The following is a 222085-nucleotide window of genomic DNA, read 5'->3' on the forward strand; positions in this document are numbered from 1 at the left end:
GTGTGGAGCTGACGAGTACTAATCGGTCGAGGGCTTATCCTACGAATGACACTCAGGTTGATGATTTGATTCACCTTCTTCTTTCACCGCTTTTGTTTCGTATACCTGCACCGCAATGCACAGCATTGCTGTCTGCAAGTATACGGGCCGTGACGACTTCGTCGCACGGGTTCGCTTCCAGTTTTCAGGGCGCAAGAGCCTTGAATGTGACGCAAGCCTACAACGCAATGCATAGCATTGCTGCCTGTAGACTTACGTTCTGAGACGATTTGATCGCTCAGTATCCGGTCTGGTGATGACGGCGGAGGGGTTCCACGCGTACCCATCCCGAACACGACCGTTAAGCCCTCCAGCGCCAATGGTACTTGGACCGCAGGGTCCTGGGAGAGTAGGACGTTGCCAGGCTGGATCACAGATTTACTTTTGCTTGCATTCCCTGATAGCTCAGTTGGTAGAGCACTCGACTGTTAATCGAGTTGTCACAGGTTCGAGTCCTGTTCGGGGAGCCATATGGAGAGGTGTCCGAGTTTGGTCGAAGGAGCACGATTGGAAATCGTGTAGGCGCCTAAAGCGTCTCGAGGGTTCGAATCCCTCTCTCTCCGCCACAATTTATTCAAGCAAGCATGGCCCCTTGGTCAAGCGGTTAAGACACCTCCCTTTCACGGAGGTAACAGGGGTTCGAATCCCCTAGGGGTCACCATCTTTACAAAAGAATAAATTTAATTTGAGGCTTGCATTACATAAGCGATATGAGGTATGATAATTACTGTCGCTTTGCAAAGCAAGACGCTCACTAACGACGCGGGGTGGAGCAGCCCGGTAGCTCGTCGGGCTCATAACCCGAAGGCCGCAGGTTCAAATCCTGCCCCCGCAACCAATGATTTCATCTCGGCTTATTACCGAGCATAACGCGGAGCCGTGGTGTAGAGGCCTAACATGCCTGCCTGTCACGCAGGAGACCGCGGGTTCGAATCCCGTCGGCTCCGCCATCTTTTCCAAGGCTCGATAGCTCAGCTGGTAGAGCAGAGGACTGAAAATCCTCGTGTCGGCGGTTCGATTCCGTCTCGAGCCACCATTTAATAACTGCATACAGCATGCCGACTTAGCTCAATTGGTAGAGCAACTGACTTGTAATCAGTAGGTTGGGGGTTCAAGTCCTCTAGTCGGCACCATTTATGAACTCCTAATCGTGGAGGATTAGCGAAGTGGCCAAACGCGGGAGACTGTAAATCTCTTCCTTCGGGTTCGGTGGTTCAAATCCATCATCCTCCACCAGATCTTTCTACCTAACATAGGGGCATAGTTTAAAGGTAGAACAGCGGTCTCCAAAACCGTTAGTGTGGGTTCAATTCCTGCTGCCCCTGCCAACTGAATACCCTTTACGATCGTGGCGGTCGTGGCGAAGTGGTTAACGCATCGGTTTGTGGATCCGACATTCGGGGGTTCAATTCCCCTCGTCCGCCCCATTTTTACCCTCATGTATTGGGGATTAGCCAAGCGGTAAGGCAACGGACTTTGACTCCGTCACTCCTAGGTTCGAATCCTAGATCCCCAGCCATTTTCACTCTAAGAAGTGAAGATAAGCGTTGGAGCATGCACCGATTAGTTTTCGGGGCCCCGATAGCCTAATATGCGGAAATAGCTCAGTGGTAGAGCATCTCGTTGCCAACGAGAAGGTCGCGGGTTCGAGCCCCGTTTTCCGCTCCATCTCAATCTTGAATCTGGCGCCATAGCCAAGTGGTAAGGCAGAGCTCTGCAAAAGCTTTACCCCCAGTTCGAGTCTGGGTGGCGCCTCCAAAATCTCATAGTTTGCGCCCTTAGCTCAGCTGGATAGAGCGTTTGACTACGAATCAAAAGGTCAGGAGTTCGAATCTCTTAGGGCGCGCCAAGCAAGAAAACTGAATATGCCGGCGTGGCGGAATGGCAGACGCGCTCGACTCAAAATCGAGTGGGAGACCGTGGAGGTTCGAGTCCTCTCGCCGGTACCAAATCAACTAACGTGAAACTTGAGGGTTATTCCTCAAGTTTTTTTGCTTTTCTAGAAGCTCAGACCTTTACTGTTGGTTCCTATTTACCGAGTATTTAACTCACGCAGCATTGATAATCAATATCATTTGAACTAACATGTAATTGATAATGCTAAGAAAGAGTGATACCTGATGGCGGAAGACAGAGGCTCCAGCAAGTATTTTACTAAAGAAATGATTGCCGATGCTGTTCGACTGTGGACACGCTTATCCATTTCCCTAATAGATGTTCGTTTCCAGCTCATACAGCCGGATACGCCCATACATAAATACACAATGCCTACGAGCATGCTGGTCTATACGTATGGACATAGCGCTAATGTTAAGCTTGATAACGCGATTTACCGTTCTGAGCGGTTTAGCCTGTTTCATGGCGGAAAAGGAACTGAGTTGTGCATTGATCCCTGCGGAGGATGCTTGGAAGTATACATGGTGCTGTATAAAGCGGAGACCCCGCCATTTTACAGGAAGGAGCTTCTTCGTTTGCTGGAGCAGGCGAATCCATTTACGCAGCTGTACGGGTATTCACCGGAAAATCCGATATTTTTTGTAGATCGGCTTCAGACCATGCATAGCTGTTGGCAACGGGAATCGGCCATAAATCAGTTCAACGCGAAGGTTATTCTTTATCAGTTAATGCATGAAATCTATAAGGATTTAGAAAAGCGGGGAATACAGTTTCTTCGAACCGATATTATCGCATCGGCCAAACATTATCTTGATGAGCAATTCACGCAGCCGATATCGATTCAAGCGATAGCCGATAGGCTGTCGATCAGCGGCAGCCAGCTTAGTCGATTGTTCAAAAGACGGGAGCAGAAAAGCTTGCAGGAGTATCTGAATCAGAAAAGGCTTGACGCTGCCCGAGCGCATCTGCTCATCACGGATGCGACGATTAAAGAAATCGCGGCAGGCTGCGGTTTCATGGATGAAATCAATTTGATCCGTATGTTCAAAAAGTACTACAAAATGACGCCAAGCGATTATCGGAAAAAAAATGCAACAGACATGCGCGATTGTGATATTGATAACGATTCTCAACGTCATTACAATGATGAAGGACTAGCAAAGCTAGCCAAATCTACAGGAGACGGGGAGTTTTGGATGTTTGGTCAGACAAAGAGCAAGGAAATGATACTAGCAGCGGCTTTAAGCCTGATGCTGCTTTTAACGGCATGTGCATCGAATACACCCTCGAACACAAGCTCGCCAAGTCCGACATCGGCTCAGTCGCATGATCAGGCGACGCCGAGCGCTGAAGCAAAAGGGACAGAAGCGGCGCCGCAAACGCGAATTGTCGCAACGAAGGCCGGGAATGTCGAGATTCCCGCCGATCCGAAGCGAATCGTTGTGCAATCCATGTTTGCGGTTGGCGATATCCTGCCTTTCGGGAAATCGATTGTCGGCATAGATAAGTATTTTAAAGAATTCAGTGATCTCGAGGTGTGGGAGGAGCATTGGAACCAATATAATAAGCAGGGAGTATGGGAGAAGCAATGGGACCAAGCATTAGGGGATGTTGAGTTTATTGCATTGGAAAATGTGGAAGGCATACTTGCGCTTGAGCCCGACCTGATCATTGCCAGAATGGATGGTTTGGATGAAAAGCTAATTGAGCAATACCAGAAAATCGCACCGACCCTTTTTTATGATGCCCGCAATATGACAATGGAAGAAAGCATGGATTTTATGGGCGACATATTTGGCATGCCGGAGCGTGCGGAAGAGTTAAAGAAGGCATATGCCGCAAATATAGAGAAAGCGAAAAAAAGGCTGACGGATGCAGGATTAATAGACAAGAAAGTGGTGTTTATTCAAGGCGTTGAAGGAAAGTCGCCATCCATACATGGCGATAAAAATAGAGCGCTAGTGTACGATATTTTAGGCATGCATGCACCGGAGATCGTTGAAAGCAAGTACTTCTCAGCTAAAAATGCCGAGGCCGAAGGTTCAGGTTACAGTACTTCAATTTCATTAGAGGTGTTGCCGGAATACGTATCCGAGGCAGATATTATTGCTTATACATTTTTTGACGAGTCCGCAGAGGCTGCGAAGGCGAAGCTGGCAGAGGTTCCCCTCTGGGCAGAGCTTCCGGCTGTAAAGAACGGAAATGTATATTACTATTCGGTCAACGATACGATGATGAATTACGATTACGCCAGCCACTTGATCACACTTGATACTTTTGTAGACGGGCTGCTTAGGCTGCCAATCGCCAAGGAATAATAGAATAAGAAGCTGTAATGAAAAAAGCCGATTCGGTACGTATCCGAATCGGCTTTGATCGTCCGAGGCCCCTCTGATTATTGGGCAGCCTCGGCAGGGGCTGACGAACCTTCGGCGACAGGGCGTAGTTGGGCCTCAGCAGGAACCGATGCACGGTCAACGGCAGGCGCTGGCTGAGCCTCGGCAAGGGCCGACGAACTATCGGCGACCGGACGGAGTTGAGTCTCAGCAGGAGCCGATGCACGGTCAACGGCGGGCGCTGGCTGAGCCTCGGCAAGGGCCGACGAATTTTCGGCGATCGGACGCGGTTGAGCCTCGGCAGGAGTCGATGCCTGGTCAACGGCAGGTATTGGCTGAGACTCGATAGCATCTGATGCACTGTCGGTTGCAGGCTCTTGCTGAGTGTCAGAAGGAGCTGGATCATGGACAACGGAAGGCTCTTGCCGAGTGTTAGAGCCAGTCGGTTCATTGTCAATTCCGGTTGATAAGGGTTGATCACTCGCGGGAGCCGAGTCCCTATCAACGACTTTAGGCGTATTGTGGGAAGCCCATATTGCCGTTGCTGTGCCGATTGCAGCAATCAGAAGCAGCGCTGCGAGCGTTAGCAACAAATTTTTCTTGTTCAGTTCCTTTACATTAAGCATAACCGTTAATCTCCTTTTTAGTTGTTTGCCCTCCCCGGATAAAGAAGCGCAGAACTGTACCGGCAAATGCCTTGATCCTGCCATTACGTTCAAGATCGTTTCTCCATATCGCTTCCGCTCGGCATAGGACATCCTTTTGACGACCTCTTCATCGCAAGCCAGCTCGCTCCAGGTATGGATGTCCTTTCGGAGCATGTGAACCAAGGGATTGAACCAATGCAAGGCGCTGGCTGCCAACGTGAATGCCTTGACCCATAGATCTTTTCGCTTAAGATGAATCAGCTCATGGTGGAACACCATGGTCATATCCAAATTCGCGACATTCTCCTTGGGGAGGTAAATGGCAGGCTTTCCAAGTCCGACAAGAACCGGACTTCGAATGAGAGAGCTGTAAGCAAGCTCGACGTTGCTTTTCAAGCCAAGTGCATTCTTGATTAGAAAAAGCTGCTTACTCGTGTCGCTGCTTTTCGGTACGGGAGTACGCGTATGTTCCAGACTCTTGAGAAATCTTTGATAACAATACAATTGCCATGCTACAAAGCCTATCGCTCCGACTGCCCATAGGCATAGAAGGAGAATGGCAACGTGTGCCGAGATGGTCTGTTCAGGCGAGAGCTCTGAAAACGGCGTGGGTTGCGCAGGTTGCACGGTTGCCGGACGGGCTGCGAGAAGCCGCGAAATCAACGGAATGCCAAGAGCAATGGGACACAGATAGAACGCAACGGCCATTTTGCCAAGTCCGTAACGCCACTTTGCAGGTAAAAGCTCGACGGATACGCGTCGCAATCCGAGCATAAAAGCCGCAACGACGCTTCCGGCCGCGGTAAGAGTAAACAGAATTTCAAGAATAGTATTCATCGGCGGCACCTACTTATCTGAAAACCATTTTTTCAGTTCTGTAATATCCTCGTCCGAAAGCTTATCGCCGTCGTACATGGCTGAAATCAGATTTTTGACGGAGCCTTGATACAGCCCGTCCAGAACGTGTTGCGTTTCCAGCAGCTTATACTCCTCAGGCGTAATGCGTGGCGCGTATTTGTTGGTTCGTCCATCATGCCTCGCAGCGGTAAGCGCCCCTTTGTCCACCAAGCGCGAAAGGAAGGTAGATATGGTTTGCGCCTTCCATTCCTTTCCCTTTTGGGAAAACATGCGCAGCAGTTCAGTCGATGTGACAGGAGCCGTGCACGCCCAAATCGCCTCCATTAGCTCCAATTCAGTATCCGATAACTTTTGAACCTGGTTCATACGAACACCTCTTTGCTTCGCGATGCGTCCATCCCGAAGATAATTACTACGACGCGTAGTAAATAAAACTTACTACGTGACATAGTAGGTTGTCAAGCCAAAGCGTTGTGATCCGGGGAATCTTCTTCTTTTCGATAAAAGGTGGAATGTCCGAAATCAAGATTCCGGTTATCGAATGCGCAAGACGGTCATAACCATTAAAGGTGGAAATCGGGGGGGAGGGGCAGATTGTGAACGCCTTTGTGGTTCGTTCTCTGGACGAAATCCGTTTCTGGTCAAGGATTATGAAGGAGCATTCCCTTTTTCTAAAGCTTGGCTTCCGATGCGAGGACACCCAATTAATTCAGGAAGCTAATGCCTTCTATGCGCTCTTCGAGCAGATTGAAGCGAAATCGCATGCTTATTCGGCAGCGACCGATCCTCAGCTCATTAGAACGTTTAACGTAGAGGTGCACAATGCGGCCTCTCATATTTGGGCCTTTAAACGCAAGGTATTGGGGCTGATTCTCACCTGCAAGCTTCCTGGGGCTAACAACTTTCCGCTATTGGTGGATCACACCAGCAGGGAAGCAAATTACTTCAGGAACCGCCTCTCGGAGCTTAACAATGGTCAATTGGAGCCTTTGGCGGACGCCATTATCGACGAGAATGTTTTCTTTCTGAAAATTATGGCCGACCATGCCAAATTCATCGGGCATCTGCTTGATCCTTCCGAAAGAAAATTGGTGGAGCAAGCGCGGGAGTTTAGCCATGATTTTGACCAGCTGCTCTGGCAAGCGCAGGATTTAAGCTCCATGCGTCCGCAGTCTCAAACCCAGCCGCTGCTGAGCCAATTTCTAGATCAGAACCGGGTGTCCGTGGTCAGCTTGCGCAACTTTAAGAAGACCGCTCGGGATCTCATTGACGCCTGCCGAATTAAAAGCATCATTCATCCTCTGTTGGCGGATCATGTCTATCGGGAAGCGGAGCGCTTTCTGGCGATCATCGATATGTTCGAGAAGAGCTTGACCGGGGACCCGCCCCAAAGCCAGGGCGCTTGGCACTAGGTAAGCAAACGAGCAATGCATGAAGGAAGTCCTTCATGCATTGCTCGTTTGCTTACGGCTCTCTCTACCATTAGAGTAACGGCAACACTAGAGAGGCGGCTTACATGAAAGATTGGGCGCGTATTCGTGGATCAGGATTTTAACTGAACGCTGAGCGAGTTTCCCGTCTATTGCGAGACAAGCTGACGATTATAAAGCCTCGCATCTATCACATTAAGAGATCCTGCGGAAGACGGATTCCAAGGCTTTCTATGTTTAGTAAATGTTTATTCGCACTCTCCTATAATGTGGATTGACGAAAACATCGCAGAATCGAATGGGAGGCTACAAGATGTCGACAAGTAAAGAGAAAGAGATCGGAAAGAGGCTCGGTCAGAGAAGCAGTAAGGCGATTTTTCTTGTTCTTGCATTTCTGTTGGCGCTGCCGGCGCTGACGGGCGGGAATATCGCCCAAGCGGCGTCCGATACGAGCAGTTGGACGCTCGTAGACGACGGCGAACTTATCAAAGATAGGACAAAGAGTACTTACAATACCGACCTTATCGAGTATAACGGAGACCTGTATGTCCTATGGTCGGAAGATTCCGGCTACAACATTCTCATGCATGCGATGAAATATGATGGATCGGGCTGGACTTCCGTGGACGAGCTTCAATCGGGATGTATTCCGACCGGATGCCTGAATGCGTACGGGGATGAAAACAGGTACGGAAATAAAGCGGCTTTTCCTTCGCTTGCCGTATATAAGGGCAAATTGTATGCCTCTTGGTATGAAGGCTATCTCGGATTCGACTATCAAACCAGAGTCAGACAGTTTGACGGGACGGATTGGACGACGGTAGATGGCGGTACGTTGAATCTGGCGCCTGAATTGTCGTGGGATCCGCGAATAAAGGTTTTTAACGATGAACTGTATGCGATATGGCAAGAGGGTTCCCAAATTCAAGTTAAAAAATACGACGATACGGGAGCGGGATGGCAAGTTGCATCTCCGACGCCAAGTCTGAGCGGAAGTGGGGCGGGAAGCCCTCAATTGGCCGTATACGACGGTTCTTTGTATGCCGTGTGGCGCGAAGAATCGGGCATGCAGGGCGTGCAGAAGATCAAGGTCAGCCGCTATGTCGGAGGAACAAATTGGGAGTCGATAGACGGCGGAGGCTTTGGTTCCGATGAGGGCACGTATATCAATCATCCGAACGTGGCCGTATTCGGAGATAAAATGTACGTCGCATGGTCGGATAACGGTAAGGCTATTCGCGTCAAGTCTTACGACGAAGAGAACGGGTGGCAATGGGCGGACGACAATGCCGGGTTGAATTACACCGCCGGAAGCAACGTTTCCGTTCCGAAATTAATCGCATACGACGGCCATTTGTACGCCGCTTGGGTCGAGTCGAATACCGTCAGAGCGAAAAAGTACGACGGCACTAGCTGGACGACCGCAGACAGCGACCACGGGCTCAACGCCCGGATTGGCTCGACCGTCAATCATCCTTCGCTCGCCGTATATGGCGGCAAATTGTTCGCGGCATGGACGGAGAAGTACGATGGCAAGAACCAGGTTCGAGTCGCAAGAATGCCTGTGTTCCAAGCCCCCGACGCCCCGCAGTACGTGACGGCTGTCGCGGGAGACGGCGAAGCGACGGTCAGCTTCTATCCGCCTTCGAACAACGGAGGCAGTCCGATTACGGAATATACCGTAACGTCGGAGCCTGAAGGAATTACGAAGACGGGCAGTACCAGTCCGATCAAAGTGACGGGCTTGACGAACGGACAGAACTATACCTTCACCGTGAAGGCGAAAAACGCATTAGGAACCTCGGAGGTATCCGATCCTTCAAACAGCGTAACGCCGAAGGCGGGCTTTAAGATCATCGTACCTGGCGGATTAAACAGCCCAGCGGACGTGGCTGCCGACAACGACGGCAATATCTATGTTGCGGATTCTGAAGATGGTCAGGTTATCAAATACGATGCGAACGGCTCGCTCCTGTCGGAGTGGAAGCAAATCGACCCAAATTCGGAAGTTAATTTCGGTGTACCTACCGGCATTGCCGTAAGCGTATCCGGAAGCGTCTATGTCGCGGACAGCATGAACGCTCGGGTGTATTCTTTCAATGATAGCGGCAGTTTGCTGGGCATGATGGGCGAGAACGGCGAGTTGGCCGATCCGAGCGGCGTAGCCGTAGACAAGGTTAGCGGTAAAGTCTATGTCGCAAACTCATCTTCGTCCCAAATCAAAGTGTACGATGCGAACGGCAACCTTGAAGGAACATGGGGAGACGTTCCAGGCAACGGTACGGGACAATTCCGTTATCCTACGGGCATCGCCGTAGACAGCGACGGTAATGTCTATGTCGCCGACACCGGCAACCATCAAATTCAGAAATGGGACGCGAGCGGCCAGTTCGTTAAAAAATGGGGAAGCATAGGCAATTTGGACGGTCAATTCAATAGACCGGGCGGGGTCGCTGCGGATGGAGACGGAAACGTCTACGTCGCCGATACGTTTAACAGTCGGATTCAGAAGTTCGATTCCGAGGGCAATTTCCAGATGACGTGGGGAACGCCGGGAAGCGACGAAGGACAATTCGATTATCCTCGCGGCATAGCGGTAGATAATTATGGCAATGTGTATGCAGCGGACACGGACAACAGCCGCATCCAGATTTTGCGCAACGGTTCGTTGCTGCCGACGATCACGGCTCAGCCTTCGAATACGACGGCAGCCAATGGCAGCGCGAGTTTTAGCGTCACGGCGACGGGGATGGGATTATCCTACCAATGGCAAGTAGATAAGGGCACAGGGTTCGAGAATATAGATGGCGCGACGAGCCCGACGCTTACTCTTTCCAATGTCACGTCATCTATGAACGGCTACTGGTATCGGGTCGTAATCGCCAGCGGCACGCAGTCGTCGACGTCGAACGCGGCCAAGCTGACAGTGAACTCAAGCCCGGGAGACGGATCCGGGCCATCGGGATCCACGCCGTCGACAGGGCCGGCTGCGGGAACCGAGGGCAGCAATGCGGATATTCTCGTCAACGGTAAAGCAGAGAGCGCAGGCAAGGCAACGACGACGATGATGAACAATCGGAAAGTTACGACGATTGCGGTTGACGCGGACAAGCTGGACCAGCGTCTAGCCGCGGAAGGAGACCGTGCGATCGTAACCATTCCGGTCGGCGGCGACTCCGATGTCGTCATCGGGGAATTGAACGGTCAAATGATCAAAAATATGGAGAACCGGCAGGCGGTTCTGGAAATCCGTACGGATCGCGCGACCTATACCGTACCTGCGCTGCAAATCGACATCGATGACATTTCCAAACAAATCGGCGCTTCGGTGGCGCTGAAGGACATCAAGGTACGGATCGAAATTGCGGCTTCCGCGGCAAGCACAGCACAGCTGGCGGAAGGCGCCGCCAGCAAGGGGGATTTCACGCTGGTTGCCCCGCCTGTGGATTTTACGATTACAATCTCGTACGGAGATAAGACCGTCGAGATCGCGAAGTTTAACGCTTATGTGGAACGGACGATCGCGATTCCGGATGGCGTAGATCCGAACCGGATTACGACGGGAGTCGTCATTGAACCCGACGGCACGGCGCGTCACGTTCCGACTAAGATCATCGTTGTGGACGGTAATTATTACGCTCGAATTAACAGTTTAACCAACAGCACGTATTCGGTCGTGTGGCATCCGCTTGCCTATCGCGATTTGGCGGGCCATTGGGCGCAAGAAACGGTGAACGATATGGGCTCGCGCATGGTGATCGAGGGGGCGGGCAGCGGCACGTTCAGCCCCGACCGCGACATCACCAGAGCCGAGTTTGCGGCGATTGTCGTTCGCGGACTGGGACTCAGGCTGGAAAAAGGCCCAACGCCTTTCGCGGACGTAGCGGCATCCGACTGGTATGCCGGCGCGGTTAATACGGCTTACGAATACGGCCTGATCGACGGTTTCAAGGACGGCAAGTTCCGTCCGAATGACAAGATTACGCGGGAACAAGCCCTGCTGATTATCGCCAAAGCGATGTCGATAACCGGATTGAAGGATAAGCTTCCCGTGAAGTCCGCAGATACCCTGCTGAAAAGCTACTCAGACAACTCGGCCGTGTCCGGTTGGGCGCGAAGCGGAGTGGCCGACAGTGTGCAGGCCGGCATCGTGACGGGAAGAAACGGCATGACGCTGGCTCCGAAGGCATATATGACCCGGGCCGAGGTCGCAGCCATCGTCAGCCGGCTGTTGAAGGAATCGGGCCTGATCTAGCATTGGATTTGAGAATAGCCGCTTCCGGCCGACATTTGCACATGTTGGCGGAAGCGGCTTTTTAAGTGGGCGTCCGGCATGGCAATTGACAGCGCTTACTGCTCCCTCTACCATTAGAGTAACGGCAACCCGAGGGAGGCGGCTTCCATGAGAGATTTGGCGCGTATCGTCGATCAGGCCTTTAACCGAACGTTGAGCGAGTATCCCGTCTATTGCCAGACGAAGCGGGATGCTGTCGTGATGCCGTTCATGCATGCCCACGAGGGCTATGAGTTTCATTTTTCCTGTTCTTCCGTCGGCATCTGTATGGCGGGCGAACGGGAGTACGGCTTTCATCCCGGCAAGCTGACGATTATAAAGCCTCGTATCTATCACATTATTCGCACCACCCAATCCTCGGAGTACGTTCGCATTATTTTGTCGGTAGACGAGACGTATATTCAGGCGCTGGCGGATATCGCGCCGTTCGTGGCGGAGCTGATGGAGGAATGGTTCGCAGCGGACGGCGAAGGGCTGGCGCAATTGCAGCTCGCGACGAAGGAGGATGCGGAGGCGGTTCGGCAGCTGCTGCAGACGATCGAGCGAGAGCTGGAGCAGCGCAGGACGAATTACCCGTTGCTGATCAAGGCGAAGCTGCTGGAGCTGTTCGTCATCCTGGGACGGCAGAGCTCCGTAGAGCTGACGGAGAAAGAGGTTCCGTCCGCCTACCGCAAAATGATGGACGAGATTGCCGATTTTCTGACCGAGCATCATCATGAGAACCTGTCTATGCCCGAGCTGGCGGCCAGCCATCATGTTTCCAAGTCCTACATGTACAAGCTGTTCAAGCAGCATACGGGATATACGCCTCATCAATTCCAGCTTCTTCAGAGAATCCATCGCGCGAAAGCGCTGCTGAGCGGAACGGAGAGCTCGATTACGGAAATCGCCTTAAGCGTCGGCTTCGGAGAAACGGCGCATTTCAGCCGTCTGTTCAAGGAGGCTACCGGGGTAACGCCTGGGTTTTATAGAAGCAGCATGAGAGATTGAGGAAGGCCGGCTGCTCCGGCAGCAAACGCTGTGGACGATTCTGCAAGCAATGGAGAATCGGATCCAAGCGTTTTTTGTCGTTGTCCGTTAAGGTGGTTTTAAGACCTAATGACGAGGTGAAGGATCATGGCGAAGCCGAAGGCGATTGTCGTAGACGTGAACGATCTGGGATTTCTGGACAATGAGAATGACCGCACGGGCTCGTTCGTAAGGCCGGTAGATACGGCCAACATGCTGAAGGACATTTACTGGATCGAGTTCGAGCTGTCCCGGATGACGATGGGCTGGATGTCGGCGGCGGCGGATTGGGGGCTCAAGGGCGAGCTTGTAAGGATGGCCTATTTGCACACGGAGCATATGAAGCACTTGAGGGAGAGAATCAACGAGCTTCCGGGGGCTGCGTTAAGCGATCGCTCCTGGACGCCGAATGAGGTTTCGAACGTGTTCGCTTCAATCGTGCTTGCGCCGGCTTTTCTTGAGTTCGCGGCAACCTATCGGATATTCGTCAACAAGCTTTACGACAAATACGACCGCATGGTCGAGAAGCTGGACCCGATACTGGATGCGCCGACGTTGGATAAGTGGCGGGCGATCGAGATGGACCGAACGCAGCTCTCGACCTGGCTCTCCAACGAAATCCGGTTTGCCTATGTCGATGATTCCGAAGGAAGGGCGAGATTCGAGACGTGGTGCCGATTTGTAAAACGGATGTGGGACGGCCTGGACGGAGGAGATCGGCTCGAAGGCTTCGCATGGCCGGAGATGCCGGCCGTGACGCCTGCAGGTCCCGTACCGGTCGTGCCTGCACACGATCCCAACTATCCGCATGTCGATCTTACTAAGTACAAAAGCGCGATGTTCGATCCGGCTTCCCCGACTTACGACAGCGTGAAGCATATGGTATTCATCAACGCGAGCGAGATGTCCGCATCGGAAAGCTTGACCTACCTCTACTATGGCATCCAGAAAATGCCGATGGATTTCTACCACGACATTGCGCGGCATACGTGGGATGAAATCCGGCACAGCCAGATGGGGGTTCGCAGACTGAAGCAGATGGGGTACGACACGAGAGATTTCTCCTGGCATCCGTCCACGGCGCTTACGCCGGACAATCTGGAACGAACCTTCCCCGAGTTCTATTCCAGTCTGACCATGGTAATGGAGCCTTGCTCGTTCATCAAGAAACGCAAATCGATCGAGGCCTTCAAGCAATTCGGAGATTATCTGTCCTCGCTCCAATCCGAGTATGACATTGCCGACGAACGGCTGCACGTCAACTTCGGGAAGAAGTGGGGCGCCAAGCTGTTCGAGCAAATGAACGATTTCGTGACGGCGAATTCGGTTGCGGAGAAGGCGAAGCAGCTGCATCTGAGAAAAATGGGCTACACCGAGGAGGAGATCAACTCCGTGCTCGGCAGCTTTCCGGAATTTTGCGGCTTTGCCACGCTTGATCTGACGTATGATCGTTACTGACCTGGCCACGGACATTCCCGGCTTGCTCATCTAATGGCTGCGAGCCTCGTGCGAGCGGCTGCGATATCGCGTAGGAGATTCGCCGATAAACTGCTTGAATTGCTTGCTGAAGAAATAAATATCCGCATACCCGAGCGTCTCCGCAATCTGGGAGACGTTCATCGTGCTCTCGGACAGAAGCTGACAGGCGCGGTCGATTCGCACGCGGGCAAGATAGTTTCTGACGGAATAGCCGGTCTGCTCCTTGAAGAGAACGTTCAAGTATCGGGGAGATATCCCGGTCAGACCGCCGAGCTCGGCATGGCTGAAGGGCGCGGCGACGTTCTCCTTCATCAGGCGAATCGCTTGTCTGACAGCGGGATGGCGGCTGCCCGCTTGCGGTCGATCGGCGGAGCATTCCCGCAGCACCAGACAGAGCGCGGCCTTGAGCACAGCCTCGAATTCGGCTTCGATTGCCGGGGAGCGCTCTTCCTCATCCAGGGTAAGCAGCCGATTGAGCAAGCTCTCGAACCAGACGGTATCTTGAATGACGCTGCATCGGGGCAGCTTCTCCAGCGCTTCGTGTCGTTCGGCTGAATTCACCGGGTTCACGCCCGCAGCGGCTGCGGAGCTCCGTTCTGCCCGGAAATGGACGAACAGCACGGTAAGCCGTTGGTCCGGATGCTGCTGGGCGAAGATGGCGTCGCCTGGACGAAGCAAAAAGCAGCTGCCGGGCACAATCGGATAATCGACGGACTGGATGCGGATCGTGCCGGCGCCCGAAGCGACGTACCACAAATCGTAATCGGGGAGCGGGTAGGGCTTCCAGTTCCAGTCCTTCTCGCACTTCGCCTTGCCGGAGGTTCTTCCGCTCGACAAGGATAAGTCTCCGAGCAAGGCGGATGGTGGAAGAATGGGCTTGCCGTCGGAGCCCAGACTGTCGTCCATATCGTATTCCTCCTGATTGATATGTATTTCGGTACAAATTTTTCGAAATTCGTAACATTCCCTTAAATCCATAACACGTATAAGATGATTATAACACGCAATCCAATAAACAAGGGAGTGTTATGGATATGAGTACAAATCAAAGCGATAGAGACGGTCAGGTCGCAGCGCTGTATAACGGAGGCGCTGTCGCGATGAGGGAAGGGCAACCGACGCAGGAGGAGATCGCGTCCCGTCTATACCGTTACGATACAATCGCGCCGCTCCTCGGCTCGCTGGACGACATCGGTCCGCAGCAGCTTCGGGAATATAAGGAGCAGGGATTTCTGGCTGTGGCGAACGTGCTTGACGCGGAGGAGGTGCAGCAATCGACCGATGCGCTGATGCGTTTGATTTTCGAGGATGCCAAGGGGGCCAAAATTCAATTTACGAAGCCGCAGAGTCAATTGCACAGCCGCGAAGAACGAGAGCTGGCCGTCCGGAAGGTTCACGAATTCGTAGCTTGCGACGATACGTTAAGAAGCATCGCGTATCAACCTAAGCTGTTGGCCGCCATTCGCGAAATTCTCGGGGAGGAGCCCATGCTCGTGCAGGATATGGCTTTGCTTAAGCCGCCCCATGTCGGCGGCGAAAAGCCGTGGCATCAGGATATGGCTTACGGTCCGCTTGCTTTCGAGAAGCCGGTCGTCGGGGTATGGATCGCGTTGGACGAAGCGGCGCTCGACAACGGCTGCATGCACGTTATTCCTCGATCGCACATGGATGGCGGCGTACCGCATTATGCTGTGCGGGATTGGCAAATATGCGACACGAACGTAAGGGTGGAGCAGGACGTTGCCGTCCCCTTGCCGCCTGGCGGTGCGCTGTTCTTCCATGGCATGATTCATCACGGCACGCCTCCGAACAAGTCGGGGAAGCGCCGCAGGGCGCTGCAGCTTCACTATGCTTGTCAGTCTTCCCGCAAGGTAAGGCCGGATGAATACAAGCGGATGTATACGAACGAGATGACCGACGCGGAATGTTAATTGAAGAGGATCGTTAGGAGGATGAGAAATTGAATACAATTATTGCGAAAGCGGCCTGGGGGATGGAAGGATCGGTGGAACGGCAGCTGGAGCGCATTGCCGAAGCGGGATACACCGCATACGAAAGCCCGCCGCCCACAGGGATTGCCGTGGAAGCCTTCCGGGATTTGCTGGACGGATACGGCTTGATGTATATCGCCCAGATGCATACGGACGGCAGTCTGGAGGCGGACGGCCATGCGGCCACGTTCCGCGAGAGGCTGCTGCGGGCACGGGAATGGTCGCCCGTCCTGGTCAATTGTCATACGGGCCGAGACGGCATGGCTTGGGAGGAGCAGCAGCGCTTGTTCGCGGACGCTCTGCAAGCCGAGCAGGATATCGGGGTTCGCGTCGCGCATGAGACGCATCGCAGCCGCTGCGCGTTTACGCCATGGACGACGGGGAGATTGCTGCGGGAATTTCCCGCGCTTAAGCTATGCGCCGACTTCAGCCACTGGGTCTGCGTAACGGAATCCTTCCTGGAGCGGTATGCGGCCGACGTGGATTTGGCCATTGAGCGAAGCATCCATATTCATGGCCGTATCGGTTATTTTCACGGACCTCAAGTGACCGATCCCCGAGCACCGGAGGCAGCCGGCGAGCTGGCGGTGCACGAGTCGTGGTGGAGGCGGATTTACGAGCGAAGCCTGGAGCGGGGAGAACCCCTCTTTACCTTTACGCCGGAATTCGGTCCTCCAGGGTATATGCACGTCATACCGTATACTCGCCAGCCGCTGGCCGATCTGTGGGAGATTAACGACTGGATGCGCCGGCGCAGCGCGGAATGGATGAAAGGCGGTTGAACCAAATCTGTATCGTCGCCATTCGGGCAATGAGGCAATAGGAGAGAAGGAAAATCGAGTTAGCCGACAGGCCCTTGGCTTTTGATGCCAAGGGCCTGTATTTGCATTCAGGCGGTATTGAATACCAGAGAGCTGTCTCGGCCCGGTTGCTTGGCGACGGAGTTTCGTGCGTCTATTCTCCCTTCTTGCGAATCTGCTTATGGCGATTGGCCGCCCATTCCTTGGCCTGCGAAGTGGCGATGGCAATCGCGCGTCCTTCCTCATAGCCGTCCTCCAGCAGAGCATTGGCGATTTCGACGGCTTTATCACGAACGGGCGCGGTGAAGTTTTTGAGCGAATCGGGATAGTTCTTTTTGTCCCAGGGCATCGTTGGCACCTCCTAACGGATAAAGTTGTTGCTATAATAGAGATTAACCAATTGACGGGGATCTGCATGCGGCCTGCTGTACTCCTGTCCGCCCCGGTAAGGCTGCCGCATTCGCGGAGCGGGCATAGGCGGGGGGCTGGAACGCAGGCTTGAGGTTGAGAATCGAAGGAGCGAGACGATGAGGCGAACGAGCTTGAGGCTGCGGCTTATGCTGCTTATGATCGGGTTAACGACGCTTCCGGTCATCACGGTGACGTGGATCGCGACAAACAACACCCGCGACTCCGTGGAGAAAGAGATCATTAATGCGAACAGCTCGCGCATGCTGTGGGCGGACCAGTATTTGGACGAGCTGATTCAGCAGATCGATACTCTGTTCTACACGCTGCAGATCAACAAGTCGCTGATGGACGGCATGGGCGAGGTGGACAGCGCCGATGTCGGCGTGCAGTACAGAACGCAGAACTATATACAGAATACGCTGACGTCCACGTATTACTCGAATTCCCGCAAAATCGATCTGCTGTCGCTGTACGTGCATGCGAGCCAAAAAGCTTTCTCGGTGAATCACGCCAGCAGCGGCATTGTTTCCGCTGTCGATATTGGCCAAGGTGTGTGGAAGCGCTTACTGAAAGAACCGGTCAATATGTATTTCAAACAGTCGGACGATGGCATCTACGCTTATCACGGCATCTACCGGTTCGAGGACCAAGCGCTGCTCGGCGGACTGTCCGTTCGCTTGAATCGCGACGTCTGGCAGGAGGTCGGACGCATCCTCCAGTCGGAGCCGGAAAGCTCCGTATTCCTTGTCAACGACGAAGGAGAGCTGCTGTCCGGTTCTACGGAAGCCGGGATGGCGGAGGAAGTCGCCTCCGAGCTTCGAGAGCTGGGCCTCGCGGATTCCGAGCTGAAGCTCGGAAGCTCCGATAACTATTACTACTTCGTAAAAAGAGTCGACGACGGCGAGCTGACCGTCATAAAAGCGGTGCCGTTGGACACGGTGACGCGCAGCGCCAGAACGACGATCCGGGCGGGGATCGTGACAGGAGCTTTGTTCGCGGCAGCCTCCGTCGTGCTGTCGATTCTCGTATCCTTGCGAATCAGCCGTCCGATCGTCGGCTTGGCCCGGGCGATGAGAAGCGCCCAGATTCATAACTTCGAGCTTAAGTCGACGCAAAGCAGGGACGAGATCGGATTGCTCGAACGGGGCTACAACTCCATGATGCTTCGCATCAAGCAATTGATCGAAGACGAATACCAGCGCGAGATCGATCTGAAGAACGCGCAGCTTCAGGCGCTGCAAGCCCAGATTAATCCCCACTTCCTCAATAACACGCTGCACCTGATCGGCGGGATGGCTCTCACCAAGGGAGCCCCGGAAATCTATAAGGTGACCCAGGTGATCGGCGAGCTGCTGCGCTATTCGATCGGCACCGAAGAGGACCGTGTTCCGTTGGCGGACGAGCTCAAGCATATGCGCAATTATTTGTTTATTCAGGAGAACAGATTTACAGGCCGCTGTACCGTTGCGCTGACGCTGGAGGAAGCCGCGCTTGGCTCGCTCATTCCGAAGTTCACGCTTCAGCCCCTACTGGAGAACGCCTTCGAGCACGGCCTCCAGCGGAAGGAAGGCGCGTGGCGCATCGAGGTGCGAGTGAAGAGGCTGGCCGCCAATATAGCGATTATCATCAAGGACGAAGGCATCGGGATCAGGCGCGACCGACTGCTGGAGCTCCGCGCCGAGCTGGCGGAAGGAGCGAGGCCTGCTTCTTCGCAAGCCGTCCCCGAACAGTCGAGGAAACGGAAGGGCAAAGGAATCGGCCTGAAAAACGTCGATACGAGGCTGAAGCTTCAGTTCGGCTCCGGGAGCGGCGTAAGGCTGTTCAGCTCGCCCGGAGGGGGAGCTCTTGTTGCCGTCAAGCTGCCTATCCAGAATAGCGGAGGTAAGGAACATGTTTAAGGTACTGGTCATAGACGACGAGCCTTGGTCCAGAGAGGTCGTTAAGGCGCTTGTCCAGTGGGACGAGCTGGAGCTTCGATTGGACGGCGAAGCCGAGGACGGCACGGAAGGGCTTCGTCTGATCGAAGAACGAGAGCCCCACATCGTGGTCACCGACATGAGAATGCCCGGGCTGGACGGCGTGGGGATGCTTAAGCGAATGAACGAGAAGTTTCCGGCCATGAAAATCATCGTGATGAGCGGTTACGACGATTTCGTCTATCTGAAGCAGGCGATTCGTTCGCGGGCGGTGGAATACTTATTGAAGCCGATTGACGGCGGCGAGCTTAACGCGGCATTGGCGCTATGCGTACAAGAGCTGAAGCAGGCGGAGCAGACGAATAACGCGCCATGGCGAACGTCCTTTTTCGCCTTCTCCGATGTGTCGGCGCAAGAGCAATATACCTCGCTCCGGCAAAAAATGGAGGGCTGTCTGCTTGAGCTGGATAGCGCAGCGGCTATCGAGGTTCTGGAAAAGCTTGGAGAGCTGGTTGAATCCTCCATGCCCGACAAGGAGGGACATAACGGTCTCGCCAAGCTTGCCCGCGACTTCCTGTCGATGATCGAGGAGTTCGCCGCGGAGAACGAGTTGGACGTCGCGGGTCTCTGGCCGAAGGCGCCGTCGGGGGATTGGAGGAACGCGGCCCAGGCGATTCGGGAGCTGCGTACGATATATGCGGAAGCGATCGAACAGATCGGGGCGAATCGCCGGAAGCGGCTGCGACTGGACATTGCCGCGATCCGCGCCCACATCGACGGCCATTACCACGAGCCGATATCGCTGGAGATGATTGCGCAGCGCTTTTACGTCAGCAAGGAGCACTTAAGCCGGGCGTTCAAATCGGAGGCGGGAGAGAATCTGTCCGACTACATTTTACGCAAGCGAATGGAGAAGGCCAGAGAACTGATCCTGGAAGGAAAGCTCTCGATCAAACATGTGGCGAAGCTGACCGGATATGAGGATGTGGCGTACTTCTATCGGGTGTTCAGAAAACAGTTCGGCCACACGCCCGGCGATCTGCGCAGGGAAGACCAAGGGGAGTGAACGGATGCCGTCATATCAATAAAATACAATAACAGTTGCTAATATCCTCGAATGATAACCTCTAACCGTCTCCCCTATACTGAAGGTGCAATTCATATCAAGGGGGTACTCATACTATGAAGAAAGCGCTTCATCTTAGCCTCGTTCTTGCACTCGTCGCTCTGTTCCTGTCGGCGTGCGGAGGGAACCGGGACAACGGCCCCTCCGAGGGAGCATCGCCATCCCAGAGCGCGGCCCCGTCTCCGTCGGCCACGGCAAAAGCCGAGCCTCGGAAGGTCGAGCTTAAAGTGTTCATGAGCTTTCCGAGGTTCAAAGACCAATTCGAAAGCTATTTCGCCCAATTCAAGGCTAAGGAGCTGGCGGAGAAAAACATCGACGTTTCGATCAAGCTGGAGATGCCGAATCCCGACCAGGCCAAGCAGATTCTGCAGACGCGGCTGGCTTCCAACGACGCGCCGGACTTGTTCACCCTGCATGCTATCGCGGATATTCCGACTTATTACAAAGCGGGCTACCTAGCCGATCTGTCGGAGCAGCCGTTCGTGCCGAAGGTATACGAGAGCGTTCGCAAAACCGTCACTTACGACGGGAAGGTTGTCGCGCTGCCGCTCGAAAGCTTGTCCTGGGGCTATCTCTACAACAAAAAAATATTCGCGGAGCAGGGCATTACGCCTCCGCTGACAATCGATGAAATGAAGGCGACTATCGACAAGCTGAACGCGGCGAACATCAAGCCGTTCATGCTGGCGTTCCAAGAGTCTTGGATTCCGCAGCTGATGATGGCGCTTTCGCTGGGCGGAACGGTATCCTCGGCCCACCCGGACTGGATCGAGAGAATGAACAAGGGCGAAGCCTCGTACGGCGAAGTCGCCAGCGTCTTCGACATCATCGATCTGATCATGGCCAACGGAACCGGCAAGCCTTTCGAGGTCGGGAACGAAGCCGGCTCTACCGACTTCGCGAACGGCAAGGCTGCGATGTGGGTTCAAGGACCATGGCAGGCGGAGACGATCCTTAAAGTCAATCCGGACATGGAATTCGGGGTCGCGCCGCTGCCTGTCAGCAACGATCCGGCCGGAGCGATGATTAACCTTGCGACCTCGACGTCGCTGGCGGTTTCCCCGAAGAGCGGCAACAAGGAGGTCGCGCTGGACCTGCTCAACTACATTCTCGACGACAAGGATTCCGCGCCGCTCTTCGAAGAGCTCAAGTTCAATCCGGTCGCGACGATGCATACCTACGAGACGTTCCCTTGGATTTCCGAAGCCAGCTCCTACGTCGCGGACGGCAAAGCGTATCTGGACTTGTCCCTTCCGAACGGCGTGACGGACGAGACGGCGAAGCTGCTCCAAAGCTATTTCGCTAAGGATGTTACGAAAGAGGACATCATCAAGACGCTGGACAAAGCGTGGGCCAAAGGCGTCAAGACGCAGCAGTAGCCGCGAGGCTCATGCGGCTGGACGGGAGGTTTGGCGATGCGTCTAACGAAAAAAGGAAAACAGCGGATCGCTCTGCTCGCCTTCGTCTTTCCAGCGCTAGCGTTCTACGCCGTGTTTATGCTCGCCCCCGCCTTCGGGGGCGCAGCGTACAGCATGACGGATTGGAACGGGCTGAATCCCGCCTACGGGTGGGTGGGATTCGCCAACTATGCGGAGGCGCTGACGGACGATCCGTACTTTATGAATTCGCTCTGGTTTACGGCGAAATTCGTCGTCTTCATGGTCGTGCTGCAGAACGTTATCGCGATCCTGCTCGCCGCCCTAGTCGAATCGCTGGGCAGGAGCAAAGCCTGGTTTCGCACGATCTTCTTCATGCCGAACATGCTGAGCATGATTATCGGCGGGTTTATGTGGCTGTTTATATTTACGAAAGTGTCGGCTTATCTGACGGAGCATGCCGGACTCGGTTTCCTTGACCGCTCCTGGATCGGCGATCCCGATTATTCGTTCTATGCCATCCTTGTCGTTTCCCTGTGGGGAGGCGTCGGCTACCTTATGGTCATCTATATCGCGGCGTTGCAAGGGGTGCCCAAGCAGCTCAAGGAGGCCGCCTCGATCGACGGAGCGAATGCGTGGCAGACGTTCCGGGGCGTGACTCTGCCGATGATCTATCCTGCGATCACGATCGGTATTTTCCTGACGCTGAACTCCTCCTTTAAAGCCTTCGACGCGGTGTACGCGTTGACGGGAGGCGGTCCGGGCCGGGCGACGCAGGTCGTTGCGATGAATATCTACGAAGAGGCGTTCAGCTTCAACAGCCGTTACGGGTACGCGAGCGCCAAAGCGATGATTCTGTTCCTGATCGTGTTCCTGATTACGATGGCGCAGCTCAGGATCATGAAGAGCAGGGAGGTGGAAGCGTGAGTCGTCTTTCCGTTGTGCCCGCGACTCGCGGGAGTTCGAGATTCGGGAGTCGTCTCGGAGCTCTTGCCGCGATTCTTCTGCTTGTTGCTGCGGCTTTGTTTACGTTATTTCCAATCTACATGGGCGTCCTGAATTCGCTTAAGACAGAGGGCGAGATGCTGAACGATATTCTTGCCTTTCCATCCAAGCTGCAATTCGGCAACTATGCCGATGCCTTCGAGAAGACCGACTATTTGCGCAGCTTGCGCAACACGCTGGTGATCGCCGTCGTTGGATTGGCGGGCATCATCCTGTTAGCCTCGATGGCCGGCTACAAAATGTCTCGGATGCCGGGGAGACTGAGCGGTTTTTTGTTCGGACTGTTCGTCCTCTCCATGCTGATTCCGTTTCATTCCATCATGATTACATTGGTGAAAATCTCCAAGGAGCTGTCCGTGCAAGGCTCCACGGTCGGGCTTGGCTTCATCTATATCGGCTTGGGCGTATCGATGGCGATCTTTCTCTACCATGGCTTTGTCAAGTCGGTTCCGCGCGAGCTCGACGAGGCTGCCGTCGTGGACGGATGCGGCGAGCTGCGGTTGTTTTTCGTAGTCGTGTTTCCGTTGCTGCTGCCGGTGACGGCCACGATCGCCATTTTGAATTTGCTTTGGATGTGGAACGATTTTCTGCTGCCGCTGCTGATGCTGACCGATTCCGAGGACTATACGCTGCTGCTCTCCACAAGCATGCTGTTTGGCGAGTACAATAACGACTGGTCCGCGATTCTTGCTTCGCTTGTGCTTGCGATGCTGCCGGTCATCGTGCTGTATTTGCTGCTTCAGAAATACATCCTGAACGGGATCGCCGACGGCGCGGTCAAGAGCTAGCCGCTGCGACGGCAATTAGGGGGGAGAACAGATGGGCTTGTTGGAGAACGATGTCGCAAGGGAGAGCGAGGTTAGCGGCTTTCTGCGCGCAGAGGGGCGCAAGCTGGTTAACGGCGAAGGGCGGGAATTGCTGCTGCGCGGCGTGGGGCTGGGCAGCTGGCTGCTTCCGGAAGGCTACATGTGGGCGTTCCCGAACGGGGGGGATCGGCCTCGCCGCATTGAACGGATGATTGAAGAGCTCATCGGCGGGGAGAAGGCGGCAACCTTCTGGCAGCTCTATTACGACCGTTACGTGGGCGAAGAGGATATTCGCCAGATCGCCAGAGAGGGCTTGAATTCCGTACGGGTTCCGATCAACGCCAGGTTTCTGATGGAAGAGGGGGCGACGGTTCGTTGGAAAGAAGCCTCTCTGGCGTTGCTCGATCGGGTGATCGGATGGTGTCGGGAGCATCGCCTCTACGTCATTCTGGATTTGCATGGCGCTCCCGGCGGGCAGACGGGTACGAACATCGACGATTCGGAGTTCGACCGCCCGGACCTGTTTCTGGAGGAGCGCTACGCCGCATTAACTGTGGAGCTATGGGCGATGTTGGCCGCACGCTATAAGGACGAGTGGATCGTGGCGGGCTATGATCTGCTGAACGAGCCGTTGCCGGATTGGTTCTCGGCTTACAATGAGCGGATCATGCCCTTGTACAAGAGAATCGTCCGCGCCATTCGCGAAGTGGACGATCGCCATCTGATTATTCTCGAAGGCGCGCATTGGTCGACCGATTGGTCGATCTTCGACGAGAAAATCGACAGCAACGTGATGCTGCAATTCCATAAATATTGGAACAACCCGGATACCGAGAGCATTCAAGCCTATCTCGACGGTCGGGAGCGTTGGAACGCGCCGATCTTCATGGGAGAGGGCGGCGAGAATAACAAGGACTGGTATGCGGGCGCATTTCGCTTGTTCGAGGATCACGATATCTCATGGAATTTCTGGACGTGGAAAAAGCTGGACAGGGACAATTCGCCTTGCTCGGTCAAGAGGCCGGAGGGATGGGGCCTGCTGGTCGATTATTTGGAGGGCGGCGCGAAGCCGACTCCCGAAACTGCGGCAAAGGTACTGTGGGCGTACTTGGACAATCTCGCCTTCGCCGACTGCGTCCATCATCGCGACGTTGTCGATGCGATATTGCGAAGACCGCCGGTTCGCGTTCCGGCAGTGTTCTATTCCTACGAGGGTCCGGGAATTGGCTTCGGACTATCGGCGGAACGGGCAAACGGGGAGGACAATGGGGGCTCGGCGAACGATTCGAGCGAGGTCTCTGCAGTCGGAAAGAGAGCTGCCGGATTCCGCATTCACGACGGAACGGATATCCGGTTCGTGGAGAATGGCGGACGCAAGGCGCCCAACTTCCAGCACGGCCGCGGGGAAGCCTGGCAGCCGGGCGAATGGCTGTGCGTGCAGCTTTTGCCGGGCGAGTGGGCGGCATACGATTTTTGCGCTCCGCAAGAGGCGAGTGAGGTTGAGTATGCGCTGAGCCTGCGCTTGAGCGCGGTGGAGCAGCGGGCGTCGGTAAGAGTGAAGTCCGAAGGCGAATCGCTCGGTATTGTCGAGAGCGGCCCCGGCTGGGAGACGCTTCGGCTGCCGGAGCCCATACGTGTCGCTTCGGGCGTCCATCGGATCGTATTGGCTGCAGAGGGCGGTCCCGTGCGCATCATGTGGCTTGAGCTCCGGCCGGAAATCCGCAAGGATGCGGGAAGGCAATCCCGTTCGGAATGACACGCGCAACAGGAGCAAGCGAATAGCCTAACGGAGAGGCTGTCCGCTCTGGCGAATAAGGATGCTGTTTCTCAAGTCTGCGGCAGACTTGGAGGCAGCATCCTTATTTGATTTTCTTCTCGGTTTCCTCGGCTCAGCAGAAGCATACGGGGGGCGTTTCCCGCCCGGTTTGCCGATATCCGAACCGCCGGACGGAGCGAGGGAGGACGCAAGGCGGTAAAGACCCTCGACCACAGTCTAGGAATAAAAACATACGCGGGTCCGTTATGCCGAAAAGCGGAGAGGTTTACAATAAGGTCATAAGGCAAACGAAACAGAAAAGAGGTGAGGCACATGAAAAGCGGAAACGGATTGGCGCTGCTGCTGATCGCTTTCGGAGGATTGATCATTCTTGGTAAATTGGGATTCGGCCTGGGGTGGTTATTCGGACTTCTGATCCCGATCTTGATCATCCTTCTCGGCGTCGTAGCCTGGAATAACGGCAACCGGCTGCTGGGAGGCGTAATCGCCGTCATTGGAGGATTCGTCCTGCTGGGCAAGATGAGCTTCCTGTTCGTCTGGATTGCGGCAATCGCCATGATCGTATTCGGAGTATCGATGCTAGGTCGCAAAAATCGCGTCACGAGATTCTAAACTTTACTATAAAAGCCGCAGTTTACGATGGAACGAGGAGGGAACCAGGAAATGACCGTGATGAAAAGGGTGCGCGATATGACGGTGGCTACGCTGAACGATCGGCTGGAAAAGTCGGAAGATCCGGTACGCGTCATCGATCAATTCCTATGGACGACGCACCAGGAAATTACGCAAAGCGAAGGCCTGCAGCGCCAATATGCCGCACACACCGACAGCCTGTATCGGCAATGGAAGGACGCCGAGCAGTGGGCGGACAAGCGCGAGCAGCAAGCGGTGACCGCCCTGAAGGCGGGGGAAGAAAACATCGCTAAGCTGGCTCTGCAAGACAAAGTTATCCATGATGAACGAGCCGGGCGGTATCGCCAGCTATACGAGCAAAGCAAGACCGAGCTGGACGATCTGGAACAGCTGCTTCAAGAGCTCCGCAACGAGTACCGACTCGTCTATGATCGCCGTCAGTTCTACGTCGCGAGGATGGAGTCCCTTCGCCTTCAGCAACGATTGAATGCCCGATTTACGCCGGGCGGCGCGGATACGTCGCAGATGTTCCGCAAGATCGACGATCGGCTGACGGATATCGAGCTGGAAACCCGCAGCCTTCGCGACCTGCGCCGGATGGGCCAGGAAACGCTGCTGCACGCCGGCGAAGTCGTGAAAAACACGATCGAGCGGGAGCTTGAGGAATTGAAACGCAAACTGCAACAAGGAGGTTAAGGACATGCGCAAACTGTACCGTTCGACACGCGACAAGAAGCTATTCGGAGTGTGCGGAGGATTAGCGGAGTACTTGGGCGTGGACGCGACGCTGCTGCGGATTCTGCTTATCGTCATCGCCGTATTCTCGGCCGGCTCCGTCATCATCGTCTACATTATCGCCGGATTCGTCATTCCGATCGCCCCTTCCTACGGCGGCTTCGGAGCGGGTCCCTACGATCAAGGCTGGCGCGGCCAGGAGCAGCCGTTCTACGGCTACAATCCGGGACCCGGCCCGGCCCAAGGTCAAAGCTGGCCGCCGAATTCTGCCGGGTATCCCGGACAGCAGCCGAGAGGATTCCCTCCCTCGGGCGCTGCGCGTCCAGGGCCGGCGGCTTCCGCTCCGCCAACAACAAGCCGTCCGTCGCAAGGTCTTGACGCGATGATGGAGGATATAGAGAAGAAGTCTTTGCAGCGCGAAATCGAAGAACTGAAAGCCAGAATTTCAAAATTTGAGAAGCAATCGAAAGGAGAATAACACAATGGGTGTATTCCAAAGAATTAAAGATCTGACGAAGGCGTCGGTACATGATCTGCTTGACAAACTTGAGGACCCGATCGTCATGCTGAACCAATATTTGCGCGATATGGAAGTCGAAATTCACGACGCCGAGGTTACGGTAGCGAAGCAAATGGCTTCCGAGCGCCGGATGAAGCAACGCCTCGACGAGCTGGTCAGACTCGGCGTCGATCGCGAAGGACAGGCGGAGCACGCTCTGCGCTCCGGCAACGAGACGCTGGCCCGCAAGCTGCTTGAAGAGAAGGTGCAGTACGGGCAACAGGCTTCCAGTCTGGCCGAGCTTCACGCTCAATCCAGCGCGCAAGTGTCGGAATTGACGGCTCAGCTTCATGAAATGAAGGAAGAGTACTACAAGCTTCGCAACAAGCGCAACGAGCTGGCCGCGCGTTCCCAGATGGCGAAAGCCCGCAAGCAAATGGCGCAGATCAGCACGCTTCATACGATTGAAAGCGGCGCGGCTTCACGCGGCTTCCACAGAATGGAAGAGAAAATCATGCAGATGGAAGCGGAAGCGGATGTCGCGAGACTGCCGAGCATGTCCTACGGCGGAGTTCCCAGCCGAATCGATCCGGAGAAGGAATTCCGCGTAGAGCAGGAGCTGGAAGCTTTGCGAAGCCGGGTTCAACCGAACCTGAACAAAGAGTAACGCTTCAAGCATTCTCCCTTGGCGCAAGATGTGCTATGATGTCGGATAGTAATGCTCATATGAACAAGCCATAACGGTTCCCGGACTGTTATGGCTTTCCCTACGAAAGGGAAGCGATTCGGCAGGAGGTGTGACCCGACATGAAAAAATCCAGTAACGCGATCCTATTCATAGCAGCCGGTATTTACCTCGCGCTTGGCACTGTGGCGGGTTACACGACGGTGAATGCGATCGTCCTCTTGCTGCTCGGCATCGAACGCTATCGATCCGATCGCTCCCGAATATCGATCGTCGTCATGGCCGTCAGCACTCTTGTGCTGGTGATCACGCAGCTGGCTCTGTTCGTCATAATCGTGCTGATCTCGCTCGGCATCTATTATTTCCGGGTCCGTCCTCAGGAATTCGGCACGAGCGCAGGCAGTCACAGGCTGCTGTTGAACATGAGGCTCGACGAGCAATCGTGGGTGATGCATTCCATGAGCATCTGGAACGCGCTAGGCGAGGTCCGAATGGACATCTCGCTTGCCGTTCCCGAAGATAAGGAAACGACAATCGTACTGCAGGGCCTTATCGGAGATCTCGACCTGATCGTGCCGGAGGATTACGGTCTCCAGGTGGATGCTTCGGTGCTGCTGGGCCAAGTCTCCTTCCAGAAGGTCAAGGAAAACGGGGTAATCCACCGCTTGTCGTGGAAATCCCCGAACTATGAGCAATACGATCAGAAGCTGAAACTTCAGTTGTTTTATCTCGTAGGAGATATCAGAATACGTACCGTATAATGTCGTCGAAGGGGGAGTCGCATGGAGTCTCGGAAGGTAACCAATATGGTATGGCGTCATATGGGCGAGGCCGTGCTGTACTCCTTGGGCGTTGGCGCGCTTGTCGTGTATCTGTTGATCCGCTATGGCGTGGACGGTTCGTTTCAATCCCTGAACAAGGGGATTTCGTTCACGATAACGGCAATCGGCGTCCTGACGGTTACAGGCGCCGCATTCGGTTTCTGGAGAAGCTACCCGATTCGCAATCGGCTGGAAATGCTGAGGGAGTCGATGGTGACGCTGGAGAAGGGAAGTCCGTCGTTGCCGCTGCCCGATCTGGGACAGGACGAGATCGGCAGGCTGGGCGAGCAGCTAGGCAAGCTGGGACGCAGATGGGAGGAGCAGGTCACCTCCCTCCAGCGCTTGTCTACGAACAACGCGGAGCTCGCCGCGCAAGCGCGGATGAGCGCCGTCGTGGAGGAACGGCAGCGGCTCGCTCGCGAGCTGCACGATGCGGTCAGCCAGCAGCTGTTCGCGATCTCTATGACAGCGACCGCTGTCGGACGGACGATGGACAACGATTTCGAGAGAGCTCGCCGTCAGGTGGAGCTGATCGAGGAGATGGCATCGGCTGCGCAATCCGAGATGAGGGCTTTGCTCTTGCATCTGCGTCCCGTACATCTCGAAGGCAAACGTCTGGCCCAGGCCATCCCGGAGCTGGTGGAAGAGATGAAGGCGAAGGTGCCTGTCGATATCGGCATCGATATCGAGCAGGATTTGCCGCTGAATAAAGGCATGGAGAATCATCTGTTCCGCATCGTACAAGAGGCGTTATCCAATACGCTCAGGCATTCGAAAGCGACGAGAATGGATATCGTGCTGCAGCGGCGAGGCGAGACGGTTCGGCTGGGCATTCGAGATAACGGAATCGGCTTCGACACGCAGGTGAAGAAGCAGGCTTCCTACGGCATGACCAATATGGAAGAGCGGGTAACGGAGCTTGGCGGCTCGCTGAACGTGGCAAGCGCTCCGGGCAAGGGAACGAGAATCGAAATACGGGTGCCGTTAATGGCGGAAGGCGGTTGAACGAATGTCGGCGGAACAGGCGCTGGTACGGGTGTTGTTGGTGGATGATCATGAGATGGTCAGAATCGGCTTGGCGGCGGTGCTCGGCACGGAGGAGGGAATCGAGGTCGTCGGCGAGGCGGGCAATGGGATGGACGGCTTGCGCCTGGCGCGCGAATACTCCCCGGATGTCGTGCTTATGGATCTGGTTATGGAGGGCATGGACGGCATAGAGACCACTCGGCGCGTCATGGAAGAGATGCCGGATTGCCGGGTTATCGTCCTTACAAGCTTCCTGGACGACGAGAAGATGTATCCCGTCATCGAAGCGGGCGCGTTCAGCTATTTGCTGAAAACCTCCCGCGCTTCCGAGATCGCGGATGCGATTCGCGCGGCAGCGCGCGGCCAATCGGTGCTGGAGTCGCAGGTAGCATCCAAAATGATGAACCGCTTCCGCAGGCCCCCGCAGGTCGCGTCCCAGCCGCATGAGGATCTGACCGACCGCGAGATGGAAGTGTTGAAGCTGATCGCCCTCGGCAAATCCAACCAAGAGATTGCCGACGAGCTGTTCATCGGCATCAAGACGGTCAAGTACCACTTGACGAACCTGTTCGGCAAGCTGGGCGTAGAAGACCGGACACAGGCCGCCATCTACGCCCACCGCAACGGACTGGCCGACTAGAGCGGCAGTACTGCCTTGACCTGCGAGAGCGAGAAGACCGAATTCGCGGCGCTGGGCTTCATCGGCGGAACAAGACTCATATTCCCCCAATAGGTAGGCTCCTCACAGCCGCTCGTTTCCTGCTCAGCGGAGCTGATCTCCGCGATCCGGTTCGATTTGCGGCTTCTCTTGACCGGTCGCGCCGTACGTTCGCCATTGAGCACAAGCGTCGTGGCGCCGCATGAGGTCAATATTCCCGTATGGCGGGCGTCGTCCATCGTAATGACGCAGACCGCTTGGCCGAATAACGGCTTCAGGGACCATTCATCCAAGGGAAACGATACGTCCATTCAATTGTCACCCTCCTGAATCATAAGATTTCATGCATTGTATTCCTTGCGTGACAAACGTGTACGGGCGTTTGCCGGGGATGGAAATTCACACTTAAAAACATGGCGTTGTCCCCTTAAGTGTGCTAAACTACAATTCATGAGTTGACAAAAAATCTTCCAAATTCGCATAGAAGAAAGATGGGGACTATGACGGAACATAAAAACGAAACGACTTCCGCTCCTGAAGCGGTCTATTTCATTTTTGGAGCTACAGGCGATTTGGCTCGTCGTAAGCTGTTTCCGGCGTTGTACAGCCTGTATCGGGAAGGCAAGCTAGGAGAGCGGTTCGCCATTGTCGGACTTGCGCGCAGACCGCGCACAGATGAGCAATTCCGCGACGACGTGCATTCGTCGATCCGCGAGTTTTGCCGTTACAAACCGAAAGAGAACGAAGAATGGGACGCGTTCGCGAAGCATTTTACATATTTATCGCTGGATACCGGCAAGGTTGAAGCTTTCGCGCCGCTGAAGGCGCACACGGAGCAACTTGAAGCCAGCTACGGAATACCGGGCAACCGGCTGTTCTATTTGGCGCTCGCTCCGGAGCTGTTCGGCAGCGTCTCCCGCAACCTCCGCGACGGCGGAATGCTGGAGAGCAACGGCTGGCACCGTCTCGTGATCGAGAAGCCGTTCGGATACGATTATCCTTCGGCCGAGAAGCTGAACGAAGAGATTCGCCAGGTATTCCGGGAAGACGAAGTGTTTCGCATCGATCACTATCTGGGTAAGGAAATGGTTCAGAACATTGAAGTCATTCGTTTCGCGAATGCCTTCTTCGAGCCTCTGTGGAACAAAAATCATATTGCGAACGTCCAGATCACGCTTTCCGAGACGGTCGGCGTGGAAGATCGGGGCGCATACTACAACAAGTCCGGCGCATTAAGGGATATGGTTCAGAACCATATGCTTCAGATGCTTACGATGATCGCCATGGAGCCTCCTGCTCGGCTTGACCCCGAAAGCATTCGCGACGAGAAGGTCAAGGTGCTCCGCTCTGTAAGAAGATACCTCTCCGAGGAGGACGTGCGCGGCGAGATCGTTCGCGGACAATACAGCAGCGGATCGTTGAAGGGCAAGGAGCTTAGAGGGTATCGCGAGGAAGACAACGTCGATCCGGAATCGGTCACGGAAACGTTCTTCGCCGCCCGTCTGTTCGTCGAAAATTTCCGTTGGGCGGGCGTTCCGTTCTACGTTCGGACAGGCAAGCGTCTTCCCGTGAAGTCGACGGAAATCGTGGTAGAGTTCAAGAACGTGCCGAACAACGTTCTCTTCGCCCGCAAGCAGGATCTTCAGCCGAACCTGCTCGTCATTCGCGTAAATCCGATGGAAGGCATCTACTTCAAGATCAACGCGAAGAAGCCGGGGAACGACATGAAGATCCAGCCGGTGGCGATGGAATTCTGCCAGAGCTGCCAGGTCGGGATCAATACGCCGGAAGCCTACGAGCGCTTGATTTTCGATGCGGCTCGCGGAGAAGGCACATACTTCACTCGCTGGGACGAGCTTGCGGCGGCTTGGAAAATTATCGATCCGATCGCGGCGGCCTGGAGAGAGCATAACATTGCGCCTTCGACCTATCCTGCCGGCTCGTGGGGGCCGAAGCAGGCCGACGATATTCTGGAGCAAGACGGATACCATTGGTGGCCGGTGAACGGTCAGGAAGAGGACAATGTCATCTGGGTGTCCAATACGGGCAAATAAACGGCTTGGAGGACGACTGCAATGCCTAAAATATACGACATTAGCATGACGATCGAAGAAAGCATGCAGGTATGGAAAAGCTACCCGCACAAAAAACCGCGCATCGAGAATGTGCAAAATCATGACGAGGGCAAGCCGCACGAGAGCCTGCTTACGATCAATACGCATACGGGCACGCATGTAGACGCTCCGCTTCACATGCTGCCCGGAGGCCCTACCATTGAGACGATTGCGCTGGAGCGTCTGATCGGACCGGCTCGCGTGCTGGATTTGACTCACGTCAAGGATTTCATTACGAAGGACGACCTCGTGCCGTTTGCGATTCAGCGCGGAGAGCGGCTGCTGTTCAAGACGAGCAGCTCGTTCACGGAGGAGTTCATGCTGGATTTCGCTTTCCTGCGGGAGGACGGCGCGCAATACTTGGCGGAGCTCGGCGTTGGCCTGGTTGCCACAGACGCGCTCGGGATCGAGCGCGCCCAGGCGGAATATCCGACTCATCGGACGTTGATGAGCAACGACGTTATTATCGTCGAAGGAGTGCGCTTGAAGGATGTGCCGGCGGGCAACTATACGCTGGTGATCGCACCGTTGAAGCTGACGGGGATCGATGCGTCTCCCGCTCGCGCCCTGCTGTTGGGCGACTGAGCAGGACCGAACGAGGAAGAAGGGGATTGCGCCAAGCGGCGCAATCCCCTTCTTCTTTTGAATTTATCTTCTCGCGTCGGCGCTCCTAAGCGTGACGATACTGCTGAGGAGAATGTCCCGTAATTTTGCGAAACAGCGAATGGAAAAACTTCATGTCGCTGTAGCCGACCTCGTGCGCGGATTGCTGTACGGAGATTTCGGTCGTCTTCAGCAGCTGGCAGCATTTGCGAATACGGACGTTCTGCAGGTAATGGTTGAACGTAAGCCCGGTTACTTTCTTGAATTGATTCTGGAAGTGATTCACGCTCATATACGAGCGTTCCGCAACGGACTTCAGCGTAAGCTTATCCGAATAATGCAGCTCGATAAAGCGGATCGCATCGTCCATCTTCTCCAGCGGCGGCTCGCTTGCAGCCGGCGGCTGCTCCGGCCGGGATTGCTCCCTGTGAACGAGCTGGAGAATCTGGATCAGAATCGCGGATACCATCGCTTGATACCCGACAGGACGCTCGATATTTTCTCTATAGGCCTGGTTGAACAAGAACTGGAACCGATCCTGTTTATCCTGCGTGCGGAACCAGGCGCGGGTTAGGCGTTCGGGTGAATAGAGCAGACGCTGAAGCTCGGATTCGCGGGGAATCCAGTCGGGCATGCTCTTGAGCGCGGCCAGATCGAATATAAAATTGCAGACGACAAGCGGATTTCCCGGATCGGACGTCGCCGGACGGAACACATGCGACGTGCCGATCGGAATGAGGAACAGATCGCCCTTCTGCACGGCAAGGGTCTGCTCTTCAATATAGTGATAGCCGCGTCCTTCGGCGACGAGACATAATTCGATGAAGTCGTGACGATGAGGCGGAGTGTCGAAGGCTTCCGTCTCGCGGTTCAGGAACATCGGGAAGTCTCCGCGATAGAAGTGCGAGCCAGTCAATAAGCGTGTCATCCGGTTATCCCCCTATTGACGCCTTTCCCTAAGGCCGGAGCGGCGAAAGGCTTGGTATATACCCCATTCTAAGGAAACGGCAGCCGTTGTACATGGACGATCTCTACATTTGAATTTGTAAAATGCGTACCTTTCTGCACGGAGGGCACGCTGTGATATGCTGTATAAGTAAGGCTGAGACACGGAGGTGCGCCGGGTGCGCAAATCAGGCATACGCAGCAAGCTGTTTATTTCCTACACGCTGATCGTGTCATTCGTCATCGCCACTTTGAGCGTTTTTTTCTACTATCGCATGTCCAGCGTCGTCATGGAGCGCACGCTGGAATCCTCTCGGCAGATGCTGCAGCGCGTCGATGCCAGCTTGTCCCAGGCGATCAGGGATCTGGACCGAATCTCCGCTCAGGTCATCTATAATCCGGATTTTCAGAATCGCTTCGAGCAGTCGTTCTCGGCCGTTGAAACCTACGAGGACCTGGATCAAAAAAATGCCTTCGTAAAAATACTGGCGACGCTAAACGGTCCGTCCTTCATCGCGCAGCAGATCAACGTGTTCAATCTGGAAGGCAACTTCATCAGCTTCGGTCTGAAGATCGATCCTTACGACCGGTTGAAGGAGAGGATCGCCCTGCTGGATTGGGTGGAGCCAACGATGAACAAGGGCGGAGACAAGCAGATCAATCCTCCGCATCGCGACGAGCTGTTCCGCTCCGGCGGCCGCGTCTTCTCCTTATCCCGACTGTTCCCGCACAGCGGGTCCTCCTCTCCGAAATTCGTCGAGGTGCAGCAGTCGTACGAGAAGCTCGAAGAAATTGTCGGCGACGCGATCCGGCAGACGAATAATCGCCTGTATATTTTCGACGACGAGGGCAGGCTGTTCTACCCGGTAGGCGAGGATGCGCAGAAGCCTCCGTTCGCATGGGGGGATATTCCGGAATTGCCCTCAGGAACCTTTCATCAAATAACGGAAAAGGTGAACGGAGAGCAGCTGGTGATCGGCTGGCTTCGTTCCTCCTTCTCCGAGCTGACGGTCGTGGCGGTTCAGCCGAAGAGCGAATTGCTCAGTCCCGTGAACAGCTTGAGAAATATCGTGATTACGGTAACCGTCGTGGCCGAGGCATTGGCGCTACTGATCGCTTACGGGGTCGCGTCGACGATTACGCTTCCGATTCGTCTGATCTTGCGGGATATCCGCAAGCTTGACCTGGAGCAGATCAACCTGATCACGCTCGCGCCTAACCAGAAAACCTACCGCAAAGCCTCCTATGAAATCCAAGAGCTTTACGACGGATTCGTCTCGATGAAGACAAGGCTGAATCAATCCGTGGACCAGCTGCTCGACGCGCAAAAGAGGGAAAGCATCGCGCAGATGCGCGCGCTGCATAATCAGCTTCAGCCTCATTTCGTGTTTAACACGTTGTCCTCCATCGGAGTTCTTGCGGAGCAGTCGGGCGCTACCGAGGCTGCGGCGATGAGTCATAAAATGATGCACATGATGGAGTACATCAGCGGATCCAACGCAGAGCCAGTTAAGCTGGAGGAGGAGATCCGGTTCACGGAAAGCTATCTGGAGCTGATGAAGCTGCGCTACCAGAAGCATTTCAGCTATCGGGTCGAGGTGGACGAGTCGCTGGGGAAGCTGACATTTCCAAAGTTCGTCCTGCAGCCGCTCGTGGAGAACTCCTTCGCCCACGGCTTTCATCACATCCATCCTCCATGGTTTATCAGGATCGCCGTCTATTCGCGGGGGGATACGGAGTGGACGCTCCGTATTCAGGATAATGGGAACGGCTTTTCCGCCGATGCGCTGGACCGGATTCAAGGGTTTATCGCGAATCTGCGCGAAGGGGAAGCGGCGCGGCCGGAGGAGATCGGCAGCAAAGGCATCGGCGGCCTCGGGCTGGAAAATGCGCTGATGCGGGTTCATCTGTTCTTTGCAGGCAAGGCGACCTTCGCCGTTCGCAATCTGGAGGAAGGCATGGAGCTTACGATGACGGTCAGTCAGAAGGAGGACATGACGGATGTTTAGAATCATGGTTGCGGAGGATGAGCCGCTCATTCTGCAGAGCATCTGCGAGAAGATTCGCGCGAGCGACAAGGATTTCAAGATTGTAGGGGAGTACGAGAACGGAGAGTACGCGCTGCTTGAGCTGGATGTGGTCAAGCCGCATGTGCTGCTTACCGATATTTATATGCCCGTCATGGACGGGCTGACGCTCATCGAGCACGTGCAATCGCATTCGCCTTCGACGATCTGCGCGGTTCTGACCGGGTATCGGGATTTCGAATATGCGCGCAAGGCGATTCAACTGGGCGTCTCGGATTATTTGCTCAAGCCGCCGTCTGCGGAAAATATCGCGAAATTTCTGACGGAAGTGAAGGAGAAGCTGACCCGCAACCAGGCTCTGGTAGAGGCCGAGCTGCTGCAGCAATGGGCTTATCACAAGGAGAACGGCAACGTTTACTCGCCGGAGCTGCAGCAGCTCTCGCAGGAATACTTCTATCATGCCTGCTATATCGTCATTTACGTCTGGATGCCCCCGCAGATGTCCCATGCGGCATATCGTCTAGGGGAGGCTCGGGACTTCGACGAGCATCTGCATGCCGGGGAGAAAGCCTATTTCGTTCCTTCCGCATCGAGCCATCAGCGGATGATCGTCGTCGGGGTGCATGGGCACTCGGATTCCAGGTCGCAGCGGCTGGCGGAGCTTGCCGCGTCCTTGCTGGAGGCGGACGCGTGCTGCGTAACGGCTGCAACGATCGGGAAGCTGCAGACCGAGCTGTTTGCAGCGGCGCAGAAGCTTCACAAGGTTGCCTACAGCAGATTTCCGCTGCAAGGAGCGCAAGCTCTGGCGTGGCACAGCCGGGAGCCGGCTTACGAGGTGCCCATGCTGCCGATACCGGGAGGCTTGGAGCAAGAGCTGTCGTCTTTGCTGTTCAAGCAGAGGAAAACGGAATTTGTGAAAAAGCTGGAGCTGCTGCTGCACGGAGAGGCCTGGTTCTCGGCCAGCCGGCTGCAATGGCTGCAATCGCTGTCTTACCTGATGAATACGTGGACGACGCAAAACGCCGAGCTGGCCAGGCGGGTCGCCGGAATCCGCTGGAGCGACGAGCTGGAGGATGCGATCTGGCAGGCGACAGACGCGAATGCGCTCATTCAGCACGTGAAGGAGCTTCACGCCTCGCTATTCGATGCCCTGGAGCAGGACAAAGAGATCGAGGCTTCATGGGTCGACGAGCTGAAAAGCTACTTGGAGACGCGTTACATGGACAACATCGCACTTACGGACATCGCGGATCGCACCGGACTCAACGGCTCTTACGTCGGCAGGGTTTTCAAGAGAAAATACGGCCACAGTCCGATCGATTATTTAATTCAAATCCGGCTGGCCAAAGCCAAGCAGCTTATCCGGGAGAAGCCGCGCCTGCTGTTCAAGGATGTGGCGGAGCTGGTCGGCTACACCGATCCGTTCTACTTCAGCAAGCTGTTCAAGCAATGGACCGGACAGACGCCTCGCGAGTTCAAGAAGAGCCAAGCGGATGAGTGATATTGCCCTATACATTGCGTTTGATCCCCCTACAACGGAATCGTAAACGCTTTCTATAATGAAAAGGCAATGGACAATTAACAAGGGGGTTATCAAGTGAGACAGAAGATCAGAGTCTTATCTTTGCTGCTAGTCCTGACGATGGCCGCAGCCGCTTTGGCTGCGTGCGGAGGCTCCAACAAGAGCAATAACCAACCGGCATCCCCTGCCGCATCCGGCCAATCCTCTGCACCGGCTTCTCAGGCGGCTTCCAAGGAGCCTGTCAAGCTGACGTTCACGACGATGGCGAACGGAGATTCCGAATCGCAGGCGTTCAAGGAAATCTTCGCGAATTTCGAGAAAGCGACGGGCAACACGGTCGATTTTCAAGTTCTGCCGGACGTCAATCAGTACGAGAACATTATCAAGACGCGCTTCGCCACTCAAGACGCGCCGGACATCTTCTACTTCTTCGCAGGTCCGAATGAATACGTGACGATGCAGGCCGAGAAAAACCTGGTGGAAATGACGAACGAAGCCTATGTCGGCAATCTGACCTCTGCGGTGAAGGACTTCTACACGGCAGACAACAAAATTTACGGCATTCCATGGGGCTCGTTCAATGCGATGGGCGTTATGTATAACAAGGAGGTCTATGCCAGCCAAGGCTTGAGCCTTCCGAAAAACTACGGCGATCTGCTCGCCAACGCGGAGAAGCTTAAGGCTGCGGGCATTACGCCGTTCTACGAAGCGGTGAAGACCGGCTGGCCGACGCAAATCTTCCCGCTGTCCGCCTTCCAATCGATGGTCATGCCGACGATCGGCGGCGAAGAAGGCGTTCAGAAGCTGATCGCGAACACGCTTCGCTTCAACGAAATTCCCGAGATGAAGCATGTCTATGAGCTGCAATACGAATTGAAGGAAAAGGGCTATTACAATAAGGATCTGCTGGCCGGCACGTACGAGAACCAGCAGGAGGCGCTGGCGAACGGCACGGCTGCGATGGCGTTCCAGGCGGACTGGATGCTGCCGGAGGTTTCCAAGCGTTTTCCCGACAAGGTGAACAGCATCGGCTTCTTCCCGCTGCCGTCGGCATCGGATGAAGGAACGGTCTCTCTCTACCCGCCGAAGCAGATTTTCGTGACCAAAACCTCTCCGCGCGCCGAAGCGGCCAAGGAGCTTGCCAACTTCATGACGACGCCGGAATCGCTTGCGATCTGGTACAAATACAATCCGGGCATTCCCGTATATAACGGCGTAAATACGACGCTGCTGCCGGGACAAGAGGAGATTTACAAGTATATCGAGGCCGGCAAGGGCATCGTGCAGATCCAATTGCGGCTTCCTGCGGGCATTATCGACTTCGACAAGATCACGCAAGAGCTTGTCGGCAAGGGCGACGCCCAGAAGGCGGTCGACCAAATGGACAAGAACTATCGCCAAGACGGCAAAAACAAAAAGATCGCCGGCTTCGAGTAAGGAACTTGGCTATTCCGGCAATTGCCCGGAGGGGATTGTTAACCGCAATCCCCTCTCCTGTTTCAAAGAAGCAAAATGCTGACGCCAGTATACTTAAGGAAGAGGACGATCCACATGAAGAAGCATGTTAGATACCCGCTGTACTTCATCCTGCCCGCGCTGGCGATTTACGGCATTCTGTTCGTGTATCCGACGCTGTCGGGTTTCGCATACAGCTTCACGGATTGGAGCTCATACAGCGATGAAGTGAATTTTATCGGCTTGGACAATTACCGTTCGCTCTTCTCGGAGGGCGTACTCGGCTTGGCGATTAAAAATACGCTGATCTATGCGTTTTTCGTGACGATATTCGTCAATCTGATCGGCTTGATGCTCGCGCTGCTGTTGAACCGCAATTCCAAAATCGGCAAATTTTACAGGACGGCATTCTACACCCCTGTTGTGATAGCGCCTCTGATCGTCGGCTATATCTTCACCGCGATCTATAGTCCGGAGAACGGGATACTGAACGAAATTCTGCGCACGTTAGGGCTGGGCTTCCTCGCGGTGGATTGGCTGAACGATTCCCGTTATGCCTTGTTCTCCATCATTATGACGGAGCTGTGGAGGGGCGCGGGCTTCGCGATGGTCATTTACCTGGCGGGGCTCAAGACGATTCCGAAGGATCTTCTGGAGCAAGCGAGCGTTGACGGAGCCAACGCGTTCAGTCGATTCAAGAACATCGTATTTCCGCTGCTGGCGCCTTCCTTTACGGTCAATTTCCTGCTGACGGTCATCAATTCCCTGAAGGTGTTCGAAACGGTGCTGGTGTTGACCAACGGAGGACCGGGATACGATACCGAAGTATTCAACACATTGATCTTCCGTAATTTCTCGCGCGGGAACTGGGGCTATGCGACGGCATCCGGCCTGGTGCTGACGCTGATCGTATCGATAATCGCCATTACGTTCTTGAGAATCCTGCGGAAAAGGGAGGTGGAGATGTGAGCCTGCGACTATTCAACTGGCGGCGGATCGGTAAGGAAGCGCTGCTGCTCGTCCTCGTGCTCGTCGTTGTCATTCCATTCCTGATGATCGTCGTCAATTCGTTCAAGGATGTGACGGAAGCGGGACGCTTCAAGCTCACGCTGCCGAAGGAGCTTGATTTCAGCAACTTCGAGGCGGTATTCGCGGACGGGAAAATCTGGCGAGGCTATATGAACAGCGCATTGATCTCGGTCGGAGCGCTGATCGTCACGAACCTGTTCGCCTCGCTGGCGGCGTTCAGCATCCAGCGGAACGGAACGCGCCTGACGAACTTTCTGTACTATTTTTTTATCGTCGGTCTGGTCATGCCGGTATCGCTTATTCCTACGATTAAGCTTATGATGAACTTAGGTATTCACAATACGTACCAGGGGATGATCGTGTATTATTCCGCCGTGCTGCTGCCCTTCACGATCTTCCTGATGACGGGGTATCTGAAAACGATTCCTAGAGAGCTGGACGAATCGGGCATTATCGATGGGTGCGGGCCGTTACGGCTGTTCATCAAGATTATGCTGCCTCTCATGCAACCGGTAATGATTACGGCGTCATTACTGACGATTATTTCCGTGTGGAACGATTTTATGGGCCCGTTCTATCTGCTGACGGATGGAGCGAAATGGACCGTAACCGTATCCGTATATAATTATGTGGGTAAATACAGCTCAGATTGGAACTTGATCTTCGCGGACATCCTTGTCGTTATTTTACCTGTTATCGTCTTGTACTTCCTGCTGCAGGAATACATTGTCGAGGGGATGACGGCCGGTGCGCTGAAGGGCTGATTCCAGATGACCAAAGGAGAGATTCCCATGAGTGACAAGATTCAACACTACGAACAGCAACTGCGAGATTTCATCGTTTCCCAGGTCGATACGATTCTGAAGGAGCCCGTCCACTACCTGAAGCATCCGTTCGTGGACCCCGGCTCGATCTATGACGGAAATCTGTGGGATTGGGATTCCTTCTGGGCGGTCTACGCCATCTTGAATCTGGTGGACGATTCGGAAGATGGCAAGCGGAAGAAGGAGCGTTATCTCAGGCACGCCAAGGGCAACATTCGCAATTTCCTGGACTATCAGATGGAGGACGGCTACATTCCGATGATGGTCGCCACTCTGGACCGCAATTCGGAGCTGGAGGAGCCTTACCTGATCAAGAAGCGCAAGGAAGGGCTCGTTACGAATATGCATAAGCCGTTTCTCTGCCAGCAGATCGCTCTGATCGGCGGCTCCGGCGACGATTTCTCGTGGATCGCGGAGGACTATGCCAAGCTGGAGGCTTATTTCGAATGCTACGACCGGGGGTATTATAACGCCAATTGCGGTCTCTACGTCTGGGCGGACGACATCATGATCGGTATGGACAACGACCCGGCGACCTTCGGAAGACCGCGCTTCTCAACGGCAAACATCTATTTGAATGCCTTCATGGTATCGGAGCTGAACGCGATGGCGGTTATCGCAGATGCGCTCGGAATCTCCTCCAGAGGGGAGCACTATCGCGAGAAAGCGGAGCGGCTGACGGCGGCCATTCAGGAAGAGAGCTGGGACAAGCGCGACAAGTTCTTCTATTCCGTGGATGTGGATATCAAGACGCGGCATTACGACTGGTTCCATCAAGGCTTGGGCGTCTTCTGGAAGACGCTGCCGATCAAGATTCGGGCATGGACAGGCTTTATTCCGTTATGGGCAGGCGTGGCGGAGCCGAGCCAGGCGGCTTATCTGGCCGGCAGCCATGCGGCGGATTACAATACGTTCAACAGTCCCTACGGCATCGCAACGCTGGCCCAGGACGAGAAAATGTTCGATTGCCGGGCGACGAACAATCCGTCCAACTGGCTCGGCCCGATCTGGATCGTCTCCAACTATGTCGTGTTCCGCGGGCTGATGAAGTACGGCTTTACGGAGCAGGCTCGCGAGCTGTGCGAGAAAACGGTGACGCTGCTGGGCGAGGATCTGGAGAAGACGGGAACCTTGCATGAGTATTATGTACCGCAAACAGGCGAGCCGGTCATGAACGGAGGTTTCCTGAACTGGAACCTGCTTGTGCTGAACATGATCGATGAGCTGCGTGGGAAGGAACCGATGAGCCGCTTCTGGACGTAGCAGGGCAAGACAAGGCAAGACAAGGCAAGACAAGGCAAGACAAGGCAAGACAAGGCAAGACAAGGCAAGGCAAGACAAGGCAAGACAAGGCAAGACAAGGCAAGACAAGGCAAGACAAGACAAGGCAAGACAAGGCAAGGCAAGACAAGGAACAAAGCTACAAAAAACAAAGCTCTCCCGACATACCGGGGGAGCTTTGTTTAGTCATGCTCTAAAATTGGCTTTAAAACGTAACAGTGTTATGTTACACTGATGGTGGAGGGATGATAGATGGAGAAGCAGCTCATATCCAAGAAAGATTTGCTCGACGAGAAGGGAATATCCTACGGACAGCTCTATCGTTGGAAGCGGAAACAGCTCATTCCCGAGGAGTGGTTCATCCGAAAGTCCACGTTTACGGGCCAAGAGACGTTTTTTCCGAAAGATCTTATCTTGGCGCGCATTGATAAAATTATGAATCTGAAAGAGGACTTGTCGCTGGATGAGTTGGCCGACAAGCTTTCTCCGCTGCTGCCGAGCTACGAAATGCGCAAATCCGATCTTATTGAACGAAACATTGTTTCTCCGATTGTGCTGCAGCGTTTTGCAGGGGAAGACTCCGACAGCTATGTCTACACGTTCGACAAATTGCTGTATTTCTACATCGTCGACAAGCTGCTTCAGGCCGGAGAGATGAGCATGGAGGAGGGGGAGCAGCTGCTGCAGACGATGAGAGACCATTTTCCGAAGTTCGCAGGTAAGCCCTGCGATCTGGTGTTTACCCGCAAAATGGGGGTATCGTCGTTCGCCTTGTTGTCGGTTCCGGCCGAGCTCTACTTTGACGGCGGCGTTAAGCTGGTCTCGCGGCTGTCCGTGGCGGAGTGCATAGAGCAATTAAAAGGAAAATGGGCATAGGAGGAATCAAGATGGAAAATGCCATGAAGCCGGATTTGATCATCAACGGGATGAGCGCGGCAGGCGGCGGGACGTACGGGAAAGTGCGGATCGACGGCGCCGGAACCGTAGAGGGCGATATTTCGTCCGATACGTTCGACTCCAACGGAATGACCAAGATTCGGGGCAGCCTGCTGACCGATGAGCTGGACGGCGATGGAATCCTTACAGTGGAGGGGAATCTCGCCGCCGGAAATTCCCTTATGGACGGGAATATGAAAATAAGAGGCTCCCTGAAAGCGGACAGCTTTGCGGTTAACGGGGTGCTGAGCGTCAAGGGAGATTGCGAGATCGAGAGCTTCCGCATGGAAGGGGCCTTCGACGTGAAGGGGCTGCTGAATGCGGGTACGGCGGATATTAAGCTGCATGGAAAAGGAAACGTCAGAGAGATCGGCGTGGAGTCGATTCAAGTTCGCCGCAAATCGAAGAGCCCGTGGGGCAAGCTTCTGAACTGGATGCTTCCGCGATTCTCGTCCGAGCTTCATGCCAAGGTGATAGAAGGGGACGATATCGACCTTGAGTATACCGAAGCAGATGTCGTAAGAGGAAATCGGATCGTGATCGGCAGAGGCTGCAAGATCGAGTTGGTGGAATATCGCACAGAGCTTAAAGCCCATCCAAGCGCGATAATTGGCAAGGAGGTGAGGACCGGTGGCTGAAGAAGCGAGACGGGACATGAGAATGGTTGGCGAGACGGCCTCGGCCGGAGGAGAATATCGCAATGTCAAGCTGGTCGGCGAGGGAGTATTCTCCGGCAACGTGGACTGCGTGAAGCTGTCTCAGGTCGGGGAGCTTGAGATCCGCGGCAATCTGCGCGTTAAGGAAATCAAGGTCACGGGCGAGTGCGAGGTGCAGGGAAGGCTGGATGCGATAACGGCGAGCGGAAGAGGCGAGCTGACGATCCGCTCGGATTTGCGCGGGGAGAAGATCAGGTTTACAGGGAACATCGAGACGGGAGGAGACTGCGAAGCGGGAGTCTTCGAGGTGGGCGGAGCGTTCCAGGTGTCGGGCTTGCTTAGCGCCGATAAGCTGGACGTGAAAATGTACGGTCCGTGCAAAGCCCGGGAAATCGGCGGTTCGACGCTTCGCGTGAGAAGAAGCCGCGCCACGAAGCTGCTCGATCTGATCAAAGCGAGGGAGCCGTTCGTTCTGACGGCCGACCAGATTGAAGGCGACATTGTGGAGCTGGAGCATACGGTGGCGGAGGTCGTCCGCGGGAATCGCGTGGCTATCGGGCCGGGCTGCAGGATCGGACGGGTCGAATATCAACAATCGCTTAAGACGCACAAGAGCGCGAGCGTGGGGCATTCGGTTCGCCGATAAAGCGGGCCGGGAGCTCTGCGAAGCGGAGCGTTATATGATGCTGAAGAATACGGAGCCTTGCCTTCCACTCGGGGAGCGCGGGGCTTCGTATTTTTCGATAAGGCGCAGGAAATATCCCTTGGTTATGTTATAATGATAGCTGTTATTTTATCGTGAAGGGAAACTCAGTGAATGAGCCAAAAGCTAACGGATGAATTGCGGCAAGAAGTGAAGAAGCGCCGTACTTTCGCTATAATCTCGCACCCCGATGCGGGGAAAACGACGTTGACGGAGAAGCTGCTCCTGTACGGAGGCGCGATCCATGTTGCCGGCTCGGTCAAGGCCCGCAAGGCGGCGCGCCATGCGACAAGCGACTGGATGGAGATCGAGAAGCAGCGGGGCATCTCGGTTACGTCGTCGGTCATGCAGTTCCAGTACGAGGGCAAGCAGGTCAACATTCTGGATACGCCGGGTCACCAAGACTTCAGCGAGGACACCTACCGGACGCTGACGGCGGCGGACAGCGCGGTCATGCTGATCGACGTGGCCAAGGGCGTCGAGGCCCAGACGATCAAGCTGTTTCAGGTGTGCAGCAAGCGCGGCATTCCGATCTTCACGTTCATCAACAAGCTCGACCGGGAAGGTCAGGACCCGTTCGAGCTGCTGGAGGAAATCGAGCGCGTGCTCGGCATCCGCTCGGTGCCGATGAACTGGCCGATCGGCATGGGACGGGAGCTCTGCGGCGTCTACGATCGGATGAAAAACCAGGTCGAGCTGTTCCAGGGCAAAGACCACTCCAGCATTGAAGTGCGCAAGACGGAAGGCTATAACGATCCGCTCATCAAGGAGATGGCGGGCGATTATTTGGCGGACAAATTAGCGCAGGAGCTGGAGCTGCTCGACGTGGCCGGAGATACCTTCGATTACGAGAAGGTGCGTACCGGCCAGCTGACGCCGGTCTTCTTCGGCAGCGCCGTGAACAACTTCGGCGTGCAGACGTTTCTGGAGAACTTCCTGGAGCTTGCGCCTCAGCCGACCGAGCGTAAAACGACCGAGGGTACGGTCGATCCGGAGGAGGAGAAGTTCTCCGGCTATATTTTCAAGATTCAAGCGAACATGAATCCCGCTCACCGGGATCGCATCGCTTTCCTGCGCATCTGCTCGGGGAAATTCCAGCGGGGGATGGGCGTTCGGCATGTGCGGGCGGGTAAGGAAATCAAGCTGTCGCAGCCTCAGCAATTTCTGGCGCAGGATCGGGATATCGTGGAGACCGCTTATCCGGGCGATATTATCGGCCTGTTCGATCCGGGCATATTCCGCATCGGAGACAGCCTGAGCGAGGGGCGGGATATCGTGTTCAACGAGCTCCCGACATTCTCTCCGGAGATTTTCTCCAAGGTATCGATCAAGAATGCGTTGAAGCAGAAGCAGTATCTCAAGGGTCTCGACCAGTTGACGGAAGAAGGCATGGTGCAGGTGTTCCGTTCGGTCGGGGCGTTCGAGGATACGTATCTGGGCGTAGTCGGACAGCTTCAATTCGAGGTATTCGAGTACCGAATGAAGAACGAATACGGCGTCGATATCCAACTGTTCCGGACGCAGTTCCAGTTCGCGCGCTGGATCGTCGGAGACAAGATCGATGCCTCCAAGTTCCGCATCAACTCGATTCTGGTCAAGGACAAGAACGATGTCAACGTCGCATTGTTCGAGAATGAATACGCGATGCGCACCGCGATGGAGCGGATGCCGGAGCTGCAATTCCTTGAAGTCGCGCCGTAATGCGGCGAACCCGCGAGCCCGTCGCCCTTGTGGCGGCGGGTTTTGTTGTGCGCGGAGCCGAGGAATTGTAAAATGGAAGGATACAAATTACCAGTGAAGGCGGATGAACGATGGGCAACCGTGTGAGAATCAAGGCCGGAACTCTCGTGCTTCCCGATGGCGAGATTAGAGGAGAGCTTACGATTGAGGACGGCGTCATTGTATCCGTTCGGAAGGAGGGAGCGCAAGAGTCGCGCTCCGACGAAACGGTCATTGACGCCGAGGGAGGATGGGTGCTTCCCGGCCTGATCGACGTGCACTGCGATGCGATAGAGAAGGAAGTCGAGCCGCGTCCGAATACGCTGTTTCCGATGGACATGGCGTTTCTGCAATTCGAACGGAAGCTGGCGGGACACGGCATCACGACGATGCTGCACTCGCTGTCGCTTGGCGTCGGACTGAGCTTGCGCGGGGAGCATCTCGTACAGGAAATGATTGAGCTGATCGCTGCAATGCGCGAGGAAAGGGCGATGATTCGCCATGGCGTCCATCTTCGGTACGAGGTATCCCATCTATCGGGGATTGAGCTGGCTCAACGGATGCTGTCGGAAGGAAGACTCGATTATCTATCGCTGATGGATCATGCCCCGGGGCAAGGACAATATCGCCGTCCGGGGGCGTTCGAACGGTACGTCATGAAAAATCAGGGCGTTACCTTGGACGAGGTTGCGGTCATCGTGGAGGAATTGCAGGAGAGAAGACAGCAGGTGGATTGGAGCAAGCTGAAGGCGCTGACCGCTCAGGCACGGGGGAACGGCATCGCCGTCGCTTCGCACGACGATGACAGCGCCGATACCGTATCGCGCTCGCTGGCCTTCAGCGCAACGGTATCGGAGTTTCCATTAAGCCTGGACACGGCGCGGTATGCCAGACAGCAGGGGATGGACGTGTGCGTCGGCGCTCCGAATATCGTTCGGGGAGGCTCCCATGACGGCAATATGAATGCCGCCGAGGCCATTCGCGAGGGAGCCGCGAATATGATTTGTTCGGACTATCATCCAGCGTCCTTGCTTCATGCGATCTTCCAACTGGAGTCCGAGGGAGTGCCCCTATGGCAAGCGGCAAACATGGCCTCGCTTCATCCGGCTCGCTCGATGAGACGCGACAACGAGCTCGGCTCTCTGGAGCCGGGCAAACGCGCGGACGTAATCGTCGTGCGGAAGCATCGCGATATTCCGCTTGTTCACTATACGATCGCAGACGGCACGATCGTGTACGCCGCACAGGATATTCGGCGTTAAGCCTGTCTGGGAAGCTGGCGCTGCAGAACGGTCACCATCTTCTTCCTTGCAGCTTCGGTGCTGTTCTGCCAGATGATTTCGAAGAGTACGCCAAGCCCCGGCAGGGCCATCTCTTCGGTATCGATAGAGCCTTCGATGATTTCCGTCAGCGCTTGATCGTCCTTGCCTTGGACGCGTTGAATTATGGCTTGCCTCAGGTCCAGTTCCACGAGATTTCCTCCTATTCGGACAGTTGCTCGTGTAGAATTCCCTGTCGGGACGGCAATTATGCCTTGCGCGGAATGTGATATAATGACCCCAGTGTACACGATCTTGAGGAGGAAGCAGCAGTGGCCAGAAAACCGCAAGGAAAAAAGCAGTTCGCCATTATCGGCTTGGGCCGCTTCGGCTCAAGCGTGGCGAAATACTTGGCGGAGATGGGATACGAAGTGTTGGCGGTCGATGACAATGCCCAACGCGTGCAGGATGTTGCGCATGCCGTGACGCATGCCGTATCCGCCGATTCCACGGATGAGGAAGCGATGAGCGCACTGGGCATTCGCAACTTCGACGTCGTTGTCGTCGCCATCGGCCAAGACATTCAATCCAGCATCCTAACGACGTTGATTCTTAAGGATCTCGGCGTTCCGTATATTATCGTCAAGGCGCAGAACGAGCTTCACGGCAAGGTGCTGAACAAGATCGGCGCGGACAAGGTCGTATTTCCCGAGCGGGACATGGGACTGCGCGTCGCGCATCATTTGATCTCGCCGAACATTCTGGAGCATATCGAGCTGTCGGCGGATTACAGCATCGTAGAGATGAAGCTGCCTTCCGCCATGACCGGACGCAACCTCAAGCAGCTCGATATTCGCCAAAAGTACAACTGCAACGTACTCGCCGTCAAACGAAACGGCGAGATGAACATTACGCCGCGCGCGGACGAACCCCTCATCCGGGACGACGTGCTCGTCATCGTCGGCAAGAACGACGAATTAACGAAGCTGGAGCAGGCCCATGCGGAGCTTTGAAGGATATCTGGGCTCGGTCGCCAATCCAAGGGTGAAGGAATGGGCGAAGCTGCGGGAGAGAAAGCATCGGGAGCGCGAAGGGAAGTTTCTGCTGGAAGGCGTGCATCTGGTCAAGGAAGCATTGGATGCGGGCTGGCCGCTGGAGGTCGTAGCGTTCGACGAAGGCTCTGGCGTGCTGGAGCAATTCGCTCCATACGTGGAGGAAGCGTGTGCAGGGCCCGGCCGTTCCGGCCCGGCCTGGATTCCCGTGTCCCCGGACATTATCGTCAAATGCAGCGAGACAGGGACGCCTCAGCCGATTTTTGCCGTTGCGTTGAAGCGGCCTCTGGACGGCGCGCAGCTATTCGAAGCGGATAGGAGCCTCGTCGCGGTGCTGGACGGCGTGCAGGACCCCGGCAATGTGGGCACGATCGTCAGAAGCGCCGCAGCCAGCGGAGCGACCGCTGTCGTTCTGGGCAAAGGGACGGCCGATCTCTATAATCCGAAAACGATCCGCTCGACGATGGGAGCATTGTTTCACGTTCCGGTGCTGGAAGCGGACTTGGACGAGCTTCTGCCGCAAGCGAGCGAGCGGGGCATTGCGGTCGTCGGGACAAGCCTTCAGGCGGCGCAGTCCTGCTATGCCTATGATTTTGGCGCACGCAGCGTCTGGCTTGTGCTGGGGAACGAAGGAGGCGGCCTGTCTCCTCAAGTGGCGGAGTTGGTCGAGTCGAACGTCACTATACCGATGAGCGGGCGGGCCGAATCCCTTAATGTGGCGATGGCCGCGACCGTGCTCTTGTTCGAGGCTCAGCGTCAGCGGGGTTTACAAAACGATTAATTTCCGTCCAACCCTCTAACTAACTGTCGTCGCATAAAAATAACTGTCCGTACCATCACCAAAGACTGGAAATCGAAAGGTATCAGCCCAAGCGAAATCCAGTCTTTTTCTCATGCCTCGCTCCACCATTAATGTATTTATTGAATCGAAAAGAATAAGTCGCGCCAAAGCGGGATTAGTATTATTATGATCGTTGAAAAAAATCGGTTCACAAATAGGTTGCTCGCGAACATGGCAAGTCGACTGTTTGAAAAACCGCCAAATATGGCGGTTCATTCTGAACTATCGTTGCTCTTAGCTTAATCAACTTTTCGAAAACGCTTTTGTAATTTCCGGATTCTCCATCATAAATTTAGCGTTAACCTTGTAATTCTCCAGAATGTTGTATATCTCAATAGATCTATTTGTTTTTATGGAGACAAGTACCTTTTGATAGGTATTTAATATTACAAAAAGTTCATAGGCATTTTCAATCGGCTCGAATTCTCTAAACGAAACGCCATCTATTTCTTTTGTGTTCACCGTGAAAACCCCTCTATTTTCATTGTCCACATAGAGGTCAACTATAGCTTCAGGATAAATCGATTCTAATATGTCATTGCCCATAGTTAATGGGTTATTCTTATTTTTAGGAGGCAAAATCAATGCACAACTATATATAAAAGACAGACCCACACAGTAAATTAAAAACGATAGTAAAAGATCGTATATCTCGATTTCGTCATAAAAAAAGCTAAATATCGCTTCAATTGAAGTAGCAATGATAGCCATTTTAATAAACAAAAGCGAAATTGAATTAAGATCCATTTTTAAATGCTTCATTTTATTCCACCCGCCAATACAACCCTAATAATATACTTCACATTCCAATCCTTCATATTTCCGAAGCTCTCCTCGATGTCAATTATCCTAATTATATATCGTTTATTAGGAAGAAAACCATAAATTTGGTGTGAAAAAGTAGTATTCTTACGCCCCTACAGACTAATTAAGAGGAATAATTTAATTATTAATAGATTGGGGTAATGATATCCGTATTTTGCGGAATTATCTTTGCGGATGAACCGGTCGTCAAATCATTGGGACTTGCTTTTACTGTAAGTGTATTGGTTGATGCGTTCCTGATCAGAATGACGTTGGTGCCCGCTGTTATGGTATTATTGGGTCGAAAAGCTTGGTATAAGGAGAAGGCTTCCAATCCACAAATAAAGCTGGAGTAAAAGAAATAGCGTAGCTAATCCAATAAATACACCCCGAACCGAAGTATGGCTCGGGGTGTATTGGATTAAAGTTTTAGGTAAGATTTAACTATGAAGAAAAAGGATACAAAAGGAGAGATTAATTATGGCCTTGTTACCCTCAAATGTAACTCCAAATCAGGTTTATGCAATAATTGAGCATGAGGATTTTTCGGTGTTTCACAGACTAATGAAAAAAGAACTTGGTATCGAAGACATAGACTATCGTTTTGCAACTGGGGAACTAGCTGAGGGTGAAGACGGATATTTTGATATTAGGACAAATGCAAGGACAAAGTTCCTGGAAAGCTGGGAGGGTGTAGAGAAAATTACATTCCTCGGAGAAGGCTTATCGCATAATGTTAACTTGAAATTTTCCAAGCTACCAAGAGAAGCGTTTTTGGCGGCTGTTGAAATTTGTATAAAATTTGCCCTCGTACATGAACTAGTTCATGTACGACAGTTTAAAGCGGGAGTGCTTACAAAGCAAAAAATGAAGGAACTGCAGCAAGTCCCCTATGAGAAAAGAGATATCGAAATCGAAGCGAATACTATTGCAAAGGAAATTCTTAATAGATACGGAAAATATAATGCGAAGGTACTTGAGATACTCACATCAAATGAATCGATAGATAACATAAACTTAGCAGAAATATCGCGTCTGTTCGAGGAACAGTAAATTACGGATACAGTCTGCTAAGTTTCTCTGATGAAGGCTGAATATGTCAGTTGCTTATTTGTTACCAAGTTGTTCCGCTAAACCGATTAGAAGTCCTTCGGTTCCACGAATGTAGCAGAGCCGATACGAGTCCTCGTACTGAACCACTTCGCCTACGAGCTGAGCCCCATGCTTAGTGAGTCTGGATACCATTTCGTCAATGTCTTCAACGGTGAACATGACGCGTAGATAACCGAGGGCGTTAACAGGAGCAGTCCGGTGGTCTGATATAGTAGGCGGGTTGAGAAATCGCGAAAGTTCAATTCGGCTGTGGCCATCTGGGGTAACCATCATAGCAATCTCTACGCACTGAGAACCCAGTCCGGTTACACGACCAGCCCATTCACCTTCGACAGTGGCTCGCCCTTCGAGCTTCAAGCCAATCTCCTCGAAGAAAGAGATTGCGTCATCAAGGGATTTCACCACGATGCCGACATTGTCCATTCTTAGTAATTTGTTTTTTTCCATCGTTTTTTCTCCTTATGTGTACAAATTTATTACTTCATAGGACCGAGGGGCCGTCTGGCCCCGATGCGTGAATGAGGCGTTATACGACTAGCTCTTTTGCAGCAGCTCGTTCATATGCGCCGCGATTTGCTGCTCGTTCTCGCTTTCAATCCTTTCCAGCTTCTGAATAACCAGCTTTTGTCGCTCAATCGAATGGTTCTGACTTAATTTCGCCTTCCCTTCCATGTTTTCTATTTTGATTTTGAATCCCACAATTCCATGGTTCAGACCTTTCAAAAACTCCTCGTCAACTTCATCCAACCGATAAGAGCTGCCGGGCGCTTCATATTTTCTGACAAGATCGCTTAGCGAGTCCGCGAGCTCACCCCCGTTCATCCATTCTATCTTTCCATATACGTGAACAGAAATATAGTTCCAGGTTGGAACTGCCCGATGGGTTTCATACCAGGAAGGAGAAATGTAGCAATGAGGGCCATGAAAGACGGCAAGCACCGTTTGGCCTTCGACGTCCTTCCACTGAGGGTTGGGCCGGGCAAAGTGACCGTACAAGTAATCCCTATTGTCCCCAAGCATGAGCGGAAGATGGGTTGCAAACGGGGCGTCTTTGTGTTGAGAGAACAAGGTAGCAAACCCATGCTTCTGAATCGTATCGTAAATGAAATCCGTGTCTGCGATGTTAAAATACGACGGGATGTACATGTGAACACTCCTTTACTTTGTCTTTCTTGAATGTGTAAACTAATTGTAAGAAACATTTGGCACCATTGAAAGTGCCAAAAAGTATGATTGTTGATGATGCCAGTTCAATGAGGGAGGGAACGAATGTTACCGTTGATTCCCCAATTAGATGTCAATAAGAAGGATCCCCTGTATACCCAACTATATAACTATCTTAAGGAGGAAATTCGAAGCAAGCATATTCCCGCTCATAGCAAGCTGCCTTCTCAGAGGCAATTAGCCCATGATTTGCAGGTGAGCCGGAATACGGTAGACGCTGCGTATCAGCAGCTGCTGACAGAGGGGTATATTCAAAGCGAAGCTCGGAAAGGATTGTTTGTTGTTGAAATCAGGAACAGCTTCGATCCTGCGGCTTCTTCGAACAATGCGGCCCAACAAGATTCCATTGAAGAAAGCGTGCGGAACAAGAGCATTCCATCGATGGAAGGTTACGATTTTAAGTATGGGGATGTTGACATTGCTCATTTTCCATTCAAATCGTGGCGCCGCTTCGCAATGAAAAGCCTGACAGCCGAGGAAGGCTCTCTTTTATTATATGGCGAACCGCAAGGAGAACGGCAGCTTCGTAAATACATTGCGAGCTACTTAAGTCCATCCAGAGGCGTGAATTGCTCGGAAGATCAAATCGTTATCGGAGCAGGGACGCAATGCCTTCTAAGCCTGCTCTGCAAAATAATCGGGAAAGATTTGGTCTATGCGATGGAAGAGCCGGGCTATGATCGCGTACGCCTTGTTTTGAAGGACTATGGCAAACGCGTAGTGCCGATTTGTCTTGACGAACAAGGCTTTGATGTGGGGGCATTAAGCCGGAGCGAAGCGAAGGTCGTCTATGTGACGCCTTCTCATCAATTCCCGTCCGGTACGGTTATGTCGATATCTCGCCGTCTGGAATTAATGGATTGGGCTAGAAGGACCGGCGGATACATTATTGAAGACGACTACGACAGCGAATTCAGGTATGAAGGGAAACCGATTCCATCGCTGCAAAGCCTTGATCGGGATGAAAATGTTGTCTATATGGGCACATTCGCCAAGTCGCTGATTCCTTCTCTCCGTATGGGCTTCATGGTGCTGCCCGTCAGACTGCTCGCCGTTTATCGAGAACAATTTATAGGCTATAAGCAGACGGTATCGCGACTGCACCAGCACACTCTGACGCACTTTATTGAAAGCGGAGAGTGGTCCAGGCATTTGAAAAAAGCAAGGAGCAGGTACAAGAAAAGACATCAGGCTATACTTGCGGCGATCCAAGAGAGAATGGGGGATCGCGTTCGAATTCAAGGCTCGGCTTCTGGCTTGCACCTGCTTCTGGAGTCCGATAACGGCATGACGGAAGACCAGCTCATCGCAGCTGCCAAAAACAAGGGAGTTAACGTATACCCGGTATCGCCTTACTACGAGATGTCGCCTGCTTCAGCACCGGCTCAGGTCCTTCTCGGATTTGCAGGGATCGATGAGAAGCGGATTAGCGAAGGCATTCGTCTGCTTGCAGAGGCTTGGTTCGAATGAACATGAAGGAGGAAATTCACCCACATGCAAACTCCATTGACTCATAAGCTCCAAATCCGCTATCCGATCCTGCAAGCGCCTATGGCCGGAGGTCCCACAACGCCTGAACTGATTGCGGCGGTTTCTAACGCCGGCGGATTAGGCAATCTAGGCGCAGGGTACCTCACGCCTGAGCAAATCGACCAGGCGATCAGGGAGATCAAGGAGCGGACTGCCCATCCATTTGGTGTAAATTTGTTTGTACCAGAGCCATTCACGGAATCCGTAGACGAGATTCGCCAGATGAACAACAGTCTCAATTCTTACCGCGCGCGACTGGGCATTGCCCAAGATCCTGAAATCACTAAGTATGCCGAATCGTTCGAGGAGCAGATTCAAGCAGTATTGGACGGCGGCGTGCCGGTATGCAGCTTTACTTTCGGTATCCCGGGAGCATCCGTTATTGAGGCGCTTAAGCAGCGAGGAACCGTCGTAATCGGCACGGCAACGACGGTTGAAGAAGCGATTCGACTGGAAGCGGCGGGAATGGATGCGATTGTCGCCCAAGGCAGCGAAGCCGGAGGCCACAGAGGAGCTTTTCTGAACCGGCAGGACGAGCCGCTCATCGGCACCATGGCGCTGGTGCCGCAAATGATTGACCAAGTGTCGCTTCCTGTTATTGCTGCCGGAGGCATTATGGACGGACGAGGACTTGCCGCCAGCCTGGCGCTAGGCGCATCGGCCGTACAGATGGGAACAGCGTTTCTGGCCTGCCCCGAAAGCGGCGCGCATCCCGTCTACAAGCAAAAGGTGCTTACGGCACATGAGGAAGAGACGAGCGTGACCCCTGTCTATTCGGGCAAAGCTGCACGAGGCATTGTCACCGCTTTTATGAAGGATATGAATCAATATGCCGGGGAGATCCCGCCTTACCCGATTCAAAATGCCCTGACGCGCGATATTCGCCAGGCAGCCGCAAAAGCAAACAATCCGGAATATATGTCCCTTTGGGCAGGGCAAGGCGTTCGACTGGCTACAACCCGTTCCGCAGCCGATATCGTTCGGCATACGGTTGATCAGGCGATGTCCATTTTGAACCGATAACAAAAACGATAGGAGTGATAGCTTTGTTCACAGGTTTATCTGCGTTTCCGCTTACACCGATGAACGAGACGGGGATCGACGAGAAGGCATTCGTACGACTAATTAAGCGGCTAGTCGAAGCTGGAGTCGATTCCATTGGAGCTTTGGGCTCGACCGGCAGCTATGCTTATCTTACGCGGGACGAACGGATGCGTATTGCTCAACTGACGGTGGAGTACGCGGAAGGAACTCCGGTAATGGTCGGAATCGGCGCATTGCGTACCCGCGATGTGCTTCAGCTGGCTGAAGATGCACAGAAAGCGGGGGCAAGCGCTGTGCTGCTGTCTCCCGTTTCTTACCAGCGTCTCACAGACGATGAGGCGTTCTCGCTTTACGAGGCAGTGGCACATTCCCTATCCGTACCGCTGTGCGTATACGACAATCCGGTCACGACACATTTTACATTCAGCGATGAGCTGCATAGCCGAATTGCCCGGCTGCCGCAAGTACGTTCGATCAAAATTCCCGGTGTTCCGGCAGATGCGGCTGAAGCAAAAGCTAGAGTAGAGCGGCTGCGCGCTTTGATTCCGGCAGATGTGACGATTGGGGTGAGCGGAGACCCGTTGGCGGCAATCGGATTGAACGCAGGCTGCGATGCTTGGCACTCTGTACTTGGCGGCTTGTTCCCGAAGACTTGCCTTGCGATCACTCGGGCAGCCCAAGCCGGAGATGCGGGCGCGGCGGAGAGACAATCCGCGTTGCTGGAGCCGCTGTGGCTGCTATTCCGGCAATATGGCAGCCTGCGCGTAGCGGCAACGGCTGCAGAATTGCTGGGGTGGGTCGAAGGCTCTAGCTTGCCGCTGCCTCTGCAAACGTTGCCCAGCGATGCACGCCGGCAGCTACGCGAATTTCTTGACCGCTCGGAGCTTGTCGGATAGCAGCGCAAACAGAGATGATAACATTCGGAGCAGGTGACAGAGATGGAAGTGAAGTTTTGTTCGTCGTGCGGGGCCGAGATGGAAACGCGCGACGTGGACGGTACATTAAGAAGAGCGTGCTCGAAGTGCAGCTTCGTTCATTGGGGAAACTATAGTATTGGCGTAGGAGCTCTTGTCGTTAAGGAGGACAAGATGTTGCTCGTGCGAAGAGCGCAGGATCCGGGCAAAGGATACTGGACGAATCCCGGCGGCTATATCGAACAATTGGAGCCGATCGAAGAGACGATCGTCCGCGAAGTTAGGGAAGAATGCGGAGTCGAATCCAAAGTAAAGGGAATCGTCGCGCTTCGGGATCAGCCGAGGAGCATTCATAATTTGTATGTGGCGTTTGAGATGGATTACGTCGGCGGAGAACCGACTCCCGACGGAGTCGAGGTCGATGCCGCAGGCTTCTACGGCATGGAAGAGATGGAAGCCATGAACGTGGCCCCATTCACGAAGTGGCTCGTCGACGTCGCCCTGCGAGGAAAGTCGGACGGTTTGGTCATCGACGAGAATCCGGTCGTGCCCCAGAACGGCTACGGTCTGTTCAGGGTATAGCTTACGCTCGGATGTGAATAGGGTGTGAGCCAGAACGAAGAACCCCCGTTATTGTGAAATACATTCCCATTTTGAGGTCATTGGACGAACACCTAAGGTGAACTGTCGATGCCTAAAATAGGGAGTGCATTTCTTTTTAGCGGGGGTTCTTTGTCGTGGCTAGACGTTTGTCTCAGCTTATCTTCAGCGGTCTTATGTTCCCTCTCTGTCAACTTTGTAATGGCACTGTTAATTATTTTGAATTCGATTGAAACTGATTTTTCTGAGCAGTATGATGGTCACAAACAACATAATTCAATACAAAAACACAAGAAAACAAAACTTTTTAAGGAGACATCCTATGAAAAACAAAATTTATTTAGAGCGAAGCAAACCGACGTATAAAGGAAATTTACATCTTCATACGACTTGGTCGGACGGTTCGCTTCCGGCAGCGGAAGTCGTCGAGGCTTTCAAAGAGAAGGGCTATCATTTCGTATGTATAAGCGATCACGATATTTATGCGAGAACGGATGAGTTTAATACGGACGCATTCATTACGATCCCCGGCATGGAAAGAGGCGGTCTGAATCCTATCGCGGATAAAGATCCAGGCTATCATTTCGGCGTGATAGACGATCCTTCCGAACAACCCGAACAACAAAGGTTCGAACACTTGCAAACATTCCCGATTCCGATTCCTTGGGAAGGCGATCATTCTCCGCAAGCGTTGATCGACGAAATGCGTTCCCATGGCAATTTAGTTATTTTCAACCACCCGGAATGGCATTTAACGCGTTTTGAGGACATGGTCAAATACAAGCGGTTCTTTGCAATTGAAATCTATAACCACGCTACGGAATGGTCGACTACGAGCTCTTACGGTACGGCGTATTGGGATCATGCGCTGCAGAACGGCCAACGCGTATTCGGAATCGCGGCGGACGATTCCCATGGGCACGACAAGAACTGGAAAATTGCCGAATACGGCGGAGGCTGGGTTCAGGTTCAATCCGAGGCCCTGACGCATCCCGATATTGTGAGCAATCTGAAGCAAGGCAGCTTCTATTCCAGCACCGGACCGGAAATCTATGACCTGCGCGTTGAAGAGGGCCAACTCATGATCGAATGCTCCCCGTGCAAATTCATTATGTTCAAAGCATTCCCTCTTCGCGGGCCTTTTGTTGGAAATCATGAGAGCGGCGAGCCGATGACAGCCGCATCGATGTCGATTGAAGAAGAAATGCAGTACATTCGAGTGGAATGCATCGATTTCGATGGCCGTGTCGCGTGGTCCAATCCGGTGTTCGTAGCGGATTTGCTTGAAGGGGATGAATAAAGATGAAATCGATGATCTATTTGGACGGGCAGAAGCGCAAGTATAAAGGCAATCTTCATACCCATTCCACGAGAAGCGACGGGCAGTACGCTCCAGAGGTAGTTATGAAGGCCTATAAGGATAAGGGCTATGACTTTATGTGCTTGAGCGATCATGAGATTTATTTCAAATCGGACGCGTATGACGATGACCGCTTTATTATGCTGGACGGCTACGAAATGGCTTGCGAGATGAGCTGGCAGAAGACGGGCCAACAATACCATATTCACGGACTTCTTGATCGCTCCCTCCAATCGAACAGCGAGTTCGAACATGATGAAGAGCATGCCAAGCCGGATTATGCAAGCTTGGACACTATTCAAAGCTTAATCGACGAAATGAGGGATAAAGGCAACCTGACCATTATGAATCACCCCGAATGGTCGAGGAACAAGGCGGAGGATTTACTCTCGCTTCAAGGCTACTTCGCCGTTGAGATCTATAACCATCAGTCGGAGCTGGATGAAGCGGTAGGATACGGCGTACGTCATTGGGATTACTTGCTGAAGAACGGCCGCAAGGTGTTCGGGATAGCTGCGGACGACTCCCACGGAGGAGAAATCGATACCGCGATATCCGAATTTTTCGGGGGATGGGTTAGCGTCGAAGCGGAGAAGCTGGAGCAGCAATCGATTATCGATTCCTTAAAGAGCGGTCATTACTATTCTTCGAATGGTCCCGAAATCTACGACTTCCGGGTGGAGGATGGCTTCTTGCGGATCGAGTGCTCTCCGGTTAAATTCATCAAATTTATTACGCATCCTTATAACGGCCGCGCTTTATACCATAAAGACGCATCTCCCATCAGCCAAGGATCCTATCGCGTAGAGGGCCGAGAGCAATATATCCGAGTTGAATGCGTGGACTTCGAAGGGAACGTCGCTTGGTCCAACCCCATTTTTCCGGCGGATTTGCGGTAGGAGGATCGAGTGAACAGCTTAGAATCGCAATTTCGCAAGGATATGAAACGGCTTGTCCTCCCGTCCATCTTGCAAATGCTGATAGGAAACTCGTTCTCGCTGATTAATACGCTGATGGTAGGGAGCCTAGGCGACACAGCGGTTGCGGTTATGGCTGCAGCGGGACAGATCAGCTTCATTCTTAGCATGATTTTATCCGCCATATTCGGAATTACGGCCTTCATCACGCAATTTTATGGCAAAAACGACTTCGCGAATGTGAAGAAGGCGTTCGGACTCATGCTCATATCCAGCGTCGCCCTTACGTTGGTCGTATTTACTTTAGTGTCCTTATTCAAAGCCCCGATCTTATCCCTGTTTATTAAGGATGAGGCTGTCGTGGCCTATGGGGTGCAATATTTATCGGTCATCGTTTTTGTCTTTCTTATTAATTCCATCAAGGATGTATATGGCAACGCGCTCGGATCGATCGGCCAGATTAAGCTGACGTTGGTCGTCGGCATTCTCGCGATGGTCTTAAATATCGTGCTGGACTACATTCTCATCTACGGGAAGCTCGGGTTTCCAAGCTACGGCATCGTTGGGGCGGCATGGGCGACATTAGTCGCATCGATGATCAGCGCGTTGATTTTGCTAGGTTACGTATACGGGAAAAAATACTTCTTTAATGTCTCATGGAGAGAGATTTTCTCGTTTAATCTACCATTCGTGAGAAAAGTGTACGGCACAACGTTGCCGTTGATGTTTCATGAAGGCATGTGGTCGATCGGGAACATGCTGTACGCCGTCGCCTTCGGGCATATTGGCGTGGCGGCGCTAGCCACTTATCAACTGGCGAATACGTTTAACGGTTACTTCATGATGGGGATATTCGGCTTTGCATACGCGGCGAAAGTAATGATCGGCCAGAAGTTAAGCCAAGACGATCCGAGCGAGGCGATTGATTATGCCCGTAAATTTACACGAATCGCTTTGTATTCATCGATAGTCGTAAGCGTCGGGATTGTGCTTCTAAATCCTTATGCGGGTTATTTGTTTCCTAACCTCAGCGGCGAGGTTCAATCGGCATTTCGTCATGTAATGATCATTCAAGCGACCGTCATGGTCATGTTCTTCTTAAATAACCTATGGATTGTAGGAATGTTCAGGGCAGGCGGCGACAATCTGTACACGATGAATTTAATTTTGGTCACGACGTGGCTCATCGCATTGCCTCTAGTGTTCGCAGGGGCTTATCTCTTTCATTGGCCGGTGGAGTGGGTGTACCTGATGTTTACGCTGGAGGAAGTATCGAAGGCCTGCATCGGATATTTCAGATACCGTTCGAACAAATGGGCACGAAATCTTGTTCACAACCTGTAGGAGGAACTATGGAGAAGCCTTATTTATTATTAACGCCTGGTCCTTTAACGACAACGGCATCCGTTAAAGAAGTGATGCTGAAGGATTGGTGCACCTGGGATGATGACTACAAGATGATCGTTCAGGAGATTCGAAGCATGCTGCTTCAATTGGGCCATGCCTCGGAGGAAAAATATACGGCAGTACCCATACAGGGAAGCGGGACGTTCGGCGTCGAGGCAACAATCGGAACAGTCGTACCTAAAGATGGAAAGCTTCTCGTCTTAATTAACGGCGCATACGGGCAAAGAATTCAAGATATCGCCGTCGTGCTCGGAATTCCGCATCGAACGCTTGTTTTTGCACCGGATCAGCTTCCCGACTCGGCTCAATTAAATACCGTATTGGAGCAAGACACCGAAATTACGCATGTGGCTTTCGTACACTGCGAAACGACGACCGGGATTCTCAATCCGTTGGAAGACATCGTAAAAGTGATCAAAATGCATGGAAGAACAGCCATCGTGGACGCGATGAGCAGTTTCGGAGGTACACCTATCGCAGTCGAGATGCTAGGCATCGATTATCTGATCAGCAGCGCGAATAAATGTATCCAAGGCGTGCCGGGATTTAGCTTTGTTCTGAGCAATAGTAGCGAGCTGGCGAAGTGCAAAGGAAACGCAAGGTCGTTGTCGTTGGACTTGTACGACCAGTGGCAGGTCATGGACAAGGAAGCTGGGAAGTGGCGATTTACTTCTCCAACGCATGTTGTTCGGGCGTTCTATCAGGCGCTTCTCGAATTAGTAGAAGAAGGCGGAGTGGAGCAACGTCATTCCAGGTACGTCAGCAATCAACAAACACTAGTGAGATTGATGGAGCAAGCCGGATTTAAGGCATTTTTACCCGCGGACGTTCAATCCCCTTTTATAACTACGTTTGAATATCTTGATCATGATTTGTTTAGCTTCGAAGCTTTATATCGCTTTCTGAAAGAGAAGGGCTTCGTCATTTACCCCGGCAAATTAAGCGAAGTTCAGGTGTTTCGAATCGGTACGATCGGAGATGTTCGCGAGGCGGATATCGCGAGGTTATGCGAAGCGGTATCGTCCTATGTAACAACCATACAACGGGAGAGTTGATAAGACATGAAGGTACAAGGAATCATTATGGATTGGGCAGGAACGACGGTCGACTATGGATGTATGGCGCCTGTTCACGTGTTCTTGGATATATTCAGATCCATGGGAATCGAACCGACGATGGAAGAAGTGCGGGCTCCGATGGGACTGTTGAAATGGGATCATCTCAAGGCGATGCTGGACATGCCCCGGATAGGCAAGCTTTTCGAAGAGCGCATAGGTCGTCCTTATACGAACGATGATGTGGACAAGATGCATGAGGAGTTTGAACCGAAGCTGCTGGGAATTTTGCATCGCTTCGCGGAGCCTATCGAGCATGTCGTGGACGTCGTCCATCAATTACGGCGGGATGGCTTGAAGATTGGCGCTACGACAGGATACAACGATGCGATGATGAGCATTGTCGCCGGCAAGGCTAAGGAGAACGGATATGCGCCCGATTACTGGCTAACGCCGGATTCGGTGAAGGGCAAAGGCCGTCCGTTTCCTTATATGATCTATTCCAATATGATTCGACTGGATATGGGTGTTCCTTCACAGGTAATTAAGGTCGGAGATACGGCTTCAGACATGCAAGAGGCGCGCAATGCCGGAGTTTGGGCGGTGGGGATTATCAAGGGCAGCTCCATGCTAGGTTTAACGGAAGAGGAAGTCGCTGCGATGGAGCGTAATGCGCTAAGGGAACACATCGAAGCCGCCAAGCAGCGATTTGTGGATTGCGGCGCCCACTATGTGATCGAGAAGATGTCCCATTTGCCCGACGTTATCGAATTAGTGAATAAGCGTTTAGGGGAAGGGGACAATCCTTGTGGAAATTAAAGCTTCTACAAGAACGGAAGGCGATATTAATTTATCGACGGAACGAAAGCAATGGCAAGAGGCTAATCTGAGTCCGCGAACGATGGAAGTATTAGAAGAGGATAGCCGTTATTTTCTTCATCAGTCGATGTCGACGCCTTGCTTGAATGTAATAACGAACGCGGAAGGCATTTATTTAGAAGATATGGACGGCCGCAAAATCATGGACTTTCACGGGAATAGCGTGCATCAGGTCGGCCATAAGAACCAATCCGTCATCAATGCGGTGAAAAATCAGCTGGACGAGCTTTCTTTCTTGCCGCGGCGTTATACAAGTCCGATAGCGACCCAACTGGCCCGCAAGCTCGTTGAACTTGCCCCGGGAGATTTGAACAAAGTGTTGTTTACCCCGGGCGGTACGAGCGCGATCGGTCTCGCGATGAAACTGGCGCGGAAGGCGACGGGAAAGTTCAAGACGATCTCCACTTGGGATTCTTTTCATGGTGCAAGCTTGGATGCGATATCCGTCGGCGGCGAAGGGACGTTTCGCAATCACATAGGGCCGTTGTTGCCGGGAACGGAACATATGATGCCCTATAATTCCTACCGCAGCCTCTTCGGAGATCACGACGATGGCGGCTCCAAATCGCTTGATTATTTGGAGTACATGCTGGAAAGAGAAGAGGATGTCGGAGCGATTATCCTTGAGCCGATCCGGAGCACGGACGTTCAAATTCCCCCTAAAGCTTACTTCCAGAGGCTGCGCCGAATTTGCGATCGTTACGGAATTCTGCTCATCCTCGATGAGATTCCTACGGCGTTCGGACGAACGGGTACGATGTTCGTTCATGAGCATTACGATATCGTGCCGGATATCGTCGTTGTCGGCAAGGGCTTCGGTGGCGGGGTGTTCCCCATGGCAGGTATTATTGCCCGCGAAGGTCTGGATGTGGCCCAAGACATTTCGCTTGGACATTACACGCACGAGAAAAGCTCGGTAGGCTGCGCGGCGGCTTTGGCGACGATTACTTTCATCGAGAACAACGGCTTGCTGGAACATGCCAAGCGGATGGGAGCGTTCTTGGAGCAGCGGCTTAAGGGGATGAAGGATCGACATGGGATCATCGGAGATGTGCGCGTCAAGGGAATGCTGGCAGCGATCGAACTCGTAACGGACAGAATAACGAAAGAAAAAGCGGTAGAGGGTACGGAGAAAGTAATGTACCAGTGCATGGAAAATGGCTTAAGCTTCAAGGTTTCGAATGGCAATGTCATCACGCTAGTTCCGCCATTAATTACGACTCAGCAAGAGCTAGAGAAAGCATTAACAATTATCGAAGAAGCAATCGTGAACGTCTTTTCCGCCTAAAACAACATAATATCAAATAAAACAACAATAAAACAAACAATTTACGTGTGTTTAATCCCAACTTTACACGGCGGGCCTATACTAAGCTTGTACGAGGAAAATAAAACAAGTGATGAGGTCATAGGGAGGATAACAAGGAATGAAGAAGCTTGTTGTTACTGCTTTAAGCGTAGTTATGAGCGTGGGACTATTAGCGGGTTGCGGAACAAATGAAGATTCCGGCAATGCGACTCCGGGGAATTCCGGAGGCGCCAGCAATGGCGGCAAAGCGCAGGAAATTAAGATTACGGTTCGCGAGAATACTTGGGGAGCGCGCAAAGACAACTTTATCGAAGCCGAGAAACGCTTGAACGAAGAGCTGAAGGCTGATAACGTTCAAGTGAAAATCGATTGGTGGCCGGGCATTGGCGACGACGAACTCATTCTTCAGGCTCAAGCCGGCAAAGTAGCGGACATCTTCATTAACTCCAGCGTCGACATCGGATGGCAGCGGGACGCGGGATTGATCCGCGATATCGATTGGGTTCAAACTTCCAATGTGTTCAAGAGCGTTCCGGAATCCTATACGAACATCATGAAGTATGAAGGTCACTATTACGGCGCTATTCAAGATATGGATGCATCGCCTGTATTTATTAGCCGTAAAGCGCTTGAAGGCTTGGGATGGACCGGGGAGCAGATTAGCGGCTTGAAGGCCCGCGTCGATACCGGAGATTTCACATTCGGGGATCTCGTGAACTTAGCGGATGAAGCGAAAAAGAAAAGTTTAGTTAAAATGGGCTTCGCCGTGGAAGATACTAGATTTGAAGGCTGGAATTATGCATTCGGCAATTACAACTATAACGCGGAGCAAAATAAAATGGTGCTTACTGCGAAGACGGAGGACGTATACGGCTTCTGGTCCGATGCGGTGAAGCGCGGAGTGATTGCCGAAGGCATCGGCGATGTCGATACGGATAAGGCTGCTCCAATGTTCGTGAAAGGCGAGATTTTCGCCGAATTCGCCCGCACTGAATTCTATCAAATGCTGCGCGAAGCAAATGGCATGAAGGATGATATCGAAGGGTTTAACAACTGGTTTAACGAGAATGTGGTTTGGATCCCGGTTCCGTCCGCGAACAAAGGCGGCAAGCCCGTTTCTTATAGCAATCCGGCAATGATCTATGTTGGACCGACAGTCGACGACGCCAAGATGACGTATGTTCAAAAGCTCATCGAACACGTTTTGGATCCCGATCTTCAAGTTAACCATACGGTCATTAGCGGTAAGCTTCCAGTGACGCCGGAGGCGCAAGAGGACGCGCGATTCAAAGCAATGGAGTTCTACAAGGACCATGCATATTTGATCGAATTTACGCGCACCCGTCCTGCGCAGCCGGATTATGCGATCTATACAAAATCCTATACCTTAGGCGTTGATGCCATTTTAACCAAAGGCCAATCCGCCGAGCAAGCGTTCGAATTGTTCAAGAAGGATGCGAAGCAGAACGTACCTGCCGATCATCTCATCGTTGAATAATCATGGAGTAAGGATTCGTTCTACGGAAAGGTGCTCTAATCTTAGGTTAGAGCGCCTTTTCCATTCCATATCAAGAAAGCGGGTGCAGGGCCGGCATGGACAATGTGGCAACTCAGCAAGTTTACAAAAAACCGTTCACGAAGAAAATATACCCTTATTTGTTCATTTTGCCGTTTGCTTTACTGGTTGTCGTGTTTTTTATTTTGCCCGCAATTGCCACGATCGCAATGTCGTTTACGGATTTGAATGCGTCAATGAAGCCGAAATTCGTGGGCTTGACCAATTTCACTAGAATTTTCGATGATTACAATCTTTCGCAAATTTTATTGAATACGGTTATTTTCGCTGTCATCTCTTTGGCTATTTCGTTGCTCTTTGCGTTAATCATATCGATTGCCACGCAGTATTTCCTTAAAGGCAAAGTGTCGGCAGTCATTTACAGAGTATTATGGCTCATTCCTAGCATTATTCCGGCCGTCGTCTACGTGACCTTCTGGAAATACGTATTCGATCCAACCGAAGAAGGGTTTATTAACGGCATCCTGTTGTCTTTCGGGATCGAATCGGACCCTGTATCGTGGTTTACGAAAGCCGCGATGGCGATTGTCATCTTGGCGACAATTGTTTCCACGACATCCGGGGGGATGATTCTGTTGTCCGCCGCAATCAACTCGATACCTCAAGATCTATACAAAGCGGCTCGAGTGGATGGAGCAAGCGAGAAATCGGTCATTACCAAAATCATTTTGCCGACCTTGAAGTGGCCGTTAATGTACATCACGATCTCGGATTTGATTGGCTTCGTATCTTCCTATTTCTTCATCATGCTATTGACGAACGGCGGTCCCATGCGGGATACGACAACTCTATCGTTATACGCCTATCAACAAGCTTTTAATCTCAAGTATTACGGATACGGAGCGGCGGTGTCGCTGATCGTCGTCTTTATCTCTTTTATTCTAACGATATTTTTCTTGCGGCTATTTGATTTTGACCAAATGATTAAGCCGTCCAGAATTGAAGATTAGCCTAGGAAGGAGGCAGTGTTATGTCGGCCAGTACGCTTAAGAAATTGCTAGTACACACTTATATGACGCTATTTACGTTACCGATAATCGCGATGATTGTCTGGTACTTTCTATCGTCGACGATGAACTTTACGACAGGGCAATTTTCGATGGACAATTTCTCCTTTTTCAGAGAGCCTGTGGAGTATGCAGGAGTTAAGCTTCCGCTCATTTGGCCGATCGTGCTCAATACGATTGTGTACTCATGTCTCATTGTAGCCATTGAAGTTTGCATATCGGTTCCTACGGCTTATGCTTTCTCCAGGCTGGACTTCAAAGGGAAAAGGTCGGCGATGAAATTTCTGTTCCTGATGAGGTCTTTTCCCGGAATTACGCTAATTATCGCAACCTTCTTCATTCTGGTTCAAATGCACCTGGTGAATACGTATATGGGTGTTCTATTGGTAGCAATCACGGGCTCCCTTCCTGGAAGGGTGTATATCATGAAAGGTTTTTTCGACGAAGTGCCATGGGATATCGAATGGGCGGCCATGGTAGATGGCTGCACCCGATATAGAGCGTTCAAAAAAGTGCTCGTACCTTACGTACTTCCGGGAATCGGCGCGATTGCGGTGTTCTCGTTTCTTGGGGCTTACGGAGAGTGGTTCCTGTTCAAGCTGCTCATTTTCAATGACGATATGCTGACGCTTGCCGGCTACTTGTCCAAATTAGTCACGAAAGAAAATAACATTATTAACTATGGCCTGATTACGGCTATCGGATTATTTTATACGCTGCCAATCGTCGTTTTCTATATTTTCACTCAGAAAATATTCATGAAGGTCAACTTGGGAGGAGCGAAGCAAGTATGATTACTCTTAAAAATATCGTGAAGGAATACGACGGCAAGCAAGAGGGGAACAGGGCGGTCGATGGTCTGGATCTCGAGATCAACAAAGGAGAATTCGTCGCGTTGCTGGGCCCTTCCGGATGCGGGAAAACGACGACTTTAATGATGCTTGCGGGGCTGCTCAAGCCGACTTCGGGAGAAATTTATTTCCAAAGCAAGCTGGTCAATCATGTAGAGCCGAAGGATCGAAACATTGGGATGGTGTTTCAATCCTATGCGTTATACCCGCATATGTCGGTCAGAGATAATATCGCCTTCCCGTTAAGAGAACGTAAGGTTCCTAAGCAGGAAGCTTATGAACGCGCGAAGGAAACGAGCAAAATATTGCAAATCGATCATTTGCTGGACCGTAAACCTTCCCAACTATCTGGCGGGCAGCAGCAACGGGTAGCGATGGCTCGCGCACTATCCAAAAATCCCGAAATCCTGCTGTTGGACGAGCCAATGTCTAACTTGGACGCACGTTTAAAATTGGACGTTCGAGATGAAATCCGCAAGATTCAACGTAATTTGGGCGTCACTACGATTATCGTCACTCATGATCAAGAGGAGGCACTCGCCATTTCCGACCGCGTCGCTATCTTGAACGGAGGTCGCATTCAGCAGTACGCCCCTCCGAGCGAACTGTTCAACCATCCCGTTAATCTATTCGTAGCCAGTTTTCTAGGCAACCCTCCGATGAATCTTATCCATGGAACGATTGAAGAAAAGACAGGCAATCAAGTCGTTGCGACAAAAGGATTCGAGTATATTCTGCCAGCCGATAGGAGGCTGGACAAGAAGCATATCGGGAAATCCGTTCAATTCGGGATCAGACCGCACGACGTAACAGTCTGCGCCGCGACGGATCCCCAAGCGATTAAGCTGAAGGTGGATTTGGTTGAGCACTTAGGCAGCGGAAAGCTCGTCAAAGCGATAGATCCGTACAATAAGCTCGAAACGATGATTCGGCTGCTGACGGACAATAAGCTGGAGTTAAACTCAGGGGAATATATCTATATCAAATTTAAGGATCGTAAATTCCATCTGTTCGATATGACGGATAACGGTCGGAATCTGCTTCATCATAGTTAATGTAGGAGGGTGAACAATGACGGAATCTAGCAGAGAGCAAGGAGACATCAATACGACGGCTTTGCGCCGAAAATACGCGGAACGGAACTTATCTGTCCGTGCCCAAGCGATTGCGGACGAGGATGCGTCCTATTTTATTCACCAAAACTTATCCACCCCGGTGCTCAATGTGCTTTCGAGAGCCGAGGGCATCTATATTTATGATCTCGAAGGTAATCGATACATCGATATGCACGGGAATGGCGTCCACAACGTGGGCTTCAACAACGATGCGGTTATCGAAGCCGTGAGCGAAGCGCTTCGGCAGAAGAACACGTTTACCCCTCGCCGCTATACGAACGAACATGCGGTAGCATTAGCTAAGAAGCTCATTGAGATTACTCCGCCCGGCCTAGACCGCGTCTTGTTTGCTCCTGGAGGTTCGGAAGCGATTGAGATGGCGGTCATGCTGGCCAAGCAGGTCACCGGTAAATGGAAAACGATATCCTTCTGGGATTCGTATCATGGCAACGGATTTCAAGCTTCGAGCATAGGCGGAGAGGAGTTATTCAAGGGTGGCAACGGTCCCATGGTGCCGGGAGCGCTGCATGTCGAATTTCCGAACTATTATCGAAATCCATGGGGTTTTCATTCGCAAGAAGCGGTGGACGATGAAATCATCAGGCAAATGAGCATTTTATTCGAGAAGGAAGGCGACATTGCCTGCGTCATTGGCGAACCGGTATCTGCTACGCCGATCGTACCGAGCCGATCCTTCTGGATTCGGGTCAAGGAACTGTGCGAGAAGCATGGCGCTCTGCTTATCTTTGACGAAATTATCGAAGGCTTCGGACGCACGGGTCGCTTATTTGCCTGCGAGCATTACGTGACGCCGCATATACTCGTTCTTGGCAAATCCCTTGGGGGCGGTCTGCTTCCGTTCGCGGGGATAGTGGCCAATGAAAAATACAATGTGCTTCAGCATCGTTCCATTGGACATTACACGCATGAGAAGAATGGCTTGTGCTCGGCGGCGGGTTTGGCGATGATTCAATATTTGCAGGAGCATGAGTTGGCGAAGCAAGCCGATGAGGTTGGCAGGCACGCCTTGCAGTGGCTGGAGCAAATGAAGGATCGCCATAGGCTGGTTGGTCATATTTACGGTTTAGGTCTGCATATCGGCATAGAGATGGTCAAGGACAAGCAGGGAAAAGAGAAGGCTATCGCCGAAGCGGAGATGGTCATGTATAAAGCAATGGAGCGCGGCATCGCTTTTAAGGTTATAGAAGGCAATGTAATTACGTTACGCCCTTCGTTATTAATTACAAGGGATGAAATGGTATGGGCATTGGAACAGATAGAAGCTTGTATTCAAGAAGTAGAGAACGCTCTTTATTATTAAATTAAGAGCCGATATAATAGTTCATGATTATAAGGAGGGGTCAGGGTGTCGCTAGCAAGCGAAGAAAGAAAAATAACGATCATGACTCTGCTCAACGAAAAAGGGAAAGTAAACGCGAACGAGCTATCCCAGTTGTTCGAAGTTTCGACGGAAACGATCCGCAGAGACCTCGACGAGCTGGAAAAAGAAAATAAATTGAAAAAAGTTTACGGCGGCGCGGTCAAATTCAAAGTGGAAGTGGAGCCGCCTCTTCTCGAGAGAGAGTCCATTCACGTGGAAGCCAAACGCAAGATCGGTTACATGGCTTCGGAGTTAATCGAGGACAACGATGTCATCGTGGTGGACGAAGGAAGCACGGCGCTGCAAATTTTGCATTTCTTGGACAATAAGCATCATTTAACGATTTTGACCAATTCCATCCCCGCCCTTATGCTGCTCATTGAACATCAGAAACGCGGAACGTTCGATGGAAAGCTTATCCTCATCGGAGGCGAAGTGAGTGCCAAGCATCTGCGGGTATCCGGTCCGATTTCTGAGAAAATCATGGAAGATTTCTACGTGAATAAATCTTTCGTTTCTGTCGACGGGGTTTCGCTAGAGAATGGCATTTCAAGTTATGATTACGAGAAAGCGGTATTTACTAGGAAGATCATTCGCTGTTCGGAGACGGCGATCGTCGTGGCGGATTTCTCCAAAATCGATAAACGTACTGTGGCCAAAATCGTGGATCTCCAAGAGATTCATATGATTGTATCGGAACAAGCTCCACCGGCAGCGTGGAAGGCGAAGCTTCAGAAGATGGAATTGAGATGGATTCATCCTGAGATTGAAGGTTAATTGCCGGAATTGTCCAAGTATAAAATAACAACCTCTAACTAAAGACTGGAAGTCGCACGGGTCTGCCTAAGCGAAGTCCAGTCTTTTTCTCATCTCTTTTCCCCTCTTCCGAAATCTCCAAAATGCCTCCAAAGAGGTCTCCAATCTGACCCGCAACAACCTCCAATAACAAGTGCATGCACTATCCAATCGCTTTTTATATGGCAGACGCTGCCTGCGTACTAGTAGCTGGATCCTGGTTTTCGATCCCCTGTTAAGAGTTTGTTAAGCGGCTTCAAGTAAATTGGTGTTATTCTGTGGAGTTCTGCGGAAATGGTGTAAATTGTAAATTTTGAATAACCTCGTCTCAGATTGGTCGGCGTTCGTTCAACTAAGAAAGGAGATTGCACGTATGATGAATTACAGGAAAAGTCGCGCATTCAGACGAACGTTTTTGCTTTGGATGGCGCTGCTGCTTATGCTGCCGGCGTGGGCGCCGGGAAAGGCCGCTGCCGGGGCCAATGCATGGACGTTAGTGGGAGGGGGGGCGCCCTTTTCTTCCGCAAAAAGTTCTCATAATCCATACGAGATGAATCCATTCGACATGGCCGTTGATAACGGAGTTGCATACACGGCGGCGTTTATTCCGAACGGCAATAATACGGCAAACATGTCGATTAAGAAGAGCAACGGGAGTAGCTGGGAGGACTTATACATAAGCCAACTTCCCGTGTCTGTTCCCTATGCCGGAAAAATTCTATTGAAGGTAAGGAACGGTTATTTATTTGCTGCTTACACGGCTAATTACGTCAACCAGACAGATTGGTATTTAAGCAGGGGACTTACGGTGGTAAAATGCGCGCTGAATGGCACTAGCTGCAACAAGTACACCGTCCCTGTCGACCAGAATAGAGACCTACTCGTCTATGATATGGCCATTCGCGATGACGGCTCGCTGATGATCGTGTACAGTGGCCCCGATATATCCGACCCTGACAAGGAAGTGTTGCTGACTTCGAAAGTTTTGAACGCGAGCGGCCAGTGGGAGAATGGGCCATTCGATTTCGGCTATAGACCGGTTGCTAAAGAAATCCAGGTCGCCTTCGGTGGTGGCCAGACTTATGTGCTCACGAGCGACTTTCGTGACAAATTGGAAATTCGTACGAGCGGCGGCGCAGGTTCCGCAGCCAAGCTCCCGGATATTCCCATCAGTTGGGGTTCGGCTTTTGCTGCAAGTCTCGACATTTACAATGAGATCCCTTATGTGGCCTATTACACTAAAGATCCTTACAGCGATAGAAAAGTCCTCATATTGACGCACTACGACAAATATTCTAATCAATGGATCAAGTTATCGGAGACCTACGCGCCCGTTAGCTTCTCCCCTTCGTTTTTCATCCGTCCGTTCAGGCTTGCCGTAGACGACTCGGGGGCTTATGTGATCGGTGCGGATACGACTTTCGGCGCGGTGGAAGTTTATTACAACGATTTGCAAAATGGCGGGATTGACTACAAGGATCAATGGAATAGGACTGGATTTTACATTAACAGTAACGATGGCTATCAATTCAGTCTTCAGTTCGACGCCAGCAGCGGTGTCTTGTACGGGGGGTACTGGGATTCTTTTGACAAAAAAGGATACGTGAAGTCGATCGGATTTGACAGCTATCCGCCGGTACCGATTGGCAGCGGGTTTACGCCGATCAACGGGGCAACGAACGTGTCGGTTGATTCGGAAGTGTCCGTGACGTTCAACAAAGCGGTTCGCGCCGGCGCCGGCAACATCAAGCTATGGCGCGTTGGCGATGCCGAGCCGCTTACGACGATCGCAGCGAGCGATTCGAATCAAGTGTCCGTGGATGGCAGCAAGTTCGTCATCCAGCCGACCGGAGGTTTGAAGTTCGGCACCCAATATGAGGTGACGATAGATTCGGGCGTCATTACCAATGCAGACGGAACGCCTTATGCGGGCGTTTCTGCAGGATCGTGGCGGTTCACGACCGAAACGGATGATGTCGCGCCGACGCTGATGACGTTGTCGCCTCTGGACAATGCGACTGACGTAGACATCGCCGTGAAGCCGACGCTTACGTTCAACGAGCGGATTGTTGGGAAGGACAAGCTGATTCATCTCTACAACGGAGATGGAACCGAGGTCGAATCGTTCCGTGCTGACGATGCGAGCCACGTCAGCATCGAAGTCAACAAAGCGACGATTACGCCATCCAATACGTTGCTTAACGATAAGGATTATTACATCCTTGTCGAGGCGGGAGCGTTTACGGATCGGGCGGGCAACCCTTATGCGGGGCTAACTGCGGCGACAGATTGGAACTTCAAAACAATCAAGGATTTGATCCCGCCGACGATCGTGTCGTTGAGTCCCGCCGATAAGGCGGTGGACGTGGCGCGCGACACGAAGCTGACACTCAAGTTCAGCGAACCCGTGCTGCCGGTCGCAGGCAAGAAGCTGAAGGTGTGGTACGACTACGCGGATAAAGAAACATTCGATCTTACCGATTCAGGCGTCGAAGTGAACGGCGACACCGTGACGGTGACGCTGTCGAAGCGGCTGCCTTACAACGCGGATGTTCGCGTTAACGTCGACGCGGGCGCCTTGGTCGATCGGGCCGGCAATCCGTCCGCGCTCATCCAATATTTGAATTGGACATTCAAAACCGTCAAGGACGAGGAGAATCCGTATATCGTTCGCTACGCTCCGGCGAGCGGATCGACGAACGTATCGGTCAATCCGAAGCTGCGCATCGATTTCAATGAAGAGATCATGAAGACGGACAGCAAGAAGTATTTCTTCATCTACAAGAAGTCGGACGATGATTACATTCGAATTGACCGGGACAATACGGGGCTGGTCACATTCGGAACCAATCAGGACGGCAACAGCTATATCGAATTCAAGCCTGACAAGCAGCTGCAATTCGATACCGAGTACTATGTCAATATCGACTACGCGCTGGTACGAGACTCGGCCAGCCAATTCAGTCCAGGATACGGCAACAACTACTTGGGCATACCCGCGTACGTCAAATACGGGGAAACGCCGCCGCCGGACAAGACGACTTGGACGTTCAAGACGGAGAAAGACAACGTGCCTCCGAAGGTCGTGGATCTGATGCCTGCAAATGGCGCGACTAACGTGTGGATCGAACAAGATCTGCTGATGTCCTTCGATGAGGAAGTTCGAGTCGGCAGCGGCAATGTATATGTGTATGAAAAAAGTACAGACAAGTTGATCGAGACGATTCCGGCGACCGGCCAGAGCATCACATTGGCGGATGACGACGGCGGCTATGGCTGGATGGTCAAAGTTACAAGGAAAACGCAGTTCGATTACTCGAAGGAATATTATGTGAAGGTGGATGCCGGCCTCGCTCTGGATCGAGAAGGCAACGCCTTTGCCGGCATCCTGGACAAGTCTTGGGCGTTCAAGACGGCACCGGATACGACGCCGCCGGTGCACGTAAAGCTGATGCCGGCTAACGGATCCATAAACGTTGCGGTGGACAGCGATCTTGCGATCACGTTCGATGAGAACGTAACAGCGGTTGCCGGTAAAACGATTAAGCTATACAAGAGTGGCAATGGCACGCCGATTGCGACCATTCCGGTTGGGGAAACGACGGTATCGGGCAACACGGTGACGGTCCGTCTGAAGGACAAGCTGCCTTCAGGTCTTGCTTATGGTACGGATTACTACGTTAATGTAGAGTCTGGGGCATTCAAGGATTTGGCAGGCAACTCGTACGGCGGAATTAGCGGCAATTCGGCGTGGAAGTTCACGACGGAATTTCAGCTCAGCGATGTCGAGTCGACGGTTGAAGCTTCGCCAACGCAGGTGACCGCGGACGGTACGACAACTTCTACGATTACGGTGACGCTGAAGGATGTTGGGAAACGCGCCATCGAAGGGCGATCGGTGACGTTGTCGGCGAGCGGCGGCAGCTCGGTCATCGCGCCGGCTGTAGCGGTAACGGATGCTTCGGGCAAAGCGATTTTCAAAGTGAAGAACAGCGTGGTTGAGAAGGTCGTTTACAGCGCCAAAGCGGGAACGACGCTAATTAAGATGACGGCTGCCGTGAATTTCGTCGCAGGGCCGATCAACGGCGCGTTTACGACAGTTAAGGCTGCTCCTGCCAGCGTCCTGGCGGACGGGAAGGCGACATCGGTTGTTGCGGTGACGTTGAAGGACGCTTACGGACACGGCATTTCGGGACAGACGGTCACTTTGACGGCCGGTTCGGGCAGCTCCGTCATCGATGCGGTGCAGCCGGTAACGGACTTATATGGCAAAGCGGTATTCCTGGTTAAAGACCAGATCGTCGAGCAAGTCGTTTATACGGCGCGAACAGGCGCTCTGACTTTGCCTCAGCAGGCGACGGTTAACTTCGAAGCTTCGCTCCCTGGCGGCGATGGACCGAAGACGAGCGTCTTGCGATCCGAGGTGACCGCTTCGCCGACGGTTGTGCGGGCGAACGGAACCGACATCTCCACGATTACGGTGACGTTGCGCGATGTCGACGGTGCGGCTGTGCCGGGCAAGAAGGTAAGCTTGTCGGCAAACGGCGGCAGCAGCGATATTGCTGCTGTGCGCGATTTCAGCGATGACGAAGGTCGCGCGATATTCACCGTCAAGAACGCCAAGGCGGAGCAAGTAAACTATACGGCTAAGGTCGTCACTGACAACGTGACGGTAGCCGATAATGCATCCGTTACGTTCGAATCGCCGCGTTCGACCGATCCGGCTGCTCCAACGGTCAGCGTGTTGAAGTCGTCCATTAAGGCATTGCCCGGCATCGTGACGGCCGACGGCAAATCGTTCGCGGTAATGACAGTGACGCTGCGCGACGAGGACGGCAAGCCAATCGCGGGCAAGAAGGTCGCGCTGGCGCAAGGCGGCGGAAGCTCCGTCGTAACGGCGCTGCGCGATACGACCGATGCGGATGGCGAAGCGGTATTCAAAGCGACGAATACGAAGGCGGAACCCATAACGTACTCCGCGAGTCTGGCGGCGGGAGGCGTAACGCTGGCTCAGCAGGCGAAGGTGGTCTTCGAGGCCGAGAACAGCGATAGCCCCGGCGGAACGATTGTCAGCGTGCTGCGTTCGAGCGTAACGTCCGCACCGCCGGTTGTGACGGCGAACGGAATATCGTCGGCGGAAATTGTGGTGACGCTGCGCGATGAGAATGGTATTCCGGTGTCCGGCAAGCGGATTGCTCTGGCGCAAGACGGCAGCTCGCGCATTGCGTTCGGCAGCGACGTCAGCGACAGTTCGGGCGTCGTGCGGTTTACTGCAACGAGCGAGACGGCGGAGCAGGTTGCGTATACGGCGCTTCTGACGGAGGCAGGCGCGACATTGTCGCAGCAAGCGACAGTCACCTTCGAGAGCGCGACGGTCAAGACAGGCGGCAGCAAGACGAGCGTGCTGGATTCGACGGTAGTCGCTTCGCCGGAGGTCGTGACGGCGAACGGCATCGAGGTGTCGACGATTACGGTGACCTTGAAGGATAGCGATGGAATGCCCGTATCCGGCAAAACGGTCAGCCTGACGGCGAACGTCGGCAGCTCGGTCATCGAAGCCGAGGGGGGCGTTGTTATCACGGACGCTTCCGGCCAAGTCAAGTTCAAAGTTACAAATGAGCGAGCCGAACAAATCATCTACACGGCTAAAGATGAAACGGATGGCGTGACGCCGGCGCAGCGGGCGACGGTTACGTTCGAGACGGCGGCGGGGGGCGGCGTTCCGGTAGTCAGTGTGCTCGAATCGACGGTGCTTGCTTCTCCGGATACGGTGACAGCGGACGGAGTGGCGTTCTCGACGGTAACGGTAACGCTAAGAGACCGGGACAAGCTGGCAATTGCGGGCAAACCCGTCACGCTTACGGCCAATGACGGCACCTCGGTGATCGAAGCGGTTGGCGGCGGCATGAGCAATGCTTCCGGAATAGCGACATTCAAGGTGACGAATACGCATGCGGAGCAAGTGGTATACACGGCGGCAGTCGATGCCGACGGCGTAACGCTGGCGCAGCGTGCGACAGTGACATTCGAAACTTCCGGAAGCGGCAGCGGCGGACCGATCGTCAGCGTGCTGGATTCCACGGTCATCGCTTCTCCCGAGCAAGTGAAGGCGGACGGTATCGAGGCTTCCGTCATTACGGTTTCTCTGAAGGACACCGAGGGAGCGGCAATTGGCGGCAAACGGGTGACGCTGGCGGCGGACGGAGGAAGCTCGGACATCGTGCCGCTCGGCACCGGCTTGAGCGATGCGAACGGTCAAGTGAAGTTCCGGGTGACAGACGTTTACGGCGAACAAGTGACCTACACCGCGATGCTGCCGGCAGACAATGCGACATTGGCGCAGCGAGCGACTGTGACGTTCGAGACGGCGGATACAGGCGGCGCTTCTTCCGATGTCAGCGTTACCCGTTCGACGGTTGTCGCTTCGCCGTTGACGGTATCGGCGAACGGCAAATCGTTCTCCATTGTTACGGTCACGCTAAACAACGCTGACGGCAACCCGATCGACGGCAAAACGGTCGCGTTATCGGCGAACGGGGGCAGCTCCGTCATTGAGCCGGTCGGCACGGGCATGACCGATCTTGCGGGCCAGGCGACGTTCAAAGTAACGGATGCCGTAGCGGAAAAGGTAACGTATACGGCCAAGGTGCCGAGCGATAACGTCACGCTGGCGCAGCGCGCGTCGGTCGTGTTCGAAGCGGGCCTGCCAGGCGCGGAAGCGCCTCGCGCGAGCGTGCTCCAATCGACGGTTACGGCAACGCCGGACCATGTGACAGCGGACGGGACCGATTTCTCGACGGTAACGGTTGTAATCAAGGACGCGGATGGCAATCCGTTATCCGGCAAGACGGTCGGCCTTACGGCCGACTCGCCTCGCGTCTTGCTGACGACGCTCTCCGGTGTTACGAATGAGCAGGGCGAAGCGACGTTTAAGGCGAGAAACTATTATGCGGAGCAAGTATCGTTTACCGCGAAAGTGGCGGCCGATCAAGTTACGGTCGCACAGCGCGCGGCAGTTTCGTTCGAATATGCGAGCAATGGAACGCCGGGCGATCCGGTCGTTAGCGTGACGAGATCGACGGTAGCCGCGAACCCGGAATTCGTGACGGCGGACGGAACGACGAAGTCGACGGTTACAGTGACGCTGCTCGATGCGAGCGGCGCGCCGATTGCCGGCAAAACGGTCAAGCTGACCGCCGGTAATGGCAGCTCTGCAATCGTTGCGCTTGGCGGCGGCAAGAGCGGAGCCGACGGCAAGGCCGTATTTGAGGTTACAGATTTGAAGGCCGAGCAAGTGACTTATTCCGCTCAAGTGGTCGGCGACGGCGTGATGCTGGCGCAGCGTGCGACGGTCACGTTCGAATCGCCGGCGAGCGGCGGACCCGGAGGGCCGGGCACCCCTGGAATCAGCGTGCGGAGCTCTCTAGTCGAAGCGAACCCGGTTATCGTAGCGGCGAACGGATCGTCGTTCTCGACGATTACGGTGAAGCTGAAGGATGTCAACGGTGCGGCGGTAGCCGGCAAAACGGTCAAGCTGACGGCCGACGGCGGCAGTTCGGTCGTTTCGGCGGTGAACGCGGTCACGAACGGGCAAGGTCAGGCCGTATTTACGGTCAAAAATAAAGCAGCCGAGCAAATAGCGTATACGGCGAGCATCGAAGCGGAAGGCGTGACGCTGGCACAGCGTGCGACGGTAACGTTCGAGTCGTCTTCGGGCGGCGGAGCGGCTGCGGATGCGGTCGTCAGCGTACTAGATTCCACGGTGCAGGCTTCCCCTGAACAGGTGACGGCCGACGGTACGGATGCTTCAACGATTACCGTTACTCTGCTCAACGCCAGCGGCCAGCCGGTTGCTGGCAAGACCGTGACGTTGACGGCTAATGCAGGCAGCAGCTCGGTCATTGCTCCGGCAGGCGGAGTCGTTAGCGGTGCGGATGGCAAGGCGATCTTCACGGTAACCGATAGCAAAGCCGAGCAAGCGACCTACACGGCGCATGTGGCCGAGGACAACGTCACGCTGGCGCAGCGTGCCGCGGTGACGTTCGAAGCGGATGCTTCGGCCGGGGCAGGAACGCCTGTCGTCAGTATTGTGAGATCGACGGTTACGGCGGCGCCTGACGTCGTCGCTGCGAATGGACAGGCGCAAGCGACGATTGCCGTCGCGCTTAAGGATGCCAGCGGCAATCCGGTCGCGGGCCGATCGGTGACGCTGGAGGCGAACGCAGGCAGCAGCTCGGCGATCGCCCCTGTCGGCGCTGTGATCAGCGGGCCGGATGGCGTGGCGCTGTTCACTGTGACGGATGTCAAGGCGGAGCAGGTGACCTATGCGGCGAAGGTTGACGGCGCGACTATCGTACAGCGTGCGAAGGTTACTTTCGAGACAGCAACGACGTTCCCTAAGACGAGCGTGACGCAATCGATTGTCACTGCGTCTCCGGCTATAGTAGCAGCGGACGGAACAGCTTTCTCGACCGTTACCGTAGTTCTAAAAAATGCAAGCGGGCAGCCGGTTGCCGGCAAGACGGTCAGCGTAACGGCAAGCAGCGCCAGCTCGGTCGTCACGGCCGTGAATGCGGTGAGTGACGCGAATGGAATTGCCGTGTTCCAGGCAACCGATACGAAAGCGGAGTCAGTCGTGTATACAGCAGCGGTTGCCGAGGATGGAGCAACGCTGTCGCAGCGCGCGACGGTGACGTTCGAATCGACAGGCACAGGCAATACGACCGCTGCGGACGTCAGCGTGCTTCGCTCGACGGTGCTGGCCATGCCGAACGTGGTCGAAGCCGATGGCGTCCAGGCCGCAACGGTGAAAGTACAGTTGCTTAATGCGAATGGCCTGCCGATCCATGGGCTAAACGTAAGTTTGACAGCCAGCGGCGGCTCATCGGTCATTGATGCCGTGTACGGGGCAGCAGGCATCGCAGTCAGCGACGCTAACGGCGAGGCGTTCTTCCTGGTGAAGGATGCTCAAGCCGAGCGCGTAACCTATACGGCAAATGTCGACTTGAATGTGACGCTTGCGCAGACGGCCGAGGTTATCTTCGAAACGCCTGCGAGCGGCGGATCGGGAGGAGCGGGAACGCCGGGAATCAGCGTGCTGCAATCGATGGTGATCGCGACGCCAACGCAAGTAACGGCGGACGGCGTGCAATCGTCTCAGATTACGGTAACGCTCAATGATACGGAAGGCCATGCGGTTGCCGGCAAAGCGGTCAACCTGCTGGCAGCCAGCGGCAGCTCGACGATTGTCGGTCTTCAGACGATAACCGACGCCCAAGGCAATGCGGTATTTTCTGTCACGAATTCGACAGCGGAGCAAGTGACGTACACGGCTGTCGCGGTATCGGACAATGTCACGCTGGCCCAAACGGCAACGGTGACGTTCGAAACTGCTAATGGCAGCGGTGCGGGCGGCTCTAACGTCAGCGTACTGAAGTCGGGCGTAACGGCAGCGCCGCAGACGGTAGCGGCCAACGGCGTTTCGGCGTCGACAGTTACCGTTGTGCTTAAGGATGCGAATGGCCTGCCTGTTGCGGATCAAACCGTAACCCTGACTGCCGACGGAGGCAGCTCGACGATTACGCCGATCCATGGGGTAACGAACGCGCAAGGCATAGCCGTATTCCAAGTAACGAGTTTGCAGGCTGGACAAGTGACTTATCGCGCCGAAACGGCCGACACGGTAATCGCGCAGACGGCGACGGTGACCTTCCAGACGGTGCCGACGACCGGTTCTCCGACGACTAGCGTCGCGCGCTCCACGGTGACGGCGAGCCCGGATCGGGTCAACGCCGATGGCAGGACGACCGCGACGGTCACGGTCACGCTTCTCAATGCGGTCGGCCAACCGGTCGCCGGCAAGAAAGTGAAGCTGACAGCCGCTAACGGCCACTCCGCCATCGCTTCGGCGGACGAAGTCGTCAGCGATGAGCAAGGACAGGCGGTGTTCAAGGTCACGAACGTGTATGCAGAGCAAGTGACTTACAGCGCCCAAGATACAACGGACAAGATCAACATCGCGCAAACGGCGACCGTTACGTTCCTGGCTAACGCAGGTACGGGAAGCGCCAAATCCAGCGTTACCCGCTCTACTGTAACCGTGTCTCCGAATCGGGTAACGGCGGACGGCGAACAGTACGCGACGGTCACGGTCACCCTTCTTAACGCCAATGGCCAACCGGTCGTCGGCAAGACGGTGGCATTGGCCGCTGGCGGCGGCCGCTCGACGATCGCGCAGGTGGGCGCGAATGTGAGCGACGCGCAAGGAAAGGTCGTTTTCCGCGTCAGCGACGCGTATGCGGAGCAAGTGACCTACAGCGCCAAAGATACGACGGATAACGTCAGGATCGCGCAGACGGCAACGGTTGCGTTCCTTGCCAATACCGTAACGGGCGAGCAGAAAACGAGCGTGGCGCGTTCAACGGTGGCCGCTTCGCCGGCCGAAATCATTGGCAACGGAATCGAAACTTCAACGATTACGGTGACGTTGCGCAACGCCAACGGCCAACCGGTCGCCGGCAAGAAAGTGAAGCTGATCGCAAGCGGCGGCAGCTCGATCATCGCGCCTGCGGGCGAAGTGATCAGCGACGCGCAAGGGCAGGCGATTTTTACGGTCAGCAACCTTGTTGCCGAACAAGTCGTCTACAGCGCCAAAGATACGACGGACAACGTTAATATCGCGCAGACGGCAACGGTTAAGTTTAAGCAGAAGGAGCCGAGCCGCAAGCTGAATCCCGAAGACATCGAGCCGGAAGCCGACAAGAAGCAGGTTACGGTGAAGGACGTGCCTCCCGGAGGCAAGGTTACGATCTATGACGACAACGGCGAGGTTATCGGCGAAGGAGAAAATCCGGGCCCGGGTACCGGCCCGATCGTGATTCGCATCATCGAGCCGCATGTGATCAAGGAAGGCGAAGTGATTCACGCCACCTTGACGGAGGAGGGCAAGGGAGAAGGCGAGCCGACCGAGAAGACGGTACGGAAGGACAAGGAGACAAGCTTGCCTGTTCCTCCGCCGAAGGTGCTGGCCGATCCGGACAACAACGAAGTGAAGATTGTTGACGTATTGTCGGGCGCGACGATCAAGATTTATGACAAAGACGGCACCGTCATCGGCACCGGAACGAATCCCGGACCGGGCTCCGGCACAGTCGTCATCCGAATAAACGCACCGCATGTAATCAAGGAAGGCGACGTGATCCAACTGACGGCAACGGAGCCGGGACTCAAGGAAAGCGTCAAGACGAGCAAAACCGTCACGAGGGACGACCTTGTCAGCAAAAAGCTGAAAGAGGAGCAGATTGAGCCGGAGTCCGACAAGAAGACGGTCACGGTGAAGGATGTTCCGCCGGGCGGCAAAATCAAGATTTACGATAAGGACGGTACGGTTATCGGGGAAGGCACGAATCCTGGCCCAGGCGCCGGACCGGTTGTCATCTCCGTACCGGGTCTGAAGGAAGGCGACGTCATTCGCGCTACGCTGACCGAGCCGGAGAAGCGCGAGAGCGAGAAGACGGAGAAAACGGCAACGAAGGACAAGGATACGAGCGCACCGCCGAAAGGGGCGTTCGTGCGTCAGGCGAGCGAAGAAGTCGAGGTTCCGAGCGTTCCGCCGGGAACGACAGTTAACGTCTACGACGACGAAGGCAACCTGATCGGCACGGCCTCCAATCCGGGCAGCACGCCTGCGAAGGTTGTTGTGCCGCTGAAGCCGAAGAAGCCGCTGCTGCCGGGAGACATCGTTCGGGTAACGCAGACGGAGCCCGGCAAGAAGGAAAGCGGCAAAGTGCCGGCAACCGTGCCAAGCCGCAAGCTGTACGACGTAGAGGCCGAAGTCCAGGACAAGACGGTCAAGGTGAAGGTTAAGCCGAAGCCGGGCGTCAATTCGACCGTCGAGTCCGCATACTTGATCATTCAAGGGATGCGCGGAGATACGCCGGTATACGTCAAGAGCTACAAAATCGATCTGAAAAACATGCCGGCGGAGTTCCCGTTTGAGCTTGAGCAAGCCATTGCGGGAGACAAACTGCACATCGTCGTTGCAAGCAAACCGGCCAACGCCCGCAGCGACGTCGGCTACAGCTTGTCGGACGAAGCGACGGCAGACGTATGACCAACAGAGAAACGCGCAAGCGGGAGGGTATGCCCTTGAACTCATTTTCCAGAATCAGAACATTTATTACGCTTCTCGTCATGGCCGCGCTGCTGTTCGCCTTGGTCGGCCCCGTACAGGCCGCTCAGGCCGGTACGGCGGTGGAGGCTGTCGCCGACAAGTATCAGGGCGACCGCGTCGTTCTTGCGGGAACGTCCGCTGCACCGGACGTCATCGTCAAGGTGTTCGGACCGACCGATGCCGTCTATTACGCTCGTTCCGTTCCGGTTGCGGGCGGTCGATATACGACAGAGTTCACGCTGGCCGCAGATGCTGAGCTGGGCCGGTATACGGTCATTGCCGGGTACGGCAGCGACGTCGCCCGAACGACGTTTCTGGTTCTGAAGCGGGGAGCTTCCGACGAGGAGCACGAGGTTGAGGATGCTCTAAACAGCCTGGTCATCGGATTCAGCAACGGGGACACATGGGAAAGCGTCACATCCAGTCTGTTCCTGCTGTCCGTCGGCAAGCATGATACGCAAGTGTCATGGGTTTCCAGCCAGCCGGACGTTATCGTCATCGGGGCCCCGCAGGGAACGCAAATTACAGGCCAAGTCGAACGCCAGGACGATGAGCGGAGCGTTATCGTTACCGCTACCGTGTCCAAGGGCGGCAAGAAGGCTTCGCGCCCGTTCTTGCTCATCGTCAAGAGCAAGACGGCAAACAAAGTGTCGGTAACGGACAACGTTCGTACGGTGAACGTCGTCGGGGAAACGGGCGGCTATACGAAGCCGCTCGGCATTACCCGCATTGTCATGTCGGACGGCACGAAAATCGACAAGACCATCGTCGACGTCTCCTCTGCGGATATGATCGTAGACAGGGGACAGGAAACCGGCGAGAAGTTTTCCCGGCTGCTCATGGATCATCTACCGGGCGACGTGCCGGACGAACTGGCGGTGGAGGTTCAGGCGGGCAGCGTCTCGACGCTGGCCAACTACGGGATGACGTTCCAGTTGGAAAGCGAGACGGCGGTGCTCACCATCGCGAACGACGTGCTGAAGGAAATGCGCAAGCAGGCGATCGATTTGTACTTCCGTATCGTGCCGGTGCGCAGCGCTCCCCAGCGGGAAGCGCTCGCCGCCCGGATCGTCGGGGAGCCTGTCGTGCGGCAGGCGCAGGGCGGCGCGCAGGCGGAGGTCGTCGGTACCCCGCAGAAGATCGAAACGAATTATACCAGCTATCGAACGAAGCTGCTTATACCGTTTAATGGCAGTGTTCCTCCCGGCGCTTCGGCGTCCTACTTGAATGCGCTTCGCATATTCATCGAGCACCACGATGGAGAGAAGGAGCTCGTCTCCGGGACGATTGTGAACCGGAACGGAGCGCCTTACGGCATCGAGATCGAGCTCAGCAAGTTCAGTACGTTTGCGCTTGTTCGATTGGGCTCTTCCGGCGGCAATGGCGGCAGCAACAACGGCGGCAATAGCGACGGCGGCAATAGCGACAATGGCAATGGAAACGGCGGCCCCGGCAGCCAAGAAGGCACCCAGGATCGGCACACGGCATATGTGAAGGGCTATCTGGACGGAACGTTTAAGCCAGAGAATAAAATCACGCGAGCGGAAATGGCCTCTTTGCTCGTCCGGGTGCACGAAGCGGGACAAAACAGCGCAATCGCGTTTCCGGACGTGCCCGGCAAGTACTGGGCATACGAGAACGTGATGGACGTACAGCGCATGGGTTTGATGAAGGGCTATCCGAACGGAACGTTCAAGCCCGAAAACAAAATTACCCGAGCCGAAATGGCGGTAATCGTCAAGCAGTGGCTGAAGCTGAATGACGCAGCGACAACGAATGCCAAAGATACAAAAGGCCATTGGGCGGAGCAGACGATTGCCCGTGTGATGAAAAGCGGTGTCATGACCGGTTATCCGGACGGCAGCTTCAAGCCGGATCAGCCGCTGACGCGGGCGGAGGCGGTCACGATTCTCAACCGGCTGCTGAAGCGCGGTCCGTTGCACGGGGTGACTGAGCCGAGCTGGCCGGACGTTCCGAAGAAGCATTGGGCATTCGGAGAGATCGAAGAAGCCTCCAAAAACCACGTCTTCAAGCCTCGTGCCGAAGGCGGAGAAACGAAAGCCGAATAATTAACGCCAACGTCTTCCGATGCGACGGATTGTCCCGAGCCGGAAGGCGTTTTTTATGCCGATCAGCAGCCTCTCCGGGTTAATGGGACAAGCCAATAGCCTTAAAGCGGCTCAGGATCGAAGCTCTCGGCAGCTCCACCCGGAGTACCCGTAGAGGATATTTGGAGCATCGCGTCGAAGAAATGGACAAAACCTACTCATGACTAAAGGATGGCGAAATGATGGACTTCAAACCGTTGGCTCAATTTATCGATCGCGTTACCGATTGGCGTATTCCTTGGGCGGAGGTGCTGGTGATGCACCGCAATCGCGTCGTTTTCCGCTACAGGAACGGTTATCTGGATTTGGACAAGCGAATCCCGCTTGAGGACGGAGCCATATTCAACCTGTACTCCTTGACGAAGATCATGACCTGCGTCGCCGCGCTTCGGCTCGTAGAGCAAGGAGCGATTCTGCTGAGCGATCCAATATCCGCTTATTTGCCGGAATATGCGGAGATGACCGTGGAGAAGCGGCTCCCGAACGGCGAAACCAGACTCGAATCGGCGACAAGACCGATTACCGTGCGCGACCTGTTCGCCATGACGGCAGGCTTCTCCTACAACCTGCGCTCGCCCTCCCTTCTGGCCGCAATCGAGCGGACGGACGGCAAGGTGCCGACGCGGGTGTTCGCGGAGGCGCTGGCCAAGGAGCCGCTTCTGTACGAGCCGGGAACCCGCTGGAATTACAGCCTGTGCCACGACGTCCTCGCAGCTCTCGTCGAGGTTGTTGCCGGAAGGCGGTTCGGGGAGTATATCCGGGAGGAGATTACCGGTCCCTTGGGCATGCGGGATACGGCATTCGATCTGTCGGAGGAGCAGATGAGCCGGTTGGCTCCACAGTACGAATTCGATGAGGCGTCGGGCAAACCCGTGAGCAAGAACGGGAATGGCTACCGGATCGGAACGGAGTTCGAGAGCGGAGGAGCGGGGCTGCTGTCGACGGTAAGCGATTATGCGCTGTTTCTGAATGCACTGAGCAATCGAGGCACAAGTCCGGACGGAGTACGCATTCTTGCTCCAGCATCCGTGGAGCTGATGCGGAGAGATCTGCTGACGGATAAGATGAGAGAGGATTTTTCCTGGGACCATATGAAGGGCTACGGCTATGGACTGGGCGTTAGAACTCATCTGTCCCAAGCCGAGAGCGGCTCCCTGAGCTCGCTGGGCGAATTCGGCTGGGCGGGGGCCGCCGGTTGTCTTGCCGTCATCGATCCGTCTGAGCAATTGACCATTATGTATGCGCAGCACATGCTCAACAGCCAAGAGCCTTATGTGCATCCGCGCTTGAAAAATCTCGTATACGCCTGTTTGTAAAAGCGGAGGGCGGTTGCCTTTGCTGCATCAAGAACGGAAACACGAAGATGAGGCATTGCGTCCCGCGAAATCAGCAAGCAAGGACCGGGCGGTCGAATGCAGGAATTAACGTCCTGACGCCGCCCCAACTTCTATCCCTCTATGCATGGAGGAGCATGTGTAAGCGTTTAAAATGAAATGTGCAAATGCTATTGTCAAATGCTATCAAGCATATTATACTGGACTCAAGCTTCATCTGGAATCGATTCCAGTACTTCATATCGACTTCTGAAATCGATACCACAATAGATTCAATCCGGTTAGTTGAAATTCAACAAAAATTTTAGTCCAATCTGGAATCGATACCATAATGTTTTTTGCATCTCGATCTGGAATCGATACCAGAATAGCGGAGACAAAAAGAGGAAAGCTGAAAGGGGGGTGGTGCGAGGAACTTGACACAAAGCGGCGAGTTGTCGGTTGAGGAGAGTTTGCTACAATAGCAGAGATGTAACATTGAAGCCACCATGACTAAAACTATCAGAATCGGGGGAACAAACATCCATGAAACTCAAAGCCTTGTCCAGTGCTTTGCTAGCTCTATGCCTAGTCCTAATCGTATCTGCCTGTGGTCAAAATAACAATAAAAACGAAGCGTCTCCGAGCGCAAGCGGCAGCGCCAGCCCGTCTGCGGGCGAAAGCGGCGCAAACGGCAAGATTACGCTCAAGATGTGGTACTGGAACGGAGCGATCTCCGACTCCACGATTGAAGCGGCGAAAGCTAAATTTCCGAACGTCGATCTGCAAGCCGAGAAGCTTCCTTCCGGCGGAGATTTCCTGACGAAATTAAAGACGACAATTTCCGGCGGCGGCAGCGGTCCCGACATCGTTACGATGGACGCCTGGATTTCTACGATGCTTACTTATAAAGACAAGTTCTTGAACCTGTACGATCAAGGAGCTCGCGACATCAAGCCTGAATACTTGGAATGGAAATGGAAAATGGGCGCTACGCTGGACGATCAATACTTGATCGGCCTGCCGATCGACGTTGCGCCGGTCGTCTTGTACTACCGCGCGGACTTGTTCAAGGAAGCCGGCGTAGCCAGCACGCCTGAAGAAATCAGAAATCAAGTGAAAACAACCGAAGACTATTTGGCTCTGATGAAGCAAGTGAAGGAGAAAACAGGTACGCAATCCGGTACGTTGGTCGATCTCTTCAGAAGCATCATGGGTCAGAGCAGTCAGAATTACTTCGATGTCGACGGTAACTACATCGGGAACAAGGAACACGTCAAGAAAGCTTGGGATGCTGCGGTCACAGCGTACAAAGAGGGCGTAACCTTCCCATTCTCCAGCGACTCGGAGAAAAACGCGGCTATGAACAACGGTAAAATCTCTTCCTTTACGGGAGCGTCTTGGGCTGTAGGCGATGTGATCTCGGCGGCTCCGAACACGAAAGGAAAGTGGAATATCGCTTATCCGCCGGGCGGCGTAGGTAACCAAGGCGGGTCTTTCATGGGCATCCTGAACTCCACGAAATATCCGAAGGAAGCTTACGAAGTCGTGAAATTCCTCGTTAGCCCTGACAACTTGATTGAAGGCTACAAGGAATTCGGCAACTATCCTTCCACTCCTGGGATTTACGACAGTCCGGAGATGGTCAACCAAAGCGAGTTTTTCGGCGGTCAAGACTTGAGCACAGTATTCGGAGAAGCGGCGAAGGATGTTCAGATCGCGCTTACGGATTCCCGAGACGAGATGGTCATTAATACTCTTGTGGCTGCTCTCGGCTCCGTAGATGCCCAGAAGAAAGATCCGGAAAAGGCTTGGACGGAAGCGCAAGAACAAATTTTGCGTCAGCTTTCTCGTTAAGATACAGCAGGCTTAACTGGCACTTAAATAGAGGATGAGGCGGGGAGACGATAATCCCTGCCTCATCGAATTACGGAGGAGTAGTATGGGCCGCCTTTTAAAAGAAATATACAAGAGCCGAACGCTTTATTTGTTTATTTCTCCATTTTACATCTTGTTTCTGGTCTTTTCGGTATTTCCCATCTTCTTCTCGATCTACCTGTCCGTGCACAAGTGGGACGGAATTGGAGAAATGACTTCTGTAGGCTTCAACAACTTTTCTTACATGTTCAAGGATCCGGTGTTCTGGCAGGCTCTAGTCAACAACGTCGCGATCTGGCTGTTGGCTAACGGCCCGATGCTCGTATGCGCGTTGATCATTGCATTCATCATCAATCTGTCGATTGTCAGATTCAAAGGCTTTTTCCGTATCGCTTACTTTCTACCGAATATAACGGCTATGGTTGCTGTCGTCATCATATTTCAGTCCATGTTCGGGAACGAATACGGATTGATCAATTACTTTCTCCAAACGCTGGGACTAGACAAAATCGCCTGGTTTAATTCCAATACCGGCGTACGAGTCGTTATTGCGGCCATGATTGCCTGGAGATACTTGGGCTATAACGCGATCATCTATTTGTCCGGATTGCAAAGAATTCCTAAGGATCTGTATGAAGCGGCGGATCTGGACGGAGCGACAATGTTCCAGACGTTCACGAAGATTACGATTCCTATGCTTCGTCCCATTATTTTGTTCACGGTCATGATGTCTACGATCGGCGGATTTCAAATTTTCACGGAGCCCCAAGTGCTCGCAGGCAATCAGGCTCCATACCCCGGCTCCGAGACGATTGTCCTCTATATGTTCCGGGAAGGCTTCGTTTACCAGAACTACGGTTATGCGGCTGCGGTTTCCTGGGTGTTGTTTGTCATCATCGGTTTGATCTCCGTCTTGAATTGGAAGTTCTTCAATAAGTCGGACGATTGATAAAAAAGGAGCATCCAAGATGACGGTAAAAAAGATATTCGTGCATACTTTTTTGTTGATCGGTGTTATATTTTCAATATTCCCGTTTTACTGGCTCGTCGTCATGTCGACGAATGAAACGAGCGCAATCTTCGCGTTCCCCCCGAAGCTGACCTTCGGGAGCTACTTCATGACGAACTACAATCACGTCATGGACAATATCAATTTCTACCGCGCGCTGCTCAACACGGTGCTGATCGCGGTCGTCAGCACGACGCTGCAGCTGTTTTTTAACTCGTTAACGGGCTTTACCTTTTCGAAATTCAAGTTCCCAGGCTCTAAAGTGCTGTTCTATCTCATGATGGCGACGATGATGATTCCTGCGCAGATGCTGCTTGTCCCGCAGTTCATTATCATCAAGGAGCTGGATTGGCTCGGCAGCTATAAGGCTCTCATCATTCCGGGAATGGCGACTGCGTTCGGGATTTTCTGGATCAGGCAATATGCGCTGGCTATCCATGACGAACTGCTGGAGGCGGCCCGTATCGACGGCTGCACCAAGTTCGGGCTCTATTGGCGTATAGCGTTGCCGATTCTGCGTCCTGCGCTTGCTTTTCTTGCGATTACGACGTTCATGGGCGTCTGGGAGGATTACTTGTGGCCGTTGATTGTCCTGACGGACACGTCTAAATTTACATTAATGCTAACTCTTCAGCAGTTGAAATCGGTGCATACCGGAGACTACTCCATGGTTATGACGGGCACGCTGCTGGCCACCCTTCCGCTGATTGTGTTTTTCCTCGTTGTCAGCCGGCAATTTATCGCGGGGATTATGGACGGGGCGGTGAAGAGCTAAGCTTCAAAGAACAAGTCGAGATTATCAAAGGATTGGGTGACGATGATGGCGCCAAAAATTAAGGATGTCGCTAAGCAAGCGGGTGTTTCCGTTACGACGGTCTCCAGAGTGCTGAACGGAGAGAAGTACGTCAAGGACGATTTGAAGATCAGGGTACAGCGGGCGATCGACGAGCTGGGATATTCCCCGAGCCACATCGCAAGAAGTCTTGTCCGCAAGAAGACCAATCTGATTGGCGTTATCGTTCCCGATGTCACTTCAAGCTTCTATTCCACGATTCTAAGCACGATCGAGAAAACCGCGAGCCACAACGATTATAATTTGCTGGTGTGCAACATCATCGAGGATACGGATAAAGAGCTGAAATACTTGCAGGTATTCCAGCAGATGCGCGTAGACGGCATCATTATTATGCACGAGAAGCTGAACGACGAAATCAGGGAGCTGCTCAACAAGCTCTCCATTCCGATCATCTTTTCCAGCGTCAAACCGGTCGATCAGAAGTTTATGTCCGTCATCATCGACGACTATGCGGCGGCATATGACGCTACGCGGCATTTGATCGAGCTTGGACATACGCGAATCGGCTTCCTCGGCGGAGATATGAGAGACATCACTTCCGGTCAGAACCGTTATGCCGGTTACTGCCGCGCGCTCGCCGATTGCGGCATCGACGTTCCCGAAGGCTACATCCGGTTTGGCGATTATAAGACGCAAAGCGGCTACGAGAAGATGAAGGAGATGCTGACCCAGGAGTCTTATCCTACGGCTGTATTTGCGGTCAGCGACGATATGGCTGTCGGCGCCCTCAACTGCATTCATGACCATGGTCTGAGAGTTCCGGAGCATCTGTCGGTTATCGGCTTTGACGGAAGCCAACTGACCGAACAGGTGAGACCGCGTCTGACCTCGATGCAGCAGCCGATCCTGGAGATGGGCAAGGTTACGGTCGATAAGCTTCTCGAATTGATTGAGGATCAGAAGGATTCGCCGACGGAGGACGTCATTCTGCAGCATAAGCTGGTTGTGCGGGACAGCTGCAAGAACTTGAAGAGCAGCGTAGAGGCTTAAACATAAAGCAACTGGAAGAGGGAGAAGCAGGTGACAATTTTTGATGCGGTAGTGATCGGGGACGCCAATATCGATCTTGTGGTGGTCGGGTGCAACCAGGTTCCCGCGCCGGGCCAGGAAGTGTACGTGGACAACATGATGATGCACGTCGGCGGGGGAGCGGCTTTATTTTCGATCTCTCTAGCCAAGCTTGGCGTGCATGTGGCCTTTAACGGAGTGCTGGGAGACGACGATCACGGTCGTTATATACGGGAACGTTTTGCCGAATATGGTATCGATACCAGAATGGTGCGGGCGAGTAAAATCCATAATACGGGCATCTCCATCGCCTTTAACCCCGATACGGATCGTTCATTTATAACCTATGCGGGCTCTAACATGGAGGTTCGGATGGATAACCTGAATCTCAATGAGATCGCCGAGGGACGACACGTTCATGTGACCGGGTATAAGGGAAGACGCAACCACGAGCAATATGTCGCTTTGGCCAAAGCTCTTAAGGAGAAGGGCGTGACCTTGTCCTGCGACGTCGGCTGGGACGACTCCGGCGAATGGGACAAGAGCGTGTTCGAATTGATGCCGTATTTCGATGTTTTCCTGATGAACGAGACAGAGGCGCTTCATTATACGGGCATAGACAAGATTGAAGACAGCCTGAGGTATATGGGCCAGTTCGGCAGCAACGTTGTCGTCAAGCTGGGAGCGGATGGCGCCATTTCGATGAAGGAGGGGGCGCTGACCCGTCTTCCGGGTTATTCGGTTCAAACGGTTGATACGACGGGAGCCGGCGATTCCTTCAACGCCGGGTATTTGTACGGATTTCTGCAGAAGCTGGATGTGGAGTCCTGCCTGCGCTACGGCAATGCATGCGGCGCGATGTCCGTCAGCGCCTTCGGCGGAAGCACGGGAACTCCGAATCTGGAAGGCTTGAAAGCCTTCATCGATCAGAATGAGCAGAAGCAGGCCGTTCGGCTATGAATGTCGGGATAAAGGAGAATCAACCCATGAAGCTGCCCCAATCGGTAACGCAATTGCTGACAGAGGCCAAGACGACGCTGTCCGCGCACCCCAAGCTGCTGGACATGTTTACGAAGTGCTACCCCAATACGCTGGAGACGACGACCAAGCTTCTGGACGATCGGACGGCATTCGTCATTACGGGAGATATCCCGGCGATGTGGCTGAGAGATTCAAGCGCCCAGGTGCGGCATTACTTGCCGCTGGCCGCAGAGGATCAGGAGCTGCAGCTGCTGCTGGAGGGCCTGATCCGTCGGCAGATCGCTTATATTCATATCGATCCGTACGCTAACGCTTTTAACGAGGAGGCAAACGATCATCGTTACGACCAGGATTTGACCGAGCTCGATGCCTGGGTCTGGGAACGGAAGTACGAGATCGATTCGCTGTGCTACCCTCTGCAATTGGCCTATCTCTATTGGAAAGCAACCGGCAATACGGGGCTTTTCGACGATTCGTTCCGGGCTGCGGTGAAGACGATTATCGCGCTATGGAGAACCGAGCAGAGACATGCCGAGCAATCCCCATACCGCTTCGCCCGAATCGATTGCCCGCCAAGCGATACGCTGCGCAACAACCGAATGGGAATGCCGGTGAACTACACGGGGATGACTTGGTCCGGCTTCCGTCCAAGCGACGATGCCTGCACGTTCGGCTATCTGATCCCCTCCAATATGTTTGCCGTTGTCGTCCTGCGTTACGTGGAGGAAATCGCGGCGGAGGTGTGGGCCGACGAGGAGCTGGTTAGCCTGGCGGCGGAGCTTCGCGAAGAGATCGACTTCGGCATACAAACCTACGGCACTTATATTCATCCCAAGTACGGCAAGATTTACGCATACGAGACGGACGGCTTCGGCAACTACAATCTGATGGATGACGCCAACGTGCCGAGCCTGCTGTCGATCCCTTATCTGGGCTATGTGGAGGAAAGCGATCCGATCTATCAGAATACCCGTAGATTCGTGCTAAGCGGCGACAACCCGTATTATCACGAAGGAAAATACGCCAAGGGGATCGGCAGCCCGCATACGCCGCCCGGCTTCATCTGGCCGATCAGTCTGGCGATGCAGGCGCTCACCTCGAAGGACGACGGCGAAATCCGCGAGCTGCTGGACATGCTTCAGCGAACGGACGGCGACACGGGATTCATTCACGAAGGCTTCGACCCGGACAATCCGGCGAACTATACGCGGCCGTGGTTTGCATGGGCGAACAGCCTGTTCGGAGAATTGGTTCATCGTCTGATGGCGCGGGGATATTTCAATTAAAGCCTCAAGCCGCCGTTAGAGCCGGGAGGGAGAGAAATCAAATGATTCAATTGGCACGATACTGGGAGAACCTGGACGTTCTTCACGTGAACAGAGAGGCTCCCAGAGCCTCCTACATTCCTTATGGAGTCGAAAGCGCGGCCCATTCCGGCAAGCGCGGACGTTCGCCTTGGTATCAGACGTTAAACGGCGTCTGGAAATTTCAATATCACAGCAGCGTCCTGAATGTGGAAGAGCCGTTCTACGAGACGGCGGCGGACGTCAGCTCCTGGAACGATCTAATCGTTCCGTCCTGCTGGCAGACGAACGGGTACGACCAGCTTCATTATACGAACATTAATTATCCGTTCCCCAACGACCCGCCGTTTGTCCCCGATCAGAATCCGGCAGGGCTGTACGTGCGGGAATTCAACGTTGCGGAGCGCTGGGACGGCAAAGAGAAATACGTGGTCTTCGAAGGGGTCAACGCCTGCTTCTACGTATGGGTGAACGGGCAATTTGCCGGCTACAGTCAGGGCAGCCGCATTCCGGCGGAATTCAACATCTCCGCGCTCGTGAAGCCGGGCGGCAACCGAATCGCCGTTCTCGTCTTGAAGTGGTGCGACGGCTCGTATTTGGAAGATCAGGATATGTGGCGTTACTCGGGCATCTTCCGCGACGTATATCTGCTTGCTCGCGATCGCGTTCACATCAGGGACGTCTATAACAAGCAAAGCTTCGAGAACGGCTTCGCCAAAGCGACGCTTACGGCAGAAATCGAGACGAACGGACGGCTGAGCGTCGGCGCCGAGCTGAAGGATGCCCAGGGGAATACGGCAGCTTCGGCTCAAGCCGTAATCGACGGCCAAGGCTCCCTCCTGTTCGAGATTGACAAGCCGCTTCTCTGGAATGCCGAGCAGCCGAATCTGTATGAGCTCTATGTTCGCGCCGGCGATGAGGTGCTGCGGTTCCCGGTAGGCTTCAGGGAAGTGAAGATCGAAGCTGGCGTGCTGCTGATCAACGGTCAGGCCGTCAAGCTTAAGGGCGTTAACCGGCACGACTCGCATCCGGAGCTTGGGCAGACGATTCCTGTCGCGCATATGATCCAGGACCTGGTGCTGATGAAAAAGCATAACGTAAATACGATCCGTACCGCGCATTATCCGAACGATACCCGTTTCATGGAGCTATGCAACGAATACGGCTTCTACGTCGTGGACGAGGCCGATCTGGAGTGTCATGGCATCGGCAACGAGCATATTGAAGGCTCGGGCCACTCGTTGACCCGCAATCCCGATTGGAAGGCGGCGTTTCTCGATCGTGCCGTTCGTATGGTGGAGCGGGACAAAAACCATCCTTGCGTCTTCATGTGGTCGCTTGGCAACGAGTCCGGCTATGATGCGAACCATATCGCGATGGCGGAATGGATTAAACAGCGCGATCCGTCGCTTCCAATTCATTATGAAGGCGCAGCCCCGCACTACAAGGGACATCCGAATACGGATTGCCTGGACATGGAAAGCCGGATGTACGCCTCGGTGCAAGATATCGAAGCGTACGCCAAGGAGGAGAACAGAAGAAAGCCGTTATTCCTGTGCGAATACAGCCATTCCATGGGCAACGGTCCGGGAGACCTTCAGGATTACTGGGACGTGATCTATCGGTATCCGAAGCTCATCGGCGGCTGCGTCTGGGAATGGAGCGATCATGGCATTCTGACGAAGACCGAGGACGGCACGCCGTATTTTGCGTATGGCGGCGACTTCGGAGATAAGCCCAACGATGGCAACTTCTGTATCGACGGGCTGGTGACCCCCGACCGGCGGCCGCATACGGGACTTCTGGAGCTTAAGCAGGTGCTGGCTCCGTTCCGTATAGAGGATCACAATGCTAAAGCCGGTGAGCTTAAGATCACGAATCTGTATGATTTCATCGATCTGGCTCATGTCGGATTTTTCTGGAAGGTCGAGCAGGACGGACGGCTTGTCCAGCAAGGGAAGCTGGAGGTTCCGCAGCTGCTGCCGCATGAATCCTGCATCGTGACGCTGCCCTACAGGCTGCAAGAAGGCTCTGGCAGCTATGTTCTGACAATCAACGGCTGGTTGAACCAGGAGACGAAATGGGCTCAGGCCGGTCACGAAATCGCGTTCGCGCAGCTACAATGGCGCATCGAGACGGAGGAAGCCGTAATTCGACAGGCTGACGCGGAATTCCGTTCCCCGTTGCAGGTGAGAGCGGAGGGACGCCAGCTTACCGTAGAAGGCTTTGATTTCCTGCATGTGTTCGATCTGGAGCTCGGGACCGTATGCCGGATATCGCGCAACGGAGTCAATATGCTGAAGGAGCCTTCGGCATATACGGTGTGGCGGGCGCCGATGGACAACGACATGCAGGTGAAGGAGAAGTGGATGGCGGAGGGCTATGATCGCGCGGCCATGAAGGTCTACGGAACCGAATGGCAACGGACCGAGGACGGCGGCGTTGAGCTGATTAGCCGATTCTCCTTAGGCGCCGACAGCCTGGTCCCCATTCTAACCGGAGAAGCCTGCTGGAAGGTTGATGTGTCGGGCGAGCTTAAGCTGCTGCTGAACGTCTCTGTTCAGGAGGAGCTGCCGTATCCTTATCTTCCGAGATTCGGGCTGCGTCTCACGATGCCCCGAGGAATGGAAGATGTGGAGTACTCGGGCTTGGGGCCTCATGAGAGCTACATCGACAAGCGTCGGAGCGTGAGAAAAGGGCGATTCCTGACCACGGTCGACGAGATGTTCGAGAATTATATTATGCCGCAAGAGAACGGCTCCAGATACGGCACGGAGTGGGCAATCGTATCCAACCTGCAAGGGATGGGCTTGCGCTTCTCCGCGGCGGAGAGCTTTTCCTTTAACGCCGCCCACTTCACGCCGGAGGTTCTAACCGAGGCGAAGCATGATTGGGAGCTGGCCAGGAAGAAGCGGGAAGAGACCATTGTGCATCTGGATTACAAGATGAGCGGAGTCGGCTCCAATTCCTGCGGTCCGGAGCTGGCCGAGCGATATCGTCTGAGCGAGAAGAAGTTCCGGTTCGAATTAAGTTTGCTGCCCTTGTTCAAGGACGAGGACGAATAGAAGCACCGAGGAGGCCAACGTATGAAATTCATTCAAATCCCTGGCGTCGACAAGCCGATTTCCCGATTGTTCATGGGAACCGGCGATCTGAGGAAGCTGGAGGAGCCGCAGCGGCTGATGCTGGACGCTTATATCAAGGCCGGAGGCAACGCCTTCGATACGGCGCATCAATACCGGGGCAAGGAGCTTGTGCTGGGCCAATGGCTGGCGGAGACGAAGCTTCGGGAGAAGCTGGTCATACTGACGAAGGGCGCTCATCACGACGACGGAAGTCCGGGCCCCCGCGTCAATCCTCAGGCTATCCGCAAGGACTTGACAGAGAGTCTGGAGCGGATCGGAACGGATTACGTCGATCTTTACGCCTTGCATCGGGATGATCCTACGGTAGCGGTCGGACCGATCATCGAAGAGCTGAACGAGCATATTCAGGCGAAGAGGATCAGGGCTATCGGCGCTTCGAACTGGTCCTACAAGAGAATTCGGGAAGCGAACGAATACGCGGCGTCCCGCAATCTGATCGGCTTCTCCTTCAGCAGTCCGAACCTCAGCCTGGCCAAGCCCAACGAAGCAAGGTGGGAGGGCGCCATCTCCGCGGACGAGGAAACCTGCGACTGGCATGCCGCAACGCAGCTTCCGCTGCTCGCCTGGTCGGCGCAAGCGGGCGGATTTTTCTCTGGAAACTTCGCGCCGGACAAGCTTGAGGACCAGGAAATGGTTCGGGTGTACTACAGCGACAACAACTGGGAACGGTATCGCCGCGCGGTGAAGCTGGCAGAGGAGAAGGGCGTGACTCCGATCCAGATTGCCTTGTCCTACGTGCTGTATCAGCCGTTCCCGACCTGCGCCATTATCGGACCCCGCAGTCCGGAGGAATTCGATTCCTCCATTCAATCGATGAATCTGGTGTTAACTCCGCAAGAAGTCGAATGGCTTGATCTGAAAAGGGAGGAGATCTGAAGATGATCAGACATCAACTGGCAGCTCAGCTCTACACGGTGAGAAACGAATTGAAGAAGGATTTCGAGGGCGTACTAAGAGAGCTAAGCAAGATGGGCTGGGCGGCGGTTCAGATCGACGGGTTGCACGGCAATTCCGCTCGCGATATCGCCGCAGTGATGAAGGAGCTCGGACTTAAGACGGCAGGCATGCACGTCGGCCTGGAACGGATGAAGAACGATCTGGACAACGTATTGGAAGAAGCTCGGCTGTTCGAGACGAAGGACTTCATCTGTCATTCGCTGCCTGACGGCTTGCAGACGCCGGAAGGCTACAGAAGCGTTAAGCAGGACCTGCTGGCGGTGGCCGCCAAGGTTCAGGGCACAGGATACCGGGCGGGCTATCACAATCACGATTTTGAATTTCACACTTCCATCGACGGGAAGTTTGCTCTCGAATATTTGCTGGACGATCCGGCGGTTCATGCGGAGATCGATACCTACTGGGTATTGAAGGCAGGGCAAGATCCGCTGAACTTCATTCGTAACTACGCCTTCCGCATGCCGATTCTGCATTTGAAGGATATGACATCCGACGGCAAGCAATATTTCGCCGAGATCGGCACTGGCCTGATCGATTTCGCTCCGATCCTCAGATGGGGACTGGACAGCGGCGTGGAATGGTTTGCGGTAGAGCAGGACTATTGTCCGGGCAGTCCGCTGGACAGTCTGGCGACCAGCCTGGAGAACTTGATCAAGCTTGAGGAATCCTTATAAATCGACTGATCGGAAAGAAGGGTGAGAATCGAGATGTTGTTTACTGAGAAGAAGCTGGAAGCCCGCCTCCGGGAGCTGAGCGCCACCCGCTATCGCGATGCATTGCCGATGAACAGCTTCTCGGCCATCGAGGATGAAGCCGGCGCGACGGGAGCCCGGCCGCCTGCGGGTTCTCCCGAGTTTGAATTGAAAGCCGGCGAGACGTGGAAGGGACGCGACCGTTACATCTGGCTGTCCCGCAGCGTCGAGATTCCCAAGGAGTGGTCCGGGAAAACCGTGCTTGCGCGCTTTGACCTGGGCGAAACCGGCGGAGGGAACAATGAAGGCTTTGAATCGCTGCTGTATTGGAACGGCGCTCCGTATCAGGGCGTCGATTCCAATCACCAAGAGGTGTTCCTGCCGGAGGATAGCGCCGGGAAGAGCGGCAGAATCGACATACGACTGTGGTCGGGTCTCGACGGCGGCGGCAAGCCGCGCGAGATGAAGCATACGATCAACCTGGCCGAGCTGTGCTGGCTGGATGAAAAAATCGACGATTTCTACTATACGGGCCGCGCGATTCTCGAAACGATACAGGCGCTGGACGACAAGCATCCGGATCGCGTCGGTCTCCTGAAAGCGCTGGATCGCGCTTTCCTCAAGGTGGACTGGTCGCAGCCGGAATCCGATGCGTACCGCGAATCCGTGTATGAAGCGAGAGAGCAGCTGCTGGCGGAGATGAACGGCTTCGAGAAGCGTCATCCGGTTACCGTGACAGCGATCGGCCATACGCATATTGACGTCGCCTGGCTCTGGAGACTCAAGCATACGCGGGAAAAATGCGCCCGTTCGTTCACGACGGTTCTGCGTTTGATGGAGCGCTTCCCGGACTACGTATTCCTGCAGACACAGCCGCAGCTGTACGCATACATCAAGCAAGACTATCCCGAGATCTACGAGCAGATTCGCGAACGCGTGCGCGAAGGACGCTGGGAGATCGGCGGGGGCATGTGGCTGGAGGCCGATTGCAACCTGACCTCCGGTGAATCGCTTGTTCGGCAATTTCTGTTCGGAACGCGCTTCATGCGTCAGGAATTCGGGGTAGAGAGCACGTACCTGTGGCTGCCCGACGTATTCGGCTATAGCTGGGCGTTGCCGCAGATTTTGCGCAAATCGGGCTTCGAGACGTTCATGACGACGAAGATCAGCTGGAACCAGTTCAACAGGATGCCGCACGACACGTTCAAGTGGAGAGGCATCGACGGCTCGGAGGTGCTTACGCACTTCATCACGACGCCGGACGACTGGGAGGAAGCCAACTCCTTCTTCTATACGTACAACGGCCTGATTACGCCGCACACGGTAAAAGGGGCTTGGGAAGGCTATCAGGAGAAGGAAGTCAATCAGGAGCTGCTGCTTTCTTACGGCTACGGAGACGGCGGCGGAGGCGTCAATCGGGAGATGCTCGAAATGCGCCGCCGCTTGGACGATATGCCTGGATTGCCGAACGTGAAGACGGGCCGCGCGGACGATTACTTCCAGCGGCTGCAGACGACCTTCAAGGAAACGGATCGCTACGTGCATACGTGGGACGGCGAGCTGTACCTGGAATACCATCGGGGCACATACACAAGCCAAGCCTACAACAAACGGATGAATCGCAAGCTGGAGCTGCTTTATCGGGAGACGGAATGGCTAAGCTCGCTGGCGAGCATCCTGCGCGGCGACTGGAGCGGATATCGGCAGAAGGAATTGAACGAGGGCTGGACGATCATTCTTCGCAACCAGTTCCACGATATTATTCCAGGCTCCTCGATCAAGGAGGTCTACGAGGATAGCCGCGAGGAATATGCCGAAGCGCTGGCTCTGGCCAGCGACGCGTGGAAGGACGCGGCTGCCGTTGTCGGCGGCGCGAAAGCGGACGGGGCGGTTACCGTTCTTAACAGCTCGCCTTGGGAACGCAGCGATCTTGTTGTCCTGGACGGGGATCAGGCGCCTGCGGGAAGCGAATGGATCGATGCGGAGGGCAGCGTGCTGCCGGCGCAGTATGCCGAAGGCCGCTGGATTGTGGCGGCGAAGACGCCTTCGCTTGGACTGTCCGCCATTCGTTATCGGGAAAGCGCGTCGGATTCCTCGGGGAACGAGGCCGTTATCCCGTTCCGTCAGGAAGGAAGAACGCTCAAGACTCCTCATTACGAGATCGAGTGGAACGAAGCCGGACAGCTGTCCCGGATTTACGACCTGGACTACCGTCGCGACGTGCTTGCCCCGAATGCCTTCGGCAACGTGCTGCAGGTGTTCGAAGACAAGCCGCTTCATTTCGAAGCTTGGGACATCGACATTTTCTATCAGGAGAAGATGCGCGAGATTACCGATCTCGTATCGGCGGAGCTGACGGAAGTCGGGCCTCTGATGGCGGTTGTCGCCTTCCGGTGGAAGTATGCCAACTCCGTCATTACCCAGAAGATGACCGTATATGCCGACAACAGACGCATCGATTTCCGCACGCACATCGATTGGCAGGATCATCAGCAGCTGCTGAAGGTCGCATTCCCGGTTGATGTTCGCTCGACGGAAGCGACTTACGATATCCAGTTCGGCAACGTCAAACGCCCGACGCACTGGAATACGAGCTGGGACTGGGCGCGCTTCGAGTCGGTCGGCCACCAATGGGCCGATCTGTCGGAACGCGGCTATGGCGTAAGCCTGCTGAACGATTGCAAATACGGCTACGACGTGAAGGATAACGTTCTTCGCCTGTCGCTGCTGAAGTCGGCAATCAGCCCCGACCCGGATGCGGACATCGGCGAGCACGAATTCGTGTACGCGCTGTACCCGCACGAAGGCGACTGGTACGCAGGAGGCACCGTGCAGCAGGCTTGGTCGCTCAACAACCCGTTGACCGCTTATGCAGGCGCTCCGGCGAAGGACGCATTCTCCCTGTTCCGCTTGTCCGCGGCCAACGTGATGGTCGATGCGGTGAAGAAGGCGGAGGATGGAGACGGACTGATCCTGCGGGTTCACGAATTCGCCGGGGTCCGTACGAACGTCGAGCTTGGCAGCGATCTGACTCTGCTGTCGTTGCAGGAATGCAATCTGATGGAGCAACCGCTGGGCGAAGCCGATTCTTCCGGATCGTCGTTTGAGCTGAAGCCGTACGAGATCAAAACCTTTATCGTTCGACTTCAAGAGGTTGTTCAATAAGACCGATTTTGATCACGAAGCGACTCAAGGAGCGGAATCGACTGCGAATCTTGAATTCAGCCGGATCTTCCGGTGCTCATGTAGGTTTGCCTACACTCCGCTCCTCATCACCGGTCTTCTTCCAACCTTCCTGGATGCATGGGCGAGCAGTTCGCCGTCAGGCGGTCGACCAGCCTTGGTGCTGAAAACCGGACTTTTTGAACTTGCTCCACAAGCCTGATTCCGGCGGGTAAAGGAAACTGAATTCAAGCCGAAGCCCGCAAGCGTAAGTGGAATTGCGGGCTTAGGCTGTCTGTATTCTCTTGAAGAGGCACCCGAATCACCCAAATTCATCATAAAACCGAGGGCATGCGAATGAAAACGATACGATTGACAATGGCGCAGGCGTTGCTCAAGTTTCTCGACCAGCAGTATATTGCCGTCGACGGAGAGGAAACCAAATTCGTGCGCGGAGTCATGGGCATTTTCGGACATGGCAACGTCACCGGGCTCGGCGAAGCGCTGGAGCGCGAAGCCGGAGAGCTGATTTTCCTACAGGGCAAGAACGAGCAGGGCATGGTTCATGCGGCTGCGGCGTACGCCAAGCAGAAAAACCGTAAACAGATTTATGCTTGCACAACCTCGATCGGACCGGGCGCGCTCAACATGATCACGGGAGCGGCGACCGCGACGGTCAACCGGATTCCGGTGCTGCTGCTGCCGGGCGACAACTTCGCCACCCGCCAGCCGGATCCCGTGCTGCAGCAATTGGAAGTGCCGAGCGATTACTCGATATCGGCCAACGATCCCTTCAAGTCCGTCAGCAAGTTCTGGGACCGGATCGTCCGTCCGGAGCAGCTGATGTCATCCTTGCTTCAGGCGATGCGTGTGTTAACCGATCCGGCAGACACCGGAGCCGTGACGCTGGCGCTGCCGCAGGACGTTCAAGCCGAGGCGTACGATTATCCTGCGGACTTCTTCATCAAGAGAGTGCACCGGCTGGACCGCCGCCCCCCTTCGCCTCAAGCGATTGAGCGAGCGGTCAAGCTGATTAGCGGCAAGAAGAAGCCGCTGCTGATTGCCGGAGGCGGCGTTCATTATTCGGAGGCGACGAAGGAACTGCTCGCGTTCGCGGAAGCGTTCGGCATTCCGGTAGCGGAGACGCAGGCCGGCAAGAGCGCCGTGCCCTGGAACCACCCGTTAAGCGTCGGAGGCGTCGGCACGACCGGCACCCTGGCGGCCAATCGGCTTGCAGCCGAGGCGGATCTGATTATCGGGGTAGGAACGCGTTACTCCGATTTCACCACGGCTTCCAAGTCCGCTTTCCGTCGCGATGACGTCACCTTCCTGAATCTGAACGTCAGCTCCTTCGATTCGATCAAGATGCAAGGGGAGTTCGTTACGGCGGACGCCAAGGAAGCTCTCGTCGCCCTTCAAGCCAGCTTGTCCGATGAAGGCTATCGGTCCGGTTATGCGGAAGGCGAGATTCAGAAACGCAAAGCGGAATGGGACGCCGAGGTGGACCGGCTCTATGCGCTGGAAAGCCCCGAAGGATTTACGCAAACGCAGGCTTTGGGCATCGTGAATCGGGCTGTCGGCGCGAAGGGCGTGATCGTGGCGGCGGCGGGAAGCCTGCCGGGCGATCTGCACCGCGTCTGGCGGACGACCGAGCCGAAAACCTACCATATGGAATACGGCTTCTCCTGCATGGGCTATGAGGTCAGCGGCGCATTCGGAGTCGCGCTTGCGGAGCCGGAGCGGGAGGTCTACGCGCTTCTGGGCGACGGCAGCTACCTGATGCTTCATTCGGAGCTTGTAACGGCCATTCAGGAAGGCGTCAAGCTGACGATCGTGCTGTTCGACAACCACGGGTTCCAATGCATCCACAATCTGCAGCGCGGTCACGGCAGCGACAGCTTCGGCAACGAATTCCGCTTCCGCTCCAAGGAATCGGGGCTGCTGGACGGGGGATACATGCCGATCGATTTCGCGGCGCATGCCCGCAGTCTGGGCGCCGCCGCTTACACGGCCCGCGATGCGGCGGAGCTGGAGCAGGCGCTGCTGCAAGCGAAGGCCGAACAGGGTCCCGTCCTGGTGGAAATCAAAGTGCTGCCGGGCACGAACACCGACGGCTACGAATCCTGGTGGAACGTCGGCGTGCCGGAAGTGTCTACGGATGACAAAGTATTGAAGGCCCATGCCGAGATGAAGACAAGAATTCAAGCGGCCCGGCCTTATTAATGGACGAAAGAAGGAATGCCCGATGGTGCCCGTAACTTTCCCAACCGACAAGCCTCTCGATTTTGTGGCAATCGGTCGGTTATGTATAGATTTGAACGCGAACGAGATCAATCGTCCGATGGAGGAGACGATGACGTTTACGAAATACGTGGGCGGCTCTCCTGCCAATATCGCGATCGGAATGTCGCGACTGGACATGAAGTCGGCGTTTATCGGCAAGGTAGCCGACGATCAGATGGGACGATTCATCGTTCAGTATTTGAACAATAACGGCATTGGCACGTCCGGCGTCCTGACGGATCGGACGGGAGCCGTGACCGGCCTGGCCTTCACCGAGATCAAGAGTCCCGAGGATTGCAGCATTCTGATGTATCGCGATAACGCAGCCGATCTCAAGCTGGAGCCGGGCGAGGTGGACGAGTCCCTGATTGCGAGCAGCAAGGCGCTGCTCGTCTCCGGGACGGCTCTGGCGAAAAGCCCGTCCCGCGAAGCGGTGCTGCTGGCGCTGCGTTATGCGCGCAAGCATGGCACGAAGGTGATCTTCGATATCGACTACCGGCCTTATACGTGGACGAATCCGCAAGAAACGGCGATCTATTATCATGCGGCTGCCGAGAAGAGCGACATTATTATCGGCACGCGCGAGGAATTCGACATGCTGGAGCAATTCGACGGCAACGACCAGCGGAGCGATCAGGTGACGGCATCCCAGTGGTTCGGCCATCATGCGGAGATCGTCGTCATCAAGCACGGCAAAGAGGGATCGATTGCTTACGCGAAGGATGGCAGCTCGCACAGAGGCTCGATCTTCCCCGCCAAAGTCATCAAGACGTTCGGAGCGGGCGACTCCTATGCCGCAGGGTTCATCTACGGGCTCATGCAAGGCTGGGAGATCAGCCGCAGCATGGAATTCGGCAGCGCCTGCGCTTCCATCGTCATTTCCAGTCATAGCTGCTCGGACGCGATGCCGAGACGCGAGCAAGTCGAACAGTTTATGCGCCAATTCAAGCAAGCTTAAATCGAGAGGAGATTTCCCTTATGTCTCATACTAAAGCTCCTGCAACGCTCAAAAACTTCGTCGGCGGTCAATGGGTGGATTCCGGTTCGGGCAAAACCGAGGCCGTCTATAATCCGGCGACCGGAGAGGTGATTGCCCAGGTGCCTCTATCTTCGAGGAGCGACGTGGATAACGCCGTGCGCAGCGCGAAGGAGGCCTTCGAGTCGTGGAGCCGGACAGCGGTGCCGCGCCGGGCAAGGCTGCTCTTCAAATACCAGCAGCTGCTGGTGGAAAATTGGGACGAGCTGGCCCGGATCATTACGCTGGAGAACGGCAAAAACTACTCCGAAGCTCACGGAGAGGTGCTGCGCGGCATCGAATGCGTCGAATTCGCGGCAGGCGCGCCTTCGCTCATGATGGGCAAGCAGCTTCCGGATATCGCAACGAATGTGGAGTCGGGCATGTATCGGTATCCGATCGGCGTCATCGGCGGAATTACTCCGTTCAATTTCCCGATGATGGTGCCTTGCTGGATGTTCCCGCTGGCGATCGCCTGCGGCAATACGTTCGTGCTCAAGCCTTCGGAGCGGACGCCTCTGCTGGCGAATCGGCTGGCCGAGCTGTTCAAGGAAGCGGGTCTCCCCGATGGAGTGCTGAACGTCGTCCACGGCGCTCACGACGTCGTAAACGGCTTGCTTGAGCATTCGGACGTGAAGGCCATCTCGTTCGTCGGCTCCCAGCCGGTGGCGGAATATGTGTACAAAACCGGCACTGCTCACGGCAAAAGGGTACAAGCGCTCGCCGGCGCCAAAAACCATAGCATCGTCATGCCGGACGCCGATCTGGACGGCGCCGTGCAGCAAATCGTCAATGCGGCATTCGGCTCGGCGGGCGAGCGCTGCATGGCTTGCGCGGTCGTCGTAGCGGTCGGCGAAGCGGCCGATCCGCTGATCGAGAAGCTTGTCGCGGCGGCGAACGAGATTACGATCGGCAACGGCAATCGCAAGGACGTGTTCCTTGGGCCGGTCATTCGCGGCTCGCAGAAGGATCGGGCGCTGCATTATATTGAGGCGGGCATCAGCGACGGAGCCCGGCTGCTGCGCGACGGACGCGAGGACGAGGCGGCGCAAGGCGAAGGCTACTTCGTGGGACCTACGATCTTCGATCACGTCACGAGCGAGATGAAAATCTGGAAGGACGAAATCTTCGCTCCGGTGCTGTCGGTCGCACGCGTCGATACGCTGGAGGAAGCGATCGCGCTGGCGAATCGTTCCGATTTCGCCAACGGCGCCTGCCTGTTCACCCAGAATGGAAGCAACGTTCGTCAGTTCCGCGAGAACATCGATGCCGGCATGCTGGGAATCAACCTGGGCGTTCCTGCGCCGATGGCCTTCTTCCCGTTCTCCGGCTGGAAAAACTCGTTCTACGGCGATCTGCATGCCAACGGTTCGGACGGCGTAGAGTTTTTCACCCGCAAAAAAATGGTCACGGCCCGCTGGTAAGCGAAAGACGGTGCGGTGTAACGGAAGGAGGGGAGCGCTATAGCTCTCGTATCGATGAAGGAGATGCTTCAGGACGCTCTGGCCGGGCAATATGCGGTCGGTCAATTCAACCTGAACAATCTGGAGTTTACGCAGGCGATCTTGATGGCTGCGAGCGAAGAGAAATCTCCGGTCATTCTCGGCGTAAGCGAGGCCTACATTCCGTATATGGGCGGACTGCCCTGCATAGCGGGGATGGTCAAATCGCTCATCGAGCATTATGGCGTCACGGTTCCGGTCGCTCTGCATCTGGATCACGGCTCGACTTACGAGGTGTGCGTTCGCGCTCTGCAAGCGGGCTTCACCTCGGTCATGATCGATGCGTCCCATCATGAGCTGGAGCGCAATATCGACATCACCCAACGGGTCACGGAAGCGGCGCACGTACTCGGCGCGTCGGTGGAAGCCGAGCTTGGCCGGATTACGGGGCGGGAGGACGATCTTGTCGTCGACGAAGCGGAAGCGATGTATGCCGTTCCCGAGGAGTGCGTTCGTCTGGTCAAGGAGACCGGCATCGACTGTCTGGCGCCTGCGCTCGGCTCCGTGCACGGTCCCTACAGAGGGCAGCCCAAGCTCGGATTCGACCGGATGGGCGAAATACGACGATTGACCGGGCTTCCGCTCGTGCTGCACGGAGGGAGCGGCTTGCCGGATGAGGAGATCGTCCGCGCGATCTCGCTGGGCACCGCCAAGATCAATGTGAATACGGACAACCAGATCGCCTGCACTTCGGCGATTCGTTCCTACCTGCAAGAGCATCCCGAGGCTTACGATCCGCGACATTATTTGGTGCCGGCTCGGGAAGCGATCAAGACTTCTGTTATAGCGAAAATGCGTTTGTTCGGCAGTTCAGGCAAAGCGGGAGGAGAAGCATAAATGTCGGATTTAATCGTAAAACCCTTTAAGCAGCCCAATGAAGAGGGCACCCTGCTGACAGTGACGCCCGAATCCGCAGGCTGGACCTACGTCGGATTCGAGGCGGTCAAGCTGAAGGCGGGCGAGAAGCTGAAGAGAAGCACGCAAGCTCAGGAGGTTTGCCTGGTGCTGCTGAGCGGCAGGGCGAACGTGTCTACGAATGAAACGGAGTGGGCCGATATCGGCCAACGGATGAGCGTGTTCGAGAAAACGCCGCCGTACTCGGTCTACGTGCCCAACGAGGATTTCTATGCCATTGAGGCCCTGACCGACCTGGAAGTGGCCATCTGCGCCGCTCCGGGGCAAGGCAACCATCCGGCCCGTTTGATCGCGCCGGAGCAGGTCGGCGTCGAGACGAGAGGGCAAGGCAATGTCGAGCGGCAAATTCATAATATTTTGCCGGAAGGACAACCTGCGGACTCCTTGCTGGTGGTGGAGGTGTTCACTCCGGAAGGCCACTGGTCCAGTTACCCTCCGCATAAGCACGATCAGGATGCGCTGCCTAACGAGTCGCTGCTGGAGGAAACCTACTATTTCCGCGTGCAGCCCGAACAAGGCTTTGCTATTCAACGCGTGTACACCGACGACAGATCGCTGAACGAGACGCTGGCCGTACAGAACGGGGAAGCGGTTCTCGTGCCGCGGGGATATCATCCGGTATCGGCTCCTCCCGGCTATGAGGTGTACTACCTGAATGTCATGGCAGGACCGAAACGGATCTGGAAATTCCGCAACGACCCGGACCATGCTTGGTTGATGTAAGGACGACCTTGCAGCGGTTTCGCGCATACGCCTATTCAAGACCGAACATCGTTAGGGCATTGTCCCGGCGCTGTCCGGTCTTTTTTTAACGATACAGATTTTATCAGCTTCACTCTTATCCATCCCTGTATCGCGGCATCAGAGGACGCCGGAGGCGTGTTTGCTTGAACGATCAGAAAGTATAAGATCAGGCGGCATTTAAATCCGAATATCGTCCATTATATTCCGGGTATCGTGAATTGAACGCATTGGCATTCTCTTGTAAGGTTGTCGTATGAAGTCAGTACGCTCATTCGACCAAGGGGGACTGCATAGCGATGACCCAGCTCAGAATGGAATTATACAGGAAGCCGAAGGAGATTAGGCCCGGGAAGCTGGGCGGACTCGTCGGCAGCAATCCGAAGGGAGAGACCTTCGGGTTCACGAGCTTCTACATGACGCGTAACGGAGAGCCGTTCATTCCGGTGGTCGGGGAGTTTCATTTTTCGCGCTTTTCTTATTTGCATTGGGAGGAAGAGCTGCTGAAGATGAAAGCCGGGGGCGTGCATATCGTCGCCACTTACGTCTTCTGGATATTCCACGAGGAGGAGGAGGGCAGGTTCGACTGGGGCGGGAGCCGCAATCTGCGGCATTTCATCGATCTGTGCGCGAAGCTGGAGCTGCCGCTGATTCTGCGCATCGGGCCATTCTGTCATGGCGAGGTTCGCAACGGCGGCATCCCGGACTGGCTGTTCGGCAAGGCGCTCGAGATTCGCTCCAACGACCCGGCCTATCTGGCTTATGCCCGCAAGCTGTACCGCGAAATTGCCAGACAGATGAAAGGAACGCTGTATCAGGAAGGCGGGCCCGTAATCGGCGTGCAGCTGGAAAATGAGTACATGCACTGCGGCGCTCCGTTCGATGCCTGGGGGTACAAATCGGGCGTCCACCTGTCGTCCGGTCAAGGGGGCAACGCGCATCTGGCCGAGCTTCGCAGGCTGGCCGAGGAGGCGGGAATTCGTCCGATGCTCTTCACCGCTACCGCATGGGGCGGCGCCGCCGTGCCCGAGACGGATACGCTGCCGATGCTGGCCGGCTATGCCTACACGCCGTGGATTCCGAACCAGCCGCCGAGCCGCGAATATTTGTACCGGGATTTGCATACAGACCCCGTCGAGCCGGTTAATTACGACACTCTGGAATATCCGGTCGCTTATTGCGAGATGGCCGGAGGCATGCAGGTCAGCTATCACGCCCGCCCGCTTGTTAATTCGGCCAGCGTGGAGGCGATGACGCTCGTCAAGCTGGCGAGCGGCAGCAACCTGCTCGGCTATTACATGTATCATGGCGGCTCCAATCCCATAGGCAAGCATACGTATCTCAATGAAGCCGCACTGCCGAAGGTGACGTACGACTACCAGTCCCCGCTGGGGGAATTCGGCAGGGTCGCTCCCTCCTACGACAAGATCCGGTCGCTGTCCATGTTCATGGAGGCCTACGGAGCGATGCTGGCTCCGATGGGAACGCAGCTTCCCGCGGATCAGACGGCGATTGTCCCGGAGGATACGGATACGCTGCGCTGGTGCGTCAGACACCGCGACGGGGCGGGCTTCGTCTTCCTGAATAACTTCCAGGATCACCTGGAGATGCCAAGCCGCGAAGGCATTCGCATCGAGTTGTCTACGCCGGACGGCATCGTGTCCTTTCCGCGGCGGGGAACACTCTCGCTCAAGAACGAGGCGAGCGCGGTGCTGCCGTTCCAGCTTCGCATCGACGATATTCATCTGGTGTCGGCTACGGTCCAGCCGTTGACCCGTCTCCAGGACGATAAGGGACAAGCGGTGCTCGTATTCTACGCGCATGAGGGCATGGAGCCCGAGCTTGCGCTGGGGGCGTCCTCCGTGGTCGGCGCGACGATCGCCGGAGAGGGAGCGGTGGAGCGGGAGCCGGACGCATGGTTGATTCGCCCGGCTGCGGGCAAGGGCAATTCCGTACGTCTGGAGCTTGCAGGCGGGAGGTCCGCGACGCTTCTCGTGCTCACCCGCGAGGAGGCGCTTCAAGCGTATAAGCTCAAGCTGGAGGGGCGGGAGCGGCTGGTTCTCAGCGACAGCCGCCTGTATGTGAAGGCTAGGCAGCTAATATGCACCTCTCCCGGCCGCCCGGATTGGAAGGTCTGCGTCTATCCGGGCGTTGCGGGCGGCGTGCAATTGAGCTGCGGCAAGGCGGAGGAAGGCCGGGAAGGCCTGTTCCATACGTACGCGCTGTCTGTCGGAGCCTTCGAGCCGACGCTGGATATCCGCAAGCCGTCCGCGCGAAGCGCGTTGGTGCGAATCGAGGCGGATTGGCCGGAGCAGGTTGCCGACGTGTTTCTGGAGATCGAGTATGAAGGCGACGTCGCCGGCGCCTATCTGAACAATCGGCTCATTACGGATCATATCCATTACGGGGAGAAATGGCCGATCGGCCTGAAGGAATTCAGGAACGAGCTGGAGGACGGAGAGCTTCATCTGAGCATTACTCCGCTGCGCCAGGGCACGGTGACCTCCTTCGTCAATCAGGCCTTGGTGGAGAGGTTCGAAGGGGTAGAGGTTGCGGCATTCAACGGAATTCGCGCCGTTCCTCACTACGTATCGGCGCTCGTCTTCGGACGCTGACCGGCAGCCGGAGGCGGGCAGCGCCCGTTCTCCGGGATTGTCCATAACCGCGCAACAAAGCGGCTTCGTTCATCGAAGCCGCTTTGTTGCGTTCTCTGGTCGCCTTATGCTTCCGTGCCGCGCGATTGGCTGCGGGGGATCAAGGTCTCCTCCGTCTCCAGACTCTGGGCGGGGATGCGAATCGTCGCGGTCGTTCCGACTCCCGGAACGCTCTCGACATTCAGGCCGTAAGGGTAACCGAAGATGAGCTCCAGTCTGTGGTGAATGTTGCGAATGCCGTATCCTCCGCTCTTCTTCTTAAGCGTGCCGTCCACAATGCCTCTCAGCGTCGCCTCCGGCATACCGATGCCGTCGTCTCGAACGACCAGCTCAAGCATGTCGCCTTCGCGAGAGCCCTGAATGAGAATGGTGCCAGTCTGCGTTTCCTTTTCCATAATCCCGTGCAGAATCGCATTTTCAACCAGCGGCTGAAGCAGCAGCTTCAGCGTCCGTAAGGCCATAAGCTCTTCCGGCACTTCGAACTGCAGATGAATCCGGTCCCGAAATCTCATATTCTGAATGCGGACGTAGGCGGCCACATGCGCGAGCTCGTCGCGAACGGAGATGAAGTCCTCCCCGTTGCTTAGGCTCAGCTTGTAGAAATCGGAAAGGGAAGTGATCAGAACCCGGATGTCCTCGGCGTTGTATTTCATCGCGAGCCAATTGGCCATATCCAGCGTGTTATACAGAAAGTGCGGATTGATCTGGGCCTGCAGCGCCCTGAGCTCCATATTTTTGACTTCAAGGCCGAGCTGGTATTTGTCCGCCGCCAAGTCGTCGATCCGGGTAATCATCCGGTTAAACGTCGTAATCAGTTCCCCGATCTCGTCCTGATTGCGGGGGTCCAGATTCGGCTTGAAGTTGTCGATGCCCACCTTCCTCATGTTCTTGGTCAGCCTGCGAATTCGGATCGTCCCCGACGCTGACACCCAGAAGGCCAGCGGGAAGGTCATCGCGGCGACAAAGAGGAAAATAACGAGCATCTGGTTGCGCGACTTCTGCGCAATCGCGACGATATCCCGCTGCGGCACGATCAGGATAAACCGCCAGTCGGTATGCTCCACCGGCACGTCGCCGATCAGCGTTTTCTCCGCGTTCAGCGTAACCGTATCGAACGCATCCGTCTTGTTCGCGCTTTCGAGCGCCTGGATTACGGCATTCAGGTCGGCGATCTTCGCCCCGCTGGAGCTTGCGATTAATTCGTTGCGGCTGTTGACGAGGAGAGCCGTGGTCGATTTGGTGAACAGCGCCTGATCCAGAATTTGCACGAGGCTTTCCCGGGGCATTCGGGCGCGCAGCAGGCCCGCAAAATCGTGATTGTCCAGCGGACTCGGCGTTTTGCGGAAGAAGGAAACCGAGTCGGTGTCTCCCGGATCAACCCGCTCCGACGGAATCCATAGATAAGGCCGATCGCTCTCTTCCAGCCGCGCAAACCAGTCTTCGTCCTGCACGTTCTCCAATCTCAGAAACTGGTCCGTCTCCTGAATGGCCGCCATGCCTCCGCGCATGTACAGGCTGAGGCTCTGGATGTCCGGGTTCGTCTGAACGTTGTAGATCAATTGGTTGAACACATATTCGTCGAGCAGCCAATTGCCGATATTCTCGCGGTATACCTCGGAATCCTTGGCGACAAGCGCCTGAATCGTATCGTGAATGACCATGATATCCACGACCTTGCGAATCGAGCTGGTCTTGTAGTTGAGGAACGAGCGGGACTGCTCAAGCACGACATCCAGGGAGAAGCGCGCCTGCTTCTCGGTATCTCTGGCCGTCAGGTAGGAATTGACCAGAACGAACAGGCCCGAGGAGGCCGTCAGAACGAGCAGGAAGGAAATAAACATTTTATTTTTAATGCTGAGATCGCGGAAAGGCCGAATGATCCTCTTCATCTCCCGTCACATTCTTTCCCTGTACTGGCTTGGCGTAAGGCCCGTCGCTTTCTTGAACATGGACGAGAAGTAGTTCGGGTCGGTGATGCCGATCGCGGAGGCGATCTCGTAAAGCTTGACGTGCCGCTCCTTCAGCAGCTCCTTCGCTTTCTCCAGGCGCACCTCTGTCATATACTCGTTAACCGTCTTCCCGGTTTCCTTCTTGAACAGCGCGCACATATAGCTTTGGCTCAGATAGGTGTTGTCCGCGATCGACTTCGTCGTCAGCTCCTTATCGGCGTAGTGAATCTTAATATAATGCATCACGCCGCCGACTCTCGCGTTAACGGCCGTGCTCTCCTTGTATTGGGAGAAGACGGCTTGTACGTTACCCACGACGTAATCGCGAAGCGAATCAAGCGTGCAGAGCTCGCCCACCTCCTGCCAAATGAAGCTCTCCTCCTGCGAAGGATCGATAACCGTAAGCTTCTTCTCCATCGCGAATTCGTGCAGGATCATGAGCAAGCGGAAGTAGGCGTTGCGAACGCGATCCGTCTCCGGGTCTCGCAGCGTCCGCGCCTCCAGCGTCAAGCGGTCGATGAGAGCCTCGATCTCCGCTTCGTTCTCGTCTCTAAGCGCCTGATGGAAGTCCGGGCAGACGTTCGCCGCGGCGGACGAGGCATCGAAGCGGACTGTCGGCGGCGGTTCGGAGAAGACGAGGCCGGCACCGAAATAGAACTGCGATTGAACGGCCGCGAGAGCCGATAGGCAGGCTTCGTGCAAGGGGACGGACGGGGAGGACTCCCGGCCGATGCCGATGGCGAAAGAAAGCTTGTCCCCGCAGTGCAAATTCAGCGAATACAGCAGCTCGCGCGCGATCTGCTTGAAGTCGGAGGACGCGATCGTCTCCGCATCCATCAGGCAGAAGAGCAGATCGTCGTCCGAATAGCCGTAGAAAGCCGCGCGCTCGCTATCCCCGAGGCTTGCGGCGAACAGGCTCTCGATCGACTCCCGCATCGTATCGTCCAGACGCACTTGCCTGCTTGCGGGCACAGATAGCCGTAAGGGCCATACAGCGCGCCGCCCCCGAGAAGAAGTCCGGAGCATAGTCAGGATACTCCTTCAGCAGCTCCTCGACGGATCGGGCTTCCCTGATCAGCTTGCCCAGAATGCGCTGCCGAATGACCGAACGGGTCAGCGTCCGGCTTGCCGCCTCGGCTTCACATTGGGCGACGCTTTCCCTTAGCGAAGCGGTTAATTCGTCCAGCTTAACCGGCTTTTCCACATAGCTAAGCGCTTTCAAGTGGATCGCCGACTTCAAATATTCCTTGTCCGAGTAACCGCTCAGGAAAATAATCTTGATCCGGGGAAAGAGCTCGCGCGCATGCGAGGCGAATTCGATTCCGTTCATTCTGGGCATGCGAACGTCGCTCACGATAATATCCGGGCAATATCCCGGAAGAATATCCAGCGCTTCGCAGCCGTTGGACGCCGAGCGGACCTCGCGGATTCCGAGCGTCTGCCAATCCACATACCTCTCCAGGCTTTCGGTCGTGAGCGGCTCGTCATCGACCAGCAGTACCTTCATCGCGCCCTGACCCCCTCTCAGCAAGTTGTGCCTACAATATATCGCGGATATCGGCCAAGCGCAACGGTCCGGCGGAGGCTCCCTGCAATTCCGTAATCTAACCAAGAAAATCGTAATCCTGTGTCCTTCTTTCGAAGCCGGGGCGTCCCTATAATTACAGTTGCAAGCGCATCCAGCACAGAGAATGACAGGAGAGAAGGGATTGAAATGGGCTTTTTCCGCGAGCTATCGAGGAACAGAATTCTTTATTTGATGTTCGTGCCGATCACGATTTATTTTCTCGTGTTCAACTATTATCCGATGGCGGGCATCGTCGTCGCCTTCAAAAATTTCAACTATTCCGGCGGCATGTTCGGAAGCCCGTGGATCGGCTGGGAGAACTTCGAGTACTTTTTCAGCTCGGGCAAAGCCTGGCTGGTTACGCGCAATACCTTTCTATACAACATCGTGTTTCTGGCCTCTTATATGTTTTTCTCCGTACTCGTTGCCGTGCTCATCGCCGAGATGGCGGGGAAAATATTCAAGAAAACCGCGCAGACGATGCTGTTCCTGCCCTACTTCCTTTCGTGGGTAGCCGTCGCGGCCATCGTCTACAACCTGTTTAACTTCGAGTTCGGCGTCGTGAACACGCTGCTTAAGCAGTTTAACCTGGAGCCGATCGATATTTATTCCAATGTCACCTACTGGTACTTCATCCTTCCGTTCTTCTATGTGTGGAAGTGGGTGGGGTTCGGAAGCATTCTCTACCTGTCCGCCATTATGGGACTGGACAGCTCGATCAATGAGGCCGCGAAGATCGACGGGGCGAATATTTTCCAGCGAATTCGCTACGTGACGCTGCCGCTGCTTAAGCCGACCGCCATTATTTTGATTCTTCTGGGACTTGGCCGAATCATGCGAGGCGAGTTCGATATGTTCTACCAGTTGATCGGCAACAACGGCATTCTGATGGACGGCACGGATATTATCGACACGCTCGTATTCCGCTCGCTTGTGCTCAGTCCCGATTTCGGAATGGCGTCTGCCGGCGGCTTGTACCAATCGGTGCTGTGCTTTGTCATTATTTTGTTCGCCAACTGGATCGTCAAGCGGTATGACCGGGACTACTCGTTATTCTAAACTGCAGAGGTGATTCATATGGGCATTCGCACTCGCGACGTCGTTGCGCTCAACGTGATCGGTTATGTCATCATCGGGATTTTCGCCCTGATTGCCGTCGTTCCGTTCGTCGTCGTCGCCGTCAACTCGTTCTCCACCGAGCATTCGATTATTTATAACGGCTACTCCCTGATTCCCAAGGAATTCTCGATGGCCGCTTACGAGATGGTTTTCCAGAATCCGCAGAAAATAATGCGTTCGTACGGAGTGACGATATTCGTGACGGCCGTCGGAACATGCGTCTCGTTGTTTATCTCGATGATGGCCGCATACGTCATGTTCCGCAAGGATGTGAAGTACCGCAACAGCTTGGCGTTTTTCCTCTTCTTCACGACCTTGTTCAATGGCGGTCTCGTCCCGTTCTATCTGATGATCGTGCAGGATCTGCACCTGAAGAACAATATCATGGTGCTGCTGCTCTGCGGCATGTTCAGCGTCTTCAATATCCTTATTCTCCGCAACTTCATTAACGGCTCGATCCCGGAAGCGCTGATCGAATCCGCGAAGATCGACGGAGCGGGAGATTTCCGCATCTTCCTGCAGATGATTCTCCCGCTGTCTAAGCCCGGTATGGCCGCCATTGGAATGTTCACGGCGCTTGCGTACTGGAACGACTGGTGGACTCCGCTCATGTTCATCGAGAAGGAGAACCTGTACACGCTGCAATACACGCTCTACCGGATTCTGTCCAGCGCGAACTTCTCGACCCAGATCGTCAACAGCGTGCCCCGTCTCGATATGCCCAAGGAATCGCTCAAGCTGGCTTTGACGATGGTGGCCACGGGGCCGATCGTCCTGCTGTATCCGTTCGTGCAGAAGTATTTCGTGTCAGGCATTACGGTCGGAGCGGTCAAGGGCTGATGGCCCGGCGCTTATTAAGGGAGGTGAGTCCTGCCGTACAGAACGAAACGCATGTGACCGGAAGCGAATTGCAGGGGGATATGCACGTCCATTATTCATCATACTGGAGGTTTATCTATGGTTAAGTCGAGAAAGTTCTATGTTTTGCTGTCGGCTATTATCGCTTTGACATTGATTGTTGCAGGCTGCGGAGGCAACAACAAGGACAAGGGCAGCGCGCAGTCGAGCGCGCCCGCGTCATCCGGCGAGGCATCGTCTCCCGGCGCTTCTCCGAGCGCCTCGGGAGGGATCGATACGTCCAAGGAGGTCAAGCTGGTCGCTTATCTTCTCGGAGAAGCGCCTGCCGGCATGAATGCCGTCGTGGAGCAGCTCAACCAGAAGCTGAAGGCCGACATCAATGCGACGATGGAGTTCCGTTATATCGGCTGGGGCGATCTGAGCTCCAAGTATCCGCTCGTGCTCGCGGCCGGGGAAGACGTCGATCTGATCTATTCCGCGAACTGGGCGTTCTATAACCAGGAAGCGGCCAAGGGCGCATTCCGCGAAATTACGCAGGACGATCTTAAGACTTACATGCCAAAGCATTTCGAGGCGACAAGCGAAGTCGCGTGGCAGGAAGCCCAGATCGGCGGCAAGGTGTTCATGGTCCCGACGTCTACGCCGGATCAGAAGGTGCCGGTCACGCTGATTCGCGGCGATCTGCGCAAGAAGTACAGCCTTCCGGAGATCACGAAGTTCAAAGATATCGAGCCGTATCTCGAAGCGATCAAGCAAAACGAGAAGGGCATGATTCCGATCAATGCGGACAGCCAGTATGATTTCGCCAAAGCATTCTACAACCTCGAATGGGAAACCGGCCGCGCAACGCTGGATACGGTTCTGATTACGAACGGCTGGTCCGGCATGCATACGGAATGGGACGATCCGGAGGGCAAGGTCTATTCCCAATTCGATCCTTATATCTTGGATAGCCAGAAAGCGACGGCGAAGGTCGTCAAGTCCTGGTACGACAAAGGCTATATCAACAAAAATGCGATCTCCAACAAGGTTCGCAGCAAGGACGCGTTCGAGCAAGGGAAGTCAGGCGTTGCATTCGGCAACACGACCGATATTCAAGGCACGTTGGCCAAGGCAGCGGAGAACGGCTGGGAGGTCGAGATCATTCCGAACCTGTCGTCGAAGGGCACGTATCCGCAAGATCCATACATCAACAACGGCATGTCGATTGCGGCCGGCTCCAAGAATGCGGAGCGCGCCATGATGGCGCTCGACCTGATCATGGAGGACCCTTCCTATAACAATCTGGTTTATTTCGGAATCGAAGGCGTCAACTATGTCGTCAAGGACGGCAAGATCGCTCTGCCGGACGGCGTTACCGCCGAATCGAACACGTATCCGCCGGATGCCGCGGGCTTCTGGTTCACGAACAAGAGCCAGCATCTGCCGCTCGCTTCGTGGAGCGAGCAATATATTGCCCACAAGCAATCGCTGAAGGGCATTCTTGTGCCGTACGTCTACAACGCCTTCTCGGTAGATACCGCAAACATCAAATCCGAGCTGGCCACGATGAGCACGGTCGGCACGCAGTATCAATTGCCGATTCAAGGCGGCATCGTGAAGGATGTGGACTCCGCCTACGCGACACTGGAGGAGAAAGCCAAGAAAGCCGGGCTGGACACGATTATGACCGAGGCGAAGGCGCAGACGGACGCCTACTTGTCCTCGCAGAAATAAACAGCAAAGCGATCAATGAAGCTGGAGCCGCCATTACGTTGCGGCTCCAGCTTTTCATCGCTCTGATGCAGGATTCGCGGCAAGGGATCGCGAAGTGGAATCTGGGAAAGCCTATGCACCTTAGGAGGAACGACTGGATGAAGTACGGACGACAACGTTTCTTGCTCCTTGGACTGGCGCTGATCTTATGCCTGACGTCCTGCTCCCGCACCGACCGCGATTCGCAGGCGAAGGTCGGCAGCGGGAAGGTGCCGACTCTTGTCGGTTATTTGATCGGAACCCCGCCGGACGGGCTGCCGGATGTGATGGAGGAGCTTAACCGCAAGCTTGTTCAGGATGTCGGCGCACGGCTGGAGCTGAAATATATCCAATGGGGAGATATGGCGGCGCGTTATCCGCTGGCGCTGTCCTCGGGAGAGAACGTGGATTTCATCTTTGCCGCGAACTGGGCTTACTATTCCCAGGAGGCGACGAAGGGCTCCTTTCGCGAGATTACGCCGGATATGGTTCGCGCCTATATGCCGAAGCATTATGCGGCAACGAATGAGAAGGCGTGGAAGGAGGCGGAGGTGGGCGGTAAGGTGTTCATGATCCCAACCTCGACGCCGGATTTCAAGGTTCCGGTGACGCTGATCAGAGCCGATCTGCGCAAGAAATACGGCCTCCCGGAAATCCGCAGCATCGCCGCTCTGGAGCCTTATCTCGCTGCGGTAAAGGCGAACGAGCCGGACATGATCCCGATCCAGGTGGACAAGCAATATGATTTCATCAAGACGCATGCCAACCTGCAATGGGAGCTTGGTCCGCCGACCGTGGACGTCATTATGACGACGAACGGCTTCTCCGGGGTGTTCACGGATTGGGACGACCCTAGCGGCAAGCTGTTGAGTCTGTTCGACGAGCCGCTGCGGTCAAGCTATATTCAGGTGGCAAAAACGGTCAAAAGCTGGTATGACAAAGGCTACATTAACCATGATGCCTTCGCCAACAAGATAAGGAGCAAGGATTCCTTCGAGCAGGGCAGATCGGCTGTCGCTTACGGCAACAGCAACGACATTCAGTCGACGATCGCCAAAGCGGAGCAGAAGGGCTGGGAGGTCGACATTCTGCCGAATTTGTCTCCGAAGGGTACCTATATGATGGACCCCTATATCAATAACGGGGTAGCCATCGCCATCGATTCCAAAAATACGGAGCTCGCAATGCGGGCGCTGGACTTGATTATGGAGGACCCGGCCTATAACCGGCTAGTCTACTACGGGATCGAAGGAAAGCATTACGTTCTGCAGGACGGCAAGGCGAGCTTCCCGAACGGGCAGGCCGCCGAACGCGGCGAATACGCGCCGGACGCTTCCGGGTTCTGGTTCACGAACAAGAACCAGCTTCCGCCGATTGCCGGCTGGAACGAGGAATATGCGCGGCATAAGGAAGCGATCCCGGGAATGCTCATCCCGTTCACGTATTCGGCGTTTAACTTCGATGCCCTGTCGGTCCAGGGGGAGCTGGATCGAATTAATGAAGCGGCGATCCAATACCTTAATCCGATCTTGAGCGGAATGACGAAGGATGTGGATCAGGCGTTCGTCCAAGCGGAGAAAGAGATACGCGCGGCGGGCTTCGAGAAGGTGCTGGAGGAAGCCCGGAGACAAACCCTGAGCTATTTACGGCAAATCCGGCAATAGCAGGCTTCGGCACGAAGACAGTCATCTCGGCGATGGCTGTCTTTTTTGCGCTAGGCTTGAGGCTTGCGAGCGCTCCCCGGCATTTCCCCGTTCCCTGATTTGCGCATCGCGCCGGGCGTCTGACCGAACCTTCTGCGGAATTGGCGAACGAAATAGTTGGTTTCCATGCCGACGAGCCGGGCGATATCTTGAATCTGGCTGTCTCGGTTCTCCTTAAGGAGCTGAAGAGCTCTCTCCATCCTCAGATTCTGCAAATATTGGAGAGGAGTAACGGCAAATTGCTTGATGAACAGGCGCTGGAAATGCTGTGGAGAATAGCCGACCGCGCTCGCGAGATTGGAGACGAGCAGAGGCTCGGTATAGTGCTGGTTCATGAGCAGCAGCGCTTGCTGCAGCGCCTGATTGCGCACCTCGTCGGTTCTTGCCGGAGACATCGTCTCCGGAGTCCCGGCATCCTCCCCAAGGCGCAGCAGGAGCCGATACAGACGAACGGATATTTCGGACAGAAGCTGCGGACTCGGCTCGTTGGCATCCGTCCACATGTCGTGAATATCCTGCCAGCAGGCCTCGAACGTCTCGCGGCGAAGCGGCAGGGGCCGAAGAAGTCCGGTTTGCTCCAGCATGGGCGAGGCGAGCTCGCCCAGAAAACCGATGAATCCGATATGCCACGGCTCGTGCGACAAAGGATAGTATTCATGGGGATGTCCGGCGGGAAGCCCCAGCGCCTGACCTTCGGACAGCACAAATTCCTCTCCGCTGGAGAGATCCCGGAACAGGCCTTCTCCGCTGGCGATCAGGAAAATCTGATAGGCGGGAAAACCAGCAGGTCGGGAATGGAAAAATTGATGGTGCCGGCCTACGGAATAGGCGTATAGCGGCAGCGAGCGATAGGCGGCCGGGGGCTCGACAAGGCGGAATGGAATCATGTGTAACTCCTTATGTTCGTTTTGTGCTATAAATCAGAGAGTGGAATGCTACTGCGAGTTAAGCTAAATGTGCTATTCTCTTTAGTATAACGGACGATAGAATGCTTTGCATGCTGAATTGCGAAGCGATCATGAGCAGATTGTCCGATTAAATGACGACAGAAAAAGGAGCATGCTTCGATGGCCAAGCACCCGCCGATTCAACCGAGATTGCCCGTTATGCTGCACGGCGCAGATTATAATCCCGAGCAATGGAGCGCTTATCCCGAAATTCTGAAAGAGGATCTTCGGCTGATGAAGCTGGCGAATTGCAATGTGATGTCGATCGGGATTTTCTCCTGGGCCAAGCTGGAGCCGGAGGAGGGGAGATTCGACTTCGAGTGGCTGGATCGCCAGCTGGACGCTTTCGCGGAGAACGGCATCCATGCCTTCCTCGCCACGCCGAGCGGAGCCCGTCCGGCCTGGCTGTCGAGGAAGTATCCCGAAGTGCTGCGCGTCGGCGCAAACCGGGTTCGCAACCTGCACGGACTGCGGCATAATCATTGCTGGTCGTCTCCCGTCTACCGCGACAGGATCGCCATCCTCAACGGCGAGCTTGCGCGCAGATACGCGCTTCATCCTGCGGTGATCGGCTGGCATATTTCCAACGAGTTCGGGGGAGAGTGCCATTGCGAGTATTGCCAGACAGCCTTCCGCCAGTGGCTGATGAAGAAATACGGAACGCTGGAGGCCTTGAACCACGCCTGGTGGACTACCTTCTGGAGCCATACGTATACTTCATGGGAGCAGATCGAATCTCCGGCTCCGCACGGCGAGACGCAGGTTCACGGACTGAACCTCGACTGGAAGCGGTTCGTCAGCGATCTAACGATTGCTTATTGCAAGCATGAGATCGAGATCGTGCGCCCTTGCAATCCCGAGCTTCCGATTACGACGAATATGCATATGACGGAAGGCATCGATTATCGCAAGCTGGCCCGGGAGCTGGACGTTGTCTCGTGGGACGCTTACCCGGAATGGCATTATACCGAAGAAAACGACGATACGCGGCTGGCGGCATGGACGGCGATGCACTACGATTTGATGCGTTCCTTGAAAGGAAAACCGTTCCTGCTAATGGAGAGCACGCCTTCGCTCACGAACTGGCAATCGGTCAGCAAGCTGAAGAGGCCGGGCATGCATAAGCTTTCCTCGCTTCAGGCGGTCGCCCATGGCGCGGATTCGGTGCAGTATTTTCAATGGCGCAAAAGCCGGGGCTCCAGCGAGAAGTTTCACGGCGCGGTCCTCGACCACAGCGGCCATGAGAATACGCGCGTCTTCCGCGACGTTGCCGAGGTCGGGCGGCTGCTGGGCGGGCTGAAAGAGGTAGTCGGTACCGCAACGCCGGCGAAAGCGGCGATTGTGTTCGATTGGGACAATCGCTGGGCGGTTAAAGACGCGCAAGGCATACGGAACAGCGGCATTCGCTATGAAGAGACGGTTCTGCAGCACTATCGCGCCTTCTGGGAGCTCGGAATTCCGGTAGACCTCGTGGGCTCGGAGGACGATCTGTCCGGATACAAGCTGGTCGCGGCTCCAATGCTATACCTGATCAGCGAGGAGAACGGGAAGAGAATCGAACGGTTCGTAGAGGAGGGCGGAACCTTCGTCAGCACCTATTGGTCGGGCATCGTGAACGAGACGGATTTGTGCCATCTGGGCGGCTTCCCCGGCCCGCTTCGGCGAACGCTGGGCATCTGGTCGGAAGAGGCCGAAGGTCTGCATGCCCGCGACAGGAACGGCATCTTGCTTCGGCCGGAAGCGGCATGGGGGATGGCAGAAGAATATGCGGCGCATGAGATCGCCGATCTTATTCACCTGGAGGGTGCGGAAGCTTTGGCGGTATACGTTAGCGATTTCTATGCCGGTCAACCGGCGTTGACCCGGAACAGGCTGGGCAAGGGACAGGCGTATTATTTGGCTACTCGGGTCCGGGATCTGGCTTTCTATATCGAATGGTACGCGCGTCTGGCCGAGGAGGCGGGTTTGGCTCGAGCGATGAACGCCGACCTGCCGCAAGGCGTCACCGCGCAGATTCGCACCGACGGCGAGTTGGATTATGTTTTCGTCCAGAACTTCACCCCATCCGAGCAGACGGTGCCGTTGGATTCGGAATCCTACACGTACGTGGAGTCCGGCCAGTCGGCGGGAGATCGTCTCCGGCTCCCCGCATATGGGCTGGCGATAGTTAGAAGAGCAACGCGATAGATTGAAACAACGAAAGGACGGCATGGGAGTAACCCCCGGCCGTCCTTTCGTTAAGTCGTGTCTGTTATAGGGTGCTTTGCTGCTTTGCGGTTTCCAGTCCCTCTTTGAGTCGATCGATCGTATAGTGTTCCCCGCCAAGGTAGACCGTGATCCCATTGTCGATCAGATACTGCGCCATCCCCCCGCGCACTTTGTAATTGCCTTTGGCATCCTTCGGAATTTTGGAGAAAAGAAGAGCTTTGTCGCTATCGGATGCTTGGTCTACGGCGTACGCCATTCGTGTCTTCGTTTCCTCTCTGGAGCCTCGAATGCGTGCATAGCCCTCGCGCTGCGACTCTTTATGCGATCCGAATAATTTGTCCTCCAACGTCGCGATGTCCCATGCGACCTCGCGCAGATGCAGCGTGTTTGTCTTGTCCTTGTAGGACACGTCGACTTCCTGAGGAGGCTTCTTCTCCTTGTCGGGTTCCCACTCTTCTGATCCGATATATACAGGGGAATCGCCTTCCTCCTTACTCCGAGCGGCCAGAACGGCGTGACGCAGCTCCGCAAGGTTGCCGCGGAAGTTGACGTATTCTCCGTTGCTGCACATTTCCTTGACGAACTTGCCCAGGAGATCCTTATCTATTTTGCCTTGCTCGGCAAGCGCCTGTGCCTCAGATAGTTCTTGGGCGACCTCATTAAGAAGCTCATTAACCGCTTTGCGATTACCGGTATCTTCCTTGATGTGCCCGATCTGAACGGCAAGCTTCTCGGAGGCTTCGCCATCGACGAGCGTCTCCGCGAGTACAAGAAGGTTTGAATTGTCTTTTTTCACTTCTTCTACAGCTTTCTGTTGCACCGCTTTGTTTTGCTGCTTGCGTTCTTTTATTTTTTGGTTCCTTCCGGAGCCTTCTCGTTCTCTCTGAACCCCGGCGTGGTAGAGCGCGGCTTGTCCGTTTTCTTGATTCTCACTTTCCCATTGCAGCTGGTGCTTCTTAAGTTCCTGCTCGAAGCCGTCGCTGTCCTCTTGCTCCCACTTACTGAGGAATTCGCTGTATTTACTGTCATCGTATTCTTTATATTTGAGCGTTAGCTTATCTTTTAACTGCTTCTTTACATATTGACTGCGAAGGTTCTTCGCATCTTCCTGAGCTTTAACATCAACTGTGACTTGCTTGAGCCGAGTTTGCAAGCTTGCCTGTCTGTCCTCTGCGGTTTTGAGAGGATTATCCTTCCCATCACTTTCTTTTGCCTCTGTAATCTGCTTTTCCAGAAGAATCATTTTTCCTGCATCAACTGGGTTGTCGTTCTCCCAGTCCTCGTTTTTTTTTCTAGGTATTGACCTGTTATTTTTTATTTTTTCGTTTTCTTGGCGAAGCCACGCCCCCCTCTGGGTCTTCAATGTAGCTAATTCAGTTTCTGCTGTGCTTTTGATAGCCTTCTTCTTCAAATCGTTTATGTGCTTCTGAACTAGTTCAATCCGATCGTTGATTAGTTGAGGCGTATTCAATTCATCGTCCGGCTCCAATTTTGTAGCCTCTTGAAGAGCCTCCTCCGGCGATAGCTCAGGAGCTTTCGGCAGCTCTTCGTCTTTAATCGAAGAGAGATCAGGCTCACGTTCTTTTAATGTCTCTACAACATTAGAGGGTTCTTGGGATCGAAGGGTAAGCTCTCCGTTCCCCGAGTTGACCTCGTAATGGAACTGGCCCGTGCTGGTCGTAACGTCGATGACATTCACGAACGCAAATAACTGCTTTTGACGGATCGTATTATTGGCTAAAGTTTCCTTCAGCAATTGCGTCAAGTGTTCCGCTCCGATCTCTTCTGCCGACTCCTCTTGCACGATAACCAGATCGGCGATTCGCATTGAGCCTCTCAAAGCCACCTCGCCGTTCTGCCCTTCCAATTGCTTGACAGCCTTGATGAGCTCTCGCGAGGTCGCGCCCTTCCATTCCCCCTCGATAACTTTGTGCTGACGGGTTTCAACCGGCCCTTCGCCGTCTTTGGGCCATACGACCGTATCCCCGCCCCACTCGTTGCCGAGAGCCAGCATTTCTTTGTCAACGTTAGCAGCATCGCCTTCGCGTCCCGCTCCCTTTAAAGCATCCACCAGCGGATCGGGTTTCATCGCACCGAACTGGACATGATGGCCTTGGGAGATCTTCTCGTGCGCGAACAACAATTCGTGTACCAAGCCTTTGCTGGAATCCTTGCCGCCGTCCGATGCCGCTTCCGCGTCTTGGGAGGGATCGGAAAGCTGGGGGGCATCAGACTGAGTTGCAGTCGTATTCGAGGCCTTAGAGTCGGCCCGGCTTCCTTTCGCAACGGCCATTAAGGAGGTTATCGTCTTATAGAAGCCGTCCGCGTTCAGGACTTTGCCGCTTGTAGCCATCCTGATAACTTCGTCCAGAAACCCCATTTTACTTGCATTCGAAAGAATAGTTTCGGTATTTGTACGCATTTCCGGAGTGGCGCTTTCAGCGTTATCAAGCTTGTACAGCGAGGTCATGACTTGCTCTGCTATCGTGATTTCCTTCTCTTTCTCCTCTACGGGCTGAAGCGATAAGTCTTCGGACGATAGCTTCGTTGACAAGGGTAGCATCCCCGTTGTGGACTGTGGTGCCAAACTCAGCATATCCTGATTGCCCAACTGCCCGCTTTGCCCTAGCGTAAGAAGAGCGTGCTCCGGCTGGTATCCGGAATTTGATATCGATATTGGGGGGAGGGAGGTGGCAGTTTTGGGTGAAGTTATTGGAGATTTTTTTTCGAACTGCTTGTCTGTTCCAAAAATAACGAGCACGCACCCTTCTAAAAAGAATAGATAATGTAAATATACACCATATCTTGCAACCTTGATAGAAGAACGCGAACGGTTTATTTTCGATTGCGAATCAGGGCGACGACAAACAGAAGCATGGAGGAACCGCCTTCAATGCCCAGAGCGAGGACGGGAAACCAGAAATCCAGATAAGGCGACCATTGCCCGATGCTCTTGCTGAAGGGCAGCACGGGGCAAATCACGAATACGGGGCTAAGCGCGTATATCCATCCTTTATCGCTCGACATGCGGAAGAGCTGAGCGCAGCCTCGGGCGGTTGAATAATACAGCGTAGAGAACGTGATGAACGAGCCGGAGATGAAGATCAGCAGCGTGAAGATTTCAACCCGTTCGAAGATGATGAGATGGGCTACTCGCGTGTACACATATATCGGGTTTTCCATCTCGCTTGCCATGTAGGGTCCCATCACGGCGATGCTGTACAGCATGTAAGCGGTCATGACCAGGGCGCCGAGCAGCACGGCGTTAACCTTCACGCGCAGCGTGCTCGCCGGACGGGACATGTGCGGCATCAGCATGCCCATCATAATGCAGATGCCGAACCAGCTTCCGGGATAGATTGAGCCGATGAACGCGGGACGAAGGCCGTGCTCGAATTGCGGCAGCAGGTAGGTCAGGTTAACGATAGGAAGAGAGGCGGTAAACAAGATCAGCGAAGAGAGCAGAACGATGACCCCGATAATCTGGCTCAGGCGGGCGATGGTCTCGATGCCTTTGTAGGCTGCCCAGCCGGCGCACAGCGTCAGGGAGGCGGAGAAGACAACGAGAGGGGTGTCGGGAAGGAGCGAGCTGGACAGAAAATCGCTGTATATCCATATGGCCGTGACGCTCACCGCAAGGAAGAACACGAGAACGATCACGCTGACCAGGTTTCCAAGCGGGCCCAGAATGGCCCGCGAATATTCGATCATGGATTTGCCGGCATATTTCAACCCCAGCCAGTACAACAAGCAGGCGACGCTGGCATCGATCAGCGTACCGAGAGCCATGGACAGCCATAGATCCTGCTTCACCTTGGAGATCAGCTGGGAAGGTACGGAGAAGAAGGTGAGAGAAGCGATGGATACGAATATGATGAAGAAAAACTGTAGCTCCGAAATTTGTTGCTTGCGCAATGCTTCTCATTCCTTTACCGAATAGGGTTGCGGGTCAGCGAAGCAGGCCCGCCCGCTTGATCCTGAACGAGACGGCAATCTCAACGTCCACCTTCTTTAAGTCCGAATCCCAAGAGGCCTTGCGCTTTTTCCACTCGGAGGGCATACGTCTGTGCAGCGTCTCGCCGAAGCCGATGACATCGCTGCCGTAGGTAACAAACAATTTGTCCATCGTCTTGGAAACCGCGCGCTCCACCTGCCGGTTAAGCACTTGCCGCAGCATCGGCTGCGCCTGGCTGAAGTCCAACGGCATCGTCGTGGTCAGCACCTCCGCGACTCCGGTTAATTTCAGCCGCATCGCGAGACGTCCGTCCCGCACGACGGGTACGATCTTGGCGCGAATGGAGGTGAGGCTAAAGTTCACCGCTTCCTCGTGTTCGATGTCGGTTTGGAAGCTTCCTCTGCTGCTGCCTCTGGTCAACCAGTTGACGATCTGGCTCTCGTCTCCCGTCAGCCAGCCGACCATGCGATCGTTACGGAACACGGCAGTGCCGCCGATCTCCATAACGCCGTCCTGACCGGCACTGGAGGAACGGAAGATGCCCGGGCTCATCGCCTGAAAGCCGACCTGATTCAGCCTTGGCAGGAACTGGTAGATTTCCACATCCGGATGAAGCGGCCGTTTCCATGTGCCCGCGAGATACTTCTTCCACTCCTGCGAGGGGACAGGCTCAAGCTCCTTGGCCTCCTCCAGCGTCTTATGCGCCGATTGCCTGGAGACGAGCACCCAACTGTTCAAATTCTGATCCGTCTCCCGCCAGAAGTAATCCAACAGGTCGTCGAGTCCGCGCCGCGCCAGCTTTTCTCCGATCAGCACGATTTTCGTCTGGGGGAAAAACAGGCTTTTTTTGGCTTGATGCTGAATTTGCTGAATGGCGGCATGAATCGTAATGCCGGTCGCGTCGTAGTTGGCGTAAGGCCTGCGCTGTTGGCCGCCGCCGCTTGCGGCTATCGGAAGAGTTGGGTTGGCGAGCTGCAGCGTTACTCGAACCTGGTCGTCCTCCGCTGCATCCAGGCCGATGGCGGACACGACGGTTAATTGATCGAAGTTAATCTGGCTCCAGCAGCCGCTGAGCATCAGCATAGAGAGCAGGCAGAGGAAGCTCTTCAAGGCGCGCATAGGATGTTTCCTCCTCCGGGCGATCGGGCGGGATTACTTTCGATTTCTATTCAGCGTGAACCAAGGGACGCGAAAGACTAGCTTCATGAACTCGGTCTTCCGGTAAGGGGCGAACGGAGCCAGATAAGGCATGCCTAGCGATTTAAGCGACGCCAAATGAATTCCGACGAGGAAGCAGCCGATCATAATGCCGTACAACCCCGACATGGATGCCAGCAGCATCATGCCGAAACGCAAAATACGTATCGTCCCCGACAAGGAAATCGAGGGAATTGTGAACGAGGCGATTGCGGTTCCGGCAACAACGATAATCGCGGGCGAAGAGATGATGCCCGCTTGCACGGCCGATTCTCCGATGACGAGCGCCCCGACGATGCTGATGGCGGAACCGATGGAACGCGGCATTCGCACGCTGGCCTCGCGCAGAACCTCGAAGGTCAATTCCATGATCAACGTCTCCAGCAGCAGAGGAAAAGGAACCCCGTCGCGCGCGGTCAGAATGCTGCTCAGCAGCTGGGGCGGCACCATCTCGGGATGGAAGGTCAGCGTGCCGACGTAGATGGAAGGGAGCAGCAGATTGACAAGAAAACCGACGTAGCGAAGCCAGCGAACGAACGTTGCCAGCGGATAAGCCATGTACAGATCCTCGGTCGTCTTGAGCAGATGAGCCAGCGTACAAGGAAGCGCAAGCGCGAACGGCGAGCCGTCGACAAGAATGGCGATGCGGCCTTCCAGCAATACCCCGGCAATATCGTCGGGACGCTCCGTGCTGTACACTGTCGGGAAGAAGGAGCGCGGACTATCCTTGATCAGCTCTTCGATATATTGGGATTCCAATACGCCGTCGATCTTCAGCTTGGAGAGCCGATTCATGATCTCTTGAACCAATTCCGGCTTGGCCCGATCCTGAATATAGAGCAAGGCTACTCCGGTATGCGATATCGAACCGATGCTGAGCTTGTCGACGCGCACGGCATCGCTGCGAATCCGCCGGCGAACCAGGGAGATGTTCACTTCCAGCGCTTCCACGAAGCCGTCGCGCGGCCCTCTTACTACGGTTGAAGAGGACGCTTCCTCGATTCCTCTTTTGTCGAAGCCCTCGGTGTTGATCGCGGCCATTCCCGGACAGCCTTCGGCCAGCAATATCGTCCAGCCGTTGACGAGCAGAGGGAGCGCTTCTTCAATAGAAGGTACGACTTTGGCCTCCGAGGAAGTGATGACGGATTTGCACAGATGATCCAGACAATCCTCCAGCGACCGTTCAGATAAAAGCGGCCCCTGCATGGAGATGAGGGGACCGATCGCCGTTCTATTCAGAAGCTTCTTGTCCACAAGCCCGTCAATCCATAGGAGAACGGCGGGAAGCCGCTCGGAGCCGATACAGCATTCACGCGCGGTGAAATCCGCGCTTTGTCCCAGTCTGCGGCTGAACATATCCTGCTGGTCGGCTAAAGTAGGTTTTTTCCGAAGCAAAGTTGAATCGCCATCCCTGTGTGTGTATCGCATGGTCATTACTTTTCTGTATCTCCATTTTGACTTTTTCTAACCCTGCGCGGCCGGATATTAAGGGAATGGATTTGGAGGAATAATTTGAAAAAATAGAACCTCGTGCTCCTGTCTGTCGTCTCATAAGTATCAATTCTTTTTCGGAGGCTCAGACATGACCAACAAGTTCGTAAAGCTCGCCCTTCCAGCGGCTCTGGCCGTTGTTCTTATTTTATTGATCTCATGGCAATTCGGCAGAGGAGCTTCGGAGGAAAAGCAGGCTTTCGAAGCTCCGAACGCCGCCGCAGGGCTGGTCCAGCTTGCCAATGGATCGGGAGGAGCGGCCGATTCTCCCGCTGAGGGAGATTGGAGGTTTCCTCCTTTACAGGTACAGGCCACGCCGACAGAGCGGGGCTTTCAGCTTTCATTCGCGGACGATCAGCACCCGATCGCCTCGGGAAACGTAAGCACGCCGACGCACGATGTGCATCTGTTTGCCAGGGACTTCTTGGCCGAGGAGGGGAACGGCGGGAACTGGATGCGCTACGATGCGGTGGTCGTTCGTCCCGAGACACGGGAGGTGCAAGCCTATCCCTTGTATGAGCTGAACCTGCTTTTGCCGGGGGGACAGCTAGCGCCCGAGCTGACGGAGGATGGCGGCCTTCTGTTCGTCAGACCCTCACTGGATGGCGGCAAGCTGACCTATGATCTGGCGAAGCTGTATATCGGAAGCGGGCGGTTCGATGCGATCGCCCCGCGCTTCTGGGAGCTTCAGGTCGTCGAAGGAGAGACGCCGAAGGACTATTTGCTAAGCTCTCATTACGAGAACGGGATGCTTATGCTGACAAGCTATGAGGGACGAATCTGGCGCTTCGACGCCGAGAGCGGCAAGGTGCGGACGAATGGGGATAGCGTCTATCCGGCTTATGGGGATTTGGGAAGCACGCCGCCGCGCGAGCTTGTGTATCCGTCGCCGGATCTGACGAGGCTTGTCTATCAGCCTGAGGGCGGACAGCGCTTCGAAGTCATCGCCTCCGGCATGGAGGGCGAACAGGCGGTCGGCCGGTTCGCCTTCGACGCGAAGACGGCGCTGATGGCTCCCGGGATCGTCTGGAGTCCCGACAGCCGCATGTTCTTTATCGAATTCGGCCGCGCGGACCAGGCGCTGGGCGTCTACACCGACAACGGGATGCTGCTGTACGGACAAGGGATTCGCTTCTATGACAGAGACGGTCAAGCCGTTCGAACGCTTGAGCTGCCCGAGGACCGGGAGAAGCGAATGAACGTCTACGGCTGGTCGGAGGAGGGCAAGATTTGGATCGAATACTTCCGCCCCGGCGAGCCTATGAAGAAGGACGTTTCCTATAAGCTCTATAATGTAGAGCAGGGAACGTTGACCGATTATAAAGCGGTTCAGGATTTAAGCAAGCTCGGCGACATTCAAGTCGTGAAGCGTCATGACGGATACAGCTTCCGTTCGCTTCCGTTTCTCCTGGTGGATAGAAAAGCGAGGCTTGTTTATCAGCCTCCCAAGGATGCGCTGGCGCTGAGAGAAGGCAAACAGTCGTACATGCAGTTGCCGTCCGAAGGGGGAAGTCTGGTCTATCGCTGGGAAGCGGCGAAACGCAGCTGGCAGTGGATCGACTCTGATTCGGGAGAGGAGCGCCAAGGGGAGCGGGTGTATGCGCAGCCTTCCGTCTCCCAAGACCGCTGGCTTGTCTACGGTCGGAGAATCGCGGCTCGCATCGATTACGTGTCGATCGACAAGCCGCTGCCGCGAAATGCCGACGGATTGCCATTATTTCCGGGGAAATTCGACGAACGGCAAGAGCTCAAGGACTGGTGGAACGACGATCGACGCGCCGCAGCGGCGGACGGACCTGCGCTCAGGGCCAGCGGGCAATCGAAGTACGGCGTCATGAAGATCGTCTCCTTGCCGGGAGAGGCGGAAATGAAGGAAGGCGGGGGAGTCCGCTACTACGGGACTTACAGCGCGACATTTACGAACAGGCAAGGTGTTGTAACAACGCTGGAGCCGTTGGCCGATCTGGCTTTGCATCAGGAGCTGTCGCCTTCGTCTATCGAGGTGCATTCGTTCGCAGGCTATGATCTGCTTCTGTTCCAGCTGGACAGCTTTCGTTTCAGCAGAAGCTTTGATGGCGGGGAGGGGCGCATCATGGCCTTCGCGGCAACGGAGCGGGGCGAGTTCTATCCCTTGACCTTCCAATACGCCGCTGGCGAAGGCTTGCAAAGCTTATCCGCCTTCCCGATCAACGCCAGCCAGCCGATCGAAAGCGATGGAGAGCAGCTCAGGCTGCATGCATGGGTTGGCCATGAGGCGTATGAGCTTGCGCTTAAGCCGAGCCTGGAGCAACGGGCTTTGATCGTCGCGGACGAGGCGGATCGGGAAGCCGAGACCGCTTTCCTCGCGGAGATTACCCGGCAATATGCCGGTCGGCTGGAGCAAGCCTTAGGCTTGGAGGAAGGCAGCTATTCCGAAGAGAAGCTGGACGATAAGCATCTGCGAGCGTTGTTCAGCGATCAAGCATGGAGCAATCCGGGCTTCCAGCATTTGCGGAGAGATTTTGCGGAAAGCAAGCGTAAGGGAAGCTCCTCGAGGGCATTCGCCTGGATGCCCATAGAAGCCCGCTTTGTCTCGCCGGATCAAATCCGGTTTACGTTTACGCTGAACCTCTGGTATGCCATCGGACTTGCCGCGCACCTCGAAGCCGGTCTGAAGCTGGAGAACGGCGTATGGACGATTCGCGATCTCGGCACACTCGAGACGGAGAAGCTGGAAGGACTTCCGGGTTACAACGGGCTGCTGATCGAGAACCCGTTGACGTTCGACTGAACTTGCCGACGATCTTATGCGGGCCGATGCGTCTGATGGATCAGGGCTCGAATCCCCGTTGACTAACAAACAGGGCATCTTCGGGGAAGACGCGCTTGAACCGTTCCAGCACGACCCGGTAAGCGGAAGGCTCGTTCCATTCTTGAAGTCCAAGCGTATCGTATAGCTTAGGAATGCCCAAAGCCCGGGTTCGTTGCCCGCCGCTGCCGTCCCCCATGAAGTAATCGTCGAGACAGACCCGGTTTACGATGCCGAGCAGAAGCTCCGGGAAGGCTTCGCTGCTGGGCAGAACGGGGGCTACGGCGGCTTGGGTGGCGATTCCGGCTGCGCGCAGCTCGCGCAAAGCTTTGAAACGCGCCTGCAAGGGAGGGGCGAACGGGGTGAAATGCTTGCGGATGTCTTCCCGGTCGGTCTCGATGGTCATGCTGACGCGCACGCGCTCGCCCAATCGCCGGAGCAGATCGATGTCCCGGGTGACCAGCGGGCTGCGGGTCTGCACGAGCAGGAAATCCGGCGGTTCCTCGGCCATGACCTCCAGCAGCGATCTCGTCACCCGCTGCGTCTGCTCCTCCGGCTGGTACGGATCTGTGCTGGAGGCCATGAAGATCGTGACGGGCCCCTTGCTCTTGGCTTTGCGAAGCTCCTTGCGCAGCAGCTCCGCCGCTTGCTGCTTGACGTCCACCCAGGCGCCCCATTCCGCTGAGCGGAAGAGGGCCACCGGCATCCGTCTTACGTAGCAGTAGGAGCAGCCGAAGGCGCAGCCTGCATACGGATTGAGGGAATGGCTGTAGCCCTGGAGGAAACCCGTGCCCTTGTTCAGTAGCGTCTTGGGAAGCTTATAGGCGATCTGCGGGGTCACTGCTCCCCCTGCTCCAACTGCAGCAGCTTTACTTTCATCTCCATGCCGCCTCGGTACCCGGTGAGCGCTCCTCCCTTGCCGATGACCCGGTGGCAGGGAACGGTGATGAGCACCGGATTCGCGCCGATCGCCGCGCCGACGGCCCGGACCGCTGCCGGTCGTTCGATCGCTTCGGCAATGTCCGAGTACGAGCAGGTGCGGCCGTAGGGAATGCGCTGCAAGGCGTCCCACACGGCCTGCTGAAAGGGGGTGCCCGGCAGATCGACGGATATCGTGAAGCGTTGCAGCGAGCCTTGGAAGTAATCGGCCAATTGCGACGCATAGGGATGAAGGTGATCATCGCTGCGGATCAAAGTTTTCCCCGGATGACGTGCGTCGACCCAAGCGGAAAGCTGTTCAAAGGGTTGGTTCGGAGATCCGACATAAGTCAAGCCCGCCGCCGTGGCGGCGAGATACAGGCTCCAGTCCCCGTAAGTCGTCAAGCTCCAATAAATCGGTGATTTCGCGGATGCCGTCATGGCGAGACGCCTCCTTGTACGTTCGTATTCGTTTCGCGGTAACGAGCGGGGGTGAGGCCGGTTCGTTGCTTGAACAGGGTTATAAAATAAGGCGGATTGGGCAGTCCGACGCTTCGGCCGACTTCCGCCACGGTAAGCTTGGGATCGGCAAGCAGCTTCCGGGCTTTCTCCATGCGTTTTCCCTGCACGTATTCCACCGGAGTCACTCCCTTTACTTTTCTGAAGGTACGATGTAAATGGTATGGGCTCCCATGGCAGACGCTCGCAAGCGCGGAAAGCGTCAGGTCCTTGTCCAGATTGCGATCGATATATTCGGTCACGACGGCCAGCCACTCCTCGTCGGGCAGCCTTTCCCCGGTCGGCTTGCAGCGCTTGCAGGGGCGGAAGCGGGCGGCCAGCGCTTGCTCGGCTGTGTGGAATATGCGAATGTTATCCCTGTTGGGCGGCCTGGACTTGCATGAGGGGCGGCAGAAGATGCCCGTCGTCTTGACTGCATACCAGAACTGTCCGTCCTGCGCGGCATCGTTCGTTAAGATGGCCTGCCATCTGTCGTCGGTTACGTGATCCTCGTCCGGTAGCATTTCGTTCACCTCATGATCAGTATACCTTCCCCAGCGAACCTTTGTACGCCTTTTGGAATGTAAAAGCAAGATAACGAAAGAAGTCGGCGCTCAGTAAGCGATGCCGACCCGTTTGCGGATATAGTCCGCCGACTGCAGCTGCCGGTAGGCAAAATCAGCCGTATCCGCAACGGAGATCGAAGCGCCCCCGTCCGGCAGCGTGTCGGCCTCGACACGGTAGACGCCCGTTCGTTCGCCGAGCGGCAAGTAAGTCGGGCAGACGATCGTCCAGTCCAGCGGCGACCGGGAAAGCAGCTCCCAAGCGCGGCGATGCTCCTCGGCCGCCCGAACGGAGGAGCGGCGAGACTCCGGGGACTCGTAACGCAGCAAGCCGGGATAGCCCTTGCTGTCCAGAATTCCCGCGGTGCCGATCGTAACGATTCGTTGCGGGCCGGGCCGGCGAGACATCAGGTCGATCAGAATCCGCAGGCTATCGGTTAGAACGGTGCCTCCATCCGTGCCCAGTGCGCTGAGAACGGCATCCGCCCCATGCAGGGCGCGGGCAACATCTTCCTCCCGGCAAGCATCCCCTTGAACGACGGTCGTGGGAGCAACCCCCAGAGTGCCGAACTTATCCGGGCTCCGCACCAATACCGTGACCGAATGGCCGTCGGTAATGGCCTGTGCCGTCGCCGCTTGTCCGACGCGCCCCGTAGCTCCAAGAATAAGAAGATTCATATGCGTGCTTCCCCTCTCATTGTTCCTACAATAAATAATAACAAAAAAAAAGGCCGAGCTCGGGATGCTCTGTTCCCATGCTCGGCCTGTTAATGCGGAATTATTCGGTTTCGTTCGCAGTCGGTGCGGACGATTGGCGAACGACCAAGCGTGTATCGACAGTTACCTTCAAACGGACGCTGCGCTCCTGCTTCAGGTTGTCGACAAGCAGATCGACCGCTAGATGGGCGAGGCGCTCCTTCTCTACGTGAACGGTCGTCAGCTCCGGCGTGACGACCTGCGCCTCGGCGATGTTGTCAAACCCGACGACGGACACCTGCTCGGGAACGCGATAGCCGAGTTCGGACAGCGTCTTGATCGCGCTGATGGCGATATAGTCGCATTCGCAGAAAAGGGCTGTAGGCATCACTCCGCCATTGCGCAAATAGTCGGCCAGCTGGGTTTTGAGCGATTCCTGCGAGGACAGGATCGTGGGCGCAACGACAAAGGTGCGCTCCTCGCCGATCTCAATGCCTCGCTCCTTCAGCGCATAGATGAAGCCGTTGCGGCGCTCGTCGAAATTGTGAATGCGCGCATCGGAAGCGATGTACCCGATCTGCCGATGCCCGAGCTCGTACAGGTGCTCCCCTGCCTGATAGGCGCCGAGCATGTTGTTAATCTGCACGAAGCTTGCATCGACCGTGTCAAAGCAGTTATCGAGCACGACCACATGGGGGCCGAGCGTGCGAAGAACGTCCGCCGCCTGGCTGCGGTTGAGGTTCGTGCCCAGCACGATCACGCCCTCCGAAGATTGGTCCGATTCGAAATGCCGCGCGTCCGAAAGGATCGAGTCGGCCGACGCTGTCGCGAAGCGAAGCGTGTAGCCGCGATTCCGGCAGCGCTCCTCGATATGATGCAACAGCTCGCGGAAGAAAGGCTGCTGATAATAGTGGTCCTCCACGAGGCCGGAGCTGGCGAAGACCAGGAAGGTGATCGTGCCGGGCGCAGCGTCCTTCGCAGAGCCCGAACGCTTGCGGGAGGTGTAGCCCAACTGCTCGGATACTTGCAGGATTCTTTCTCTGGTTTCCGAGCTGACGCCCGGCTTGCCGTTCAGAGCGAGAGACACGGCGGATTTGGAGACGCCGGTCAGGTTGGCGATATCTTCTATTTTCAAAGGAAGTGCTCCCTATCGAGATTTGTTTAGTGATTTTAGTTTAGCGTTTATCTTCAAATTCATCAAGCGATATTAATTTATCTAAATTTCCTCTAAAAAAATCGAAAAATAACTAAAAATATGCGTTGACCCTCCTAAATAAAGATGATAACTTAGGAAACGAGGGAGAGAACAACTAAAATAGAGAGATAAAACAACTAAAAATTTTAGTTAACTCACAAAACAGGGAGCGGTTACTCATGAAACGATTAAAGCTGGGCTATGCCCCGACTAGGCGGTTTGTATTCAGTGCGGAGGATGCTTTCCGCTATAAGGTCATGATTCGCGAGAAAATGGAAAGCTTCGGTATGGATATCGACATCGTCGATCTGGAGGGATTAAACCAGGAAGGGCTTCTCTACGACGACCATATCAATGCGGAGCAGATCGTGGATCGCTTCAAGCAGGAAAAGGTGGACGCGGTGTTTTTCCCGCATTGCAACTTCGGCACGGAGGATACGGTCGCCCGGGTAGGCAAGGCGCTCGGCAAGCCGGTTCTGCTCTGGGGACCAAGAGACGAAGCCCCGCTGGAGGACGGAATGCGCCTGCGGGATACGCAGTGCGGACTGTTCGCGACAGGCAAAGTGCTGCGTCGCTTTAACGTTCCTTTTACCTATGTCACCAACTCCAGGCTCAATGATCCGGTATTCGAGCGCGGCTTCACCAACTTCGTCGCAGCGGCCAACGTCGTTCGCCAGTTCCGCAGCCTGCGCATTCTGCAGATCGGGCCGCGCCCGGCTTCGTTCTGGACGATGATGTGCAACGAGGGCGAGCTGCTGGAGCGGTTCGGGATCGAGATTCATCCGATTACGATTGTAGACATTCAACGCGCCTCCCAGCGCATCGAGAAAGGAAACAGCTCCGAGCTGACGGCGGCAATCGATTATATCAAAGCCAAGCTGGACTGGTCCGAAGTGACGGAGGCGGACGTGCGCCGCATCGCCGCGCTGAAGGTAGCGATGAGGGAATATGCGGATAAGACCGGCAGCACGGCGATTGCGATCCAATGCTGGTCTTCCTTGCAGGATGCCATGGGCATCATGCCGTGTCTGGCCAATGCGATTCTGACCGACGAGCAAATTCCGGTCACCTGCGAAACCGACATTCACGGTGCGATCACCTCGGTTATGGTGCAAGCGGCTACCCTGAATACGCAGCCTACCTTTTTCGCCGATATTACGGTGCGCCATCCGGAGAACGACAACGGCGAGCTGCTGTTCCATTGCGGGAACTTCCCTGTATCGCTGTCCGTGGAAGACAAGCCGAAGCTGCGCAAGCACTTCCTGTTCGACGACCATTCTCCAGGCACGCATGAGGGCGAGATTCGCGGCGGCGGGATGACGATTGCCCGTTTCGACGGCGACAACGGCGAGTATCAGATGTTTCTGGGCAAAGCCAAAGGAATCGAGGGGCCTTATACGCGGGGCTCATACGTCTGGGTGGAAGTCAACGATTGGCCGCTGTGGGAGGAGAAGCTGGTCAAGGGGCCGTACGTGCATCACTCCGTAGGCGTTCATGCGAATGTCATCCCGGCCTTGTACGAAGCCTGCAGCTATATTCCGGGACTGACGCCGGATCCCGTCGATCCGACGGAGCGCGAAATCCAAGCATGGCTGCGAGGCTCCAAGCTGTAACCCATATCCCGAGGAGGAATGATGCACCTATGAATACGCTTGCGCTGAAAGCCAAAGCCGCGCAGATTCGCATGAACCTGCTGAAGATGATTCACGGGGCGAAGACCGGCCATACGGGCGGCTCGCTCAGCAATACCGATATTTTAACGGCCTTGTATTATAAGATCATGACGATTGATCCCGCCGATCCGAAGCATCCCGATCGCGATCGTTTTATCGCCAGCAAAGGGCATTCGGTGGAATCCTTGTGGTGCATTCTGGCAGACCGGGGATTTTTCCCAAAGGAGGACCTCGATACCTTCAGCCGCTTCGGTACGAAGCTGATCGGCCATCCCAACAACAAGGTTCCGGGAATCGAGATGAACACGGGGGCGCTCGGCCACGGGCTGGCTATCTCCGTCGGTATGGCGCTTGCTGCCAAACGGGACGGCAAAGGCTACCGCGCCTTCTGCCTCATGGGCGACGGCGAGCAGGCCGAGGGCTCGGTCTGGGAAGCCGCGATGGCGGGCGCGCATTATAAGCTGGACAATCTGATCGGAATCGTCGACCGCAATCGTCTGCAGATCAGCGGCTCGACCGAGGATGTCATGGGCCTGGACCCGCTGGAGGACAAGTGGGCTTCATTCGGCTGGAACGTCGTCTCGTTGGACGGGAACGATGTGGAGGCTTTGGTCAATGCATTCGCAGCGGCTCCTGAGGTTCCGGGCAAGCCGACGTTGATCATGGCGAATACCGTTAAGGGCAAAGGGGTCTCCTTCGCCGAGAATGTGCCGCACTGGCATCATCACGTTCCGAACGATCAGGAGCTGGAGCAGGCGCTATCCGAGCTGACCGCGCTCATCGAAAGCTACCGCAAGGAAGAGGAGGCGCAATAAGCCATGGCTAATAAAATTCCGAACCGTCAGGTAATCTGCGAGACTTTGCTGGAGCTGGCCAAGGAAGATCGCGACATTATGGTCCTCGCCAGCGATTCGCGGGGGTCCGCCGCAATGGCTCCCTTCGCCAATGCCTATCCGGAGCAGTTCGTCGAGGTCGGCATCGCCGAGCAGAATATCGTCGGCATTTCCGCCGGGCTGGCGCACAGCGGCAAGAAGCCGTTCGTTACTTCGCCTGCGTGTTTCCTCAGCATGCGCAGCATTGAGCAGATCAAGGTGGACGTCGCTTATTCGGCTACGAACGTGAAGCTCGTCGGCATCAGCGGGGGCGTCAGCTACGGAGCGCTCGGCATGTCGCACCACTCGGTGCAGGACTTGGCCGTAACGCGCGCGATTCCGGGGCTGGCGGTGCTGCTGCCGGCGGATCGTCATGAGACGAAGCGAATGACCGAAGCGCTTGTCGCCTATGAGGGCGGCGCCTACATCCGGATTGGCCGTAATCCCGTCGAGGACGTATATGAATCGGACGACTATGAATTCGTCATCGGCAAAGCCGTCAAGCTCAGAGACGGCAAGGATATCACGATCATCGCCGCGGGAGAGACGGTTCGAGTCGCGCTCGACGCAGCTGCGGAGCTTGAGCAGGCGGGCGTATCTTGCCGCGTGATCAACATGCATACGATCAAGCCTCTCGACGAGCAGGCGATTATCGATGCCGCGCGCGAAACCGGCCGCATCATTACGGTCGAGGAGCACAGCATTCACGGCGGGCTGGGCGCAGCGGTGGCCGAGGTGGTCGTGCAGCAGGCTCCTGTGCCGATGCGTATCGTCGGCATTCCGGACGAGCCGGCGATCGCGGGCAAAACCTCCGAGGTGTTCGAGCACTACGGCATATCTGCCGCCCATCTGAAGCAGCTTGCGCTTGAATTGACAGGCGCGTAAGGACGGGGAGCTATGGACGCATTCATTCTGGCCGTCGATCAAAGCACATCGGGAACGAAAGCGCTCGTCATCGATGCGAGCGGGCACGTTCTCGCGAAGAGCTCCGCGCCTCATAAGCAGATCTATCCTGCGGCAGGATGGGTGGAGCATGATCCTGTCGAGATTTACGAGCAGGTCAAGAAGTGCGCGTTGGACGCGTTGGAGCAGGCGGGAATCGGAGCGGACCGGCTGGCCGCCCTTACGTTGACCAATCAACGGGAAACGGCGGTTCTGTGGGACCGCGCGACCGGGGAGCCGGCGTATAACGCGATCGTCTGGCAATGCCAGCGGACGGAATCCTTCTGCACGGAACTCAAGGCGCAGGGACATGAAGAGAACGTGAGCGCCCGAACGGGACTGAAGCTCGATCCGTATTTCTCTGCGGCCAAGTGGGCCTGGATGCTGGATAACGCTCCGGGTGCCCGCGAAGCGCTCGCGGAGGGCAGGCTGCTAGCCGGCACGATGGACTCCTGGCTGGTGTGGAAGCTGACGGGCGGCCGCGTTCATGCTACGGATTACACGAACGCGAGCCGTACCTCGTTGTTTAATATTCATACGCTGCAATGGGACGAGGAGATGTGCGCGCTGTTCGGCGTCCCATCCTCCTTGCTGCCGGCGGTCAAGTTTTCCGACGAGGTACTGGGCCACACCGATCCTGCTTGGCTGGGCGCATCCGTGCCGATCGCGGGCATTATCGGCGATTCGCAAGCGGCGCTGTTCGGCAATCTGTGCTTGACTCCCGGGGCGGCCAAGGCCACTTACGGCACGGGAACTTCCGTGCTTATGAACGTAGGCAATCGTGCGGCGCAGGCGGACGGCGGGCTCGTGCAGGCTATCGCTTGGGGACGTGGCGGCGAGGTCACCTATGCGTTGGAGGCCGTTATCCGTACATCGGGAGACAGCTTGAACTGGGTGCGGGACAATCTCGGCTTTTTCTCCAGCTACGAGGAGATGGAGCGTCTGCTGGCGGAGGCGCCGGATTCCGCAGGCGTGTACCTCGTGCCGGCCTTCGTTGGTCTGGGAGCGCCTTATTGGCGGCCGGACGCGCGAGCGGCCATTACGGGCATGAGCCGATCCGCAGGCCGAGCCCACATCGTGCGCGCCGCATGGGAAAGCATCGCTTATCAGGTGCGCGACGCGATTGAGCTTCTGCAATCGGAATCCGGTATTGCGCTGCGCGCCCTGTATGCGGACGGAGGCGCGGCGGACAGCGCGACGCTGATGCAATTCCAGTCCGATCTGCTGGATCGGCCGGTGTCCCGTCTTGGCGTTGCCGAGCTATCCGCGATGGGCTCCGCTTATATGGGGGGATTGGCCGTCGGGCTATGGAGCTCGCTGGACGAAATTGCGGGATTGCCGAGAGAAGCGCGGATCTACGAGCCGCGCATGGAGGCGACTGCCCGCGAGCGTCTGTACGGCGGCTGGAAGCGAGCCGTCCGCTCGGTCCTTGCCGGAGCGGCGGAAGAAGAATAAAGCTTAGATACGACAGAGAGACCGTCGGAGCTGAAGTGACCACACCGGGTTAGACGCGAGCTAACCAGAAGATGCGGTTCAAGCTTCCGCGGTCTCTTTTTTGATCGTTCTCTATCTCCCGCTCAAGCCCATGAGGAATAAATCTTCTCCGTATATCGGGTAATGGCTTCATCGTAATCGGGATACGGATAGCCGAGACTATCCGCCACAGCCCTTGCGTATGTCCTGAACAGCTCATAGCAGACGAACAAGGACTGCCACATGTCCGCATATCCGCTCTGGGCATAGGTAGATAGCAGCGTTTCCCAATCCTCCTCGGAAAGGTACTCCTTAATAAACTTGTAGTTCTTCCCGACGCTGAAGGAATAGCCTCGCTCCGCACCGATCCGCCAAGCCATCATCCGCAGCAAGTTAGGTCTGACGATCCCGCTCAGATGGTCGATCGCAAACAGGATTTCCTTCCTCGCCAGCCCTTTGACGACATAAGTGGAGACCATCCAGAATTCGTTGCAGCAATCGTCGAATTCTCTTGCGGTTGGCTTTTTGATCCAATATAGGCGATCGCTTGCGACGACTTCATGCCGGATTCGGGCATCCTTATCGAGCAGTACTTCCACCAAGCCGTCGCTCTTGCCGAAATAATCCTCCGTCTCGTGAATCGGAATGAGCGTGAGGTCGATTTTATTCCCGTCCTCAAACAGCATCAAGTAGGAAAACCAATTCCCCATTTCCGGCGGAAAAAGCTCCATGTCCTCGGGTTTTTGCAGCAGGATGCGTTTCCCGAATACGTCCAGCCAACCATCGTTATCCCTGAAGGAGTCCATCTCCGTCACAAAATAAGAAATGTCATAATCCTGAAAAGCGTCCGGGGTAATGTTCCGATTGGTACGCGAGCCTTCAAGAGTGACCAGCCGGATTCTATCGTCATTCTCGGCAAAGGCGACGAGCATCTCCATCATTTCCTGTTCGTTTCTCAATTCGGTTGTCCTCCATATTATCGCGATAAGAAGTCACGAGCGTCCCCGTCTTATTCGACATCCGACCTCCTTATCCCTTGAAGGCATTCGAAGTCCTGGGCGTCGCCGCAGCCAAGGAGAGTCGGCCTCTCCGTCTTCTTTTTGCGCGTCTTCAAGCATAAGCTTGAACCATGGTAACCCGAGGACGACCCCGGAATGGCTTAGCGATGGGAGGTTAAGGGAATGCGCAGAAAATGGGGCAGGGGCATTTCGCTGAATTGGCTTCGTAACGGATCGTTGCCGAGGCCGCTTCCGCGCCGCTGGGGCCGAGGCTCCGCCTTTCGCCTTGGCGGAGGGCTGCGGACCAAGCCGGTTCCTCGCAAGTGGGGGGCGCGGCGAAGCTTTGGCGCCTTCGGCTTCGGTTCCGGCAGCGAGCCGGCGAAGAAATGGAGCCCGAGACGGCCGCGGCCGAAGATGAAGCGCAGGTACGTATGGCTGATCGTCGCGCTTCTTACGCTATTTGCGATAATTCAGGGAACGATCTTCCTGGACCGCGAGCTGCGGCAGCCGTTGATGTTTCTGGCCAAGATCAAGGTCAACCAGCTTGCGACGGAAGCGATCAACAAGGCGATCCAATCGGAATTCGCGCAGTCCGCCGATTCGGACAAAATGATTCGTTGGCGAACGAATGCCGAGGGGAAAATTACCGGCTTCGAGATCGACTACAAGCAACAGATGGCGATAACAGCCAAAACCATCGAGGTTGTCGAACGCTCGCTGAAGATGCATGAGGACGTTCCCGAACGAATTCCGATCGGCCATGCGCTGAACAGTCCCTTTCTGTCGTCCATCGGCCCAAGCGTGGCCGTGAAATTCCATCCGGTCAGCGCGGTTAAAGTAGACGTGGAAACCGAGCAACGCGAGCAGGGCATCAACATGCTGCTCGTGGAGGTGTACGTGCGCATTCGGACGGAGGTCGCCGTTGTCGTTCCGTTCGACAAGGAGCCGGAAATGCTGGAAACGAAAATTCCGCTCTCCTATGCGCTTGTTGTCGGCGACGTCCCGACTTATTACTATGACGGGAGCGGCAATCCGGTCGGCAGCGGAGCGGTTCAAGCGCCTGCCATCGCGTTGCCCGGCAAGTCGGAGACGATCTCGCCGGAGCCAGCGCCGCCGTCGGCCCAAGATGAGCATTAAGCGGCCGCGGCGGCCGCTCAGCGTGTTACACTAGAGCAGACAAAGCCCGCGCCTTCCGGCCTGAGGATACCCGAGAGGATTCCCCGACGCCGAGGGCGCTTTTTTCTATGGCTTCTCGCAAGCCGCGTCTAGCCGAGGAGGCGCAACCGGCCGAACAACTGATTCAACACTTGCTGACAGCGGCGGGAGCTTTCCTGCAAATCGTCATATGAAAATCGCATCACAATCCAGCCGTCTTTCACGAGATGGTTCTGCCGCATCAGATGGTCCGCAAACTGGTAGCGATTGAAATCGCGCCAATGATTGCCGTAGTCCTCTAGCTCGAAACAGATTTTATATCCCTCGGTCAGGTAGGCATAAGGAAGATAACGGCTGCCGTCCTTGAAATCTTTGACCTCGCATTCTGCAACCAAGCCCGAGAAATGTCCGAACGACGGCCACCAGACTTGCGCCAGGAACAATTTCCCGGCAGGGTCGGACATCTCGGTTAACCGGCGTTTTCTTTCTCCACGGCTGCTTTTTCTTTGCGTTTCCATCCACATCGCATAGGCGGATTCGAAGCTTTCGTCTGATTGCATGTGCGGGTTATTGCGCATTCATTCAAGTTCCTTTCTGTCGGAAATTTAAAACGCCGCCCCAACCGGCGAATGACCGGTAAGAGCGGCGTGTGCTTCACGTCCGTGGTTTCTGGATGCTGCTTCCAATAAATTAGCACGAAGTTGGAAAATGCGCAAGAGTTTCCTCGCAAGAAGTATCGGGTTGGCGAATGAGGGTCTTAAGGAATAAATTCGCGTTCACAAATGTTCGAAATTGTATGTTATAATGTATTCGAACGAAAACGAACCTTCGGAGGGATATATAATGGAAATCAGACATTCCACCAATCCGGCCGATGCCAAGCATTACGACACGGCGAGGCTGCGGCAGCAATACTTGATCGAAAGCTTGTTTGAGGCGGATCAAATCAAGATGGTGTACGCGCACGATGACCGTCTGGTTATCGGAGGCGCGCAGCCTGTTCGGCAAGCTTTGACTGTCGAGGCGGCCGATGTGCTGAAGACGGAATATTTTCTGGAGCGCAGAGAAGTCGGATTTATCCATGTCGGAGGCGGCGAAGCTGTAATCGAGGCGGATGGAGAACGACATACGCTTGGCAAGCTGGATACGCTGTATGTAGGCAAGGGGACGAAAAGCCTGGTTCTCTCCAGCGTCGACGCTTCCAATCCCGCAAAGGTGTATTTCACCTCCGCGCTTGCCCATGCAACTTACCCGACCCGCAAGGTATCGGTAAGCGAAGCGAATACGCTTAATTTGGGCGCGCTCGAATCGTCGAACGAACGCACGATTCACCAGATTATTCACGAGAACGGCGTACAAAGCTGCCAGCTTATGCTCGGCGTGACACTATTTAAACCGGGCAGCGTATGGAATACGATGCCTGCGCATCTTCACGATCGCCGGATGGAGGCATACCTCTACTTCGACATGAATGCCGATGCAAGAGTATTTCATTTTATGGGCGAGCCGAACGAGACCCGGCATCTGGTCGTCGCGAACGAACAGGCCGTCATCTCGCCGAGCTGGTCGATCCACTCCGGCGCGGGCACCAGCAGCTATGCGTTCGTATGGGCGATGGCCGGGGAAAATTATACGTTCAAGGATATGGATGTCGTCGCCATGGATGCGTTAAAGTAAAAGGAACCGAGATTTGGGAGGAATCCCCTTATGCTTGCCTTCGCGCGTCACCAATTCATACTGGATTTGCTGCAGTCGCAAGGGACCGTGCAAGTATCCGAGCTGAGCGAGCGCCTGTCCGTTACGCCGAAAACCATTCGCGAGGATTTGGAGAAGCTGGAGGAGAAGGGGCTGCTGGCCAGAATTCATGGAGGAGCGGTGAGCCGAAGCGGCGAAGCCGAGTCGATACTTCCCTTGCAGTTTCCCAATACCAAGCATGTCAGCGAGAAAGAGGCCATCGCCGTGCATGCCCTCCGCTACATTCGGCAGGACGACGTTATCGCTCTGGATGCGGGCAGCACGACGCTTGAGATCGCCAAGAAGCTGCCCGACATGCCGCTTACGGTGCTGACCAACGACCTGCTGATCATGCGCGAGCTAACGGTCAAGGAAAACATTCGTCTCGTCGTACCGGGAGGCTATCGGCATCGCAACGTTCTGGTCGGGAACGATGCGCTGGACTGGCTGGCGCGCCTGAACGTGCAGAAGCTGTTTCTCTCCGCTACGGGAGTGCACGATAAATTCGGCTTGTCCGTCTTTACCGGGGAGCTGCTGGATTTGAAAAAAGCGTACCTGTTCGGAGCCAAGGAAATCTATGGGGTGGCCGATCACAGCAAATTCGACCGGGCCGCGCTCCAGACGTTCGCCGCCCTGGAGGATCTGGATGTGCTCATTACCGATGACGGGCTTGACGACGACATCCGTCGTCGTTATGAAAAGGGAGGTCAAGTAAACATTGAAACCGCATCAACGAAACCGATTTGATCTGCAGGGCCGGACGGCCGTCGTGACCGGAGCGGGACGAGGGCTGGGGCAAGCGATTGCCGTCGGTCTGGCCGAAGCCGGAGCGAATCTCATTCTCGTCACCAATCGTTCCTCTGCAGAGGAGACCAAGGCGAAAGCGGAAGCCCTTGGAGCCAAAGCGAGAATTGTTCAGACGGACGTGGCGGACCGCAGCAAGCTTACCGATATTATCGATGCAAGCGTCGAGACGTTCGGGGGGCTCGACATCCTCGTCAACAACGCCGGCATCATCCGCCGCGCTCCTGCCGTTGAGCACGCCTACTCCGATTGGCAGGAGGTGCTGGACGTCAATCTGAATTCGGTATTCGTTCTCTGCCAGCTGGCGGGAGAGCTGATGATCGAACAAGGCCGCGGCAAAATCATCAATATCGCATCCATGCTTTCTTATCAAGGAGGCATCAACGTTCCCGGATATACGGCCAGCAAGCACGCGGTTGCAGGATTGACCAAAGCGCTTGCCAACGAGTGGGCCTCCAAGGGGGTTCAAGTAAATGCGATTGCGCCGGGCTACATGTCTACGGACAATACGGAGGCGCTCCGCAACGATCCGGTGCGCAGCCGCCAAATTCTCGAACGCATTCCGGCAGGCCGCTGGGGATCGGACGAGGATCTGATCGGGCCGGCGATTTTTCTGGCGTCGAGCGCGTCGGATTATATGAACGGGCACGTTCTTTGCGTTGACGGCGGCTGGATGAACCGTTAACGCGAAGCGCTGCCTCTAGCCTTGGCTTTATGCGCTTGGTATTCCTCGCGCTCCCAGCGGCGCAGCAGCGGATACGGGTCGAACGCCCATTCCACGAGACCTCTGTCCCGGTAGATGCCATAGTGCAGGTGAGGCGGAAATTTGCCTTGCGTGCCGGGACGGCCGTATCCGGAGCTGCCCACCCAGCCCAAAGTCTGACCGGGCCGAACGATGTCTCCGGTCTTTAGCTGTTTGTCGAAGCCCGACAGATGAGCGTAATAATGGTACAGGTTGTTCAGATCGCGAATGCCGATTCTCCAGCCTCCGTAGACGTTCCAGCCCTTGATCTCGATGATCCCGTAGCAGGTGCTTCGCACGGGAACCCCATGACGGGCGAAAATGTCCGTTCCCTCGTGAATTCTTTTCCCGCCCCATCCTCTGCTGTAGCCCCATGTGCTTCGAAACGAATAATTGCTTCCCAAGGGAAGGGGGAAGGCATGGCTAGATAGATCCAGCCGATTGTAGTGCTTGTAGAGTTTGGCGAACTGAAGGACGCGCTGCACCGCTCGCGTATTGTGATAATATTCCCACAGCCCGATGCCGAAGTCGTCCAAGGCGCTGCCCTTCTTAAGAGCCTGCGCGGTCACGGAGTAGAGCAGATCCTCGTCCTTATCGCGGTCCGCCCGCCGATCTCCCGATCCGTCCTGCCCGATGCCGTGAAAAAATCGGATGGATACGGGATTCGTGTCCTCCGGAGAAGGATTAAGCTCCCCGACCCACGCAGATTCGGCGATGTACACGCCGGTAACCGCGCTTTTGCGAAGCGGCCTCGTCTTCGGATGCGCCTGCGACAGCGTTCGTTCATATTGATCGATGGCTGCGATATAAGGCCATTCCAGGCCGGTGCGAAGACTGATTTGCTCGTATAGCTTGCGCCGCTTGGCATAGTCGTCGGATTGGGATTGTTTCTCTTTGCCGGCGCCTTGTGCGGCGGAGGTTCGTTCGCCGGCCCCCAGCATCAGCAGGATGGCCAATACCGCAAAGCCCGCTCTCTTGAAGCCGCGGCCGCTTCTTCGCCATTGGTGTCGCAACTTAACTCCTCCCTCATGCTTAACATCTATGAAGTAGGGTTTACAGATCATTGGTTTTTATCCGAATCGTGCTATAATAAGGGGGACGGAAAGAGGGGAAGAGCAATGACGACTAGCGCCAAGCCGCGCAAGCCCGAGTGGCTGAAGATCAAGCTGACAACGGGAGAACCCTATCAGGAACTTAAGCAAGTCATGCGGAGCAAGACGCTTCATACAGTATGCGAAGAAGCACGCTGCCCGAATATATATGAATGCTGGGCGAATCGCACGGCGACTTTTATGATTCTCGGAGATATCTGCACCCGAGCGTGCCGCTTCTGCGCGGTAAAGACCGGGTTGCCGACCGAGCTGGATTTGCAGGAGCCGGAACGCGTAGCGGAAGCCGCCGAACAGATGGGCCTGAAGCATTGCGTCGTGACCTCTGTCGCACGCGACGATCTGCAGGACGGCGGAGCCTCTATCTTCGCGGCGACGATCAAGGCGATTCGCAAGCGCCTGCCATTCTGCAGCGTCGAGGTGCTGATCCCGGATTTTCTGGGCAATGCGGATTCCCTCAAAATCGTCATGGACGCCAAGCCGGACATCCTGAATCACAATATCGAAACGGTGTCCAGGCTGTCGAATCGCGTGCGGGCCAAGGCGAAATATCCGCGGTCGCTTGAGCTGATCCAGCGCGCCAAGGAAATGCAGCCGAACATTCCGACGAAGTCGAGTATCATGCTCGGGCTGGGGGAAACCTACGAGGAAGTGCTGCAGGCGATGGACGACCTTCGCGCCGTGGATTGCAACATTTTGACGCTCGGTCAATATTTGCAGCCTTCATCCTCCCACTTGAACGTATTCAGATACGTTCATCCGGATGAATTCGCAGCCTTGAAGGAAGAAGGATTGAAGCGGGGCTTCTCCCATGTGGAATCCGCGCCTTTCGTCCGCAGCTCGTATCATGCGCATGAGCAAGTCAAATCCGCGGAGGCCAGAACGACCGACCTTCGGAAGGAGAGCCAATCATGATTTTCATGGCGGGAGGCAATGCGTACTCGCTAGTCCATGAATACAAGAACGGATGGAATCCGGAAATTTTTCGGGAACGTTACAGCGAAGTGCTGGAAAGGTTCGATTATATCGTCGGGGACTGGGGCTATAACCAGCTGCGTCTTCGGGGTTTTTATCGAGACGGCCATTCCAGGGCAACCCGCGAGTTCGCTATCTCCAGCTTTGTCGACTACATCAATGAATATTGCAACTTCGGGTGCGCCCATTTTGTGGTGGCCAAGCTCGATATCAACGCGCTGCCGCCGGATGCCGTCATTTCTAAGGAAGAGTCGCCTGAGGCGAAGGTCGCCTTAAACGAAGCCGGAGAGCAAGCGGCCGAGACGGCGGCTACCGTTGCCGCGGCTGCGCCTCACAACGGCCCGATTCTGCGCTGGCCTTTGAAGGAGCGAGCAGGCGGCCCGGTTCGGGTTCCGAATGTAACCGTATCCGCAGTGGCGAGAGCGGCGGCGGAAGCGGAGAAGCGCAACGCGAACGCGCATCACGACGGGCATTCGAAAGGGGCGTCCGGCAGAGGCGGCTATTCCAAGCACGAATCGGGAGGAAGCTCCCATCGGCAAGGGCGTACTTCGTCTTCGGGAGATCGCAGACCGCAGTCTCAGCAGGGTCAAGGCGGAGGACAAGCGTCGAACAAGCCGCAGCACCGCGGTCAGCGCTCGCACGGTCAGCAGCAAAACCCCCGTCAGGAGCGTCAGGAGCATCCGTCGGTTCACCGGGCCGCAGAAGAAGGAAAGCCTTCGGATTCCGGGAGCGTCCAAGCCCGTAACGAGGGCGCGCGAAGCGAAGGCTCGCGGCAGGACAACAATCGCTGGCAAGGCCGCAACCGCCGGCGCAAAAGCTATGGAGGGAAGCCGGCCAACCGCAATGAGGGCGGGCCCCGTCCGGACGCGGGCAATACGAAGTCGAGCGAATAGCAAAAACGAAAGGCCGCCCCGGATGGGGCGGCCTTTCGTTTTATAAAGAGCCGATAAAGGCTTCGCGTACGCGATTCCAGAACGTAAACGGACGGTACCTGGCGAAGGTAACCTTACGATCGGCCACCCGGCAAGTAATGGAACGAATGCCGGTCATCGGCATGAGCATATGATCGATGCCGAGTATCAGCTCTTCCTCCGGGTCGGGCGGAACGATATCGCAGTGGTGATGCTTCGGCAGAATGACGGAAGAGCCCAGCGTCCGATAGACCCGATTGTTAATCGAAGCGATCTCCGCGATCTGCAGCGCCTCTAAAGAGGGGTGGATGACCGCTCCCCCCAGGCTTTTGTTGTACCCGGTGCTTCCCGTAGGGGTCGAGATTACGATCCCGTCGCCCCGGAACATCTCGAAGGGCTCGTCATTAATATGAATCGCGGATACGAGCGTTCCGTCCGCGCTTTTGAGCGTAAATTCATTCAGAACGAGATGAGCGGCTTTGCCTTCTGCCGTCTCGATCTCCACGTGAAGCAACGGATAGTGGATTTTACGCGGCTCGGAGGTGGCCATCAGCTCCAGCAGCTCCGAAAGCTCATTCTTCTGCCAATCCGCATAGAAGCCGAGATGTCCGGTATGGACCCCGATAAACGCCAAATGCTCCAGCTGCTCCTTGTACCGATGAAACGCTTGAAGCATCGTGCCGTCTCCGCCGATCGAGACGACGAAATCCGGCGCTTCTTCATTCAGTATTAATCCCTTGCTTTGTGCCTGGGTATGAAATTGTTCAGATAAGTCCCGGGATAGTCGGTCTCCCCGGTCAAGCAATGCATATTTCAATTCTTGGCCGCTCCTTCCGATCGATCCCTGTTGCGCGAATTCGTCCTGTTGCATCGAAAGACCTCGCTGACTAGATCATAAACAATAACCGCATGAAATTCAATCCTCCGACCGGGGGCTGCGTTAAAGGGAGCGGAGCTTTCGAAGGCCGATGGCAATCGTCCCGGCCGCCACGAGCAAGGCAATAGCACCCGCGAACAGCAGCAGCGGCCAGGCGAAGGTCATCTTCCACAGGAGAGGATGCCCGGCATCGGATGCGAACGGCAGCGCCCATGCAGACAGAATGGCGGCGTCGGAGGGAGTCGGCCCAAGCAGCGGCCATAACGCGTACACGAGGAGCATCGCGAGCAAGCCGTGAACGAGCCGTGCGCGAGCGAACGGCCAGTAGCGCCAGGCCGTCCCGCTCATCAAGCCGGCTACCTGCGCATGCACGGAAAATCCGGCCCACGAAAGCACGAAGGCGGCTACGGCCGCCCGATCCATCAGCGGGCTGCCTTCGCTCAGCGCCGCGGCTTTTGCCCCCAGAGTGACCTCGAACGCTCCGTTCATGAATGCCGGAGACAGGTTGGCGGACAGATGGAGTAACGGCAGCGCTTGGGACATCCATCCGTTCAAGGCAGAGACGATCCCTCCGTTCACAAGCAGCTCCAACGCCGCAGAGAAGAATACGACCAGTCCCCCGACGATCATCATCAACGCGAGGGACGATTGCAGAGCCTGCTGGAGCAGTACGCCCAATGGCCGTCCGTCGTCCAATCGGGCCTTGTGCATGGCGGAGATCGCGAAGCGCAGCCTGCCGGCCCCTCCTGAGGGCGGAACGTTAGGGGCATCCGGCGCGATGTCGACCGAGCTCTTCCCGAAGCGTGAAGCCAGACCGATCAGCAATGCGCCGCTGTAATGGGCGACGGCAATAATCGGGGCGGGCTGCAGACTGCCGAAAAATCCGATGCATACCGCGCCGATGAGGAAAATAGGGTCCGAGGTCGTCGTCATCGCGACCAGGCGCTCGCCTTGGCCGCGCGTCAGCAGCTTTTGCTCCATCAGTCGCGAGGTCAGGCGGGCGCCTACCGGATATCCCGATACGAATCCCATTGAGACGATAAACCCCCCGATGCCCGGCAGCCGGAACAGGGGGCGCATGAACGGGTCGAGCAGCGCTCCCGCGAAATGGACGATCCCGAATCCGAGCAGCAGCTCGGACAGAACGAAAAAAGGAAACAGGGCGGGGAACAGCACCTCCCACCATACTCCGATTCCTCTCAGGGAAGCGCTCAGCGCTCCCTCGGCGTTGCCCAAAGCCAACCCGCTCAATAAAATCGCCGTTCCGCCCAGAATAAGTCCGCCGGCAAGAGCGAACGGACGGGGTGGAATGCCGCTGGTTGATTCGATTGATTTCATGGAAAAGCCTCCGTTTAAGTTCCCAAATCCGTGCTCTGTCCAATATATGTGCGGAGGCGGACAATCTTGCCGTTGCCGGAGGACAACCGGCTGCATATTTTAATGAAACCGCTTGCAAAAATAAGGTGAAATCGGAGAACGCCTATGCTACAATGAAATCAGAAATAGGAAAAACGAAGCTGCCTTGCAAGACGAATTTCTCGAAGCTGGAGGGATGAGAATGGCGGGTGTTGTTGCAGGCTTAATTGTATGCGCTTTCGTGTATGTCATTCGCGAATCCTTGGCGCATCCCGAAGAAGAGATGTAAGCCCTTATAGAGCCGATCGGCGGCGCGCCGATCTCCAATCGCCCTTTCCGGGCGATTTTATTTTTCGAGAAGAGACAGCCGTTGTGGTATAATAGACGTAAGTTTAGGGAGTCCGTACATAGGGATTTTCACACTAATTCAATCGAATTCATGGGTAGGAAGTCGCACATGAATTTGCTGCAACAGGAGGCTTACTGTGTCCAGCTACGCGACGATTTATGAAGCGATCGGCGGTGCGGATGCCATTCGCGATATCGTTACCCGGTTTTATCCGAAAGTGCAGGCGCATCCGCTGCTCGCCCCGTTGTTTCCCGAAGACATACAGCCCGTGGTGGAGAAGCAATATTTGTTTCTGTCGCAATTTATGGGAGGCCCTCCTCTGTACTCGGACGAATATGGGCACCCGATGATGCGCGCGCGGCATATGCCTTTCCCGATTACCCCGGAGCATGCGGCGGCGTGGCTGGCCTGCATGGCCGAAGCGCTGTCCGAGACCTCGATCCCGGAGCCGCTCCAGAAGCTGATGATCGAGCGCTTATCGGGCCCGGCCAACCATTTTGTCAATACAGCATCCGATTCGTCACAACATTAAGGGGGCGACGGCGTGGAGCCGCTCTTTCAAGTTAAGATTAATTGCATTTGCTGCGAACAAAGCTATCAGACATCCAGAGTGCGGCCGAGCTTAAAGAAAGCCATCAAGACGGACACCGACTTCTGCTCGTACTTCAAGTCGGTGAATCCGGACTATTACGTCGTGAGGGTATGCCCGTATTGCGGCTTTGCCTCGACGGAAAATTTTGCGGAAAAAATGAGCGAAAAGCAGAAGGCGGCGTATTTTGACAAGCTGGGCAGCCAGTGGAAGCATCGCGACTACGGGGGCGAGCGATCCGCCGCCGAAGCGATGGAATGCTACAAGCTCAGCCTGGTTTCGGCGCAAGCGATCGGGGAGAAGGAGCGCGTGATCGCCGCTCTGCTGCACCATATCGCTTGGCTGTATCGCTATGAGGGGAAAAAGGAGCAAGAAAACCGCTTCCTGCAATTCGCCCTCGACGCTTATGTGCGGGTATATGAGACGGAGAGCGTCCCGGTCAGTCATGCCCGGCTGATGTATCTGATCGGGGAGCTGAACAGGCGCCTGAACAACTTCCATGAAGCGGTGCGCTGGTTCGGAAGGGTTATCCACGACAAGAATATCGTGGATGCGGCGATGATTCGCGCTTCCCGCGAACAGTGGCAGCTTCTGCGCGAAGAAATGACCGGCCGGGGAATGGAGCTGCCGGAGGAGATGCAGCAAAACGGGGCGTAAGGGCGCTAGCGGATCGCGCGGGCGGCAAGCAAGTAATCCCGGTCCGCGTCGATAATGCGCAAGGTGCCGCGACAGCAGGGAAACACAAGCGTTTTTTTGCTGGCGCCTCCGTACAGACCGATCACCTCTTCGGGCGTAATCGGCAGCAGGACATTAGGGCTTTGGCAGAAGGGACATTCGGGAACGGTAACGTCCTTCATCTGCACGTCATAGGGCAAGGTGTTGCGAAGCGGTATCAATTCGATTCCCCCTTGTCGATTCTTCTTCCAAGATACAATAGGGCTTGACCCAACGCAATGAGAACGGAGCGATCGCGTGATGGAGCATAACTATTCGCTAACATGGAATCTGGAAGCTATATTTGCCGGGGGCTCCTCCTCCGCTGAATTTACGGACTTCGTGAAGGAAGCCGAAGCCCAATGCGCGGACTTGCTTAAGGAACTGCAGGACTGCGGCGAGGGCGCGCCGGAGACCGGGCGGTTGACCGAGTGGACCGGTCGGCTGCAGGCGGCGCTCGCCCGGCTGAGGGAGGCCGATTCCTTTGTCGCTTGCCTGGCGTCCCAGAATTTGAGCGATAAGCGCGCAGTCGGCTGGACCGAGCGTATTCAGACGCTGTCCGCACGCTACCGGCAAGCCGCCGATCTGTTCGATGCCAAGCTGGCAGAGGTGACCGCAGGGGACTGGGAACAATGGACAGGAGCGCCGGAACGCGCCGACCTGCGGTTTCCGCTGAACGAGAAGCGCGAATTCGCGAAGGATAAGCTGCCGCCCGCACTTGAAGCCGTCGCCAGCGAGCTTGCCGTAGACGGTTATCACGGCTGGGGGGAGCATTACAATACGATTGTCGGACGCATCTCCATTCCTTGGGAGCAAGACGGCAAAAGCGTCGTACTGTCGGCCGGTCAAGCGGCTAACAAGCTGGACGACCCGGCGGCTACCGTGCGCGATGAGATGGCGGCGAAGTGGGAGGAGGCCTGGGCCGAACAGGCAGATTTAGGCGCCGACGCATTGAACCGGATCGCCGGATTTCGGCTCAAGCTATACGGGCTGCGGGGCTGGGGAGATCCTTTAAAGGAGCCGCTGCTCATGAACCGCATGAGCCGGGAAACGCTGAATGCGATGTGGTCGGCGGCAGAAGAGGGAATGAAGCCGCTTAAGCGTTATCTGGAGCTCAAGGCGCGGCGGATGGGCAAGGAGAAGCTGAGCTGGCATGACGTGGATGCGCCGATTGCCGCCAGTCAGGCCAAAATTCCTTACGGCGAAGCGGCAAAGGTAATTACGGATGCGTTCGAGCGGTTTTCGCCGGATATGGCGAAGCTGGCGCGCACCGCATTCGAGGAGCGGTGGATTGAAGCGGAGGACCGCGCCGGCAAGCGGCCAGGGGGCTTCTGCACGAGCTTCCCCATCGGCAAGCAAAGCCGGATATTCATGACCTATTCCGGCACTCCCGGCAATGTCTCTACCCTGGCGCACGAGCTGGGACACGCATACCATGCGGAGCTTGTACAGGAGCTGCCGCCTCTCTCCCAGGAATATGCGATGAACGTCGCGGAAACGGCATCCACCTTCGCGGAAGCGATCGTCAGCGATGCCCTGTTGGGAAGAGCGGCAAGCGACGAAGAGAAGCTGGCGCTCCTGGATGATCGCCTGCAACGGGCGGTCGCGTTCTGTATGAACATCAGGGCGCGTTTCCTGTTCGAGACGCGCTTCTACGAGCGCCGCGCCGCGGGCATGCTGGAAACCGCCGAGCTGAACGAGCTGATGACGGAAGCGCAGAAGGAAGCGTTTGGCGATGCGCTTGGAAGCTGGCATCCCCATTTCTGGGCCGCCAAGCTGCACTTTTATTTGACCGATGTTCCTTTCTACAACTTCCCGTACACGTTCGGCTATTTGTTCAGCACCGGTCTGGTCGCCTTTGCCGAGCGGGAGGGAGCATCCTTCGCCGATCGCTACGACCGGCTGCTGCGCGATACGGGAATGATGACCGTCGAGCAACTGGCTTCCAGTCATCTGGGCGTCGATCTCCAAAGTCCGGACTTCTGGAAGGATGCGGTGGCCAGAGCGGTCGCGGATGTGGAAGCCTTCGCGGCCTTGTGCGGCGAATAAGCGATAACTCTTCAAAAAATAGCGGTCAGGGCACCCCTGTACCGCTATTTTTCATGTTCGACGATCAGAAAGGGCAAGGTACAGATCTCCTTTATCCTCATCCGGTCGTGCGATACAAATCGTCGGCCGCCGACCGAGAGGCGGCTTAGCCGTTATTACTTGTCGGAACAAGTGAGATCGACTGCAAAATAACCCATAATTAGACAAAATCATTGAATATTTCTAGTCGTTGCATTATACTGGTTCCGAAGTCATGTTCAGACCTACATAATTGTTCCTAGAAACGGTAAGTCATAAGCACAAAGGAGGAGAATGATGACATCTAGCCAGATTCCTTTAGCGCGGCAAATCGACGTAGCCTTGGAGAAACTGGGGGGAGAACTCAAGGGAATGACGGCCGGCACGATTGTTCTGCAGATCCGGGACGATTCGGTTGGCAGATTCGGTATTCGTCACCTGCCGGTTGATTGCGGCGACCAGAGCCATTCCTCTGCAGGGCTGACGGCAGAGCAGGTGCTGACGCTAAGAAGATTGGCCATCGGAGCGTTAAAGCATAAGAGCAGCTGGACGCACGGGGAGATTTCTTACGACTTTGTACTTAAGCAGGACAGGGTTTTCGTTAGCGTTCAGTTCGAATCAAATTATAACATGGCGAATATGATGTTCCGTTTTTCTCCTAAAAACAGGGGACGAAAGGAAGCCTCCAGCGAGTAGATGATCGATCATATAGGATGCGTAGAAAGAAGGGTCGATTCGACGGGCTGCAGCCGTGTCGAATCGACCCTTTTCTTTGGAAGCGGAAGCCTAATCGGCCGGAAGAAGCTTAGGCTTCTTCGTCGCCTGCATCGAGCTGGTCGAGTCCGAAGTCCAGATCCGGGGATACATACGGCGTGGCGGGAGCATCGATCTTGACGATTCTGCTTACGTTCAATTGAATGATCTCAATGCCGTTGTACTCCGTCGTGTCCAACGTTCCCGTGACCGTTACCCACTGATCCGTCGCATAGAGATTTGCGTCGGGCAGCGTCGCCATGATGCCGTAAGGGGAAGCGTCCGCCGAGCAGCAGGCGACAGCGAAGCGGCTGACTCCGAACTGAGTAGGGCTCATGTCGGGCTCGCGATAGACGAAGCCGCTCAAACGAACGGTTTTGCCCTGGAAGGCGGTGCGATACAAGTCGAGCGTCGTGAGCGTTTCGATAAATCGGCCGGCGGTGACCGCTATGACATCGCGCTCAACGAGCTTCCTTCCGAAGGCCGCATAGCTTTCCGTGAAGTTGTCGAAGGGGAACAGGATATCCAGCGCTTCAGGACTCAGCTTGCCGTCTTTGGCCGATGGAGGCTTCGTCGAGGAGTCGTCCGTCTCCGTTCCCGTCTCCGGCTTCGCCGTTTCAGGCACCGTGCTCTCCTCGTCTGCAGCGGGTGCGGAAGTACTCGCAGGCGCAGGAAGCGAATCGGCTCTGACGAACTGCTGCTGAGGCGCGAATTGGACGCCTTTGGCGGCGGCCATGCTGCTGCCGAGCAAGCCGTCGGGAACCGCATAGCCGATAATCAAAGGCAAAGCGAACCAGCCGTACAGCAGAAGGCTCTTGCCCCACGTGCTCGGCAGCTCGTGCGAGCAGTCGCAGCTCGGCCCGTGCTCTTCTTTGTCGAACAATGCGCGAATAGCCGAATAAAATTGCTGTGCGGCAACGGCATATAGTCCAAGCGCGGATAATTTGACAATGAATTGCATTCGTTCGGCGATATATAGGCCGAGATTGTCCGATCGCACCAAATGGACGATCAGGAAAGCGAATCCGGCAAGCAGCAAGAATCTGGCGAAATAATGGATGGCGTGAACAGTCGACGATCTCAGCAAGCAAATAACCTCCTTGTTTTAGACAAGTCCCAGCCGGTCGAACAGAATTGACCCGAGCAGCACCAGGCCCGCGATGGCGAGGCTGAACTTCAGAACGAATCTTTTGCGGAATACGGCGAGCATCATTAGCGTATTTTTCAGATCGAGCATCGGTCCAAGGACAAGGAAGGACAGCAGCGCGGCCGGCGGAAACATATTGTTGAACGAGGCGGCGACGAATGCGTCCGAGGTGGAGCAGAGCGACAGGGCGTAAGCGAAGCCCATCATGAACAGATGCGAGAGCAGCTCGTGGTCGGCGACGGATGCGAACGACGCGCGCGTGACCAGCGTCTGGAGCAGGCCCGTGATAAGAGAACCGAGGATCAAGTATTTGCCCATCTCAAAAAATTCCTCGGCAATATGGGCTGGCGCTTGGGCCAGCTTTCGGAAAAAGGGGCTTCCGCTTTTACCCCCGGCATGCGAATGTGCGTGATGATGCGCATGCGCATGAACGTGAGAGTGTCCGTGCGAATGGATGTCGTGGGTCGTTTCGGCTTTCAAGGGACTTTGCTTCAATCTGGCGTATAGAATAAGTCCCAAGGCGACGGATACGCAGAAAGCCAAATAGAATCGGGAATAGGCCAGGCTTTCGTTCGTGCGAAAAGCCTGCATGGTAGCGCCGAATACGACAGGATTGATAATCGGCCCGGCGACGATGTAGATGATGCCTATGTAAGCGGGCAGGCCTTTGCGCATCAAGCGACGCACGATCGGGATCATGCCGCATTCGCACAACGGCAGAACGATGCCGAGCAGGCTTCCGAACAGAATGCCGAGCACCGGATTCCGGGGAGTGAGCTTGCGAACGAGCTCGTCCGACACGAAAGCTTGCAGCAGCGCCGATACGATGACGCCGATAAGCAGGAAGGGGAGCGCTTCGAGAATGATGCTGATGAATACGATTTTGAAATTTTGCAGCTTGGCGGAGTCCAATGTCAGCGCCGAGATGTCCCTTCCGAAAAAAATCAGGGCCAACAGCGCGGCGCAGCCGATTGACGCTGCGATCGTCGCTAGCCGAATCCAAGCATTAGGCACTGAATCACTTCCTTGCTCTATAAATAGTAAGCATTACGATTATTATAAGGTATGCTTGGACGATTGAAAATGAGAACTTCAGAATAAACGGGTGTTCGCGGGATGGTTGACAAAGCCTGAAGCCGGGGTATAATGGGTAACAACTAAAGTATATTCGGCGTTGAAGAGAACAAGTACGCTGGGATAGAGCGCTCACAGAGAGCCGGTGTTGGCTGGAAGCCGGTACGCTCGCCTTGTCGGAATGGATCTTGGAGCCGGGAGCGAAACGACGGCCGCGCGCTGCTTGGCGGAATGCGCATAGTCCTATGCTCCCCGGACGTTCCCCGTTATCGGAGCTTGAAGGTATCGCAAGGCTTGTCGACTTTATGTTCGGCAGCAGGCGATACGAATAAGGGTGGCACCACGGCTTTCCTCGTCCCTTGCGGAGGAAGGTCTTTTTTTATTTTCACATATAAAAAGGAGCTTGATATCCGATGTCCAAATCCAAACGCGTGTTATCCGGAATACAGCCGAGCGGCAAGCTGACGCTGGGCAATTACATTGGAGCTATGCTTAATTTCGTGGCGTTGCAGCATGAATATGACTGCTTCTTCATGGTTCCCGATCTGCACGCAGTGACGGTTCCCCAAGAGCCGGCCGCATTGCGGGAGCAGAGCGAATCCGTGGCCGCGCTGTACGTGGCTGCCGGACTTGATCCGAAGGAAGCGGCGATCTTCATGCAGTCGCACGTACCGGCTCATGCCGAGCTCGGCTGGCTGTTGACGACGATGAGCTATATGGGAGAGCTGGAACGCATGACGCAATTCAAGGACAAGTCGGAAGGCAAGGAAGCTGTAGGAGCGGGCTTGTTCGTCTATCCCGCACTGATGGCCGCCGATATTTTGCTGTACAAAGCGAACTTCGTGCCTGTAGGGGACGACCAGAAGCAGCATCTGGAGCTTACGCGGGATTTGGCGGGGCGCTTTAACCACCGTCACGGCGACACCTTCGTCATTCCGGAGCCGTTCATTCCGAAGGTAGGCGCACGGATTATGTCTTTGGAGGACGGCACGAAGAAAATGAGCAAGAGCAGCCCAAGCTCCGGAAGCTACATTTCCTTGCTGGACCCCCCGGACGACATTCGCAAAAAAATTTCCCGGGCCAAGACGGACATGGGCCGGGAAATTATCTTCGACGTCCAGAACAAGCCGGAGGTCAGCAACCTGATGTCGATCTACGCGCAATGCTCGGACAAGACGGTCGAGCAGGTGCAGGCCGCATACGAGGGCTTGGGCTATGGGGCGTTCAAGAAGGATCTGGGCGAGGTTATCGTTCAGGCGCTGGAGCCGCTGCAGCGCAAATACGCGGATATTCGCTCGTCGGGGGAAATTCGCCACATTCTGCGCGACGGAGCGGAGCGGGCGAACGCGGTCGCCGAATCGACGTTAGCCGCAGTGAAGGAAGCGATGGGCTTCCTCCCGCGGGGGCGCTAAGACGCTGAAGATTTTTTTCTCAGCCTGGCCTTGAGAATGAAGCCACCGCCCATAGCCACGAGGGTAAGCACGGCGAACAGAAGCGCCAGCCAGCCGTTGTGGCTAAGGGAAAAGGCGGTAGCGAGCATCAATGCGACGGACAAAAATGCGAACAGGAGTGACAATGTTTTACTCATGATTTCACCTCGCATATTTTTCTTTGTTTCTAGCATACTAAGTTGGCAAGCTTGCAAACCAATCATCAAGGCGAAGGGAGAATTTAATCATGGCATCAAGTAACCAACTGGTTGTACCACAAGCCAAAGCAGCACTGCAAAGCATGAAGATGGAGGCCGCTCAATCCCTGGGCGTTCAAATCCCGGCAGACGGATACTACGGCAACGTAACGTCCCGCGATGCAGGCTCCCTTGGCGGCTACATCACCAAGAAGCTCGTCCAAATGGCTGAGCAACAACTTTCCGGTCGCTAAGGACAAACGGTCCGGACCGAAAGCCCGAGGTAATCCTCGGGCTTTTCCTATTGTGCTACGACAAAGAACCTGCGTCAAGCGAAAGGGCCCTGCCGGGCGGCTTTCGCTTGACGCAGGCTTAGTAAGTGTTCATGCGCAGTCTTTTTTCCAGCCGCTCGTCGCTCAGCCATCCTACGTAGGATTGCAGCGGGACATAGGAGGAATCCATCAGCACGACGGCGACGAACGGATACTGTCTGCGGTAGCGGTATCGAACGTCGACCCAGCGAATTTCGTATCCCCACGTCTTGGGCTTGACATGCCCGCACGGGAACGCGGTTACGCTCAGGAAAGCCTGCACGTCCGGATGCTGCTTCGAGGCTTCGAGCGCGGGATGCTCGTCGCATTTCATGACGTCCATCCACTTTATTTTCCCGTAGTTCCATTCCCCGACGCCGTAAGTGCCGTCTTTGGAAATGCGAACGAGATTCCATCGATACAGCGAGATGGTGGGCAGCAAAGTGTAGCGATCCTCCGGATGGCCCTCCGGGTCCTGCTCGGAGATTTTTCGCGACAGCGATCGATGAACGAACGTTCTCCATCCGTAATAAACGCCAAGCAGCGCATACAGCACCGGAAAAATAATCTGGGGCGCAGCGAGGCCGGATAGCCAAAGAAGAATAGCGAACAGATGGGCGGAGAAAATAATCGGGTCGAAAATATGGATGATGTTCCAAGCCACCCACTGCTTGCTTACCGGCCGAAAAGCCTGCGTTCCGTAGGAGTTGAACAGATCGGAGATCACGTGAACGACGACGGCGAGCAGCACCCAGAAGGCGATGTGCCACCAGGGAATGGTTCGAAACGCCAGCGAAACGGCTGCCGTGATGATCGCGGTCCAGCCGACAATCGCCGGAAAAGAATGAGACAATCCGCGGTGGTTTTTGATATAATCGGCATTGCTCTTGAATCGCAGCAATCCGTCTAGATCGGGCGCATTGGAGCCTGCGATCGTGCCGATCAGAATGGCGATCGGCCCATAGGCATCAGAAGCGATGACGGGATCTGTCAGGGCCAGACCGCCCAACCCCAATCCAAACACAAAATGCGTACCGGTGTCCATAACCGAGCCCCCTTCTTGCTTAAGTATGGACGTATCGGACCTAAAATATGAAGGAGGAGAACCGATGATTCTGTTCTGCGAATATGTCGTTCCGGAAGCGAACCGGGAGAATTTCGAGTCATGGGCCAAAGCCCATGAAGGGCTCTGGACCGGAGTGGAGCTTGCGGTGAATACGGCGCAGCCGGGCGTCTATGTCGAAATCCGCCGTGCCGGCACGGAGGAAGAAGCGGCGGACATGGAAAAGGAACGTCGCGAAGGACGTTCCTGGCGGGAGATGGAGCAATGGGTCAAGGGCGGACGCCAAGGGCTTCGCATCTGGACGTTCCGTCCCCTGCTGTAGTCGGTTCGATCAACGATTCGAGCCGAAGGGCAGCGCGTAATTAATCGGCCCGTCGAACGTGATGTAGTCCAGATTCAGCATCAGGAGCAGGTAGCGTTTGCCTGTGGCCGGATCGCTGATAATAATGTGATCGCGGCCTGCGGCTTCCAGCACGCCCTTGAATATTTTGGCGTTCCATTCGGAGTTGTTCTCGTAGGTCATATATAAAGTGGCAACCTTGCCGAGATTCATCCGAAGAATGTTCTCGACGTACGATTCTTCCTGAGTGGGCACTCCGGGCAACGCGACTCCGCTCGGCGTGATCGGAACGCCGGTGATCGGCGGCGGCGTCATCGCACCCTGCACCATCGAGCCTGGCATCATTGCGCCGGGCATCATATTCGGCATCGTGGCGTTGCCCGGCATATTCATCGGCATCATGCTTCCTTGGTTTTGCGCATAGGCGGGCCAAGGCATTTTGTTGTTTAACATCGTAAATCCTCCTTAAGTTGGATGCTTAATAAACGCTGGGGCAGTCGTCTCCGGACGGTGCGAAGAAGCAATGCGCCTTGTATCTGCCGGTATTCTGCTGATCGTACCGGTTGCTGGGCAACAATCCGCATAACACCCTTCCTCAGTTCAATTCGCCCACGCCTTGCGCTTCGGCACTAGGCGATTGTCGCAATACAGTGTATTTAGGCAGCCCGGATTGTGTGACTGCCGATTGCGCAAAAATCCGCCGTGTTCCCGACTTGTTCACATGTGGTGGCGATTTGATGAACTTCGCTCAGGCGAACATTGTCAATGCTTGAAGGTTTGCGGTATCATTGAACAGACATCAGGTAATGCCGCTTCGTCGTTGCTTGCATAAAGGAGGAACACCGTGCTTAAAGATCTTGTGGCTCTCACCAAGCCGCGAATTATCCGCTTGAACCTTATCGCGGCATTCGGCGGTTTTTGGGTCGCCTCCAAGTGGGACCTGGATATATGGCTTATGATTTGGATGCTCGTCGGCTCCGCGTTGACGATGGCTTCCTCTTGCGTCTTCAACAACTATCTGGATCGGGAGCTCGATCTCAAGATGGAGCGGACTCGCGATCGGGCGCTTCCGCAGAACAGATTAACGCCTAACTTCGTGCTTGGCTACGGAATCGTGCTTGGACTAGCCGGTCTGGCCGTGCTATTCGGACTGGTTAATACGCTGACGGGCTGGCTCGGCTTGCTCGGAATGTTCGTATACGTCGTCATCTACACGATGTGGCTGAAGCGCAGCTCGACCTGGAGCACTTCCATCGGCGGTATTTCCGGAGCGATGCCTCCGGTCATCGGCTATTGCGCAGTGACCGACGTCGTGGACGCCGGGGCCTGGATTTTGTTCGCGCTGCTCTTCCTGTGGCAGCCGGCTCACTTCTGGTCGCTCGCCATTCGCCGTAAGGAGGAGTACAGGGCGGCGGGATTCCCGTTGCTTCCAGTCGTGAAAGGGGTAAAGCGCACCAAGTGGCAAATGCTGCCTTATATTTTGCTGCTCATCCCGGCTTCGATCTTGATGTACACATATGATTATGTGGGGATTTACTTCTTAGTTTTGTCGGTCGGCATTGCGGCAGTCTGGTTCCTGCATGCGGTCTCGGGACTGGGCGCCAAGGATGACGAGAAGTGGGCGAAGGCCGACTTCATGATCTCGATCAATTATTTGATGATTATGTTTCTTACGATGATTCTCAACACGACGGGAGTGTAAACGGGAGATGGATTTGTCCAAAGATGAAAAGCCTCAAGAGCAGCCCGAGATGTCTGCGAACGGTGGCGTGAAGGTAACGTCCGAATCGGTCCAGACCCCTAAGCCCTGGCTGAGGCGCTACGGTTTTTCCTTGGTTTTGTTGGTTCTGTGCGCCGTTATGGGTTACTTTATTCTGCAGCAGAACAATAAGAAGGATGAGCTTCCGGTTCAGGGACAAGGCGCCGAATTTTCTTACACGGACGTGAACGGCGAGAACGTGACGCTCAGCAACACCAATGGAAAAGCGCGGCTTCTTTATTTCTTTTTCGCGAATTGCCCGGACGTCTGCCCGCCGACTACCTTCCTCATGTCCCAAGTGCAGGACGAGCTGAAAGAGGATGGGGTGTTCGGCAAAGAGGTCGAGTTCCTTTCGGTGACGATCGATCCCGAACGGGATACGGCTGAGAATTTGAAGGAGTACGCGTCGCGCTTCGATGCGGACCCCGAGGGCTGGAAGTTCCTGCGGGGCGAGGAGCAGGAGACGGCGGAGATGGCCAGGAAGTATCAGATTCTGGTCAACAAGGACGATGAAGGCAACTTCGGCCACATGAATCTGATCGTCCTGCTAGACAAGGACGGACAGATCCGCGACTGGATATCCGCTAACGATTATATCGAAGAGGGCGAGAACAGGCGTAGCCCGAGCGATATGGCGAAAATAATCAAAAGCGTTCTGTAGGCGGCAAGCTTGACGCTCCGCCGATCGGCAACCGCGTCTTCCCGAGTGTGGGAGGGCGCGGTTTTTTTGGATTACCGGAGAGGCTTATCCTTATCTGGCCTGATCTGATGGCTCGATGCAATTTTATTGTTGCGGTTGCCTAGCGCAGCCTTTTTTGTTTGCCGGAGCTGCAGGCTTGGGCGAAAGCGAGTCGGTGCGTGCGAAAGGGGGGCGTGAGTGGGCAGTAGTGAGCGGGCAATAGTTATGCAAAAGCGAACTAGCGCGTGAGAGTGAGGGGCGTGAGAGAGTATTAGTTATGTAAAATCGAACTAATGTGTGAGAGTGAGGGCGTGAGCGGGCATTAGTGATGTAAAAGTGAACTAGTGCGCGAGAATGGGGAGTACGAGTGGGCATTAGTTATGTAAAAGTGAACTATACGTGAGAGTGGGTAGTATGAGCGGGCATTAGTTATGTAAAAGCGAACTAACGCGCGAGAATGGGGAGTACGAGTGGGCATTAGTTATGTAAAAGTGAACTATACGTGAGAGTGGGTAGTATGAGCGGGCATTAGTTATGTAAAAGCGAACTAACGCGCGAGAATGGGGAGTACGAGCGGGCAATAGTTTGCAGTAAGCGAACTAACGCGGCCAAGGCGGGCCCTCCTCGCAAACAAGGAGAGTTACCGGGACGCAGTCACTCGAACGGCGCCCCTGGCTCCGGGTACACAATAAACTCCTCCAGCCCGGCCTTCTCCAACTGCTGGATTAAATACTCTTCGGGCGTCCCTTCCACTCCTTTATACCCTCTGCGAGTATGAATGTGGTCGGCGTCCGGGAAAACGTCGCGCAGAATGCCGCGGATGCGGCGGCCCGATGCATCGTGATCGGTGAACAGATAAACATGGCGATCGCCGATCTCCTTGCGCAGCGCTTCGATTCGATCGGTGCCCAGCGTGCCGAAGGTGCAGTGAATCGGAATCTCGGGAGAAAGCACCCGGGAAAGACGGCTTTTGTCGTTCTTGCCTTCGACGATGATGGCGATGTGCACGGTGATATCCTCCGGTAATCTGACGAATATGTACGGGTGCCGAAGCTCATCCCAAAGCAGCCTCGGTTCGTTTCATTGTACCACTGGTTCCCATCGGATATGTAGCCTCCGCGTTAGCCGCAGGGCTCGGGAGTCACGCGCTTTGCCCCTCAACAATCCAAGGTTCATTCCAGCCAACGTAGGTGAAGAAGCCGCAGACGATGCGGGACGCCGCGGCTTATCGCCAAGTCGCCCTAATGAGCGCGCAGTACGAGAACGAGCAGAATAAACAATACCAGTACGATTGTATTCGTTACCCCAACGCCTCCTGTTGAATAGCCGGACATAGCTTCACCTCGTCTGATCCGCCCTGATTTATGCGCGCACTTATTTTTCGCATGGGTGCTGGGCATAGGCTTTCATACACCATATGCTCCGATTCGGGCGGAGAAGTGTGCGAGTACCCAGATGCCGCCAATCTTGCGGATTAACCGGAACGGCTTCCATGTTAATGGGCATGAGGCGGCGGAGCGGCTTTCGGATTCCAGTTGGCTTTGAAGGAGGCGCGGGGGAACAGAAAAGCCAAGGCGATCATCAGTGAGACGAACGAAAGAAAATAGGGTGAAAAATGCTCCCTGACGGCCCCTGCAGCGACCGGTCCCAGGAAGGAGCCGATCGAGAGGGATATGGATAGGATCGAGAAGGTTCTGCCGTATCGGGTTGGGCCGCTAAGCTGCAGCAGGAAAGAGGTCATGGCGGGGAATATGACTCCCTTGGCCATTCCGATGACGAACAGCACTGTCAGAAGGGAAACAGGCCAATCGCATGCCAGCCCGTAATAGCAGACAGCGAGCAGCATGACTCCGATAATCGTGCGGAAGTAGGGCAAATAGCGGTTCAGAAAAAGCATGGCCAACGTGGCCAGAGCACCCAAGCTGACGATGGAGAAGAGGATGCCCGTGCTCATGATGTTCGCGGCGTCGGTTCCGCGCAACGGAAGCTCGAATGCCAGAATGCCTTGCGCGCAAGCCAGTCCGATCGGCAGCGTGAAGACAGCCCAGGGAAAGCGGCCGGAACGGGGCTCGTCTGTATGATCCGGCAGAGCTTGGCTTCCCGAAGGAGAAATATCGGACTCGTCTCGGTGGGCGGATGCCGAGATGGGCGACGAGAGGGAGGGCTCCTTCACGAACCAGAGAGAGAGCGTGCCGGTCGCCAGCAGCACCCAGCCCAGCATGGCGAAGGAATGGTTAAAGCCGAAGGAAGCCGCCATATAGGCGCCCGCAGCGGGAGAAATGACGGAAGCGATCGTATGCACCAGACCGTTGCCGGCCATCAGCTTGCCTTGCCGGATATGATCCTTCGCCAGTCTTGCGAGCAGCGACATGCATGCAGGGGAAAGAAACGCCAGCACGAAGCCGCTAATGGAGCGAATGTAGAGCAACTGCCACGGATCGGTTACCCGAGCCTGAAGCAGCAGCAGGATGCCCGCTCCGATCAGGCTGAAGGCGATGAAAAGCCGGCTTCCGTATCGGTCGACCGCGATGCCTGCGATGAGATTGCCCGGCAGATGGGTGAGCGAGTACATGCCCATGACGAGGCCGATGAACGAAGGCGCGGCGCCCAGAGATACGGCAAACGGCGTAAGCATAGGATACTGGGCATGCAGGTCAAAAAAAGCGACAAACAAAAATAAATAAAGCCAGATGGCGGTTTTCATCGTCCGCAACCTCCTCAAGTAGGGGACGGCCTCCCCTTGTCCGCAACGGCGGCTTATCCTACTTTTACGTGACAAATCCTCAGGATATGCCCGTCGCGTCGTTTACTGGGGGTAAGCCGTTAAGCTATAATAGGAGCTATGCGAGTTTTAGCACTTTTGTAGATGGGGGATTATTAATGAATTTGGATACGGATGCTTGGTTAACTTTTCTGCAGGACAACTGGATCGTCATTGCCGTTGCGATCGTTGCGATATTGATTGTGCTTAAGGTAGTCAAGACCGTATTGAAATGGGTGCTGGTGGCGGCGATCGTCATCGGGATCGTAACTTACGGGGGCATTACCGTCGAAGATATCAAGGAAGTGGGCACCAAAGTCACGAGCGAGGCGAAGGATCAGGCCATCAAGGCCATGGCCGGCGAAGCGAGCGAGGCCGTCTACAAGGTCAACTCCGACGGCTCGTATACGATTACGACCAAGAATCTGGAGCTGAACGGCGTGCCGAATTCCGGCGAGGTCAGCGTCAAGCTTGGCGGAATTTCACTAGGCACCTGGAAAATGGAAGGCGAGGTTCGCGACTTTGTCGTGAAAGCGCGAGCTTCCTCCAAGTAATCGGATGAACGGAGCAGGAACGGTTGTCGACGCCAACCTTGTCACCTGGATGCTGTTGACGATTGTGGCATTATCGTTGGTTCAAGGGGCACGTAAGGGAGCCAAAGGCTCCGTGAAGCAGCTTGCCCTTTTCTTGGCCGGCGCGGTGTTGACGGTATCGGCGGTTATTCTCGCCGCTTTCGCCGCAACTGCGGCCTCCCCTTATGTTCAGAGCTGGGCATCGGAGCGGATTCTTGATCGGCCGTCGCCGGATGCGTCCTTCTTCGCGCAGTTCGGCTATACCGCATTGGCGGGCCTGCGGGATATGCCTCTGTTCAGATTCGCCGCGCTGTTTCTGATCATTCACGCGCTGATTCGCGTACTGGTCGGATTCGTGACTCGCGCGCTGGCGGACAGCCTGCCGCTTCCGGCCGTCTCCCGCTCGCCGGGAGGCGCGATCAGCCGTACGTTCGGGGGAATGATCGGAACGGCGCTGGGCACGGTCAGAGCGTTGCTCGCGACAGCGGTATTGTTCGCCTACTGCGCGTTATTTCCCCAAGGACCGATGTCCGAGTATATCCAGCAGTCGGGTCTCTATCGGGAAGTGGCGGCGCAGATCATCCGTCCGGCAACGGGAAGCCTGCTGGAGGAGCGGCTCCCGGTTTTCGCAAAGGCGATGTCTGTCGAACTGGATCAGCTGTGGCAGAAGCGCTACGACGTAATCGACGCCGAGCTTCCGGACGATATCGTTCTTGCGGCCAAGTCCGTGGCGGAGGAGAAGAACAGCGATGAAGAAAAAGCGCGCGCCCTGTACGATTGGGTCGGCACGCGGATCGCGTATGACCACGACAAGGTTCGGGCTTACGAAGAGCAGGGGGATTGGCGAGAGCAGAATCCCGCAATGACGTTCGCTACCCGCAAGGGCGTATGCATCGATTACGCAAGGCTGTACGCCTCTATGGCACGCGCGGTCGGACTTGAGGTTCGAGTCGTAACCGGCTTAGGGTATGACGGGCGCGGGGGCTACGGAGCGCATGCATGGAACGAAGTCTATCTCGCGGAGCAGCAACGCTGGGTTCCGTTGGATGCGACCTGGGCAAATACGGGCGATTGGTTCGATCCCCCCGGATTTGCCGATACGCATATCAGGCAAGAGGGGGTGTCCGCATGAGCAATATGACGGAGGAAGCGCAGAAGCGGGAGATCAGCAATCGAAGACATTTCAGCTTTCGTCTTAACGTCTTTTTCTTTGTGACCTTTTTCGTTTTCTCCATTTTGATTATCCGATTGGCGTATTTGCAATTCGTAGAGGGGGACAACCTCAAGGCGAGAGAGCATCAGATCAGCTCCAAGACCGTTCCGGTGCCTCCGATTCGCGGCAATATCTACGACTCGACCGGCAACGCGATCGCGTATTCCGTCTCTACGCAATCGCTGTATTATACGCTGGATATGAAAATGAAGGATAAAGAGGCGATGGAGCTGGCGAAAAGTCTTGTCGAGGTGTTCGACAAGCTGGGCGACAAGAGCGTCAAGCCCCTTACGGCTCAAGATGTGTACGAGGATATGGATTTGGCGGGCAAGGTGCATTATTCTTACCAGCCCCGGCGGATCAAAACCGGATTGACGAAGGAAGAAATTTCTTACTTCTCGGAGCACCGTCAGCAATTTGCCGGAATCGACGTTGTAGAGGAAAGCATTCGCCAATATAGCGAGGATCGAATTTCCGTTCAGCTTGTCGGTTATATGAAGAAGCTGAGCGGAGCCAGAGATCTGGCCAAGTATAAGGACATCGACAAGGATCAGACCGACAAGTCGTTGAAATATATTTCCGAGGAGGATGTCGGCTTCGATGGCCTGGAGCTCATGTATCAGGACGAGCTGAGAGGCAGCAACGGGATCAAGGAGTACCCGGTGAACAACCAGGGAGAAATTATCGGCCCGGTCAAGCTGACGAAGCCGGTCAAGGGCGAGAATCTGTTCCTGACGATCAACCGCAATGTGCAACTGAAAACCCAGCAGGCGATTACGCAGCATATTCAGAAAATCCGCACTTCCTCCGACAAGCAGGAGCGAGCGCCTGCGACGACCGGCTATGCCGTGGCGATGGAGGTCGATACGGGCAAGGTTGTCGCGATGGCGAGCATGCCCGATTACGATCCGAGCGTCTGGCAGGGCGGGATCAGCCAGAAGGACCTGGAAGCCGTACAGTTTTACCAATATAACGGAACGATTCGCGAGGTTCAGCCTCCGTACGAGAAATACGAGGAGCGCAAAAACCATCCGTCCTCGATGGTCTATCTCGGCTCGACGCAGAAACCGCTGTCTGTTCTCATAGGGCTGAACGAAAAGCTGTTCACGACCAGTACGATTTTTAATGACCCAGGCTACTTCGAATTCGGGCGAGCGGGACATGAGGTCCGAATTCGCAATGCCAGCAATGCCGTGAATGGCCCGCTTAGTGCAGCCAAAGCGATCGAGAAATCTTCCAACGCGTTCATGTCCGCCATGGTTGGGAACAAATTGTACATGCAATACAAAGGAAACGCGGGTCTCGAAACCTGGGACAGCTACTTGAAGCAATTCGGCTTGGGAGTGACCACGGGGAGCGGCCTACAGAACGAATCCGCCGGCGTTCTCGATTATTTGAAGAACGTAAAATCCGAGGGGCTTCAGTCGGTATTAATTCGGGCGTCCTGGGGCCAACAGGCGAAGTATACGACGCTGCAGCTGGCTCAGTATGCGGCGATGCTGGCGAATCACGGCAAGCGCATGAAGCCGCAGTTCGTTCAGGAAATTCAGGACGTGAACGGAAACGTTACGCAGGGCTTCCAACCTGAAGTGCTCAATTCGATCGACATGCCGGATGCCTATTGGAAAGCAATTGAGACAGGCATGGGCAAGGTTAAGGTACGGGGTTTCGACGACGTCAATTACACCTTCCTTCGCAAGACGGGAACGTCGCAGCAGGACGTCGGCAACCGATCCAAGGTAGAGAATGCGGTGTTCATCGCGTACGCGCCGGCCGAAAATCCGAAGCTGGCGGTTGCGGTGGTCGTCCCGGACGGCGGCTACGGCGGCTGGGGCGCCGCTCCGATCGCTCGTCAAATCTTTGACGCTTATGATGCGGAGATCGGGCTGTACGGCAAGCCGAGACCGTCCTTATACAATGGGCAGGCATCCGTCGACGGCACGGCCGTTAACGGTAATCCGACAACAGACGAATAGAGAAGGCTGTCGGCAAGATTCCTGCACATCATCCATACGAGAATGTCGCCTGAAGAAGGCGGCATTTTTTTATAAACAAATGTTGCATTAACGCAACTTTATTGTATAATATAAAAAAAGAGGCTTCGAGGAAATTATTCGTCCTTATCACAAAAAAATTGTTTCAGGCAAATATCAGGAACATCAAAGAAAAGAGGTATTCTGAAAAATGAAAAAGAGCATTCCATCTTCCATTAAAAGGTTTATTATGACGCTTATTTTCCTGACGCTGGCCGCTGGGCTGCTAGCCGGCTGCGGGCAAGGCTCCGGCGCCTTCAAGGACGACGGCAAGCTGCATGTGACCGCTACGGTCGGCATGATCACGGATGTTGTAAGGAATATCGGAGGAGACAGAGTCGAAGCGATCGGCTTAATGGGTCCGGGAGTCGATCCGCATCTGTTCAAGGCTTCTCAAGGGGACATCGCCAAGCTGGAGGAAGCCGATGTCATCTTGTACGGCGGTCTGCACCTGGAAGGAAAAATGACGGAAATTCTTGAGAAGATGGCCAAGAATAAGCCGGTCGTCCCCGTGACGCGGAATATTCCGGAATCGTCGCTGCGCACAGTCTCGGACGGCGCGCACGACCCGCACGTCTGGTTCAACGTCAAGCTGTGGATGAGCGCCGCGGAGACGATCCGGGATACGCTGATCGAGAATGATTCCGCGCACGAGGCCGAATACCGCTCCCGCGCCGAAGCCTACTTGGCGAAGCTGGATGAACTTGATCGCTATGCCAGGGAACAGATCGCGACGATCCCGGAGCAAGGCAGGGTGATGGTTACGGCGCATGACGCATTCGGCTATTTCGGCGACGCCTACGCGATCGAGGTCGTCGGCTTGCAGGGAATCAGCACGGCCGCGGAGTACGGCTCCAAAGATGTGACGGCTTTACGGGATATGCTGGTGGAGCGTCAGGTCAAAGCGGTATTCGTCGAGTCGAGCGTTCCGAAGAAGTCGATCGAAGCGGTGATTGAAGGCGCCAAGAAGCTGGGACACGACGTCAAGATCGGCGGGGAGCTGTTCTCCGATGCCATGGGCAAGAACGGAACCGAGGAAGGCACATACATTGGAATGGTGCGCCATAACGTAGATACCATCGTTGGCGCGCTGAAGTAACAAGGAGCGTGAGAGAAATGACCAAGACAAGAGAACAGGCATCCCCGTTGACCGTATCTAATCTAACGGTGGCCTATCAGAAAAAGCCCGTTGTCAGGAACGTTTCGTTCGAGATTGCCGAAGGCGAGTTGATCGGCATTATCGGCCCCAACGGAGCGGGCAAATCCACGCTGATTAAAGCGATTCTCGGCTTGCAGCCGACTTTGAGCGGGGAGACGCTGGTCTACGGCAAGCCCTATCGTATACAGAGAAAGCTTGTCGGCTATGTACCCCAACGGGAGTCCGTCGATTGGGACTTCCCGACGAATGCGCTTGATGTCGTCATGATGGGCCGATACGGACGTCTCGGATGGTTCAAGCGACCCGGAGCGAAGGAGAAGGCGATCGCCCTGGAGTGCCTCTCCAAGGTCGGAATGGCGGATTTTGCCGACAGGCAGATCAGCCAGCTTTCCGGCGGCCAGCAGCAGAGGGTTTTCCTCGCGCGCGCGTTGGCTCAGGATGCCACCCTTTACTTTATGGACGAACCGTTCGCAGGCGTAGATGCGGCTACCGAGAAAGCGATAATTCAATTGTTGAATGAATTGAAACGTCAGGGAAAGACGGTGCTGGTCGTGCATCACGATCTTGCGACGGTGGAGCAATATTTCGATTCCGTAATGCTGCTTAACGGCGAGCTGATTGCCTATGGGCCGACCGCTTCGACCTTTACGGAGCAAAGGCTTCAGGAGGCCTACGGAGGAAGATTGACCTTTCTTGCCGCAGAGCGTTCCGAAGGACCCGTCATAACTGCGGGAAGAGGAAGGTGAGAGCTATGCTGAACCTGTTTACCGATCCGAATCTGCAATGGATATTACTGGGCAGCATGCTGCTCGGCCTCAGCACGGGAGTGGTCGGAACGTTCGCGTATTTGCGCAAGCAAAGCCTTATCGGAGACACGCTGGCTCACGCGGCTTTGCCGGGCATCTGCATCGCTTTTATGCTGTCCGGAGTCAAGTCGATCGCTTTGTTTATGGTTGGAGCCATCGCGGCGGGAATGATCGCTACGGTGGGAATCAGCTGGATTACCCGCTATTCGCGAATCAAGGCGGATGCGGCAATGGGAATCGTCCTTTCGGTCTTCTTCGGATTCGGAATCGTCTTGATGACGCAAATTCAACATAGCTCCTATGGCAATCAAAGCGGTCTAGATAAATTTCTGTTCGGGCAGGCCGCTTCAATGACCTCCAAGGACGTCTATACGATGATGAGCGTCGCAATCGTGCTCATTCTCTTGTGCGCTGCGCTGTTCAAGGAATTCAAGCTGATCAGCTTCGATCCCGGTTATGCCAGAGGGCTCGGCTTCTCGGTGACGACGCTGGAGCAGCTGCTGCTATGGCTGATAACGGTCGCCGTTGTCGTCGGCATTCAGGCAGTCGGCGTCGTACTGATCGCAGCCTTGCTCATTACGCCTGCCGTCTCTGCCCGATACTGGACGGATCGCCTTGGCGTCATGACCGTGCTGTCCGGGCTGTTCGGCGCGCTGAGCGGCGCTATGGGCACGTGGATCAGCGCAGGCACGGCCCAGCTGCCAACTGGCCCGCTGAGCGTGCTGACCGCAACCGCCGTATTCGTCGCTTCGGTGCTGTTCGGCCCGCGTCGGGGCTTGATCGCCAAGCTGCTACGAAGATCCTCGGCCAAGCGCGAATGGGCCGCCGAAGCCGTTAAGCAAACAAAAACGGCTGCCGGCGCAGCCAAGGAGCGGGAGGTGTCGGTATGAGCGGATTTTGGATTATGCTGACTGGCGCGCTTGTTGCGGCCAGCTGCGGAATTCTGGGCTGCTTCCTGATCCTTCGCCGAATGGCGCTTGTGGGAGATGCGATCAGCCACTCGGTATTGCCGGGCATCGTCATCGCTTTTCTCGTCAGCGGCTCCAGAGATTCCTTCTTCATGCTGTTCGGCGCTGCGGTGATCGGCTTCGTGACCGTGTTCCTTATTCAGATGTTCCAGCAGGGCGGCGTGCAGAGCGATGCTTCCATCGGCGTTGTCTTTACGTCTATGTTTGCCGCCGGGGTGCTGTTGGTCAGCTTAAATGCGCAGCAGGTGGATCTCGACCTGGATTGCGTGCTGTACGGGGAGATTGCCTATGTGCAGTGGAATACGCTGACTCTTGGCGGCGTCGAGATCGGCCCGAAGGCCGTATGGCTGCTGGGCATAACGCTGTTTCTGATCGTGGCGGTCATTGGCTTGTTCTACAAGCAATTCAAGCTGTGCGCCTTCGACCCTGCGCTGGCCGCCGCGATCGGCATTCCCGTTGCGCTGTTCCATTACGTGCTGATGGGACTGGTCTCGATGGCAACGGTCAGCTCCTTCGAAAGCGTAGGCGCGATTCTCGTGGTCGGACTGCTGATCGTACCGCCGGCAACCGCCTATTTGCTGACGGATCGTCTGAGCACGATGATCGGTTTGAGCGTAGCGATCGGCATCCTTTGCTCGATTGCGGGCTATTATACCGCCGCGGCGCTGGACGCTTCTATCGCGGGCTGCATGGTCTGCGTGGCAGGCATTCTGTTCGTGCTCGCATTTCTATTCTCGCCCTCCCACGGCTTGGTCGTTCGCAAGCTTCGTCAACGCGCATCGGCGGCTCGCGAAGCTTATTGATCCGACCTGGCTGCAGCTCATCGGCGCGAACCGCGTCCGAGACGGAGACCCTCCGTCCGGGCGCTTTCTTGCCATATCAGAAAGTATTAGGTTAAGGACGCCTAATCCAATCTGATAGCTCGATACAAAACGTCTGCCGCCAAATAAAAGAAGGCGAAGCCGTTTTTACTTGCTTTCTTTCGATTCCGCTCGCGAAATGTGATAAAATGACGTTAAATCGACAGACAGACGGCATCAGGGAGTGGGTATGACAATTGGCTTATGAGAGAGCGAAGTATCGACTGCTGGCATTGGATCTGGACGGCACGCTGCTGAATGACCGCAGCGAGATTAGCGAGACGAACGCCGAATGGGTGCGGCATGCCGTCGAAGCGGGCGTGACGGTGTGCGCTTCGACCGGAAGAGGCTTCAAGAGCGCCCTGTCCATCGTGGAGCAACTGGGACTGAAGACGCCGATGATTACGGTCAACGGCGGAGAGATTTGGACAAAGCCGCATGTTCTGCATCGCAGAACGCTGCTGGACGTCGAGAAGGTGATGAAGCTTCACGCTTTGGCGGAGCGTTATCCGGAGGTCTGGTACTGGGCGTATTCCACGGAGGATATCTATAACAAGGAGCGCTGGGCCGGAGATACGACGGCGAGCCATTGGCTGAAATTCGGTTACTATATGGAGGATACCGACATTCTGGGAGAAATCCTGAAGGAGATCCGCACCTGGGAGGGCCTTGAGATCAGCAACTCCTCGCCCCACAATATCGAGATCAATCCGCTTGGCATCTCCAAGGCGACCGCACTTGAAGAGGTTTGCCGAATGATCGGCTGCGAGATGAGCGAAGTCGTATCCGTCGGAGACAGCCTGAACGATATTGCCGCGATTCGGGCTTCCGGCCTTGGCGTCGCCATGGGCAATGCGCAGCAGGAAGTGAAGCTGGCGGCGGATGCCGTTACGGGCACGAATCAGGAGCACGGCGTCGCCCAGGTCATTCAACAATATGTTCTGAGGACGTGATTCCGTGGATATCGTAGGCTGGATTCTGATCGTTGCCTTATTCGCGGTAGGCATGGCCGGCGCGATCTTCCCGATCCTGCCCGGCGCGCTGGCGATTTATGCGGCCTTTTTCGTTTATGGGTGGTTTTTCTCCTTCGAGCCGTTCGGCTGGTGGTTCTGGGGCATCCAGACGATTATTGTAATCGTTCTGTTCGTCGCGGACTATATGGTGAACGCCTGGGGAGTCAAGAAATTCGGCGGGTCCAGAGCCTCGGTCGTGGGAAGCACGATCGGCATTCTCATCGGCCCGTTCGTCATTCCGGCGTTCGGTCTGATCATCGGCCCGTTCGTCGGCGCGCTGCTCGGAGAGCTGCTGCACGGCTCCGACTTCAACCGTGCGCTGAAGGTCGGCTGGGGCTCGCTCGTGGGCCTGTTCACAAGCACCGTTGTGAAAATCCTGCTGCAGGGCGCAATGATCGTTATCTTCATCATCTGGCTGCTGGCCTGATGGTCTATCCTATCTCATCCCTAAAGAGGTTACCTTGAAAAAAGACACGTTACTTAAAAGCACGCTCATTCTGGCCGCCGCTGCGCTTGTCGCGCGGGCGCTGGGTATTTTCCAACGGGTGCCGCTCGACTACCTGATGGATGACCTTGGCAATATTTACTACAACAACGCGAATTCGATCTATCTGCTGCTGCTCATCGTGGCTACCGCAGGCATTCCGAGCGCCGTTAGCAAAATGGTGTCCGGCCGTTATGCCGTCGGAAAGGTGGACGAGGCGCAGCAGGTGTACCGGGCCGCGCTCTTGTTCGGCTTGATCGCGGGCCTCGTCATTACCGCCGGCCTTTGGCTGATCGCGCCTTTCATTGCGGGGACGATTCTGAAGGAGCCTGAAGCGGCTTCCGCCATTCGCGCGATTGCGCCTTCCTTGCTGCTGTTCCCGATGATCGCGATGATGCGGGGATACTTTCAAGGGCGGCAATTCGTGGCGGCGGGCGGCATTTCCCAGATTGTCGAACAGATTCTGCGCGTAATGGCGGCGGTTATTATCGCCTATGCGGTCTACTCGGTAAATCCCGACAATAACGAAGGCATCGCTTCCGGGGCGTCCTTGGGCAGCGTGTTCGGCAGCGTTGGCGCATTCGTCGTAATGCTCTATTACGCGCGCAAGCTGAAAGCGAGCGATCGGCTGGAGCCTCGCACGCAGGCGGACGCTTCCAGGCCGCTGCGGCTTCGCTCGATCTACAAGGAGTTGTTCAGCCTGTCGATTCCGGTAGTCGTGACGGGGATTACGGTTCAACTGCTCTATACGATGGACAATTTTATGATCAAATCGCTGACAGTGGGACATTATGACGCGGTGACGATCAATCACTGGGCGGCGGTATACGGCATGAACGCGCAATCGATCGCGGGCATCCCGATTATTCTGGCGGTGGCGCTGAGCCAGTCGATCATCCCGCACATCTCGTCGGCCCACGCGCTGCGGGATGCCGACCGGGTCGGTCATCAATCCTCGCTGGCGGTGCGCATCGCGCTGTTCAGCGGAATGCCGGTCGTGCTGCTGCTGGGAGTCGGGGCTTACAGCGTTAACGGCCTGTTGTTCGAGAAGCCTACAGGCAGCCAGATTGTCGCGATGCTGACGCTCGGAACCATTTTCCAGATCGGCATGATGGTTACGAATTCGATTCTGCTCGGCATCAGCGAGCCGCGCAAGGCGACGATGCACGCGCTGACCGGCGTGCTTCTGAAGGTTGTGCTGAGCTTTGCGCTCGCACCGTTCTTCGGGGTGTACGGAATTATCGCGGCGACGACGGTCTGCTTTATATGGGCGCTCGTCTTTAACGTTCTTAGTCTGCGGAAGAGATCGAGATTCAAGTTCCTCGGCAAGCGCTGGTTGACGTTTCTGCTTACGGTCGCTATCGTGGCGGCGGCGATGGGGCTTGCGGAATGGGGCGTTCTGGCCTTGTGCAGCGGTCTTCCGGACAAGCTGGCCTTCTTCCTGTCCTGCGGGGTGATGGCCGGGGTTCTAGCCGTACTATACCCGGCTATGCTCGTTTATCTAAGAGTGGTAACGGCGGAAGAGATCGCGACTTACCCCAAGCCGGTTCGACGGCTGCTGGCTCCGTTCATGAAGCTGCGCTCGAGAAGCACGGCGGCTTGAAGCTTGTACTGGCCGAAGAGATGCTCGTGGGTCATATCGATGACGCGCGGGAGGCTGATCGGGCCCGTGTAGCTTAACGCGGACAGGCTATTAAACCAATCTCCCTTCGAGACGGCAAGAGGCGCATGATCCGGCCAGGCGTCGGAGAGAAGCGGACTATACCATTTCCCTTGGACGGCGATTCCCGCGTTAGCGGAGTCGCCGTCTTTGGCATTCAACCGGGAGGAATAACGCTGCGGCCAATAGTCGGCCCGCGAGCCGGTGTGGGGAACATGACGGGCAAAGGCTGTCGACGCCCGCAAAATTTTGGGGTAGCCGAACAGCATACCGTATAGGGCCTTGCCGAACGCAATCCTTTCGTTCAAGTCGGCGAAGCTTTCCAGCACGCGACCGGCTAGTCTCATCGGAATCGCGCCGTTGGCGGCGCCCCCGCACCAGAGAGGAACGATCAGTTGATTGGTCTGAAGCAGGGGCTGGCTTCGGAAGGCGACAGAGTCCAGGACGGAATGACGGTATTCGGGAGCCGCGACGACTCGGGATTGAATATAATGCTGCTCGTTCACAATCAATGCTTCGGTAATGGGGAGAGGATTGCCGTCGGATAGAAACAGGCTCCAGAACGGCCCCATAAACGAGGAAACGCCGAATCCGGGCAGCAGGCCAAACAGATTGCGGCCCGTCCGCCTGCTTTCCGCATAGAGGCGAAGCTGCGGGTAAGCATCCTGGAAGATTAGGGCGTTGCAGGCTTCAAGCAGGCTGAAGATCGACTCGGCGAGCCTGCGGTTCAGCAGCTCGGGCAGCCACTGACCTTTAAGATCGGTCATGCTCCATCCACCGTTGCGAGAGACGATATGAGCGAGGAAAGCCCAGTGAAGCTCGGGAAACTGGCGGAACATGGTCCAGTATGCGGCGGTTCGGGTCACATTGTTACGGTTAAGCATTGCGGTATCCCTGCGAATGGCGGCGCTAAGCTCCTCTTCCTCCCGGGAAAGGAGCGAGCTTGAGCCTTCAGAGGACAAGGGCGGCAGCGCATGCTTCAATTCCTCAGCCAGCCTGACTTTTAAGCTGTCATCCCACGCCATTGGGGCGCGATCGCGCGTAAGCTGATAGGAATGCCATAGACCCGCGGTTTTTCCGGCGAGGCTTCTGAGCAGTTGAGGTAGGGTTCCGATGGCCGACAGCTCCTTGATCTGACGACGCGAGGGGAAGGATTCCTTCCCTCCGTGTCGAACTGGAATATTACGGGTTATATAAAACTCAGTATCGTAATTTCAGAACGGGGGACATTGACAAATGAATCGAGGCTTAAAGAAACTTGCACTTCTAGTATGCGCATTCCTGCTGGCTGTTATCGTCGGCTGCCAATCGGTTGGCGGCCTTAACATGAACGACATGCTGCTGAAGCAGTTGGACGTAACGCATCAGGAGCAGTCGCAATTGCTCGAAGTGGAGCTGGATTTCAACGAAGCCCTGCTTGAGGCGGAGGATCAGGAGCTGACGAAGCTCGTACAGATGTTCCAGAAGGTTTCCCTGAAGATCGACCACGCGAAAACGGACGAGTTGGGCAACGCTTGGGCTCATGGCACGTTCAGCTTCGCGAAAGGGGATATTCCTTTTACGGTGCATACGGATGCCAAGGCGATCAGAATCGATATTGACGGCGCGAAAAGGCCGCTGGTACTCGATCTGAAGGAATTCACGGGAGAATTCGGCCTCCGCCTGAATTTGGACAACCAGCAAGCGTTCACGCAAACGGTGCGAGATCTGCTTAAGAGCGTTGCGCCTTATTTCGTCAAAGGACTTCCCAACCCTCCGGTCATCACCGTCAACAGGGTGAACGAGTCGGTGCATGGCGTTGCGACCGGACTGAACAAGGTTCACGCGGAGCTTAACGGAGAGCAGCTTGGCAAGCTTATCCCGATCTACCTGGATAATTTGATTGCGGATAAGGAAGGCTTGAAAGCGATGCTGGGCAGCTTCCTCGAATGGTTCGAAGGACTTCCGGCGGAAGTGAAGCAGCTCATCGGCCTGGAGGAGCTGGGCGATTCGGATATGCTCTTGGGGGAGATTTCCGACATGCTGCACAATACTCTGGTCGATGCTCGCAAGGAATTGGCCGACGCGCAGAAGGAGCCTGAATGGAAGCAAATCTTCGATGCGGGCATTGCTGTGAAAGTCGATCTGTACGTCGACGATGTGCTGGATGTCCGCAAGTATGCGCTCGAGGCGAATATCGCTCCAAGCGTATTCGCAGAAGAAGACAGTCCAATTCGCAGCATCAAAGTGCGTGTCAGCGGGGAAAGCTGGAATGTTAACGGGGCCGTCGAGGTGCCTGCCGTCAAGGTGCCGGTCAATGCGCTCGGGGCAGACGATCTGGATGAGATGGAGGGCTACCAATTCGTCCGTCTTTTCGAGGAAGATTCGGTCATTTATCAGCTCTTGAAGAATGACCTTCAGATCGACGATCAGGAGTTCTTCATAAGCAATCAATCATGGAGCGGCAACTTTTACCTGGATAACGGGGGGGTACAGTACGTGCCGCTGCGGGCAACGCTACGGGATTTCGGAATAAAACTGAACGTGCCGGAAGCCCCGGGAGAAATTCGTTTCTACGACAGGGCTACCGAGCAGCAAATCGTGCTGCGGGCAGGCTCCGACCGGGCTACGGTGAACGGAAAGGAAATTAAACTAAGCCAACCGCTCGAAAGATCGTATGGCCACACCTATATGGCTGCTGACGATCTGTTCAAGCTGTTGGGCGCAGAGTATAAGGTAACCGTCTTGTTTGACGATTGGAAGCATATGACCGTTACAAGAGACCTATAAAGCGATATACTAACGGCAAAGGCGTTGAAAGGGGCAATATCGAATGCGTAAAATCACGAGCGAGGAAGCGTATCGCGAGCAGGTTGCCGGTCCGGGGCTCACCGTTGCCGTATTTAAGACGACATGGTGCAAGGATTGCCACTTTATCGATCCGTTCATCGGAGAAGTCGAAGCGGCTTATACGGATCGCCTGACGATGGTGGAGATTGATCGCGACGAGATGCCGGAGCTGTGCGAAGAGATGAATATTCTCGGCATCCCGAGCTTTATTGCGTTTCGCGACGGCCGCGAGGTTGTCCGGTTCGTGAGCAAGCTTCGCAAGTCGCGCGAGGAGATCGAGCAGTTTCTGGATCGTGCGGTTGCCGTGTCCGGGGCGTTGGAGAGTCGTTAATTCACCCTGCGCAGCGTGTTGGTGTTCGCCAGCGGCGATCGGTTGCCGCTGAAGGCGCAAGAAGGCCCCCTTTTGTCCGGCAGGGTCCGGACAAGGGGGTCTTTCCATGGGCTCAATCTCCGTCCGGCGTCGATTGTTCACATTATGAACATGGCTTTGAAACTGGCTGTTCGGTATAATGGGAACTGGCCCCTTGCGCCAACTTTCACATGAAATCGGGGATGGACATGACTCTACGCAGATATCGATTATTGGCCCTAGCGACATGCATCGGCATGTTTTTGGTACTTATTGCGGGCGTACTCGTCACGAATACGGATTCAGGCCGCGGCTGCGGCACCGATTGGCCGTTGTGCAACGGCAAATTCGTACCTGCCTATACGGTAGAATCCTTTGTTGAATATACCCACCGGATGGTGAGCGGGCTCGTCGGGCTTCTGGTGCTGGCTACGTTTCTAGCCACCTATTACTGGAAGCCGGCCCGCGGCTCTGAAAGCTTGCTCTACGCTGGAGGCGCTTTGCTGTTTACGGTCATGCAAGCGGCTCTGGGAGCCATGGCCGTCGTATGGGAGCAGTCTTCCCTCGTCTTGGCGCTGCACTTCGGCATCTCCCTGTTCGCCTTTACCTGCACCTGGCTGCTGTACAAGCTTGCCAAGCGCTGGACGCAGGAGCAGTCCGGACAGACATCGAGCGATGCCAGGCCTGCGTCCCTGCCTTCGTCAGCCGCAGCGGGAATCAGAACGCTGTACCGAAGCCTGATCGCGCTGCTGGTTTATTGCTATTGCGTCGTTTACCTGGGCGCCTACATCCGGCACACCAGCTCCGGGGGAGGCTGCGAAGGCTGGCCGCTCTGCAACGGGGACATCGTGCCGGAGCTGTCCGGAGCAACCGCTGTCGCTTTCGCGCACCGAGTCGCCGCGTTTGCACTGTTTGTCATGATCGCGATTCTCGTTTACTACGTGCGCAAAGTTTCGGGGAAATCCTCCGAGCTGACTTCCATCGGCAACAAAGCTCTAGCGCTCGTCGTGCTGCAGATTCTGAGCGGAGGCCTGCTTTCCTTCACGCTCAGCAACGAAGATGCTTATATTTTTACCGGTCTATTGCATACGATTATCATTTCGGCGCTGTTCAGCATGCTGGTGCTGCTGGCGATTCGAATGAGGCAGTCTATCCAAAGCAGCCACTCGGAGGTTAGACAATGATTTTTGATTCCTTGAGACCTTTTATCGAAGCTCTCCGTCAAAACAATGAATTGGCGGTTATCGAAGCTCCTGTGGACCCCGTTCTGGAAATCGCGGAAATCCACCGTCGCGTTATCGAGCAGGAAGGGCCGGCGCTGCTGTTCACCAATGTCAAGGGAAGCGCTTTTCCGGTGCTCACGAATATGTTCGGAACGGCTCGCCGGGTTGATCTGGCCTTCGGGCCGCGCCCGGAGCAGCTAGTTAAGCAACTGATCGGCTCGGTCGATTCTCTTCTACCGCCGTCTTTTTCGTCGCTATGGGGACAGAAGAACATGTTTATGGATCTGTTGAAGGTCGGCTTCAAGAAGGTTCCGGGAGAGCGTGCGCCAATCCTGCAGGTATCCCGCAGGGAAAAGCCGCTAGCAGGCATTCCGGCGATTACGAGCTGGCAGGAGGACGGAGGTCCGTTCGTCACGCTGCCCCTCGTGTATACGGAGCATCCGAACCATCGTAAAAACCATAACCTGGGCATGTACCGCATGCAAATATTCGATGACAGTACGACAGGGATGCACTGGCAAATTCATAAGGGCGGAGGATTCCACTACCACGAAGCGGAGAAGCAAGGCGCTGCCTTGCCGGTAAGCGTATTTCTGGGCGGGCCGCCCGCGCTGATCGCCGCCGCGATTGCTCCAATGCCGGAAAATATGCCCGAGCTGCTGCTTGCTTCCATGATTATGGGCGGCAAGCTTCCGTTGGCGGACAATCCGCTTGGCGGGCATCGGCTTCCGGCAGAGGCGGAATTCGCCATCGTAGGCCGAGTACAGCCGCATGAGCGCCGGCCGGAGGGGCCATTCGGCGATCACTTCGGTTATTATTCTCTTGTGCATGACTTCCCGGTCCTGCACGTCGATCATGTCTGGCACAGGAAGGACGCGATCTACCCGGCCACCATCGTCGGCAAGCCGAAGCAGGAGGACTACTTCCTCGGCGAATACTTGCAGAGATTGCTGTCGCCGGCGTTTCCGATGGTGATGCCGGGCGTGCGCAGCCTGTGGGCGTATGCGGAGACGGGCGTTCACGCGCTCGCGGCGGCTGTCGTGCGCGAGAGCTATTCCCGGGAAGCGTTGGGCACGGCGTTCCGGATTCTGGGGGAAGGGCAGCTGTCGCTGACCAAGTTCCTGATTCTGACGGACAAGACGCTTGATCTCGCGGATTTCCCTCTGCTTCTGGAGACGGTGCTGGAGAGATTCGACCCGTTCAAGGATTTGTTCGTGTTCGACCAAACCTCGCACGATACGCTCGATTATACCGGTCCGCGATTGAATCACGGCAGCAAGGCCGTTCTGCTCGGCGTAGGCGCTCCTGTGCGCGAGCTGCCCGGCGAATATACCGGAGGCCCGATTCCGGGCGTGCGCAAGCTGAAGCCGTATTGCAAGGGCTGTCTGGTCGTTGAAGGCGCCTCTTACTCGGAGGATCCGGAGCTGGGCTCCCGGCTCGCGGAGCGGCTGTCCGAGGAGGGCTGCCCATGGCCGTTGATCGTCATCGCGGACGATGCGGATATTGCCGACGGCCAGACGGCGTTTCTGTGGGCGACATTCACGCGCTTTAATCCGGCGGCGGATATTTATGCGGTCAGCGATGCGAGCCGGCATCATATCGGCTATCGGCTGCCGATTGTCATTGATGCGCGCATGAAGCCGGGATATCCAGACGAGCTATTCCCCCGGGACGACATCGTGGAGCTGGTGGATAGCCGCTGGAAGGAATATTTCGCCTCGGCGAGCTGGAAGGGTTAGAGATCGGGAGACGGCGCAGGGCATCGGCAGCCCGGTTGAGCGCGCCGTCTCTTTTGCGTTACAATAGAGATTGTTATCCGAATAGTGGAGGGATCGCTTCTTGCTTAGAATGCTGTTCGGAGAAAGCCCGCGGGAGTGGGCGGGAACGTCGCTGGAGACCGTCCAGACGCTGGAAACCTTTGCTCGTCTGTGCTCCGGCATTGCGGAACGCAAACGCGAGCAATCGAGAAGATATTATACTTACGCCATCAGCGCCGAAGGACTTATTCGTTCTCTGGACGAGCTGGAGCAAAGCTGCTATGCGGCCCGACGTTACGCAATGCTCATTCGGGAAACGCGAATAGACGAGCTTTCGCCCGAAGATCGATTGAACTATTCCCGTCATGTCTATTTTGATAAAAACGCATACATTCGTATATTCGCGGTGCTGGACAAGCTGGGAACGCTTCTGAACCAGCTCCTGAATCTTCGCACGGAGCGGATGAAATCCCGCTATTCCTATTTTACGATGCTGAGAAATCTTCGCGAGCACGGCTTGCACAGCCGTCTGATGAAGCCGTTGAACGATTTCAAGGAGCGTCATCAAGGGGCGATGAGCCGGCTGCGCAATCGCAGGAATCTGGAAATCCACCAGATGAACGCCGAGCTGAAGGACGATCTTCATCAGAGCATTGCGAACAACGGGGACAGCAAGAGGCTTGAGGATTTGGCGGCGAATATGGCGGATCTGGAGCAAGGCTGGGAGATGGTTCTGGGTTCGTTGCGGGTATCCGCGAGATACGCTTGCGAGTATTTGCGTAAGATGGAGTAAACGAGCGACGGTAACGGAGGGGAAGCCGCATGAAGCTGCTGGGCAAGGTTGCGTTAATTACCGGAAGCGCCAAGGGCTTGGGACGCAGAACGGCGCTGGAGCTGGCTGCTCAGGGCTGCAATGTCGCCATTAATTACGTGGCGAGCCGGGATGAGGCGGAATGCCTCGTAGAGGAGATTGCGGGCTTGGGACGAAAGGCTGTTGCCGTCCAGGCGGATATCGCCAAAGCCGACGATGCCGAACGACTCGTATCCGAGGTGGAGAGGCAGCTGGGCGGCATTGATATTCTTGTGAACAATGCGGGTCCGTTCATTCGGGAGCGGCGTCTGTTCGCGGATTACAAAACAGAGGATATCCACTACCTGATGAACGGCAACCTGGTAGGGACGATGCTGATGGATCATCGGGTGCTTCCCGGCATGAGGGAGCGGCAGTGGGGTAGAATCATTCACTTCGGCTTCGGGCATGCTTCGGAGGCGCGTTCATGGCCGCACCGGGCCGTCTATGCGGCGGCTAAGGTCGGCCTGGTATCGTTCACGAAGACGCTTGCTGTAGAGGAAGCGGCAAGCGGCATTACGGTAAATATGATTTGTCCGGGAGATATCCGGGGCGGCAACAAAGAGAAAAGCATCGTCGACGTCGCAGGCGTGATCGACGATGAGTCTCCTCGCGGGCGCCCGGGCACCGGCGAGGATGTCGCGCGGATGATCGCCTTTCTGTGCATGCCGGAGTCGGATTTCATTACAGGCAATACGATTGACGTGTCAGGCGGCCTCGATCCGATTCGAACGAGCGTCAAAAATTGACAAAAGGCCCTGCCGGGAATCGGCAGGACCTTCGACACTTCCTGATGAGAAGGAAAATCAGAACACTTGAACGACTTCCTGAATGCCTTCGACCTCTTCCAGCAGCGCACGCTCGATCCCGGCTTTAAGCGTGATCGTGGAGCTCGGGCAGCTGCCGCAGGCGCCCATCAGACGCAACTTGACGATGCCGTCCTCGATGTCGACGAGTTCAACGTCTCCTCCGTCGCGTTGCAAGAACGGACGCAATTTGTCGAGAACGTCGATGACTTCATCATACGTACTGCTTGAAGCATTTGTACTCATGGCCATCCACTCCTTTCAAGTTCTATTATAGTACAAAAAGACGCGTTTTCAAACAGACGCTTGTTAGCATTTCGCTTAAGGAAAGGAAAATGAATCGTATGAACGTCGTCGAGTTTTGCGTAAGCAACGCTCATCACGGTACGGATCAGGCGTTGCGCAAGCTTGAAGAGCTTCCGGACGTGGAAGTCATCGAGTACGGCTGCCTGGGCAATTGCGGAGAATGCTTCCTGTCTCCCTATGCGCTCGTCAACGGCGAGAGCGTCGTAGCCGAGACGGCCGAGGAGCTTTACGAATCTGTGCTGGAAGCCATAGGCCAGCAAGCGAAGCATCGGGAAGCTCTGGATAAGCTGCTGGATGATCTCTAACCGAAGTGGCGCTTGCTCTTCCAGAGTACGCCGCTTTTGAGCATTCTGGGGATGCGCCCGAGCAGCGGCGTTGCCCCCATCAAGCCGAATCCGGCTTTTTTGCCCAATGAGCCGAGCACGCCCTTCAGCTTGAGCCTGGACAGCTTCGGCTCCTTGTTATGCCAACGAGCCCGGATGACCTCGGCCACTTGCTTGCCTTGGGCTCCCGCCAATTGGGCGCTGGGGGAGAACGGCTGGCTGGAGCAATCTCCGATGACATAGACATGGGGCGCATCGGGCAGCTCGTGGAATTCATTGACGATGAGTCTTCCTTGAGGATCTTTGGGAAGGTTTAATCTCTGCACCAGCTCGACAGGCTGAATTCCGGCGGTCCAGACGGTTACATCGGTTGCGATGAGCTCGTCTCCATTGTGAATGGCGCCTTGCTCAAGCGAGGTAATGCTGATATGGGAACGCATCTCTACGTCGTGATGGCGGAACCAGGAAGCCACGTATTCCTGCAGCTTGCCGGGAAAGGCGGACAATACGCTGTTTCCCCGATCCAGAATGCGAATATTGATGTCGGAACGGCTTTCCCGCAGCTCGGCCGCCAGCTCCACGCCGCTGAGTCCTCCGCCCACGATGGTTAATTGCCCGTAGGGACGAATATCGTTAATTTGCTGGAAGGTGCGCCGAGTTGCCGAAAGCGACTGGATGCTGCAGGAATATTCGGCCGCGCCCGGAATGTGATGATAATTATCCGTGCAGCCTAGGGCGATGACCAACGAATCGTAAGAAACCGACTCCTGCCCGGAAATATGGATGAGATTTTCGTCTATATCGATATCGGTGATGTTGCCGTACAAGAGCTGCAGCTGCGGGTGAGAAGGGAAGTTCACGCGGATTTCCAGATCCGAGACCGTTCCCGCCGCCAATGCGTAGTATTCCGTCTTCAAGCCTTGGTAGGGCATACGGTCGACAAGCACAATTTGGACATCGCTGGGGACATGCTCCAGCAGTTCCTGCGCGACCATCATTCCTCCATATCCTCCGCCTAAAATAACGACCTTGCTCATAAGTAATCTCCTTTGAAGTCGGTTAGCCTTAGTATGACACAGAAGAGCCCCCGTCTACCCGACGGGGAACTCCAAATTACTCGTATATTTTGATTTCGTTATAGAAGGTATCGCGTTCAACCGGGATGCGGCCTGCGCCTTTGATTAACCAGACCAAATCTTCCCGGGTAATGCCGGCCGGAGTCAAAGCGCCTGCCGCATGGCTGATTTTCTCCCGAACGATCGTCCCGTGGGCGTCGGAAGCGCCCATCGCAAGCGCGACTTGGGTAAGCTGGGTGCCAATGTTGATGAAATAAGCTTTAATGTGCTGGATGTTGTCCAGCATAAGGCGGCTAATCGCGATTGCCTTGAGATCGTCGTAGGCCGAATTCCGGCGTCGAATGCTCGCCTTCGGACTGATCGGCTGCATGGAAAGAGGAATGAAGACCTGGAAGCCATTCGTCTCGTCCTGCAACTCGCGGATATGCAGCATATGCTGCACGCGTTCCTCCAGCGACTCCACCGAACCGTACAACATGGTGGTGTGGGTGCGAAGTCCGAGATTGTGAGCGGTACGGTGAACATCCAGGTATTGTTGGATATTCGCTTTGGTGACCCGCATTTTTTTCCGATATTGATCGGATAGGATTTCGGCGCCGCCGCCCGTCAACGTCTCTAGTCCGGCTTCGATCAGACGCTCAAGCACCTGACGGTAATCCAGACCGGAGATGCGGGAGAAGAAATCGATCTCTGCGGCCGTATAGGCTTTAATCGTGACATTCGGGTATTGCTTCTTAAGCGCCCGTATGGATTCGACGTAATAATCGAACGGCACGTTGGGATTGTGACCGCCGACGATATGGAATTCGCGAACGCCCGGATGAATATGCTGATCGACGTACTCGATCATTTGCTGCGGGGACAGCGTATACGCGCCTTCCTGTCCTTCATCCTTGCGGAAATTGCAGAACGCGCAATGCGCTTCGCAGACGTTCGTGAAGTAAAGGCTCATATTTTCAATGAAATAAACCTTTTTGCCGTTTTTCTTCGCGTTTACCTCGTTGGCCAATTGCCCGATCGTAAGCAAGTCGTCGGATTGATAGAGAAAAACTCCGTCCTCCAGGGACAAGCGTTCTCCGCTCCGGATCTTGTCGGCGATTTCCGCCATACGGCGATCGGGGTGCGTCGTAACGAGAGTCATGACATACGCCTCCTGTAGCCCGTAATCTGTTGGAACAAATCATGAAAGGAATGGTTCAGCTTTTTGTGAAAAAAATAACTTTCGAGCGATAAGCGTATAAAATCAATAGGTGAACAACTGTAAACATTATAAACCTGAACCTACGGCTCGGCAACTGGAAATAGAAAAGGTATAAAGCTTGGTAAAAGAGGGAATCAACTTGAATAATAAGTAAATTATGGTTATGTTAGAGGTAGTGAAACTTTTGAACGAGGCGGTGCATTCCACTGAAACCGGAAATCTTGCCCCTTAGCGAGCTGGAAAAGCTGGACGAATCCGAAAAAATCCAAACGCTGCAGCAATACAGGGCCGCTTATACCATCAAGGATTTAAGCCAGGCCTGGAATTTGACCAATCCGATCCAATATTACATGTGGCTTAAGAAGCAAAGAATCTACGAGCAGATCGTGCGCCGCTCCGACAAGTTCGAGCCCGCCAAGGAATGGAAAAGAATGCAGGTATCCGAGACGCTCCGCGAAGCCGGTCAAGGCAAGGGGCGAAGCTTGTCCGCCGACCAATTCCGCTATATGCTCGATACCGAATCGACAGGGGACGAGTTGGCTCATGTGTTTCGGAAGCTGGCTGAGTTTCTGCACAACGAAAAAGGGCAGTTCCGCTGCCGAATCGAATTGAAGGCGATCTCGCAGCCGGTTGCAGGCGATGCTTCTCTTGAGGCCTGACGTTCTCTGGAGTATACTTAAAGAGAGAACGGTAGCACTTAGGAGGGGAACCGAATGGTGAACATCAGCGAATCGGCTACGGAAAAAATTCAAGAAATGCTTGCCGCGGAAGAAATTCCGAATCTATTTCTGCGTATCGGCGTTCAGGAAGGCGGATGCAGCGGCTTTTCATATGGCATGGGCTTCGACGACGAGGTTCATGAAGGCGACAAGGAAATGGAAATCCGGGGCGTGAGGGTCGTCGTTGACGGCGACAGCATGAAGTATTTGAACGGCCTGGAGATCGACTGGAAGGAATCCGCCATGGGCGGGGGCTTTACCATTCACAATCCGAACGCGACGGCGACATGCGGCTGCGGCTCGAGCTTCAGAACGGCGACGGAAGCGGGCAATCCTGCGGCTGAGCCTTGCTGAGCCAACTTTTTAGCCCGGTTGCTTATCCGGTGATTTAACCGGTCGCCGATACGGAAACAGGCGCGAGGATTGCGGATTGTTACGTGGAATTGCTGATTTTGGCGATTGTGGGTAATGGATTACGGCCTCTATGACGATGTTTAGTCCGCGACTAAACCGTGATGGAGGTCGTTTTGTGTTGCTAAAGAAGCTTGAGGGGTGCATACAAGCCGGCCAGCGCGTCGTAAAAAGTTTTCCGGATATTCAGCTTGAAAAGGCGCATTCGCTCGTAATAAGCGCTAAGAGGGTAGAGGATTGCGCAAAGCACTAGCGGTTCCAGAATTGGACACGGGCGGGGATGCTGCGGAGTCCGGAGTTTGTGGAGTTTATAGTGTAAGCCCGAGAGGCTAAGTTCCCGGGCTGATCGTTAATAGAATGTTTTTGCCGTTGTTGATATCGATCGCCAGCTATCGACGGTCGGACTTCAATGCGGTCAATTTAATAGGCCCCATCTAAATTACGGAGCCTTGCGTATCCACGTCAATCATGTTTTGCACATCATCCCGCCAGCGGATCGGCACGTCGTCGATCGTACGCAATCCGGCTTTGATCAGGTCATAGTAGATTTTTGCCACGGTCATGGACCTCCCGTTAAAATTTCAGCCAGTTTGGCCAGCGCGAGTTGTACGTCTGCTGAGCTTCGGCTAGTTCGGCTAGTGCGAGCTTCAATTCGAGATTTTCAGTTTCTAGTTGCGCAATTCGATCAGGCTTCAGCACTGGCGGATCAGGTCGCACCCATGAATGACCGTCATAAAAATCTCCCGGCTGCACATCGTCATCAGACCCAAGCGGCAGCATATGCGTTGCGTCAACCTCTCCCGATAATTGCGAGACGCTGACACACACGCCTGTGTCGTCAATTTGTGCGTATCTATACAATTTGCAAACCTCCTATCAATAGTATTCAATGACTTCCCAGCTTATTGACGTTGAACCAGACCCAGAAATTCGAACGATTTGAATCGAGGTACTAGACGCAAGTCTGATTAAAATGTCATTGTTAGGCACAATGGATAGCAGATTAGTTTGAGTTTTATCCATATTTACTGCGGAAATTGTTGCTGTTGCTGTTGATGCTGGTAACGCAGTGGTGCCGCGTTGCACACTTTTAACGGCTGCCATCGATTGCCACCCCGATCCATTGTAATATTCCAGCACCCCCGCGTTGATCCGCAATTGTCCGTCACCCCATAACCTGTACCATGGTGTCCAAACTCCGCTGTATCTCGCACGATATTGCAGTCCAGCATTGAGTACCGTTTCCTGAGCATAAGGTATCGCGTACTGCGTAATTTGCCCTGATCCGTTTTTGGTGCCGTACTCGAAGTTAAACGGGTGGTAATAACCTGATCCGCCTGGTCCGTTCGTCGCCGTTCCTAGCAATAGTGTCGGCCCCGTACCGGGTTGCGTATTGCTCGCATCATTCCAGTCCAATATCCCGGAGGTGCCCAGCGCTCCAAATTTAGTAAGCACAGTATCAAATCGTGCTATATCTGCCGCTCCTGACGGATTTGCAACTTGTGCCCGTCCGTTGGAATCGCGAATGATGAGTCGGCTGGCCGTTGCTGCCGACGTCGCGCCGTGGACGCCAGTAGCGTTGGCGTGTGCGTCAAGTTCCGCTTGCGTTGCCGGATCAAACGAGAGTTTTGTCGGAGTGATTGATCCGTCAGGGATATCCACGTCGATGTCCTGAATCGTCTCGTACAATTCCGCAATCGCTCCGGCTGCGTTTTTGGCCGTCGTGGGGACCGCCGATAGATCGCCCAGAGCCGTATCGATCATATCCATGTTGTCGTTAATGATGGATATGTCCGCTGTTTCGCTCGCTAATGGCTTCTTCAGGCCGACATACGGCGTCATTTCAGGCATTTTCTTCAACTCCTTGCTCCAATTATTTGTCCTTTCATCTACTGGTGGCAATCGTATGACAAACAAAAAAGCTCAAGAGCCTAAGCCCCTGGGCTGAAATATAACCCAACTTATACCACATAAAACGAACAAGCCGCGCGGACGAAATTACTCATCACGTCGTAGATCCGCAGCTTAACGTGAAACAAGAGCCGCTCCTTATATCTCATCATCAAAATAGAAGTAAACAGGCGTACGGTTAGTTGCTGCGGGAACGATTGGCGCCGAGTGGGTGACGAATGAGCAGAAGGGTACGATTACCATTTCGGAATTGACGTGGCTTAATACGATTATTCTTGCGCGGAAATAAATGAGCGGTTCACTTGCGGATTAAGTTCCGTGGGTGGGCCGATTTTTTGCGTTTATTTTCTGGCCGATAGCTTGTTAAGATGCCGTAGTATCTCGCCGATCCCCATAACGATGAATCCGTGCGGAATCGCATGTAACAGCACGTACATTGCCGTAACACCCCCGGCTATCCCACCGAGAACAGCAATAAGTATTCCGGCCACTCCGTAAAAGTTAACCGAGGACTTTTCGTTAAGCTCTCCGATCTCTTCTTTATTTCGGGGGTACCACTCTGCGAGCCGATCGGAATCCTTCACATTATCCTCAATCATTACGCATAACCTCCGTACTGCCAATCTGACGCGATGCAGTTAGCAGCTTTCTTGGTTGTTGTTCGATATATATTCAAGCAAATCCGCGACAATGTGCTGCTTTCCCGTCATTTGGCTAAGCGTCTCGATGATTATTACTCAACGTTCTTTCGGGCAGAGTTGTTCCAGTCAAGACGATAGATTGATTTTCTGAGCCATGCCTTCAGGGAGTATCGGGTCGCGTCTGATCCCATAAGTAATGACGACCGTCGATCCGCCGCCGCCGTCTTCCGTTGGAGCGATGCTGACCAAGATGCTGTGCGCGAAGGTGCCTCCAACAAGGTTTACTGTGGAGGCTTGCCTATACTCGACCAGCGCGAAGCCTTTGTTCGAATAGACATGTCGATAAAAGAGACGCAGCTCGTCTATGTGGATATCGCTTTGACAGACGGCGATAAATCCGGCAGCTTCGTTCGACTCGATCGGCAGCTGACTGACAAGGCGGGCATCAGGGGGGAGGACGAGCTCGCCTGCAAGCTCCCGATTTTCCGCTGGCCAACCGCTGTCGGGCTCAGCCTGAAATGACGGCGTCTCCAAGGAAGGAGGGGCCATTCGGGAATCAAGCAAATCGCCGCCCGTATTCATGGAGAGATGACGCGGCACCTTCGCGAATATCCGACAGGGGGAACGCAAAGCCTTGAACCACGCCGACAACAACGGCGCGAGTCGATTCTTGTCCCACTCTCCAACTGCGAGGACATTGTCCGATTACGTCTGCCCGGCGGGGAAATTGAGGCGAATCTCCGGCGACATCTATCCAAGAACCTGTCCGTCTACCTGAGTATGTATAAATATACCCTCAGGAAAGGGGCCTCGATCGATGGAGGTTACGATCAGTCGACAATTGGCAAGCAAGTGGCAAAAGACGAACGCATTGCTCTCCAACCCTTATATCGCAAGACATATTCCGCCTTCTCGATTGCTGAATTCGGCGAATTTGCGCGCGATGACGAACCGTTACGGCATGGTTGTCGTCAAGCCGGTTTGCGGAGGCGGAGGAATCGGCGTGATGAAGATCGAGAAAATCCGTTCTTCTTATCGGCTCACGTATAAATCCGCAAGCCGCACGTTCTCGTCCTTCAAGGGCTTGATGCGGGCTTTGAACGCAACCAGGCTGAAACGCTCCTATTTGATCCAGAAGGGCATTCGTCTTGCGACGATCGGCGGACGTCCGATTGATTATCGCGTGAAATATGTAAAGCAAAACGGCCAGTGGACTTATCGATCGATGCTGGGAAGGCTGGCGAGAAGAGGCTTGTTCGTCACTAATCTGTGCAGAGGCGGCACCCAAATGTCCGCAGCCCAAGGAATTCGCCGTTCCTTGTCGGGAAAATGGGTCAAAGCGAAAAAACGCGAGATGCGACATTTGACGAATGCTTCCACAACGCTGCTGGAGAGCCGTTTTCCGGGTATCGGGCAGTTGGGCTACGACTACGGAATCGACCGAAAGGGACATATTTGGATTCTAGAGGTCAATACACGACCGCAGTAAATCGCCCGTTGCGACAAGTTTTTCTATAGAATCCGCTAATAGAGAAAATTGCGGTTATGAAAGTTCTTTATTATTTTCCGCGTAGAAAATCTGTGTATAACTTCGTCCACAATAAACACATTGCCGACAAAGGTCTACAAGCATTTTTCAACAAAATATACACAACTTACACACACTGCCTTGTGGATAATTGTCAGCTTGTCCACGCGTTGAGAGGCATGCTATGATGCCTTCACAACGTAAAGGAAAGGGTGTGGATGATGTTGCCGCAATTAACCGATGAAATGTTGCTGGACGCTTATCGCAGCGCATTGCGTATGCGATTGGAGAGAGAATTCGTGCGCATGCTAAGATCGGAAATTCGCAGAAGGAAGCTTTCGGTTCCGGAAGAACGGTTCATCTAAATATGCCAGGCGGGGATTTCGGCCAGAAAAGAGAAATGGCAGCCGACGCAGCGGACGGAATGCTGGCAGGTCGTTCCTTCGGAATCGGAGATTTCCCGAAAGGAGATCAGATCGGGTTCGTAGGGGGAGTAGGGACCGGCCCAATCGTCCGAACGACCTTCGTCTTCGGCCGGGGCACCGCAGTTCGGACAAGAAACGATTAGGAGGCTTAAGGCATTGCAGATCGGACAAATCAAAAGGGCATCCTCTCCTTAGGCACCGGATCGCTTCCGGTATTCCTTTGGTAGGATGCCCTTATTGTCGATAAAGACATGCCTTGCGCTACAATTTCATATTGCTGCTGTGCCCGGGGGAGAGCTTGGCGCCGGGATCGACATAAACCTTGGCGTTATTGATCGCGGTGGGCGCTTCTCCGAATCCGACGGCAATCAGCTTAAGCTTGCCGGGATAGGTGGTGATATCTCCGGCCGCGAAGATGCCGGGAATGCTCGTCTCCATCCGGGAATCGACGACGATGGAACCGCCCTCGATATTCAGGCCCCAATCCGCAATCGGTCCCAGCGAGCTCACGAATCCGAAGTTGACGATCACCGCATCTACCTCATGCTCCGTCACTTCGCCCGATTTGACGTCCGTCAGCGTAACTCGGTCGATCGAGCCTTCGCCATGCAGCGCCGTTATTTCCTTAGGGGTCATGACCTGAACGCGCGAATTCTTCAGCAATTCGACGCTGTGCTCGTGCGCGCGGAACTTATCTCTGCGGTGGACAAGCGTTACCTGCTCCGCAATCGGCTCCAGCATAAGCGCCCAATCGAGGGCAGAGTCTCCGCCTCCGCTTAGCAGCACCTTCTTGCCACGGAATCGCTCCAGATCGCTCACGAAGTAATGCAGATTGGACCTCTCGTATTGTCCCGCCTCGGGAAGCTCCAGACGCCGGGGCTCGAATGCGCCAACGCCGGCCGTCACAATGACAGAGCGTGCATGGTGAACGGCTTTATCGGTAACAATCTGAAAGAGACGTTCTTCCAGCTTAATGACGTTGGCTACTTTTTCTTCCATATAAATGTCGGCCTGAAACAGATCCATCTGACTTTTCAGATTATTCACAAGCTGTTGAGCAGTGACCTTCGGAAATCCGGCAACGTCGTAAATGTATTTCTCGGGGTACAACGCCGCTAGCTGGCCGCCCAATTGCGGCATGCTTTCAATCAGGGCTACGGACATCTGCCTCATGCCGCCGTAGAAAGCGGCGAACATTCCCGCAGGCCCCGCGCCGATAATGGCGACGTCGACGACCGATGGTTGGCTAGAGTTCAAGCTTACACCTCCGTTAGGGTACCTTATGTGACGATCTAAACGTATCAATTATAATCTTGCTTCATGAAAAGGCTTTTGTAAAGATGTCCAAATATATTCGTGAAAATGAACCTTGAAAATTGTTAGAAAAGCCGATATGATCAACTGAGAGTTTTGTGAAGTGGATTAACGGAGAGAATATTGTGTAATTTTTCACAAACTAATCACACACAAAGGATTGGATGGGATCATCAATGAGCAGTATACCAAAGATCGTTATTCTTGGAGCGGGCTACGGCGGTGTATTGACATCGCTTCGTCTGCAAAAGGAATTAAACTATAATGAAGCGGATGTCACTTTGGTCAACAAGCACGATTATCACTACATTACAACGCATCTGCACATGCCAGCGGCGGGAACGGACAACCCGGAGAACGCGCGGGTCAACATCTCCAAGCTGATCGACGAGTTCAAGATCGATTTCGTCAAGTCGACGGTTGTGCAAATCCGTCCGCAGGACCGCAAGGTCATTCTGGAAGACGGAACGCTTTCCTACGACTATCTGATCATCGGCCTCGGCGGCGAGCCTGAGACCTTCGGCATTCCCGGATTGGCCGAGAATGCGATGAACATTCGCAGCATCAACTCCGTTCGCCTTATTCGCGAACATATCGAATACCAGTTCGCGCGCTTCAAGCGCGAGCCGCACCGTACGGATTATTTGACCTTTATCGTCGGCGGAGCCGGCTTTACGGGAATCGAGTTCCTCGGCGAGCTTGCGGATCGCATTCCGGAGCTGTGCAAGCAGTTCGACGTCGATCCCGCCCTCGTGAAGATTATCAACATCGAGGCGGCTCCGACCGCGCTTCCGGGCTTTGATCCCGAGCTGGTCGAGTACGCGGTGCAAGTGCTTCAGAAGAAGGGCGTTACCTTCCGTATCGGCACGGCCGTTAAAGAATGTACGCCAGACGGCGTCGTTGTCGGAGAAGGCGAAGAAATCAAATCTCAAACGGTGATCTGGACGGGCGGCGTTCGAGGCAACCGTCTGATCGAAGAGGCCGGCATCGAGACGATGAGAGGCCGCGTGAAGGTGGACGAGTTCCTGCGCGCGCCAGGCCACGAGAACATCTATATTCTGGGCGACAACTCGCTTGTATTCAACGAGGAAGGCGGACGTCCTTATCCGCCGACTGCTCAGATCGCAATGCAGCAAGGAGTGAACTGCGCCCACAATCTGGTCGCTTCGATCCGCAATCAGCCGTTGAAGTCGTTCGTGTTCCATAACAAGGGCGCGGTCGCATCGCTCGGCAAAGGCGAAGCTATCGGCGTAGCGTTCGGGAAGAAGTACAAGGGCCGTACGGCTGCCCTGTTGAAGAAAGCGATCGATCTTCGTTACCTGTTCATCATCGGCGGCATTCCGCTTGTGCTGCGCAAAGGCAAGTTCCTCTAATGAGGCATTGCAGCGTGCAAGTCCGGGGCCTGTTGACGCGCGAGGAACTGGACCGCTACAACGCGCTGATGGAAGTGGGCTCCTATCTGGAGTCGCAGCGCCGCTACGATCTTGTCGCCACCGTGCAAGCCGAGATAGACCTTCTTATTCAGCCGGGCATTGAACGGTTGAAGGAGAAGGGACGGGCTCGCGACCGGATGACGCAAGAGTACTTGGAAGAGAAGCGCCGCGCGGAATGGGAAGCCCAGATGCAAGCTGTAGATGATGATGAATAACGGCAAGAACCGATATCGGCTGTTCCTGTAAAGGGAGCCGGCATCGGTTCTTTATTTTTTAGGCTATGCCTGTCCGCAGTTCGGTGTACAATAGGGGTATACATCTTGGAGGAGGAGACTTGCTATGTCCGGACGTGTGGAGAAAGATTCGATTGGAAGCAAGGAAGTGCCTGAATCCGTATACTACGGCATTCAGACCTTGCGGGCTGTGGAAAATTTTCCGATTACGGGCGTTCCCGTGCATCCTGAGCTGGTCATTGCGCTCGCAAGAGTGAAGAAGTCGGCGGCGAAAGCCAATATGGAGCTGAAACGACTGCCTCACCAGATTGGACAAGCGATCATACAGGCTTCGGAGGAGGTTGCCGGAGGGCAGTTGTCGGATCAGTTTATTGTGGATTCGATTCAAGGCGGCGCCGGGACGTCCATCAACATGAACATGAACGAGGTGCTGGCGAATCGGGCGCTGGAAATCCGAGGCCTGTCCAAGGGGGATTATTTCCATTGCAGCCCCAATAACCATGTAAACATGTCGCAGTCGACGAATGACGCCATACCGACCGCGCTTAGAATCGCTGCCTACCGTCTTGCGGAACAGCTGTTGACCACGATGGAGGAAGTGCGCGAAGGCTTCGCGCTCAAGGAGAAGGAATTCGACGATGTGATCAAGATGGGGCGGACGCATCTGCAGGACGCTGTGCCGATTCGCATGGGACAGGAGTTCGGGGCCTACAGCAAGGTGCTGGAAAGAGATATCGGCCGTATTCGGAGAGCGACGGAAGGCTTGCTCGCGGTGAACATGGGCGCGACAGCGGTGGGCACCGGTCTGAATGCGACCGTGGAATATATTCGGCTAGTCGTCCAGCATCTTGCAGAGGATTCGGGAGTTCCGGTCAGCTCGGCGGACGATCTCGTGGATGCGACGCAGAACACCGATGCGTACACGGAGCTGTCCGCTGCGCTTAAGGTATGCGCCGTGAACCTGTCGAAAATATGCAACGATATTCGGCTCATGGCCTCCGGTCCGCATGTCGGCTTAAACGAGCTTCTGCTGCCGCCCAGACAGCCGGGCTCGTCGATTATGCCGGGCAAAGTAAATCCCGTGATGGCCGAGGTGGTCAATCAGGTGGCGTTTCAGGTGATGGGGAACGATCATACCGTCTGTATGGCTTGCGAGGCGGGGCAGTTCGAATTGAATGTGATGGGCCCGGTCATTGCCTTTAATCTGCTGCAATCGCTTCAGGTGCTGCAGCGCGCCCTTGATGTATTCAATCGGTTCGCGCTGGAAGGAATGGAGGCGAACCGCGCGCGCTGCAAGGCCTATGTCGAGCAAAGCTTCGGCATCGTCACTGCCTTGAACCCGCACCTCGGATACGATGTGGCCGCCCAGTTGGTGAAGGAAGCGACGAAAACAGGCCTCTCGCTCCGGGAGCTGATATTGGAAAAAGGGCTGCTGACTCCGGAGGAAATGAAAGAAATTCTTGATCCGATCCAGATGACGACACCGGGAATCGCGGGGGAGCATCTGCTAAGAGATCAGCTCTAGATCGCCGCAGCGTATGATGCAGTGACAAAAAGGTCCGCACGATTCCAGCCGACAGGCTGAGATCGCGCGGACCTTTAAAGATAAGCTAGTGCCGTTAGCCCCGCAGCAACCGGGCCAGCGCTTCGCCGTTCAGCAGGTTGCCGACGAAGAAGGAGCCGAATTCGCCGTAACGCGCGCTGACTTCGTCAAACCGCATTTCGTAGACGAGCTTTTTGAATTGCAGAGCATCGTCGGCGAACAGGGTCACGCCCCATTCCCAATCGTCAAAACCGACGGAGCCGGAGATGATTTGCTTTACTTTGCCCGCGTAACCCCGACCGATCATGCCGTGGCTTCTCATCAGCGTCTTGCGTTCTTCCATCGGCAGCATGTACCAGTTGTCCTGAAGGTCCCGCTTCTTGTTCATCGGGTAGAAGCAGATGTGCTTGCTCTTCGGCAAAGTCGGCTTCAGCCGGGCGACGATCTCCGGCACCTGCATCGGATCTACGCCGGGGGTTCCCATATAGTTGCTCAATTCAACGACGCTGACGTAGGAATAGGCCTTGCGAGTGAAGCGCGCAAAGCTGGAACGGTTAAAGGCGTTCTCAATCTCGTTCAATTCCTCAAGCGTCTCTCTCAGATGCATGAGAACAAAGTCCGCTTTCTGACCGATGACCGAATAAAAGGCGAAGCTGCCTTCCTTCCGGGTCTCAACCGCTTCCCATTCCGCATACAGCTTGGCGATCTCCGCCAGAGCGGCTTCCTGCTCGTCCGAAGACGCGGAGTTCCAGGCCTGCCAATCGATCGTGCGCAAATCATGCAGCGCGTACCATCCGTCTAACGTTTGAGCGGCTTCGCTCATGATGAAATCACTCCTTGTCCGACATTCTTCTCCCATTGTAGCCCAATTGACGCGAAAGGGGCAAACGATTCGGGGCAGTGCAGCCAGCCATTCTCGGGCTTTCGCGATTTTGTTCACAGCTCATTCACACCCTGCTCGTTGACTGCCGGAAGGCCAGCTTGTAAACTGGTAATGGATGTTCCATTCAAGGCCAGTTCTTTCACTTGGAGGTTAGTGCATATGATGGGTGGAGTTGTCGGCGGAGTGTTGTTCGCGATTGTCGGATCGCTCCTCTGCCTTGTGTTGTTTTTCGGCATCGGGTTTATACTGAACATGCTGATCAAGACGACCTGGTTTCCGCTCTGGTTGTTCATCATCGTCGTGACGCCGCTTGGCATCTGGCAATTGTGGCAGGATGACCTGAGCGTCACCGAAAATATACAATCGCTGCTGGTCTCGGATATCATTCTGATCGTGGCCGGAGCCGCGGGTGCATATATGAGCGGTTGGGCGATTCGGGCGCTGCGGCGCGGCGGCTACAAGATGTTCTAGAGCGCGGCGCGGCGCCGCGAGAAGTCGGGAGGAGTTCCATGCTCCGATTATCGGAAGGATTAAAGGTGGCGAAATTCGCTGTCGTGGGACTTATGAACACGGGAGTGGATTTCGCCGTTTTTTGCGCCCTGATCTATGGCTTCGGGCTCGGCTCCGCCTGGGCGCAAGCCATAGCCTACATGGCTGGGGTGGCGAACAGCTACTTGCTGAACCGCTACTGGACGTTTAAGGTGAAAGGAAAGCGGAGCGGAGCGGAATTGACGCGGTTTATCGCGATCAATGCGCTGTCCTTCGCGGCGGCGACCGCCGTTCTGCTGGGCCTTGAGCATGGGGGAGCGGAGCTGGCGATAGCCAAGATCGTCTCGGTGGCCTTCTCCCTTGCCGTCAATTATATCGGATACCGTCTATGGGTGTTTCACGAGGCAGCGCCGCAAGGCGGACGGGATGCCTGAATCGAAGACTTTGCTTGCGGATTGGCGCCGGCGGGGTCTTCTTTATTCTGGCTCTCTCTGACGGCCGCTATTTTGTGCTACAATAGAACCATCATTATTCGAGGAAAAGAGTTGTCGATCCCGCGATGCGCGTGTCGAATTTAATGGAATTTACGGAAAACCACCGTTTTGTCGTTCGCCGGAATTATGCGTTGAGCGCCCTGGACCGCAAAGTGTTTACTTCGCTCTATCAGCCGATGGTGGGGGCCGTCTCGACCGCGCTGTATCCGCTGCTCTATCATCAGCTGGCGGAAGAGCAAACGGGCATCTCCCCGCTGGAATCGCAGCGCAAGCTCTTTCTCGGTCTGGGGCTTGAATTGAACGCCTCCGGCCGGCAAGCGACGGTCGAAGCGGCTTCCCGGCTGGAAGCGGTAGGTTTGCTGCAGGTCTATCGGCATCACAATCCGCTGACGGAAGAGTCAATATATGAGTATATACTTATGCGCCCGCTGGATGCGGCGGAGTTTTTCTCTAACGAGCATCTCTCCCTGCTGCTGCGGGACAAGGTAGGCAAGAGCGCTTTGCTGGAGCTGCGCGAAGGCTTTGCGATCGAGCCCCCGCCTGAGCTGGCGCGCTTCGTCAACCGGGAAGAGGCCACGGTGCACTTCTCGGAAATTTTCCGCATCAGCCCGGGCCTCGTAGAGCCCGAGCTGGAGGCCGGTTGGACGGAAAGCGCCGTGACGAAGGAGCGGGCTTCCTTCCAGCCTCAGGAGCGCATTCGCCATAGCGAGATGATGCTGAGGTTTCCTCGCGGCTCCGCCAACCGAGTCTATGTGGAACGGTTGAACCGCGCGCCCGAATCGATGGCCCAGATTAACTATTTGGCTTACAAATTCAATCTGGAGGTACCGGAGATTTGCCGCTTGCTGGATGAGGACGGCCTGTTCCGTCCCGACGGCACGCTCATCTGGGACGAGCTGCAGCACCGGGCCAACTTGATGTACAGGCAGGATCGCCGGCGAGCCGAAGAGCGGGAGCGCTTCATAGCCCGCAGCGAAGAGCGCGCGCCTGCGCCGGAGTCGGAAGGAGCGGCCGGAAGCTCCGCCGCGTCTATGCTGGCTATTCCCGAGCGGTTTCAGGAAGAGGTTACGCTTGCCAGGTACAACGAGATGCTTCGCCGGGAGCCTTATACGCGGATGCTGGCCCGTTTTTTTCCGGGGGAGGTGCCCGATGTTTTCGTCCGGGTATTCGAGCGCATTGACTTGAGTTATAAGCTGCCAGAGCCGGTTATCAATGTCCTGATCCATTACATTTTCTCCTTGGACCGTTCACAGCGGCTCACGTCGTCGTTCGTTGACGCGATCGCTTCTAATCTGCTGGCCAAGGGCATTGATACCTTCGAGAAGGCTATTCAATACGTGCGCGAGCAGGAGAAGCTGAATGCCGCGCTCGAACGCAAGCGCCGGGGCGAAGAGCCCGCGCGCGCCGGTTCCGGCTCCGGCGGCGGACAAGCCCGCAATTCGTCGCGTCGCAAGCCGGCCATGTCCGTGGTCAAGGATACGGGGCCGTCGGAAGAGGTTACGCCGGAAGAGATGGAACGAATGCTGGCCAGAGCTCGGGAGCTAAAGGGAAACAATTAGCAAGGCCTGCGATTGAAGCGAACGAAAGGAGAGACAGACGATGGAATCTTTAAGCGAAGCGCTGCGGCGCCTTCCCTTCGGACAGGTCGGTTCCGCCGACATCGCAAGTCAGGTGCTTCGCGACCCTCTTGTCCTCAAGCTTCGCGAACGGTATCCCGATATCGACGAAAGCGTACTGCGGCTCAATCTGAACCGGCTTTATCAGATGACGAAGGAATACCGCAATTGTCGGTCCTGTCCGGGCTTGGCAGCCTGTCCGAACGATATGCAGGGCCATTCTACCGGGATCGATTGCACGCAGTTGAACGGCCGATGGCAGATCAATGACTATAAAACCCCTTGCTCCAAATGGACGGCGAATCAGCAGCAGGAGCAAATTCAGCGGCGCATTACAAGCTTGTTCGTAGACGAGACGGCGCTGGGCGACGATTACGACGAGGAAGAAATGATCCGCCTGGATCCGAACAGGGCAATGGCCGTCGATCAGCTTCAAGCCTATGTGCAGTCGACCATTCGCGACGGGCTGCAGAAGACGGGGCTGTACTTGAAGGGCGACTTCGGCACCGGCAAGACGTACTTGGCCGGATACTTGCTGCAAAGGCTTGCCAAGGAGGGCTTCTCGGGCGTCATCGTCTATATGCCCGAATTCGTCGAGGATGCCAAGGCGATGATGTTCGATGCGCAGAAGCTGAAGGAAGTCGTTTCCCTGATGAAGGATGCGGACTTGCTCGTATTTGACGATATCGGCGCGGAAAATCTGACCCCATGGGTCAGAGATCATGTGCTGGGGGCGATTTTGAATTACCGGATGAATCGCAAGCCCACCTTCTACACCTCCAATCACGATCTGGAGGATCTGGAGCGGCATTTCAGCTTCACCCACAAGGAAGGCGAAGAGATGCATAAGGGGCAGCGGCTCATGGACCGTATCCGTCCCTTCGTCGATGTGATCCACGTCCGCGGACGAAATCATCGAGGCCTGAAGCCATAACGGGATAGCTGGAGAAACGCGCTCTGAGGGCGATGCAGACAATCTGCATCGCCCTTTTTGTATTTTGCTTGGCGGACAGAACAGGCTTGTCAAAGGTGTTTTAGGACAAGGACAAAATTTATTTATTAGTTTTTTTGATAGACACTTATTGACAATCGGCAAGTTCGGCTGTTATGATCTCATCAATAACCAACTATACAGCTAGGAATTGTAAGTCATGTGAGAAAAGTATGGTTTAGAAAAAGGGAACCGGAATGGCCATCCGGTTCCCGCGAAGAAAAAACTTATGAAATGTTGGGGTGGATGAAAATGAAAGCTTTAAAAAATCTCCGTGTGCTTCTGGTCGCGACTCTGATCCTGTCGGTACTCTCGGCGTGCGGTTCTCAAAAAAACAGCAACGAGCCGTCGTCCCAAAGCGCTGCAACGACTCCGGCTTCCTCGGAGGCCGCCGCTTCGCCCGCCAAGGAAGCGCCCAAGGATATAGAACTGCTTAATGTCTCCTACGATCCGACTCGCGAGCTTTACGAAGAGTTCAACAAGAGCTTCGCTCAATATTGGAAAGAGAAAACCGGCGGCAATATTACGATCAAGCAATCCCACGGCGGCTCGGGCAAGCAAGCCCGCGCGGTGATCGACGGATTGACCGCCGACGTCGTCACGCTTGCTCTCGGCTACGACATTGACGCGATTGCCGATGCGGGAGCGCTTAAGCCCGACTGGCAGCAAACGTTCGAGCAGAACAGTACGCCGTACACCTCGACGATTGTGTTCCTCGTTCGTAAGGGCAACCCAAAAGGAATCAAGGATTGGGGCGATCTGATCAAGGACGGCGTACAGGTCATTACTCCGAATCCGAAAACCTCCGGCGGAGCCCGCTGGAACTATTTGGCGGCATGGGGCTACGCGACGAAAACGCTGGGCTATGACGAGCCACAGACGCTGGAATTCCTCAAGAAGCTGTTCAAGAACGTACCTGTCCTGGATACGGGAGCGCGGGGCTCCACGACGACGTTCGTAGAGAAGGGAATCGGCGATGTGCTGCTTGCCTGGGAGAACGAAGCGTATCTCGCACTGAAGGAGTTCGGGGACGACTACGAGATCGTCACGCCCACTATCAGCATTCTGGCTGAGCCGCCGGTAGCCATAGTCGATAAGACTGTAGACAAGAGAGGCACGCGCGAGGCTGCCGAGGAGTATCTGAAATATTTGTACACGGAGCAAGGGCAGGAAATCGCCGCCAAAAACTTCTACCGTCCGCGCCTTCAATCCGTCGCAGACAAGTACAAGGATCAATTCGGAGAATTGAATCTGCTGACGATCGACCAGGACTTCGGCGGATGGAAAGAGGCCCAGGCGAAGCATTTCGCCGACGGAGGCACGTTCGACCAAATCTATACCCCGGGATCCTAACTCAGGGCCGGGAAAGGGGAAGGCGGCAACATGATCAGATTTCGCAAGAACGAACGGGTGCTTCCGGGTCTACCCATCACCCTGGGCTTTACGATTTTGTATTTGAGCTTGATCGTACTGATCCCGTTAGTTGCCTTGGCCATCAAATCCGCCGATTTATCGGCAGCCCAATGGTGGTCGACTGTATCCGATCCGCGCGTCGTCGCCTCCTACAGGCTGAGCCTGACGACCGCATTCATCGCCGCAATCGTAAATTTGTTATTCGGCTTGCTTCTGGCCTGGGTGCTCGTGCGTTACGATTTTCCCGGCAAACGGATCGTGGACGGTCTGATCGACCTGCCGTTCGCCTTGCCGACGGCGGTCGCAGGCATTGCGCTTACGACGATCTACGCGCCGAAGGGCTGGGTCGGCTCCTTGCTGGAGCCGCTCGGCATTAAGGTGGCGTACACTCCGATCGGGATCACGATCGCGCTGATCTTCATCGGCATTCCGTTTGTTGTGCGAACGGTGCAGCCTGTGCTCCAGGATATGGAATCCGACATGGAAGAGGCGGCGGTGATGCTTGGCTCTTACCGGGCAAGAACGTTCTTCAGAATTATTCTCCCGGATTTGATTCCTCCGCTGCTGACGGGCTTCGCGCTGGCGTTCGCTCGCGGCATCGGCGAGTATGGCTCGGTTGTCTTCATCTCGGGCAACATGCCGATGAAGACGGAGATCGCTCCGCTCCTGATCATCACGAAGCTGGAGCAGTACGAGTATGCCCAGGCCGCGGCGGTCGCCGTCGTTCTGCTGCTGATCTCGTTCGCGCTGCTGCTTATGATCAACATTTTGCAACGGTGGAGCAATCGCCGCCTGCGCACAGTGAAGGGAGGGTAATCGAAGATGGCGGGTATTGTGACCAATCCAAAGTCGGCTAAAGGCCGAATCGTCCAGCCGCATCTTTCCGAGCCTCGGATCGTCCGCTGGGTGCTCATCGGCGTCGCGCTGCTCTTTCTTTCACTGATTGTGCTGCTGCCGATGGCTGCCGTAATCGCCGAATCGTTCCGTAAAGGGTGGGACGCTTATCTATCTGCCCTGTCCGACCCGGACGCGATGTCGGCATTGAAGCTGACGCTGATTACCGCGCTGCTGGCGGTGCCTCTGAATACGATATTCGGGCTGGCCGCAGCGTGGGCGATTACGAAATTCAAGTTTCGCGGCAAAAACCTGCTTGTCACGCTAATCGATCTTCCTTTCGCCGTATCGCCGGTCGTCAGCGGTCTCATCTACGTGCTGTTGTTCGGAGCTCAAGGCTTGCTCGGCCCCTGGCTGGAGGAGCATGATATCAGCATTATTTTCGCAACGCCGGGTATTGTGCTGGCTACCATGTTCGTCACGTTTCCTTTTGTCGCGCGCGAGCTTATTCCATTGATGGAAACGCAAGGCGTCACGGACGAGGAAGCGGCGGTCAGCCTCGGAGCGCGCGGCTGGCGGGTATTCTTCAAGGTTACGCTTCCGAATATCAAGTGGGGCTTGCTGTACGGCATGATTCTCTGCAATGCGCGCGCGATGGGGGAATTCGGAGCGGTATCCGTCGTATCCGGCCATATTCGCGGAGAGACCAACACGCTGCCGCTGCACATCGAAATCTTGTACAACGAATACCAGTTCAGCGCGTCGTTCGCCGTTGCTTCGCTATTGATGGTGCTCGCGATAATTACGCTGGTCGCGAAATCCCTGCTGGAGAGCCGCATGAGTCAGCAAGAGCGCTAAAGCCGCGCAGAATAACGCATGAATCGGAGGAGAACAGAATGGCAAAACCGGTAGAAGTAGACGAACGCTGGCTGGGAAGAATAGCCGAGCAGGTTAACGGGCTGGAATACGGCGAGGTCAACATCGTCGTGCATGACGGGCGTATCGTCCAGATCGAACGCAAGGAGCGCAAGCGCTACGACGACGTTGCTCGCCCGGCGAGGAAGGAAGCAAGCCAGGTGCTCAAGCCATCTTGAGCATGGCCTAATTCGCAGCAGTTAACGGGTTCCCGTCTGAGGAGCCTCTTACCGAATAGCATACGCAAAAGCCGCCAAGGACGCTCCCTGGCGGCTTTACTCGATTATTTACCCGCTACATTAAGAGATGATGAATTTGACGACTACCGCAGCGGTGAACACAACGAACATAAAGCCGAACATGACGCCGAAGCCGACAGCCGTATCCATCAGATCGTCGCGCGGCTCTTCGTTAATGTGCTGGCGGGGATCTCTAACGTTCTCCATGGGAAGCCTCCTGACGAATTCAATACCTACAGTATACCCAAGATCGCTTTTTGTTGTAAAGTCTCCCCCTACCAGATCGGTGACAAGTTTGCGAAAACGCGAAAAACCGGTAAGGCGGACGACGTCCGGGATGTGCTACAATGGGAGGAACGAGTGTTCTGCTCCATGGCGGACACGAGGCAACGAACAGAGGAGGTACCTTTCTTGGATATCCCGATTTCCGCCGCAGGCCGGGACAAAGCGATGGAAAACATCCGCAACAAGCTGGCGCTGCTGCCGAATCAGCCGGGCTGCTATTTAATGAAAAACGAAGAAGGCAAGATCATATACGTCGGCAAGGCGAAGGTGCTCAAAAACCGCGTCCGCTCCTACTTTATGGGAAGCCACGACGGCAAAACGCAAAAGCTCGTCTCGGAAATCCGGGACTTCGAATACATCGTTACGGCCAGCAATACGGAATCGCTTATTCTGGAATGCAACCTGATCAAGGAGCATTTTCCCCGATACAACGTGCTGCTCAAGGACGACAAGTCGTTTCCTTACTTGAAAATCACCCACGAAAAGCATCCGAAGCTGGAGGTAACGAGGCGAGTCGTCAAGGACAGGGGGAAATACTTCGGGCCTTATCCGAACGCGTTCGCCGCGCAGGAAACGAAGAAGCTTCTCGATAGGATGTATCCGCTCCGCAAATGCAATACGCTGCCCGAAAAAGTGTGCTTGTATTATCATCTGGGCCAATGCGTCGCTCCTTGCGAATATCCGGTGGAGCAATCGACCTATGACGAGATGATCGGAGAAATCTCGCGGTTTCTGAACGGCGGACATTCGGAGATCAAGAAGGAGCTCAAGCGCAAGATGGAGCAGGCCGCGGAAGAGCTGCAATTCGAACGGGCCAAGGAATACCGCGATCAGATCGTCGCGATCGAGGCGCTGATGGAGAAGCAAACCATCAATATGTCCGATGCGATGGATCGCGACGTGTTCGGCTATTCGGTCGACAAGGGCTGGATGTGCGTGCAAATTCTCTATATGCGCCAAGGCAAAATGAATCAGCGGCATATGTCCGTTTTCCCGTTTTACGGGGAAGCCTACGAGGATTTTCTCAGCTATGTCACGCAATATTACAGCGACAATCCGGCGTTGCCGCGCGAGGTGCTGCTGCCGGTTCCTCCGGGGGAGGAGCCTGAGACTGGCGAGACCGGCCGGGAGGCCGCTCCAGCGATTGTCGCAGAGACCAAGACGGCATACGCAGCAGCGGGAGCTTCGGCCGCAGAGGAGCAGCAGGAGCCCGCTGAGGAAGGCGAGGCTGCGGAAGTCGGCGAATCGCTGCGGCGCTGGCTGAAAATCAAGGTGGCGATTCCCCGCCGGGGCTCCAAACGGCAGCTGGTGGCAATGGCGTGCGACAATTCCCGCGTGGCGCTGGAGGAAAAATTCCGGCTGATTGAGCGGGATGAGTCCCGCACCGGCAAGGCGGCGGAAGGATTGGCGCGATGGATCGGCATCCCGAGCGCAAGCCGCATCGAGGCGTTCGACAATTCCAACATTCAGGGCACCTCGGCGGTATCCGCCATGGTCGTCTTCACGAACGGCAAGCCGGACAAAAAGGAATATCGCAAATACAACGTGAAAACGGTGGAGGGGCCGGACGACTACGAATCGATGAGAGAGGTTGTTCGTCGCCGCTATGAACGCTTGCTTAAGGAAGGCGCCGCGCTGCCCGATCTGATCGTCGTGGACGGAGGCAAAGGCCACATTGCGGCGACGCTGGATGTGCTGGTGAACGAGCTCGGATTGGGAATTCCCGTATGCGGCCTGGCGAAGGATGCCAAGCACCGGACATCGCAGCTGTTGGTCGGAGATCCGCCGGAGGTCGTTCCGCTGCCTCGCGACAGCCAAGAGTTTTATTTGCTGCAGCGCATTCAGGATGAGGTTCACCGTTTCGCGATTACGTTCCATAGGGAGAAGCGGGCCAAATCGATGATCGCTTCGCGCCTCGATGCGATTCCCGGCATCGGGGAAAAGCGGCGCAAGCAGCTGTTGAGCCATTTTGGCTCGCTGAAGGCGATCAAAGAGGCGACGGTGGAGGATTTTCGCGCCGTTTCGATCGGCGAGGCGCTGGCTCAGCGCATACTGGATGCCTTGAACGCGGAATAAGCGGATAGAATCGCTATTAGAAGAGGGCCCTAAAGGCGGCGCAGGGCCCTCTTTTTCTATGGGCTCGCGCACCGGGCAAGGCGGCTAGGAGAGGGCCAAGACTTGAGTCTAATAGAGGCTGGACAAAAGATAGGGAGCTTACCCGACGAAAAACAATGGAAGCGATGCCCTTATCAAGGTACAATGGGGTAAATGCACGATGACGACGAATTCCAAGCGAAGGCGGTATACCCAAGAATGGAGAATCAAGTAAAATGGTCCACTGATCGCGCGACACTAGCAAGAGGAATCGCACTCGTAAAACGCAGCGGCTGCACGGCCAGGCAGAGAATCTGGATGGCGTGGGAGAAAGTGATGCTCTGGATCATGGGCTTGAATAGCGAGGGCAAGATTGATGCCGGCATGTGCAAAGTGATTGTAAAAAAATATAAAGGGCCGTCCTTCGACTGCGAAGACGGCACCCGAATCGAACAAGGCGATCTCGTCGGCGAGCTGCACTTGAACAATCAGATGATACTCGGACTTACCCGCGAGGCGGGAGCGGGGCGAGCCGCGCTTCAGACAGCCCGCCTGGCGCGTACGTCGCTCAAGGAAATCTCTGCGGCACTGGACAAGCGTCCGGAGCTGACGCGCGTAAAGGCGCTGCTGGGCGTTACGCTGCTGCACAGAGGGCTGACTCACGGCTTGGGATTCGAGCAGCGCCGGCTTCCTTCCAAGCGTTTTGAACGGATCACTGCGGTTTACTTGAAATTATTGCTCTTTTTTCTTCATCCCGATGGCCTTGAGCGGAGCGACCGCTGTAAGGAGAAGCTTACGCCGATCATGCTTGTCTGCACGAGGAGTAATCTATTGCGGAGATTTTCGCCGGACAACAAGTAGGCGGTTGGAGGCTGGACACTCAAGCGTGCCCGAAAGGGGAGCATTTCTTTAGAAATTCTTCATTAATTTCTCGAGAGAATCCTAATTCTTCTCTATTACGCTGTGTTCATCAACCGATTGCAGGAGGAGATGAACATGAGCAACATCGCAAGAATAAACGACGGGCATGCGGGCTCCCGCTTGGGAGCCTATAAGCCTCTGCTGGGTCTTCTGGCCATCCCCGCAATCAACATCCTCTATGTGCTGCAAAATCGGGCGGGCGGAACCGCTCTTTCTCTGGAAACCGAAGTCGACCGCAGCTTCCCGTTCGTCCCCGAATTTTCACTGCCTTATGCCCTATGGTATCCGTTCCTGCTGCTCGTCATGGTTCTCATTCTTCGCAAGGATAAGCTGGAATATTACCGAACCTTGCTCTCCCTGTGCCTTGGCTTGTTATTGTCCAATCTGGTGTTTCTGCTGTTCCAGACAACGGTGCCGCGACCCGAGGTGGAGCCGACGGGCATGTTCAACCAACTGGTTTTGTTCGTCTATGCCAACGATCAGCCGTACAATTGCTTTCCCAGCGTCCACGTTCTGACCAGCGCGCTGATGATTTATGGTTCGAGGGCGTTGAAGTGGCGCGCGAAAATTCCGATTGCCGTCGTCGCCGTCAGCATTATTGCTTCGACCGTCTATATTAAACAGCATGTGTTCGCAGATGTGATGGGAGGACTGCTGGCTGCGAAGCTCGTATTCTGGTTGGCGGGCGAGCTGATGCGTCTGCTTGCCGCAAGAACGGGCGGCCTTCCGCGCAAACCGCGGACAACGGAAGGACAGGAGGCATCTTGCGATGTTATAAAATAAGAGAAGGAATACGGGAGAGGGAGCTAAAACGGATTATGAACCTGAATACCGTTCTGGTGGTCGATGACGATTCCGAAATTCGGGACGTCGTCCATGTCTACTTGCGCAATGAAGGGTACCGCGTTCTTGAAGCCGAGAACGGTCGCCGGGCTTTGGAAATACTGGATGCGGATAAGGTGGAGCTCGTTATTCTCGATGTCATGATGCCGGATATGGACGGCATTCGCACCTGCATGAAAATACGGGAAACGTCCGATATCCCGATTATTATGCTGTCGGCCAAGCAGGAGGAGATCGACAAGATTACGGGATTATCGATCGGAGCGGATGACTATGTGGCCAAGCCCTTCAGTCCGCTGGAGCTGATTGCGAGAGTCAAGGCGAGACTGCGACGGTCCGTTCGGGCGGTCGAGGCTGATTCCGGCAGCATTATCTCCGTACAGGACTTGAAGATCGACCCGGCTCGGCATCTTGTTTTCGTGAAGGAGAGGGAAGTGACGCTTACCCCGCTGGAGTTTGCCATTCTTGAATTGTTGGCGAGCCACAAGGGGCAGGTATTCCACGCGGATAAAATCTACGAGAAGGTATGGGAGGAGCCGTCAGGGTATTCCGACAATACCGTCATGGTTCATATTCGCAACATCCGCGAGAAAATCGAGGAAAACCCTCGCGAGCCCCGCTATATCAAGACGGTATGGGGGGTCGGCTACAAAGTTGAAAAATAACGTATGGGCCGTCCTGTCCGGACGCCACAGCATCCGTCTGCAGATGGTTTGGACGTTCGTTGCATGCATACTTCTGGCTTCAATCGTCTCCATTTCGGTTCCGATTGGCATGCTGTTTGATATTCCAGTCTCTATTCTGGCCTTCCTGGCCACATTCGCTGTCGCGTTCATCCTCTTGACCCGACGCACGATTCGCTATATGCAGAAGCTGTCCGAGGGTTTGACGGTGATCTCCGGGGGAAACTTGCAATACCGTATCCCCGTCGTCCGCAGGGACGAGCTCGGCGCAATAGCCGGGCATATCAATGCCATGGCCGAAAAGCTGGAAAGCCTGATCGAAAAGGAGCGGCAGGTAGAAAAATCGAAGATGGAGCTGATCACAGGAGTTTCCCATGATCTGCGAACGCCGCTTACGAGTATAATCGGCTACCTGGGGCTGCTGCAGGAGAAGGCGTATCGGGACGATACGGAGTACGAGCGCTTCATCGGCAATACCCACAATAAAGCAAAGCAGCTCAAGACGCTTATCGATCAGCTGTTCGAGTATACGCGGCTGACCCAAGGCGAAGCGGAGCTTGAGCTTCATACGATTGATTTGCGGGAAATGCTGGACCAGATGCTTGTGGAGCTTCAGCCGCTAGCCCTGGACAGCGACGTCGTATTCGAAGCCCGGATTCCGGAGAGTCCTTTGTTTATCCGTCTGGATGGAGAGAAAATGCGGCGGGCGATCGACAACCTGCTGATGAATGCGATGAAGTTTTCGGTCAAGCCGGGCTTGGTCGTCGTCGCGTTAACGGCGCAGGATCGCGGGGTCACGATTGCGGTCGAGAACGAAGGCGCGGCGATTACGAAGGAGCAGGAGGCTCATTTGTTCGAGCGCTTCTACAAGGCGGACGACTCGAGAACCGGCCAGGCGATAGAAGCAGGAGCCGGACTGGGCTTGGCGATCACGCAAAGCATCGTGCGGCATCACGGCGGCAGCGTAACGCTGGACCACGATGCCGGTCGTTTCAGGTTCGCAATCGAACTCCCCCGTGAAGCTTCCAGATAACGATACCGACAAGCGCCGGGAAGACTAGGCTGAACATGCCGCCGGCAAAGTCGCCCGGCAATCCGTCGAACATCATCTGCATCCCCATCAGCACCGCATCGAGGGTAACATGGGCGAAGATTACGGTCATCACGCCGAAGCGGAGCATGAACCAGCCGAACAAGAACGACATGAGTACAAGCTCAATAACGCGGGTATAGACCGGAAAGATGGCGTAGCCGACATGGCCGAGCGCCCAGATCAAGCCGGGCGGCACGATCGCTGCCGCAGTCAGAATAGCGGCTGCGCGCGGGGAAGGCGACTTCCCGGTAATTAGCCGCGCAAGGCCGACAAACCATTTGCGGAACAGCCCGATGCCGAATAACCGGCTTTGCAGCTCCTCGGAAATGCCGGCGCACCAGGCCAGCAGCGGGAGCAGCAAGGGAATGCTCATGTTATACATCGATTGCGCCGCATCGGAGGCGGCAAACGAGCCCAGCGATTTTTCCAGCGCGAGCAAAATAAGCGATTGACTTCCCAGCAGAATGAAAGCCAGGAAATAGCCCTCCTTCATGCTCCTCAGCACGGCCGCGCCATAACCGCGTTCCTGCCATCTCGGCCACAAGGTGTGCCCCATCGATTTCCACAGCCCGTCTCCGCCTACGGCGGAGAAATACGTGAATAAAGCCATTACCCCGAACGTCACGAGTCTAAAGACCAGATTGACCTGATCTCCGATGCGAATACCCGATTCCCATGTTTCCGCCCTAAGGCCGGGAATCATGTTAAACGTCAGACTCGCGTATAGCGCGAAATAGATACCTGCCAAAAAGATCCCCCTGCGGTACGAGGTAAGACCGCCAAGCGTGCCGGCGTAGATGATGGCAAGAATCATCATCAGCACTTGCGGCAAAATGAAGCCGAAGGCGGAAAGGAGGGAGGCCCACTTTTGCTGCTGCTTCATGTATTCGTTGAAGGATGCGGGCAAATCCACGCTATAGGTCACCGAACCGCCCTGCCACGACGGCTTCGCCGAGCTGGATGGCTCGTAGCCTTCCGGCACAGCGATTCTCAGCCGCAGCTGGGCTTCTCCGATGGGCGACTGACGGGAAACAAATTCGAAAACGTTACTTGCGGATGCAACGCCGCTCCATTCCCAGCGCTCAGTGTCGATGCTCCACATGGCCGCATAATTCAGCGCCCGGGAAGCACGGGATTCCGTAAGCTCGCTTACTTCCGAACTCTGCGGTTTGGCGGAAACGGAGCCGGCGACAAGGTGCTGCCAGGAAACGAGGCGACCGTTTTCCATATCGATGGAGAGGACCAAGGCCCCTTCCAGGCCGCGAGCATAGACCTTGATCGCGTAGACGTCGGTAGGCGCGAAATCGGCCCACTGCTTGTCATACACGTTTAATAGCTTGTTCTTCGAGAAATAGCCGGTCGTTTTGCTATCGGTCATGTGGGTGACTGTCGTAGAGTCGATTTCGTCCGGCCGGAGGCCGAAGTTATCGCCGGCGAGCTTTAAGGCTTGCTGCTTGGCTTCCGCGCGCGTCAGCACGCTGGAGGAAGAGACGGCAAACAATTGACCCGTTATCGGGAATACTTGAATGAACAGGAAAATCACCAGTCCGACCGCGGCGGCCCATACCCATCGTTTATCGAGGTTCATGCGATCTTGAGGGTTCAACAGTCTTCACTCCTTAGGCGGAAAAAGCTCAAAAAAACGGTTACAGCCCGCTTAATCTAGCCGCAAGCCTGATTTTTCATTAAGTATCTCGCATTTTCAACGAAAATGAAAGCAAAAGGAACGATAATGACAGCCCGGTGCCAGAACATGCGGAAAGCCTCTCCAATAATCGTTCAAACGAGTCGGTTTGCCCCCTTTTTGATGTTGTCCGCCTTGAAAGTAAAGACTATAATGCGTAGGTACGTCATTTTTCCAACTTGAATAGCCGAATTTCTGATGCAGAAAATGGGGGAACCAACGGATTTCTTGTACAAGTTACATTGTATTCGAAAATCCAGGGGTGAATTCCACTTCGCGCGATCGTTGCGATGGATAGGGCAGCCTGTTCGAGCCCGAACCCGACAGCTAACCTCGTAGGCTATATCCGAACAGGAATCGTGTGCGAAATTACAAGCACTGGGGTTCCAGTGCTTTTTTGTTGCGCCAAAGCTTGCGAAAACGGGAATTTGAGGGTGGTACCGTGTATAAAAAGGCCTTGAAATGGATTAACGCTTCGCCTCCCAGAACCTTGCTGCTGGGCTTCTCCTTCATTATCTTCCTCGGGGCGGTGCTGCTGCGATTGCCGCTCTCGACCGTTGACCGCGAGCCGCTGTCGTTCGTGGACGCCTTGTTTACGGCGACCTCCGCGACGTGTGTGACCGGACTGGTGCTGTTCGATACCGGTTCGCACTTCTCCACGTTCGGGCACTGGGTCATTCTGATGCTGATCCAGATCGGCGGAATCGGCTTCATGACGATGGCGACGCTGTTTGCCTTGATTCTGAGAAGGAGAATTTCCTTGAAGGAAAGGCTGATCCTTCAGGAATCGCTCAATCAGGGCAGCATTGAAGGACTTGTCCGTCTGGTGCGCAAGGTCATTCTCTACGCATTGGCGCTGGAGACGGTCGGGGCCTTGCTGTTTAGCGCGCGGTTTGCGATCGATATGCCGCTGGGCCAAGCGATCTATCATGGGGTGTTTCATTCGATCTCGATATTCAACAACGCGGGCTTCGACCTGTCGGGAGATTTTAGCAGCTTCTCCAGCTATTCCACCGATTTGTTCATGAACGTTGTCTCGATGGTATTGATCATTCTCGGAGGCTTCGGCTTTATCGTGCTGGCCGATTTGTTCGATCTGCGGCACAAAAGAAAGTTCTCGCTTCATACAAAGGTGGTGCTTACCGTATCCGGTGCCTTGATCCTGATCGGGACGCTTATTATTTTCATCTTTGAATTCACGAATACCAAGTCGATCGGGGGCGACAATTTCGGGCACAAGCTCCTCGTCGCGCTGTTTCAATCCGTAACGACCCGGTCGGGCGGGGTAACTACGGTGGACATCTCGGAATTTCGCCAGGCGACCCAATTTTTCATTATCATTCTGATGTTTATCGGCGCTTCTCCGGGCTCTACGGGGGGCGGCATCAAGACAACGACGTTCGCGGTGCTGGTGGGAGCGGTGCTGGCCATGATTCGCGGCAAGGAGGACGTCGTTCTGTTCCGTCTGCGGCTTGCGCAGGAGCGGGTGTACAAAGCGGTCACGGTTACGCTGTTCTGTATCGGAATCGTCATGCTCGGCACGATGATACTGGCGACGACGGAGGATGCCAGCTTTCTGAAAATCCTGTTCGAAGCGACGTCCGCCTTCGGAACGGTCGGCTTGTCAATGGGGCTTACGGGAGATTTGACGACGGCCGGCAAATTGACGATCATTTTTCTGATGTTTATCGGGCGACTAGGACCGCTGACGCTCACCTATGCATTGGGCCCGAAGGCGGGCAGGCCGCTTTACCGGCATGCGGAAGGCAAGATCATCATCGGGTAGGGGACGGAGAAAGAGATGAAAATGAATCAATTCGTCATCATTGGTCTTGGGAGGTTCGGCTCCAGTCTGGGGCGGGAGCTCATTAAGCTTGGATATGAGGTGCTGGGCGTCGATCGCGACGAAGAAAAGGTGCAGGAGCTTTCCGGCGTGCTGACGCATACGGTGCTGGCGGACGCGACGGAGGAAGAGGTTCTGCGATCCGTCGGCGCCCGTAACTTCGACTGCGGCGTCGTCGCGATCGGCGACGATATCCAGGCGAGCATTCTGGCCACGATCCTGCTGAAGGAGTTGGGCGTCAAGAAGGTCGTCGCCAAGGCGGTATCCGATCTGCACGGCCGCGTGCTGGAAAGAATGGGAGTGGACCGAATCATCTACCCCGAGCGGGATATGGGCGTGCGCGTGGCGCATCAGCTCGTCTCCCCGAACCTGCTTGATTACATCGAGCTGTCCAAGCAATATACGATTGCAGAGCTAGCGGTTCCCCAATGCTGGTCGGGCAAATCGCTGGACGATGTCAATCCCCGGGGGCGCTTCGGGTGCAGCATCGTGGCGATCAACAAGCCGAAGGGAATTATTATCGCTCCCGCAGCCAAGGATGTGCTGGCGACGGAAGACGTAATGGTCGTCATCGGTACGAACGATCAGATCGAGCAGTTCCAGGAATCGATCAACGCGGTGTGAATGAAATCAATCCCAATCGCTCAGGCTAACGGTAAGACGAGCGGTATGGGGGAGGTATGGCGATGACCAGGTCGCGCCTTGGACAAACGGCAAGGGGGATAGCGAGAGCTGTCGCCCTTTTGGTTTTGTGGAGCCAATGCTTCGCCGCAGGGGCCGCTAGCGCGAAGCCCTCCGGGATCAGCTGGAGCGAGATGGAGCGCCGGTATGAGGGCGTATTCGTGCTGTCGGCATCGGGAAAGTCGCGCAAGGTGGCGTTGACATTCGATGACGTTCCCGACCCCCGGTTTACGCCTCAGGTGCTGGACATCCTGAAGGCGAAGAGGGTGCGAGCGACCTTCTTCGTGGTGGGAACCCGTGCGGGCAAGCATCCGGGGCTGGTGAGGCGGATTCATCGAGAGGGGCACAACATCGGCAACCATTCCTACAGCCATCCGGACTTTTCCAAGCTGTCCCTGGAGAAGATGAAGGAGCAGATTTCCCGGGCGGAGCAAGAGATCGCAGGCATCGTGGGCTTCAGGCCGAGACTTATTCGCCCGCCATACGGGGAAATCGTTCCGAGGCAGCTGGAGTGGGCCAAGAGGCGCGGTTATACGGTTGTGAACTGGAACGTGGATTCGTCCGACTGGCGTCAACTGGGGGCCGGCCGAATATTCCGCAACGTAACCCGCTCGGTCAAGCCGGGATCGGTTGTTCTAATGCATGCGGGAGGCGGAACGGGGCAAAGTCTGTCCGGTACCGTCAGGGCGCTGCCGAGAATTATCGATTGGCTGCGGGAGAATCATTACGAGCCTGTTACGCTGACGGAGCTTCTGAAGCTTTCGGAGAAACGCGGCGAAATCCGCAAAAAATAGGCTGCCCCGAGCAGGTGAAGATGTCGGGGCAGCCTGATCTGCAAATGGGGGGATCGGCTTTTAATCCAGCACGTAGACCTTGACGTTCTGATAGCCGAAACCGGAGACGAATTGACGCGAGCCGGGGACGAAAATATCGATGCGATTGCCCTTGATCGCCCCTCCCGCATCGGATGCGGTCGCGGTCATGCCGCCGGAAGGCAAGCCGGCGAAATCATAGCCGGTGATATAGACTTTCGTCCCGAAAGGAATGACGTTCGGATCTACCGCAATCGTACCCAGCTTGAGCGGATCTCCGAAATAATCCACGGCGCCCCATTTTCCGTTTTCCTCGGCGGCAGCCGAGTAAGCGGTCGCTTTAATATCAAGCACTTTAGAGAACGCCAGCGCTTGGCCCGATGCCGTCGCAATCGACTGGGCGACGGACTTGCTTGCGGTGCTCTTGAGAACGCTTGCATTGGCCGATCCGGGAAGCGTCAGCTTCAGCCCCGCATAGATATTGAGCGGATCGATGCCGGGATTGGCGTCCATCAATTGCTGCAAAGGAATATTCATCTGGCGGGAGAGTTTCCAGAATGTATCGGAATCTTTAGCTGTATAAGTAGTTGCCGCATGAGCGGTCAGTCCCGGGATGAGCAATGCCGCTCCAAGTACCAGCGCGGCGGAGCGCGTGCCTAGCTTTGTCCAACGGTTGTTCATTTTCCTTGTCCTCCTGAACCTGGCTGTATTGGCGAGCTGCGACACCTTTGGCTTAAGGCGCCCCAACTCCCTGTAAAAGGTATCACAGCGTTCAGGGGGTTAAAACCGGAAAGTTTAGGAAGCGGCGAATGCTTAATTTTTTCTAAGAATCCTTATTGCGGTTCGCACGGCGATGGAAATAGGCGCTCGTCTCCTCGATCAGATAGCGCGTGGAAGGCGCAAGCCAGGCCGGATTGCCGTGGATCAGAAACGTCGTCCGCTTAGTCTCCTCAAGCTCTTCGATTCGCACCAGGAACAAATCGTTGTCGATGAGTACCTGCTCGCGCAGGTAGGATTTGGGCAGCAGCGTTCCAGCCCGGCAAGCGGACAGCAAGCGGATAATCGCTTCGAATGAGTCGATTTCCATGCGCACATCCGGCTTAAGGTTATGTTTTTTTAATAATTCGTCGGTCATCGTTCGGTACCAAGTCCCCGGGGCGAACAAAATCATCGGCAGCCCCTGAAGATCGGAGATATTGAAATGCGTTCTTTCTAATATAATGTGCGTTCGCGGAAGGACGAGCATAAGATGATCGTCGAACAAGGGTAAACTGGTAAGGGCGTGGTCATCGATCACGGAGGAAGCGACGATTCCGAAATCCACCTTGCGTTCCTTGACCAGTTCGGCGATCTCATGGGATTTGCCGGTCACCGCTTTAATCTCCAGATGCGGATGCTTCGCCGTCATTGCGGTAATCAGATCCGGCAGAGTCGTCTGAAGCGTCGTCAAGCTGGCTCCGATTGTGGCGACCTGCGCTTCGGAAGATTTGTATGCGTTGAGCTTCTGGAGATAGCTGCCGTGGAAACGCCGCAGGTCCAATGCGAATTCATAGGTCAATTGTCCTGCGGAAGTCAGCTCAAGTCGCTTGCCGATCCTTCGGAACAGATCGACTCCAAGCTCGGACTCGAGACGAGAGAGACGGCGGGATAGAGCGGGCTGCGAAACGTTGAGGCGCTCGGCCGCCTTGTTGAGGCTCGTCTGCTCTACGATCGCGGCGAACATACGCATGTCTTCAAGCATGGGAGGACTCCTTCTCTTATGCGGAATGATTATAAGTTATAATATTAAATAAGCAGTTCCATTATAAGCGAAAATAGAGTAACCTTAAAAGCGGTGACTATATGGTGACGAATGCCAACATAGGGGGGCGCAAGTCATACGAGTCGAAGCACGGTTGCGAAAGGAGACCAAACACAGACATGAAAGGTAATTCTTATTTACCGCGAAAACTTCATTCGCTGCTTGGCGTAATTCCGCTCGGCTTATTTATTGTTGAGCATGCGTTGACGAACTACTCGGCTTATGAAGGCGGGCAGGAGGGCTTCAAGAAAAGCACGGATCTACTGAACAGCTTGCCGCTTGTATTCTGGCTTGAACTGTTCATGATCTGGCTGCCGATCCTCTTTCACGGAGTATACGGCTTGTACATCGCTTATCAATCGAACACGAACACGGGCAGATTCAGCTACGCCCGCAACTGGGCTTTCACCTGGCAGCGGATTACGGGGGTCGTAACGCTGATCTTCGTTGCATGGCATTTTTACGAAACCCGGTTTCAACTCGCAATAGGGAACGTTTCGCATGAAGAGCTGGGACAGCATATGAACAGCATCGTCACCAATCCGGTTGCGTTTACGGCTTACGTTATCGGCGTTCTCGCGGCGACATTCCATTTCTCGAACGGCTTGTGGGCTTTCCTCGTTAGTTGGGGAATCACGATCGGACCGCGCGCGCAAAAAGTATCCTCCAGAATCTGCATGGTCATCTTCGTGATTCTGTCGGCGCTGTTCCTGTTGTCCCTAGTCGCGTTCCGCAGCGATGAATTCGCTTCGGCTGCGGCGACGGCGCTCGGTTCGGTATCGATAGGTTAGAGGGAGGAGAAACATACACATGGCGACTCAAAAAGTAATCGTTGTCGGCGGCGGACTTGCGGGCTTGATGGCAACGATCAAAGCGGCGGAAGCAGGCATGCGCGTCGATCTGTTTTCGCTTGTTCCGGTTAAGAGATCCCACTCCGTATGCGCCCAAGGCGGCATTAACGGAGCGGTAAATACAAAAGGCGAAGGGGACTCCCCTTGGGAGCACTTCGACGATACGGTATACGGAGGCGACTTCCTTGCGAATCAGCCTCCGGTTAAGGCGATGTGCGAAGCGGCGCCCGGAATCATCCACTTGATGGACCGGATGGGCGTTATGTTCAGCCGTACGCCGGAAGGTCTGCTCGACTTCCGTCGTTTCGGCGGAACGCAATATCACCGTACGGCATTCGCCGGCGCGACGACGGGACAGCAGCTGCTTTACGCGCTGGACGAGCAGGTTCGGCGTTGGGAAGTAGCCGGTCTCGTTCAGAAGTTCGAGCACTGGGAATTCACTTCCGTCGTGCTGGATGACGACGGAGTATGCCGCGGCATCACCGGGCAGGATCTGCGCACGATGGAAACGGTCACGTTCCGGGGAGATGCGGTTATTCTGGCGACCGGCGGTCCGGGAATTATTTTCGGCAAAACGACGAACTCGGTTATCAATACGGGTACGGCGGCGAGCGCGGTGTATCAGCAAGGCGTTCATTACGCCAACGGGGAATTTATTCAGATTCACCCGACGGCCATTCCGGGAGACGACAAAAACCGGCTGATGAGCGAATCCGCGCGCGGAGAAGGCGGTCGGATATGGACGTATAAGGACGGCAAGCCGTGGTACTTCCTGGAGGAAAAATATCCGGCTTACGGAAACCTGGTGCCTCGCGATATCGCGACCCGCGAAATTTTCGACGTGTGCGTCAACCAGAAGCTGGGCATCGACGGGGAGAACAAGGTGTACCTTGATCTCTCGCACAAGGATCCGAAGGAGCTGGACGTGAAGCTCGGCGGCATCATCGAGATCTACGAGAAGTTCACGGGCGACGATCCGCGGAAAATTCCGATGCAGATTTTCCCTGCCGTTCACTATTCCATGGGCGGTCTATGGGTCGATTACAATCAAATGACGAATATTCCCGGGCTTTTCGCTTGCGGAGAATGCGACTATCAATATCACGGCGCGAACCGTCTGGGCGCGAATTCTCTGTTGTCGGCCATTTTCGGCGGCATGGTCACCGGACCGAAAGCCATCGAATATGTGCGCGGCTTGAAGAAGTCGGCGGAGGACGTGTCGGAGAGCGTGTTCGAGCGCGAACGCAGCAAGCAAGCCGGCAAGTTCGAAGCGATCACGAAAATGGACGGCACGGAAAACGCATATGTATTGAGCAAGGAGCTCGGCGAGTGGATGACGAACAACATGACCGTTGTTCGCTACAACAAAAAGCTCGAAGAAACCGTAGGCAAAATCAAAGAGCTGAAGCAGCGCTACAAAAAAATCAACATCAACGATACGGCCCAATGGAACAATTCCGGAGCGGCGTTCACCCGCCAGCTGTGGAATATGCTTGAGCTTGCCGAAGCGATGACGGTCAGCGCATTATTGCGCAACGAAAGCCGCGGCGCTCACTACAAGCCGGATTTCCCGGATCGCGATGACGACAACTTCCTGAAGACGACCAAGGCGACTTTTGCGCCTGAGGGTCCGCAGATTTCCTACGAGGACGTTGACGTATCCTTGATTGCGCCGCGGAAGCGCGACTATTCCACCAACAAGAAGAAGGAGGGCTAATCCATGGCGGAAGCTACTACTGCAACGGCAACGGGACGTAAAGTCAAGTTTATCATCACGCGTCGGGAGCGTCCGGATGCCTCCCCATTCACGGAGGAATTCGAAGTTCCTTACCGCCCCAACATGAACGTAATCAGCGCTCTGATGGAAATTCAGCGCAATCCCGTAAATGCGAAGGGCGGCAAAACCTCCCCGGTATGCTGGGAGTCCAACTGCCTGGAGGAAGTGTGCGGCGCTTGCTCCATGGTCATTAACGGCAAGCCTCGCCAGGCGTGCAGCGCGTTGATCGATAAGCTGGAGCAGCCGATACGGCTGGAGCCGATGGCGACGTTCCCGGTTGTGCGCGATCTCGTCATTAACCGCGAACGGATGTTTAACGCTTTGAAGAAAGTGAAGGCGTGGATTCCGATCGACGGAACGTACGATCTCGGTCCAGGGCCGCGTATGGCGGAATCCAAGCGTCAATGGGCTTATGAGCTGTCCAAATGCATGACGTGCGGCGTGTGCCTCGAAGCTTGCCCGAACGTCAACGATCGGAACAGCTTTATCGGTCCTGCTCCGATCTCCCAGGTTCGTCTGTTTAATGCTCATCCGACAGGTGAGATGAACGCTCATGAGCGTCTGGAGGCTTTGATGGAGGAAGGCGGCATTGAGGGCTGCGGCAACTCGCAGAACTGCGTGCGTTCTTGCCCGAAAGGCATCCCGCTGACGACCTCGATCGCGGCGATGAACAGAGACACCACCAAGCAACTGTTTAAGCAATGGCTTGGCCTGTAAGAAGCTATGCCGCTGGGCGGATTTCCCGCTCGGCGGTTTTTTTGTGTTTGTTTCCCGTTCGGGAACAAGGGGCTCTCCGTACGGGGGACCGCCGTACTTCGGCTTGACGTGGCAGGGGCTCCCGTTCGGGGAATGTCCGTACTTTGGTGCATTCATACACTAATTGCAAAAAGTACAATTAATAAGGGATGAAATCGTCAAAAAGTCGGGTTAGTTGCATTTCTTACAATTAAGTGGATTCATTTTCGCTAGCGTGACGTAAATTGTCCGAAGTAGCTGTACAAAATACAACTAACGAATTGGTTGCAAGGACTTGACCGAGATTAATTGCACAAATTACAATTAACACGCCACACGCCACACGCCACACGCCACACGCCACACGCCACACGCCACACGCCACACGCCACACGCCACACGCCACACGCCACACGCCACACGCCAC

General features: G+C 55.1%; 192 protein-coding genes, 15 tRNA genes, 1 rRNA gene, 2 pseudogenes and 1 riboswitch. Of the genes and pseudogenes, 157 read left to right on the forward strand and 53 right to left on the reverse strand.

Annotation, left to right across the window (positions count from 1 at the left end; all coding sequences use genetic code 11):
- Nucleotides 1-288: 288 nt before the first annotated feature.
- The 17 genes from rrf (at nt 289) to ACFO1S_RS09730 (ending at nt 4253) form a co-directional block, all read left to right on the forward strand.
- Nucleotides 289-405, forward strand: a 5S ribosomal RNA gene (gene rrf, locus ACFO1S_RS09650).
- Nucleotides 406-433: 28 nt separating this feature from the next.
- Nucleotides 434-509: transfer RNA gene (locus ACFO1S_RS09655), tRNA-Asn, on the forward strand.
- A gap of 3 nt (nt 510-512) precedes the next feature.
- A tRNA-Ser gene (locus tag ACFO1S_RS09660) sits at nt 513-605 on the forward strand.
- Between the two features lie 20 nt (nt 606-625).
- Nucleotides 626-700 (forward strand) — tRNA-Glu (locus tag ACFO1S_RS09665).
- Nucleotides 701-800: 100 nt separating this feature from the next.
- Nucleotides 801-877 (forward strand) — tRNA-Met (locus ACFO1S_RS09670).
- Nucleotides 878-912: 35 nt separating this feature from the next.
- Nucleotides 913-989: transfer RNA gene (locus ACFO1S_RS09675), tRNA-Asp, on the forward strand.
- A gap of 10 nt (nt 990-999) precedes the next feature.
- Nucleotides 1000-1075 (forward strand) — tRNA-Phe (locus tag ACFO1S_RS09680).
- 21 nt (nt 1076-1096) lie between these two features.
- Nucleotides 1097-1172: transfer RNA gene (locus tag ACFO1S_RS09685), tRNA-Thr, on the forward strand.
- 19 nt (nt 1173-1191) lie between these two features.
- Nucleotides 1192-1275, forward strand: a tRNA-Tyr gene (locus ACFO1S_RS09690).
- An 18-nt stretch (nt 1276-1293) separates the two neighbouring features.
- Nucleotides 1294-1367: transfer RNA gene (locus ACFO1S_RS09695), tRNA-Trp, on the forward strand.
- A gap of 23 nt (nt 1368-1390) precedes the next feature.
- A tRNA-His gene (locus ACFO1S_RS09700) sits at nt 1391-1466 on the forward strand.
- A 17-nt stretch (nt 1467-1483) separates the two neighbouring features.
- A tRNA-Gln gene (locus ACFO1S_RS09705) sits at nt 1484-1558 on the forward strand.
- 74 nt (nt 1559-1632) lie between these two features.
- Nucleotides 1633-1707, forward strand: a tRNA-Gly gene (locus ACFO1S_RS09710).
- A 16-nt stretch (nt 1708-1723) separates the two neighbouring features.
- Nucleotides 1724-1797: transfer RNA gene (locus tag ACFO1S_RS09715), tRNA-Cys, on the forward strand.
- Nucleotides 1798-1811: 14 nt separating this feature from the next.
- Nucleotides 1812-1888: transfer RNA gene (locus ACFO1S_RS09720), tRNA-Arg, on the forward strand.
- 18 nt (nt 1889-1906) lie between these two features.
- Nucleotides 1907-1988: transfer RNA gene (locus tag ACFO1S_RS09725), tRNA-Leu, on the forward strand.
- A gap of 171 nt (nt 1989-2159) precedes the next feature.
- Nucleotides 2160-4253 (forward strand): AraC family transcriptional regulator, encoded by a 2094-nt coding sequence (locus ACFO1S_RS09730; RefSeq protein ID WP_204603805.1) that lies wholly within the window; start codon nt 2160-2162, stop codon nt 4251-4253.
- Nucleotides 4254-4330: 77 nt separating this feature from the next.
- Here the strand turns inward: ACFO1S_RS09730 and ACFO1S_RS09735 are convergent, their stop codons facing one another.
- A complete protein-coding gene (locus ACFO1S_RS09735) occupies nt 4331-5755 on the reverse strand; it encodes a M56 family metallopeptidase (protein WP_204603804.1) in 1425 nt (474 codons plus the stop codon).
- 9 nt (nt 5756-5764) lie between these two features.
- The gene (locus tag ACFO1S_RS09740; protein ID WP_204603803.1) at nt 5765-6142 is read right to left on the reverse strand and encodes a BlaI/MecI/CopY family transcriptional regulator; all 378 of its coding nucleotides are present in this window, start codon (nt 6140-6142) and stop codon (nt 5765-5767) included.
- A 227-nt stretch (nt 6143-6369) separates the two neighbouring features.
- Between ACFO1S_RS09740 and ACFO1S_RS09745 the strand changes: the two genes are divergently transcribed.
- The 4 genes from ACFO1S_RS09745 (at nt 6370) to ACFO1S_RS09760 (ending at nt 13966) form a co-directional block, all read left to right on the forward strand.
- A complete protein-coding gene (locus ACFO1S_RS09745; protein WP_204603827.1) occupies nt 6370-7188 on the forward strand; it encodes a DUF2935 domain-containing protein in 819 nt (272 codons plus the stop codon).
- A gap of 331 nt (nt 7189-7519) precedes the next feature.
- Entirely contained in the window at nt 7520-11461 is a 3942-nt protein-coding gene (locus ACFO1S_RS09750) for an S-layer homology domain-containing protein (protein ID WP_204603802.1), read from the forward strand.
- Nucleotides 11462-11608: 147 nt separating this feature from the next.
- Nucleotides 11609-12490 (forward strand): helix-turn-helix transcriptional regulator, encoded by an 882-nt coding sequence (locus ACFO1S_RS09755; RefSeq protein WP_204603801.1) that lies wholly within the window; start codon nt 11609-11611, stop codon nt 12488-12490.
- A gap of 126 nt (nt 12491-12616) precedes the next feature.
- On the forward strand, nt 12617-13966 hold the full coding sequence (locus ACFO1S_RS09760) for a DUF455 family protein (RefSeq protein WP_204603800.1): 1350 nt from the start codon (nt 12617-12619) through the stop codon (nt 13964-13966).
- A 30-nt stretch (nt 13967-13996) separates the two neighbouring features.
- Here the strand turns inward: ACFO1S_RS09760 and ACFO1S_RS09765 are convergent, their stop codons facing one another.
- Nucleotides 13997-14893 (reverse strand): helix-turn-helix domain-containing protein, encoded by an 897-nt coding sequence (locus ACFO1S_RS09765; protein ID WP_204603799.1) that lies wholly within the window; start codon nt 14891-14893, stop codon nt 13997-13999.
- Between the two features lie 128 nt (nt 14894-15021).
- Here ACFO1S_RS09765 and ACFO1S_RS09770 point away from each other — a divergent pair, with 128 nt between their 5' ends.
- The gene (locus ACFO1S_RS09770; RefSeq protein WP_204603798.1) at nt 15022-15918 is read left to right on the forward strand and encodes a phytanoyl-CoA dioxygenase family protein; all 897 of its coding nucleotides are present in this window, start codon (nt 15022-15024) and stop codon (nt 15916-15918) included.
- A gap of 29 nt (nt 15919-15947) precedes the next feature.
- Nucleotides 15948-16760 carry a sugar phosphate isomerase/epimerase family protein gene (locus ACFO1S_RS09775; protein ID WP_204603797.1) on the forward strand — a complete coding sequence of 271 codons (813 nt, stop codon included), beginning with the start codon at nt 15948-15950 and terminating at the stop codon, nt 16758-16760.
- 205 nt (nt 16761-16965) lie between these two features.
- Here the strand turns inward: ACFO1S_RS09775 and ACFO1S_RS09780 are convergent.
- A pseudogene (locus ACFO1S_RS09780) lies at nt 16966-17127 on the reverse strand (DUF2188 domain-containing protein); the annotation flags it as partial.
- Nucleotides 17128-17305: 178 nt separating this feature from the next.
- Between ACFO1S_RS09780 and ACFO1S_RS09785 the strand changes: the two are divergent.
- From ACFO1S_RS09785 to ACFO1S_RS09845, 13 genes are all read left to right on the forward strand, one after another.
- Nucleotides 17306-19087, forward strand: coding sequence for a sensor histidine kinase (locus ACFO1S_RS09785; RefSeq protein ID WP_204603795.1), 1782 nt, complete (start codon nt 17306-17308; stop codon nt 19085-19087).
- Nucleotides 19080-20171, forward strand: a complete 1092-nt coding sequence (locus ACFO1S_RS09790) for a response regulator transcription factor (protein WP_204603794.1) — start codon at nt 19080-19082, stop codon at nt 20169-20171. The genes ACFO1S_RS09785 and ACFO1S_RS09790 overlap by 8 nt, the downstream gene beginning before the upstream one ends.
- 116 nt (nt 20172-20287) lie before the next feature.
- On the forward strand, nt 20288-21610 hold the full coding sequence (locus tag ACFO1S_RS09795; RefSeq protein WP_204603793.1) for an ABC transporter substrate-binding protein: 1323 nt from the start codon (nt 20288-20290) through the stop codon (nt 21608-21610).
- 36 nt (nt 21611-21646) lie between these two features.
- Nucleotides 21647-22534 carry a carbohydrate ABC transporter permease gene (locus ACFO1S_RS09800; protein ID WP_204603792.1) on the forward strand — a complete coding sequence of 296 codons (888 nt, stop codon included), beginning with the start codon at nt 21647-21649 and terminating at the stop codon, nt 22532-22534.
- Nucleotides 22531-23400, forward strand: coding sequence for a carbohydrate ABC transporter permease (locus ACFO1S_RS09805; RefSeq protein WP_378126684.1), 870 nt, complete (start codon nt 22531-22533; stop codon nt 23398-23400). Before ACFO1S_RS09800 ends, ACFO1S_RS09805 begins: the two co-directional genes overlap by 4 nt.
- A 31-nt stretch (nt 23401-23431) precedes the next feature.
- A complete protein-coding gene (locus ACFO1S_RS09810; RefSeq protein WP_204603791.1) occupies nt 23432-25174 on the forward strand; it encodes a cellulase family glycosylhydrolase in 1743 nt (580 codons plus the stop codon).
- A gap of 333 nt (nt 25175-25507) precedes the next feature.
- The gene (locus tag ACFO1S_RS09815; RefSeq protein WP_204603790.1) at nt 25508-25807 is read left to right on the forward strand and encodes a hypothetical protein; all 300 of its coding nucleotides are present in this window, start codon (nt 25508-25510) and stop codon (nt 25805-25807) included.
- Nucleotides 25808-25858: 51 nt separating this feature from the next.
- Complete coding sequence (locus ACFO1S_RS09820; protein WP_204603789.1) at nt 25859-26524, forward strand: PspA/IM30 family protein; 666 nt, start codon at nt 25859-25861, stop codon at nt 26522-26524.
- A 4-nt stretch (nt 26525-26528) separates the two neighbouring features.
- Nucleotides 26529-27041 carry a PspC domain-containing protein gene (locus tag ACFO1S_RS09825; protein ID WP_204603788.1) on the forward strand — a complete coding sequence of 171 codons (513 nt, stop codon included), beginning with the start codon at nt 26529-26531 and terminating at the stop codon, nt 27039-27041.
- A 4-nt stretch (nt 27042-27045) separates the two neighbouring features.
- Nucleotides 27046-27729: a PspA/IM30 family protein gene (locus tag ACFO1S_RS09830; RefSeq protein ID WP_204603787.1), complete on the forward strand. Its 684-nt coding sequence runs from the start codon at nt 27046-27048 to the stop codon at nt 27727-27729.
- Nucleotides 27730-27869: 140 nt separating this feature from the next.
- A complete protein-coding gene (gene liaF / locus ACFO1S_RS09835; RefSeq protein ID WP_204603786.1) occupies nt 27870-28508 on the forward strand; it encodes a cell wall-active antibiotics response protein LiaF in 639 nt (212 codons plus the stop codon).
- Nucleotides 28509-28529: 21 nt separating this feature from the next.
- Nucleotides 28530-29573: a sensor histidine kinase gene (locus ACFO1S_RS09840; protein ID WP_204603785.1), complete on the forward strand. Its 1044-nt coding sequence runs from the start codon at nt 28530-28532 to the stop codon at nt 29571-29573.
- A 4-nt stretch (nt 29574-29577) separates the two neighbouring features.
- Nucleotides 29578-30234 carry a response regulator gene (locus ACFO1S_RS09845; RefSeq protein ID WP_378126688.1) on the forward strand — a complete coding sequence of 219 codons (657 nt, stop codon included), beginning with the start codon at nt 29578-29580 and terminating at the stop codon, nt 30232-30234.
- On the opposite strand, the gene ACFO1S_RS09850 is transcribed toward ACFO1S_RS09845, so the two are convergent.
- A complete protein-coding gene (locus ACFO1S_RS09850) occupies nt 30231-30563 on the reverse strand; it encodes a hypothetical protein (protein ID WP_204603784.1) in 333 nt (110 codons plus the stop codon). The genes ACFO1S_RS09845 and ACFO1S_RS09850 overlap by 4 nt on opposite strands.
- Before the next feature lie 189 nt (nt 30564-30752).
- Here ACFO1S_RS09850 and zwf point away from each other — a divergent pair, with 189 nt between their 5' ends.
- Together zwf and ACFO1S_RS09860 are read left to right on the forward strand one after the other, a co-directional pair.
- Nucleotides 30753-32306 (forward strand): glucose-6-phosphate dehydrogenase, encoded by a 1554-nt coding sequence (gene zwf / locus ACFO1S_RS09855; protein ID WP_204603783.1) that lies wholly within the window; start codon nt 30753-30755, stop codon nt 32304-32306.
- Between the two features lie 21 nt (nt 32307-32327).
- Nucleotides 32328-32951, forward strand: a complete 624-nt coding sequence (locus tag ACFO1S_RS09860) for a cyclase family protein (protein ID WP_204603782.1) — start codon at nt 32328-32330, stop codon at nt 32949-32951.
- An 85-nt stretch (nt 32952-33036) separates the two neighbouring features.
- Here ACFO1S_RS09860 and ACFO1S_RS09865 read toward each other — a convergent pair whose 3' ends face one another.
- The gene (locus ACFO1S_RS09865; protein WP_204603781.1) at nt 33037-33897 is read right to left on the reverse strand and encodes a helix-turn-helix domain-containing protein; all 861 of its coding nucleotides are present in this window, start codon (nt 33895-33897) and stop codon (nt 33037-33039) included.
- Nucleotides 33898-34093: 196 nt separating this feature from the next.
- On the opposite strand from ACFO1S_RS09865, the gene ACFO1S_RS09870 reads away from it, so the two are divergent.
- From ACFO1S_RS09870 to ACFO1S_RS09920, 11 genes are all read left to right on the forward strand, one after another.
- Entirely contained in the window at nt 34094-35923 is a 1830-nt protein-coding gene (locus tag ACFO1S_RS09870; RefSeq protein WP_204603780.1) for a cache domain-containing sensor histidine kinase, read from the forward strand.
- A complete protein-coding gene (locus tag ACFO1S_RS09875) occupies nt 35916-37442 on the forward strand; it encodes a response regulator (protein WP_204603779.1) in 1527 nt (508 codons plus the stop codon). The genes ACFO1S_RS09870 and ACFO1S_RS09875 overlap by 8 nt, the downstream gene beginning before the upstream one ends.
- A 96-nt stretch (nt 37443-37538) precedes the next feature.
- A complete protein-coding gene (locus ACFO1S_RS09880) occupies nt 37539-38900 on the forward strand; it encodes an ABC transporter substrate-binding protein (protein WP_204603778.1) in 1362 nt (453 codons plus the stop codon).
- Between the two features lie 114 nt (nt 38901-39014).
- Nucleotides 39015-39887, forward strand: a complete 873-nt coding sequence (locus ACFO1S_RS09885; protein ID WP_204603777.1) for a carbohydrate ABC transporter permease — start codon at nt 39015-39017, stop codon at nt 39885-39887.
- Nucleotides 39884-40711: a carbohydrate ABC transporter permease gene (locus ACFO1S_RS09890; protein ID WP_204603776.1), complete on the forward strand. Its 828-nt coding sequence runs from the start codon at nt 39884-39886 to the stop codon at nt 40709-40711. The genes ACFO1S_RS09885 and ACFO1S_RS09890 overlap by 4 nt, the downstream gene beginning before the upstream one ends.
- A 27-nt stretch (nt 40712-40738) precedes the next feature.
- Complete coding sequence (locus ACFO1S_RS09895) at nt 40739-42034, forward strand: MGH1-like glycoside hydrolase domain-containing protein (protein ID WP_204603775.1); 1296 nt, start codon at nt 40739-40741, stop codon at nt 42032-42034.
- Between the two features lie 270 nt (nt 42035-42304).
- The gene (locus ACFO1S_RS09900) at nt 42305-42928 is read left to right on the forward strand and encodes a YhbD family protein (protein ID WP_204603774.1); all 624 of its coding nucleotides are present in this window, start codon (nt 42305-42307) and stop codon (nt 42926-42928) included.
- Between the two features lie 11 nt (nt 42929-42939).
- Nucleotides 42940-43626 (forward strand): hypothetical protein, encoded by a 687-nt coding sequence (locus ACFO1S_RS09905; protein WP_204603773.1) that lies wholly within the window; start codon nt 42940-42942, stop codon nt 43624-43626.
- On the forward strand, nt 43619-44290 hold the full coding sequence (locus tag ACFO1S_RS09910; protein ID WP_204603772.1) for a bactofilin: 672 nt from the start codon (nt 43619-43621) through the stop codon (nt 44288-44290). Before ACFO1S_RS09905 ends, ACFO1S_RS09910 begins: the two co-directional genes overlap by 8 nt.
- A gap of 171 nt (nt 44291-44461) precedes the next feature.
- Nucleotides 44462-46048 (forward strand): peptide chain release factor 3, encoded by a 1587-nt coding sequence (locus tag ACFO1S_RS09915; RefSeq protein ID WP_204603771.1) that lies wholly within the window; start codon nt 44462-44464, stop codon nt 46046-46048.
- Nucleotides 46049-46158: 110 nt separating this feature from the next.
- Nucleotides 46159-47328: an alpha-D-ribose 1-methylphosphonate 5-triphosphate diphosphatase gene (locus ACFO1S_RS09920; protein ID WP_204603770.1), complete on the forward strand. Its 1170-nt coding sequence runs from the start codon at nt 46159-46161 to the stop codon at nt 47326-47328.
- Here ACFO1S_RS09920 and sspI read toward each other — a convergent pair.
- Entirely contained in the window at nt 47325-47537 is a 213-nt protein-coding gene (sspI, locus tag ACFO1S_RS09925; protein WP_204603769.1) for a small acid-soluble spore protein SspI, read from the reverse strand. The genes ACFO1S_RS09920 and sspI overlap by 4 nt on opposite strands.
- A gap of 120 nt (nt 47538-47657) precedes the next feature.
- On the opposite strand from sspI, the gene ACFO1S_RS09930 reads away from it, so the two are divergent.
- Entirely contained in the window at nt 47658-48338 is a 681-nt protein-coding gene (locus ACFO1S_RS09930; RefSeq protein WP_204603768.1) for a potassium channel family protein, read from the forward strand.
- A complete protein-coding gene (locus ACFO1S_RS09935; RefSeq protein WP_204603767.1) occupies nt 48325-49158 on the forward strand; it encodes a TrmH family RNA methyltransferase in 834 nt (277 codons plus the stop codon). The genes ACFO1S_RS09930 and ACFO1S_RS09935 overlap by 14 nt, the downstream gene beginning before the upstream one ends.
- Nucleotides 49159-49461: 303 nt before the next feature.
- On the opposite strand, the gene ACFO1S_RS09940 is transcribed toward ACFO1S_RS09935, so the two are convergent.
- Entirely contained in the window at nt 49462-49980 is a 519-nt protein-coding gene (locus tag ACFO1S_RS09940; RefSeq protein ID WP_204603766.1) for a hypothetical protein, read from the reverse strand.
- A gap of 203 nt (nt 49981-50183) precedes the next feature.
- On the opposite strand from ACFO1S_RS09940, the gene ACFO1S_RS09945 reads away from it, so the two are divergent.
- Nucleotides 50184-50378 carry an MMPL family transporter gene (locus ACFO1S_RS09945; protein WP_204603765.1) on the forward strand — a complete coding sequence of 65 codons (195 nt, stop codon included), beginning with the start codon at nt 50184-50186 and terminating at the stop codon, nt 50376-50378.
- A 124-nt stretch (nt 50379-50502) separates the two neighbouring features.
- Entirely contained in the window at nt 50503-51075 is a 573-nt protein-coding gene (locus tag ACFO1S_RS09950; protein WP_204603764.1) for a hypothetical protein, read from the forward strand.
- Between the two features lie 54 nt (nt 51076-51129).
- Here ACFO1S_RS09950 and ACFO1S_RS09955 read toward each other — a convergent pair whose 3' ends face one another.
- Together ACFO1S_RS09955 and ACFO1S_RS09960 are read right to left on the reverse strand one after the other, a co-directional pair.
- Nucleotides 51130-51582: a VOC family protein gene (locus tag ACFO1S_RS09955; RefSeq protein ID WP_204603763.1), complete on the reverse strand. Its 453-nt coding sequence runs from the start codon at nt 51580-51582 to the stop codon at nt 51130-51132.
- Nucleotides 51583-51669: 87 nt separating this feature from the next.
- Entirely contained in the window at nt 51670-52281 is a 612-nt protein-coding gene (locus ACFO1S_RS09960) for an FMN-binding negative transcriptional regulator (RefSeq protein ID WP_204603762.1), read from the reverse strand.
- Between the two features lie 123 nt (nt 52282-52404).
- Here ACFO1S_RS09960 and pdxR point away from each other — a divergent pair, with 123 nt between their 5' ends.
- The 35 genes from pdxR (at nt 52405) to ACFO1S_RS10135 (ending at nt 109756) form a co-directional block, all read left to right on the forward strand.
- Nucleotides 52405-53829 (forward strand): MocR-like pyridoxine biosynthesis transcription factor PdxR, encoded by a 1425-nt coding sequence (pdxR, locus tag ACFO1S_RS09965; RefSeq protein ID WP_204603761.1) that lies wholly within the window; start codon nt 52405-52407, stop codon nt 53827-53829.
- 24 nt (nt 53830-53853) lie between these two features.
- Nucleotides 53854-54912, forward strand: coding sequence for an NAD(P)H-dependent flavin oxidoreductase (locus tag ACFO1S_RS09970; RefSeq protein WP_204603760.1), 1059 nt, complete (start codon nt 53854-53856; stop codon nt 54910-54912).
- A gap of 23 nt (nt 54913-54935) precedes the next feature.
- A complete protein-coding gene (locus tag ACFO1S_RS09975; protein WP_204603759.1) occupies nt 54936-55829 on the forward strand; it encodes a dihydrodipicolinate synthase family protein in 894 nt (297 codons plus the stop codon).
- A gap of 42 nt (nt 55830-55871) precedes the next feature.
- A complete protein-coding gene (locus ACFO1S_RS09980; protein ID WP_204603824.1) occupies nt 55872-56429 on the forward strand; it encodes an NUDIX domain-containing protein in 558 nt (185 codons plus the stop codon).
- Between the two features lie 340 nt (nt 56430-56769).
- Complete coding sequence (locus ACFO1S_RS09985) at nt 56770-57747, forward strand: PHP domain-containing protein (RefSeq protein ID WP_204603758.1); 978 nt, start codon at nt 56770-56772, stop codon at nt 57745-57747.
- 2 nt (nt 57748-57749) lie between these two features.
- Entirely contained in the window at nt 57750-58706 is a 957-nt protein-coding gene (locus ACFO1S_RS09990; RefSeq protein ID WP_204603757.1) for a PHP domain-containing protein, read from the forward strand.
- 9 nt (nt 58707-58715) lie between these two features.
- Nucleotides 58716-60068 carry an MATE family efflux transporter gene (locus tag ACFO1S_RS09995; RefSeq protein WP_204603756.1) on the forward strand — a complete coding sequence of 451 codons (1353 nt, stop codon included), beginning with the start codon at nt 58716-58718 and terminating at the stop codon, nt 60066-60068.
- A gap of 8 nt (nt 60069-60076) precedes the next feature.
- Nucleotides 60077-61186: a 2-aminoethylphosphonate--pyruvate transaminase gene (phnW, locus tag ACFO1S_RS10000; RefSeq protein WP_204603755.1), complete on the forward strand. Its 1110-nt coding sequence runs from the start codon at nt 60077-60079 to the stop codon at nt 61184-61186.
- A gap of 6 nt (nt 61187-61192) precedes the next feature.
- Complete coding sequence (gene phnX, locus ACFO1S_RS10005) at nt 61193-62005, forward strand: phosphonoacetaldehyde hydrolase (protein WP_204603754.1); 813 nt, start codon at nt 61193-61195, stop codon at nt 62003-62005.
- A complete protein-coding gene (locus ACFO1S_RS10010; protein ID WP_204603753.1) occupies nt 61995-63353 on the forward strand; it encodes an aspartate aminotransferase family protein in 1359 nt (452 codons plus the stop codon). Before phnX ends, ACFO1S_RS10010 begins: the two co-directional genes overlap by 11 nt.
- A gap of 139 nt (nt 63354-63492) precedes the next feature.
- Nucleotides 63493-64872 (forward strand): extracellular solute-binding protein, encoded by a 1380-nt coding sequence (locus ACFO1S_RS10015; RefSeq protein WP_204603752.1) that lies wholly within the window; start codon nt 63493-63495, stop codon nt 64870-64872.
- A gap of 95 nt (nt 64873-64967) precedes the next feature.
- Entirely contained in the window at nt 64968-65900 is a 933-nt protein-coding gene (locus ACFO1S_RS10020; RefSeq protein ID WP_204603751.1) for a carbohydrate ABC transporter permease, read from the forward strand.
- A gap of 20 nt (nt 65901-65920) precedes the next feature.
- The gene (locus ACFO1S_RS10025) at nt 65921-66751 is read left to right on the forward strand and encodes a carbohydrate ABC transporter permease (RefSeq protein ID WP_204603750.1); all 831 of its coding nucleotides are present in this window, start codon (nt 65921-65923) and stop codon (nt 66749-66751) included.
- Nucleotides 66748-67863: an ABC transporter ATP-binding protein gene (locus tag ACFO1S_RS10030; protein WP_204603749.1), complete on the forward strand. Its 1116-nt coding sequence runs from the start codon at nt 66748-66750 to the stop codon at nt 67861-67863. Before ACFO1S_RS10025 ends, ACFO1S_RS10030 begins: the two co-directional genes overlap by 4 nt.
- Nucleotides 67864-67879: 16 nt before the next feature.
- Nucleotides 67880-69244: a (R)-1-hydroxy-2-aminoethylphosphonate ammonia-lyase gene (gene pbfA, locus ACFO1S_RS10035; RefSeq protein ID WP_204603748.1), complete on the forward strand. Its 1365-nt coding sequence runs from the start codon at nt 67880-67882 to the stop codon at nt 69242-69244.
- Nucleotides 69245-69289: 45 nt separating this feature from the next.
- Nucleotides 69290-70081 carry a DeoR/GlpR family DNA-binding transcription regulator gene (locus ACFO1S_RS10040; RefSeq protein ID WP_204603747.1) on the forward strand — a complete coding sequence of 264 codons (792 nt, stop codon included), beginning with the start codon at nt 69290-69292 and terminating at the stop codon, nt 70079-70081.
- A 391-nt stretch (nt 70082-70472) separates the two neighbouring features.
- Nucleotides 70473-82211: an Ig-like domain-containing protein gene (locus tag ACFO1S_RS10045; RefSeq protein WP_204603746.1), complete on the forward strand. Its 11739-nt coding sequence runs from the start codon at nt 70473-70475 to the stop codon at nt 82209-82211.
- Between the two features lie 35 nt (nt 82212-82246).
- Complete coding sequence (locus ACFO1S_RS10050; protein WP_204603745.1) at nt 82247-84340, forward strand: S-layer homology domain-containing protein; 2094 nt, start codon at nt 82247-82249, stop codon at nt 84338-84340.
- Between the two features lie 218 nt (nt 84341-84558).
- Nucleotides 84559-85695 carry a serine hydrolase domain-containing protein gene (locus ACFO1S_RS10055; protein ID WP_378126697.1) on the forward strand — a complete coding sequence of 379 codons (1137 nt, stop codon included), beginning with the start codon at nt 84559-84561 and terminating at the stop codon, nt 85693-85695.
- 543 nt (nt 85696-86238) lie between these two features.
- Nucleotides 86239-87549 carry an ABC transporter substrate-binding protein gene (locus tag ACFO1S_RS10060; protein WP_204603744.1) on the forward strand — a complete coding sequence of 437 codons (1311 nt, stop codon included), beginning with the start codon at nt 86239-86241 and terminating at the stop codon, nt 87547-87549.
- An 85-nt stretch (nt 87550-87634) separates the two neighbouring features.
- Nucleotides 87635-88519: a carbohydrate ABC transporter permease gene (locus ACFO1S_RS10065; protein ID WP_204603743.1), complete on the forward strand. Its 885-nt coding sequence runs from the start codon at nt 87635-87637 to the stop codon at nt 88517-88519.
- A 19-nt stretch (nt 88520-88538) separates the two neighbouring features.
- A complete protein-coding gene (locus ACFO1S_RS10070; protein ID WP_204603742.1) occupies nt 88539-89354 on the forward strand; it encodes a carbohydrate ABC transporter permease in 816 nt (271 codons plus the stop codon).
- Nucleotides 89355-89396: 42 nt separating this feature from the next.
- A complete protein-coding gene (locus ACFO1S_RS10075; protein WP_378126700.1) occupies nt 89397-90425 on the forward strand; it encodes a LacI family DNA-binding transcriptional regulator in 1029 nt (342 codons plus the stop codon).
- A gap of 30 nt (nt 90426-90455) precedes the next feature.
- Nucleotides 90456-91403 carry a carbohydrate kinase family protein gene (locus ACFO1S_RS10080; RefSeq protein WP_204603741.1) on the forward strand — a complete coding sequence of 316 codons (948 nt, stop codon included), beginning with the start codon at nt 90456-90458 and terminating at the stop codon, nt 91401-91403.
- 26 nt (nt 91404-91429) lie between these two features.
- The gene (locus ACFO1S_RS10085; protein ID WP_204603740.1) at nt 91430-92710 is read left to right on the forward strand and encodes a glycoside hydrolase family 125 protein; all 1281 of its coding nucleotides are present in this window, start codon (nt 91430-91432) and stop codon (nt 92708-92710) included.
- 41 nt (nt 92711-92751) lie between these two features.
- On the forward strand, nt 92752-95793 hold the full coding sequence (locus ACFO1S_RS10090; RefSeq protein ID WP_204603739.1) for a glycoside hydrolase family 2 TIM barrel-domain containing protein: 3042 nt from the start codon (nt 92752-92754) through the stop codon (nt 95791-95793).
- Nucleotides 95794-95814: 21 nt separating this feature from the next.
- Complete coding sequence (locus ACFO1S_RS10095; RefSeq protein ID WP_204603738.1) at nt 95815-96750, forward strand: aldo/keto reductase; 936 nt, start codon at nt 95815-95817, stop codon at nt 96748-96750.
- Nucleotides 96751-96752: 2 nt separating this feature from the next.
- The gene (locus ACFO1S_RS10100) at nt 96753-97505 is read left to right on the forward strand and encodes a sugar phosphate isomerase/epimerase family protein (protein WP_378126703.1); all 753 of its coding nucleotides are present in this window, start codon (nt 96753-96755) and stop codon (nt 97503-97505) included.
- 33 nt (nt 97506-97538) lie between these two features.
- A complete protein-coding gene (locus ACFO1S_RS10105; protein WP_204603737.1) occupies nt 97539-100688 on the forward strand; it encodes an alpha-mannosidase in 3150 nt (1049 codons plus the stop codon).
- 354 nt (nt 100689-101042) lie between these two features.
- The gene (gene iolD / locus ACFO1S_RS10110) at nt 101043-102908 is read left to right on the forward strand and encodes a 3D-(3,5/4)-trihydroxycyclohexane-1,2-dione acylhydrolase (decyclizing) (protein ID WP_204603736.1); all 1866 of its coding nucleotides are present in this window, start codon (nt 101043-101045) and stop codon (nt 102906-102908) included.
- 22 nt (nt 102909-102930) lie between these two features.
- Nucleotides 102931-103926 (forward strand): 5-dehydro-2-deoxygluconokinase, encoded by a 996-nt coding sequence (iolC, locus tag ACFO1S_RS10115; protein ID WP_204603735.1) that lies wholly within the window; start codon nt 102931-102933, stop codon nt 103924-103926.
- Between the two features lie 20 nt (nt 103927-103946).
- A complete protein-coding gene (locus ACFO1S_RS10120; RefSeq protein ID WP_204603734.1) occupies nt 103947-105407 on the forward strand; it encodes a CoA-acylating methylmalonate-semialdehyde dehydrogenase in 1461 nt (486 codons plus the stop codon).
- Nucleotides 105408-105446: 39 nt separating this feature from the next.
- The gene (fba, locus tag ACFO1S_RS10125; RefSeq protein ID WP_204603820.1) at nt 105447-106322 is read left to right on the forward strand and encodes a class II fructose-1,6-bisphosphate aldolase; all 876 of its coding nucleotides are present in this window, start codon (nt 105447-105449) and stop codon (nt 106320-106322) included.
- Nucleotides 106323-107123 (forward strand): 5-deoxy-glucuronate isomerase, encoded by an 801-nt coding sequence (iolB, locus tag ACFO1S_RS10130; protein WP_204603733.1) that lies wholly within the window; start codon nt 106323-106325, stop codon nt 107121-107123.
- 317 nt (nt 107124-107440) lie between these two features.
- On the forward strand, nt 107441-109756 hold the full coding sequence (locus ACFO1S_RS10135; protein ID WP_204603732.1) for a beta-galactosidase: 2316 nt from the start codon (nt 107441-107443) through the stop codon (nt 109754-109756).
- A gap of 104 nt (nt 109757-109860) precedes the next feature.
- Here the strand turns inward: ACFO1S_RS10135 and ACFO1S_RS10140 are convergent, their stop codons facing one another.
- From ACFO1S_RS10140 to ACFO1S_RS10150, 3 genes are read right to left on the reverse strand one after another with little or no spacing between them, the layout of a single operon-like run.
- Entirely contained in the window at nt 109861-111684 is a 1824-nt protein-coding gene (locus tag ACFO1S_RS10140; protein ID WP_204603731.1) for a cache domain-containing sensor histidine kinase, read from the reverse strand.
- A gap of 6 nt (nt 111685-111690) precedes the next feature.
- Nucleotides 111691-112698 (reverse strand): helix-turn-helix transcriptional regulator, encoded by a 1008-nt coding sequence (locus ACFO1S_RS10145; RefSeq protein ID WP_378126706.1) that lies wholly within the window; start codon nt 112696-112698, stop codon nt 111691-111693.
- The gene (locus tag ACFO1S_RS10150) at nt 112634-113251 is read right to left on the reverse strand and encodes a response regulator (protein ID WP_378126708.1); all 618 of its coding nucleotides are present in this window, start codon (nt 113249-113251) and stop codon (nt 112634-112636) included. Before ACFO1S_RS10150 ends, ACFO1S_RS10145 begins: the two co-directional genes overlap by 65 nt.
- Nucleotides 113252-113458: 207 nt before the next feature.
- Between ACFO1S_RS10150 and ACFO1S_RS10155 the strand changes: the two genes are divergently transcribed.
- The 4 genes from ACFO1S_RS10155 to ACFO1S_RS10170 all read left to right on the forward strand — a co-directional run bounded on the left by ACFO1S_RS10155 (nt 113459) and on the right by ACFO1S_RS10170 (nt 118686).
- Complete coding sequence (locus ACFO1S_RS10155) at nt 113459-114370, forward strand: ABC transporter permease (protein ID WP_204603729.1); 912 nt, start codon at nt 113459-113461, stop codon at nt 114368-114370.
- 18 nt (nt 114371-114388) lie between these two features.
- A complete protein-coding gene (locus tag ACFO1S_RS10160; protein WP_204603728.1) occupies nt 114389-115270 on the forward strand; it encodes a carbohydrate ABC transporter permease in 882 nt (293 codons plus the stop codon).
- 117 nt (nt 115271-115387) lie between these two features.
- Complete coding sequence (locus tag ACFO1S_RS10165; RefSeq protein WP_204603727.1) at nt 115388-117004, forward strand: DUF3502 domain-containing protein; 1617 nt, start codon at nt 115388-115390, stop codon at nt 117002-117004.
- A gap of 137 nt (nt 117005-117141) precedes the next feature.
- Entirely contained in the window at nt 117142-118686 is a 1545-nt protein-coding gene (locus tag ACFO1S_RS10170) for a DUF3502 domain-containing protein (RefSeq protein ID WP_204603726.1), read from the forward strand.
- A 50-nt stretch (nt 118687-118736) separates the two neighbouring features.
- Here the strand turns inward: ACFO1S_RS10170 and ACFO1S_RS10175 are convergent, their stop codons facing one another.
- Entirely contained in the window at nt 118737-119612 is an 876-nt protein-coding gene (locus ACFO1S_RS10175; RefSeq protein WP_204603725.1) for an AraC family transcriptional regulator, read from the reverse strand.
- A 180-nt stretch (nt 119613-119792) separates the two neighbouring features.
- Here ACFO1S_RS10175 and ACFO1S_RS10180 point away from each other — a divergent pair, with 180 nt between their 5' ends.
- On the forward strand, nt 119793-121859 hold the full coding sequence (locus tag ACFO1S_RS10180; RefSeq protein ID WP_204603724.1) for a beta-galactosidase: 2067 nt from the start codon (nt 119793-119795) through the stop codon (nt 121857-121859).
- Between the two features lie 64 nt (nt 121860-121923).
- Here ACFO1S_RS10180 and ACFO1S_RS10185 read toward each other — a convergent pair whose 3' ends face one another.
- The 4 genes from ACFO1S_RS10185 to ACFO1S_RS10200 form a co-directional block, all read right to left on the reverse strand.
- Nucleotides 121924-124641, reverse strand: coding sequence for a hypothetical protein (locus tag ACFO1S_RS10185; protein WP_204603723.1), 2718 nt, complete (start codon nt 124639-124641; stop codon nt 121924-121926).
- Between the two features lie 74 nt (nt 124642-124715).
- Nucleotides 124716-125795 (reverse strand): GerAB/ArcD/ProY family transporter, encoded by a 1080-nt coding sequence (locus ACFO1S_RS10190; protein ID WP_204603722.1) that lies wholly within the window; start codon nt 125793-125795, stop codon nt 124716-124718.
- Nucleotides 125796-125829: 34 nt separating this feature from the next.
- Nucleotides 125830-126954: a Ger(x)C family spore germination protein gene (locus tag ACFO1S_RS10195; protein WP_204603721.1), complete on the reverse strand. Its 1125-nt coding sequence runs from the start codon at nt 126952-126954 to the stop codon at nt 125830-125832.
- A 33-nt stretch (nt 126955-126987) separates the two neighbouring features.
- The gene (locus ACFO1S_RS10200) at nt 126988-128427 is read right to left on the reverse strand and encodes a spore germination protein (RefSeq protein WP_204603720.1); all 1440 of its coding nucleotides are present in this window, start codon (nt 128425-128427) and stop codon (nt 126988-126990) included.
- Between the two features lie 187 nt (nt 128428-128614).
- On the opposite strand from ACFO1S_RS10200, the gene ACFO1S_RS10205 reads away from it, so the two are divergent.
- Nucleotides 128615-131293, forward strand: a complete 2679-nt coding sequence (locus ACFO1S_RS10205) for a hypothetical protein (protein ID WP_204603719.1) — start codon at nt 128615-128617, stop codon at nt 131291-131293.
- 40 nt (nt 131294-131333) lie between these two features.
- On the opposite strand, the gene ACFO1S_RS10210 is transcribed toward ACFO1S_RS10205, so the two are convergent.
- The 5 genes from ACFO1S_RS10210 to ACFO1S_RS10230 all read right to left on the reverse strand — a co-directional run bounded on the left by ACFO1S_RS10210 (nt 131334) and on the right by ACFO1S_RS10230 (nt 135121).
- Nucleotides 131334-132152, reverse strand: coding sequence for an SPL family radical SAM protein (locus tag ACFO1S_RS10210; RefSeq protein ID WP_204603718.1), 819 nt, complete (start codon nt 132150-132152; stop codon nt 131334-131336).
- Nucleotides 132149-132670 carry a methylated-DNA--[protein]-cysteine S-methyltransferase gene (locus tag ACFO1S_RS10215; protein ID WP_204603717.1) on the reverse strand — a complete coding sequence of 174 codons (522 nt, stop codon included), beginning with the start codon at nt 132668-132670 and terminating at the stop codon, nt 132149-132151. The genes ACFO1S_RS10210 and ACFO1S_RS10215 overlap by 4 nt, the downstream gene beginning before the upstream one ends.
- Nucleotides 132667-133251, reverse strand: coding sequence for a bifunctional transcriptional activator/DNA repair enzyme AdaA (locus tag ACFO1S_RS10220; RefSeq protein WP_204603819.1), 585 nt, complete (start codon nt 133249-133251; stop codon nt 132667-132669). The genes ACFO1S_RS10215 and ACFO1S_RS10220 overlap by 4 nt, the downstream gene beginning before the upstream one ends.
- A gap of 90 nt (nt 133252-133341) precedes the next feature.
- Nucleotides 133342-133968, reverse strand: coding sequence for an NAD(P)-dependent oxidoreductase (locus ACFO1S_RS10225; RefSeq protein ID WP_204603716.1), 627 nt, complete (start codon nt 133966-133968; stop codon nt 133342-133344).
- 100 nt (nt 133969-134068) lie between these two features.
- Nucleotides 134069-135121, reverse strand: a complete 1053-nt coding sequence (locus ACFO1S_RS10230; RefSeq protein ID WP_204603715.1) for a LacI family DNA-binding transcriptional regulator — start codon at nt 135119-135121, stop codon at nt 134069-134071.
- Nucleotides 135122-135360: 239 nt separating this feature from the next.
- Here ACFO1S_RS10230 and ACFO1S_RS10235 point away from each other — a divergent pair, with 239 nt between their 5' ends.
- Genes ACFO1S_RS10235 through glpK form a run of 4 tightly spaced genes read left to right on the forward strand, consistent with a single transcriptional unit; the run spans nt 135361 to nt 140123 of the window.
- The gene (locus tag ACFO1S_RS10235) at nt 135361-136794 is read left to right on the forward strand and encodes an L-fucose/L-arabinose isomerase family protein (protein WP_204603714.1); all 1434 of its coding nucleotides are present in this window, start codon (nt 135361-135363) and stop codon (nt 136792-136794) included.
- A 29-nt stretch (nt 136795-136823) separates the two neighbouring features.
- Nucleotides 136824-137669: a transketolase gene (locus ACFO1S_RS10240; protein ID WP_204603713.1), complete on the forward strand. Its 846-nt coding sequence runs from the start codon at nt 136824-136826 to the stop codon at nt 137667-137669.
- A gap of 3 nt (nt 137670-137672) precedes the next feature.
- The gene (locus tag ACFO1S_RS10245; RefSeq protein ID WP_204603712.1) at nt 137673-138611 is read left to right on the forward strand and encodes a transketolase family protein; all 939 of its coding nucleotides are present in this window, start codon (nt 137673-137675) and stop codon (nt 138609-138611) included.
- Between the two features lie 12 nt (nt 138612-138623).
- On the forward strand, nt 138624-140123 hold the full coding sequence (glpK, locus tag ACFO1S_RS10250; RefSeq protein ID WP_204603711.1) for a glycerol kinase GlpK: 1500 nt from the start codon (nt 138624-138626) through the stop codon (nt 140121-140123).
- Nucleotides 140124-140245: 122 nt separating this feature from the next.
- Here the strand turns inward: glpK and ant(6) are convergent, their stop codons facing one another.
- A complete protein-coding gene (gene ant(6), locus ACFO1S_RS10255; RefSeq protein WP_204603710.1) occupies nt 140246-141100 on the reverse strand; it encodes an aminoglycoside 6-adenylyltransferase in 855 nt (284 codons plus the stop codon).
- A gap of 222 nt (nt 141101-141322) precedes the next feature.
- Between ant(6) and yunB the strand changes: the two genes are divergently transcribed.
- Nucleotides 141323-142276 carry a sporulation protein YunB gene (gene yunB, locus ACFO1S_RS10260; RefSeq protein WP_204603709.1) on the forward strand — a complete coding sequence of 318 codons (954 nt, stop codon included), beginning with the start codon at nt 141323-141325 and terminating at the stop codon, nt 142274-142276.
- A gap of 128 nt (nt 142277-142404) precedes the next feature.
- Here yunB and ACFO1S_RS10265 read toward each other — a convergent pair whose 3' ends face one another.
- Nucleotides 142405-142872, reverse strand: coding sequence for a hypothetical protein (locus ACFO1S_RS10265; RefSeq protein ID WP_378126715.1), 468 nt, complete (start codon nt 142870-142872; stop codon nt 142405-142407).
- 265 nt (nt 142873-143137) lie between these two features.
- Between ACFO1S_RS10265 and kduI the strand changes: the two genes are divergently transcribed.
- From kduI to kduD, 3 genes are read left to right on the forward strand one after another with little or no spacing between them, the layout of a single operon-like run.
- Nucleotides 143138-143971 carry a 5-dehydro-4-deoxy-D-glucuronate isomerase gene (gene kduI, locus ACFO1S_RS10270; protein WP_204603707.1) on the forward strand — a complete coding sequence of 278 codons (834 nt, stop codon included), beginning with the start codon at nt 143138-143140 and terminating at the stop codon, nt 143969-143971.
- 30 nt (nt 143972-144001) lie between these two features.
- A complete protein-coding gene (locus ACFO1S_RS10275; protein WP_204603706.1) occupies nt 144002-144775 on the forward strand; it encodes a DeoR/GlpR family DNA-binding transcription regulator in 774 nt (257 codons plus the stop codon).
- Nucleotides 144747-145517: a 2-dehydro-3-deoxy-D-gluconate 5-dehydrogenase KduD gene (gene kduD, locus ACFO1S_RS10280; RefSeq protein WP_204603704.1), complete on the forward strand. Its 771-nt coding sequence runs from the start codon at nt 144747-144749 to the stop codon at nt 145515-145517. The genes ACFO1S_RS10275 and kduD overlap by 29 nt, the downstream gene beginning before the upstream one ends.
- Here the strand turns inward: kduD and ACFO1S_RS10285 are convergent.
- A complete protein-coding gene (locus ACFO1S_RS10285; protein ID WP_204603818.1) occupies nt 145514-146515 on the reverse strand; it encodes a M23 family metallopeptidase in 1002 nt (333 codons plus the stop codon). The genes kduD and ACFO1S_RS10285 overlap by 4 nt on opposite strands.
- A 177-nt stretch (nt 146516-146692) precedes the next feature.
- On the opposite strand from ACFO1S_RS10285, the gene lipA reads away from it, so the two are divergent.
- Both lipA and ACFO1S_RS10295 read left to right on the forward strand, forming a co-directional pair.
- Nucleotides 146693-147598 carry a lipoyl synthase gene (lipA, locus tag ACFO1S_RS10290; RefSeq protein WP_204603703.1) on the forward strand — a complete coding sequence of 302 codons (906 nt, stop codon included), beginning with the start codon at nt 146693-146695 and terminating at the stop codon, nt 147596-147598.
- The gene (locus ACFO1S_RS10295) at nt 147595-148551 is read left to right on the forward strand and encodes a YutD-like domain-containing protein (RefSeq protein ID WP_204603702.1); all 957 of its coding nucleotides are present in this window, start codon (nt 147595-147597) and stop codon (nt 148549-148551) included. Before lipA ends, ACFO1S_RS10295 begins: the two co-directional genes overlap by 4 nt.
- A gap of 40 nt (nt 148552-148591) precedes the next feature.
- Here the strand turns inward: ACFO1S_RS10295 and ACFO1S_RS10300 are convergent, their stop codons facing one another.
- On the reverse strand, nt 148592-149386 hold the full coding sequence (locus ACFO1S_RS10300; protein ID WP_204603701.1) for an NAD kinase: 795 nt from the start codon (nt 149384-149386) through the stop codon (nt 148592-148594).
- A gap of 123 nt (nt 149387-149509) precedes the next feature.
- The gene (locus ACFO1S_RS10305; RefSeq protein WP_378126718.1) at nt 149510-150784 is read right to left on the reverse strand and encodes a nucleoside recognition domain-containing protein; all 1275 of its coding nucleotides are present in this window, start codon (nt 150782-150784) and stop codon (nt 149510-149512) included.
- A 503-nt stretch (nt 150785-151287) separates the two neighbouring features.
- Between ACFO1S_RS10305 and ACFO1S_RS10310 the strand changes: the two genes are divergently transcribed.
- Nucleotides 151288-151683: a globin domain-containing protein gene (locus ACFO1S_RS10310; protein ID WP_204603700.1), complete on the forward strand. Its 396-nt coding sequence runs from the start codon at nt 151288-151290 to the stop codon at nt 151681-151683.
- A gap of 12 nt (nt 151684-151695) precedes the next feature.
- Nucleotides 151696-152397 (forward strand): DUF2225 domain-containing protein, encoded by a 702-nt coding sequence (locus ACFO1S_RS10315; protein WP_204603699.1) that lies wholly within the window; start codon nt 151696-151698, stop codon nt 152395-152397.
- Between the two features lie 5 nt (nt 152398-152402).
- Here ACFO1S_RS10315 and ACFO1S_RS10320 read toward each other — a convergent pair whose 3' ends face one another.
- Complete coding sequence (locus ACFO1S_RS10320) at nt 152403-152636, reverse strand: hypothetical protein (RefSeq protein WP_204603698.1); 234 nt, start codon at nt 152634-152636, stop codon at nt 152403-152405.
- A gap of 79 nt (nt 152637-152715) precedes the next feature.
- On the opposite strand from ACFO1S_RS10320, the gene ACFO1S_RS10325 reads away from it, so the two are divergent.
- Both ACFO1S_RS10325 and ACFO1S_RS10330 read left to right on the forward strand, forming a co-directional pair.
- A complete protein-coding gene (locus ACFO1S_RS10325; RefSeq protein WP_204603697.1) occupies nt 152716-154503 on the forward strand; it encodes a M3 family oligoendopeptidase in 1788 nt (595 codons plus the stop codon).
- A 312-nt stretch (nt 154504-154815) separates the two neighbouring features.
- Nucleotides 154816-155217 carry an O-methyltransferase gene (locus ACFO1S_RS10330; protein ID WP_378126721.1) on the forward strand — a complete coding sequence of 134 codons (402 nt, stop codon included), beginning with the start codon at nt 154816-154818 and terminating at the stop codon, nt 155215-155217.
- A 109-nt stretch (nt 155218-155326) separates the two neighbouring features.
- Here the strand turns inward: ACFO1S_RS10330 and ACFO1S_RS10335 are convergent, their stop codons facing one another.
- Nucleotides 155327-156361, reverse strand: a complete 1035-nt coding sequence (locus tag ACFO1S_RS10335; protein ID WP_204603696.1) for a TIGR03943 family putative permease subunit — start codon at nt 156359-156361, stop codon at nt 155327-155329.
- A gap of 18 nt (nt 156362-156379) precedes the next feature.
- A complete protein-coding gene (locus tag ACFO1S_RS10340; protein ID WP_204603695.1) occupies nt 156380-157435 on the reverse strand; it encodes a permease in 1056 nt (351 codons plus the stop codon).
- Nucleotides 157436-157908: 473 nt separating this feature from the next.
- Between ACFO1S_RS10340 and trpS the strand changes: the two genes are divergently transcribed.
- Entirely contained in the window at nt 157909-158907 is a 999-nt protein-coding gene (gene trpS / locus ACFO1S_RS10345) for a tryptophan--tRNA ligase (RefSeq protein WP_204603694.1), read from the forward strand.
- On the opposite strand, the gene ACFO1S_RS10350 is transcribed toward trpS, so the two are convergent.
- A complete protein-coding gene (locus ACFO1S_RS10350; protein ID WP_204603693.1) occupies nt 158904-159083 on the reverse strand; it encodes a DUF5325 family protein in 180 nt (59 codons plus the stop codon). The two genes, trpS and ACFO1S_RS10350, sit on opposite strands and share 4 nt — an antisense overlap.
- Nucleotides 159084-159172: 89 nt before the next feature.
- Here ACFO1S_RS10350 and ACFO1S_RS10355 point away from each other — a divergent pair, with 89 nt between their 5' ends.
- Nucleotides 159173-159376: an alpha/beta-type small acid-soluble spore protein gene (locus tag ACFO1S_RS10355; RefSeq protein ID WP_116062173.1), complete on the forward strand. Its 204-nt coding sequence runs from the start codon at nt 159173-159175 to the stop codon at nt 159374-159376.
- Nucleotides 159377-159494: 118 nt separating this feature from the next.
- On the opposite strand, the gene ACFO1S_RS10360 is transcribed toward ACFO1S_RS10355, so the two are convergent.
- The gene (locus ACFO1S_RS10360) at nt 159495-160478 is read right to left on the reverse strand and encodes a metal-dependent hydrolase (RefSeq protein ID WP_204603692.1); all 984 of its coding nucleotides are present in this window, start codon (nt 160476-160478) and stop codon (nt 159495-159497) included.
- Nucleotides 160479-160542: 64 nt separating this feature from the next.
- Between ACFO1S_RS10360 and ACFO1S_RS10365 the strand changes: the two genes are divergently transcribed.
- Complete coding sequence (locus ACFO1S_RS10365) at nt 160543-160818, forward strand: hypothetical protein (RefSeq protein ID WP_204603691.1); 276 nt, start codon at nt 160543-160545, stop codon at nt 160816-160818.
- A gap of 9 nt (nt 160819-160827) precedes the next feature.
- Here ACFO1S_RS10365 and gerQ read toward each other — a convergent pair whose 3' ends face one another.
- Together gerQ and ACFO1S_RS10375 are read right to left on the reverse strand one after the other, a co-directional pair.
- Complete coding sequence (gene gerQ, locus ACFO1S_RS10370; protein ID WP_378126723.1) at nt 160828-161289, reverse strand: spore coat protein GerQ; 462 nt, start codon at nt 161287-161289, stop codon at nt 160828-160830.
- A gap of 25 nt (nt 161290-161314) precedes the next feature.
- A pseudogene (locus ACFO1S_RS10375) lies at nt 161315-161401 on the reverse strand (cell wall hydrolase); the annotation flags it as partial.
- Between the two features lie 279 nt (nt 161402-161680).
- Between ACFO1S_RS10375 and cyoE the strand changes: the two are divergent.
- Together cyoE and ACFO1S_RS10385 are read left to right on the forward strand one after the other, a co-directional pair.
- Nucleotides 161681-162538, forward strand: coding sequence for a heme o synthase (gene cyoE / locus ACFO1S_RS10380; protein ID WP_204603690.1), 858 nt, complete (start codon nt 161681-161683; stop codon nt 162536-162538).
- A gap of 7 nt (nt 162539-162545) precedes the next feature.
- The gene (locus tag ACFO1S_RS10385) at nt 162546-163256 is read left to right on the forward strand and encodes an SCO family protein (protein WP_204603689.1); all 711 of its coding nucleotides are present in this window, start codon (nt 162546-162548) and stop codon (nt 163254-163256) included.
- 672 nt (nt 163257-163928) lie between these two features.
- Here the strand turns inward: ACFO1S_RS10385 and ACFO1S_RS10390 are convergent.
- The 3 genes from ACFO1S_RS10390 to ACFO1S_RS10400 all read right to left on the reverse strand — a co-directional run bounded on the left by ACFO1S_RS10390 (nt 163929) and on the right by ACFO1S_RS10400 (nt 165978).
- Nucleotides 163929-164282 (reverse strand): DNA primase, encoded by a 354-nt coding sequence (locus ACFO1S_RS10390; RefSeq protein WP_204603688.1) that lies wholly within the window; start codon nt 164280-164282, stop codon nt 163929-163931.
- 233 nt (nt 164283-164515) lie between these two features.
- Nucleotides 164516-164608 carry a YjcZ family sporulation protein gene (locus ACFO1S_RS10395; protein ID WP_378126725.1) on the reverse strand — a complete coding sequence of 31 codons (93 nt, stop codon included), beginning with the start codon at nt 164606-164608 and terminating at the stop codon, nt 164516-164518.
- Nucleotides 164609-164769: 161 nt separating this feature from the next.
- Nucleotides 164770-165978, reverse strand: coding sequence for an MFS transporter (locus ACFO1S_RS10400; protein WP_204603687.1), 1209 nt, complete (start codon nt 165976-165978; stop codon nt 164770-164772).
- A 176-nt stretch (nt 165979-166154) separates the two neighbouring features.
- Between ACFO1S_RS10400 and ACFO1S_RS10405 the strand changes: the two genes are divergently transcribed.
- The 10 genes from ACFO1S_RS10405 to ACFO1S_RS10450 all read left to right on the forward strand — a co-directional run bounded on the left by ACFO1S_RS10405 (nt 166155) and on the right by ACFO1S_RS10450 (nt 176746).
- Complete coding sequence (locus ACFO1S_RS10405; protein WP_204603686.1) at nt 166155-166589, forward strand: hypothetical protein; 435 nt, start codon at nt 166155-166157, stop codon at nt 166587-166589.
- A gap of 4 nt (nt 166590-166593) precedes the next feature.
- Nucleotides 166594-167739 (forward strand): transglutaminase domain-containing protein, encoded by a 1146-nt coding sequence (locus ACFO1S_RS10410; RefSeq protein WP_204603685.1) that lies wholly within the window; start codon nt 166594-166596, stop codon nt 167737-167739.
- Nucleotides 167736-169796, forward strand: a complete 2061-nt coding sequence (locus ACFO1S_RS10415) for a peptidoglycan D,D-transpeptidase FtsI family protein (RefSeq protein WP_204603684.1) — start codon at nt 167736-167738, stop codon at nt 169794-169796. Before ACFO1S_RS10410 ends, ACFO1S_RS10415 begins: the two co-directional genes overlap by 4 nt.
- Nucleotides 169797-170004: 208 nt before the next feature.
- On the forward strand, nt 170005-170952 hold the full coding sequence (locus ACFO1S_RS10420; protein WP_378126726.1) for a metal ABC transporter solute-binding protein, Zn/Mn family: 948 nt from the start codon (nt 170005-170007) through the stop codon (nt 170950-170952).
- A gap of 17 nt (nt 170953-170969) precedes the next feature.
- Nucleotides 170970-171758 (forward strand): metal ABC transporter ATP-binding protein, encoded by a 789-nt coding sequence (locus tag ACFO1S_RS10425; RefSeq protein ID WP_204603683.1) that lies wholly within the window; start codon nt 170970-170972, stop codon nt 171756-171758.
- 5 nt (nt 171759-171763) lie between these two features.
- Entirely contained in the window at nt 171764-172708 is a 945-nt protein-coding gene (locus ACFO1S_RS10430) for a metal ABC transporter permease (RefSeq protein WP_204603813.1), read from the forward strand.
- Nucleotides 172705-173589 (forward strand): metal ABC transporter permease, encoded by an 885-nt coding sequence (locus ACFO1S_RS10435; protein ID WP_204603682.1) that lies wholly within the window; start codon nt 172705-172707, stop codon nt 173587-173589. Before ACFO1S_RS10430 ends, ACFO1S_RS10435 begins: the two co-directional genes overlap by 4 nt.
- Nucleotides 173590-173843: 254 nt before the next feature.
- The gene (locus ACFO1S_RS10440; RefSeq protein ID WP_204603681.1) at nt 173844-174599 is read left to right on the forward strand and encodes a Cof-type HAD-IIB family hydrolase; all 756 of its coding nucleotides are present in this window, start codon (nt 173844-173846) and stop codon (nt 174597-174599) included.
- A 4-nt stretch (nt 174600-174603) separates the two neighbouring features.
- A complete protein-coding gene (locus tag ACFO1S_RS10445) occupies nt 174604-175086 on the forward strand; it encodes a DUF456 domain-containing protein (protein ID WP_204603680.1) in 483 nt (160 codons plus the stop codon).
- Nucleotides 175087-175120: 34 nt separating this feature from the next.
- Nucleotides 175121-176746: a putative polysaccharide biosynthesis protein gene (locus ACFO1S_RS10450; protein WP_204603679.1), complete on the forward strand. Its 1626-nt coding sequence runs from the start codon at nt 175121-175123 to the stop codon at nt 176744-176746.
- On the opposite strand, the gene ACFO1S_RS10455 is transcribed toward ACFO1S_RS10450, so the two are convergent.
- Nucleotides 176677-177828: a DUF2515 family protein gene (locus ACFO1S_RS10455; protein ID WP_204603678.1), complete on the reverse strand. Its 1152-nt coding sequence runs from the start codon at nt 177826-177828 to the stop codon at nt 176677-176679. The two genes, ACFO1S_RS10450 and ACFO1S_RS10455, sit on opposite strands and share 70 nt — an antisense overlap.
- Nucleotides 177829-178039: 211 nt before the next feature.
- On the opposite strand from ACFO1S_RS10455, the gene ACFO1S_RS10460 reads away from it, so the two are divergent.
- The 6 genes from ACFO1S_RS10460 to ACFO1S_RS10485 all read left to right on the forward strand — a co-directional run bounded on the left by ACFO1S_RS10460 (nt 178040) and on the right by ACFO1S_RS10485 (nt 184560).
- The gene (locus ACFO1S_RS10460) at nt 178040-179572 is read left to right on the forward strand and encodes a stalk domain-containing protein (protein WP_204603677.1); all 1533 of its coding nucleotides are present in this window, start codon (nt 178040-178042) and stop codon (nt 179570-179572) included.
- Nucleotides 179573-179615: 43 nt separating this feature from the next.
- Nucleotides 179616-179963, forward strand: coding sequence for a thioredoxin family protein (locus tag ACFO1S_RS10465; protein ID WP_204603676.1), 348 nt, complete (start codon nt 179616-179618; stop codon nt 179961-179963).
- A gap of 227 nt (nt 179964-180190) precedes the next feature.
- Entirely contained in the window at nt 180191-181165 is a 975-nt protein-coding gene (locus ACFO1S_RS10470; protein WP_204603812.1) for a COX15/CtaA family protein, read from the forward strand.
- Nucleotides 181162-182943 carry a UbiD family decarboxylase gene (locus tag ACFO1S_RS10475; RefSeq protein ID WP_204603675.1) on the forward strand — a complete coding sequence of 594 codons (1782 nt, stop codon included), beginning with the start codon at nt 181162-181164 and terminating at the stop codon, nt 182941-182943. The genes ACFO1S_RS10470 and ACFO1S_RS10475 overlap by 4 nt, the downstream gene beginning before the upstream one ends.
- A gap of 109 nt (nt 182944-183052) precedes the next feature.
- On the forward strand, nt 183053-183754 hold the full coding sequence (locus tag ACFO1S_RS10480) for a Cthe_2314 family HEPN domain-containing protein (protein WP_378126748.1): 702 nt from the start codon (nt 183053-183055) through the stop codon (nt 183752-183754).
- A gap of 35 nt (nt 183755-183789) precedes the next feature.
- On the forward strand, nt 183790-184560 hold the full coding sequence (locus ACFO1S_RS10485) for an SDR family oxidoreductase (RefSeq protein WP_204603811.1): 771 nt from the start codon (nt 183790-183792) through the stop codon (nt 184558-184560).
- 57 nt (nt 184561-184617) lie between these two features.
- Here the strand turns inward: ACFO1S_RS10485 and ACFO1S_RS10490 are convergent, their stop codons facing one another.
- The gene (locus tag ACFO1S_RS10490) at nt 184618-184863 is read right to left on the reverse strand and encodes a NifU family protein (protein WP_204603673.1); all 246 of its coding nucleotides are present in this window, start codon (nt 184861-184863) and stop codon (nt 184618-184620) included.
- Between the two features lie 89 nt (nt 184864-184952).
- Here ACFO1S_RS10490 and ACFO1S_RS10495 point away from each other — a divergent pair, with 89 nt between their 5' ends.
- Nucleotides 184953-185228, forward strand: coding sequence for a YuzB family protein (locus ACFO1S_RS10495; protein ID WP_378126730.1), 276 nt, complete (start codon nt 184953-184955; stop codon nt 185226-185228).
- Here the strand turns inward: ACFO1S_RS10495 and ACFO1S_RS10500 are convergent.
- Together ACFO1S_RS10500 and mqnE are read right to left on the reverse strand one after the other, a co-directional pair.
- Complete coding sequence (locus tag ACFO1S_RS10500; RefSeq protein WP_204603672.1) at nt 185225-186283, reverse strand: NAD(P)/FAD-dependent oxidoreductase; 1059 nt, start codon at nt 186281-186283, stop codon at nt 185225-185227. The two genes, ACFO1S_RS10495 and ACFO1S_RS10500, sit on opposite strands and share 4 nt — an antisense overlap.
- Before the next feature lie 76 nt (nt 186284-186359).
- Complete coding sequence (gene mqnE / locus ACFO1S_RS10505; protein ID WP_204603671.1) at nt 186360-187463, reverse strand: aminofutalosine synthase MqnE; 1104 nt, start codon at nt 187461-187463, stop codon at nt 186360-186362.
- A gap of 281 nt (nt 187464-187744) precedes the next feature.
- On the opposite strand from mqnE, the gene ACFO1S_RS10510 reads away from it, so the two are divergent.
- Both ACFO1S_RS10510 and erpA read left to right on the forward strand, forming a co-directional pair.
- Entirely contained in the window at nt 187745-188182 is a 438-nt protein-coding gene (locus tag ACFO1S_RS10510; RefSeq protein WP_204603670.1) for a hypothetical protein, read from the forward strand.
- Nucleotides 188183-188236: 54 nt separating this feature from the next.
- A complete protein-coding gene (gene erpA / locus ACFO1S_RS10515) occupies nt 188237-188596 on the forward strand; it encodes an iron-sulfur cluster insertion protein ErpA (RefSeq protein ID WP_204603669.1) in 360 nt (119 codons plus the stop codon).
- A gap of 491 nt (nt 188597-189087) precedes the next feature.
- On the opposite strand, the gene ACFO1S_RS10520 is transcribed toward erpA, so the two are convergent.
- From ACFO1S_RS10520 to ACFO1S_RS10540, 5 genes are all read right to left on the reverse strand, one after another.
- Nucleotides 189088-189210 (reverse strand): CD1375 family protein, encoded by a 123-nt coding sequence (locus ACFO1S_RS10520; protein ID WP_378126733.1) that lies wholly within the window; start codon nt 189208-189210, stop codon nt 189088-189090.
- A gap of 16 nt (nt 189211-189226) precedes the next feature.
- A complete protein-coding gene (locus tag ACFO1S_RS10525) occupies nt 189227-189514 on the reverse strand; it encodes a hypothetical protein (RefSeq protein ID WP_204603668.1) in 288 nt (95 codons plus the stop codon).
- Between the two features lie 15 nt (nt 189515-189529).
- Nucleotides 189530-190504, reverse strand: coding sequence for a pyocin knob domain-containing protein (locus ACFO1S_RS10530; RefSeq protein ID WP_204603667.1), 975 nt, complete (start codon nt 190502-190504; stop codon nt 189530-189532).
- 401 nt (nt 190505-190905) lie between these two features.
- A complete protein-coding gene (locus ACFO1S_RS10535; RefSeq protein ID WP_204603666.1) occupies nt 190906-191163 on the reverse strand; it encodes a hypothetical protein in 258 nt (85 codons plus the stop codon).
- 168 nt (nt 191164-191331) lie between these two features.
- On the reverse strand, nt 191332-191805 hold the full coding sequence (locus ACFO1S_RS10540) for a hypothetical protein (protein ID WP_378126735.1): 474 nt from the start codon (nt 191803-191805) through the stop codon (nt 191332-191334).
- Nucleotides 191806-192022: 217 nt separating this feature from the next.
- Between ACFO1S_RS10540 and ACFO1S_RS10545 the strand changes: the two genes are divergently transcribed.
- The 3 genes from ACFO1S_RS10545 (at nt 192023) to ACFO1S_RS10555 (ending at nt 193301) form a co-directional block, all read left to right on the forward strand.
- Nucleotides 192023-192694, forward strand: a complete 672-nt coding sequence (locus ACFO1S_RS10545; protein ID WP_204603664.1) for a YheC/YheD family protein — start codon at nt 192023-192025, stop codon at nt 192692-192694.
- 257 nt (nt 192695-192951) lie between these two features.
- Nucleotides 192952-193098: a sporulation histidine kinase inhibitor Sda gene (sda, locus tag ACFO1S_RS10550; protein ID WP_378126736.1), complete on the forward strand. Its 147-nt coding sequence runs from the start codon at nt 192952-192954 to the stop codon at nt 193096-193098.
- A gap of 35 nt (nt 193099-193133) precedes the next feature.
- Nucleotides 193134-193301, forward strand: a complete 168-nt coding sequence (locus tag ACFO1S_RS10555; RefSeq protein ID WP_378126738.1) for a hypothetical protein — start codon at nt 193134-193136, stop codon at nt 193299-193301.
- Nucleotides 193302-193419: 118 nt separating this feature from the next.
- On the opposite strand, the gene ACFO1S_RS10560 is transcribed toward ACFO1S_RS10555, so the two are convergent.
- A complete protein-coding gene (locus tag ACFO1S_RS10560; RefSeq protein ID WP_204603662.1) occupies nt 193420-194415 on the reverse strand; it encodes an NAD(P)/FAD-dependent oxidoreductase in 996 nt (331 codons plus the stop codon).
- A 233-nt stretch (nt 194416-194648) separates the two neighbouring features.
- Here ACFO1S_RS10560 and ACFO1S_RS10565 point away from each other — a divergent pair, with 233 nt between their 5' ends.
- The 3 genes from ACFO1S_RS10565 (at nt 194649) to aspA (ending at nt 197663) form a co-directional block, all read left to right on the forward strand.
- On the forward strand, nt 194649-195845 hold the full coding sequence (locus tag ACFO1S_RS10565) for an NAD(P)/FAD-dependent oxidoreductase (RefSeq protein ID WP_204603661.1): 1197 nt from the start codon (nt 194649-194651) through the stop codon (nt 195843-195845).
- The gene (locus tag ACFO1S_RS10570) at nt 195845-196120 is read left to right on the forward strand and encodes a hypothetical protein (RefSeq protein ID WP_204603660.1); all 276 of its coding nucleotides are present in this window, start codon (nt 195845-195847) and stop codon (nt 196118-196120) included. Before ACFO1S_RS10565 ends, ACFO1S_RS10570 begins: the two co-directional genes overlap by 1 nt.
- Before the next feature lie 124 nt (nt 196121-196244).
- Nucleotides 196245-197663: an aspartate ammonia-lyase gene (gene aspA, locus ACFO1S_RS10575; RefSeq protein ID WP_204603659.1), complete on the forward strand. Its 1419-nt coding sequence runs from the start codon at nt 196245-196247 to the stop codon at nt 197661-197663.
- Between the two features lie 94 nt (nt 197664-197757).
- On the opposite strand, the gene hemQ is transcribed toward aspA, so the two are convergent.
- The gene (hemQ, locus tag ACFO1S_RS10580; protein ID WP_204603658.1) at nt 197758-198504 is read right to left on the reverse strand and encodes a hydrogen peroxide-dependent heme synthase; all 747 of its coding nucleotides are present in this window, start codon (nt 198502-198504) and stop codon (nt 197758-197760) included.
- Between the two features lie 222 nt (nt 198505-198726).
- Between hemQ and ACFO1S_RS10585 the strand changes: the two genes are divergently transcribed.
- From ACFO1S_RS10585 to ACFO1S_RS10620, 8 genes are all read left to right on the forward strand, one after another.
- Nucleotides 198727-199035, forward strand: coding sequence for a YuiB family protein (locus ACFO1S_RS10585; RefSeq protein ID WP_204603808.1), 309 nt, complete (start codon nt 198727-198729; stop codon nt 199033-199035).
- 38 nt (nt 199036-199073) lie between these two features.
- Nucleotides 199074-199487: a GtrA family protein gene (locus ACFO1S_RS10590; RefSeq protein WP_204603657.1), complete on the forward strand. Its 414-nt coding sequence runs from the start codon at nt 199074-199076 to the stop codon at nt 199485-199487.
- A 143-nt stretch (nt 199488-199630) separates the two neighbouring features.
- Entirely contained in the window at nt 199631-201106 is a 1476-nt protein-coding gene (locus ACFO1S_RS10595) for a DnaD domain protein (RefSeq protein WP_204603656.1), read from the forward strand.
- 40 nt (nt 201107-201146) lie between these two features.
- Nucleotides 201147-202097: an ATP-binding protein gene (locus ACFO1S_RS10600; RefSeq protein WP_204603655.1), complete on the forward strand. Its 951-nt coding sequence runs from the start codon at nt 201147-201149 to the stop codon at nt 202095-202097.
- 309 nt (nt 202098-202406) lie between these two features.
- Nucleotides 202407-203507, forward strand: coding sequence for a sulfate ABC transporter substrate-binding protein (locus ACFO1S_RS10605; protein ID WP_204603654.1), 1101 nt, complete (start codon nt 202407-202409; stop codon nt 203505-203507).
- Nucleotides 203508-203537: 30 nt separating this feature from the next.
- Complete coding sequence (gene cysT / locus ACFO1S_RS10610) at nt 203538-204383, forward strand: sulfate ABC transporter permease subunit CysT (RefSeq protein ID WP_204603653.1); 846 nt, start codon at nt 203538-203540, stop codon at nt 204381-204383.
- A gap of 6 nt (nt 204384-204389) precedes the next feature.
- Entirely contained in the window at nt 204390-205259 is an 870-nt protein-coding gene (gene cysW, locus ACFO1S_RS10615) for a sulfate ABC transporter permease subunit CysW (protein ID WP_204603652.1), read from the forward strand.
- A gap of 38 nt (nt 205260-205297) precedes the next feature.
- Complete coding sequence (locus tag ACFO1S_RS10620; protein WP_204603651.1) at nt 205298-205495, forward strand: YezD family protein; 198 nt, start codon at nt 205298-205300, stop codon at nt 205493-205495.
- Nucleotides 205496-205615: 120 nt separating this feature from the next.
- On the opposite strand, the gene ACFO1S_RS10625 is transcribed toward ACFO1S_RS10620, so the two are convergent.
- Complete coding sequence (locus ACFO1S_RS10625; RefSeq protein ID WP_204603650.1) at nt 205616-205762, reverse strand: YqzM family protein; 147 nt, start codon at nt 205760-205762, stop codon at nt 205616-205618.
- Between the two features lie 243 nt (nt 205763-206005).
- Here ACFO1S_RS10625 and uvrC point away from each other — a divergent pair, with 243 nt between their 5' ends.
- The 5 genes from uvrC (at nt 206006) to ACFO1S_RS10650 (ending at nt 211414) form a co-directional block, all read left to right on the forward strand.
- Nucleotides 206006-207916, forward strand: coding sequence for an excinuclease ABC subunit UvrC (gene uvrC, locus ACFO1S_RS10630; RefSeq protein ID WP_204603807.1), 1911 nt, complete (start codon nt 206006-206008; stop codon nt 207914-207916).
- A 237-nt stretch (nt 207917-208153) separates the two neighbouring features.
- Nucleotides 208154-208795 carry a YkoP family protein gene (locus ACFO1S_RS10635; protein WP_204603649.1) on the forward strand — a complete coding sequence of 214 codons (642 nt, stop codon included), beginning with the start codon at nt 208154-208156 and terminating at the stop codon, nt 208793-208795.
- 135 nt (nt 208796-208930) lie between these two features.
- Nucleotides 208931-209638, forward strand: a complete 708-nt coding sequence (locus ACFO1S_RS10640) for a phosphatase PAP2 family protein (protein WP_204603648.1) — start codon at nt 208931-208933, stop codon at nt 209636-209638.
- Nucleotides 209639-209679: 41 nt separating this feature from the next.
- Nucleotides 209680-210363: a response regulator transcription factor gene (locus ACFO1S_RS10645; protein ID WP_204603806.1), complete on the forward strand. Its 684-nt coding sequence runs from the start codon at nt 209680-209682 to the stop codon at nt 210361-210363.
- Nucleotides 210353-211414 (forward strand): sensor histidine kinase, encoded by a 1062-nt coding sequence (locus ACFO1S_RS10650; RefSeq protein WP_204603647.1) that lies wholly within the window; start codon nt 210353-210355, stop codon nt 211412-211414. The genes ACFO1S_RS10645 and ACFO1S_RS10650 overlap by 11 nt, the downstream gene beginning before the upstream one ends.
- On the opposite strand, the gene ACFO1S_RS10655 is transcribed toward ACFO1S_RS10650, so the two are convergent.
- On the reverse strand, nt 211374-213080 hold the full coding sequence (locus ACFO1S_RS10655; protein WP_204603646.1) for a CPBP family intramembrane glutamic endopeptidase: 1707 nt from the start codon (nt 213078-213080) through the stop codon (nt 211374-211376). The two genes, ACFO1S_RS10650 and ACFO1S_RS10655, sit on opposite strands and share 41 nt — an antisense overlap.
- A gap of 253 nt (nt 213081-213333) precedes the next feature.
- A riboswitch (cyclic di-AMP (ydaO/yuaA leader) is annotated at nt 213334-213516 on the forward strand.
- Nucleotides 213517-213600: 84 nt separating this feature from the next.
- Between ACFO1S_RS10655 and ACFO1S_RS10660 the strand changes: the two genes are divergently transcribed.
- From ACFO1S_RS10660 to ACFO1S_RS10670, 3 genes are all read left to right on the forward strand, one after another.
- A complete protein-coding gene (locus ACFO1S_RS10660) occupies nt 213601-214944 on the forward strand; it encodes a TrkH family potassium uptake protein (protein ID WP_204603645.1) in 1344 nt (447 codons plus the stop codon).
- Nucleotides 214945-214959: 15 nt separating this feature from the next.
- Complete coding sequence (locus tag ACFO1S_RS10665; RefSeq protein WP_204603644.1) at nt 214960-215625, forward strand: potassium channel family protein; 666 nt, start codon at nt 214960-214962, stop codon at nt 215623-215625.
- A gap of 62 nt (nt 215626-215687) precedes the next feature.
- On the forward strand, nt 215688-216476 hold the full coding sequence (locus tag ACFO1S_RS10670) for a polysaccharide deacetylase family protein (RefSeq protein WP_378126744.1): 789 nt from the start codon (nt 215688-215690) through the stop codon (nt 216474-216476).
- Nucleotides 216477-216536: 60 nt separating this feature from the next.
- Here the strand turns inward: ACFO1S_RS10670 and ACFO1S_RS10675 are convergent, their stop codons facing one another.
- Both ACFO1S_RS10675 and ACFO1S_RS10680 read right to left on the reverse strand, forming a co-directional pair.
- The gene (locus tag ACFO1S_RS10675; RefSeq protein WP_204603642.1) at nt 216537-217175 is read right to left on the reverse strand and encodes a 3D domain-containing protein; all 639 of its coding nucleotides are present in this window, start codon (nt 217173-217175) and stop codon (nt 216537-216539) included.
- A gap of 142 nt (nt 217176-217317) precedes the next feature.
- Nucleotides 217318-218235, reverse strand: coding sequence for a LysR substrate-binding domain-containing protein (locus ACFO1S_RS10680; RefSeq protein WP_204603641.1), 918 nt, complete (start codon nt 218233-218235; stop codon nt 217318-217320).
- 179 nt (nt 218236-218414) lie between these two features.
- On the opposite strand from ACFO1S_RS10680, the gene ACFO1S_RS10685 reads away from it, so the two are divergent.
- From ACFO1S_RS10685 to sdhB, 3 genes are read left to right on the forward strand one after another with little or no spacing between them, the layout of a single operon-like run.
- On the forward strand, nt 218415-219086 hold the full coding sequence (locus ACFO1S_RS10685) for a succinate dehydrogenase cytochrome b558 subunit (RefSeq protein ID WP_204603640.1): 672 nt from the start codon (nt 218415-218417) through the stop codon (nt 219084-219086).
- A 19-nt stretch (nt 219087-219105) separates the two neighbouring features.
- Complete coding sequence (gene sdhA / locus ACFO1S_RS10690; RefSeq protein ID WP_204603639.1) at nt 219106-220863, forward strand: succinate dehydrogenase flavoprotein subunit; 1758 nt, start codon at nt 219106-219108, stop codon at nt 220861-220863.
- A gap of 3 nt (nt 220864-220866) precedes the next feature.
- Nucleotides 220867-221640: a succinate dehydrogenase iron-sulfur subunit gene (gene sdhB / locus ACFO1S_RS10695; RefSeq protein WP_204603638.1), complete on the forward strand. Its 774-nt coding sequence runs from the start codon at nt 220867-220869 to the stop codon at nt 221638-221640.
- Nucleotides 221641-222085 lie beyond the last annotated feature (445 nt).

The sequence above is a fragment of the Cohnella boryungensis genome (assembly GCF_042651945.1).
GTDB lineage: Bacteria > Bacillota > Bacilli > Paenibacillales > Paenibacillaceae > Cohnella > Cohnella boryungensis.

What these genes read in the sequence shown, in the direction of transcription:
- ACFO1S_RS09730 (WP_204603805.1), top strand. Translation starts at nt 2,160, where the DNA reads ATGGCGGAAGACAGAGGCTCCAGCAAGTATTTTACTAAAGAAATGATT.
- ACFO1S_RS09735 (WP_204603804.1), bottom strand. Translation starts at nt 5,755, where the DNA reads ATGAATACTATTCTTGAAATTCTGTTTACTCTTACCGCGGCCGGAAGC.
- ACFO1S_RS09740 (WP_204603803.1), bottom strand. Translation starts at nt 6,142, where the DNA reads ATGAACCAGGTTCAAAAGTTATCGGATACTGAATTGGAGCTAATGGAG.
- ACFO1S_RS09750 (WP_204603802.1), top strand. Translation starts at nt 7,520, where the DNA reads ATGTCGACAAGTAAAGAGAAAGAGATCGGAAAGAGGCTCGGTCAGAGA.
- ACFO1S_RS09755 (WP_204603801.1), top strand. Translation starts at nt 11,609, where the DNA reads ATGAGAGATTTGGCGCGTATCGTCGATCAGGCCTTTAACCGAACGTTG.
- ACFO1S_RS09760 (WP_204603800.1), top strand. Translation starts at nt 12,617, where the DNA reads ATGGCGAAGCCGAAGGCGATTGTCGTAGACGTGAACGATCTGGGATTT.
- ACFO1S_RS09765 (WP_204603799.1), bottom strand. Translation starts at nt 14,893, where the DNA reads ATGGACGACAGTCTGGGCTCCGACGGCAAGCCCATTCTTCCACCATCC.
- ACFO1S_RS09770 (WP_204603798.1), top strand. Translation starts at nt 15,022, where the DNA reads ATGAGTACAAATCAAAGCGATAGAGACGGTCAGGTCGCAGCGCTGTAT.
- ACFO1S_RS09785 (WP_204603795.1), top strand. Translation starts at nt 17,306, where the DNA reads ATGAGGCGAACGAGCTTGAGGCTGCGGCTTATGCTGCTTATGATCGGG.
- ACFO1S_RS09790 (WP_204603794.1), top strand. Translation starts at nt 19,080, where the DNA reads ATGTTTAAGGTACTGGTCATAGACGACGAGCCTTGGTCCAGAGAGGTC.
- ACFO1S_RS09795 (WP_204603793.1), top strand. Translation starts at nt 20,288, where the DNA reads ATGAAGAAAGCGCTTCATCTTAGCCTCGTTCTTGCACTCGTCGCTCTG.
- ACFO1S_RS09800 (WP_204603792.1), top strand. Translation starts at nt 21,647, where the DNA reads ATGCGTCTAACGAAAAAAGGAAAACAGCGGATCGCTCTGCTCGCCTTC.
- ACFO1S_RS09810 (WP_204603791.1), top strand. Translation starts at nt 23,432, where the DNA reads ATGGGCTTGTTGGAGAACGATGTCGCAAGGGAGAGCGAGGTTAGCGGC.
- ACFO1S_RS09815 (WP_204603790.1), top strand. Translation starts at nt 25,508, where the DNA reads ATGAAAAGCGGAAACGGATTGGCGCTGCTGCTGATCGCTTTCGGAGGA.
- ACFO1S_RS09820 (WP_204603789.1), top strand. Translation starts at nt 25,859, where the DNA reads ATGACCGTGATGAAAAGGGTGCGCGATATGACGGTGGCTACGCTGAAC.
- ACFO1S_RS09825 (WP_204603788.1), top strand. Translation starts at nt 26,529, where the DNA reads ATGCGCAAACTGTACCGTTCGACACGCGACAAGAAGCTATTCGGAGTG.
- ACFO1S_RS09830 (WP_204603787.1), top strand. Translation starts at nt 27,046, where the DNA reads ATGGGTGTATTCCAAAGAATTAAAGATCTGACGAAGGCGTCGGTACAT.
- liaF (WP_204603786.1), top strand. Translation starts at nt 27,870, where the DNA reads ATGAAAAAATCCAGTAACGCGATCCTATTCATAGCAGCCGGTATTTAC.
- ACFO1S_RS09840 (WP_204603785.1), top strand. Translation starts at nt 28,530, where the DNA reads ATGGAGTCTCGGAAGGTAACCAATATGGTATGGCGTCATATGGGCGAG.
- ACFO1S_RS09845 (WP_378126688.1), top strand. Translation starts at nt 29,578, where the DNA reads ATGTCGGCGGAACAGGCGCTGGTACGGGTGTTGTTGGTGGATGATCAT.
- ACFO1S_RS09850 (WP_204603784.1), bottom strand. Translation starts at nt 30,563, where the DNA reads ATGGACGTATCGTTTCCCTTGGATGAATGGTCCCTGAAGCCGTTATTC.
- zwf (WP_204603783.1), top strand. Translation starts at nt 30,753, where the DNA reads ATGACGGAACATAAAAACGAAACGACTTCCGCTCCTGAAGCGGTCTAT.
- ACFO1S_RS09860 (WP_204603782.1), top strand. Translation starts at nt 32,328, where the DNA reads ATGCCTAAAATATACGACATTAGCATGACGATCGAAGAAAGCATGCAG.
- ACFO1S_RS09865 (WP_204603781.1), bottom strand. Translation starts at nt 33,897, where the DNA reads ATGACACGCTTATTGACTGGCTCGCACTTCTATCGCGGAGACTTCCCG.
- ACFO1S_RS09875 (WP_204603779.1), top strand. Translation starts at nt 35,916, where the DNA reads ATGTTTAGAATCATGGTTGCGGAGGATGAGCCGCTCATTCTGCAGAGC.
- ACFO1S_RS09885 (WP_204603777.1), top strand. Translation starts at nt 39,015, where the DNA reads ATGAAGAAGCATGTTAGATACCCGCTGTACTTCATCCTGCCCGCGCTG.
- ACFO1S_RS09895 (WP_204603775.1), top strand. Translation starts at nt 40,739, where the DNA reads ATGAGTGACAAGATTCAACACTACGAACAGCAACTGCGAGATTTCATC.
- ACFO1S_RS09900 (WP_204603774.1), top strand. Translation starts at nt 42,305, where the DNA reads ATGGAGAAGCAGCTCATATCCAAGAAAGATTTGCTCGACGAGAAGGGA.
- ACFO1S_RS09905 (WP_204603773.1), top strand. Translation starts at nt 42,940, where the DNA reads ATGGAAAATGCCATGAAGCCGGATTTGATCATCAACGGGATGAGCGCG.
- ACFO1S_RS09915 (WP_204603771.1), top strand. Translation starts at nt 44,462, where the DNA reads ATGAGCCAAAAGCTAACGGATGAATTGCGGCAAGAAGTGAAGAAGCGC.
- ACFO1S_RS09920 (WP_204603770.1), top strand. Translation starts at nt 46,159, where the DNA reads ATGGGCAACCGTGTGAGAATCAAGGCCGGAACTCTCGTGCTTCCCGAT.
- ACFO1S_RS09935 (WP_204603767.1), top strand. Translation starts at nt 48,325, where the DNA reads ATGCGGAGCTTTGAAGGATATCTGGGCTCGGTCGCCAATCCAAGGGTG.
- ACFO1S_RS09940 (WP_204603766.1), bottom strand. Translation starts at nt 49,980, where the DNA reads ATGAAGCATTTAAAAATGGATCTTAATTCAATTTCGCTTTTGTTTATT.
- ACFO1S_RS09945 (WP_204603765.1), top strand. Translation starts at nt 50,184, where the DNA reads ATGATATCCGTATTTTGCGGAATTATCTTTGCGGATGAACCGGTCGTC.
- ACFO1S_RS09950 (WP_204603764.1), top strand. Translation starts at nt 50,503, where the DNA reads ATGGCCTTGTTACCCTCAAATGTAACTCCAAATCAGGTTTATGCAATA.
- ACFO1S_RS09955 (WP_204603763.1), bottom strand. Translation starts at nt 51,582, where the DNA reads ATGGAAAAAAACAAATTACTAAGAATGGACAATGTCGGCATCGTGGTG.
- ACFO1S_RS09960 (WP_204603762.1), bottom strand. Translation starts at nt 52,281, where the DNA reads ATGTACATCCCGTCGTATTTTAACATCGCAGACACGGATTTCATTTAC.
- pdxR (WP_204603761.1), top strand. Translation starts at nt 52,405, where the DNA reads ATGTTACCGTTGATTCCCCAATTAGATGTCAATAAGAAGGATCCCCTG.
- ACFO1S_RS09970 (WP_204603760.1), top strand. Translation starts at nt 53,854, where the DNA reads ATGCAAACTCCATTGACTCATAAGCTCCAAATCCGCTATCCGATCCTG.
- ACFO1S_RS09980 (WP_204603824.1), top strand. Translation starts at nt 55,872, where the DNA reads ATGGAAGTGAAGTTTTGTTCGTCGTGCGGGGCCGAGATGGAAACGCGC.
- ACFO1S_RS09985 (WP_204603758.1), top strand. Translation starts at nt 56,770, where the DNA reads ATGAAAAACAAAATTTATTTAGAGCGAAGCAAACCGACGTATAAAGGA.
- ACFO1S_RS09990 (WP_204603757.1), top strand. Translation starts at nt 57,750, where the DNA reads ATGAAATCGATGATCTATTTGGACGGGCAGAAGCGCAAGTATAAAGGC.
- phnW (WP_204603755.1), top strand. Translation starts at nt 60,077, where the DNA reads ATGGAGAAGCCTTATTTATTATTAACGCCTGGTCCTTTAACGACAACG.
- phnX (WP_204603754.1), top strand. Translation starts at nt 61,193, where the DNA reads ATGAAGGTACAAGGAATCATTATGGATTGGGCAGGAACGACGGTCGAC.
- ACFO1S_RS10015 (WP_204603752.1), top strand. Translation starts at nt 63,493, where the DNA reads ATGAAGAAGCTTGTTGTTACTGCTTTAAGCGTAGTTATGAGCGTGGGA.
- ACFO1S_RS10020 (WP_204603751.1), top strand. Translation starts at nt 64,968, where the DNA reads ATGGACAATGTGGCAACTCAGCAAGTTTACAAAAAACCGTTCACGAAG.
- ACFO1S_RS10025 (WP_204603750.1), top strand. Translation starts at nt 65,921, where the DNA reads ATGTCGGCCAGTACGCTTAAGAAATTGCTAGTACACACTTATATGACG.
- ACFO1S_RS10030 (WP_204603749.1), top strand. Translation starts at nt 66,748, where the DNA reads ATGATTACTCTTAAAAATATCGTGAAGGAATACGACGGCAAGCAAGAG.
- pbfA (WP_204603748.1), top strand. Translation starts at nt 67,880, where the DNA reads ATGACGGAATCTAGCAGAGAGCAAGGAGACATCAATACGACGGCTTTG.
- ACFO1S_RS10045 (WP_204603746.1), top strand. Translation starts at nt 70,473, where the DNA reads ATGATGAATTACAGGAAAAGTCGCGCATTCAGACGAACGTTTTTGCTT.
- ACFO1S_RS10055 (WP_378126697.1), top strand. Translation starts at nt 84,559, where the DNA reads ATGATGGACTTCAAACCGTTGGCTCAATTTATCGATCGCGTTACCGAT.
- ACFO1S_RS10060 (WP_204603744.1), top strand. Translation starts at nt 86,239, where the DNA reads ATGAAACTCAAAGCCTTGTCCAGTGCTTTGCTAGCTCTATGCCTAGTC.
- ACFO1S_RS10065 (WP_204603743.1), top strand. Translation starts at nt 87,635, where the DNA reads ATGGGCCGCCTTTTAAAAGAAATATACAAGAGCCGAACGCTTTATTTG.
- ACFO1S_RS10070 (WP_204603742.1), top strand. Translation starts at nt 88,539, where the DNA reads ATGACGGTAAAAAAGATATTCGTGCATACTTTTTTGTTGATCGGTGTT.
- ACFO1S_RS10075 (WP_378126700.1), top strand. Translation starts at nt 89,397, where the DNA reads ATGATGGCGCCAAAAATTAAGGATGTCGCTAAGCAAGCGGGTGTTTCC.
- ACFO1S_RS10085 (WP_204603740.1), top strand. Translation starts at nt 91,430, where the DNA reads ATGAAGCTGCCCCAATCGGTAACGCAATTGCTGACAGAGGCCAAGACG.
- ACFO1S_RS10090 (WP_204603739.1), top strand. Translation starts at nt 92,752, where the DNA reads ATGATTCAATTGGCACGATACTGGGAGAACCTGGACGTTCTTCACGTG.
- ACFO1S_RS10095 (WP_204603738.1), top strand. Translation starts at nt 95,815, where the DNA reads ATGAAATTCATTCAAATCCCTGGCGTCGACAAGCCGATTTCCCGATTG.
- ACFO1S_RS10100 (WP_378126703.1), top strand. Translation starts at nt 96,753, where the DNA reads ATGATCAGACATCAACTGGCAGCTCAGCTCTACACGGTGAGAAACGAA.
- ACFO1S_RS10105 (WP_204603737.1), top strand. Translation starts at nt 97,539, where the DNA reads ATGTTGTTTACTGAGAAGAAGCTGGAAGCCCGCCTCCGGGAGCTGAGC.
- iolD (WP_204603736.1), top strand. Translation starts at nt 101,043, where the DNA reads ATGAAAACGATACGATTGACAATGGCGCAGGCGTTGCTCAAGTTTCTC.
- iolC (WP_204603735.1), top strand. Translation starts at nt 102,931, where the DNA reads ATGGTGCCCGTAACTTTCCCAACCGACAAGCCTCTCGATTTTGTGGCA.
- ACFO1S_RS10120 (WP_204603734.1), top strand. Translation starts at nt 103,947, where the DNA reads ATGTCTCATACTAAAGCTCCTGCAACGCTCAAAAACTTCGTCGGCGGT.
- iolB (WP_204603733.1), top strand. Translation starts at nt 106,323, where the DNA reads ATGTCGGATTTAATCGTAAAACCCTTTAAGCAGCCCAATGAAGAGGGC.
- ACFO1S_RS10135 (WP_204603732.1), top strand. Translation starts at nt 107,441, where the DNA reads ATGACCCAGCTCAGAATGGAATTATACAGGAAGCCGAAGGAGATTAGG.
- ACFO1S_RS10140 (WP_204603731.1), bottom strand. Translation starts at nt 111,684, where the DNA reads ATGAAGAGGATCATTCGGCCTTTCCGCGATCTCAGCATTAAAAATAAA.
- ACFO1S_RS10150 (WP_378126708.1), bottom strand. Translation starts at nt 113,251, where the DNA reads ATGAAGGTACTGCTGGTCGATGACGAGCCGCTCACGACCGAAAGCCTG.
- ACFO1S_RS10155 (WP_204603729.1), top strand. Translation starts at nt 113,459, where the DNA reads ATGGGCTTTTTCCGCGAGCTATCGAGGAACAGAATTCTTTATTTGATG.
- ACFO1S_RS10160 (WP_204603728.1), top strand. Translation starts at nt 114,389, where the DNA reads ATGGGCATTCGCACTCGCGACGTCGTTGCGCTCAACGTGATCGGTTAT.
- ACFO1S_RS10165 (WP_204603727.1), top strand. Translation starts at nt 115,388, where the DNA reads ATGGTTAAGTCGAGAAAGTTCTATGTTTTGCTGTCGGCTATTATCGCT.
- ACFO1S_RS10170 (WP_204603726.1), top strand. Translation starts at nt 117,142, where the DNA reads ATGAAGTACGGACGACAACGTTTCTTGCTCCTTGGACTGGCGCTGATC.
- ACFO1S_RS10175 (WP_204603725.1), bottom strand. Translation starts at nt 119,612, where the DNA reads ATGATTCCATTCCGCCTTGTCGAGCCCCCGGCCGCCTATCGCTCGCTG.
- ACFO1S_RS10180 (WP_204603724.1), top strand. Translation starts at nt 119,793, where the DNA reads ATGGCCAAGCACCCGCCGATTCAACCGAGATTGCCCGTTATGCTGCAC.
- ACFO1S_RS10195 (WP_204603721.1), bottom strand. Translation starts at nt 126,954, where the DNA reads ATGCGCGCCTTGAAGAGCTTCCTCTGCCTGCTCTCTATGCTGATGCTC.
- ACFO1S_RS10205 (WP_204603719.1), top strand. Translation starts at nt 128,615, where the DNA reads ATGACCAACAAGTTCGTAAAGCTCGCCCTTCCAGCGGCTCTGGCCGTT.
- ACFO1S_RS10215 (WP_204603717.1), bottom strand. Translation starts at nt 132,670, where the DNA reads ATGACGGCATCCGCGAAATCACCGATTTATTGGAGCTTGACGACTTAC.
- ACFO1S_RS10220 (WP_204603819.1), bottom strand. Translation starts at nt 133,251, where the DNA reads ATGCTACCGGACGAGGATCACGTAACCGACGACAGATGGCAGGCCATC.
- ACFO1S_RS10225 (WP_204603716.1), bottom strand. Translation starts at nt 133,968, where the DNA reads ATGAATCTTCTTATTCTTGGAGCTACGGGGCGCGTCGGACAAGCGGCG.
- ACFO1S_RS10235 (WP_204603714.1), top strand. Translation starts at nt 135,361, where the DNA reads ATGAAACGATTAAAGCTGGGCTATGCCCCGACTAGGCGGTTTGTATTC.
- ACFO1S_RS10240 (WP_204603713.1), top strand. Translation starts at nt 136,824, where the DNA reads ATGAATACGCTTGCGCTGAAAGCCAAAGCCGCGCAGATTCGCATGAAC.
- ACFO1S_RS10245 (WP_204603712.1), top strand. Translation starts at nt 137,673, where the DNA reads ATGGCTAATAAAATTCCGAACCGTCAGGTAATCTGCGAGACTTTGCTG.
- glpK (WP_204603711.1), top strand. Translation starts at nt 138,624, where the DNA reads ATGGACGCATTCATTCTGGCCGTCGATCAAAGCACATCGGGAACGAAA.
- yunB (WP_204603709.1), top strand. Translation starts at nt 141,323, where the DNA reads ATGCGCAGAAAATGGGGCAGGGGCATTTCGCTGAATTGGCTTCGTAAC.
- ACFO1S_RS10265 (WP_378126715.1), bottom strand. Translation starts at nt 142,872, where the DNA reads ATGCGCAATAACCCGCACATGCAATCAGACGAAAGCTTCGAATCCGCC.
- kduI (WP_204603707.1), top strand. Translation starts at nt 143,138, where the DNA reads ATGGAAATCAGACATTCCACCAATCCGGCCGATGCCAAGCATTACGAC.
- ACFO1S_RS10275 (WP_204603706.1), top strand. Translation starts at nt 144,002, where the DNA reads ATGCTTGCCTTCGCGCGTCACCAATTCATACTGGATTTGCTGCAGTCG.
- ACFO1S_RS10285 (WP_204603818.1), bottom strand. Translation starts at nt 146,515, where the DNA reads ATGCTGGGGGCCGGCGAACGAACCTCCGCCGCACAAGGCGCCGGCAAA.
- lipA (WP_204603703.1), top strand. Translation starts at nt 146,693, where the DNA reads ATGACGACTAGCGCCAAGCCGCGCAAGCCCGAGTGGCTGAAGATCAAG.
- ACFO1S_RS10295 (WP_204603702.1), top strand. Translation starts at nt 147,595, where the DNA reads ATGATTTTCATGGCGGGAGGCAATGCGTACTCGCTAGTCCATGAATAC.
- ACFO1S_RS10305 (WP_378126718.1), bottom strand. Translation starts at nt 150,784, where the DNA reads ATGAAATCAATCGAATCAACCAGCGGCATTCCACCCCGTCCGTTCGCT.
- ACFO1S_RS10325 (WP_204603697.1), top strand. Translation starts at nt 152,716, where the DNA reads ATGGAGCATAACTATTCGCTAACATGGAATCTGGAAGCTATATTTGCC.
- ACFO1S_RS10330 (WP_378126721.1), top strand. Translation starts at nt 154,816, where the DNA reads ATGATGACATCTAGCCAGATTCCTTTAGCGCGGCAAATCGACGTAGCC.
- trpS (WP_204603694.1), top strand. Translation starts at nt 157,909, where the DNA reads ATGTCCAAATCCAAACGCGTGTTATCCGGAATACAGCCGAGCGGCAAG.
- ACFO1S_RS10350 (WP_204603693.1), bottom strand. Translation starts at nt 159,083, where the DNA reads ATGAGTAAAACATTGTCACTCCTGTTCGCATTTTTGTCCGTCGCATTG.
- ACFO1S_RS10355 (WP_116062173.1), top strand. Translation starts at nt 159,173, where the DNA reads ATGGCATCAAGTAACCAACTGGTTGTACCACAAGCCAAAGCAGCACTG.
- ACFO1S_RS10360 (WP_204603692.1), bottom strand. Translation starts at nt 160,478, where the DNA reads ATGGACACCGGTACGCATTTTGTGTTTGGATTGGGGTTGGGCGGTCTG.
- ACFO1S_RS10365 (WP_204603691.1), top strand. Translation starts at nt 160,543, where the DNA reads ATGATTCTGTTCTGCGAATATGTCGTTCCGGAAGCGAACCGGGAGAAT.
- gerQ (WP_378126723.1), bottom strand. Translation starts at nt 161,289, where the DNA reads ATGTTAAACAACAAAATGCCTTGGCCCGCCTATGCGCAAAACCAAGGA.
- ACFO1S_RS10385 (WP_204603689.1), top strand. Translation starts at nt 162,546, where the DNA reads ATGGATTTGTCCAAAGATGAAAAGCCTCAAGAGCAGCCCGAGATGTCT.
- ACFO1S_RS10395 (WP_378126725.1), bottom strand. Translation starts at nt 164,608, where the DNA reads ATGTCCGGCTATTCAACAGGAGGCGTTGGGGTAACGAATACAATCGTA.
- ACFO1S_RS10400 (WP_204603687.1), bottom strand. Translation starts at nt 165,978, where the DNA reads ATGAAAACCGCCATCTGGCTTTATTTATTTTTGTTTGTCGCTTTTTTT.
- ACFO1S_RS10405 (WP_204603686.1), top strand. Translation starts at nt 166,155, where the DNA reads ATGAATTTGGATACGGATGCTTGGTTAACTTTTCTGCAGGACAACTGG.
- ACFO1S_RS10410 (WP_204603685.1), top strand. Translation starts at nt 166,594, where the DNA reads ATGAACGGAGCAGGAACGGTTGTCGACGCCAACCTTGTCACCTGGATG.
- ACFO1S_RS10415 (WP_204603684.1), top strand. Translation starts at nt 167,736, where the DNA reads ATGAGCAATATGACGGAGGAAGCGCAGAAGCGGGAGATCAGCAATCGA.
- ACFO1S_RS10420 (WP_378126726.1), top strand. Translation starts at nt 170,005, where the DNA reads ATGAAAAAGAGCATTCCATCTTCCATTAAAAGGTTTATTATGACGCTT.
- ACFO1S_RS10425 (WP_204603683.1), top strand. Translation starts at nt 170,970, where the DNA reads ATGACCAAGACAAGAGAACAGGCATCCCCGTTGACCGTATCTAATCTA.
- ACFO1S_RS10430 (WP_204603813.1), top strand. Translation starts at nt 171,764, where the DNA reads ATGCTGAACCTGTTTACCGATCCGAATCTGCAATGGATATTACTGGGC.
- ACFO1S_RS10435 (WP_204603682.1), top strand. Translation starts at nt 172,705, where the DNA reads ATGAGCGGATTTTGGATTATGCTGACTGGCGCGCTTGTTGCGGCCAGC.
- ACFO1S_RS10455 (WP_204603678.1), bottom strand. Translation starts at nt 177,828, where the DNA reads ATGGCGTGGGATGACAGCTTAAAAGTCAGGCTGGCTGAGGAATTGAAG.
- ACFO1S_RS10460 (WP_204603677.1), top strand. Translation starts at nt 178,040, where the DNA reads ATGAATCGAGGCTTAAAGAAACTTGCACTTCTAGTATGCGCATTCCTG.
- ACFO1S_RS10465 (WP_204603676.1), top strand. Translation starts at nt 179,616, where the DNA reads ATGCGTAAAATCACGAGCGAGGAAGCGTATCGCGAGCAGGTTGCCGGT.
- ACFO1S_RS10470 (WP_204603812.1), top strand. Translation starts at nt 180,191, where the DNA reads ATGACTCTACGCAGATATCGATTATTGGCCCTAGCGACATGCATCGGC.
- ACFO1S_RS10475 (WP_204603675.1), top strand. Translation starts at nt 181,162, where the DNA reads ATGATTTTTGATTCCTTGAGACCTTTTATCGAAGCTCTCCGTCAAAAC.
- ACFO1S_RS10480 (WP_378126748.1), top strand. Translation starts at nt 183,053, where the DNA reads ATGCTGTTCGGAGAAAGCCCGCGGGAGTGGGCGGGAACGTCGCTGGAG.
- ACFO1S_RS10490 (WP_204603673.1), bottom strand. Translation starts at nt 184,863, where the DNA reads ATGAGTACAAATGCTTCAAGCAGTACGTATGATGAAGTCATCGACGTT.
- ACFO1S_RS10495 (WP_378126730.1), top strand. Translation starts at nt 184,953, where the DNA reads ATGAATCGTATGAACGTCGTCGAGTTTTGCGTAAGCAACGCTCATCAC.
- ACFO1S_RS10500 (WP_204603672.1), bottom strand. Translation starts at nt 186,283, where the DNA reads ATGAGCAAGGTCGTTATTTTAGGCGGAGGATATGGAGGAATGATGGTC.
- mqnE (WP_204603671.1), bottom strand. Translation starts at nt 187,463, where the DNA reads ATGACTCTCGTTACGACGCACCCCGATCGCCGTATGGCGGAAATCGCC.
- erpA (WP_204603669.1), top strand. Translation starts at nt 188,237, where the DNA reads ATGGTGAACATCAGCGAATCGGCTACGGAAAAAATTCAAGAAATGCTT.
- ACFO1S_RS10530 (WP_204603667.1), bottom strand. Translation starts at nt 190,504, where the DNA reads ATGCCTGAAATGACGCCGTATGTCGGCCTGAAGAAGCCATTAGCGAGC.
- ACFO1S_RS10535 (WP_204603666.1), bottom strand. Translation starts at nt 191,163, where the DNA reads ATGATTGAGGATAATGTGAAGGATTCCGATCGGCTCGCAGAGTGGTAC.
- ACFO1S_RS10545 (WP_204603664.1), top strand. Translation starts at nt 192,023, where the DNA reads ATGGAGGTTACGATCAGTCGACAATTGGCAAGCAAGTGGCAAAAGACG.
- sda (WP_378126736.1), top strand. Translation starts at nt 192,952, where the DNA reads ATGATGTTGCCGCAATTAACCGATGAAATGTTGCTGGACGCTTATCGC.
- ACFO1S_RS10555 (WP_378126738.1), top strand. Translation starts at nt 193,134, where the DNA reads ATGGCAGCCGACGCAGCGGACGGAATGCTGGCAGGTCGTTCCTTCGGA.
- ACFO1S_RS10565 (WP_204603661.1), top strand. Translation starts at nt 194,649, where the DNA reads ATGAGCAGTATACCAAAGATCGTTATTCTTGGAGCGGGCTACGGCGGT.
- ACFO1S_RS10570 (WP_204603660.1), top strand. Translation starts at nt 195,845, where the DNA reads ATGAGGCATTGCAGCGTGCAAGTCCGGGGCCTGTTGACGCGCGAGGAA.
- aspA (WP_204603659.1), top strand. Translation starts at nt 196,245, where the DNA reads ATGTCCGGACGTGTGGAGAAAGATTCGATTGGAAGCAAGGAAGTGCCT.
- hemQ (WP_204603658.1), bottom strand. Translation starts at nt 198,504, where the DNA reads ATGAGCGAAGCCGCTCAAACGTTAGACGGATGGTACGCGCTGCATGAT.
- ACFO1S_RS10585 (WP_204603808.1), top strand. Translation starts at nt 198,727, where the DNA reads ATGGGTGGAGTTGTCGGCGGAGTGTTGTTCGCGATTGTCGGATCGCTC.
- ACFO1S_RS10590 (WP_204603657.1), top strand. Translation starts at nt 199,074, where the DNA reads ATGCTCCGATTATCGGAAGGATTAAAGGTGGCGAAATTCGCTGTCGTG.
- ACFO1S_RS10595 (WP_204603656.1), top strand. Translation starts at nt 199,631, where the DNA reads ATGGAATTTACGGAAAACCACCGTTTTGTCGTTCGCCGGAATTATGCG.
- ACFO1S_RS10600 (WP_204603655.1), top strand. Translation starts at nt 201,147, where the DNA reads ATGGAATCTTTAAGCGAAGCGCTGCGGCGCCTTCCCTTCGGACAGGTC.
- ACFO1S_RS10605 (WP_204603654.1), top strand. Translation starts at nt 202,407, where the DNA reads ATGAAAGCTTTAAAAAATCTCCGTGTGCTTCTGGTCGCGACTCTGATC.
- cysT (WP_204603653.1), top strand. Translation starts at nt 203,538, where the DNA reads ATGATCAGATTTCGCAAGAACGAACGGGTGCTTCCGGGTCTACCCATC.
- cysW (WP_204603652.1), top strand. Translation starts at nt 204,390, where the DNA reads ATGGCGGGTATTGTGACCAATCCAAAGTCGGCTAAAGGCCGAATCGTC.
- ACFO1S_RS10620 (WP_204603651.1), top strand. Translation starts at nt 205,298, where the DNA reads ATGGCAAAACCGGTAGAAGTAGACGAACGCTGGCTGGGAAGAATAGCC.
- ACFO1S_RS10625 (WP_204603650.1), bottom strand. Translation starts at nt 205,762, where the DNA reads ATGGAGAACGTTAGAGATCCCCGCCAGCACATTAACGAAGAGCCGCGC.
- uvrC (WP_204603807.1), top strand. Translation starts at nt 206,006, where the DNA reads ATGGAAAACATCCGCAACAAGCTGGCGCTGCTGCCGAATCAGCCGGGC.
- ACFO1S_RS10635 (WP_204603649.1), top strand. Translation starts at nt 208,154, where the DNA reads ATGGAGAATCAAGTAAAATGGTCCACTGATCGCGCGACACTAGCAAGA.
- ACFO1S_RS10640 (WP_204603648.1), top strand. Translation starts at nt 208,931, where the DNA reads ATGAGCAACATCGCAAGAATAAACGACGGGCATGCGGGCTCCCGCTTG.
- ACFO1S_RS10665 (WP_204603644.1), top strand. Translation starts at nt 214,960, where the DNA reads ATGAAAATGAATCAATTCGTCATCATTGGTCTTGGGAGGTTCGGCTCC.
- ACFO1S_RS10670 (WP_378126744.1), top strand. Translation starts at nt 215,688, where the DNA reads ATGACCAGGTCGCGCCTTGGACAAACGGCAAGGGGGATAGCGAGAGCT.
- ACFO1S_RS10675 (WP_204603642.1), bottom strand. Translation starts at nt 217,175, where the DNA reads ATGAACAACCGTTGGACAAAGCTAGGCACGCGCTCCGCCGCGCTGGTA.
- ACFO1S_RS10680 (WP_204603641.1), bottom strand. Translation starts at nt 218,235, where the DNA reads ATGCTTGAAGACATGCGTATGTTCGCCGCGATCGTAGAGCAGACGAGC.
- ACFO1S_RS10685 (WP_204603640.1), top strand. Translation starts at nt 218,415, where the DNA reads ATGAAAGGTAATTCTTATTTACCGCGAAAACTTCATTCGCTGCTTGGC.
- sdhA (WP_204603639.1), top strand. Translation starts at nt 219,106, where the DNA reads ATGGCGACTCAAAAAGTAATCGTTGTCGGCGGCGGACTTGCGGGCTTG.
- sdhB (WP_204603638.1), top strand. Translation starts at nt 220,867, where the DNA reads ATGGCGGAAGCTACTACTGCAACGGCAACGGGACGTAAAGTCAAGTTT.